Origin of the sequence: Virgibacillus oceani (assembly GCF_041521345.1) — a bacterium.
GTDB classification, from domain to species: Bacteria; Bacillota; Bacilli; order Bacillales; family Amphibacillaceae; genus Virgibacillus_N; species Virgibacillus_N oceani_A.
Genome location: NZ_JBGOHB010000004.1, coordinates 1 through 179,298, shown reverse-complemented (window position 1 = coordinate 179,298; position 179,298 = coordinate 1). Strand labels below are relative to the sequence as shown.

The 179,298-nt window shown below is 39.0% G+C and carries 158 protein-coding genes, 2 tRNA genes, 1 rRNA gene, 7 pseudogenes and 2 riboswitches; of the genes and pseudogenes, 111 read left to right on the top strand and 57 right to left on the bottom strand.

From position 1 onward, the window contains the following. The 9 genes from ACDX78_RS05105 to ACDX78_RS05065 all read left to right on the top strand — a co-directional run. A 23S ribosomal RNA gene (locus ACDX78_RS05105) occupies positions 1-189 on the top strand; the annotation flags it as partial. 259 nt (positions 190-448) lie between these two features. Then, positions 449-525: transfer RNA gene (locus tag ACDX78_RS05100), tRNA-Met, on the top strand. Between the two features lie 74 nt (positions 526-599). After that, positions 600-676 (top strand) — tRNA-Asp (locus ACDX78_RS05095). A gap of 221 nt (positions 677-897) precedes the next feature. Further along, entirely contained in the window at positions 898-1,863 is a 966-nt protein-coding gene (gene thiL, locus ACDX78_RS05090) for a thiamine-phosphate kinase (RefSeq protein WP_486025894.1), read from the top strand. An 8-nt stretch (positions 1,864-1,871) separates the two neighbouring features. Further along, complete coding sequence (tsaE, locus tag ACDX78_RS05085; RefSeq protein WP_486025892.1) at positions 1,872-2,333, top strand: tRNA (adenosine(37)-N6)-threonylcarbamoyltransferase complex ATPase subunit type 1 TsaE; 462 nt, start codon at positions 1,872-1,874, stop codon at positions 2,331-2,333. 12 nt (positions 2,334-2,345) lie between these two features. Then, entirely contained in the window at positions 2,346-3,053 is a 708-nt protein-coding gene (gene tsaB / locus ACDX78_RS05080) for a tRNA (adenosine(37)-N6)-threonylcarbamoyltransferase complex dimerization subunit type 1 TsaB (RefSeq protein ID WP_486025891.1), read from the top strand. Then, complete coding sequence (rimI, locus tag ACDX78_RS05075) at positions 3,046-3,495, top strand: ribosomal protein S18-alanine N-acetyltransferase (RefSeq protein WP_486025889.1); 450 nt, start codon at positions 3,046-3,048, stop codon at positions 3,493-3,495. Before tsaB ends, rimI begins: the two co-directional genes overlap by 8 nt. Further along, entirely contained in the window at positions 3,492-4,502 is a 1,011-nt protein-coding gene (tsaD, locus tag ACDX78_RS05070; protein WP_486025887.1) for a tRNA (adenosine(37)-N6)-threonylcarbamoyltransferase complex transferase subunit TsaD, read from the top strand. Before rimI ends, tsaD begins: the two co-directional genes overlap by 4 nt. A gap of 207 nt (positions 4,503-4,709) precedes the next feature. Then, positions 4,710-5,876 carry an FtsW/RodA/SpoVE family cell cycle protein gene (locus tag ACDX78_RS05065; protein ID WP_486025885.1) on the top strand — a complete coding sequence of 389 codons (1,167 nt, stop codon included), beginning with the start codon at positions 4,710-4,712 and terminating at the stop codon, positions 5,874-5,876. Between the two features lie 49 nt (positions 5,877-5,925). Here ACDX78_RS05065 and ACDX78_RS05060 read toward each other — a convergent pair whose 3' ends face one another. Further along, positions 5,926-7,845: an ABC-F family ATP-binding cassette domain-containing protein gene (locus ACDX78_RS05060; RefSeq protein WP_486025883.1), complete on the bottom strand. Its 1,920-nt coding sequence runs from the start codon at positions 7,843-7,845 to the stop codon at positions 5,926-5,928. A gap of 132 nt (positions 7,846-7,977) precedes the next feature. On the opposite strand from ACDX78_RS05060, the gene moaC reads away from it, so the two are divergent. The 3 genes from moaC (at position 7,978) to ACDX78_RS05045 (ending at position 10,572) form a co-directional block, all read left to right on the top strand. Next, on the top strand, positions 7,978-8,487 hold the full coding sequence (gene moaC, locus ACDX78_RS05055) for a cyclic pyranopterin monophosphate synthase MoaC (protein ID WP_486025881.1): 510 nt from the start codon (positions 7,978-7,980) through the stop codon (positions 8,485-8,487). Further along, positions 8,474-9,121, top strand: coding sequence for a redox-sensing transcriptional repressor Rex (locus ACDX78_RS05050; RefSeq protein WP_486025879.1), 648 nt, complete (start codon positions 8,474-8,476; stop codon positions 9,119-9,121). The genes moaC and ACDX78_RS05050 overlap by 14 nt, the downstream gene beginning before the upstream one ends. Positions 9,122-9,546: 425 nt before the next feature. Next, positions 9,547-10,572 (top strand): hypothetical protein, encoded by a 1,026-nt coding sequence (locus tag ACDX78_RS05045; protein ID WP_486025877.1) that lies wholly within the window; start codon positions 9,547-9,549, stop codon positions 10,570-10,572. Positions 10,573-10,716: 144 nt separating this feature from the next. Here ACDX78_RS05045 and ACDX78_RS05040 read toward each other — a convergent pair whose 3' ends face one another. Together ACDX78_RS05040 and ACDX78_RS05035 are read right to left on the bottom strand one after the other, a co-directional pair. Beyond that, complete coding sequence (locus ACDX78_RS05040; RefSeq protein WP_486025876.1) at positions 10,717-10,917, bottom strand: DUF4305 domain-containing protein; 201 nt, start codon at positions 10,915-10,917, stop codon at positions 10,717-10,719. Positions 10,918-10,920: 3 nt separating this feature from the next. Next, positions 10,921-11,622 (bottom strand): CPBP family intramembrane glutamic endopeptidase, encoded by a 702-nt coding sequence (locus tag ACDX78_RS05035; RefSeq protein WP_486025874.1) that lies wholly within the window; start codon positions 11,620-11,622, stop codon positions 10,921-10,923. Between the two features lie 313 nt (positions 11,623-11,935). Between ACDX78_RS05035 and groES the strand changes: the two genes are divergently transcribed. Further along, positions 11,936-12,220 (top strand): co-chaperone GroES, encoded by a 285-nt coding sequence (groES, locus tag ACDX78_RS05030; RefSeq protein ID WP_486025872.1) that lies wholly within the window; start codon positions 11,936-11,938, stop codon positions 12,218-12,220. A gap of 46 nt (positions 12,221-12,266) precedes the next feature. Continuing rightward, positions 12,267-13,910: a chaperonin GroEL gene (gene groL, locus ACDX78_RS05025; protein ID WP_486025870.1), complete on the top strand. Its 1,644-nt coding sequence runs from the start codon at positions 12,267-12,269 to the stop codon at positions 13,908-13,910. Positions 13,911-14,001: 91 nt separating this feature from the next. Here groL and ACDX78_RS05020 read toward each other — a convergent pair. Both ACDX78_RS05020 and ACDX78_RS05015 read right to left on the bottom strand, forming a co-directional pair. Continuing rightward, positions 14,002-15,199, bottom strand: a pseudogene (locus ACDX78_RS05020) (site-specific integrase). Between the two features lie 125 nt (positions 15,200-15,324). Further along, positions 15,325-15,816: an ImmA/IrrE family metallo-endopeptidase gene (locus ACDX78_RS05015; protein WP_486025868.1), complete on the bottom strand. Its 492-nt coding sequence runs from the start codon at positions 15,814-15,816 to the stop codon at positions 15,325-15,327. A gap of 264 nt (positions 15,817-16,080) precedes the next feature. Here ACDX78_RS05015 and ACDX78_RS05010 point away from each other — a divergent pair, with 264 nt between their 5' ends. Next, entirely contained in the window at positions 16,081-16,698 is a 618-nt protein-coding gene (locus ACDX78_RS05010) for a sce7726 family protein (protein WP_486025866.1), read from the top strand. On the opposite strand, the gene ACDX78_RS05005 is transcribed toward ACDX78_RS05010, so the two are convergent. The 3 genes from ACDX78_RS05005 to ACDX78_RS04995 form a co-directional block, all read right to left on the bottom strand. Next, positions 16,610-17,686, bottom strand: coding sequence for a beta family protein (locus tag ACDX78_RS05005; protein ID WP_486025864.1), 1,077 nt, complete (start codon positions 17,684-17,686; stop codon positions 16,610-16,612). The two genes, ACDX78_RS05010 and ACDX78_RS05005, sit on opposite strands and share 89 nt — an antisense overlap. 184 nt (positions 17,687-17,870) lie before the next feature. Next, the gene (locus tag ACDX78_RS05000; protein WP_486025863.1) at positions 17,871-18,620 is read right to left on the bottom strand and encodes a 3'-5' exonuclease; all 750 of its coding nucleotides are present in this window, start codon (positions 18,618-18,620) and stop codon (positions 17,871-17,873) included. 63 nt (positions 18,621-18,683) lie between these two features. Next, the gene (locus tag ACDX78_RS04995; protein WP_486025861.1) at positions 18,684-19,031 is read right to left on the bottom strand and encodes a helix-turn-helix domain-containing protein; all 348 of its coding nucleotides are present in this window, start codon (positions 19,029-19,031) and stop codon (positions 18,684-18,686) included. 287 nt (positions 19,032-19,318) lie between these two features. Here ACDX78_RS04995 and ACDX78_RS04990 point away from each other — a divergent pair, with 287 nt between their 5' ends. The 5 genes and pseudogenes from ACDX78_RS04990 to ACDX78_RS04970 all read left to right on the top strand — a co-directional run. After that, entirely contained in the window at positions 19,319-19,825 is a 507-nt protein-coding gene (locus ACDX78_RS04990; RefSeq protein ID WP_486025859.1) for a DUF2971 domain-containing protein, read from the top strand. A 162-nt stretch (positions 19,826-19,987) separates the two neighbouring features. Then, complete coding sequence (locus tag ACDX78_RS04985) at positions 19,988-20,224, top strand: YolD-like family protein (RefSeq protein ID WP_486025858.1); 237 nt, start codon at positions 19,988-19,990, stop codon at positions 20,222-20,224. A 175-nt stretch (positions 20,225-20,399) separates the two neighbouring features. After that, positions 20,400-20,714, top strand: coding sequence for a hypothetical protein (locus tag ACDX78_RS04980; RefSeq protein ID WP_486025856.1), 315 nt, complete (start codon positions 20,400-20,402; stop codon positions 20,712-20,714). Between the two features lie 863 nt (positions 20,715-21,577). Next, a complete protein-coding gene (locus ACDX78_RS04975) occupies positions 21,578-21,787 on the top strand; it encodes a hypothetical protein (protein WP_486025854.1) in 210 nt (69 codons plus the stop codon). Between the two features lie 906 nt (positions 21,788-22,693). Beyond that, positions 22,694-22,854, top strand: a pseudogene (locus tag ACDX78_RS04970) (IS3 family transposase); the annotation flags it as partial. Positions 22,855-23,026: 172 nt separating this feature from the next. Here ACDX78_RS04970 and ACDX78_RS04965 read toward each other — a convergent pair. Further along, the gene (locus tag ACDX78_RS04965) at positions 23,027-23,128 is read right to left on the bottom strand and encodes a YjcZ family sporulation protein (RefSeq protein WP_486025852.1); all 102 of its coding nucleotides are present in this window, start codon (positions 23,126-23,128) and stop codon (positions 23,027-23,029) included. Positions 23,129-23,480: 352 nt separating this feature from the next. Further along, positions 23,481-24,023, bottom strand: a complete 543-nt coding sequence (locus tag ACDX78_RS04960) for a hypothetical protein (protein ID WP_486025850.1) — start codon at positions 24,021-24,023, stop codon at positions 23,481-23,483. Between the two features lie 578 nt (positions 24,024-24,601). Between ACDX78_RS04960 and ACDX78_RS04955 the strand changes: the two genes are divergently transcribed. Then, positions 24,602-25,990 (top strand): RNA-guided endonuclease InsQ/TnpB family protein, encoded by a 1,389-nt coding sequence (locus ACDX78_RS04955; protein ID WP_486025849.1) that lies wholly within the window; start codon positions 24,602-24,604, stop codon positions 25,988-25,990. 617 nt (positions 25,991-26,607) lie between these two features. Here the strand turns inward: ACDX78_RS04955 and ACDX78_RS04950 are convergent. Then, on the bottom strand, positions 26,608-28,080 hold the full coding sequence (locus ACDX78_RS04950; RefSeq protein WP_486025848.1) for an alkaline phosphatase family protein: 1,473 nt from the start codon (positions 28,078-28,080) through the stop codon (positions 26,608-26,610). 305 nt (positions 28,081-28,385) lie between these two features. On the opposite strand from ACDX78_RS04950, the pseudogene ACDX78_RS04945 reads away from it, so the two are divergent. Beyond that, positions 28,386-28,646, top strand: a pseudogene (locus tag ACDX78_RS04945) (GNAT family N-acetyltransferase); the annotation flags it as partial. 635 nt (positions 28,647-29,281) lie between these two features. Here the strand turns inward: ACDX78_RS04945 and ACDX78_RS04940 are convergent. Further along, positions 29,282-29,473 carry a hypothetical protein gene (locus ACDX78_RS04940; protein ID WP_486025846.1) on the bottom strand — a complete coding sequence of 64 codons (192 nt, stop codon included), beginning with the start codon at positions 29,471-29,473 and terminating at the stop codon, positions 29,282-29,284. A gap of 143 nt (positions 29,474-29,616) precedes the next feature. Next, positions 29,617-30,594, bottom strand: coding sequence for a linear amide C-N hydrolase (locus ACDX78_RS04935; protein WP_486025844.1), 978 nt, complete (start codon positions 30,592-30,594; stop codon positions 29,617-29,619). Between the two features lie 248 nt (positions 30,595-30,842). On the opposite strand from ACDX78_RS04935, the gene ACDX78_RS04930 reads away from it, so the two are divergent. Both ACDX78_RS04930 and ACDX78_RS04925 read left to right on the top strand, forming a co-directional pair. After that, positions 30,843-30,980, top strand: a complete 138-nt coding sequence (locus ACDX78_RS04930) for a hypothetical protein (protein WP_486025842.1) — start codon at positions 30,843-30,845, stop codon at positions 30,978-30,980. 519 nt (positions 30,981-31,499) lie between these two features. Continuing rightward, a complete protein-coding gene (locus ACDX78_RS04925; RefSeq protein ID WP_486025841.1) occupies positions 31,500-32,684 on the top strand; it encodes a dicarboxylate/amino acid:cation symporter in 1,185 nt (394 codons plus the stop codon). A gap of 233 nt (positions 32,685-32,917) precedes the next feature. Here ACDX78_RS04925 and ACDX78_RS04920 read toward each other — a convergent pair whose 3' ends face one another. The 3 genes from ACDX78_RS04920 to ACDX78_RS04910 all read right to left on the bottom strand — a co-directional run bounded on the left by ACDX78_RS04920 (position 32,918) and on the right by ACDX78_RS04910 (position 35,122). After that, on the bottom strand, positions 32,918-34,315 hold the full coding sequence (locus ACDX78_RS04920; protein WP_486025839.1) for an MDR family MFS transporter: 1,398 nt from the start codon (positions 34,313-34,315) through the stop codon (positions 32,918-32,920). A 151-nt stretch (positions 34,316-34,466) separates the two neighbouring features. Further along, positions 34,467-34,784 carry a DMT family transporter gene (locus ACDX78_RS04915; protein WP_486025837.1) on the bottom strand — a complete coding sequence of 106 codons (318 nt, stop codon included), beginning with the start codon at positions 34,782-34,784 and terminating at the stop codon, positions 34,467-34,469. Then, positions 34,781-35,122, bottom strand: coding sequence for a DMT family transporter (locus tag ACDX78_RS04910; protein ID WP_486025836.1), 342 nt, complete (start codon positions 35,120-35,122; stop codon positions 34,781-34,783). The genes ACDX78_RS04915 and ACDX78_RS04910 overlap by 4 nt, the downstream gene beginning before the upstream one ends. Before the next feature lie 142 nt (positions 35,123-35,264). On the opposite strand from ACDX78_RS04910, the gene ACDX78_RS04905 reads away from it, so the two are divergent. From ACDX78_RS04905 to ACDX78_RS04880, 6 genes are all read left to right on the top strand, one after another. Next, positions 35,265-35,846, top strand: a complete 582-nt coding sequence (locus tag ACDX78_RS04905; RefSeq protein WP_486025835.1) for a TetR/AcrR family transcriptional regulator — start codon at positions 35,265-35,267, stop codon at positions 35,844-35,846. Between the two features lie 296 nt (positions 35,847-36,142). Then, a complete protein-coding gene (locus ACDX78_RS04900) occupies positions 36,143-37,429 on the top strand; it encodes a S8 family peptidase (protein ID WP_486025833.1) in 1,287 nt (428 codons plus the stop codon). Positions 37,430-37,912: 483 nt separating this feature from the next. Then, positions 37,913-38,800 carry an ABC transporter ATP-binding protein gene (locus tag ACDX78_RS04895; protein ID WP_486025831.1) on the top strand — a complete coding sequence of 296 codons (888 nt, stop codon included), beginning with the start codon at positions 37,913-37,915 and terminating at the stop codon, positions 38,798-38,800. Continuing rightward, entirely contained in the window at positions 38,797-39,720 is a 924-nt protein-coding gene (locus tag ACDX78_RS04890) for an ABC transporter permease (RefSeq protein WP_486025830.1), read from the top strand. Before ACDX78_RS04895 ends, ACDX78_RS04890 begins: the two co-directional genes overlap by 4 nt. 53 nt (positions 39,721-39,773) lie before the next feature. Next, positions 39,774-40,907: a sensor histidine kinase gene (locus ACDX78_RS04885; RefSeq protein ID WP_486025828.1), complete on the top strand. Its 1,134-nt coding sequence runs from the start codon at positions 39,774-39,776 to the stop codon at positions 40,905-40,907. Next, complete coding sequence (locus ACDX78_RS04880; protein WP_486025826.1) at positions 40,907-41,509, top strand: response regulator transcription factor; 603 nt, start codon at positions 40,907-40,909, stop codon at positions 41,507-41,509. The genes ACDX78_RS04885 and ACDX78_RS04880 overlap by 1 nt, the downstream gene beginning before the upstream one ends. A 93-nt stretch (positions 41,510-41,602) precedes the next feature. Here the strand turns inward: ACDX78_RS04880 and ACDX78_RS04875 are convergent, their stop codons facing one another. After that, the gene (locus tag ACDX78_RS04875) at positions 41,603-41,920 is read right to left on the bottom strand and encodes a hemerythrin domain-containing protein (RefSeq protein WP_486025824.1); all 318 of its coding nucleotides are present in this window, start codon (positions 41,918-41,920) and stop codon (positions 41,603-41,605) included. 317 nt (positions 41,921-42,237) lie between these two features. Here ACDX78_RS04875 and ACDX78_RS04870 point away from each other — a divergent pair, with 317 nt between their 5' ends. Both ACDX78_RS04870 and ACDX78_RS04865 read left to right on the top strand, forming a co-directional pair. After that, the gene (locus ACDX78_RS04870; protein WP_486025822.1) at positions 42,238-44,910 is read left to right on the top strand and encodes a M14 family metallopeptidase; all 2,673 of its coding nucleotides are present in this window, start codon (positions 42,238-42,240) and stop codon (positions 44,908-44,910) included. Positions 44,911-45,146: 236 nt separating this feature from the next. Continuing rightward, on the top strand, positions 45,147-45,395 hold the full coding sequence (locus ACDX78_RS04865; RefSeq protein WP_486025820.1) for a thioredoxin family protein: 249 nt from the start codon (positions 45,147-45,149) through the stop codon (positions 45,393-45,395). 122 nt (positions 45,396-45,517) lie between these two features. On the opposite strand, the gene ACDX78_RS04860 is transcribed toward ACDX78_RS04865, so the two are convergent. Further along, positions 45,518-45,742 carry a hypothetical protein gene (locus ACDX78_RS04860; RefSeq protein WP_486025818.1) on the bottom strand — a complete coding sequence of 75 codons (225 nt, stop codon included), beginning with the start codon at positions 45,740-45,742 and terminating at the stop codon, positions 45,518-45,520. A gap of 608 nt (positions 45,743-46,350) precedes the next feature. Between ACDX78_RS04860 and ggt the strand changes: the two genes are divergently transcribed. Continuing rightward, positions 46,351-48,075 (top strand): gamma-glutamyltransferase, encoded by a 1,725-nt coding sequence (gene ggt, locus ACDX78_RS04855; RefSeq protein ID WP_486025817.1) that lies wholly within the window; start codon positions 46,351-46,353, stop codon positions 48,073-48,075. A gap of 175 nt (positions 48,076-48,250) precedes the next feature. Here the strand turns inward: ggt and ACDX78_RS04850 are convergent, their stop codons facing one another. From ACDX78_RS04850 to ACDX78_RS04840, 3 genes are all read right to left on the bottom strand, one after another. Continuing rightward, a complete protein-coding gene (locus ACDX78_RS04850; protein WP_486025815.1) occupies positions 48,251-48,658 on the bottom strand; it encodes a KGG domain-containing protein in 408 nt (135 codons plus the stop codon). 105 nt (positions 48,659-48,763) lie between these two features. Next, complete coding sequence (locus ACDX78_RS04845; protein WP_486025813.1) at positions 48,764-48,922, bottom strand: hypothetical protein; 159 nt, start codon at positions 48,920-48,922, stop codon at positions 48,764-48,766. A 19-nt stretch (positions 48,923-48,941) separates the two neighbouring features. After that, positions 48,942-50,174, bottom strand: coding sequence for a hypothetical protein (locus ACDX78_RS04840; protein ID WP_486025811.1), 1,233 nt, complete (start codon positions 50,172-50,174; stop codon positions 48,942-48,944). Positions 50,175-50,416: 242 nt separating this feature from the next. On the opposite strand from ACDX78_RS04840, the gene ACDX78_RS04835 reads away from it, so the two are divergent. Continuing rightward, on the top strand, positions 50,417-52,000 hold the full coding sequence (locus ACDX78_RS04835) for a BCCT family transporter (RefSeq protein WP_486025809.1): 1,584 nt from the start codon (positions 50,417-50,419) through the stop codon (positions 51,998-52,000). A 640-nt stretch (positions 52,001-52,640) separates the two neighbouring features. Beyond that, a complete protein-coding gene (locus tag ACDX78_RS04830; protein ID WP_486025808.1) occupies positions 52,641-53,804 on the top strand; it encodes a PQQ-dependent sugar dehydrogenase in 1,164 nt (387 codons plus the stop codon). A 63-nt stretch (positions 53,805-53,867) separates the two neighbouring features. Here ACDX78_RS04830 and ACDX78_RS04825 read toward each other — a convergent pair whose 3' ends face one another. Next, positions 53,868-54,023 (bottom strand): hypothetical protein, encoded by a 156-nt coding sequence (locus tag ACDX78_RS04825; RefSeq protein ID WP_486025806.1) that lies wholly within the window; start codon positions 54,021-54,023, stop codon positions 53,868-53,870. A 94-nt stretch (positions 54,024-54,117) separates the two neighbouring features. After that, positions 54,118-56,352, bottom strand: a complete 2,235-nt coding sequence (locus ACDX78_RS04820) for an outer membrane protein assembly factor BamB family protein (RefSeq protein WP_486025804.1) — start codon at positions 56,350-56,352, stop codon at positions 54,118-54,120. Between the two features lie 203 nt (positions 56,353-56,555). Here ACDX78_RS04820 and ACDX78_RS04815 point away from each other — a divergent pair, with 203 nt between their 5' ends. Further along, positions 56,556-56,933, top strand: a complete 378-nt coding sequence (locus tag ACDX78_RS04815) for an Rpn family recombination-promoting nuclease/putative transposase (protein WP_486025899.1) — start codon at positions 56,556-56,558, stop codon at positions 56,931-56,933. Between the two features lie 299 nt (positions 56,934-57,232). Here the strand turns inward: ACDX78_RS04815 and ACDX78_RS04810 are convergent, their stop codons facing one another. The 6 genes from ACDX78_RS04810 to ACDX78_RS04785 form a co-directional block, all read right to left on the bottom strand. Next, a complete protein-coding gene (locus ACDX78_RS04810) occupies positions 57,233-58,120 on the bottom strand; it encodes a YusW family protein (RefSeq protein WP_486025802.1) in 888 nt (295 codons plus the stop codon). A gap of 329 nt (positions 58,121-58,449) precedes the next feature. Next, positions 58,450-59,148 carry an HAD family hydrolase gene (locus ACDX78_RS04805; RefSeq protein WP_486025801.1) on the bottom strand — a complete coding sequence of 233 codons (699 nt, stop codon included), beginning with the start codon at positions 59,146-59,148 and terminating at the stop codon, positions 58,450-58,452. Between the two features lie 98 nt (positions 59,149-59,246). Next, positions 59,247-59,870: a flavodoxin family protein gene (locus tag ACDX78_RS04800; protein WP_486025800.1), complete on the bottom strand. Its 624-nt coding sequence runs from the start codon at positions 59,868-59,870 to the stop codon at positions 59,247-59,249. A gap of 246 nt (positions 59,871-60,116) precedes the next feature. Beyond that, positions 60,117-60,602, bottom strand: coding sequence for a hypothetical protein (locus tag ACDX78_RS04795; RefSeq protein WP_486025798.1), 486 nt, complete (start codon positions 60,600-60,602; stop codon positions 60,117-60,119). A gap of 12 nt (positions 60,603-60,614) precedes the next feature. Further along, positions 60,615-61,622 carry a DUF3231 family protein gene (locus ACDX78_RS04790; protein ID WP_486025796.1) on the bottom strand — a complete coding sequence of 336 codons (1,008 nt, stop codon included), beginning with the start codon at positions 61,620-61,622 and terminating at the stop codon, positions 60,615-60,617. Positions 61,623-61,636: 14 nt separating this feature from the next. Beyond that, positions 61,637-62,644, bottom strand: coding sequence for a DUF3231 family protein (locus tag ACDX78_RS04785; protein ID WP_486025795.1), 1,008 nt, complete (start codon positions 62,642-62,644; stop codon positions 61,637-61,639). Between the two features lie 171 nt (positions 62,645-62,815). On the opposite strand from ACDX78_RS04785, the gene ACDX78_RS04780 reads away from it, so the two are divergent. The 11 genes from ACDX78_RS04780 to ACDX78_RS04730 all read left to right on the top strand — a co-directional run bounded on the left by ACDX78_RS04780 (position 62,816) and on the right by ACDX78_RS04730 (position 75,495). After that, positions 62,816-64,360 (top strand): spore germination protein, encoded by a 1,545-nt coding sequence (locus ACDX78_RS04780; RefSeq protein WP_486025793.1) that lies wholly within the window; start codon positions 62,816-62,818, stop codon positions 64,358-64,360. Further along, entirely contained in the window at positions 64,357-65,460 is a 1,104-nt protein-coding gene (locus ACDX78_RS04775; RefSeq protein ID WP_486025791.1) for a GerAB/ArcD/ProY family transporter, read from the top strand. Before ACDX78_RS04780 ends, ACDX78_RS04775 begins: the two co-directional genes overlap by 4 nt. After that, entirely contained in the window at positions 65,453-66,652 is a 1,200-nt protein-coding gene (locus tag ACDX78_RS04770) for a Ger(x)C family spore germination protein (RefSeq protein WP_486025790.1), read from the top strand. Before ACDX78_RS04775 ends, ACDX78_RS04770 begins: the two co-directional genes overlap by 8 nt. Positions 66,653-66,894: 242 nt before the next feature. Beyond that, entirely contained in the window at positions 66,895-68,403 is a 1,509-nt protein-coding gene (locus ACDX78_RS04765) for an amidase (RefSeq protein ID WP_486025788.1), read from the top strand. Positions 68,404-68,653: 250 nt separating this feature from the next. Continuing rightward, entirely contained in the window at positions 68,654-70,189 is a 1,536-nt protein-coding gene (locus ACDX78_RS04760) for an AbgT family transporter (protein ID WP_486025786.1), read from the top strand. A gap of 248 nt (positions 70,190-70,437) precedes the next feature. Beyond that, the gene (locus tag ACDX78_RS04755; RefSeq protein ID WP_486025785.1) at positions 70,438-70,575 is read left to right on the top strand and encodes a hypothetical protein; all 138 of its coding nucleotides are present in this window, start codon (positions 70,438-70,440) and stop codon (positions 70,573-70,575) included. A gap of 106 nt (positions 70,576-70,681) precedes the next feature. Next, positions 70,682-71,194: a type 1 glutamine amidotransferase domain-containing protein gene (locus tag ACDX78_RS04750; protein WP_486025784.1), complete on the top strand. Its 513-nt coding sequence runs from the start codon at positions 70,682-70,684 to the stop codon at positions 71,192-71,194. A gap of 824 nt (positions 71,195-72,018) precedes the next feature. Then, positions 72,019-72,303 carry a hypothetical protein gene (locus ACDX78_RS04745; protein WP_486025782.1) on the top strand — a complete coding sequence of 95 codons (285 nt, stop codon included), beginning with the start codon at positions 72,019-72,021 and terminating at the stop codon, positions 72,301-72,303. 295 nt (positions 72,304-72,598) lie between these two features. Continuing rightward, the gene (locus ACDX78_RS04740) at positions 72,599-73,180 is read left to right on the top strand and encodes a class D sortase (RefSeq protein WP_486025780.1); all 582 of its coding nucleotides are present in this window, start codon (positions 72,599-72,601) and stop codon (positions 73,178-73,180) included. Positions 73,181-73,306: 126 nt separating this feature from the next. Then, positions 73,307-73,480 (top strand): ATP-binding protein, encoded by a 174-nt coding sequence (locus tag ACDX78_RS04735; protein WP_486025779.1) that lies wholly within the window; start codon positions 73,307-73,309, stop codon positions 73,478-73,480. Positions 73,481-73,839: 359 nt separating this feature from the next. Next, positions 73,840-75,495 carry a glycerol-3-phosphate dehydrogenase/oxidase gene (locus ACDX78_RS04730; protein WP_486025777.1) on the top strand — a complete coding sequence of 552 codons (1,656 nt, stop codon included), beginning with the start codon at positions 73,840-73,842 and terminating at the stop codon, positions 75,493-75,495. Positions 75,496-75,599: 104 nt separating this feature from the next. Here the strand turns inward: ACDX78_RS04730 and ACDX78_RS04725 are convergent, their stop codons facing one another. From ACDX78_RS04725 to tatA, 3 genes are all read right to left on the bottom strand, one after another. Beyond that, a complete protein-coding gene (locus ACDX78_RS04725) occupies positions 75,600-77,333 on the bottom strand; it encodes a GMC family oxidoreductase (protein ID WP_486025775.1) in 1,734 nt (577 codons plus the stop codon). Between the two features lie 24 nt (positions 77,334-77,357). Then, positions 77,358-78,113: a gluconate 2-dehydrogenase subunit 3 family protein gene (locus ACDX78_RS04720; RefSeq protein WP_486025774.1), complete on the bottom strand. Its 756-nt coding sequence runs from the start codon at positions 78,111-78,113 to the stop codon at positions 77,358-77,360. 235 nt (positions 78,114-78,348) lie between these two features. Then, positions 78,349-78,522: a twin-arginine translocase TatA/TatE family subunit gene (tatA, locus tag ACDX78_RS04715; protein WP_486025773.1), complete on the bottom strand. Its 174-nt coding sequence runs from the start codon at positions 78,520-78,522 to the stop codon at positions 78,349-78,351. Positions 78,523-79,270: 748 nt separating this feature from the next. Here tatA and ACDX78_RS04710 point away from each other — a divergent pair. The 4 genes from ACDX78_RS04710 (at position 79,271) to guaA (ending at position 85,315) form a co-directional block, all read left to right on the top strand. Beyond that, the gene (locus ACDX78_RS04710; RefSeq protein WP_486025772.1) at positions 79,271-80,230 is read left to right on the top strand and encodes an AAA family ATPase; all 960 of its coding nucleotides are present in this window, start codon (positions 79,271-79,273) and stop codon (positions 80,228-80,230) included. Continuing rightward, on the top strand, positions 80,230-81,498 hold the full coding sequence (locus ACDX78_RS04705) for a DUF58 domain-containing protein (protein ID WP_486025771.1): 1,269 nt from the start codon (positions 80,230-80,232) through the stop codon (positions 81,496-81,498). Before ACDX78_RS04710 ends, ACDX78_RS04705 begins: the two co-directional genes overlap by 1 nt. Next, the gene (locus tag ACDX78_RS04700) at positions 81,495-83,705 is read left to right on the top strand and encodes a transglutaminase TgpA family protein (protein WP_486025769.1); all 2,211 of its coding nucleotides are present in this window, start codon (positions 81,495-81,497) and stop codon (positions 83,703-83,705) included. The genes ACDX78_RS04705 and ACDX78_RS04700 overlap by 4 nt, the downstream gene beginning before the upstream one ends. A 74-nt stretch (positions 83,706-83,779) precedes the next feature. Further along, positions 83,780-85,315 carry a glutamine-hydrolyzing GMP synthase gene (gene guaA, locus ACDX78_RS04695; RefSeq protein WP_486025768.1) on the top strand — a complete coding sequence of 512 codons (1,536 nt, stop codon included), beginning with the start codon at positions 83,780-83,782 and terminating at the stop codon, positions 85,313-85,315. Between the two features lie 66 nt (positions 85,316-85,381). Here guaA and ACDX78_RS04690 read toward each other — a convergent pair whose 3' ends face one another. Next, on the bottom strand, positions 85,382-86,563 hold the full coding sequence (locus tag ACDX78_RS04690) for a tyrosine-type recombinase/integrase (protein WP_486025766.1): 1,182 nt from the start codon (positions 86,561-86,563) through the stop codon (positions 85,382-85,384). A gap of 101 nt (positions 86,564-86,664) precedes the next feature. Then, positions 86,665-86,804: pseudogene (locus ACDX78_RS04685) on the bottom strand (DUF3173 family protein); the annotation flags it as partial. Positions 86,805-88,504: 1,700 nt separating this feature from the next. Here ACDX78_RS04685 and ACDX78_RS04680 point away from each other — a divergent pair. The 3 genes from ACDX78_RS04680 (at position 88,505) to ACDX78_RS04670 (ending at position 91,058) form a co-directional block, all read left to right on the top strand. Then, positions 88,505-88,963 carry a WD40/YVTN/BNR-like repeat-containing protein gene (locus ACDX78_RS04680; RefSeq protein ID WP_486025765.1) on the top strand — a complete coding sequence of 153 codons (459 nt, stop codon included), beginning with the start codon at positions 88,505-88,507 and terminating at the stop codon, positions 88,961-88,963. A 107-nt stretch (positions 88,964-89,070) separates the two neighbouring features. After that, positions 89,071-89,754 carry a response regulator transcription factor gene (locus tag ACDX78_RS04675; protein WP_486025763.1) on the top strand — a complete coding sequence of 228 codons (684 nt, stop codon included), beginning with the start codon at positions 89,071-89,073 and terminating at the stop codon, positions 89,752-89,754. Positions 89,755-89,756: 2 nt separating this feature from the next. Beyond that, a complete protein-coding gene (locus ACDX78_RS04670; protein WP_486025761.1) occupies positions 89,757-91,058 on the top strand; it encodes a sensor histidine kinase in 1,302 nt (433 codons plus the stop codon). A gap of 67 nt (positions 91,059-91,125) precedes the next feature. Here the strand turns inward: ACDX78_RS04670 and ACDX78_RS04665 are convergent. The 3 genes and pseudogenes from ACDX78_RS04665 to ACDX78_RS04655 all read right to left on the bottom strand — a co-directional run. After that, positions 91,126-91,756, bottom strand: a pseudogene (locus ACDX78_RS04665) (site-specific integrase); the annotation flags it as partial. Positions 91,757-91,962: 206 nt separating this feature from the next. Then, positions 91,963-92,601 (bottom strand): type 1 glutamine amidotransferase family protein, encoded by a 639-nt coding sequence (locus tag ACDX78_RS04660; protein WP_486025759.1) that lies wholly within the window; start codon positions 92,599-92,601, stop codon positions 91,963-91,965. Positions 92,602-92,646: 45 nt separating this feature from the next. Further along, positions 92,647-93,150 (bottom strand): cysteine hydrolase family protein, encoded by a 504-nt coding sequence (locus ACDX78_RS04655; protein WP_486025757.1) that lies wholly within the window; start codon positions 93,148-93,150, stop codon positions 92,647-92,649. Positions 93,151-93,255: 105 nt separating this feature from the next. Between ACDX78_RS04655 and ACDX78_RS04650 the strand changes: the two genes are divergently transcribed. After that, a complete protein-coding gene (locus ACDX78_RS04650) occupies positions 93,256-94,188 on the top strand; it encodes a helix-turn-helix transcriptional regulator (protein WP_486025756.1) in 933 nt (310 codons plus the stop codon). Between the two features lie 180 nt (positions 94,189-94,368). Here ACDX78_RS04650 and ACDX78_RS04645 read toward each other — a convergent pair. Beyond that, positions 94,369-94,662, bottom strand: a pseudogene (locus tag ACDX78_RS04645) (conjugal transfer protein); the annotation flags it as partial. Between the two features lie 528 nt (positions 94,663-95,190). On the opposite strand from ACDX78_RS04645, the gene ACDX78_RS04640 reads away from it, so the two are divergent. Further along, on the top strand, positions 95,191-95,520 hold the full coding sequence (locus ACDX78_RS04640) for a hypothetical protein (RefSeq protein WP_486025755.1): 330 nt from the start codon (positions 95,191-95,193) through the stop codon (positions 95,518-95,520). Between the two features lie 332 nt (positions 95,521-95,852). On the opposite strand, the gene ACDX78_RS04635 is transcribed toward ACDX78_RS04640, so the two are convergent. The 6 genes from ACDX78_RS04635 to ACDX78_RS04610 all read right to left on the bottom strand — a co-directional run bounded on the left by ACDX78_RS04635 (position 95,853) and on the right by ACDX78_RS04610 (position 100,516). Continuing rightward, positions 95,853-96,452 carry a class I SAM-dependent methyltransferase gene (locus ACDX78_RS04635; RefSeq protein ID WP_486025753.1) on the bottom strand — a complete coding sequence of 200 codons (600 nt, stop codon included), beginning with the start codon at positions 96,450-96,452 and terminating at the stop codon, positions 95,853-95,855. A gap of 60 nt (positions 96,453-96,512) precedes the next feature. Beyond that, complete coding sequence (locus ACDX78_RS04630; RefSeq protein ID WP_486025751.1) at positions 96,513-97,475, bottom strand: alpha/beta hydrolase; 963 nt, start codon at positions 97,473-97,475, stop codon at positions 96,513-96,515. 162 nt (positions 97,476-97,637) lie between these two features. Next, a complete protein-coding gene (locus ACDX78_RS04625) occupies positions 97,638-98,261 on the bottom strand; it encodes a TetR/AcrR family transcriptional regulator (protein WP_486025750.1) in 624 nt (207 codons plus the stop codon). 1,049 nt (positions 98,262-99,310) lie between these two features. Next, the gene (locus tag ACDX78_RS04620; protein WP_486025748.1) at positions 99,311-99,751 is read right to left on the bottom strand and encodes a cell wall hydrolase; all 441 of its coding nucleotides are present in this window, start codon (positions 99,749-99,751) and stop codon (positions 99,311-99,313) included. Positions 99,752-99,962: 211 nt separating this feature from the next. Next, positions 99,963-100,289: a transposase family protein gene (locus ACDX78_RS04615; RefSeq protein WP_486025747.1), complete on the bottom strand. Its 327-nt coding sequence runs from the start codon at positions 100,287-100,289 to the stop codon at positions 99,963-99,965. After that, entirely contained in the window at positions 100,268-100,516 is a 249-nt protein-coding gene (locus tag ACDX78_RS04610) for a hypothetical protein (protein ID WP_486025745.1), read from the bottom strand. Before ACDX78_RS04610 ends, ACDX78_RS04615 begins: the two co-directional genes overlap by 22 nt. A gap of 1,156 nt (positions 100,517-101,672) precedes the next feature. Between ACDX78_RS04610 and ACDX78_RS04605 the strand changes: the two genes are divergently transcribed. The 10 genes from ACDX78_RS04605 (at position 101,673) to ACDX78_RS04560 (ending at position 113,490) form a co-directional block, all read left to right on the top strand. Continuing rightward, positions 101,673-102,707 (top strand): ABC transporter substrate-binding protein, encoded by a 1,035-nt coding sequence (locus ACDX78_RS04605; RefSeq protein ID WP_486025743.1) that lies wholly within the window; start codon positions 101,673-101,675, stop codon positions 102,705-102,707. Beyond that, positions 102,700-103,704 carry a FecCD family ABC transporter permease gene (locus ACDX78_RS04600; protein ID WP_486025742.1) on the top strand — a complete coding sequence of 335 codons (1,005 nt, stop codon included), beginning with the start codon at positions 102,700-102,702 and terminating at the stop codon, positions 103,702-103,704. Before ACDX78_RS04605 ends, ACDX78_RS04600 begins: the two co-directional genes overlap by 8 nt. Continuing rightward, positions 103,701-104,528, top strand: a complete 828-nt coding sequence (locus ACDX78_RS04595; protein ID WP_486025741.1) for an ABC transporter ATP-binding protein — start codon at positions 103,701-103,703, stop codon at positions 104,526-104,528. The genes ACDX78_RS04600 and ACDX78_RS04595 overlap by 4 nt, the downstream gene beginning before the upstream one ends. Next, positions 104,525-105,439: a magnesium chelatase ATPase subunit I gene (locus ACDX78_RS04590; protein WP_486025740.1), complete on the top strand. Its 915-nt coding sequence runs from the start codon at positions 104,525-104,527 to the stop codon at positions 105,437-105,439. Before ACDX78_RS04595 ends, ACDX78_RS04590 begins: the two co-directional genes overlap by 4 nt. Next, entirely contained in the window at positions 105,436-107,292 is a 1,857-nt protein-coding gene (locus ACDX78_RS04585) for a VWA domain-containing protein (protein WP_486025738.1), read from the top strand. The genes ACDX78_RS04590 and ACDX78_RS04585 overlap by 4 nt, the downstream gene beginning before the upstream one ends. A gap of 108 nt (positions 107,293-107,400) precedes the next feature. Then, a complete protein-coding gene (locus tag ACDX78_RS04580; protein ID WP_486025736.1) occupies positions 107,401-111,066 on the top strand; it encodes a cobaltochelatase subunit CobN in 3,666 nt (1,221 codons plus the stop codon). A 132-nt stretch (positions 111,067-111,198) separates the two neighbouring features. Beyond that, positions 111,199-111,456, top strand: a complete 258-nt coding sequence (locus tag ACDX78_RS04575) for a PASTA domain-containing protein (protein WP_486025734.1) — start codon at positions 111,199-111,201, stop codon at positions 111,454-111,456. A gap of 213 nt (positions 111,457-111,669) precedes the next feature. Beyond that, positions 111,670-111,939 carry a 30S ribosomal protein S14 gene (rpsN, locus tag ACDX78_RS04570; protein WP_486025733.1) on the top strand — a complete coding sequence of 90 codons (270 nt, stop codon included), beginning with the start codon at positions 111,670-111,672 and terminating at the stop codon, positions 111,937-111,939. Positions 111,940-112,039: 100 nt separating this feature from the next. Continuing rightward, positions 112,040-112,300 (top strand): metal ABC transporter solute-binding protein, Zn/Mn family, encoded by a 261-nt coding sequence (locus tag ACDX78_RS04565; RefSeq protein ID WP_486025731.1) that lies wholly within the window; start codon positions 112,040-112,042, stop codon positions 112,298-112,300. A 233-nt stretch (positions 112,301-112,533) separates the two neighbouring features. Continuing rightward, entirely contained in the window at positions 112,534-113,490 is a 957-nt protein-coding gene (locus ACDX78_RS04560; RefSeq protein ID WP_486025729.1) for a CobW family GTP-binding protein, read from the top strand. Between the two features lie 322 nt (positions 113,491-113,812). Here ACDX78_RS04560 and ACDX78_RS04555 read toward each other — a convergent pair whose 3' ends face one another. Next, positions 113,813-114,403, bottom strand: coding sequence for a DUF1648 domain-containing protein (locus ACDX78_RS04555; protein WP_486025727.1), 591 nt, complete (start codon positions 114,401-114,403; stop codon positions 113,813-113,815). Next, a complete protein-coding gene (locus ACDX78_RS04550; protein WP_486025725.1) occupies positions 114,400-114,813 on the bottom strand; it encodes a GntR family transcriptional regulator in 414 nt (137 codons plus the stop codon). Before ACDX78_RS04550 ends, ACDX78_RS04555 begins: the two co-directional genes overlap by 4 nt. Positions 114,814-115,124: 311 nt before the next feature. On the opposite strand from ACDX78_RS04550, the gene ACDX78_RS04545 reads away from it, so the two are divergent. The 3 genes and pseudogenes from ACDX78_RS04545 to ACDX78_RS04535 form a co-directional block, all read left to right on the top strand. Next, on the top strand, positions 115,125-115,886 hold the full coding sequence (locus ACDX78_RS04545) for a MerR family transcriptional regulator (protein ID WP_486025723.1): 762 nt from the start codon (positions 115,125-115,127) through the stop codon (positions 115,884-115,886). A gap of 302 nt (positions 115,887-116,188) precedes the next feature. Then, positions 116,189-117,376, top strand: coding sequence for a DUF418 domain-containing protein (locus tag ACDX78_RS04540; protein ID WP_486025721.1), 1,188 nt, complete (start codon positions 116,189-116,191; stop codon positions 117,374-117,376). Positions 117,377-117,892: 516 nt separating this feature from the next. Next, positions 117,893-118,493, top strand: a pseudogene (locus tag ACDX78_RS04535) (transposase); the annotation flags it as partial. Between the two features lie 599 nt (positions 118,494-119,092). On the opposite strand, the gene ACDX78_RS04530 reads toward ACDX78_RS04535, so the two are convergent. Then, positions 119,093-119,953 (bottom strand): LysR family transcriptional regulator, encoded by an 861-nt coding sequence (locus ACDX78_RS04530; RefSeq protein WP_486025719.1) that lies wholly within the window; start codon positions 119,951-119,953, stop codon positions 119,093-119,095. Positions 119,954-120,087: 134 nt separating this feature from the next. Between ACDX78_RS04530 and ACDX78_RS04525 the strand changes: the two genes are divergently transcribed. Next, positions 120,088-120,648, top strand: coding sequence for a flavodoxin family protein (locus ACDX78_RS04525; RefSeq protein ID WP_486025717.1), 561 nt, complete (start codon positions 120,088-120,090; stop codon positions 120,646-120,648). Between the two features lie 96 nt (positions 120,649-120,744). Here the strand turns inward: ACDX78_RS04525 and ACDX78_RS04520 are convergent, their stop codons facing one another. After that, on the bottom strand, positions 120,745-121,455 hold the full coding sequence (locus ACDX78_RS04520; RefSeq protein WP_486025715.1) for a MerR family DNA-binding transcriptional regulator: 711 nt from the start codon (positions 121,453-121,455) through the stop codon (positions 120,745-120,747). 153 nt (positions 121,456-121,608) lie between these two features. Between ACDX78_RS04520 and ACDX78_RS04515 the strand changes: the two genes are divergently transcribed. From ACDX78_RS04515 to ACDX78_RS04485, 7 genes are all read left to right on the top strand, one after another. Next, positions 121,609-122,496 carry an alpha/beta fold hydrolase gene (locus ACDX78_RS04515; RefSeq protein WP_486025713.1) on the top strand — a complete coding sequence of 296 codons (888 nt, stop codon included), beginning with the start codon at positions 121,609-121,611 and terminating at the stop codon, positions 122,494-122,496. A gap of 607 nt (positions 122,497-123,103) precedes the next feature. After that, positions 123,104-123,637 (top strand): NADPH-dependent FMN reductase, encoded by a 534-nt coding sequence (locus ACDX78_RS04510; protein WP_486025897.1) that lies wholly within the window; start codon positions 123,104-123,106, stop codon positions 123,635-123,637. A 147-nt stretch (positions 123,638-123,784) separates the two neighbouring features. After that, positions 123,785-125,308, top strand: coding sequence for an MFS transporter (locus ACDX78_RS04505; protein WP_486025711.1), 1,524 nt, complete (start codon positions 123,785-123,787; stop codon positions 125,306-125,308). Positions 125,309-125,487: 179 nt separating this feature from the next. Continuing rightward, positions 125,488-126,168: a TetR/AcrR family transcriptional regulator gene (locus ACDX78_RS04500; protein WP_486025710.1), complete on the top strand. Its 681-nt coding sequence runs from the start codon at positions 125,488-125,490 to the stop codon at positions 126,166-126,168. A 35-nt stretch (positions 126,169-126,203) separates the two neighbouring features. Continuing rightward, positions 126,204-127,049 (top strand): alpha/beta fold hydrolase, encoded by an 846-nt coding sequence (locus ACDX78_RS04495; protein WP_486025709.1) that lies wholly within the window; start codon positions 126,204-126,206, stop codon positions 127,047-127,049. Positions 127,050-127,091: 42 nt separating this feature from the next. Next, positions 127,092-127,643, top strand: coding sequence for a cupin domain-containing protein (locus tag ACDX78_RS04490; protein ID WP_486025707.1), 552 nt, complete (start codon positions 127,092-127,094; stop codon positions 127,641-127,643). 401 nt (positions 127,644-128,044) lie between these two features. Then, entirely contained in the window at positions 128,045-128,491 is a 447-nt protein-coding gene (locus tag ACDX78_RS04485) for a hypothetical protein (protein WP_486025706.1), read from the top strand. Positions 128,492-128,944: 453 nt separating this feature from the next. Here the strand turns inward: ACDX78_RS04485 and ACDX78_RS04480 are convergent, their stop codons facing one another. Then, positions 128,945-130,147, bottom strand: coding sequence for an IS110 family RNA-guided transposase (locus ACDX78_RS04480; protein WP_486025705.1), 1,203 nt, complete (start codon positions 130,145-130,147; stop codon positions 128,945-128,947). Between the two features lie 616 nt (positions 130,148-130,763). Between ACDX78_RS04480 and ACDX78_RS04475 the strand changes: the two genes are divergently transcribed. Next, positions 130,764-131,732, top strand: a complete 969-nt coding sequence (locus ACDX78_RS04475; RefSeq protein WP_486025703.1) for an ROK family glucokinase — start codon at positions 130,764-130,766, stop codon at positions 131,730-131,732. Positions 131,733-131,905: 173 nt separating this feature from the next. On the opposite strand, the gene ACDX78_RS04470 is transcribed toward ACDX78_RS04475, so the two are convergent. Then, the gene (locus ACDX78_RS04470) at positions 131,906-132,874 is read right to left on the bottom strand and encodes a sugar phosphate isomerase/epimerase family protein (protein ID WP_486025701.1); all 969 of its coding nucleotides are present in this window, start codon (positions 132,872-132,874) and stop codon (positions 131,906-131,908) included. 328 nt (positions 132,875-133,202) lie between these two features. On the opposite strand from ACDX78_RS04470, the gene ACDX78_RS04465 reads away from it, so the two are divergent. The 7 genes from ACDX78_RS04465 to ACDX78_RS04435 all read left to right on the top strand — a co-directional run bounded on the left by ACDX78_RS04465 (position 133,203) and on the right by ACDX78_RS04435 (position 141,091). Next, on the top strand, positions 133,203-134,192 hold the full coding sequence (locus tag ACDX78_RS04465; protein WP_486025699.1) for a LacI family DNA-binding transcriptional regulator: 990 nt from the start codon (positions 133,203-133,205) through the stop codon (positions 134,190-134,192). Between the two features lie 22 nt (positions 134,193-134,214). Then, positions 134,215-135,222, top strand: coding sequence for a Gfo/Idh/MocA family protein (locus ACDX78_RS04460; protein WP_486025698.1), 1,008 nt, complete (start codon positions 134,215-134,217; stop codon positions 135,220-135,222). Positions 135,223-135,302: 80 nt separating this feature from the next. Next, entirely contained in the window at positions 135,303-136,109 is an 807-nt protein-coding gene (locus ACDX78_RS04455; protein WP_486025696.1) for a sugar phosphate isomerase/epimerase family protein, read from the top strand. Between the two features lie 24 nt (positions 136,110-136,133). Further along, complete coding sequence (locus ACDX78_RS04450) at positions 136,134-137,132, top strand: Gfo/Idh/MocA family oxidoreductase (protein WP_486025695.1); 999 nt, start codon at positions 136,134-136,136, stop codon at positions 137,130-137,132. A gap of 214 nt (positions 137,133-137,346) precedes the next feature. Then, on the top strand, positions 137,347-138,336 hold the full coding sequence (locus tag ACDX78_RS04445; protein ID WP_486025694.1) for an ABC transporter substrate-binding protein: 990 nt from the start codon (positions 137,347-137,349) through the stop codon (positions 138,334-138,336). Positions 138,337-138,540: 204 nt separating this feature from the next. Next, entirely contained in the window at positions 138,541-140,055 is a 1,515-nt protein-coding gene (locus tag ACDX78_RS04440; protein ID WP_486025692.1) for a sugar ABC transporter ATP-binding protein, read from the top strand. Next, entirely contained in the window at positions 140,045-141,091 is a 1,047-nt protein-coding gene (locus ACDX78_RS04435) for an ABC transporter permease (RefSeq protein WP_486025690.1), read from the top strand. The genes ACDX78_RS04440 and ACDX78_RS04435 overlap by 11 nt, the downstream gene beginning before the upstream one ends. 201 nt (positions 141,092-141,292) lie before the next feature. Here the strand turns inward: ACDX78_RS04435 and ACDX78_RS04430 are convergent, their stop codons facing one another. Together ACDX78_RS04430 and ACDX78_RS04425 are read right to left on the bottom strand one after the other, a co-directional pair. Then, positions 141,293-142,753, bottom strand: a complete 1,461-nt coding sequence (locus ACDX78_RS04430) for an MDR family MFS transporter (RefSeq protein WP_486025688.1) — start codon at positions 142,751-142,753, stop codon at positions 141,293-141,295. Then, on the bottom strand, positions 142,750-143,595 hold the full coding sequence (locus ACDX78_RS04425) for a TetR/AcrR family transcriptional regulator (protein WP_486025686.1): 846 nt from the start codon (positions 143,593-143,595) through the stop codon (positions 142,750-142,752). Before ACDX78_RS04425 ends, ACDX78_RS04430 begins: the two co-directional genes overlap by 4 nt. A 437-nt stretch (positions 143,596-144,032) precedes the next feature. Between ACDX78_RS04425 and ACDX78_RS04420 the strand changes: the two genes are divergently transcribed. From ACDX78_RS04420 to ACDX78_RS04410, 3 genes are all read left to right on the top strand, one after another. Beyond that, positions 144,033-145,160: a trans-sulfuration enzyme family protein gene (locus tag ACDX78_RS04420; RefSeq protein WP_486025685.1), complete on the top strand. Its 1,128-nt coding sequence runs from the start codon at positions 144,033-144,035 to the stop codon at positions 145,158-145,160. Positions 145,161-145,409: 249 nt separating this feature from the next. Then, positions 145,410-146,240, top strand: a complete 831-nt coding sequence (locus tag ACDX78_RS04415; RefSeq protein ID WP_486025683.1) for a dihydrodipicolinate synthase family protein — start codon at positions 145,410-145,412, stop codon at positions 146,238-146,240. A 323-nt stretch (positions 146,241-146,563) separates the two neighbouring features. Further along, a riboswitch (purine riboswitch) is annotated at positions 146,564-146,664 on the top strand. A 142-nt stretch (positions 146,665-146,806) separates the two neighbouring features. Then, a complete protein-coding gene (locus tag ACDX78_RS04410; RefSeq protein ID WP_486025681.1) occupies positions 146,807-148,111 on the top strand; it encodes an NCS2 family permease in 1,305 nt (434 codons plus the stop codon). 72 nt (positions 148,112-148,183) lie between these two features. On the opposite strand, the gene ACDX78_RS04405 is transcribed toward ACDX78_RS04410, so the two are convergent. After that, complete coding sequence (locus ACDX78_RS04405) at positions 148,184-149,353, bottom strand: MFS transporter (RefSeq protein WP_486025679.1); 1,170 nt, start codon at positions 149,351-149,353, stop codon at positions 148,184-148,186. 145 nt (positions 149,354-149,498) lie between these two features. Here ACDX78_RS04405 and ACDX78_RS04400 point away from each other — a divergent pair, with 145 nt between their 5' ends. Continuing rightward, positions 149,499-150,236: a gamma-glutamyl-gamma-aminobutyrate hydrolase family protein gene (locus tag ACDX78_RS04400; protein ID WP_486025677.1), complete on the top strand. Its 738-nt coding sequence runs from the start codon at positions 149,499-149,501 to the stop codon at positions 150,234-150,236. On the opposite strand, the gene msrA is transcribed toward ACDX78_RS04400, so the two are convergent. Beyond that, positions 150,220-150,738: a peptide-methionine (S)-S-oxide reductase MsrA gene (msrA, locus tag ACDX78_RS04395; protein WP_486025676.1), complete on the bottom strand. Its 519-nt coding sequence runs from the start codon at positions 150,736-150,738 to the stop codon at positions 150,220-150,222. The genes ACDX78_RS04400 and msrA overlap by 17 nt on opposite strands. 130 nt (positions 150,739-150,868) lie before the next feature. On the opposite strand from msrA, the gene ACDX78_RS04390 reads away from it, so the two are divergent. After that, positions 150,869-151,579, top strand: a complete 711-nt coding sequence (locus ACDX78_RS04390) for an MOSC domain-containing protein (protein ID WP_486025674.1) — start codon at positions 150,869-150,871, stop codon at positions 151,577-151,579. A gap of 173 nt (positions 151,580-151,752) precedes the next feature. Beyond that, complete coding sequence (locus ACDX78_RS04385; protein WP_486025672.1) at positions 151,753-152,370, top strand: DUF2179 domain-containing protein; 618 nt, start codon at positions 151,753-151,755, stop codon at positions 152,368-152,370. 333 nt (positions 152,371-152,703) lie between these two features. Here the strand turns inward: ACDX78_RS04385 and ACDX78_RS04380 are convergent, their stop codons facing one another. The 3 genes from ACDX78_RS04380 to ACDX78_RS04370 all read right to left on the bottom strand — a co-directional run bounded on the left by ACDX78_RS04380 (position 152,704) and on the right by ACDX78_RS04370 (position 155,105). Then, entirely contained in the window at positions 152,704-152,799 is a 96-nt protein-coding gene (locus ACDX78_RS04380; protein WP_486025671.1) for a putative holin-like toxin, read from the bottom strand. 439 nt (positions 152,800-153,238) lie between these two features. Then, entirely contained in the window at positions 153,239-153,658 is a 420-nt protein-coding gene (locus ACDX78_RS04375; RefSeq protein ID WP_486025669.1) for a universal stress protein, read from the bottom strand. A gap of 13 nt (positions 153,659-153,671) precedes the next feature. Further along, complete coding sequence (locus ACDX78_RS04370; protein ID WP_486025667.1) at positions 153,672-155,105, bottom strand: SulP family inorganic anion transporter; 1,434 nt, start codon at positions 155,103-155,105, stop codon at positions 153,672-153,674. An 89-nt stretch (positions 155,106-155,194) separates the two neighbouring features. Between ACDX78_RS04370 and ACDX78_RS04365 the strand changes: the two genes are divergently transcribed. The 20 genes from ACDX78_RS04365 (at position 155,195) to ACDX78_RS04270 (ending at position 179,051) form a co-directional block, all read left to right on the top strand. Further along, entirely contained in the window at positions 155,195-155,740 is a 546-nt protein-coding gene (locus tag ACDX78_RS04365; protein ID WP_486025665.1) for a recombinase family protein, read from the top strand. Positions 155,741-156,092: 352 nt separating this feature from the next. Further along, positions 156,093-156,192, top strand: a riboswitch (purine riboswitch). Positions 156,193-156,487: 295 nt separating this feature from the next. Beyond that, positions 156,488-156,979 carry a 5-(carboxyamino)imidazole ribonucleotide mutase gene (gene purE, locus ACDX78_RS04360; protein ID WP_486025663.1) on the top strand — a complete coding sequence of 164 codons (492 nt, stop codon included), beginning with the start codon at positions 156,488-156,490 and terminating at the stop codon, positions 156,977-156,979. Continuing rightward, positions 156,966-158,096 carry a 5-(carboxyamino)imidazole ribonucleotide synthase gene (gene purK, locus ACDX78_RS04355; RefSeq protein WP_486025661.1) on the top strand — a complete coding sequence of 377 codons (1,131 nt, stop codon included), beginning with the start codon at positions 156,966-156,968 and terminating at the stop codon, positions 158,094-158,096. The genes purE and purK overlap by 14 nt, the downstream gene beginning before the upstream one ends. Continuing rightward, the gene (gene purB / locus ACDX78_RS04350) at positions 158,093-159,397 is read left to right on the top strand and encodes an adenylosuccinate lyase (protein ID WP_486025660.1); all 1,305 of its coding nucleotides are present in this window, start codon (positions 158,093-158,095) and stop codon (positions 159,395-159,397) included. The genes purK and purB overlap by 4 nt, the downstream gene beginning before the upstream one ends. A 1-nt stretch (position 159,398) precedes the next feature. Beyond that, positions 159,399-160,112: a phosphoribosylaminoimidazolesuccinocarboxamide synthase gene (purC, locus tag ACDX78_RS04345; RefSeq protein WP_486025659.1), complete on the top strand. Its 714-nt coding sequence runs from the start codon at positions 159,399-159,401 to the stop codon at positions 160,110-160,112. Then, positions 160,109-160,360, top strand: a complete 252-nt coding sequence (purS, locus tag ACDX78_RS04340) for a phosphoribosylformylglycinamidine synthase subunit PurS (protein WP_486025657.1) — start codon at positions 160,109-160,111, stop codon at positions 160,358-160,360. Before purC ends, purS begins: the two co-directional genes overlap by 4 nt. Then, entirely contained in the window at positions 160,357-161,040 is a 684-nt protein-coding gene (purQ, locus tag ACDX78_RS04335) for a phosphoribosylformylglycinamidine synthase subunit PurQ (protein WP_486025656.1), read from the top strand. Before purS ends, purQ begins: the two co-directional genes overlap by 4 nt. Next, positions 161,024-163,252 (top strand): phosphoribosylformylglycinamidine synthase subunit PurL, encoded by a 2,229-nt coding sequence (gene purL, locus ACDX78_RS04330; RefSeq protein ID WP_486025654.1) that lies wholly within the window; start codon positions 161,024-161,026, stop codon positions 163,250-163,252. The genes purQ and purL overlap by 17 nt, the downstream gene beginning before the upstream one ends. Continuing rightward, a complete protein-coding gene (purF, locus tag ACDX78_RS04325; RefSeq protein ID WP_486025653.1) occupies positions 163,228-164,631 on the top strand; it encodes an amidophosphoribosyltransferase in 1,404 nt (467 codons plus the stop codon). The genes purL and purF overlap by 25 nt, the downstream gene beginning before the upstream one ends. 24 nt (positions 164,632-164,655) lie before the next feature. Then, on the top strand, positions 164,656-165,672 hold the full coding sequence (gene purM / locus ACDX78_RS04320) for a phosphoribosylformylglycinamidine cyclo-ligase (RefSeq protein WP_486025651.1): 1,017 nt from the start codon (positions 164,656-164,658) through the stop codon (positions 165,670-165,672). After that, the gene (gene purN, locus ACDX78_RS04315) at positions 165,669-166,247 is read left to right on the top strand and encodes a phosphoribosylglycinamide formyltransferase (RefSeq protein ID WP_486025650.1); all 579 of its coding nucleotides are present in this window, start codon (positions 165,669-165,671) and stop codon (positions 166,245-166,247) included. Before purM ends, purN begins: the two co-directional genes overlap by 4 nt. 2 nt (positions 166,248-166,249) lie before the next feature. Continuing rightward, positions 166,250-167,782 (top strand): bifunctional phosphoribosylaminoimidazolecarboxamide formyltransferase/IMP cyclohydrolase, encoded by a 1,533-nt coding sequence (gene purH / locus ACDX78_RS04310; protein ID WP_486025648.1) that lies wholly within the window; start codon positions 166,250-166,252, stop codon positions 167,780-167,782. Positions 167,783-167,811: 29 nt separating this feature from the next. Continuing rightward, a complete protein-coding gene (purD, locus tag ACDX78_RS04305; RefSeq protein ID WP_486025647.1) occupies positions 167,812-169,062 on the top strand; it encodes a phosphoribosylamine--glycine ligase in 1,251 nt (416 codons plus the stop codon). Between the two features lie 314 nt (positions 169,063-169,376). Beyond that, positions 169,377-171,125, top strand: a complete 1,749-nt coding sequence (locus tag ACDX78_RS04300; protein WP_486025645.1) for an adenine deaminase C-terminal domain-containing protein — start codon at positions 169,377-169,379, stop codon at positions 171,123-171,125. 55 nt (positions 171,126-171,180) lie between these two features. Continuing rightward, positions 171,181-172,236, top strand: coding sequence for a DUF3048 domain-containing protein (locus ACDX78_RS04295; RefSeq protein ID WP_486025643.1), 1,056 nt, complete (start codon positions 171,181-171,183; stop codon positions 172,234-172,236). 31 nt (positions 172,237-172,267) lie between these two features. Continuing rightward, complete coding sequence (locus tag ACDX78_RS04290; RefSeq protein ID WP_486025642.1) at positions 172,268-172,567, top strand: YerC/YecD family TrpR-related protein; 300 nt, start codon at positions 172,268-172,270, stop codon at positions 172,565-172,567. Between the two features lie 417 nt (positions 172,568-172,984). Further along, positions 172,985-173,665: a heptaprenylglyceryl phosphate synthase gene (gene pcrB / locus ACDX78_RS04285; protein WP_486025896.1), complete on the top strand. Its 681-nt coding sequence runs from the start codon at positions 172,985-172,987 to the stop codon at positions 173,663-173,665. Positions 173,666-173,680: 15 nt separating this feature from the next. Then, positions 173,681-175,897, top strand: a complete 2,217-nt coding sequence (gene pcrA / locus ACDX78_RS04280) for a DNA helicase PcrA (protein WP_486025641.1) — start codon at positions 173,681-173,683, stop codon at positions 175,895-175,897. Between the two features lie 14 nt (positions 175,898-175,911). Then, positions 175,912-177,930 carry an NAD-dependent DNA ligase LigA gene (ligA, locus tag ACDX78_RS04275; RefSeq protein WP_486025639.1) on the top strand — a complete coding sequence of 673 codons (2,019 nt, stop codon included), beginning with the start codon at positions 175,912-175,914 and terminating at the stop codon, positions 177,928-177,930. Beyond that, positions 177,927-179,051: a CamS family sex pheromone protein gene (locus tag ACDX78_RS04270; protein WP_486025637.1), complete on the top strand. Its 1,125-nt coding sequence runs from the start codon at positions 177,927-177,929 to the stop codon at positions 179,049-179,051. Before ligA ends, ACDX78_RS04270 begins: the two co-directional genes overlap by 4 nt. Positions 179,052-179,298: the final 247 nt, after the last annotated feature.

Here is a 179,298-nt window from a genome sequence, read left to right as displayed (position 1 = left end):
TAGCTGGGTAGCTACGTGTGGAAAGGATAAGTGCTGAAAGCATCTAAGCATGAAGCCACCCTCAAGATGATACTTCCCATCATTTTAAATGAGTAAGATCCCTCAGAGACGATGAGGTTGATAGGTCCGGTGTGGAAGCGTGGTGACACGTGGAGCTGACGGATACTAATAGATCGAGGACTTAACTAAATCTAACCATGTCGTTTTACACTCTTATTTAGTTTTTAGGGTATAAAATTATTTTTTATACAGCAAGATAAGATTCACCAGTTAAATTAAATATTTTCTGATCCCGCGGGGTGGAGCAACGAGCATTACTCCCACCGAATAATCCGCGAGTAACCTCGAAGCACAAAGCGTCTTTGAATAAACTATTAGATGTAGAGGTCATTTATTAGAAAGAAACAGCAAGAACTCATCATGATCTTAATTTTATATTTTATTACATCGCGGGGTGGAGCAGTCTGGTAGCTCGTTGGGCTCATAACCCAAAGGTCGCAGGTTCAAATCCTGCCCCCGCAACCAAAAAATCACTTTAATTAACTGCGTCGAGTAATCTTCTGCGCTAATTGAAAATCAGTAGTATTAAACTACGATAAGGTCCGGTAGTTCAGTTGGTTAGAATGCCTGCCTGTCACGCAGGAGGTCGCGGGTTCGAGTCCCGTCCGGACCGCCATAATTTAAATATGAACATGTCACACATGATTTTTTCAGTAAATCATGTGTTTTTTAATTTTAATACAAAAATTACTTAGAATTCCATGAAATTATGACTTTTTTATTATACGAAACAGTCCTCCTTTTTCAATATTTACTTTTCTGCTATGATAAGGAAGAGTGAGATGTATCATGTTAAGCTGTATGTACGATGAATGAAAAGAATTTGGTGATAATCATATGGATGAGTTTTCCTTTATCAAATCAATTAAACAGAAAACCTATAATCAATCCTCTTTAATAAAAGGCATTGGTGATGATGCTGCAGTTTTTCGTCAAACGCATCAGGATATTGTGACTGCGGTAGATACCTTTGTGGAGGATATTCATTTTGCTAAACAGACGATGCAGGCGTACCATGTCGGATATCGAGTATTAGCTGCTAATTTGAGCGATATGGCTGCAATGGGTGCAAAACCTGCATATTATTTGGTGTCTATTGTAGTACCTGAACACTGGTCCATGGGAGAACTGTCGAATATATTTAAAGGAATGAAGTCACTTGCTTCCAATTATAATATCGATTTAATAGGTGGAGATAGCGTATCCGGTGAAAAATTGGTGATTTCCATAACTGTAATAGGATTTGTGGATAAAAGCAAAGCGCGTTTTCGTCATGATGCCAAAGCTGGTGACATTGTATTTGTGACTGGTACATTAGGTGATTCACAAGCAGGCTTTTATATCTTAACGAATCATGGTAAATATGAAGATGAAGGTTACTATATAAAAAAACACCGGATGCCGGAGCCGCAAATAACTTTTTCTCGTTCCTTGCAGAAAATACCACGTCTATCTCTTAATGATATAAGTGATGGTATTGCAAATGAAACTGCTGAAATTGCGGAGGCTTCCGGGGTAAGCATTACGCTGGATGATGCTGAGATTCCAACAAGCAACTCCTATCATCAGTTCCCGGCGGAGTTACGACAGCAATGGAAACTTTTTGGTGGAGAGGACTTTGAGCTAATAGGAACGCTGCCTGAAAGTGACTGGTTGTATGTTAAACAAATGGCAGAGCGCCATGATATTAACGTTACTAAGATTGGAAAAGTTACAAATGTGAGCGATTCGGGTACAGTATATATTCATAGTAATGGAAAAATAGAAGTACTACCCAAAAAGGGATATACACATTTAAAGTAGGTGGTCTGATGGAAACACATGAATTAGTTACACATAGCGAAGATGAAACAAAGCAGGCAGCGGCACGAATGGCCGTGTTTCTTAAACCGGGCGATGTGGTTACCTTGGAAGGGGATCTTGGTGCAGGTAAGACTGCTTTTGCAAAAGGAATGGCAAGAGGACTCGGGGTAAAAGAGACGATAAGCAGTCCCACTTTTACTATTATCAAGGAATATGAAGGAGAGATTCCATTTTACCATATGGATGCATACCGTCTGGAATATTCGGAAGAGGATATTGGTTTTGAAGAGTATTTTGATGGTGACGGTGTTACTGTTGTAGAGTGGGCCTCATTCATCGATACTTTTTTACCTGAGAGCCGTCTAAATATAAAGATCACTTATATAGATGATCATACAAGAAAATTAAACATTACTGCCACCGGCTATTATTATGAGGTCGTTTTAAATGATTTTATGCGTTATTTATAAGGAGTTACTGCAATGAACATACTCGCAATCGATACTTCAAATCAAGCAATGAGTGTTGCGATTTTAAAAGAAAATCAAATCTCAGGTGAAATCGTAACGAACATAAAGAAAAACCATTCCGTCAGGCTGATGCCGGCGATTGATCAGCTGATGAAAGAAGTTTCCATAACACCGGAAGAACTGAATAAGATCGTTGTTGCAAAAGGACCCGGTTCTTATACTGGGGTAAGGATTGGCCTTACAACGGCAAAGACGATGGCTTGGGCATTAAATATACCCGTGGTTGGTGTTTCGAGTTTGGAAGTACTCACTTATCAAGGGCAATTCTTTAATGGCTATATATGTCCTTTTTTTGATGCGCGGCGCGGCCGGGTATTTTCAGGCGTGTATAGGTGGGAAAGAAATACGCCGGTGCCTGTTTATGAGGAAACCAACTTGCCAATGGAAAACCTTTTAGAAATGCTTGCTGAAGAGGGAAAAGAAGTGCTTTTTTTAAGTCCGGATATATCCGCTTATAAAGAAATAATAAGAGGGAAGCTAGGTGCTTTAGCGCATATACCTGAGGAAGTTTATCACTTGAGTAACCCATCCCATTTGGCATTGGCAGGGATGACAAGAAAAGCGGAAGAAACGCATCTTTTGGAACCTAATTATCTACGATTGGCTGAGGCAGAGGCCAATTGGCTGAAACAAATAAAGGACTATGAGCAAAATGGCTGAAGTTATAATAAGACCAATGAAAATGGATGATGTGGAACAAGTGTTTAAAGTGGAAGATGCAACATTTTCCACCCCATGGCCAAAAGATATTTTCTATAGGGAGATCGGCGAAAATGAGCATGCCCATTATTTCGTTATGCTTTTAGATAAAGAAATTATTGGGTATGCCGGTGTGTGGGTTGTTCTGGATGATGCACAAATTACGAATATTGCTGTCCTGCCCGAATACCGCGGGAAAAAATTAGGTGAAAAGCTTTTTCGCTATATGATGCAAAAATTAATCACGATGGACGTCATTCGCTTGTCGTTGGAAGTCCGGGAGTCCAATATTGCGGCACAAAAAATGTACCGCAAATTTGGCCTCGTACCAGGCGGAATCAGGAAAAATTATTATGTGGATAACCAGGAAGATGCCATCGTTATGTGGGTGAATTTAAAATGAAAAAAGATACGATCGTATTAGGAATCGAAACGAGCTGCGATGAGACTGCAGCTGCTATTGTTAAAAATGGCACGGAAATTCTTTCAAATGTTGTTGCTTCACAAATTGAAAGCCATAAACGCTTTGGCGGTGTTGTACCGGAAATTGCATCTCGCCATCATGTGGAACAGATGACGGTTGTTTTGGAGGAAGCGTTTAACAAAGCTGAAGTTACCTGGGATGAGATAGATGCCGTTACGGTTACAGAAGGACCAGGGCTTGTCGGTGCTCTTCTGGTAGGTGTTAATGCAGCAAAAGCATTAGCCTTTGCCAAGCAAAAGCCACTGATTGGCGTGCATCATATTGCAGGGCATATTTATGCAAACAGACTTGAAAAGGAATTTGAATTTCCGCTTCTGTCATTGATTGTTTCTGGCGGTCATACTGAGCTTGTATTAATGAAGGGTCATGGAGAATATGAGCTTATTGGGCAAACAAGAGACGATGCGGCAGGAGAAGCATATGATAAAGTAGCACGCATGTTAAAACTGCCTTATCCGGGTGGACCACAGATTGATCTTCTTGCAGCTGAAGGTGAAGTAAATATTGATTTTCCAAGAGCGTGGCTGGAGGAAGACAGCTTTGATTTTAGCTTTAGTGGGTTAAAATCTGCGGTCATTAATAAGATGCACAATTCTCAACAGCGCGGGGAAACAATAATACCAGCTGATATTGCCGCAAGTTTTCAGGAAAGTGTGATTGATGTGTTGACAGCAAAAACACTAAAAGCAGCAAAAATGTACGACGTTCAACAAGTGATTGTGGCGGGTGGAGTAGCTGCAAATAAAGGCTTGAGAGAAGAATTAAAACGACAATTTTTAAACACATCGATTCCTTTGCATTTTCCGGCGTTAAATCTGTGTACAGACAATGCGGCTATGATTGCGGCCGCCGGAACAATTTTATATGAACAAGGAAAACGGGATGCGCTGCACTTAAATGCCAGTGCGAAAATTGTATTGAAATAAACATTTTACCCACAGGGTTGTGGATAAAAACTTCCGAAATCAAGTATAAAGGCATTTACATTGTGGGTAAAAAAGGTGAAAAAAGTACCACGGATCTGTGGATAATGTGTATAACTTTGTTGATAAGCCTGGTTATGCGATTTTAATGTAAATAAAACTGTGGACAGTTTAAATTTTGAATAAGTGACGGGAAACGGTGAAATTGCTATGTCTAAAAAGCAACGCTATTATATACAAAATGATTTTATTGTTTTATTTATACTATTTGTTTGTGTTAGTTTACTTGCTATTTATAACGCGCAACAGCTAGAACAGTATGAGTCTAATTTTGTGCTGCAGCAGATTTTTTGGTTCATCATAGGCGCAGGCATAGTAGTGGTGATTCAAATCTTTGACATGGACCAGTTGTATAAGGCAAGCCCGTATATTTACTGGTTTGGGGTTTTTATTCTGGCTGTGCTGCTGGTTAGCCCGGAAAGTATCGCACCTACAATCAATGGAGCAAATAGCTGGTTTCGTTTTCCTGGTTTCTCCATTCAACCGGCAGAATTCGCAAAGATATCCACAATTTTGTTTCTGGCTGCAACCATTAATAAACATAAAATAAAATTCGAGATCAGTTCTATCAAAACGGATACGTATTTATTAGTGAAATTGATAGTTATTACGATTATTCCTGTTTTGCTCGTTATGGGCCAGCCGGATTTTGGAACGGCAATGGTATATTTCTTTATTACCGGTGTGATCATTATTCTGTCCGGTATTGACTGGAAAATTATCGGAATGTTAATAGCCGGGATAAGTGCCTTAGGGGCTGCTGTAATTGGTTTTATTATCCGGTTTCCGGAAATCGCTCAGGAATTGGGTGTTGCGGGCTATCAGGTGGATAGAATACTTACTTGGTTCGATCCGACTCAGCAGTCAAGTGATGCGACTTTTCATATTGATCGTGCTTATATGGCCTTAGGGTCTGGTCAGTTATTCGGTAAAGGAATGGGAGAACTGGAAGTGTCGTTTCCTGAAGCACATACGGATTTTATATTTGCAGTAATTGGGGAAAGCTTTGGTTTTATTGGTAGTGCTGTTGTGGTATTCCTGTATTTCATGCTGCTGTATAAGCTTGTTACGCTAGGGTTAAATGTGCATAAACATTCCCCATTTGCAGCATATATCTGCTTTGGTTTTTTGAGTTTATTATTGATCCATGCCTTTCAAAATATTGGTATGACATTAACCATTATGCCGGTTACAGGTATTCCGTTATTGCTCATCAGCTATGGCGGGAGTTCAGTGTTATCCACCATGGTTGGGTACGGCCTTGTTTACCGAGTGGCTGTGGAGCATACGATACAGAATGATTATTTGTTTAAGTAAAGAAGACTACCATCAATTTGATGGTAGTCTTTTTACTTACAAATATCGCTTATTCCTGCAGGCTGGCCCACTCGTCCATCAAATCATCAGCACTCCGTTTCAGTTCATTTGTTTCATTAGTTAATTCGAGTGCTTTTTCATGATCCTGATAGACTTCCGGGTCGGTCATTTGTTCTTCCAGTGCTGCTATATCCTCTTCCGTTTTTTCAATTTGAGCTTCAAGCTCCGTGATCCTTCGTTTTCGTTTTCGCTGTTCGCTTTGCAGCTGCTTTTCTTCTCGGTAACTATTCTTTTTAGCTTCTCGCTTTTTCTCATTTTCTCTTGTCTGTTTCAGCCTTTTTCGTTCTGCTTCTTCTTCTTTCTTTTCTGTGTAATAATCATAATCGCCAAGGTAAGTCGAGATGCCATCTCTTTTCATTTCAGCTATCTGGTCGGTGATTCTGTTGATAAAATACCGGTCATGGGAAACAAATATAATCGTACCTGGATAATCTTGAAGTGCAGCTTCCAACACTTCTTTACTATCGATGTCCAAATGGTTTGTCGGCTCGTCCATAACAAGCAGGTTTGCTTTTTTCATCATTAGTTTGGCAAGTGCCAGCCTTGCTTTTTCTCCGCCACTTAAGGAACGGACAGGCTTTAATACTTCCTCCCCGCTAAACAGAAAGTTTCCAAGTACGGTGCGGATATCTTTTTCATTGACGTTTGCATAATCATCCCATAGTTCCTGGAGGACTGTTTTGGATGAAGTTAAGTTTGCCTGTTCCTGATCATAGTAGCCTATTTGAACATTCGTTCCAATTTGGATTGTGCCGCTCGCTGGCTGGTTTTTCTCAAGTATTGTTTTTAATAAAGTTGTTTTCCCGACACCATTAGGCCCGATTAATGCAATTCTTTCCCCGCGATTAACATGCAGTTTTGCATTCTTGAATAGCATGTCAGAATCATCTTCATACCGAAATGAGAGATTTTCCATTTTTAATACATCATTGCCGCTACGTCTGTTTATTTGAAAAGAAAAAGATGCGGATGACTCATCCCCGAGTGGTTTATCCATTTTTTCCATCCGATTCAGCTGGTTTCGTCTGCTTTGTGCCCGTTTTGTTGTGGAGGCCCGGGCAATATTACGCTGAATAAAATCCTCCATCCGCTTAATTTCTGTTTGCTGTCTTTTAAATTCCTTTAGTTCCTTTTCATAATCCAGTGCTTTTTGTTGGAGGAAATCACTGTAGGAACCATGGTATTTTTTTGTTTTATGCCGTGATATTTCATATACAACAGATACAGTCTTATCTAGAAAATAACGGTCATGGGAGATAATCACAACGGAACCCGGGTAGCCGAGCAAGTAACTTTCCAGCCAGCTGAGCGTGTCCATATCCAGGTGATTTGTCGGCTCATCGAGGAGCAATAGATTAGGCTTGCTTAATAACAATTTACCTAAAGAAAGTCTCGTTTTCTGCCCTCCGCTCAATTCACTGATCGGTGTGTCATAATCAAAGTCACTGAAATGCAGTCCATTAAGTACAGCTTTAATATCGGCTTCATACGTATAACCGCCATCTTTTTGAAAACTTTCCATTAGCTTATCATAGTCTTGCAGTAGTTTTTCATAGTCTTCAGTGGATAGGCTGGCAGCTTCCTGGAGCTGCTTTTCCGCTTTTCGCAGTTCTTTTTCTTTGTGAAGTAAAGCCTCATAAACTTCCAACATTTCCTCCCAAATAGTCTTTTTTGATTCCAGCACGGTATGCTGCGCCAGATAACCTATCGTTAAATCCTTTGGTCTGAATAGTTCTCCTTCATCATGGGAAAGCTCCCCGGCCATTATTTTTAATAAAGTTGATTTTCCTGCGCCATTTCGCCCCACGATAGCGATCCGGTCGTATTGTTTTACTTCCAATTTTATATTAGATAAAATCTCTTCTGCGCCAAAGGACTTGGAAAGAGCATTTATTTGCATTTGAATCATTATTTTCACCTCATATTCCCTAGTTTATCGTAAAAATGATGAGGCAAGCAATATAATTGTGAAATTAATCACGACTTGATCTTCATTTTCTGTTAAAATAGAAGTGAAGTAAACTGTAATGGGGTGAAGCATATGTCTGATTTCACACATTTTAATGAAGAGGGCAGAGCTCGAATGGTGGATATTAGTGGTAAAAAAGAATCAGAACGAACAGCTATAGCCGCGACGAGTATTTTTGTCAATGAAGAAATTTATCATAAAATAACGGAAAATAAAATAAAAAAAGGGGATGTGCTTGCAGTTGGGCAAATCGCAGGGGTGATGGCCGCAAAGAAAACTTCTGACTGGATTCCGATGTGCCATCCGCTTCCCTTAACGGCGATTGATATTTCCTTTGATTGGAACATAGAAGAGGCTACATTCGAGCTTACAATAGAAGCATTTGTTAAAACGAAAGGATCGACAGGGGTGGAAATGGAAGCACTAACAGCGGCTTCAGTCACCGCACTTACGATATATGATATGTGTAAAGCCATTGATAAATCCATGGTAATAGGTCAAACCTATTTGAAAGAAAAAAAAGGCGGAAAGTCAGGAGACTATTACCGAGAAGAAAAGAGGAGTATAAATGGATCAAAATAAAATCCCGCAAGCAACAGCAAAGCGCTTACCGCTTTATTACCGTTTTTTAAATAATTTAAACCACCAGGGGAAACGGCGTGTATCCTCTAAAGAGCTGAGTGAAGCAGTAAAAGTTGACTCAGCAACAATACGCAGGGATTTTTCCTATTTTGGTGCACTTGGCAAAAAAGGGTATGGGTATAATGTGGAATACCTGCTTGGTTTTTTCCGAAAAACATTGGACCAGGATGAGGTAACGGATGTTGCCTTGATTGGTGTAGGTAATCTGGGAACTGCTTTTCTGAATTATAATTTCCTGAAAAACAATAATATAAGGATCCAAATTGGATTTGACGCTGATACGGATAAGGTTGGAACTACCATTAGTGACGTACCTATTTATCATATTGACGAGCTGGAGGAAAAAATGGAAGGAATCGAGGTCGCCATTTTAACGATTCCTGCTGAGGAAGCGGACATCGTCACAGAGAAATTAGTCAATCTGGGAATTACGGGTATATTGAATTTCACACCTGCTCGAATTACGGTGCCCAATCATATTCGGGTGCATCACATTGACTTAGCTGTTGAACTGCAAGCATTGGTATACTTTCTGAAGCATTACCCTTTAAAAAGGAATAAAGTGGATGAATAAGAGACTTGCCAAGGTCTCTTTTTTATGTGGGAATGTAAAATAAAATTTTTGTATCAGGTTTAATGCAAGTGGGTAAAAGAAAATTATAATTAGTACTTTTAACCTAATATTTTTTTGGTTATGGGTAAAAAGACATTTGTGCAGGTGCTTGACTTTAGTCTATGATATGAGTTGATGCTTTTTTCCGGAAGCGTTTTTGGATTTATCATTCGTTATACATAGGTGTTATATTGCATTTAGTGAAGTTCCAATTATCTAAGTAAAAAGTACTTTAATTAGAGCGGAATGGATACATTTCACTTGTAAATTAAAAAATGCATCCGGTCAAAGGAAAATGGAAAATAAAAATTAGCTCTTAGTACTAATTTTTCCTCACCCTAATCTTGGGGAGGTTTTTTATCTTAATTACATAGGAGGAAAAGTGAGTGAGAGAGACGAAAATTTTATTAGTGATTATGGGATTACTCCTCAGTATTTTTCTCGTAGCCTGTGGGGATGATGCAGGAACGGAAGAGGCTGATGGGGAAGAGGAGACAGATACGGAAGGAGAAGCAGAAGGAACTGAAGAGGAAGAAGCGGAGGAAGAAGAAGCAGAAATGAGCGTACCTGAAGATGAGGAATTGTTTGAGGTGCTGGATAGAAACATTACAACGATGGAAGAAGATGATTTGAAAGCACATATGGAGACGTTGCATTCAGAATCTCCTGGATTTGCTGAAACAGAGCAAATTATGGAAGATATGGCTGTATATACATTGGACATTCAAGTCTCCGATATGGAAGTGGAAGAAAAATCGGAAGAAGAGGCAAGGGTTTTCTACAAACAAACCAATATAAAAGTGGATGGGCCGGAATATGAAAATAATGAAATAACCGGCGTGCATGTGATGCGTCCGGAAGATGGAGCTTGGAAAATTTATGATACAGAGCTTGTGGATTATGTCGTAGTCGATGAAAATGGCGAGCCGCTAGAAGAAGACGCGGCTGGTGAAGTGGTTATGGAAGGTGAGTATGCAGACGCTGTTTCCGGCTTAAATATGCCATTTGATGAGGATGAATGGGTACTTGCTCACTACGGGGAGGATATGGGTGAGGCAATTGCTGAATTCCTTGTCCCAGGTGAGAATGTGGAGGACTATACAGAGCTTTTAACCATCCATTATTTCCCTGGCGGAAAAGATGAAATTGGTGTTGCACAGTTTAGTGATGTCATGGAAACCAATTTAACAGAGATGATAGAAGGTAATTTTGAATTTGACCGTTTTGATGAAACCGAGGAAGAGGGTTTTTATGAATTTGGCGTAGCAGAGGACCCGATGCAATTTGATCAGGAAGAACTTGCTCGTGTATTTGTAAAGGATGAAGATTTATTCGCGGTAAGGTATACCTTAATTGAAGATACGGTTGAAGATAGAGAAGGTTGGATTGAAACTCTATCTGACATTGAGTAATTGTTGATGAACATTGCATAGGATGTTTTGAAGGTTGTAGCTGAAATGTAACGGATGAGGGAAGCATACCAGGCATGATGCACTGGTATGCTGTTTTTATATGGAAATGCCCAGGTAGAGGCGTCCTCCCGGGCATTTTTCAATCTATTTCTTACTGTTTTTCATTCTGATATAAAGGGCCATTAACCTTATACCTACACCGATATTTAGTGTAGCAAATAGTGCCAGTATGGTGGTTGTTACATTCCAGATCGTTCCCTCTTCGGCACTTAACGTGGCTACATAAATAAAAAACAGGCCTAAGAGAAAGTAAATAATAGCCATGGTGAGCGGTGAAATTTTCATACATTAGCCTCCAAAAAAGATAAACTGCAGCTCATTCAGAATCCTCTCAATTTCTTCCGGATCCATATTATATTGTGCAAAAATAACCAATGAATTCATGGCAGCATGAACAATGATTGGCACAATAATACGCTTTGTTTTTACATAGAGAAAAGCAAAGACAAGTCCCATAGTTATATACATTAACAGATGCTGCGGATCGTTATGAACGATGGCAAAAACAAAGGATGATAACAGGGCAGCAAAGAAAAAATTCATCCTTTTATAAAACGCTCCAAATATAATTTTACGGAAGATAATCTCTTCAAGAATAGGTCCGATGATCGCGGGGACGATCATAAATAATGGGGAGTACCTGGCGATATCCATAATTTGCTGTGTGTTTTCCGAACCGGGGTCGATACCAAGCACTTCCATTTCTATCAGTGCAGCCAATCCCTGGCCAAAGTAGGCCATAAATAAACCGAGAAATGACCATAATATGATTTGACCGGCACCGGACGCATCGCGCGCGCTTCCCATTTTCATATCCGGCCTCATTAATAATAATACAATAACCAGTCCTAGCCCAAAGCTAAAAATAGTCCAAAAAATAAGGATATCTGCATCATTAAATGGAATCAGGTCGGTAAAGGGGACAACCACCAATGCTGAATATTGCATGATAAAGTAGGTTATAATGACCCACCAATAACGTTTAGGCAAATAAAACGACTCCTTTTTGTTTCACTTTATACAGTATATGTGCTACTAGTACATTTCATTTTCTATTGATACAAGTTAATTTTTCTATAATGGATTGTATTTTACATACATAATATGTGTATTTTATCATAATTGCCGTTATGTTATATACTCTGAACGTTTAAAATCGAGACGTTTTTAACAAAAATGGACGAATGGTGACTCTATGCTTGCATTTTTGAGAGAAATTAATTATTATATTAATTGGAGTTAGCACTCACCCTTGTAGAGTGCTAACAATCAAAATAACTATGGAACCAAGGAGGCTATCCACATGATAAAACCACTAGGGGATCGTGTTGTTATTGAGCTTGTTGAGCAAGAAGAAAAAACTGCAAGTGGGATTGTTCTACCCGATTCTGCCCAGGAAAAACCACAGGAAGGTAAAGTTGTAGCAGTTGGCTCCGGCCGGGTTACGGATAATGGAGAAAAAGTGGCCCTTGAAGTAAAAGAAGGGGACAGCATCATTTTCTCAAAATTTGCCGGTACAGAAGTGAAATACCAAGGAACAGAATACTTAATTTTACGAGAGAATGATATTTTAGCAGTAGTAAGCTAATTCAAGATAAACAGACTATGATAAACATTTTCAAGGAGGTATTTTAATGGCTAAGGAAATCAAATTCAGTGAAGACGGTCGCCGTGCAATGCTGCGCGGTGTAGATACGCTAGCAGATGCTGTAAAAGTAACATTGGGACCTAAAGGACGCAACGTCGTTCTAGATAAAAAATTCGGATCCCCATTAATTACAAATGATGGTGTCACCATTGCAAAAGAAATCGAACTGGAAGACCAATTCGAAAATATGGGTGCACAGCTTGTATCTGAAGTAGCATCTCAAACAAATGATGTTGCTGGTGACGGTACAACAACAGCAACAGTACTTGCCCAGTCCATGATTACAGAAGGATTGAAAAACGTAACTTCCGGTGCAAACCCTGTTGGTGTTCGCCGCGGAATTGAAAAAGCAGTAGAAGCAGCTGTAGAGGAATTAAAATCTATCTCTGAATCCATTGAAAGCAAAGAGTCCATTGCACAAGTGGCATCTGTTTCATCCGGTGATGATGAAGTGGGAAGCCTGATCTCTGAATCAATGGAACGTGTTGGAAACGATGGAGTAATTACTATTGAAGAATCAAAAGGTTTCAACACGGAATTAGAAGTTGTAGAAGGTATGCAATTCGACCGTGGATATGCATCTCCATATATGGTAACAGACCAGGATAAAATGGAAGCCGTTCTTGAAGATCCGTATATTTTAATTACAGATAAGAAAATCGGCAACATCCAGGAAGTTCTTCCTGTACTTGAGCAGGTTGTACAACAAAGCAAACCACTTCTCTTGATTGCTGAAGATGTAGAAGGGGAAGCGCTGGCTACATTGGTTGTCAATAAACTTCGCGGTACATTTAACGCGGTAGCTGTTAAAGCTCCAGGGTTCGGTGACCGTCGTAAAGCAATGCTTGAAGATATTGCTACATTGACTGGCGGAGAAGTGATTACAGAGGACCTTGGCCTGGATCTGAAAAGCACTGAAATTGAACAATTAGGCCGTGCTTCTAAAGTAGTGGTAACAAAAGAACACACTACGATTGTAGAAGGTTCAGGAAATCCTGAAACCATTTCTTCCCGTGTAGCACAAATCCGTGCACAAGTAGAAGAAACCACTTCTGAATTTGACAAAGAAAAATTGCAGGAGCGCCTTGCTAAACTTGCTGGCGGCGTAGCAGTAATCAAAGTTGGTGCTGCAACGGAAACAGAATTAAAAGAGCGTAAACTGCGTATTGAAGACGCGCTTAACTCCACACGTGCAGCAGTGGAAGAAGGCATCGTTTCCGGTGGTGGAACAGCACTGATCAATGTATTAAGCAAAATAAAAGACCTTAACCTTGAAGGTGATGAAGCAACAGGTGCAAACATTGTATTGCGTGCATTGGAAGAACCGGTACGTCGTATTGTGGAAAATGCCGGACTAGAAGGTTCTATCATTGTAGAACAACTAAAAGGTGAAAAAGTTGGCGTTGGATACAACGCAGCAACTGGAGAATGGGTAAACATGGTTGAAGCTGGTATCGTTGACCCTACAAAAGTTACTCGTTCTGCGCTGCAAAATGCAGCATCTGTAGCGGCTATGTTCTTGACAACTGAAGCCGTAGTTGCAGACATTCCAGAAGATGAAGGTGCCGGTGCCGGTGGTGGCGGTATGCCTGACATGGGCGGCATGGGTGGTATGGGCGGCATGATGTAAGCTCGTCCTGCAAACCTTGATACAAAGCGATTTTTTGTTTAGCAAAATATGTTTTGACTGGATTTTGACTGGATTTGGTTGAAAATCGCAGTCAATCCAGAGCACCTCTCATTAGTTCGCTGAACTTTTGGGAGGTTTTTTCTTCCATTTGTTTTGTGATGTGAGCGTAAATATTCATCGTTGTATTGATATCGCTATGACCTAAACGCTGTTGAATTTCTTTAATGATAAGCTCTCCTTCTCCTGACATTAATCCTGCTTCTATTAAGAGTGAAGTGTGCGTATGTCGAAGAGAGTGAGGGCTAACCTTCTTATCTATTTCACTCAACTTCAAAAGTCGACTCATTCGATTTTCTATAGTCTTAATAAAATCAGGATAACCTGGATAATTGTGCTCTTTGGCAAACACGAAACCGTGGACCTGTATTTCATTTTTATTTCATTCTGACGTGTTCGATATTTTCTCAATGCATTTATAACAACCTTGTCCATTTTAAGCGTACGGATAGACCCCTTTGTTTTTGGAATAAGCAGCTTGAACTCCTTTGTATTGTTTTTCGGGTTGTAACAAGTTTTAGTAATGCGAATAGAGTCATTATCAAAATTGATGTCCGGCCATTTTAAAGCTAACAGCTCCCCAACACGTAAACAGCTATATGCAAGTGTCAGGAACATCTCAAAATCTCGATCAAGGCCTTTTTCCTTTTGCGGTTCTAAGGAATTTGATAAGTTCGTCTTTCTCAAGAAATTTTATCTCATCCTGATTGTTTCCGATTTCCTCAACAGTTTCAATTCTCTTAGGTATTGTTGCGAATGCAGTAGGGTTTAATTCTGGTTTAATGATTCCAAGCTCTACCGCCTTCTTAAATATCATCCTTCCAGTAGAATGGATTCCATCTAAGGTATTGTGAGCGTAACCTTTATCGAACAATTTTATCCAGAACGGACTGGTATTGTTTTCTGGTAATATTTTTAATTGTCATCTTACCTAAATATTTTCTGAAATGCTTCGATTCTTTCTCCCTTGCACGAACAGAACTTTCTTTCACACGTTTAGCATATAGTCCCAACCATTCATCTGCGAAGTCAATGAACGGTACGTTTCCTTCCTTTACGTATGTTACGTATGTACCTTCAGATAATTGCTTTTCTACTTCTTGCGCTGCAAACTCAGCCTCTTTCCTACTAGGAAAACCACCTTTTGTTTTTGGATCTCTTTCACCTGTCACTGGGTCTCTCCATTCTATTTGATAATACCATGTCTTGCCACGTTTCCTTATGTAAGCCAATCAAATCACCCCAAATTAATGATATAAATGATTTCTGTATTTCTGGTATATGAAATGAATACATTTTATTAATTTAGTTAACGAATGTATATGGTGGTCAACTAATATTAGTTTTTTATTGTAGCTCAATGTATTAATTGTCTACTAACTTTCTCATACACCATAAAGCCATTAATTTGCTTTTCATAATGTCTTAAACGTTCTGCAGCAAAATTGCCTGTTACACCAAAAGTAGCAGCTATCTTTCCTATCGATTCATTACGATGCTTTGGAAAACTTAATCGATGTAACATAAAAGTAGGAACACAAAAGTGAAGTGCAAAGTTTTTTGCCTGGTATTCCTGCAGCATTCTAAAGCTCTCAGGCATGTCCAATTGAACTCCAACATGACACAAGTGGTGACATAACTCGTGCCCGAACACCTCTTTCTTTTTTTCTTTTGAAAGCATTGGATCCAGGACAATGTTACCCGGTATCAAAAACGGAAGCTTCCAATGTGAGATATAAACGCCGATTCTATCTGCAGTATCCTCCATCGGATGATCAGGATCCCTAACCCCAATTTTTTGATATATTTTTTGTACTGAATCTTCTAATGATGTGTTGACATATTGCATAACACTCCCCCCTTAATAGAATATACGTTCGATTTAATTGTATAATAAAAGGTGTACAGATTAATGTACACCTTTTACAATTTTGTGTGTTAAATTCAATTACCGTTATTAACTTGGTACTTAATACCGTTTTGAGATTTTTATTCTAAACATTACTAAGAAAAAATATAAATACCTGATAAAATTAGAAGTTGATAATAGTTACTTCTAGAGCTATAATTTGTAATATATTAAATATATATTTTAAATTTAGGGGTGTAAAAAATGGGGCTGTATGATAAGGATATACGAAAAATTTTATTAGATGAATTTATCGAAACCCCAGAATTTATAAAAGATCCTAGCACAATTATTGTAAACGAATTAGACGTTTGTTCGGGCTCAGCTATTATGGATATCGCAGTAATCAATGGGAAAATACATGGGTTTGAAATCAAAAGTGAATTTGATACACTTGAAAGACTTCAAACCCAAGGTAAATATTATAACAAAGTATTTGATACTGTTACTTTAGTAGTTTCCGACAAACATATAGAAAAGGCCATAGATTTAATACCTGAGTGGTGGGGTATTTATAGTGTGGTTACAAATCAGGATAGTATAGAGGTAGTCAGAAACCCAAAGCTAAATGAATCAATAAATGTTTTTAGTCTATCTTTAATGCTTTGGAAGCCAGAATTAATATGCTTGTTAAATGAACATGGAATTACTAAGGGACTAAAAAGTAAAACTAGAAGAGAATTATCTAAAATAACCACCGAATCAGTAAATCCTAGTGATATTAAATCTTTTGTTAAGTCAGCTCTGAAAGGTCGAAAACCTTGGAAAGCTCGTTTACTACAACTGTTACATGATGAGAAACAGCATTCGTTACCCAATTAGTATTACCGCCAGGTCCAATCTTTTTTTGTGGATTTCCTTTGATGTGTCCTAGGGCTCTCTCCATAATATCGTAATCACCGGGAGAAAAACCTTCACCATAATAGTAATCTGAGCTATAAATTGTTTGTGCTAAGGCTGGGTGGTTTTTGATCCATTCCTTTGTTTCATTGTCACGTTGTCCTTTTAAAATCCAATAGCTGTCAGTTATAGTATATCTAGCCTTAGGAAGAATTCCATATCTTAATTTAGAGAAGTCTATTTCTGAATCTGTGAACTTAGTGACACCATAATCAGAGTAACTAAGTTTTTCTTTGAAGTCATTAAACTCTTGAGAATTAAATAGTGCTTTGAAAATTTTAATATCATATCGCTTATAAAATGATTCACCACCTGATGGAATACTAGATAGATCATCGGGAAAAGAAGTAATCCCAATAACTATGTTTAGAAAAGATGTTTTTCTAAGGTAATTATTTAAAACGCTTTTTAGTTCAGAAAATTGTCTATTAGCAACATTACGGTCTTCCACAAGTCCTAAGTCTAGTAAGACACTTACTTTTAGGTCATAATTGTTGTTCCAAGATTCAAGTGACGTAAAAATAGTTTCATACGAATCCCCTTCAAAATCAGCAGGGAGTGTAACTTTTACTAGTAACTCAGAACTTACCTCAAGAAAATTATTAGATCTACTCTTGAATTCATCATAAGTTAATACAGGGAGGACAGTTACACCATCTAGAACTGCTTGAGATATTAAACTTTCTAGGTAGTCCACGCCACCCCCTTCCTCGATGTAACTGCTATCAAAGTAAATTTTATTTATTCCATTTAGTTCTTTAACAAAATCGAGAACATTTGTTACTTCTTCATCGTCTACTATCTCAATTATTGGCGCAATTTCTTTTTTAACTCCTTCCGGTAGTTCTTTTAAAGCTTGTTTCTCACCAGATCTCCATTTTAATATAGGGTAGTATTTAACAGATGTCATATGTTCTTCCTCCTCTTATTTAATAAATTATAATCCATTTTACACCTTTTCTTACTTAATTCACCTCCTTTATAGGTGGCTTTTACACCGGGTCAATGTACCTAGTGTGAAGTTATGAAAAAACAAACCGAATAAGGACGGTTGTTTATTTCAGTCCAGTTGTATATTCTATTAAATTCATTATCTAAGAACTTACTAATGATTTTTCATAACAATACTTATAAACCTCAGCAGCAACATAACAATCATGTAGCGCATTATGTGAATCCAAATGATCTAAATTTAAATACTCCTTAAGTGTGACTAATTTGTGGTTGGGTGTTGATATGTTTTTCCTCGAAAGAGAAAGTGTATCAATAACACGATACCTCTTATAAGGAAATTCGTATTGATTCAGATTATGTAAAAGAAATTTCATGTCAAACGATGCGTTGTGCGCTACAAGCGTTTCGTTTGAAATGAATTCTACTAATTCCGGTAACACACTTTCAATTAATGGTGCATTAATTAAATCCTCATCAGCCAATCCGGTAATTGATTTTATTTTGCTAGAAAGTTTTTCCTCAGGATTAACGTCCGTTGTATATTCATCTACCTTTTCATTGTCTTTATATTTTACAGCTGCAACTTGAATGATTTTATTGGTATTACAGTCAAATCCGGTAGTTTCAAAGTCCAATATCACATAGTTCTCAGATAGTTTTCGAGCTTTTGTATATTTCATGAACTCTGGTGTAATCTTTTTCTTTTTATTGTAGGAAGGTCTGGGTAATGAATAATCCACTGTAACTTTTCCTTTTAATTTTTCTTCAATTTCCTTTTTTTGCAATCGTTTTTTCTGTTCTTCAGCAATTTTTTGTTTTTTTCTTTCTTTAAATCCCACATACGAAAGAATAAAACAAATAGCAGCAACTAAAAATAGGAAAATCTCCATTGGTCAATAGTCCTCCTTAAACTTAATAAAAAAGCACACCAAAATAAAAGTTATCCTGGTGTGCTAATCTTGTTGTTCTTTTCTTTGTTTAGCTTTATGCGCTATATACTCAAAATGACTTCTTAGCTCCCTAATATCTTCATCGTGTAGATTTTCCCAATCTTCAATGTTATGGAAGAAAATATCCTGTATGCCGTATCCCTCTACTATTTTTTTGATTTCAGCAAGCGGATCGAATTCATTTTCTTCATACGTGCTGTCTGTTTTGCCAAACAGATAATCGACACGGACGTTATAATAATCCGCGATATCTGAAATCAAACCTGGATCTGGTTTCGTTTTTCCGTTTTCATATATGGAAAGTTGGTAAGTAGTTATTCCGAGATCGGCCGCAACTTTATTTTGTTTCAAACCTTAGGTCAATGAATTTTGTAAAACCCATAAACCTCCATATTTTTAAATCTTCATTCTCGGGAAGTTCAAATACATTATGTTTTTTATACAATCCCATCCCCTCCTAATTACCTATTCGACAGGAGGGAACAAAGTCCTTCTTTTCACCTAAAAATTTTTACACTAAAAAATAACGCTTATTCGAGGTTAATCTCATTCAACAAATTTTCCTTAAACAATGCTTCCAATTTTTCTGGTTAGTAAATAAATCTCTTTACTTTACTAGAGCGGATAGATTTAGAGATATGTACGATGGTGTTTATTCTGATTTCTCTAAAAGAGAAGAAATAAAATCAAAACGTGTATATGCTAAATTTAATGAAGATGTTAGGGCACATTCATTTGTTAGTTGCTGGCATTTAAATGAATATGAATCTGCAGCAATGTGGGATTTGTATGTAAAAAATAATGAAGGCATTACAATTCAATCAAATCTTAAACGCTTCAAAGATTCATTCAAAAATACAGAGGAGTCGATAATGATTGGTCAGGTCAAGTATATTGACTTTGAAAAGGATTCAAACTATAGCAATCAGGGGTTTGAACTAATACTAACAAAGCGACTATCATTTGAACATGAAAAAGAAATAAGAGCTGTGTACAATTTTACTCCAATTGAAAAAATAAAAACAAATCGGCATAAAATTGACCATGGTAAAAATATTAAGGTAGATTTAGTGTGTTTGATTGAAAATGTTTATATTGCTCCAGCTGCTCCAATTTACTTCACAATTTTCGTCTATTTGACATAAAAAAACATAGTTTTTTCTTATTAAACTATTTGGTAGTTAGTTTAAGATTATTAATTCACAATTAATAATTAAATTGTAACTCAATGTAAATAAATAACAGTATACATTTAATTATTTCTTGTTATAATAGGAACTAACGTTCTATTTTGTGAGGTGTTTATTATGGAGGATGATAAGAAAGAAAAACCTGTTCTGGACGAACAACAGAGTGAAGAGAATGTAATGAAGCTGCAGCTGGCAATACATGACGGACTTACTGTTGAAGTGCAGCATTACAAAGAACGCGATTTTCATATAGCTAGAGGTAAATTAAAAAGTATTGTTGCTGGAGATTGTATCATTTTTGATGATGGTGAGCGTATTAAATTTAGCGAAGTGATTAATGTATTTGTGGATTAAAAAGCCCTCACGATTGTGGGGGCTTTAAAATTTATCCCTTCCAAAGGCTTTTCCTTAAAGTTGATATCTACCGATTATCACCATACAGATCATTATTATAATAAATGTGTTATCTACTATTAGCTTTGTCCAATCTCTTTTTTCTTAATTGAGTATTCTATTTAAGAAAGGAGTGATGAACTTATGTGTTACGATCCATGCGCAAAGAAACATGAAGATCATTGTAAATGTGATTGTCACAAGAAGAATGATTGTTGTCATGAAAAACACCATTGCGAAGAGCGAGTCTGTCGAAAAAACCATTGCCATAGTCAACGCAGAAAATGCAATCACCGTAAGTTCTGCCATTGTTGTAACAGATATTACTAAAAATAAGCCCTCACACCGAGGGCTTTTTATTTTCTTCGTAGACTTTATACAAATAAAAGTAAATGACCACATTTCAGACCACATTATTATTAAAAGTTCGCAGATGCGCACAAACAATTGATCTGTTATTAAGATTGAAAAATTGATTATTAAGCGGATAAAAAGATGAGGAAATGCCTAAAAAGGCCGTTGGAGTATGGGCGGCATGATGTAATGGAGACCTATAAACCTTGACTTAACAGGGTTTATAAGCCTTCATGTTTGTTTCTGTTCATGTTTTTAATCAATAAGATTATTAGAGAGGTTTTTCATTAAGTTACTGAACTTAGTGGAAGCCTCTTTTTTAATATTCTTTGTCATGTGAGCGTAGATATAAGGGTACCTTACTGGAAATGCTGCGTTGGATTCGCGACTTCTGGTCACAATCCATGACAATTTTTATTTCAAAAGTATCTATCGCCTTTTCAAGTTTCGTACGTTCCTTTTTCAGTTTACGCTGGATAGTTTTCTCCTTTTGTTCATAGAGTTTATCCGAATAAACTACAACGAAGCGATACGTATAACCATCCAACTTTTCTGTAAAGGACTGGAGCTTATAGGAAGCAGCTTTCTTTTGGGCTTTTTATTTACCAATTTCTTGCCACTTGTCTTGTTTCCATGCCTTTCCTTTTAATTCAGAGCTCAAGTTGAATGTTTCAGGAAGCCGGGAGGTGAACTGGAGATTATCGCTTATTTTCCCCTTATTTCCCTCAAGTTATCTGTTGAGATCAGCGCAGAATCAGCTTGATAAATAAGTTGATCTCATTCTTCCGTTTCTTTCATTCGATATGATGGATCATTCATATTTAATACATGCGATTTATGCGTTAACCGATCAATGACCGACAAGATTCAAAAGCAAAGAAACCAGTGCAACTGAGTTTATTTTTAAAATTTTATGTAACAAGAAAGGATGGATGGAAATGCCCATTTATAGTGCAGGTAATGAAGGAAAAAAAGAAGGGGATTTTGGAACTGGAGAATAGCGATTTCCAGTGGTTGGATAAAGAAAACAAACTAGTTGGGGGCCTGGTCCTCAGAAATCAGGAAGCTAGACCTATTGGGTCATATATGGAACACGAGACTAATGAAGAGGTGGACAGAGAGGAAGCGCCAGTTAGATTTTCCACAAAAAATAAAGCATTGACTTCATGATAGAACGACAGGAAAAAGCAAAAGAATTTATGTCTAATGATTGAAATGTAGAAGTTGAAAGGATGTGAATATCATGAGACCAATGAAATTACACGCTATCCAGGAAGACATCATGATCGTTCACATCACAGAAGAGCTTACGCAGTCCGATACAAATACGGATTAAGCACTAAGTGTGAAATAAAAAATTGAATTAGTTATGAGCGAATTATTACAGAATCCTGCCATTTTTGAAAACTAAAAATCAAGATAGCAATCACTGTAGCTAATAAATAAACACCGAAAGAATTAATGTTTACTAATTTATATAAACCTAAATGTTCAAACCATTTACTTATCCCAAAAGCTAGAATGGCATCGATTATAAGGTTAGTTATCATGTAAATCAGAAAACTATGATAGGTGAAATATAAAATAACAATAGTGCCTACAAGGAATATCCCATAAACAAATGGCATGATATTTGCTAATAAGATAATATTTTCCGTTATCTCCCACCAATTAAACTTGTCCGCAGTTTGGAAAATAAAAGTTAAAACTAGCGCACCAAACAGTGACGAGGGAAAAAAACTTTTAACAATCTTTTTATTCAATGGGATAAGTGCGAACCAAGGAATAATTAGTAAGGACCATAAAAGAAATTGGTTGAACAAATAAATCACCGTCTTCATAAGGATGTTTGTCTATTATTACCTAAAGGGTACAAATTAATTCAACTTAATATAGTTCGATGATTTTTCGAAGAAGTGAAAATTATAAAGAACAAAGTCAGTCAATTGATTTGGAGGAGGCGGAATATTAAATGGCTGTCTATGCCGGAAAAAGAGGAATGTTGTTTGAAATCCTGCTCAATTACACGAACCAGGTTTATATACAATAAAGAAGGGTGCTTATATTGCAAAAAAATATAAGGCCGTCAAAACAGAGTTTGTCAAAGGGCTTATTACTAACCAGCACGAACTTGACCTTGAACTTTTTGATTATGTTCATTGGGTTTAATTATATTCGAATTCATGGATCCTTAAATTATTTAACAACCAACTGAATACAAGTTGATTAACCTTTAATAATTTGGTCTATTTAGTGTCGACACACCAAATTCCCTTAGGTATAACATCCTTAATAACCCGCGATATCATTTACCATAGTAATCTTTGACTTTAACTAGTTTTCCGTAATATTTACAGCTTTATTGTACTCCTTTCCTTAATAAGAGGGACAAAGAGCCCCTCTCCTTTTTTAATATCCCTTGAAACTGGTACCTACGATAATAAGCAGGATAAACAAAACGACAATCAGCGCAAATCCTCCGCCGTATCTGTATCCACCGTAATCAGACATACATATCTTCCTTTCTTACAGGTGATATACATGAGGATTTAATGACAATTAGTATTCTTTCCCATTATAAATCCAGACAGTAATCTGCTTTTACACAATAGCTGGAGATGTGTCGTGTTACTCAATGAGTTAACACTTCACAAAATATCATATGGTAAAAACTTAATTTCGAATGGACGATTGACAAGGTGAGATAATTCTAAACAAATCTAATTGAGCTTACAAAAACAGGCGTATTCCTGTCATAAGGAATACGCTTGTTTGACATGATTGGAGATCGTTACAAACCGAGAACCCAGAGTTAAGAAATAGGGGAAAGTCATACCTTGGGATTGCTAATATCCCCATAGAGTTAATAGAAATACGGGAAAAAGAGCCGTCTCAAGAAGAAGAACGGAAAACGCCTGCGACTGAAGCGGCGGAACCTTCTTGGATAGCCGTACCCTCCGTAACCGTAATTATAGCCATAGTCAAACTGACGTGTCATATCATCTTGATTATCTCTCTCCGTATCTCCAGCAGGCACAAGTAGATAGACACTATCGTCAGATACACTGTCAATAATGCCATCATACATTTGACCATCCGTACCTTCACATTGGATTAAATGATATTTGTACCTTTTGCATAAATCATACATGTAACGCTGATGCTCTGAGTTATTGTAATCTGATTGCATATGGGAATGATCATCCCATGTTTGAGGATAGTTATTCTGATAACCCATGCCATATTGCCGATAATCAGGCTGGACGTACATTGGATATGGTGCATAAGCAGGAGCAGGGATATAAGATGGTACGTGTGAAGGACCTGCACTATAAGCAGTTGTTATCGGTTCCTGCTCTCCTTTTACAGCCGATTGTTTCGCTTCGTTATTGAATTTTTCTTCCATGATGGAAAATCCCCCTTACATTTTCGGTAATATACTTTACTACTATATGAATAGAAGGAAGTCCCAGATACAATAAATTTTATGGAAGGAAGAGAAAAGAGCATATTCTGCTTATTCAGGAATACTCCCTTTAAAAAGTATTGCAGCGTTTCAGTTTGGAGGAATTGTAGGAGAGAATGTATCGTATGGTTGGAAGAAGTCACAGAAGTATGTGCTGAGTAAGGATAACAAAAATTTTAAAGCTTGAACCTTGTCTAATTACGCACGCTTTTCTTGAATAAGAAGGCGTTCTTCCTGACATAAAACCTTGAAATCGTCCGCATAGCAGTGGATGTAGCAATTCTATCAACCCCAGTCGAGAGTACCCCATCTCAAGGAACCATGTGAGTAGGGTGGGGGTGAATCGACTTCGGATCAGGGTTGGTTTATGCCAATTCAAATGATCCGACTTCCCGATCAAGAACGTCTGTGCTATAATAAAAAGAACATATATTCTTTGTGGGAGGTGAAGTCTCATCAAAAAGAATCAAACGTTTTATTATAAAACGGACCAAATCTGGATCAAGCCGGGTCATCGCATGCACCCATACTTGAACCAAATGTGCCAAAATGCAAAAAATATGTATAATGCAGTAAATTTTTATATCAGACAGGTTTTTACGGGATTAAAAGGTGAAAACACACTGCATCCCTTACAACAAGAAGTTTTGGAAACCATCCGTCAAAACTTAGAGCCAATGAACGAAAAACAGCAACAGGCCTATCAACGCAGGCTGGAAAAAGAAAGTAAAAAGCCTGTTGAAAAGCAAAAAGAAGTCACATGCAACCTATTTGAAGCACCAACAAAAGAAAAACCATATCTTCATTATAACTTTCTAAACAGCTTATTTCATGTAATTAAACAACCAGATTATCTTTCCTTACCAATACAGAGCAGCCAATGGGTAATGAAAGCCGTTTTTCAAAACTGGAAAAGTTTTTATGCCAGTTTAAGAGATTACAAAGATCACCCGGTAAAGTACAACGCCAGACCTCGCATCCCAGGCTACTCCCGCACCTCAGAGAAAGATATTATTTTCACCAACCAGGACTGCTGCATCAAAGAACAGAAATATTTAAAGTTCCCGAAGACAAAACTAAAACTTAATATTGGCAAATTGGGAATGGCAGAAGGAAAATTAATGCAAGTGCGCATCATTCCCAAGTATGGTCACTATGTGGTGGAATTAGTAAGAAAAGTAGAATATGACGCGATAGAACCAACGGACAGCAACAGATGTATGGCACTGGATTTAGGCATAAATAACCTTGTTTCCGGGGTGACAAATACGGGTACATCTCCCTTTATAATAAAAGGCGGAAATGTAAAATCGATCAATCAATATTACAACAAACAAAAAGCCCATTTATTGGGGGTTCTTCGTCATGGTAAGACATCAAATGAAGGACCTTTCACGTCAAAACGATTGGAACGGCTTCATCAGGCTAGGCACCGAAAGCTAAAGGACATCTTTCATAAAGCCAGCCATAAAATTGTGAATCTTGCCTTGGAAGAAAAGGTAGACACAATTATTATCGGAAAAAACGAAGGCTGGAAGCAAAAAATAAATATTGGTAAAACGAGTAATCAATCATTTGTCAGCATTCCGCATGCCATGCTGATCAACATGATTACATACAAGGCGGAAAAAGGTGGGATTCGTGTCATCACGATAGAAGAATCGTACACATCAAAAGCGAGTTTTATAGATGGGGATGATATCCCTGTATATAATGACACGAAGGGTACTCCTGTGTTCACTGGAAAACGAGTGAAACGTGGGCTTTATCGTACTTGTAAAGGATTACTGTTAAATGCCGATATTAACGGAGCGGCGAACATATTTAGAAAATTTGTGGGTAAGTCACCAAAAAAGCAAGCGTTGACTGCAGACTCCGTAAATGTTTGGCAACCCAGAATTATTTAAAAGAAGTACCAAAGGCGAGACCGATGGTATAGAGGGGCTGGGTGTAAATAGTTCACCAATGTGACAGCTCCACTGACGTTAAGCGGGAATGTGTCGATACGTTAGAAACCCCCACTTCAAATTTTTGAATAGAAAATTAAGTGGTGGGAATATTCATCCACTGGTTTATTGTTCGGTTATGGCACAGTTGATGAACAGCAGATCCAACTGAAGAGCCTTCTGAACAGCAAGATCAGGGAGAAAATGAGATGGAGGAAGCACAATACGGAAATAATTAATTTTTTGTTGAAAAAATCTTGACTACGTCTAGATTAGAGTGAAAATTCGTTCTGTTTTAATTCCTTCATCACAACAGAATTCTTACAATTAGTGGCGCCAACATTACTTACGCTAAGGCTGTTCAATACCCTTTATAGATTAAAACTTCTAAAAAAAGATTCCCCTTTAAATTTTTGAATTATTGTCATACATCAACGGTATATTTAAGACGTAACGGAACTGTTACGTTCCATGCTAGTACGTGGAACGGTACAACTGTCCGTTGCATTAAATTTCCCCATATTCGCATGGAGGCTAATTATTTGATTTATTCAGCCTGTTTAACGATGATAATACTTTCACGAATGCATCAGTTTTAATATAAATTCTTTCATATCCACAAGGCGGGGATATTTTGGTTTTATGTCGGAGGCACCTGCGATTACCAGTGGTACAAGAGATTCTTGCCTGTGTAAAGAACCATGTGCCGCACCAGCAAGATGGAATGGGGTAGATTGGGCTTTAAAATCACAGCCTGGTTTCGCATTAACTACAAGGAAACGACCTGGCTGGGAATGAAGTGCCCCGTAAATCCGAGCTAGGGCGTCTGGATAATCCCCGTAGGTGAGCCTACTGTCATCTCCTACTTTCAAATCCAAAAGTCCCAGATTCCCTTCGACGCTCCAAGACTGTTGATATACATCTGTATATTGTCCGCTTGGATGATAATCTAATGCCCCCTCTCTCCTTCCAGATACGACATGGATAGATTCTTTATTTTTCCAGGCAATAATATCAATACGGCTGTCAGTTTTTAGTAAATCGGCAATAACGGATAGCGAAATGTTTTTATCAAGAAGGTAAATATAAGCCATACGCTGATTTACACAAAGCACAAGCTGATCTTTTTTGTGAACGGGGCGCTGAATCCGTGTGACACGGTATTTTTTTAGCATTTTACGTAAATCAATAACGAAGTCACGATATTTGGCCCCAGTCGGAGCATGACCGTTATCTCCCATTACCATCCATACATTTTGGCTAATAGCTTCTTCCCAGCTTGGATATAAATTCAATGTTTTTTGAATCTCCCGGTCAATTCGGGTGATTCCCTTTAAATCCATTGGCCCTTTAAAGTGAATACGAAAGTCCAAATCCTGAAAGATACAAAAAGTAAACCCCGGAAGTTTATTCCTGCGAATTAAATGACGGAGCTCGCGGGCTGTATATTTATAATTCCCTGCAGCAATTTGCGTTGGAAAACTTCTCGGGCGCAGTTTCGAAAACACACCTAAAGAGAAAACTGGTGTCGCTTCTATTGTCCGCTGACTGTCTTTAAATTTGGTCAACGGACGAAGTAATCGAGGAACGTGCAGCCGCTGTTTCGTATTTCCGCGATAGACAAAAGAATTAATCGAAGCAGATGAAATGTCCAACTCAGCTAATTCCTCGTAGATTGTCGAGACATCACCGCTCAAATGCTCATTATTCAACCGGTAAAGCATGTTATGAATGGTTCGCTTGAGTCCTAACCTGTTTGTTTCCCGGAATCCCGTCCCATAGTTAATGATCTCACCCTTAGAATCATCAAACCAGTTTAATCCTGGAACGTGGTGTTTATCCGCATAAGTGCCTGTTAGGAGCGTGCTATCAATGGTTACTGACATGGTTGGAAATGAACTAACCATGTTGGAAATATAATTGCCATTATCCATCAAAAATTGCAATGCAGGCGCGCGCCCGGTTTGTACAGCTACTTCCAACGGATAAGGCATTAGTGAATCAATGTTTAGTAAGATTACTGGCTTTTGTTGTTGCAAATTTTGTTTCATACATTTCATCCTTCATATATAATTAACCTTATATTGTCTAACCAAACTTCTAATTATTCATGGCTTGACATTCAAATTGGAAACCAGTTTCAGTATATTTTAAGCTGACTTATTTGGACGTGAGCTTGAATTATTTCATTTCTATCAATCTGAAACACTGCCAAGCGAATTCAAACACTTAAATAAGCCTCATTGGGAAACACTTTTTTCACATACAGCGGAAGTAAATAAAAAGATGGAAGGCTTGGGATATGATTTGCAAGCAAGTGAATATTTAATGAAACTATCAGCGAAAACAGAGTTACTTTATTGATATTGACCATAAATCTGTTTGTACCGGGATTCTGTCTATAAATGAAGGCGTATCCTATTTGGATCGAATCCATACGGATGAAAATTATCGAGGTTTTGGATTAGCTGCTAACCTCTGCTCTTTTAAGTTAGCTATGTCTAAAAATTATGGTGTAATAAAAAATATATTAGGTTCAAGCGAAATGGGATTCCATTTATATAAGAAGTTGGGCTATGAAACAGTTATACCAATGTACGTATTTTCTAAAGAATAAAATGCAAAAACTTGAGCGTCGACGGTATTCCAGAATTGGTCGCATTGAATAAATCCTTGTGTCTGTCTTTATGAGTTGGGCCAATATTTGAAGAAACAAACAAGAATACGCTTATTCTGGTAATTTGTATTGCTTGCTATAATCACAAAGGAACACAATCTCTTTTCATGAATTTATCTATCAACCCCAGTCGAGAGTACCCCATCCTCAAGTACCAAAGGCGAGACCGATGGTATAGAGGGGCTGGGTGTAAATAGTTCACCGATGTGACAGCTCCACTGACGTTAAGCGGGAATGTGTCGATACGTTAGAAACCCCCACTTCAAATTTTTGAATAGAAAATTAAGTGGTGGGAATATTCATTGGGATGCCAACAAAAATATATAATACATACTAATAAAATGGATGCAAATAGCACGCCCTTTTCATACAAATCCTATAATAAAGACTTTTAAACTCCATAAATTGGTAAATAAACTAATATAAGCTGGAGATCGAGCTTCTCATTATTCATTAAAAAGTGATTACTCAAAAGGACCGAAAAGATTAAGGAGCCCATCAGTCTTTACGGTCTCTAACCCCAGTATCTAAATAACTATATAAAAGTTCTCATTTTTTAAGTTAAATTGAACTTCTTATCTCAGTACCGCCTGGTCACTAACCGGTAAAGTTGGAGAGGAGGTTTTAAGGTTTTTATAAGCTATATACATCGAAATTCCTGAACCGATGAGAAAAAAGATGGCAGCGACAAAAGCCAGCCTCTCCGTTGGTATCTCTGCCAGCAAGTTTAAGGGGCTCATAGCTTCTGTACCTCGTGTAATGGGCATTGTAACACCTCCAAAAATTATAGCACTTTCTAATCAATCTATTCATCAGCAAATGATTTTTCTTGGACGATGAACCTAATCAGGTAACACTCCCAATTTTGTTGGTTTTTGTCGAATGGAATGGAGGTGATAAAAAATGGTGTTTAAATCATAAATGGTTTCACAATACCGCCAAGATAGATTGGTTGCATCCCTTGTGTATGATAATCCCAAAGATTTGCCTTTATAATTTGATCATTCTCATAGGTTTTAAAGTAGTATGTACATGTATTCGTATTTATAAAAGCAATATATTTCGTATAATCATGAGCTCCCCTGTCAGTTTGGACGATGCCCTTGGGAATTGAAACACTATTCATAATATGAAAGCATGACATCAATGCTTCGGCCCGACTTTCCGGAACTTGAACATGTGTTTTTAGAAAAGCAGTTCGTACAAAACGCTCTGGAGAGGTGAAGCCACCGGGCAGAGGCATGGTTCCAGCAGCTTGCCCAAAAGGTTTTAATAATACATCTCCCCAATGAACTTCCTTTTTTTGCGTAACGGATACATCCATATGATTTCTTAGATTGGTCATATGCCAGGGGAAATCAGGGCTATTGGCCATCACTCCTATGGGATTATCTATTACCTGAAGCCCCATTTTCGTTTGCTCAATAACTACACACTTCCCGCTTTTATCGGTGGCCATCCAATGTAAAGGTGCCACTTTTTGTGTAACAGGATCAGGCACGCCTGCAATGCAGATGTTTTTTAATAAATCCTTTAAATTATCTACGGAGTCACAATGACCTAAAATATAATGCAAGAAATCTATAGAAGCAATCGGCTCTTTATCCTGTAGTGGTAAATCAAAATCAGCGTAACCTTCAAAATATAAAACTGCAGCAGCAAAGCCTCGTTCATTAACACCATCAAAAAAACCTAACATCCCGTCGGTTTCCTGCCCAATAGAAATAAAGCTGTATCTATCGGTGTATTTTTTTGTTGTTATTAGGCTATTCCATTGATGATTTTGCGGGATTACATAAAGACCAGGTTCAATAGGAAAAGAAAAATCCATCGTTCTTCCAAAGAAACGCTCCTTTTGCATAGATTCTAATGTAATGGCGGTGCACATGCGAAAACCTCCCATTATAAATGTTCTGACTATAAGTTATGATTCTCATAGAGGTAAAATGAATTTTCTAATTTGGAAAGCGATGTTTAAGACCGAGAATCCATTCATTGGATGAGAAAAACATTTTCTGTTCTTTACCTATTACGCATGAACTGAATTATGAAAGTTTATTAAGTTATGTTCAGATACTTGATATAGGTCAAGTTTTTTTCTGTCCAAATTAGTTATATGGGAGAAATCATCCGGAATTGGCACAAGTTCGGGATATTGTTGCAGATATAAATGCGAAAGTAAAAGCAAATGGTGCAGAACAAGCAGATTTATCAGCAGAATTTAATGAGCTGCGCAAACTTACAAATAACTATGAAGTTCCAAGCGATGGGTGAACGTATTTGGAGACATATCAAGGGATAGAAGCAGCTGATCAGGCTTATCATTTTTAATAAAATACGAAAAGTTACAGGTAGCTGTATGGAGCATATAGAGGAGGTTTCACTAAGTTAGTGGAACCTGTTTTGGTCATCAAATTAATAATAATTTAAAAAATTGACAACTATTTACAATTAGAGTATATTAAAATCAATTGACAGCACTAACCATTTGTGAAGGCGGGTTTAAAAGGTGAATACCCGTTTAAATTACGAAGCAGACAAGTTTTTGTAACCGCCTTCTTTCCAGGTTGTGATTGTCAACTAATTGATTTATGAACTGCTGCAGAAAGGAGGTTAAGGTGGAATACGATGTAAATAATGAAAACAGATGTGACTTAGACGACAATTAAGTGAAAAAATAACAGATCCTTATGATGCCGCTAATGAATGATTTTAGGGAAGAAATAGCATATTTACTCGATATAGAAATAATATAATAGGGATCATAATTTGGTTCTATGGAGGGTGTTATAATTGAAGCTTATATTAAAATTATTGGCTGGTATTGTAGCTGGTATTGGGATTGGTTTACTTGTTAATGAAGCGATCATGGAATACATCGTCACGTTTAAAATGATTTTTGGTGAATTTCTCACGTACATTGTTCCTTTCATCATATTATTTTTTATAACAAGTGGTATAAGCAGTATGGGTAAGAATTCCGAAAAAGTGCTCGGTTTAACTGCTGGGTTTGCATATGGATCGACTGTTATAGCCGGGGTATTAGCATTTGTAATAGCAACATTAATCCTTCCGATGTTTCTTGACGGAACTGCACCTGCGATTTCAGATGAAAATGGATTCTCAGCACTTTTTGAATTTGCCATCGATCCAGCAATGGGGATTATTACTGCATTGGTAACAGCATTTATTTTTGGAATTGGCATTGCAAGCACAAATGCAACAACTTTAAAATCCTTTTTTGATGAGGGAAAGAATCTTATTGAAAAATTCCTTTGGGGTGTCATTATACCGCTATTACCATTTTATATCGGGAGTATCTTTGCGGAATTAGCAGCTGAAGGAACTGTTTGGGAGACATTGGGTTCTTTTGGTATAGTGCTGCTATTGGCGTTGGCTACTCATTGGCTATATTTAATTGGTGCTTTTTCCATTGCGGGTGGTCTTACGGGACGCAATCCTTTTAGTCTGATAAAAACCATGCTGCCTGCTTATTTTACAGGTATTGGTACAATGTCCAGTGCCGCAACGATTCCAGTCACCACTGAGCAGATTAAGCGAAATAAAGTAGCCGATGCTATTGCCGATTCAATTGCTCCTTTATGTGCGAATATACATCTGGCCGGCAGTACGATTACTATTACAATGGCTTCGATGACTGTCATGATGCTGTTTGGAGATTTAGCAACGCCAACTTTCGGGATGATTTTCCCGTTTATATTGGGACTCGGTGTGATCATGATTGCAGCTCCAGGTGTACCAGGTGGAGCAATTATCGCAGCATCCGGCCTCCTCACTTCCATGCTTGGGTTTAATGAGGCAGCCATTGGCATTATGATTGCGATTTATATGGCGCAAGACAGCCTGGGAACTGGATGTAACGTAACCGGAGATGGAGCGATTGCCCTTGCGGTGAGTCGATTTGTTTCCAGAGGTAAGCGTGAGGATTCAAATGAAAATGTTGCCGTTGGAAAATAAGGGAGTTCAAAAGAAATGGACGGAGGCAGTACTTTTTTAAAGATGCAATTCACATATTAAATAGTTTTGAGTCAAAATATCATAAATAAGCTGGCAGCTGTAGCTAGCAGAGGTATAATAAGGTGTGAATTGTTGAGATTATAGAGAGGTTTCCAATGAAGTAGCTGGAAACCTCTTTTTAAATGAAATCCAGGCAGGCGGGTCCCTGCAATCAATACTTTATTTCCTGTTTATTACCTAGCAGTTCGCTTATCTCTTTTCAAAAAAAGTGAAAGCGCCAGCCCTGTAACAGAAAATAGAAAAGCAACATAAAGTGCAGTTTTTACGCCATGAAGGAAATTTAATGGATCCGCCTCTCCGGCACCTGAAGCAACCATGGTAATAAAGGAAATAATAAATGTCAGTCCGAGTGATCCGCCGAATTGCCGAGCGGTATTAATAATCGCCGTTCCGTGTGGAATTAACTTATCCGGTAAAGCGTTAATGCCGGCAGTCATAATCGGCATATTGATCAATGCCACCCCAGCCATGGACATCATGAAAAGAAATGATGTGAATACGAATGAGCTGGTTGTCTCAAGTCCAAAGTAATACCAAAGTGTACTGACAGAGAGTAAAACAAAACCAATAATAGTAATGATTTTCCCGCCGTACTTATCATATAAATTTCCGGCAAAAAGGCTCATTACCGCAAGTGTTAAGGCACCGGGTGCTACCACAAGTCCCGCATATAAAGGGGAAAGCTGCTGCGCATTTTGTACGTACATGGGCAAAATGGTTTCGATCGAAATCAGTAAGCTGAAAGATATAATAGATATAACTGTCACAAGTGCAAAAACTGGCACCTTTAGTACGCGAAGTTCAAGAATCGGTGTTTTCAAACGCAGCTGTCTCACCACGAATAAAATAATGGCTGCGAAACCTACGCTTATACTGAGGGTGGCGACGTTGCCAGCCGTTTCAGATTCTATCACATTAAATCCGTACAGCACACCACCAAAACCAATGGTTGATAAGAAAATAGAGAAAAAGTCGATTTCTGTCTCCCGCTGCTCGGTTACATTGCGCATAAACAGGATAATAAACACCAGTATGATTGCTGCTACCGGAAGTGTAAAGAGAAATACCGAGCGCCATTCAAAGTGATTAATAAGCACGCCGGAAATTGGTGGGCCAATGGCAGGTGCTACATTAATGACAAGACCGGCCAACCCCATGGCATAACCTCTCTTTTCCCGTGGATAAACAAGAAACAGGATTGTTTGCATCAAAGGCATCATAATCCCGGAACTAATCCCTTGAATGATGCGTCCCGCAAGCAAGACTTCAAAGGAAGGTGAATACAATCCGAGCAATGTTCCCAGGAAAAACAAAAGCATAGCACTTATCATCAAGGTTCTTGTTTTAAATTTATCAATCAAGTATGCCGTCATAGGAATAAGTATAGCTATTGCTAACATAAAGCTGGTCGTTAACCATTGCACCTGACTCGCATTAATTTCAAATTCAGCCATGATTTTAGGGAAGGCTGTGATGAGGAGAAATTGTGTTAATACGGATAGAAAAGACCCCGCCAGCGCAATTGCGACAAGCAGTCTTCTATGTACAGGCGATAATATTTCCTTAGCCATCGTTTGACTTTCCTTTCTCAATATCTGCAAAAGAGCAAAACCTTATTAATATATAGCTAATACTAAGATAAAGGAACTGCTTTTTCAATGAAAGCATCAAGTCAGATCTTCTCAAATGTTTTGGCCATACTTGAAGGAATGAAGGACAAACTCAAGGAGAAACAAGCCTTAATCCTATCACAGCTGTTACTACCATACCCATGAAAAACAAACGCAAGCGATCTGCAGATTCATAATAGAAAATCATGCCGATGACTGCGCTTCCCGCGGTTCCTATCCCAGTCCAAACGGCATAAGCGACACCAAGCGGAATGGTTTGCATCGCAATAGACAGTAAAGTGAAACTGATAATGAATCCGCCAATTAAAAAGATAAATCCTGTTATCTTTTCCCCAATTGTAATTTTTTGTATGCCAGTGACACCGGCAACCTCAAAGAATCCGGCAATAATAAGTATAACCCAGTTCATGAGTATGATCCCCTTTCCGATGATTCACCTGTTACCATTTTCAATCCGATGGCACCTGTAAGCAGAAGTGCAACGAACATAATCATCCAAAAATGAATTTGCGCATTAAAAAATACAATATCAACAATTACAGTCCCAACGGTTCCCAATCCGGCAAAAACAGCATAAACCGTACTGGTTGGAAGTAATGTTGCCGCTTTAATGAGCAGCCAAAAGCTCACAACAACAGCGATTGCCGTTAAGGTCCATGTAAGCGTATCGTTTGCATATTTAAGCCCTGTTGCCCAACCAACTTCAAAAATAGCAGCAATGACAACAAGGAGCCATCTCGTATTCATTTGCAAACACCTCATTTTCTGGTAAACTAACTTTAAATACTAACTAACGGTAGTTAGATATTAGTATAGCATACCATTCATTCCATAGGCAATTGCATTATATATTTGTGTGTGTAATTATTTAAATGAGGGGGAGTCATATATGTCAGATACAACAAGGGATAAGATTCTCCAAGCAGCACTTTCATCATTTGCCATTAATGGCTATGAAGGTACTACGCTTGCACATATTGCTGGAGCAGTGGGCATACGAAAGCCATCACTGTACAATCATTTTACCAGTAAGGATGAATTGTTTTTCACAGTGGCTGAAAAGGTGATGAAAGAATGGATAGAAGTGATGGTCACGAGTGCACATGCGCATAAGGTAAAACCAACGGAACAAAGAATATATCTAGTTTTAGCCGATAGTACTGATTTTATTCGCGGGAAGCATGAAGGTATGTTATACAAGCGTTTAATGCTGTTTCCGCCTGCAGCATTAGTTGAAGATCTGCGCAGGCTCGTGCAGGCAGGTGATGAAAAAATTGATGAGATACTAAAAGATTTTTATGAGCAGGGGAGAAATGAAGGAGTGTTAAATGACTCTTTTCCCGTATTCAGGGCAGGCTTTTATTGTTTAATGGATGGCTTATTTACAGAAAGTTTTATTTACCGTGAAGAAGAGTTTCAGGATCGTTTAGAAGGTGCCTGGACAGTTTTTTACAGGGGAGTTTCGAAATAAGATTTGTGGATTTGCTGGAGAAATATGTACATAGCCAAAGTACGACTTTTTATTGAATATTTAAGGTTAAACCAGGCTGAACTTGCTTGGTTTTTTATTTAGGCAATGGAAGGATTATCCATACTGTCGAATGTGAATTTTTCTTTATCCCTGACATAAGAACATCTTGAATTCAATTTTATAGAACTGCATTTTTACTAGTTTTAAGCCTGTTTTCTATTTTTCTGCACAACTGTATATTCTCTTTTCCAAGTATTTACGTAACATAACGTATATCCACGAAAGGAGAATATTTTATGTTGAATTTTTCCATGATTGAATTAGGTAGACGAAAGGGAGGGAAATTAGATAAAGAAATAAAACGTAATTTCGTTGATTTTTACCGGCCGTTTCGCTTCGTGCCATGCTTTTTACACCGGCCATTGGAGAATATCAGAAAGAGTATGAAACGTATGTCCATTATCATAGAATTTGAGAATGGCAGTTACACTTTAGGGTTAAGCGATGTAAAAAACATGAAAAACCGTAAGTTACGTGAATTTCCTTCTATTTCGTGTTGCTCTGCCAATCTTTCAATGAAAAGTATTGAAAAATTGGTTGACACCTGCAACCACATCAAAAAAATCCACTATGATAGAGAAGTAACTACTTTACTTGATACTGCAACTCCCTCGATAAACTCCCATCAATTACAGGAAAACGGCTTGACAGGTAAGGATGTCACCATCGCGGTTATTGATACTGGCATTGAACCCCATGCTGATTTGGAAGGACGCATTACGGCATTTCAGGATTTTGTAGGCAATCAGACTGAATCCTATGATGATAATGGACATGGCACTCACTGTGCTGGTGATGCGGCTGGTGATGGCGCTGCCTCAGATGGGCAATATAAAGGCCCCGCACCTGAAGCAAACGTCATTGGCGTGAAAGTGCTAAACAAAATGGGTTCCGGTTCTCTATCTACAGTCATTGAAGGGGTAGAGTGGTGTATCGAAAACCAGTCAGCGCATGATATAGGTATTCTTTCCTTGTCACTTGGATCAAATGCGACCGTTCCAGCAGCAGAAGACCCGGTGGTAAGGGCTGTGGAAGCAGCCTGGGATGCAGGTATGGTAGTTTGTATAGCAGCAGGTAACTCAGGACCTGAAGAAGGGACTATTGGAAGCCCCGGCATCAGCCCGAAAGTCATTACCGTTGGCGCTGCTGATGATCATAATAATACCGATCGCTCAGACGATACTGTGGCTGATTTTTCCAGCCGAGGCCCGACGATTGATGGATATATGAAACCGGATTTATTGACACCAGGTGTAGAGGTTGTTTCTCTAAGGGCGTCCGGATCATTTCTTGATAAGACCAATAAATCAGCTCGAGTCGGTTCAAGTTATACTTCTTTATCAGGAACTTCCATGGCAACGCCAATCTGTGCTGGTGTGGCTGCACAGTTACTTCAAAGCAATCCGGATCTTACCCCTGATGAAGTGAAACAGCAATTGATGGATGCGAGTGAAGATATGGGACAAGCACCCAATGTGCAGGGGGACGGTTATCTGAATGCGGCTAATTTGATGGAAAGCTAATTTTAAGTTGTAAACGCTAATGAGCAACTATGTTAGGATGATATGTTAAAGCCCCCAAAATTTTACTTTTGTGGGGGTGCTACATAGTCTCTGTCGAATCATTACGAATTGCTTTTGCGGTTCAGGAAGAACCGAGGGAGCGGCGGCTTTTAGAAAGTGGTATGGAAACCGAAGCGGAAGAGGTTGCAAAAGCTACTGTTCTTCCAAGGGACAGGGTTATAGAAATACAGCTTGAACTCCAGTATACCAGCGTTCAATAAACAAAAATCAGCAGAAGAATAACCTAATTCTTCTGCTGGTTTATTTTACTTTGAAAGGAAATTTCTGTTTTAAAAGGGAATGCGTCGCTAATTATTTTGTTAAAAACAAAAACATGACAAATGTCATTTTCAATTAATGACATTAGCTACTAATCAGTTCTCTTAATACGTATTACAATTAGTTTAGAATGATGAAATAGCAGCAAGGGGGAGGAAAGGACAGATGTCTTTTTTAGAAATAAACAATATAACAAAAAAATTTGGAGACAAAACCGCCCTTCGTCATTTTTCAATGGATTTAAAAGAGAATGAGGTACTGGGCGTGATTGGTCATAACGGGGCAGGGAAGACCACGTTATTCAAATTGATTTTGGATATGTATAAGCCTGATCAAGGTGAAATTACAATCAGTGATCAAACATTCCACATAAAAAATGATATCGGCTATTTGCCAGAAGAAAGAGGGTTATTCGGAAAGACAGACGTCTATTCGCAGTTACTCGGATTTGGTATGCTAAAAGGAAAAAACAGAACAGAACTAATGTCGAATATTGATTTTTGGATGGAATTTTTTCAGGTTGAAGAATACAGAAATGAAATGCCAGCTAACTTATCAAAAGGAAACCAGCAAAAAATCCAATTTATTACTGCTGTTATCCATTACCCTGCGTTTTTAATTTTAGATGAACCATTTAGTGGTCTGGATCCGATTAATGTTGATGTGTTTGCTGATGCCATTCAATACATGAAAAAAAAGGGCAGTACCATTATATATTCCAGTCATAAACTGGATAGCATCGAACATTTATCAAACAGACTTTTGTTTTTAAAAGACGGAAAGAAAATCTATCTGGATTATATCGAAAATATACAAAAGAAATATGGCCATAGATTGAAGGTAAAGAATGACTCACTTACTGAAACTATGCTGCTGGATCACGGGTTTCAATTTGAATGTATAAACGGGGTATTTGAAATTACGTTACAAGAGAGAAAAGATGCTGAATATATTGCAGCATTACTGCCGAATACATACTCTGAGATGTTTCTTATTGAAAAGCCAAGTATTGAGGAGATTTTTAAACATATTAATAATGGAGGGCGGTTATGAAAAACAAAAATGTGGCCTATGCTAATCTTTCCATCAAGACGTTAATAGGAAATAAGTCCATACTATTTGGTTTTATATTCAACTTGATTGTAGCCCTGATTGCAGTAACTTATTTGCTTATTTTCCAGCCCGATCTGCCAACATTACATATGAGCAGTGATTCTTCATATGATTTTCGGAATGCTTTAGGCATGTTAAACATCATAGTAATCATTGTAGTACTTTTCCTGTTTGGCAGTGTTGCTGTGATCATGCAGAGCGTTATCGATGATCGGGACAGTAAAGTGTCTGAAATTATTAGTACGAGTATTTCGGAAAAAAATTACTTATTCGGTAAATTAGTTACTTCAATCGCATTAACCTTAGTTACAATAATGAGTGCTTTGGCATCAGTCATCATAGCCGGTATTGCGTTTTCCATTTTCAACCCATATGATTTCGGAATATATGCTGATATCATTAAACCACTTCTTTCCGCGGTTGATTTTGAAACGATGATGTTTTTAATTGGAAGTCTTGGAATATGTATTCTTATGCTTGTTACGTCTACCTTATTTGCACTTGGTATTTCTATAAAAGCGAGTAATGCAGTTGATGCCTTTCCTGTATCAATGCTTGTGCTAACACCATATTTTCTTGTTTTTGGACTGTTGATTTTTCTGCCGACGGACAATAGCGAACTATGGATTTCCATATCAACCATGGTGAGCTTTGTACCAGTATTTTCACCGATATTTATACTGATGAATGTATTATTAAATGGGTTCTCTATCCTGTCTTATTTGGCTATCATCGTTTCAATCATTTATTTGGTTCTGATGTTTAAAGCTGTTGCTAATATATATAGCTATGCATTTTATGTCCATGAAAAACTTTCAGTAAAGCGATTATTCAAGTTGTCAGTGACAAATAGCGCATAATAAGCTATTACATGGTATTATTTAGAGAAAAGCGAAAAGGGCGGTGTGCAGCTGTGGATAAAAACAAAAGGAGTTTTAGCATTTTTCCAAAGAAGTACGGGTATTTCCCACATGTTTTTCTTATTTACTTACTGCTCCCCGCTTATTACATTATTTCTGAAAGCGGCTGGAAAGCACTTATCGGCTGGGGATTATTACTTTTATTTCTCGTCAGTTACAGGCAGCTCTATTCTTCCTTTGAAACGAATGCTTTTACCTATTGGATCATAGTCCAGCTTGGGATTGTTTTCATTTTTGCCGTTTACTTTAATATAAATAATGTATTCCTTGGTTTTTTTACTTCTTATTTTCTCGGCTGGTACAGAAGTAATAAGTTGTTTTATCCAATATATTCACTGTATGCATTAGCACTTTCCCTGCCTTTAATCATTAAATATGAAACGCAAATCCAATCTGGTTCGTACTATTATTTTATCTATCTCGTAATCATGTTTATTGTTCCATTTGGTATTAAGTCGATGAATAGTCGAATGGAACTGGAAGAGGAGCTGGATATTGCAAATAATAGAATTGAAGAATTGGTGAAGCAGGAGGAGCGGATGCGAATATCGCGTGATCTGCATGATACACTCGGGCATACGCTATCTCTCATTACCTTAAAATCACAGCTTGTATCCAAGTTGGCAGAAAAAGATCCGAATCGGGCTAAACTGGAAGCCAGGGAAGTGGAAAGAACATCAAGAACAGCTTTAAAGCAGGTTAGAGAACTGGTATCCGATATGAGATCAGTATCTATTACAGAAGCGTTACTGGAAGCAGCATCAATATTAGAATCTGCTGATATTAGCTATCATTTTGAAGGAGAGGTAAACGCTGCTAATATACCAGGTATTTCTCAAAATATACTTAGCATGTGCATAAAAGAAGCAGTAACAAATATTGTAAAACATAGTATGGCAAAAAATTGTACTGTAATTCTTGAGCAGACAGCCGGAGAAGTTCGGCTTATTATTGAGGACGATGGAATTGGACTACTTGAAAATAAAAATAACGGAAATGGAATCGACGGAATGTCAGAAAGATTAGCGCTTGTTGATGGAAAGTTGAAGATCCAGGCAGAAGACGGAACCAGGCTGGAATTTATCATACCAGTCGTAGAAAAAGACGGAGAAATGGGGGCTTCATAATGATAAAAATAGTAATCGCAGAAGATCAGCGGATGTTGTTGGGAGCTCTCGGATCTCTCTTAGATCTGGAAGAAGATCTGGAAGTCATTGGCCAGGCGGCAAATGGAGAAGAAGCATTGGAAAAAATCCTCTCGTTAAAGCCTGATGTTTGCATCATTGATATTGAGATGCCTTTGTTAAACGGGCTTGATGTTGCAGAAGAAGTGAAACGTCACAATTCTCCTTGCAATATCATTATATTAACAACTTTTGCACGTCCAGGTTATTTTGAAAGAGCAGTGAAATTAGGAGTAGATGGATATCTATTAAAGGATGGCCCCAGTGATGAACTTGCTGATTCCATTCGCAGGATTATGAAAGGTAAAAGTGAGTTTGCCCCGGATTTAATTTTTGGCAGCGTAAAGAATGAAAACCCATTGACTAAAAGAGAACGAGAAGAATTACAATTAGTAGCTGAAGGGAAAACGATAAAAGAAATTTCTATACAGTTATTTTTATCATCAGGAACAGTACGCAACTATATGTCAGAGATTATCAATAAGCTGGGAGTGAAAAATCGGATAGCTGCTATTTCTGTTGCTGAGGAAAAAGGGTGGATTTGAGTGCTTGGCAGCAAGAAGCAATTGGCGCTAATATGGATGGGGCAAGGGTCAAAATCACTCATCCCAAATGCTGCATTCGAAACGGGAAGGCTTCTAATGCAAATAAGATGCCAACTCTCTAAACTTTTCCTCAGGCAATGCTTTTTCTGTCATTTGAAAAATGACACGTTCCTCTTTACGAATAATTGCCTCCAATATAGTACTTATTTTATGCATGTTGTTCAAGTCCGTATCTTTTGATTTGAGCAGTTGATCAAAAAGGGTAAGATCCTGCACATGTTCCAGAAGCATTTCTATTATTTCTGGCTGATTAATGTCTTTGTATTGGGCGTATGCGGATAAAAGGGTTTCCTCTTCCTCCCGAAAATGCTCCTGCCCGTCAGGGATCCAGAAATCATTGGCATCATTCATTATTTCCTCTATCGTTAAGCTGCTTTCTTCCGTTCCAGCTCTTTTTAACTTCAGCTAAATGCAAGCCAATCATATGGTGACGTGACAAATCTTAATTTAAATTTGATCCTACAAATGACCTGTGTAAAAACACATGATTCCACATATATCTACCTAATTACTCTTTCCTATTAATAAAATACAGTCGTTACTATTCTATTATAAAATAAAATTATTTAATATATCTTTAGAATCATTTTTTATCGAAATCATACCAATGTTCAGATAACTATTATATAATTTAATAGAATACTAAAATCAATAGAGGAGGAAAGGAAATGAGTCTTAAAAGATTTATGTGGTCTTTTGTGGCATTGGCGGGAGTAGTCATGATGATTTTTACTTCTTTAGAATTAAACTCCTCTTCTGCATCATCTTCAGTCGTGGAAAAAGAACCACCGGAAACAGCAGTCGTGGAAATTGTTGTGCCGGATGAGGATGCTGCAGAAAATCTGGTATCAAGCGGGTATGAATTATCAGGGTATGCCAGTGACAAAAATGGTCAGCTGGAAGTACATGTTATAGCGACAGAAGCAGAAATAGAGATGTTAGAAATGGAAGGTTATGAACCAACTGTCATTCAAACATCTCAAGACGTTGAAAAAATATTGGAAGAGCGTGAGAGGAAGCTGCAACAGGGCTGGACTTTATCCAGTGTAGAAGACAATATTAATGTCTTCAGAGCAGAATACTTTACCAATATGTCAGAAACATTTTTATATCTTGAAGCAAAATCAAGTGCAGGGTCTAATGTGTCCATGAATGCTACATGGGAAGATGGAAATGGTGAAGAACAAACCGCTTCCATGAGGAGTAAAGTAGATTATGGAGAGTATTTATACCATTACGTACTTACGAAAATTGATGATGTCCCGGAAAATGTAACGATTACTTCCAGTCAGCAAGGCTCTGTTGAAACAGGATTAACCGAATGGCTTAGTGATGGTACGCCAATTGATGATGACTATCTGAAAGATTTTATTACGCATTATATGGAGCCAATGGAAATAGAAGAAAGAATAATAGGGTTGGCTGAGGAGTTCCCTGAACTGGCAGAGATTGTCGAGCTTCCTTATGAAACCAATGGCTATAGAAGACATGCACAAGCAACCATCGGAGAAACGGTAGATGCTGCATTTGTGATTACTTCAGAAGCATGGGGGCATGAAGGTGGGAATGACATCAGCATTAATATTGACATCCCAGAGGAGGAAAATGCGGATCTGGGAATTAACGTTGATGGTGATGAGATAACGGTTACGCTCGGTACAGATGATGCCGCACAGCCTAACAGCACTGCAAATGACGTTATAGGAGTCCTTAATGATCAAGTAGGTGATCTTGTGACGGCAACGAATTACAGGGATTCTAATGGTAATGGTGTTGTACAAGCTGAAGCGGATATAGAATTAACAGATGGTTTAAATGCACCTGCAGAAATTTCCAGAGAACCAGAGACGGTTAAAGCAATCCGTATCGGGAAAGAAAGGGATGGTTCGAACCCTGGAGTTTTGGGGTATTCTCAGGAACATGCTCGGGAGTGGGTAACACCACTTGTATCAGTTGAAACAGCGGAAAGATTACTGCGAAACTATCATATTGATGAAGATACGCAAGAATTAGTAGATAATCTCGATATCTTTATTGTGCCAACAGTGAATCCGGATGGCGGTAACTATTCATTCTATGACTATAATATGCAACGGAAAAACATGACGAATCACTGCCCTGCAGAAACTGCAGATCCGGCATACAGCCATCAATGGGGCGTTGACTTAAACAGAAACCATGCAGTTGGATCTGTTTATGATGGTTGGATCGGTGGTTCGACAAATTGCTTATCAGGAACTTATGCCGGACCGGAAATAGAATCTGAGCCGGAAGCAAAGAATATTGTTTGGTTAGCGGAAGAATTTCCAAACATAGAATTTGCCATGAATATTCATGCCCACGGCGGTTACTTTATGTGGTCTCCTGGGGCTTATGATGCGGATCGTAATCCATTGCCGCGTCCGACAGCAGGTGAAGAAGCTTACTACTGGCAAGCTTCAGAGCATATACTGACAGAAATTAAGAATTATCGTGGAACTGTCATCCATCCAGGCAGAACAGGCCCGATTCCGGATGTGCTGTATTCTGCAGGAGGGAACTCAGCGGATGCATTATGGTACGACCATGGCATCTATGCATGGAACTTTGAAGTTGGAGCACAACTTTGGAATGAGGAAAGGGAACGTTGGGAAAGCGTTGGTTTTCAGCCGGAATATGAAGAAGGTCACGCAGAAGCAATGGAATTTGCCAACGGATTGATTGGTTTATTCGAGGTCGCCCTTGCAAATGCCAATGATGATGTGAATCCGGAAACTTGGACTTCTCCGGAAGCAGGAACGTATCATGATCCTGTAGAAATTGATTTTGAGATGAGCGAGCCAGCTACGGTTTATTATACGCTTGACGGCTCAAGACCTACATTGGATTCTGAAGTGATCAATGTGGCCGGCACAAGAATGGGTGGAGAAACATTGGAAATTAAAGAAACAACGACGATAAAATGGTTCTCTGTGGATCCTGCCGGAAATGTTGAAAACGACTATGATCCTTCCGGAGAAGACAATAATTATAACGAAGCAGAAATCGTTATCGACTACTTGCCGGAAGGAGTAAGTGCAGCAGGAATTCAGTCACTTGTTGAACGTTTTGAGGGTGAAGGTGAATTCGCTGATGAAGCAGCGTCACGTAATCTGAAAAACCATTTAACTGCTGTAGCCCTTTTTGAGAATCAGGGAGCTGCGGACAAAGTGGTTAGACATATGAACAGCTTCCTATTATTGCTTAATCATCAGGAAAATAATGACCTGATTTCGAGTATGGCTTATCGCATCCTTGAAGGTTACGCGAATGAATTAATTGAACTATGGTCATCAGAGTTAGATGGCGAAGAAGCTATGTAGAAAAGATCGTTAACAGGATAAGCATTAGATAAATGCAAATGGAATTAGCAGGAAAATGTCGTTGCACATTTTCCTGCTAAATTTATGCAGCTATTTCAGCAAGAAACATAAAGAAACTCAATGAATATGCACCTTTAATAGTTATGACCTATGACATTGCTAGGAAACCCATATTGATCATGCTGTCATCATCTCCTACCCTTATATATAAGGTCAATTTAAGGAGGTTATAATTAATGGAAGAAGCAGTATTTTACCATGCCGGCTGCCCGGTATGTGTTAACGCGGAGAAAATGGTTCTGGATTATTTGGACAAATCCAAAGTCGACGTAGATGTGATTGATTTTAACGATGATGCTTCAAAAATCAGTGAAGCAGAATATGCTGGAGTGAAATCCGTACCTGAGTTTGTGTTAAATGGACAGACATATCATATTAATCATGGGGCAAGCATGGAAGAAGTTAAAAATGGATTGTTGACATAAAAAGCGAGATGCACACGATGTTTGCTCTCGTTTCTCTTTTTTGTAGGTTTTGCATACCAAATGTTAAAAACTGTATGAAAGACCTTAAACTTGATTAGAGAATTTATTTTTAAATTGTAACTTCAAGAATTTGCATATTTTCTATAAAGTCTACTGACTATAAAGTAAACAAAGAATATAGTAATGAAAGATACGATGGTTATGGTAATAGCATTAGGTTCGCCTAAGACAGTATGGTATACATTTGCTAACGAAATATCTAAACCTAACCACCTTAAAATCCCTATTATGAAAAATCCAGCAATGATTCCCAAAGAAATGACAAAAGTGAATTTCTTTTTATTCATAACCTTCCTCCCTTGTCTATCTAAACGATATGACTGCTCTTGGAATGTATAATATATTCTGGCAGAAAATTCTAATGTTTTAAACTGGGAATTTATAATGAAATGCAACAAATTTTACGAAAACAGTCTGAAGTTGAGATCTTAATTGGTATAATTAACAGCAGAATGTTCTTAGTCAGGAGTGGATAGTAATGGAGCACGAAATGGGATTGTATGAAGCACCTTTTAATTCGATGAAATTAGGAAGGAAGAAGGTGGAAGTGAGACATGAAATGATAGAGTCCACGGTACAGATGGCTTAATGAAAGACTTCAACCCTGCATCAACCTTGATGAAGAGAGAAAATCCTGTAACAAGTTACGGGGTTTTCTTTTTTCAGGAAGGAAAGTAAACATTACACACTTAAGAATAAGCATATCTATGAGTGAAAAATATAGAAAATTTATATAAACCATTACTTGCCGTATATTTGTCTCTCCCACCATCTCAAGAATGAAAAGTGGCAGAAAAGGGTACTAGAAAAGTATCCATATTTGAAAAGCCGGCCGGGCAGTGGCTTTTTCATATAGCCGGAAGTGCCTAGATATCAAAACAAGAGGTGATCACTAATGAGTTTGGAAGAAATTTTTAATAATCAAAAACCAGTGGGAGATGCTGCGAAATATCATACGGCAAGCGGGGAGGATGGTATGGTATCCGCTCCCGTAAAAGAAGCTGCAGGGGCAGGGGAAGAAGTACTGAAAGAAGGAGGGAATGCGATTGATGCGGTCATTGCCATGCAGCTGGCTTTGACAGCGGTGGAAGGGATGAACACAAGTATCGCTGCAGGTGGCTATATGTTATATTATGACAATAAAACGAAGGAAACAAAGTTGTTAAACGGTCACAGCAAGGCGCCTTCAGCGACCACACCGGATATATTTTATAATGAGAATGATGAGCTGCTGCCGTTTGATGAGCGTTCGGTCAGCCCGCAGTCTGTAGGTATTCCGGGTATGATGAGAATGCTTGAATTAGCCCATGAAACATATGGCAGTATGGCACTTGGGCGGCTGATTGACCCGGCTATTAAACTGGCAGAAAATGATTACCGCGTCACCAGCTTGTGGGAAAGGACTATAGATAATTTTAAAGATCGAATGGGTGAAGAGGCAAGAAAGGTGTTTGTCCCTGACGGAAAGCCATTAAAGGAAGGAGATTCCATTCGTCAGCAGGATCTTGCGAAGACATTAAAACTTATTCGCAATGAAGGTCTTTCTTCTGTTTATGAAGGAGAAATTGCCGATGCAATCGTAGATACCTTAGAAAAGATGGGCGGTATTATTAGAAAAGAAGATTTAAAAAACTACAAAGCCACCATTGAGGAACCTTTATGGGGAAGCTATAAAGGATATGATTTGGCACTTCCAGGGCCGCCAAACGGAGGAGGATTTGCTATATCCCAGCTGCTGAAAATGTTCGAAAAGCTGGATATTAGTCAATACGATGTGCATTCCTGGGAAAAATATCACCTTGTTGCAGAGGCAATCAGGGTTGTACTCGCTGACCAGCAGACATATATAGCAGATCCTGCTTTTGTTCAATTGCCTTTAAATGGATTATTTAAGGATAACTATATTGAAGAAAGATTAAAGCTGATTAATTTGAAGGAACGGAAAAAGGAACAGGAAATAAAGCCTGGAGATCCGTGGAAATATGAAGAAGGTGAGACAAAATATAAACAAAAGCAAGATAAAAGCTTTCATGGGATGGAGACCACGCATTTTACAGCAATTGATAGATGGGGGAATATTGCCGCATGCACTTCATCCATCGAGCGAATTTTCGGCTCAGGTATTATGGTTCCCGGCTACGGTTTTATTTTGAATAATGATTTAACAGATTTTAATCCGGAGCCTGGAACATTAAATGAAGCGAATGCTAACAAATTTGCGGTAAGTTCCAAATCTCCAACGATTGTTTTTTATAGAGGCAAGCCATTTCTTACACTTGGCTCACCTGGGGCGGAAACGATTGTCGGCTCTGTTGCACAAGTGCTGCTGCATGTCCTTGATTATAAAATGGATTTGGGACAAGCCATTGATGAGCCGCGGATCTTTAATAATCCGCAGCTGTCCTGGGAATGGGAAGACGGCATTAATAAACAATCAATGGAGAAATTGAAGGAATTGGGATATAAATTGGATAGAGGTTTCGAGGAAGTATCCGCAGATGATCGGCTAGGCGATGTCAAAGGAATTCTGATTGATCCATGGAGCGGTAAACTTTATGGAACTGCGGATTCCCCGAGACCCGGGAGAGCCATTGGTGTAAAGGATAATAAGGGGAAATAAATGAAAAAAGAGGCATCCGCAATTTCATCGATTTGCTGGATGCCTCTTTTGAGGGAGAGGGCGTGGAACTAGTTTGATTGCTGAAATGCTGATTCCTATCCGCGGGGGAAATTTCATCTTGTTTTATCAAAATAAAAAATGGGACGAGGTTCCTGTCCCCTCGTCCTGCATTTCCTTAAGAATTGTTAGAGTTGTTATTGTTATTTTGCTGACGGCTTCTACCGCCTTTTTTGCCAATTTCTTCGTAAAATTCCTGATCATGGTTGCGGGAAGTAGTTTCTCCGCCTTTTTGTCCTATATCTTCGTAGAACTCCTGATCATGGTTACGTGAAGTGGTATTTCCACCTTTTTGACCGATCTCTTCATAAAACTCCTGATCATATTTTTGAGAAGTAGTTTCTCCGCCTTTTTGCCCGATATCCTCGTAAAACTCCTGATCATGATTTTCGGAAGTGGCATTTCCACCTTTTTGTCCTATTTCTTCATAGAATTCCTGATCATGATTTCTTGCTGTTTTGTTGCCTCCCATTTTTCCTGCTTCTTCACGGGACATTTTGTTGTTATTCTTTCTGTTTTGAGCCATCGGTAACATCTCCTTTCGATAGTTTCGGCGGTGAGATCGCCTTACATTTATTTGTTTTCCACGAATATATTTTTCTAAACCTAGTTTGTCGATTTTTATTTAGATTTACTTTTTGTGTTTTCCATTTAACTTGTCCATCACGCTTCTGGCTGCATTTTCTTTTTCCTCTTTTTCTTTATCTTTTAATTCAAATTCAAGCCGATCCTCATTTGTTAAATTGAAATAACGCTCTTTTTTGGGAGGTTCTTTTCTATTTGGGGTCATAGCAATAAATGCCTCCTTTCTAGCGATAATTTATTTTAGGATCTACATAGTTTTTTCTTTTCATCCATACAAATCCGTCTCCTTTTGTGATTACAGCGACGTCCACCGGAGGACCAACAGATTCGGTAGCTCTTGTTACTCTTCGTTTGAAGGAGGTAAGGTTGACAAGTGCCTCAGTCATTTCTGCAAGTTCCTCTTTTGGCAACGATCTGACAACACCCAGCAGCGGATATATATAATTTTGCTGCTGATATTCATCTACTGCCTCATTAATAGAGGTGTATACTTCTTTACCCAAATTTTTCATGGAGATAACCTGTTCATTGGTTAATTCAATACCTGTATACTTTTTAAGTTGTTCGTGATAGTTCATGAATACTTTATGGATGATTTCAAATACGGCATCTGACATGGTTGGCTCCATTCCGCGCATAAATGAGTCTACCATTTCTGTCTGGCCAAAGGCTGTAATGCTTGCTGTCCCATCTTTTTTGTCAGAGGTATAGCTGATTTTACGTTCTTTCAATTTTTTATATTTTAATTGGCCAAATACAAATCCTTCCAGTCTATAATTCAGCATATGCGGAAAAATTTCCTCTTCTCCATATCCGCAAATGACAACACCGCTGCTCCCTGCACTGAAAAAATCTTTTCTCACTGCTTCAAATGCTAATTCACATAATTTTTCCTTTAATGGTTCAGAAATTGGACTGGTTACTAATTCAGCGGTTATTTCTTTGATGAGCGGATGGAAAGCTTCTTTAAATAGGGCATATTCGATATCCAAAAGACTATTTTCCATCTCTTTCATTGTCTTTAAGTTGATTTCCGTTCTTTCCATTAGCCAATCTTGTATTTTGTCATCCATATGCTCTTCATCTGGATGGAGTTCCATTTTCTCTTCTACTTCTTTTACTATTTGTTTTAAAATGTCAGCGTATGTGCGATCGACGATGATGCTTTCAATCTCTTTATTTTTAAAGCGCGTATCTTCATTTAAAAATCGCAGCAGCCCCTCTGCATACCCTGTTAAATTATCAAACTTTTTTACTCCTAAATGGTCTCGGTAGGATTTAATAATGACATCCCAGGGCACCTCCATAAACGAAGCCGCACCATAAATCATCATGCCTACAGGATGACTGCCGGACAAGGAAAATAATTTATTGGCAGAGTTATAAACCTTTTGAATCCCGTCCCTACCGCTGGTAATTGCACTGTCAGCCGCTAAAGACATACCCTTTTTATTCATAATAACTACCTCAGAGGTCATCTCATCACCCTTTCTTCTCTTCCTTTATATTAAATGTTACCGTAATTATGGAGGATGAAACAGAGGAAGGAAATATTGTTGTTTCCTGTGTAGCATAAAAAATCATACCACTTTTTTCACTATGTTTACCTTGCCTGCCAATAGGAAAAATAAAGACCACCAAGGAATTAATTTATTTATCTATTATGCAGGATTGCCAGGAAAAGATAGGAGGAAGAAGAATGGCGCAAAACAGTAAAACAACAAATAGGAAAAGTTTAATTGACTATAAAATTTTAATTCCGTCCTTAATTATCATTATTGTAATCAGTATCCCTTTTTCACTTTATGAAGCAGCTTCACTGGATTTGTTGAATGGTATTTTTGATTTTATCGTTAATTCATTTAGCTGGGGCTATATTTGGTATGCCATTATTCTTGTGGGAGCAGGTTTATATTTATCTTTTTCTAAATATGGAGATGTGGTGCTCGGTGATCCAATGGAAAAACCGAGATTTACTATGTTTGAATATGCTTCCATATTAATCGCCATGGGACTTGGGTCGACGATTATGCGCACGGGGATGACGGAGTGGACACAAGTAACGCTCGATCCACCGTTTGGGGTGGAACCGGGATCGGCAGAAGCACTCCTTTGGGGTAATGCTTACGGGATGTTTATGTGGAGTGTTCAGGTGTTTGCAATATTTGTCATGGCGGCACCGGCATTTGCTTACATTCTGCACGTAAAGCAAAGGCCACTGATGCGGGTTTCAGAAGCAACCAGGGTACTTTTCGGGGATAAATTTACTGATGGACTCGGCGGGAGGTTACTGGACATTTTGTTCCTTATCAGTATTCTTGCTGGTGCGGCAGTAACGCTAGGCCTCGGGGCACCGATAGTGACCTATAACATAGCAGAAATTTTCAACCTAGAAATAACCTTTATGCTGACATTAATCGTTACCGTGATTTGGGTATTCCTGTTTTCCATTAGTGCCTATTTAGGTATTGAGCGGGGAATTAAACGTTTAAGTACATTTAATATGTATTTTGCTGCGGTGTTTTCTATTTTTATTTTGGTAACTGGTCCTGGCGTATTTATACTTGGCTACTTTTCGGATAGCATTGCATTCCTTTTTTCCAATTATCTTCAAATGTCACTGTCTACGAATTCTCTTGAAATAGGGGCGATGACGCATATAGAAAGCAATACGGTGTTCTGGTTTGCCTACAGTGCAACCTGGGCTATGCTGCACAGTGTGTTTGCAGCGAAAATTTCCAGGGGACGGACAATCAGAGAAATGATTATGACTTATTTGCTAGCACCAACACTTATTTCCTGGATAGCAACTGGTGTATTGGGTGGCCTTGGTGTGCACAGCTATATCACAGGGGAAGTTCCTGTTCTTGAAATAGCAGCAGAAGACACGATGGCGGCCATTCCGGCGATTTTAAGTTCATTGCCATTGGGGACGATCGCCATGATTGCCTTTGTAATTATTGCGATGGTTTTCCTTGTTACGACGCTTGACTCTACGACATATACGATTGCATCTTATACAAGCAGGGAAAACATGGCGAAATACGAGCCATCCAAGCATTTGCGTCTTATTGCAGCGACAGTCATTACGGGACTGGCATTGCTGCTAATGCGAATCGGCGGACTGCCACCGCTTGAAGTACTTTCAGGTATCATGGGAATTCCGATCATTGCCCTGCAGTTCATATTAATATATGCAGCCAAAAAGATGATGGATAATGATCGCGCCTGGGAAACAAATGTGAGAGAGACGAAACAGACAGGTGGAAGGAGGAAGAAGTAACAGGGACGCTCCGAATTCTGTCGAATGGAATAAGCGGCCAGGTTTGCTTTCTCTGGGTTTAATGTTTCCCTGACTAGCTTTTAAATGTAGGTCGAGGTCCCGTCCGAACACGCTGAACAGCTCCTTTCTTTTTTCGAAAGGATAAAGAAACGGTCGCAGAATAAGGAAAATCCTGAAATAATATGTTTTTGGGAAGCTCCAGCAAATTGCTGGCCAATTAGCTGGAGAGATTTACATGGCAATATACCATGTTTGTTGAAACGCTGTTAGATTTCCATCGGTGCTGACAAAATAAACGCTGTTATCACAACCGCAAAACGATGGCAGTTATTACTTTTACCATTGCAAACCACATGAACAACAAAACGGGAGGCAGCCTTAGATCAGGTTCCTCCCGTTTTTATTTACGCTTTTATGAACACTGACTTTGTAACAATACGAATGTGCAATAAATTAAGACCTTGACATCATTGTTTATGCAAAATATAAAGACCTTGAACCCATTAGCACGGCTGACTATTTTTTGCAATATTTCCGTCAATTCACCGAATGGTCCAAATTTTCACCTCTAATTATGTTTATATAACGAACAAATCGGCAATGCTAGTGACAAAATTCAAAAGATTTAGAGGTGAATGGTTTGAAAAAATTAAGATATTTTAGTCTGCTGGGAATAGTCCTCGTGGCAGGGGTAATCTTTTTCATAAATACCCCGGAAGAAGATAGTGCTGACGAAAGTCCTGATTCCACAAGTGCTGAGGATGAGGATCTATTCAATCAAGAGGCGGCTGAGGTACTGCAGAACAGTGTAGAAGTAGTGGCAACAGATGATGGAAGCATTAATGCAAATAATTTATTTATTCCATGGACCATCAACAAAGACGGGAGCAAGTTTTTTCTGAGTCAGCGTGATGGAATGATTGTTGAAATTGATGCGGATTTTGGAATTGTGGATGTTCAGACTGTTGAGGTTACAAAAGATATTTTGCATGAAGGTGAGGGAGGCTTTCTTGGGTTTACCCTGGATCCTGATTTTGAGACAAACAATATGGCCTATGCCTATCACACATATGAAAGTAATGGAAATTCCCTAAACCGAATTGTCTCATTAAGTTTGCAGGATAAGATTTGGAAGGAAGAGGAAGTTCTGCTTGAAAATATTCCAGCAGGTGAAATTAATAGCGGCGGCAGAATTGAAATCGGGCCGGATGATATGCTGTATGCTACAACAGGAGATACCGGACAGTCAGAACTGGCACAGCAATTAGATAGTTTAGCAGGAAAAATACTCAGAATGGAGAAGGATGGTCAGATCCCGGAGAGTAATCCATTTCCTGATTCTTATGTGTTTTCCTATGGACACCGTAATGCACAGGGAATGGCCTGGGATGAAGATGGCAATTTTTACAGTTCTGAGCATGGAGAGACAGGACATGACGAAATCAATTTGATTGAAGCTGGCGGAAATTATGGCTGGCCTGTCATTGAGGGGGACGAAGAATATGAAGACATGATAACGCCAATCCATCATTCCGGTGAAGAGACATGGGCACCTTCAGGCATGGCATATTATAATGGAGAACTTTATGTTGCATCCCTGGCAGGTTCAAAGTTATTCACCTATGATTTGGAAAGTCAAACAGAGAATGACTTTTTTGGAGACGTGGGTAGATTAAGGGATGTTTTCATTGATGATAATGCATTATTTACGATTACTAATAATCATGATGACCGCGGCACTCCGAACGAAGAAGATGACCAGCTCATTCATATTCCAATGACGGAAGAAGCTGCTACAAATTAGCCAGAATATCCGGCCTTTGATAAGTCTGAATATAAAAAGGTAGTTGTTCGATTAAGTGAGCAACTACCTTTGTGTTTTTATATGATCGTCATCGACTTTATTATGTTTTTCGTCGATCGGTACTTCATACGTCTGATAAGTGACCGAATGAAAACTAATCTTCATCATTCGGGTCTTCATCCACTTTATAAGTGCCCCTATGGGAATTTTTTTCATCATTTAGGACTTCATCCCCACATAAGTGACCGAACGGGTGAAATTTTCCCGCTACATCACTGTTTACTCAATAAAAGTTTTCCAAACATACCCTACATTATTCATATTCCTCAACAAGATACAGCATATACTCCGCAACTGCTTCAATTTCTTCTTCGGTTAAGGCGTTTTCAAAGCCGGGCATATTTACGCTTCCATTTTTAGTTTGCTCAATTAACTGGTCCTTGTCCATTTCAGTATCTTGCAGACTTGGCCCATTATGACCGCCTCCACCATCCTGTCCATGACAAGCTAAACAATTGTTTTCAAACACGATCTGCCCTTCGTCTACGGAAACCTTATCTTCATCTTCTTCTTTGCCCTGATTGAAATCCATATCTTCCTGAACAGGGGAAGTATTAATATCCTCCTGGGGAATATCCTCCCAGGATTCATAATCACCATTTAAAGAAAAAGTGTAAATTTTATCCCCATGCTGTGTCCCGGCAAGTGAATTTCCGGCTGAGAATATGGATATATATTGTGTGCCATCGACTTCATAAGTCATCGGCGGGGCGTTCGCACCTGCATCTGTCATAAATTCCCAAACGTGTTCTCCGCTCGTTGCGTCATAAGCGATGATTCTTCCATCATTATGACCGGTGAACATTAGGTCGCCTGCTGTAGTTAAAATCCCGCTCCATGCAATAGTGTCCCAATCATTCTGCCATACGATTTCGTTGGTGTGGATATCCAGTGCTGTCACAGTACTCCGGGTAGGTGCATCGGATACCGGTTGCCATACGCTTCCCAACCATTCCTCGCCCTCTTCAAAAATATTCGCTTCATCCTCCACATAATGAGCATAAGAGAAATACGAGTTATTACCTAACACATAAAACATCTCCGTGTTAGGATTATAGGAAGATGGTGCCCAATTTGCTCCGCCCTGTGGTGAGGGTCGTACCGTTACCGGTTCATCCCAGAATGGTGTGAAAATATCTCCATACAAACCGTCGAAATCGTCCGGTAAATCCTTTTCGATATCTTCCTCTGTAACTCCTTGAGGCACAAAAGCATCACCAACCGGAATCGGCTGGGTTGGGGAGGTTTTTTGATTCTCGCTTTGCGGCACAGGTGTGTCCTCAATGCCAACGAGCGGATCACCATTCGTACGATCCAACAGATAGACCCATCCGGTTTTTCCCGCCTGGGCAATTCCCTTTCTCATTTCACCATTCATCTCAACATCGTATAAAACAACTGGATTAGCCAAGTCATAATCCCAAATATCATGACGTACCTGCTGAAAATGCCAATCATATTCTCCTGTATTTGCATTCAAAGCCAGTACTGAAGTGGCATATAAGTTATCTCCTTCCCGGTTACTTCCATCCAAATCGGGAGAAGCATTTCCAGTTGCAAAATAAATAAGTCCCAGTTCAGGATCAATGGCAGGTGTCTGCCAGACGGGTGCGCCGCCTTTTAACCAATTATCCGTATCGTCTGGCCAGGTCTCGGATCCCTCATCTCCGGGTGCCGGTATGGTATAGGTTCTCCAAAGTTCCCTTCCCAGGTTGGCATCGTATGCTGCAACGTACCCTCTTATCCCATACTCCCCGCCTGCAATACCGGTATAGACTTTTCCATCATAGAAAAGGGGGGCGGTTGTGATCGTGTATCCTTTCTCCCACTCATCAACCACGGTTTCCCATAATACTTCACCGGTTCCCTGGTCGAGTGCCACCAGCCTTGCATCAAGCAAACCGACAAATACTTTCCCATCACCGACAGCAACACCGCGGCTTATCCATCCACAGCAAAGGGTATCCAACCCTTCTGCCAACTGCGGTTTATATTCCCAGATGAGTTCCCCAGTTGTCGCATCCATCGCAGTCACATGGTTTTCTCCTGTAATGTTAAACATCACGCCATCATATACTATTGGCGTAGATTCTCCGGAGTATTTGAATTCATGGCCTGTTCCCATGCTGGTAACCCATTCTGCCTTTAAATCACTGACATTGGAAGTGTCAATCTGATCTAATGGAGAAAATCGTCTATTGTAAATATCCCCGCCATTTGTCAGCCAATTACCGGAAGGCTGCGCCACCAGTTCCTCGCTTGAAAAATCCGGAGCCATTTCACCAGGATAATCCATATGCTGGACTGAAAAATGTCTCTCGCCATCCGCAGTATTTTGTTGTTCAATGTTCGGTTCTTCCTGTGTATCCTGTTCCCCCGCAGGAGGCTCCGCCGTGTCATTATCAGTTGTTAATTGAGCAATGAGAAAACCGGCGCCGATTACGAATACAATTGCCGATATTATTATCCAAATATTTTTGTTTTTCATAGTCAACACCTTTCTATAAATAATGAGCGTTTGTTTTTTCTGTCAAGTTTTCTATAATTTGCCCTTGTGCCGGAAAAATAATCTTATAATAAGAGAGGTAAATACAGGGAATATATTTTAGATAGGGCAATTTATAGCCTTTAAAATGATATTTCATACAGACAACAGGATTAAAATAAGGTATAATTTTTTAACAACGATTCATCCTGGATTATGAATGTTTGTTGTACGACCTATCAAAATACAGTGATGAGGATATTAAAGGGGAAGCACAACTGGGAATCGTGCTCACCATCTTGAGAGATATATTTACTAAGAACGATGAGGAGCTTAAGGCCTCTATTTTAAAAGCAGCAGAGTACCTGCAAGAATTAGTAGACAGAGAAACGGGTATAAAATATTTTGAAACGTTAATAAGGTATATATTCCATGCCAGAGACAATTTTACGGAAAAAGATGCAAATGAAGTCATTCATAAATTGGAAAGAACCTATTCAGAAGGAAGCGAATTGCTGATGACTTTAGCAGAAGTCTTGAGAAAAGAAGGAAAAGAAGAAGGACGGAAAGAAGACAAAATATAATTTGTTCGAAATGCTATGAATGAAGGATTAGAACTGGATCTCATTGTAAAGAATTCAGGACTATCGGAAGCCGAAGTAAAAGAAATAATAGCTAAGTTGGAAAAATAGTTGGTTCAGTATATTAAGCCCCTATTTTTCTACAGATAAATTTAAAAATCACTTTCACTCATAAGTACAAAAGGCTGTCACCTTAAGATTGGGTGACATCTAATTTTTTTGCCAACAATTGAGGGAAAAGAAAAAAGCATAAAAATCAACTGATTTTCATGCCTGAAAAATGTTATTTCAACCAACATTTTTTAAAATTCATTCTGCAGTATTTCGTAATTTTTTTCAGTACCATCATTAAAAATCACTTGTAATTTAGCCTTTAAATAATTATCAGGTATGTCAAAAGCTTCAAGTGAGGTTGCGATGGCTTCCTCATCTGTCATTTCTGCATCTAATTGCAAGTCTTCCACTATAGGAAACAGAGCCACAAAAGCAGCGGAATCACGTTCATTTTGACCGTTGAATGAATCATAAAACTCTGATTCAATGATATTACCATCCTTCTTGATTTTGCCTTCAAATTCTGTGTCAGCATAATAGACATCAAGGTCAAGCATTGTGTAGTCCAACTCTGCCATTTGGTTCACCATGTCATTCATCATACTCATCGCTGCCACATCCAGGTTTGGATTGTTATGATTTACCTGGCTTTCATCTTCCATTACTTCGAAGGTTCTTTCAGTACCATCGTTAAAGATTACTTGTAATTGAGCCCTCAAAAAGTTATCAGGTATGTCAAAAGCTTCTAGTGAAATTGTGATGGCTTCCTCATCTGTCATTTCTTCATCCAATTGTATGTCTTGCACAATAGGAAACAACGCATGAAAAGCAGCACCACCACGGCGTTCTTCTTCACCATTAAACGGATCATAAAACTCTGATTCGATGATATTATCATCTTTCTTGATTTTGCCTTCAAATTCAGTATCAGCATAATACACATCAAAATCAAGCATCGTATAGTCCAACTCTTCCATTTGATTCACCATGTCATTCATTGTACTCAGCGCTTCCTGGCTTTCCATATCCTCATTTGGGTTTGTATCATCATCTACCGGACTTTCATCCTCCCCGCCACATGCAGTAAAAACCATTGGTGAAGTAAGCATTACTGTTAATAACAGGATTTTTTTCATATCCAACACTTCCTTATTTTTTTCGTATAATTGGTATTATGGTCAAATAATTCACTGTATATTCGCATTAACATAGAAAATTCTGCATTTCGGGGGGATGTGTGCGGGGGGATAGAGGGTGCCAGATGCTTCTCGAATGCAGGGACCCGGTTTTTGCCCCATTTCCACGGCTATTTTTTGATAAATAACGCCCACACACAGTGATGGGTGTCCGGGCGTATGTTTAAATCTGTTCAATTTAGTCGTAAATATGGAATTTCCGAATATATTTGATAAAAAATGTCTGTACACCTTTTGTAAGGATACAGACATTTAATTTGCTTCAAAAATTATATAGTTTCCCATTTGCGCTCTTCTGCCACTGTTTTTAAACGTGGCTCGGGTTGTACAGCAACCGGGTTTCCCACTAATTCCAGTACAGACAAATCCGAATAGCTGTCTGCATAAGCGTAGCTATTATCCCAATCAATATCCGCACCCTCCAGCGCATGCTGAATCTTTTCTTTTTTACGCGCTCCTTGAATATGATAAATAGATGCTGAGCTGTCAAACTTATTATCCGCAAAAGGAACTTCTGTACCGATAATTTTATCAATAGTATAATGTTTTGTGGCCTCTTCCAACAAAGGTGTAAACGCTCCAGAAACAATCATGATAGTATCCCCCATTTCCACATGGTGTTCCAACTGTTCGATTACGGTGGCATTAAAATCATTTTTCATTTGGTCAGCCAGCTCTCTAAAAAATAGGTAAACCTCTTCCGAAGATAAATTATGTAAAGAAGACAAATAAATTTGCATGGAACGCTCCCTCATTTTATGCTCCGGATAAACTTTTAGCTTATAGCCGATGTAGGGAGGAAGAATGGTACGGAAAAATCGTTTATACCGATTATGGTAGCGGGGATGATTTTTTAAATGCTTCATTAAAACTGGGAAAGTTTCATTTTTATATAATGTACCGTCAAAATCAAATATAGCCACACGCATGCAATTCACCTTTTTCTGCGAAATGTAATTATCATTCATTGTGCAGTTTATCCTGAAATTTGTCAAAATAGTTGTCATCATGAAAGTCAACCACCAAAAAAAGAGTGCTGCCAGGATACTCCTTAGAATTAAATGAATTATGAAGCATTTCCCTCTGTTGGAATTGGATGCTCCTGGAACATTTCAGCCAAATGAACAAGGTTATGGCTGGCCATCGTAGCATTCTCTTGTGTGAAATCACTTTTGTATCCTTCTGCCTCAATATAGGACGGCCCTGGGCCTGCATCTCCAACCCAGTATGCGAGAGCATTTGGCGGGATAACGAAACCAAGCTGGGCGAGTCCGAATATTATATCGCCAGCTGCGTTTTTAGCACCGTCTTCATTCCCTGTAACAACAGCCCCTGCCACTTTATTATAAAAAATCGGCTGTCCTTTTTGATTCGTCTCACCTCCGGATCCGTTTAAACGCTCCAGCACCAGTTTGGAAATACTGCTTTTTTCCCCAAGCCATACTGGACTGCCGAACAACAGAATGTCAGCCTCTTTTATTTTCGCTAAAATATTTGGCCATTCATCTCCGGGACCGGTGTAGTCCGTGATACCATATCCAACCGAATAATCAGCCACCCGTATCACTTCCGATTCCACGTTTTTTTTATCAAACGTAGAAATAAACTTTTTAATTAAAGCATCTGTATTCGATTCTTCATCTGAAGGTTTTAAAGAACAATTTAAAATAACAGCTTTCAAGAATAACACTCCTCTCTAAAATCCTATAAGTCCTATTCCCGAAAATGGTATAATTAATCATGGTGTTAAAGCAAGGTTAGAAGTTGCTCGTCAACGGTGATAGTTGCTCATTACCCCGCAGAAGTTGCTCGTCAACCGCAAAAGTCGCTCGTACAAACAATCGGAAAACCGACATTTGCTCGACCGCACGCAAAATGTTCCCTGTGTCCCAATAAAAAATACTCCCTAATGCAGAAACAAACATCGAGAGTACTTTTATGAAGCCTTCCCTGCTTCATTCATATATACTTTTAATAAAATCCACCGAATCAACCCACCAATCGCCAATCCAATAGGAAGAAACATGATCGGCAGCCACATTGGACCGATTAAATATCCAAATAATGTAAACCCTGGAGAAAAAATTAAACCAATTGTGACAAAATAGGCAGAAAAAACTAGTGGCAGGTATGCAAAAGGTTTTTGTCCACCACCGGCATCCTTGTACGCATCCCATATGGCGAAAAAATATAAACAAGGATAAAACATCAGCCATAGGTAATTCGTCTCGGCAATCGCTTTTTCAATTTCCATATTGAAGCTAAGTATAATAATGCGATTAAAATTTCCCATGACATTAACTAAGATTTCCAAAACAACTAAAAAAAGTCCTTTTATATATTTTTGATTTAGAAGCTGTGCGAATCCTGGCAGGGCAACACTCCATAGGACAGCCTCTAATTTTTTACTTTTTTGATTCACTTTCTTCTCCATTTACTTCGCCAAATCGTTTCTGTCGGGTGCCATTGGAGGCTGTTCCATCCACCCATGGTCAATTAAAATGTTTGCCCCGTCATCAGCATAATTAGTTACTTCCAATATTAAACGTGAATAATGCGCACCTAAATCCCGCCTTGGACTGACTGCTGCAGCAACACCATACTGACCGATGGCGGATGCGATAAGTGTAATAGTAAAAGTCATCATTAATTTCTCCGAAAAAGGGGAGGTAGTAGAATTGGTAACATCTGACGTCATTAATTGCGTACCATTTGCTAAATTTTCCTCACTTAAAATAGTTCCAAAAATCTCTAAGTGTTTTCCAGAGATATTCAGGCCTCTTTCGAAATAGCGCCTTACTTCCTTTGTTTTCGCCACTTGACTAAATCCGGTCATCACAGCATGTCCCAGTGCATTTCGTCTTGCATGAAACACAAGATTCGTGATTTCAGCCCCAAGCAACGGTCTCCTATCTGCAAACCAGCCTGCCAGAAAACTTTGTTTCTTTATAAAGTCAATTTGTGTCGGTTTTGGAATATGTGGCTCACGTATATAAATCCCTTTTTCTATAGACAGCTTCTTTGATTTCATATGCAGATCTTTCGTTGCTGTTAAAACTTCAGAGTAATAGTCAATAACATCTTTCCGTACAGCAGCGATAAGGGCGTTCGAATAAATAACAAGTTCTATATTCGTCATATTTAAAATATATTCTAGGTACAGCTTATCTGAGAAAAGACGAGGTGCGCTCAAGTCTACATCTTGGCTGGTAAACCCTTGTGGGACAGGGTGCCCTTCTTTTTTAAAAAAGTCGGTTATTGCTTGAATATGTTCCTCCATTAAGGTTAATGTTTCCTGAAGAATGTCACGAATTTGCTCATCTTCTACATGAATGAGAAAATGCTTTATACCGCAAATGGCTGATGTGTCACTTTGGTAGGAAGTCCACAGTGAAGAAATTTCTCCTGCTGTTAATTCAATATGATCCTTATTTGTTGTCATTCATCTTGCTCCTTTCATTTATGTCCTTTAGCCAATTCATCCCGGTCCACCATTCGCGGTGGCTCTTCTGCCCATTCATTATCAATCATTAAATTTGCACCGTCCTCTGAATATAAAAGGATTTCCCCGCTGAGACGAATAAAATGAGAGGCAATATCTCTTCGTATATTTGCCGTTATACTTGCTCCATAAAAGGCAATGCCAAGTGTGACCATACCTGTCGTAAGATACATCATTAATTTATCGGAAAAAGGGGATACTGCCGCTTCATCTGTAACACCTGCATCAGACCCCGCTGGTACAGGTACATCACTTTCCTGCATGACATCGTTAAATATCGCGATATGTTTTTTGGCAATATCTATACCACGCAGTATATAAGATGTTACTTTATCTGATTTTGCTACTTGGCTAAATCCTGTTAACGTTGAAATGCCTAATGAATTTCGTTGTATATTGGAGTATAAATTGGCGGCTTCCGGTGCCAGCAATGGTCTCCGCTCCCCAAAAAAGCCGGTTATAAAGCTTTGCTTTTTTACAAAATCCACTTCCTTTGGAGCAGGTATGATTGGCGGACGCAGGTAGGTTCCTTTAAGAAGTGCTACCTTCGTGGCATGCTCATGTAATTGGTTAAAGTCCTTGTGCGCCTGCTTGAAATAATCATATATATCCTCCCGTGCAGTCATTCCGATTGATACAGTTGATTCAGCCATACCAAGCGTTCCTAACTGTAATGCATGCTGAAGCATATAACCATCCGTATATAGCCTAGGTGCATCTGTATTCACATCTTCATCTGTAAACCCGACAGGTACAGGATGGTTTTCAGCTTCGAAAAATTCCTTTAGTACTATCGCATGGTTTTCCGACAAATCCAAAGCTTCTTGAATAACCGGTTGTATTTCCTCATCCTCTGTTTTCTCACTGAAATAGGAATATACAGCTGTCATTAAACTGGCATCCATATAAGATCCCCAGATTTGACTAAGCTCTGCCGCTGTTAATGGGGTGTTATTTTCCATAGAATGTGACCTCCTTAATTAGGATTGTTTGAGATTGGAACATTCCTGCTTAGTATGTAAATAACATCGCCGTTTATACGGAACTTATACATTTGTATAAAATAATTAAACAAGGGCAAAAGAAGGAAAGCGGAAAATAATTTTATATGTGACCACGGCAGGTGAAACGCATTGAAAAGACGTACACTTAAAAAAAAACAAAATCAACAGGCGGAAGATGCTTTCTCTGCAGAACTGGACCAAAGCCTGGATGAAAACCTGGATAACCTTAAGAAAATGCTTGATGAGCCGGATGACCTCGTGGTCCGGGAACTCACCTTAGGCGAAGAAAATCACCGTTATGCCATTGCCCTGATAGATGGGATGGTTGATAACCAATTAGTAAATAAAAATATTGTTAAAAATCTCCAAATCATCTCTAATCAGACACAAATGCCATCTGATAAAAACCTGCTGCTTGAGGAAATAAAAAATAATATCATTTCCGTCAGTGAAATTGAGAAAGCAGCAACATGGGATGATATGACGATTGCTTTACTTTCCGGCAGTACGGTACTTTTTATTGATGGCGTGATGGAAGTACTCGTTATGAGTACGCCCGGAATGGAAAAGAGAGCGATTGAAGAACCAGAGTCAGAAAGCTTGATCCGCGGACCGAGAAACGGATTTATCGAAAATATACAAACAAACATGATGCTTATTCGCAGGGAGATTAATGATCCCAATCTTCGTTTTAAAGGACATAAGATAGGACGCCGTGCGAAGAAAAAATTGGTTGTTACCTATATAGAAGGCATCGTTCATCCGGCTATTGTAAAAGAAGTAAACCGGAGACTCGAAACGATTGATACGGATAGTGCCCTGGAATCTAGCGCAATTGAACATTGGCTTCAGGATAGCTTTTTAACCCCGTTTCCAATGATGGATAACACGGAACGGCCGGATAAGGTGGCATCATCCATCCTGCAGGGTAAAGTTGCGATTCTACTGGATGGAACCCCATATGTATTGATAGCGCCGACAACACTGGGAAATCTTCTGCAGTCACCTGAAGACTATTATGAGCGGTGGCAAATAGGGATACTCCTTCGCATATTACGCTATTTTGCTGCATTTATTGCCTTGTTTGCACCAGCTTTATATATAGCTTTAGTTTCCTATCATCAGGGAATGATTCCATCCGACTTGGCCTTTTCCATTGCTGCAACAAGAGAAGGCGTTCCTTTTCCTGCTTTTGTGGAAGCGTTACTCATGGCTGTTACGATGGAACTGTTACGGGAGGCGGGTGCTCGGCTGCCGCAGACTATAGGACAGACGATTGGCATAGTAGGCGGACTAGTTATTGGGGAGGCGGCGGTTACAGCAGGAGTTGTAAGTCCGATTATGGTTATTGTTGTAGCAATCACTGCGATTGCATCATTTTCTTTTCCATCCTATAGTACTGCCATTGCTTTCCGTATGCTCCGGTTTGCATTTATGTTTGCTGCAGCTTTACTGGGGATTTATGGCATTGTGCTTGTCTATATTATGATAAATATTCATATTGTCAATTTGAAAAGTGTGGGGATACCGTATTCCACGCCATTCGCCCCAGGATTTCTCCGTGATTGGAAGGATCTTGTTCTCAGAGTGCCCGGACCAATGATGACAAAGCGGCCGGAGCATATGCAAACTAAGGATGATACGGCTGCTGATAAAGGGGGAACTTCTTCTTGAAACACTTTGAATACGCAGATGAGAAAATTTCAGAACAGGAGATCTTGGTTGCTGTTCCTTCCATTTTGATTGGCGTTGGCATTTTGGCTCTGCCTGGGCAACTAGCAGAACCAACGATTGGCGTTGATGGCTTGATTTCCCTTCTCATCAGCGGAAGCCTGTTAATACTGGTTGTCTGGCTAATTTCCAAGGTTGCAGCCAGTTTCCCCAACCAGGAATTTATCACCTACGCTTCTGTCTTAGTGACAAAACCGGTAGCTGCCATATTAACGATGCTTTTTACTATCCAGGGGGTAATGGTTAGTGCTTATGTTGTCCGGGTTATTTCAGACATTGCCGAGGATTATTTATTTGAACGGACACCAGTTGAGGTGATTGCATTATGCTTTTTGCTGATTGTTGTTTACGCAGTTTCTGGTTCGAGGGCGGGTTTATTTCGTTTGAATATGCTGTTTTTGCCCATTATTTTAATTATTTTTTTCGCTATTATCACTTTTTCAGCAGGGATATTTGAAGTGAATAATTTACAGCCTTTTTTTAAAACGGACTTTACAGGTTATCTGCAGGGTATAAAGGAGAGTGCACTTTCTTTTGTCGGATTTGGCATATTGTTTTTCTATATAGCACTTGTACGAAAAACAAAAAAAGCACCGAAAATGGCTGCTTTTGGTATGGGTATTACTGTAATAATCTATATGATCATTTTTATTGTAAGTGTAGGTGTGTTTGGAAATATCACCTCTTCCAACTTAATTTTTCCGGTGATAGAACTCGCAAAGGAAATTGAAGTTCCCGGGGGATTTTTCGAACGGTTTGATTCGCTATTCTTTGTTATTTGGATTATGGCAATCTTTAATACGATGTGTATGGCATTTGATGCCACCGTGTTTGCACTTAAGTCTGTTATTCATGTGAAAAAAATGAAGCTTATTTTAATTTTATCGCCACTTATTTTTTTTATAGGGGCATTTCCGGAAGGTTATAATGAAGTGGAGAAATTCGGATCATTTATCAGTCATTATGGACTTGTGTTAGCAATTGGCACTATGTTCTTGCTGGTGGTTATTTTAAAAATAAAGGGTGTGAAAAAGGGTGGTTAAACGAATATTCATGTTCATACTTGTCCTTTTCTCCGTTATTTTCTTCACTACAGGCTGCTGGGATCGAGTGGAAATTGAAGAACGGGGCATTGTCATTGCATCTGCTATTGATTTAGTGGATAAAAAGGACGATAAATATACACTTCAGCTTACAAACCAACTTGTTATTCCAGGAAGAGTCGGTACACCAAGCGAGGGTCCCTCAAGCGAGAAAAATCCGTATATAAACTTATCGGTAGCCGGTGAAAGTTTGTCTTCACTAAACAATCAGATGCGTCAGATGACAAATCAAAATCCTTTTTATCAGCATTTGAAAGTGATCATTATTTCTGAGGAAGTGGCAAAGGAGCCCCACCTTTTTACCAATATTATGGACGTGTATGTCCGCGATTATGATATGCGCAGAAGTACGCGGATAGTAATTACGGATGGTGAATCAGCCTCAGCAAGCAGTATTTTGGATATCGAACCGGAATTAAATCCATTGCCGGGAATGTATATTGAAAAATTAATGGATGGCGTTTACGATAATGCTTCAGCGATTGAACCAGTTGTTCTCGGAGATCTTCATGGTGATTTGCTGATGGATAAAAGCTTTATTCTGCCACAAATTGAGCTGAAAGGAAATTTTGTAGAATATCAGAATGCGGGGGTGTTTCAGGGATATTCGAATCAGTTAATTGGTGTATTGGATCTTGAAGAAACAAAAGGTTTAGCTTTATTGACAGAAAAAAGCCCGGGGGGAATGCTGGATGTGTATGTAGATGGGAAGTTAGTTGAGCTGGATATGACCGAATTTAGAACAAATATTGAAATAAAGGGACAGGATAAGGCTAATTTAAAGGCATCCGCAGATGTTGAAATCAACGCTAATATTATAGAAAACTTTGGTGACGAAAGTTTATTGAATGAAGCATACGAAAACAAATTGGAGCAGCAAGCCGAGGAAAGAGCTGAACAGCTTATGAAGCAAACGATTGATAAGCTTCAGGGAGATTTTCAGGTGGATGTATTGGGGATGAGCGATATTTTATATCGCAGACACTATGATTTGTGGAAGGAAGTAGAAGATAATTGGGAGCGCGGCGAAAATTACTTCTCCCAAATGGATATTGAAGTTTCCGCTAAAGTAACTATTGAACGAGTAGGGGCTTCGGATAGTTTAAGAAAACAACAGGAAGAGGCTGAATAATATAATGTGGGATTATATCATGAATAATCTGCCAGATGGAATAACCATTATTTGTACGATTTTAGCATTTGTTATTCCATATGCTATCTACAAAATTAATCAAAAGCTACACAACATTGGTGACCCTCCCTGGAAAAAAGAAGGATAGGGGTCCCTGTGCCCCGTTCATGGGAAAACACAATTTCTTTTTTCCCAATTCATGGAATGATACACTTGGAACAAATGGATGAAGAGGTGCACAGATGAAACTGGAGACATATATAAAACTGGACGCAACAGATATGAGCGAAATGATTCAAAACAAGGAGATAAAACCGTCGGAATTTTTGGATTTAAGTTTTCAGCAGCTGGAAAAGGTGAATCCTTTCCTGAATGCTGTTGTTCATAACAGAAAAGAGGAAGCGTTGGCTGAAGCAAAGGAGGTAGACATACAGGATCGGCAATTTGCAGGTGTTCCAATATTATTAAAAAATATATCACAGAATATCCAAGGGGAGCCGCTCACTTCAGGTTCCAGCCTATTAAACAACAACAAGGCGAAACACGATTCCCATTTTGTAAAAATATTGCGTGAATCCGGTTTTCAATTTATGGGACATACGAATACGCCGGAATTCGGGCTGAAAAACATTACAGAGCCGGGGTTGTATGGACCAACGAAAAACCCTTGGAATCCGAATTATTCCCCAGGAGGATCAAGTGGCGGTTCGGCTGCTGCAATTGCTTCGGGAATCGTACCAATTGCAGGGGCGAGTGATGGTGGCGGCTCTATACGTATCCCAGCATCTTTTACAGGGGTATTTGGGTTAAAACCAACACGAGGCCGTACGCCGGTCGGACCAGGTGCCGGTCGACAGTGGCAGGGAGCTGCCATTGATTTTGTTTTAAGTAAAAGTGTTCGTGATAGTGCCGCAATGCTGGACGTCCTGCAAGTGGTTCAGCCGGAAGCTGCTTTTCAGACACCATTATTCCCAGGGAGCTATAAAAATAACATGCAAAAAGATTTCAAAAAACCATTGAGGGTTGCATTTACTACTAAATCACCAGTAGATACGCCAGTTTCCGGGGATGCTGTACAAGCAGTGGAAAAAGTGGTTCATTGGTTGGAGAAAGAAGGCCATGTGGTAGAAGAGGCGGAAAATGGGGTAGATGGAATAAAGTTGATGCGAAATTATTACCTGATGAACAGCGGGGAAATTGCTTCTGTTATGCTAGGATTGGAAAAAATGCTTGGACGGCCGCTGACAAAAGATGATTTGGAAGTGGAGACTTGGCTATTGAATCACGCGGGAAAAGCAGTGTCTGCAGCAGAATTTTCAGCCAGTCTTTCTGCGTGGGATACTGCCGCAGCACAGATGGCAGTACTCCATCAGACTTATGATTTTTATATCACGCCTGCGTCAGCCTATGCGGCCCCCAAAATTGGTGAACTGACACATACGGAGGATGAAAAAGATCATCTTTGTTTACAAATTGATACATTAACGAAAAATGAACAACAGGAGCTAATTTATGAAATGTTCCTGCCGAGTTTGACATATACGCCATTTTCACAACTTGCTAATTTGACCGGGCAACCTGCTATGAGTGTGCCGGTACATGTGACGGATAAGGGGCTGCCGCTTGGGGTGCAAGTAATGGCAGGAAAAGGGGAAGAACACCGGCTCTTGCAATTGGCTCGTCAGCTTGAATCTTCTGATTTATGGATTGGTATGAAAGGAAACCCCTATTTTAGGGGGACAGGAAGATAGTGTCGGGGAATGCGACAATAGAGTGCTATGTTTTTTTGGTAGCTACCTGTTGCTAATTGAAGTTAAATAGCATCCCTCAGTTAACTGAATTGATGAATTTCATGAAAGCTTTTATTATTTTTACTTGTAGTGAAAGGGTTTTAATTAGCAATACCTGCATTTATAATTGGTTTTGCAATTTATTTAGTATTTGAATCAAATAAAAGTAAGCTTTATTTGGTTTTCGGAACATGAAGGGGGTTACATTTCTATGGCCAAAAAACGTAAAGGCTTATTTCAATACTTTCTTGACTGGGTGGAGCGAGTAGGGAATTTGCTGCCGCACCCAGTTACTTTGTTCGCTATTTTAGCATTACTTGTACTTATTTTATCTGCGGCGTTATCCCCAATGGGAATAAGTGTGGAACATCCTGGAGACGGGGAAACGGTGGAAATTAATAACCTGCTGACTGCTGAAGGGCTCGAATACATTTTTGGCAGTGTAACAGATAACTTCATCGGTTTCGCGCCGCTGGGCGTTGTGCTCGTTACGATGCTTGGAATTGGGGTAGCAGAACGGACAGGCCTGATCAGTGCACTTTTACGCGGGTTTGTATTATCGATACCGGATCGATTTATTACGGTTGGTCTTGTTTTTGCGGCAGTTATGTCCAGTGTCGCTTCTGATGCCGGTTATGTTGTCCTTCCGCCGCTAGGTGCGTTAATATTTGCTGCCATGGGCAGGCATCCGCTGGGTGGTTTGGCAGCAGCATTTGCAGGAGTCTCAGGAGGTTACAGTGCCAACCTATTGCTTTCCGGTACGGATGTGTTATTGGGTGAATTGACGATTGCTTCGGCTGCAACGATTGATGCTGCCTATGCAGAGACAATGAATATAGCGATGAACTGGGCATTTATTGCTGTAAGTGTGTTAGTGCTAACTATACTTGGTACTTGGGTTACGGAAAGAATTGTCATGCCTCGTTTAGGAACATATAAGGGCGAATATAGTGAAGAAGGGCTGGAAGGGTTAACATCTACAGAGAGAAAAGGGCTTATTTCTTCAGGAATTGGCTTACTGATTGGTTTGGCATTGGTCTCGCTTCTCATTATTCCACCAAATGCGCCTTTAAGGGGAACAGAAGGCGATACAATGGCTCAAATCGTCCAATCGCCATTTATGGATTCGCTTGTACCGATTATTGCCGTTTTATTCTTCATTCCCGGTTTGGTATATGGCATGGTGACAAAGGGCATCCGCAATGATAAGGACGTAGCGGGTCAGATGTCTGACACGATGGCTTCCATGGGAATGTTTATTGTGCTTGCGTTTACAGCGGGTCAGTTTGTTGCTTATTTTAATGAATCAAACTTGGGAGTTATTCTAGGTGTATACGGTGCAGATTTTTTAAATAGTATTAACCTGACTGGCATACCGTTAATTCTCATGTTTGTTCTCATTGCAGCATTTATTAATATATTTATCGGAAGTGCCTCGGCTAAATGGGCGATGATGGCACCGATATTTGTGCCGATTATGATGCAGCTGGGTTATTCACCGGAATTAACCCAAATGGCGTATCGTGTGGCAGATTCCACAACGAATATTATTTCACCATTAATGCCATACTTTGCTGTTATTATCGCCTTTGGTCAGAAGTATGATAAGAATTTGGGTATCGGTACATTGGTCGCAACGATGCTGCCGTACTCCGTTGTCTTCTTGATCGGATGGACAATCATGCTCATTATTTGGATGCTGCTCGGTATACCGCTCGGACCTGCGGGGCCAATTACGTACCCTTAGGGTGAAATGGGGTACGAGTAAGTAGATATATAATATTAACATACGATTCGTGCTATGCCCTCTTGACGTTCGGTTCCGTTCGGGTCTTCATCTTCTGATACGTGACCCAATGAATGATTTTTCTTTTCATTCGTGTGTTCATCGGCTTGATCAGTTACTTTTTTTATTGACTTGTAAAGGGAAATGCCAAGCTACAGGCATATTTGAAATTGTTGAAACACATCTTCAACAGGGATATTAGGGAATAGATGGATACTGTTATAACAATTGAAAAACTGTTAAGCAGCTATGATCCGGACTATATTGATTCTGTGCTTATTTACGTATTAAGTGCACGAGATGTGCCTGTGGAAACGTTAAAAGCGGAAGGTGGATCATGTATATGAAAGATTTACAGTCCAGTCCTTTACAACGAAAAGGCATTTATTTTTACAAAGCAATGGAATTTTCGTTACAATATCAGTTGAGAATGAGAGTAGGAGGTTGAATTATATGAGCAAACACATTGCAGTTCTTGTAACAGACATGGTGGAAGAAATTGAACTGACTGATCCTGTGAAGGATTACAAAGAAGCAGGACATACAGTAGATATTATCAGTAATGAAGGAAATAAAACAATCAATGGTAAAAATGGGGACGAAATACAAGTAGATCGAGGCATTGATGAAGTAAATGCAAACGATTATGATGCATTACTTGTTCCTGGCGGTTTTTCTCCGGACTTATTACGCATTGATCCGAGGAATGGTGAGTTTGCTAAAACCTTTATGCAAGAAAATAAACCGGTTTTTGCCATTTGCCATGGCCCTCAATTCCTCGTTGAAACAGACCTGTTAAATGGAAGAGAGCTAACAAGCTTTGTTTCTGTTAGAAAAGACCTGGAAAATGCAGGAGCAACTGTAAAAGATGAAGAGGTTATTGTAGATGGAAACCTCGTCACAAGCAGAACACCTGATGATCTTCCTGCATTCAACCGTGAGTCATTAAAACTATTAGAAAAATAATTTGCCATTCTTATGGAGGAGCTGTTGATCACGCAGCTTCTTTTTTTATGATTCAGCCGAGAACCATCGTGACTTCATGAGATGAATCGGTTTCGGAAAGAACGTTGAAGGTTTTACGTTGCAGACGTTTTTCCTACAACAACCCAAAGTAGCAAAAACCAAGCTAAGCAGGTAGCATGGCGAGTCAACGTACAAAATATTGTGCTTTCACCGTAGGGACTATGGCTTAGCCTGCTAAATAACTAGCGGTTACGCTGGTGTTCGCAGGAATCTCGTGAATTTTATCACGATTAGTTCAAAGATAAGAAATTTTCGACCTGTATAAGCATTCCTAAGAATTGAGGCAAGCCAGGTTTCTAACTTGATAAATAGAGTATTGAAGGAAAGTGATAAAGTAAACCAATAGACGAGGCTCACTCCACTTCCTCTATCGTTTCCCCATCTACATCCACCCGATACCATTCCGGTGTCCTGCTTGTTGTTGCCTTTTTATAATACAAATACTCATCAATGATATGCATGATAGTAACTTCACCATAGCAACCAGGATTGTAACATACATAAAATATGGTATATTTTGTATGTATATCACTGCATTGTGCTAAGTGAAAATAAAGTCCTATTTGGCGGTGCATGAATGAAATAAGCAATGATAGACAATGAATAAACTTTCATGAATCTAATGAAGTAGCTGAGTATACTATTCAACCGGAATAGATATTATTTCATTTAATATGATACATAACTTCCTATGAAATTGGGACCCTAATTACGGAGAGATTCTCTAAGTACTGGAGTCTCAAAAATATTGGGAGGGATTTATAATGGCAAATCAAAATCAGAACCAACAGCAGCAACAACAATTACAGCAAGCTCTGCAACAAGCACAATCAGCACAGCAAGCAGTGCAACAAGCACAATCTAGTGCTGATCCTCAGCAGATACAACAAGCTCAGCAGCAATTGCAGCAGGCGCAACAAGGTTTGCAAAGTGCACAAGCTGGTGCCAGCACCCAGCAAAATCAGCAATTACAACAGGCAGAACAACAGGTTCAACAGGCACTTCAGCAAGTACAGCAAAGCGCTCAACAGAACAATCAATCGCAGTAAGTATAAGAGGGGAGTCCATTGGGGCTCCCTTTCTTTTATATTAAAAATATAATCAAAGAAGAAGCAATAATATTATAGAAGCGATAAGGTAACCGTTAAGAAAACTTTTTTTGGTGTGAGCCATCTTTTGTGCAAGCAATGCTCCTGCTAAAATTTCGTTAGCAAAACCAGCCTGCCAAAGGTATGTGATATATAATGTACGTTCAGATTCCTATTTTAGTAGTGTGACTTTTGCATAAATAAACAGAAAAGTGTACATTAGAATTAATCATTTAATTGTAACGAGGTGAATGGAGTGCTTAAATTTTTTTCCCGGCTATTCATCATTGCAGGCGTTCTTTTTTTAGCATTTGGCGGCTATCAACTGTGGAGTTCTTCACAAAATGAAAAAGAAAGACTTTCTGAAGCACATGCGATGCTTTCAACAGAAAATCAGGCGTCCGATGAAGTACAAAAGGAAAACCTGGAGGATTTAGCATATGAAAAAGGGGAAACCATTGGATTACTGTATATACCCAAATTAGATCGAGAAATTCCTATCGTTGAAGGAACGGACGAAGACGAACTGGCTCAGGGAGTGGGCCATTATCATGACACTGGATTGCCTGGTCAAAATAAACAAATTCTATTGTCAGGTCACAGAGATACTGTGTTCAGAGATTTTGGCGAACTGGAACATGGCGACGAATTCCATGTGAAAATGGAATATGGAACGTATATTTATGGAATAAGAGACCATGAAATCGTTGAAGCAGACAACACAACAGTGATTGATCCTACCCGCAAAGATGAATATTTGACCGTTTCTACCTGTTACCCATTTTCCATGGTCGGAAGTGCACCTGATCGCTATGTGTTATATGCATATCCAAAGTGATGTTGTACAAATCCCGAGTATACATCAATAAGCTGTAGAGAGAACAGTGTAAGTTTACAACAAATGACATGGAAACTAACTGCTTAACCGGTAAAAACATTCCCTATCAGGAGCAAGATAGAATTTTTGAACGGTTTTTACCGCATTGAGCATTCACCAGCAAAAGAATCAGGTGGTTCAGGCCTAGGTCTGGCCATTTCAAAGGAAATTATTAAGCATCATAACGGAGAAATTGGTGTTGCCTCAGATGGTAAACAGCATACATTTTGGTTTACATTGCCGCTTTCCGGTGACAAATGAAAATATTAAACAATGGGGACCTGCACAATATTGCCACCTCCATTCCCCAACCTGTTGAGTACATAAAAGTCGCCAAACGCTAAAATGCAATATCCGTTAGTTATTCACTTCGACCGATGCCCGGAAAATTTGGTATATACACTTAACCACTAGTATGTGTTGTTAACAGCAAATAAATCTGTTATTATATAAATAAGTTAATAGGTCTTGGATAGAGAAACGGAGAAACCGCAAACACTTACGCTTGTATTTAAGCGCAAGTTAGTTTTGTGGTTTTTTTTATTGGTTAATGAGGCATGATAAACAGATACATCGCACCACATTTGTATTGTTATAAACACACGATTGGAGAGATAAGGATGACGTTATTTTCTAGTCATTATAGAAATGATCAATTTAAACAAATAAAGCAGGAAAAAATAGATGTTTTGGTTATCGGGGGAGGAATCACTGGTGCCGGGATTTCTTTGGATGCTGTAACAAGAGGATTAAAAACCGCGGTTGTAGAAATGCAGGACTTTGCAGCAGGAACATCAAGCCGTTCAACTAAATTAGTCCACGGGGGCCTCCGTTACCTGCAGCAATTCCATGTTAAATTAGTTGCTGAAGTAGGGAAGGAGCGAGCTATTGTATATGAAAATGGACCACATGTTACGACACCTGAATGGATGATGCTGCCATTTTATAAAGGAGGCACTTTTGGCCCGTTTAGTACGAATGTGGGGTTACGAGTCTATGACTTCCTTGCAGGTGTAAAGAAGAATGAGCGCCGCAAAATGTTTAATCCTGAAGAAGCAGTACAAAAGGAACCACTTATACAAAGTGAAGGGTTAAAAGGAGCAGGCTATTATGTGGAATATAAAACAGATGATGCACGCCTGACTATTGAAGTTATGAAAAAAGCGGTTGAAAGAGGCGTCAGTGCAATGAACTATGCAAAAGCGATTGATTTTATTTATGATTCAACTGGTAAAATCTGCGGAGCAAAGGTAAAGGATACGATCAGCGGAGAAATTCATTCTATTTATGCGAAAAAAGTAATCAGTGCCAGCGGCCCTTGGATTGATGAATTACGGGAAATAGATCATTCGAAGGAAGGAAAGACTTTGCGCTTAACCAAAGGAGTTCATCTCGTTTTCCCCAAACAGGTTTTCCCGCTCAATCAAGCCATTTACTTTGACAGTCCGGATGGCAGAATGATTTTTGCGATCCCACGGGGTGAAAAGACCTATGTAGGGACGACAGATACGTATTATGAAGGTGATATTAAAAATATCACTGCAACAACGGAGGACCGTAATTATATTCTGGATTCCATCCACTATATGTTTCCATCTTTAAATATACAAGCCGATGATGTCGAGTCAAGCTGGGCAGGAGTAAGAGCGCTGTTTTCTGGTGGAGAAGGCGGAAAACCGGGGGAGATATCGCGGGAAGAAGAAATCTTTATTTCTGACTCCGGTCTTATTTCCATGGCTGGCGGCAAGCTGACAGGCTACCGTAAAATGGCAGAAGATGCAATTGATACAGTGGTTGAACAATTAAAGGAAGAGGAAAAAATTATTTACTCCGCTGCGGGAACAAAACATTTACCTATTTCCGGCGGGGATGTTGGAGGTGCAAAAGGGTTTGAACAATTCAAGAAGAAAAAACTAACAGAAGGAATGGAATTCGGAATACCGGAAACCACAGTTCGAAAATTGATTAATATGTATGGAGGAAATGTGGATACGCTCTTTACTATTTATCAAGCGCACAAAGAAGAAGCAGAAAGTGAACAGATTGATCCATTTGTTTTGACGGAGCTTATTTATGGCATCGATTATGAACTTGTTTATAAGCCTGCAGACTTTTTTATTCGTCGTACAGGCGCCCTGTTCTTTGATATAAACTGGGTAAGAGAACATAAAGAACCTGTTATAAACTATATGGCTAAATCATTGAAGTGGGACAGCAATCAAAAGAAACAGTATAGTGAAGAATTAGAGAAGGCTTTAATTGAGGCTGCAATATAATAATAAAAATAGGGAGAGGCTTCTATGCGATGATAAAATTCGTTAGAAGCCTCTTCCTATATGTTTTTAGCTATATTTCCTGTTTGAATTACATCTGTTTATTCCTATGCTCTAGTGCTGTTGTTCGCTTTAACAAGTTGTCCATTTTCTTCCCTAAACTTTAGTATTCCCTCGGCTGCACGGTAAGCTAGTGCGCCTACTGTGCCTGTAGGGTTATATCCACCATTATGAGGGAAAGCAGAAGCACCGATGACAAATAAATTATCCATATCCCACATTTGCAGATAATTATTGAGTGCGGATGTATCCGGATCATCTCCAATGATGACACCGCCGGTAACATGGTCATTATGAGCGGGTACAATATCAAAGTGTTCGGTCAGCTCTCTGGACTCCACCTTTTCGGCTCCCATTTCATGTAAGACTTCTGCACATCTTTCTGAAATAAAATCATGCAATTTACGATCATGCTCGGTAAAATCATACGTTAATCGAATCAATGGGTTTCCATAAGCGTCTTTATAGGATGGGTCAAGGCTTAAATAGTTATTGCGATGTGGTAATGAGGTGCCTTGAGAAGTAACAGGTATGGCACGATTAAAGTATTCTATTGATTTTTGTTTAAATTCTTTCCCCCAAGTCGGAGTATCTTTAGGAGCTGCATTTTCATTAATCGGCCTTTTCCCCAGTTGCTTCATTGTTATTGAACCACCATGGATAAAATCCAAATCTGAATGATCAAAGTTATCATTATTAAAGTCATCAAAGGTAGATCCAAGTGACCCTGCCCCCATTGCCGCATTAAACTTTTCATTAAAAAAACCAGTAACTACCGGAGTAATATGGTAGCAATAATTTTTCCCTACAACACCGGTTCCGGTATCCGGCTCATAGGGTCTGCCAATATCAGACAGCAGCAGGAGACGTGAATTATTCAAGGTATAGCTCGTTAACACAACAATATCCGCTGGCTGGTCAAATTCTTCGCCTGTTTGCACATCTACATACCGAACGCCTGTCGCCCGATTCCCATCATGATGGATACCAACAACATTTGCATGGGTACGCAACTCAAAATTATCCGATTCCAGCGCTGTTGGAACGACTGTAACATTCGGCGTCGATTTTGCGCCATACTCGCAGCCGAACTTTTCACAAAAGCCACAATACTGACATTGGTATAACGTTTGTCCATCTGGATTTGTATAGTTTTCTGACAAATTTGCAGAAGGTAAACGAAATGGATGCAATCCCAAGTTATTTGCAGACTCTACAAATCGATCGAGCATGGGAGTACTTTTCATCGGGGGAGTTGGATATTCTCTCGTTCTTTCAGGTCGTAAAGGGTTCAACTCTCCGCTTATGCCAGCCATTTTCTCAAATTTTTCATAATATGGCTCCAGTTCATCGTATGTAATCCCCCAATCCTGTATTGTATACTCTTCGGGAAGTTTATTCTTTCCGTATCTCTTTTCTGTCATTGTTTTAATTTCAAAATCATAAGGCGCAAAAAACCATGTATCTCCATTCCAGTGCGTCCCCGCACCACCCACTCCTGTACCGATCAGAAAGGCTCCGAACTGCCGCATAGGCAATGCATTTTCATTAGGGTTATTTCTAAAAGTAACCGTTTCCTTGGATAAGTCCTGCATTAAGTCGTACCGGATCGCATATCGATATTCATCGTGAACCATCTGGAAATCTTCTGTTGAACGATTTGGTCCTCGTTCAAGACCAACAACCTGCACGCCGGCTTTTGCAAGTTCTGAAGCAATGATACCTCCTGCCCATCCCATGCCTACCGTGACGACCTCTACCTTATCTAATGTTTTAACCAACATGAAACCTCCTTTTTCCCGAATTTATAAATGATCTTTTAAAGAACTTGGTTCATAATCGATAAATTCCTCACGCTCAATCTCCTCCAGATAGCTCATCTGACTGCCAGGGAACTCCTTCATTCTCCATCCATCCATATTTGCATTTCCGCCGTACAAGGGATCAGCATAAACACCTGCAAGTGTTGCTGTGCGGAGCTGGTTGAAAAAATATGCCGAGCTTACATGTTTCAGTTTTATTTTATCTTCTTGGAATTCCTGTAGTATTTCATCCTGCTGTTCACCTTCCAGCTCAACAAAGGAAGTGCCGTAATTTTCCTGACTTTCTTTTTCCATGGCTCGAATTCCAGCCATAAAAACTTCATGCCTTTTTAACGGAGACTGATAACCCTGGTAGTCTGTCCCTTCGTTAAAAGGGCCCATTGTATATTCTCTTTCGTTATTTCCATAACCCCCAGCCAATTGGTGATCTATGAAATAGGGGGCTCCCAGCGCAATGGCACCAGGACCATTTTCATCTTCAGGATAAATTCTTTCCGTTGCAGCACTAAGAATATCGAAGTCTTTTCTTCTTCTAAAATACATCAGTGCACGATTATATGAATCCGCCCCGTTTGTTGTATCTGTCGGTGCTGTGTTTTGATCCTCGGTCCAAATGTTTGTACCGATAAGTGAGGCAAGTAATCCACCGCCAATTGCTCCACCGGCTACATAACCGGAGTTTTTAATAAATTTGCGGCGGGATAAATCCGGTGCTTTTTTTTCATCCGACAACTTCATTCCCTCCTCGTTTATGCATGATAACTGTTATCCATTTTATCCAAATTTTTGATTAGTAAACTTTTGTAGAAAAAGATTTTCGTTCCGTGATATTTTCAATATATTTATTAGCTGATGAATCGGGTTACATGCAATTTCCTCAAATATAATGCATTCTTCCATGATGGCGCTGGTTTTTACAGAGGATCGGGGATTGTTTTCTTGCCCCCTCCAATTATCCGGTGCATTGGTGATGCTATTCTTTTTTTTCGTGATCATCGCTAATTAACTCATTCGTTGTGCTCTTAAATTCCCTTAATGTTTGACCAGTGGCTTTTCCTATTTCCGGAAGTCTTTTTGGCCCAAAAATGATTAATGCTAAAATAACGATGAGAATCAAGCCTGGAACACCAATTTGTGCTAAACCCAATAAAATCACTCCAATCCAACACTCGATTTTTTAACTGCTTAGCGCACTATATAAAATTTGTAAGCTCTGGATAAATCAGTAAAGATGATTAGTCGTGTCGGGTACCAAAAGCCGGCAAAAGCGTATGGTGGAAGAGCTATTATCACAGTCACTCCACTGATCCACCTAGGGGCAAGGATGTACCTTGTCATATGTCGCTAACAGAGCGTTTGTATCTATGTTCTATTATTTCCATTTTCCAAGAGGTATACTCAAAAAACCAAGATTTTAAAAATACGACAGATGCCTTTTGTCGGTATCTGACTTAGCAGAAAAGCGATTGCGGTATGATTCTCCGAGTCAAGCCGACTTATGGAGTAGAACAAAAGAAGATAAAAAAAATGCTAGTCTCAAAAAAAATTACATTTTCTTGGTTTGCGCGGAGTACTGGAAAAGGCCTTAGGTCCTCGGCAGGTTTCTATTTCTGCCAATCTCTCCTCATTTTCGAGCTGATCAGAGGAGGGTGTTGCATAAGCAAAAGAAGAAATGTACTGATACCCAGGTATATTCCTCCCGCATTTTGTATACAATGAACAATGATTCAGAATTTATGGATACTTTAATTTATGCATTTTTTTTAGTATTATTATGGTGTATACATAAATAGTAGAAATAGCTAATGGGTACAATAGCTGGCAGCAGCTTACCCCGATTTTTATAACATACTAGCGTATTTATTATGATCCGCGCCGGAGAGGGGCTTCAAATAATGGAAGAAACAGTTACGTACAATAGAAAAGTAGAAAAAGTACTCTCAAATATAAAAAAAGTGATGATAGGAAAAGAAGATGCGGCAACACTTAGCCTTGTTGCATTGCTTGCACAGGGACATGTGCTTTTGGAAGACGTGCCTGGCGTTGGAAAAACGATGCTTGTTAAAACACTCGCAAAATCTTTGGATTGTGATTTCAAGAGAATTCAGTTTACTCCCGATTTACTGCCATCGGATGTGACAGGCGTTTCCATATACAACCCGCAGGAAATGGAGTTTGAGTTTCGGGGAGGGCCCATACTCGGAAATATTATACTAGCAGATGAAATTAATAGAACATCCCCCAAAACACAATCATCCCTTTTAGAAGGAATGGAAGAGAAAAATGTGACGGTTGATGGCAATACGATTCCGCTTAATCAGCCTTTTTTTGTGATGGCCACACAAAACCCGATCGAGTATGAAGGGACCTATCCTTTGCCTGAGGCGCAGCTGGACAGGTTTATTCTGAAATTAAAAATGGGCTATCCTTCTTTTATGGATGAATTGGAGATGCTTGAAATTACTGCAAGGGATCATCCGATTGAAAAAATTGACGCTGTTATGACAAGAGAAGAATTGATCCGCGTTCAGGAAGAAGTTAAAGAAGTATATATTGATAAAAACGTGCAGCATTACATTATTAATCTCGTATCAGGCACAAGGTCCAATTCTTCTATATACCTTGGTGTCAGTCCAAGAGGATCGATTGCCTTAATGAAGGCAGCAAAAGCCTATGCCTATATTCACGGCCGGGATTATGTGCTGCCAGATGATGTGAAATATCTTGCGCCATTTGTTCTAACGCACCGGGTTATATTAACAAATGAAGCAAAATATGACGGACTCACAGCGGAAGAGCTTATCGATACAATTGTGAAAAAGACGCATATTCCAATTCGAAAGGAAATTCTTTGATGAAGGAAAGAATGAGATTTATCGGTAATTTTGTGTTTATCCTTTTTCTATTCGTCCTACTCTATTCATTCGCTATGTTTCAGGGAGGATTTGTCAGCTGGTTTCTATTTTTCAGCTTCCTTCCAATGTTCCTCTATCATATTGGACTTTTGCTCTACCCGCTGAAAAATTGGAAGGTTACAAGAAAGATTTCCCGTCAAATTATTCGGGCAGGCGACAGTGCAACAATTCATGTGAAAATTCAGCGCAGATTTCCATTTCCATTATATTATTGTGTTTTTGAGGAAATTTTGCCTGACTCATTAAAGAAGCTTGATAGCCGAAAAGATAAATATAACTTCATGGATGATCCTGATAAGCTTTTCGTCAACCGGCAAATAAAGAAAATCATTTTCCCTTCGATTCGGCGTGTTGTGGAATTTTCCTATACATTGGAACAGGTACCAAGGGGAGAGCATCATTTACATGCACTTCGCGTCCGTACGGGAGATGTATTCGGCTTTGTGCGGAAAGAGCATGTTTTTGAACTCCCGAATCGGCTGATTGCCTATCCAAACGAACGCCCTGTTCGTCTGAAGGGAAAGTCTGCTAACTTTGAACAAGGTTCCACCGCTTCCTATATGTTAAATTTGAAAAATACGAACGTGGCAACAGGCATTCGTGAATATATGCCTGGAGATAAGTTTTCCTGGATTGACTGGAAACAAACCGCAAAGAAAAACGCTGTCATGACGAAGGAGTTTGAACAGGAAAAAAGCACAGACATTGTGTTAATCCTGGATGGCTGTGCGTATGAAGGGATGAACTATCTGGCCTTTGAGGCAGCAGTGGAAATGACGATTTCTTTCATGGAAGAAATACGTAAACAGTCTTCTCAAGTTGGACTGGTTACGATTGGGGAAAAAGCGGTGCGTTTTCCTTTAATGGATGGTCCTGGTCAATTAAATATGGTGAAACAGCATTTAACCCGCTTCCAGCCGGTGAGAAAACAGCCGTTTTCCGTGAAGTTAAAAGAAGAAATGATAAGAATGGATAGCGGAAATATTATTGTTATATTCACAAACAATTTGGATTCGGGTTTACGTGATGCAATCAAAAAATTGAAGCAGCGATCCAAACGAATTATGATTATATTTATACAATCTGCAAATAAAATACAGCAGTTAAACCAGGAAAAAACAAGGCAGCTTAAGCTTGATGGCGTTAACATTGTTACGATGAGCGAGTCAGAACTATTAATGAACCCGATAGAGGTGAGGCTCACATGAAGCAATTGGAAGGAAGTAAAACATTTTTATATACCTCTATTTTATATATAAGCGGTTTTTTGCTGTTTATGGAATGGATCTATCCGGTGAATGAAATAACAGCAACGACCAGTATATCCGTATTCATCATTTTTGCAGTTTTTTGCTTTATTATTTCTATGTTTCAGCTGAAGTGGTGGGTATCTTTTTTGCTGAAAGGTTTTGCGTTATTATTTATTATCAATGGGCTATTTTTTGAAGCAAGGGTTTTATCTCAGCTTTGGTTAGAACAGGGTTTTTTGGAAATAAGTTATAACATGGAAGCTATATTAGTGCAAAACTGGCATGATTTAACACCGATGTTTCGCAGTGCGCTGTTTTTGGTATTAATTTGGCTGATGAGCTATTTATTACATTACTGGTTTGTCGTCATGAAACGCATTTTTTTATTTGTCATATTAACTTTTATTTATATTGCTGTATTGGACACATTTACCTTATATGATGCAAGCATGCCAATGGTCCGAACTTTTGTGATTGCGTTCATCGCACTTGGGATAGCTAATTTTATGAGAGAACTAAACAAGGAAGGGATTCAATTCAGCTGGGTAAAGAAAACACCGATATGGCTGATCCCGCTTGTAGTTATCGTGCTTTTTGCATCTGTTCTTGGTTATGCAGCACCAAAAGCGCCGCCGCAATGGCCTGATCCAGTACCTTTCCTCCAAAGTGCCGCAGAAAATGCAGGCGCTGGCAATAGCGGCGGTGCAGTTCAAAAAGTGGGATATGGTGAGGATGATAGTCAGCTGGGAGGTTCTTTCGTACAGGACTATACCCCGGTTTTTCAGGCTGCAGTGAATGAAGCGCATTACTGGCGAATAGAAACGAAAGATGAGTATACAGGTAAGGGCTGGGAAGCTTCGGGTGGTCCGGAGTATCAACGAATGACTGGTGGAGTGGAACTGAATACATTTAATCCCGGTTCGGATGGGGTTGATACGGAAAGCCTAGAATCGATCGTCGAATTTGAGGATAATGTCTCTATAGAAAAACTGGTTTATCCATACGGGCTGCAGCATGTATACGCAGCACAAGCCACCTTTCATATTGATAAAATCACAGAGGCTATCCAAACACAATTGAATCATGAAGTCATTCAATTGGAACAATACACGCTGTCCTATGATAAGCCATCATTTTCTGTCGATAAGTTAAGGGAAGTAGAATTTGAAGGGAATTCGGTGGATGAGAGGTATACACAGGTGCCGGATAGCCTGCCTGAGCGTGTGGTTGATCTTGCAGAGGAAATTACGGAAGAACACGATACACAATATGATAAAGCCAAAGCGGTTGAGCAATATTTTTCTTCCAATGATTTTCAATATGAAACAACGGGCGTCCCTGTACCTGAGGAAGATGAGGACTATGTAGATCAGTTTTTATTTGAATCACAAGTGGGGTACTGCGATAACTTTTCCACTTCCATGGTAGTCATGCTTCGTTCAATGGATATCCCTGCCAGATGGGCGAAAGGTTTTACTGGCGGGGAAATAATTCAGGAAGATGAGTCCAATACCGATGACTCCTTTGATGTGTATGAAGTTACAAATGCCAATGCCCATTCCTGGGTAGAAGTTTATTTTGATGGCGTTGGCTGGGTACCGTTTGAGCCGACACAGGGATTCGACAATATGACTGATTTCCATACAGAAATTGAAGATGGTGAAGCAGAACTAGAACAGGAAAGCGATCCAATGGAAATACCGGAAATGGATACACCAGAACCTCCTGAGGAGGCAGATGAAGAAGAAGCAGAAACAGAAACAGCCATGGCAGGAAATAATACAAGTCATTTCGATTTTGCATGGTGGCATGCTGCGCTGATTGCAGCAACACTGGGAATTATTGGGTTTTTAATTTATAAAACTAGATTCCGCTGGCAAACCTATCTGATAAACAGGAAACTCGCGCGAAAGCAGGATGCAGATACCTATCAGGATGCTTACTATCATTTGTTAAAGCTGTTGACTCATGTCGGGTTAAAAAGGGATCCCGACCAAACCTTAAGGGAGTATGCAAAGCGGATTGATGCCAGATTTTCCACCAATGAGATGGGCCAGTTAACTGCTCATCTGGAAAAAATGATATATAAAAATGAGATAAATGAGGAAAAAACGGATGAACTCGCTGAAGTTTGGAAAAATTTAATTAACCGAATAATGGGTTGACCCCATTATGAAGGATTAGTAGAATAAAAAGATATTCAAACGATCACGTTACAATGCAGATAGGAGCTTAAAACATGGAACACAATGAAATGATTCTCGTTTTGGATTTTGGCAGTCAATATAACCAATTGATTACACGACGCATCAGGGAGTTTGGGGTTTACAGTGAATTACACTCACATAGACTTACGGCGGAAGAGATTAAACAGATGAACCCAAAAGGCATTATTTTATCCGGCGGCCCGCATAGTGTCTATGATGAAAACAGCTTCCGTTGTGATAAAGAAATATTTAATTTGGATATTCCCATTTTGGGGATTTGCTATGGGATGCAGTTAATGTCCTTGCATTATGGCGGCAAGGTGGAAAAAGCCAAAAACCGGGAATACGGTAAGGCGCTGATTGATTTGAAAGGAGAATCTATTCTCTTTAAGGATACACCTGAAAATCAAACGGTTTGGATGAGCCATGGCGATAAAGTAATTGAAGCGCCACAGTCATTTACAATTGATGCCACCAGTCCATCGACACCGATTGCTGCAATGAGTCTTGCAGAAGAAAATCTATATGCGGTACAGTATCATCCGGAAGTGCGTAATTCGGAATACGGGAATCATTTATTGAAACAATTTGTATTTGAAGTTTGCCAATGTGATGGCGATTGGACAATGCAAAACTTCATCGATATGGAAATAAATAATATACGTGAAAAAGTCGGTGACCGAAAAGTGTTGTGTGCGCTGAGCGGCGGGGTAGATTCTTCCGTTGTTGCTGCACTCATTCATAAAGCAATTGGTGATCAGCTGACATGTATATTTGTCGATCATGGGCTGCTCCGGAAAAATGAAGCTGATGATGTCATGAAAGTATTTGCAGATGACTTTCATATGAATATCATTAAAGTGGATGCCAAGGACCGATTCCTTTCCAAACTGCAGGGTGTGGACGATCCGGAGAAGAAGCGGAAAATTATCGGGAATGAATTTATTTATGTGTTTGATGATGAAGCAGCTAAATTGAAAGATATTGATTTCCTGGCACAGGGCACACTTTACACAGATATAATCGAAAGCGGCACGGAAACTGCACAAACGATCAAATCACACCATAATGTTGGCGGCCTACCGGAAAACATGCAATTTGAGTTAATCGAGCCGATGAGTGCACTGTTTAAAGATGAAGTACGTGAGCTTGGAACACAGCTTGGCATTCCTGATCATATTGTTTGGCGTCAGCCTTTTCCAGGACCAGGGCTTGCTATTCGAGTGCTGGGTGAGATAACGGAAGAAAAGCTGGAAATAGTCAGGGAATCCGATGCCATCCTGCGCGAAGAAATTGCTGCTGCCGGGCTTGACCGGGATATTTGGCAATACTTTACCGTACTGCCAAATATAAGAAGTGTTGGTGTCATGGGCGACGCGAGAACCTATGATTACACGATTGGCATCCGTGCAGTCACTTCCGTGGACGGAATGACTTCCGACTGGGCGCGCATTCCGTGGGATGTACTGGAGAAGATATCAAATCGAATTGTTAATGATGTGGAGCATATTAATCGGGTGGTTTATGATGTGACGAGCAAGCCTCCTAGTACGATTGAGTGGGAGTAGTAACAGGAACCCTAAAAGCCTTGGTAACACTCGGTTTTTAGGGCTTTTATAATTTCTTTGGCACAGTTATGGCACACTTCGAAAAGTCGTTCTCACAAATTGGTTACTGCTGTAATGTTCAATTTGTGTATCCTCGCTTGTTTTGAACTGAATTATATTACTTAACCTATTGGCAACTTGAAAGTTACTGTTTGGATAAAGGTGTCCATTAGTGCCTAAAGTGGTCTGTATATCTTCATGTCCTAGTCTATCTTTAATTACCAAAGGATTTTCTCCCATACTAATTAACAAAGAAGCATGCGAGTGTCTAAGTCCATGGATCTTAATTCGATGGACATTAGCAGCTTTGGAAAAACGTCTTATCGAATGAGTAACAGTGTGCTTTTGAGTCGGAATGCCATTGTAAGACAATATGAAATTGGTCTTACATTGTTCCTGTTGGATTTCTTTCCATTCTTGTAATAAATGCAGTGTGTCAGAATCTAAAGCAATAACACGAATGCTTACTTTGGTTTTAGGTTCGGTAAAGCTGTAATCCGCAGCATTCTTATAATAGAGTGTTTTGGAAATATCTAATGTGCCTTTTTCAAAGTCCACATCACCCCATTGTAAGGCAGTAGCTTCACCAATACGCATACCTGTCATGAATAAAAGCCAGATAATCATAAATTGAAACTGTTGAAAGTAATCGCCGAGATATATTTTGGAAATAACAGCTTCAAACTCTTCTTTTGTCCAAAAATCAATTTCAGTTTTAACTTTTTTGACATTCCCAATTACTTTCGATGGATTTTCCTTCATTAGACCTAAAACAGTCGCTCTATCAAACGCTAAGGATAATAAACCTTGTATGCCTCGAGGAACGTATTGACTTGAATATTTTTGAGTCATTTTTAATTGCCATTGTTGTAAAATTAATGGCGTAATGTTTGAAAGACTCATGTTGTAAAAATAGGTAAAGTGTTTATCAATTGCATACGAACTATTCTGAAACGTGCTTTCCTTTACTTGGTTTTTATACCAAGGAACAAAAAGTTCTTTCGTAAATTTCTCAAAAGTCATACTGCTATTTGGGTCATAGGCACCCTCACTATTGTCTAAAACTAATTTAGCATAAGCAGCTTCTGCTTCGGCTTTAGTTTTGAATCCACTCATTCTTTTTTGGATTCTTTTTCCTGTGAAGGGATCAGAACCTAAACTTACTCTAAACTCATACGTTCCATTGGCTTTTTTCTTTACTTTAATCATTAGAATTCCTTTCCTTGATTAAAGCAGCTTCGTTGGAACCACAAGATTTTAATAAATCTGTTTGACTAAGCGTTATTCTCAATATATCTTCCACGGTTAACAGGCACTCGACCTAATTTTTTTGTGTTGTAAAAACCATAGCCTTTCGCACCATTAGACACTTAGCCTCTCGGATAATGTCGCGGGAGAAAGAAGGTCCATAACCTAAATCTATTAAGTCCTTTCGGGTTATAGTTATTATCATATTGCTCCTTTCTCGGTCGAGCCAATACAATATATATTTATACCATGCTTCATGATGTTTTTTGATAGAGCGAACTTTGAAAATCAGACGGCTGTTGGTGCAGCTCCACGAGGATTTCACTCCTGCAAGTATTTCTTCCAGCCCTACTCATAGCTTGCGACGCTTCAAACGCTCGAACCATGACGGTAGGGGAGTATCATTAGCTTACTGATGAGTCATCGCCAGTAATCCACCACGATTACATTAGATCTCTTGGTTATCGCTCGTTTCCATGGAAAGTCATGGCGCAAGGATCAGGTAGCTCGTCATCAGCAGAACGTATCTGATTTTTCCAGTTATACTGCACGGCATTATCTTCCATGCTTTCTTTGTCAAAGAACTAATTATGATTATTGAAAGGGAAAACTTTGCCCTTCCTTTCCTTCATGTAGCAACCATAAAGGTAGCGATGATTTCCCCTTTCATAACCTTCAACAAAATTTTTTATGAAATGCCAAATGACATCCTTATTTTCTAGAAGTATTTTGCAAAAAATGGTTTTTTTGTATGTAGAGCAAACAGGTGAATGGGGATGGACATCAAAAGAAAAAAGGTTTTGTCATCTCTCTTTATACTTAGTCCCTACACAAAAGGTCGATTTGTTGCATGATTTATAAAAAAATTAATAAAAGTTTTTATTTACATGGGTTTAGGTAGCTGCGATTTATTTTTATCTTCTACTATCATTACAAGTGGGACTATATATTTTGCCAAAAGGATAGAAACGTTTTCTTTAAAAAACTAAAAAAAGCCCGAGTAACTTAAATGTTATTCTAGCCTAAACAAATTTGCTTTCGGAATTGATAAATCTAGTCTCTTCAGAAAAAGGAATGAAATTAAAGTGTGGAACAATATAGTATTTGAATGAGTTAATCAAGGCAACACAATTCTCACAGTATGAATTGACTTTAGAGAAAAAACATGACTTAAGATAACGAAAAGGAACATTTATTAAAGCGTGTATTAAATCAAAAATTGTATTTTTCAGAAATAGAAGAAAAACTAGTAAGTATCACTTATAGTCTGATGGTAGACAATGTATACACAATAGGACTGCGCTGTTGTTACATTTATTAAAATTATTAATCTACTTGTGCTTGAACAGAAAGCTATCATGCTCGAAATCAATCGTATATTGGAATGGTCTGAGTAAATATATAACTTGAATTTATAATTTAAAAATACATGTGGTACAAAATATAGGAATAGAAGTATAAAAATTTGAAGTCTAGAAGGAATTACATGAAGAAATTATAATCTTAAAAAAGAAATTTAATTCAGATTGTTAATGAAAAAGGTTCGAATCATCTTTTGACGATACAGACCAGATAAGAATTAAATAGATTAATTAATGAAAATATAGCCCAACCCAGATAGCATTATTTAATGGTGCATGAAAACTAATTTATTTTCGTCACTGTTTTTTTGATCATATCGTACATTAAAAAATGGGTAATCGGATTGTGAAACTAATTTTGCTTTTAACCAAAAATGTGTTGTAATTATAAGGGCGAAAATTCCGATACGAAGCAATGATGTAAAAAACATAAAAATGTAAGACTACCTTTATAATTTATTAAAGGTTCGCTAAAGGTAGTCTTCCTATAATGGTTAATATAAGGCATCTGCCCATTCAATTTATAGGAGGTATTGAAAATATGAATATAAATCTTTTTTCAAAATTACAGTTAACAAAAAAGAAAGTTGGAGCGTTTTTAGTGGCCGGATTGTCGATTGGACTTCTAAGTGTAAGCACCGTTCTGGCAGCGGAATCTAATCGTTCCATATCGATAGAAGAGGAGGATGGTGTGGTTGAGTATTCTGTAGATAAGGGACAAGCTTGGAGCGAAGAAATCCCAGAAGGTTTGACTGTCATTGAAGAAGGGGATCAACAAATTATTACGGAAGGTGACCTTTTTGATGTTTCTGGAAATGATGCAATGGCACCGTTAGAGGAAGGTGAAATTCACTATTCATTAGATGGCGGAGAAACATGGACTGTGACCCAGACTAATCCAGAACAAAATACTGGTAGCATTGAAACAGAAGTTGTAGATGGTGTCCTTAAGTATTCTACTGATGGAGGGGATACTTGGATAACTGATCCCGCTAATTAAGATAAACAAACATGTAACAATCATGTGAGTCATTAAAACTCGCTGCGAAAAAGTATAGGCAGATGTCTTGCGGCGGGTGTATTAATAGCAAAAAAGGATGATTCAATTTGAGAATTCTCATGGTGGAAGATGAAACATACATGGCAGAGGCAATCGTTCACAATCTAAAAAAACATCATTACACAGTTGATCTTGTCAATAATGGGACAGATGGTTTAGATTACGGACTATCTGGCATTTATGATGTCATTATTTTGGATATTTTGCTTCCAGAAATGGATGGTTTAAGCGTACTTAAAGAGTTACGCCAAAACCGGGTCCATACACCAGTGATTTTGCTAACTGCAAGAGGTGAGACAGAAGATAGGGTAACAGGACTCGATAGTGGAGCAGATGATTATTTGGCAAAACCATTTGAAACGGAAGAATTACTAGCACGCATACGCGCATTAGGACGAAGATTTACTGAATTGACTCATAATAATACTTTCCTTTATGGGAATATTGAATTCAATCAGCACACACTTACACTCTGTTGCAACAAAATGGAGGTGCCCCTCACGTTAAAGGAAGCACAGTTATTAGAACTGTTAATGAAGCGGAAAAATATGATTACCTCCAAAGAAATGATGATTGAAAAAGTTTGGGGATTTGATACCGATGCCGACGATAGCCATGTGGAAATACATATTTCTTTATTGCGAAAAAAGTTAACGCAAGTAGCTTCCTCTGTTAAGATACGAACAATTCGTGGTGCAGGTTACTTGTTGCAAACAGAAAAGGATGAATGATCATGATGTTCACTAAGCTTCGCAATAAATTCCTTTTCGTAAATATGTCGATCACCTCTTTGGTCATCATAGTAGCTTTTGTAGGCATTTATTGGGTCATAAACCATAATATCTTTTCTGATATTGAAGAAAAACTAAACGAGGGTGCTGCGACCGAAATGACCGTTTATGGGGATGATTTATTCGATAATGATGGCAAGGATACGCCGCTTTCTCTAAGTCAGACACTTTCAACGAGTGGATTTTCCTCTTTTACTATCATAGTTGATGATCAAGGAGAAGTTGTAGAAATTCATTCATCAGTGGAGTTACCTGAGGAAAAATATATGAAGATAGCTGAAATGGCATGGAAGACGAAGGGAGAAGACGGGATCACCATTAACGAAAAACAATGGCAATATGAGATTACACCTTTATCAGTGAATGTGATACAAGATAATGGCGAGCAATTTGTGGTCACGGATCACCTTTACCAAATGACCTTTATAGATGTGACAGAAGCGAATCAAACGTTACGGAGCCTGTCGATTACATTACTTGTTGTTGGATTCATTTTGCTAGTGATTATTTTCTTTATTAGTATGTATTTTGCAAATAGTGCTGTACAACCCATTGCTAAAGCATGGGAAAATCAGAAACAATTTGTGGCCGATGCATCCCATGAGCTAAAAACACCACTTTCGATCATTCAAGCAAATTATGATGTTTTGATGGATAATCGAGATGAGACAATTAACAATCAAATGAAATGGCTTGGTTACATGAAAATTGCGACCGATCGTATGACAAAAATGATAACGAACTTATTAGATTTGGCGCAACTTGATCAGGCCAACTCCCATCTTGAAATGAAGTTGATTCATATGAGCCATATGATAGAGGAAATGTTTTATTCTATGGAAGCTACCGCAAAAGAAAAAGAGATTCATATCACTTATTCAATTGAGCCACAAATAATGGTGAAGAGCGACTCTGATAAAATAAAACAGTTAGTGATGATCCTACTTGAAAATGCGTATAAATATACAAATGAAAAAGGAAAGATTGACATCACGCTAAAAAAAGATAAAAAGATGATTATTTTTCGGGTTAGTAATACTGGTAAAGGAATAGCTGAGGAAGATTTACCGAAGATATTTAATCGATTTTATCGGGGCGATCGTTCCCGGCATATTGAAGAGAACAGTTTTGGTTTAGGTTTGTCTATTGCAAAATCGATTGCTAATGAACTAGGAGGAGAAATACATGCTTCAAGTGAAGGAAATAATTGGACAACACTCACTGTCATGCTCCCACGAGGCTGAATTTGTGTACAAAATAAATCAATAGTGCAAATGATTTCAAACCATTATCTTAATAGATTGAATTCCTCTCGAACTTTATGATTCCATTTAGTTTGTTAGCTACTTCAAAGTTACTATTTGGATAGAGGTGTCCATATGTTCCTAAAGTCGTTTCAATATCTTCTTGCCTTAGACGGTCTTTAATGATGAGTGGATTTTCTCCCATACTAATAAGCAACGAAGCATGAGAATGACGCAATTCATGAATTCTGATTCGGTGTACTCCAGCTTTTTTTTGCATACCGATCAATGGCATAAGAGATGTTATGCTGCTGCGTAGGAAATCCGTTACAGCTTCATAATATAGCTTGTTTTAACAACTTTTTGCTGGACGTTCTTCCATGTTTTTAGTAGAACCAAAGCAAGTATCCGGCGGATACTTGCTTTGGTTTTCAGTTCAGTAAAGCGATAATCGCTTTGATTCTTGTAATAGAGTGTTTTATTAATAGATAGGACACCAGTTTCAAAATCGAGGTCATCCCATTGTACCGCTGTTGCTTCACCAATTCGAATACCTGTATAAATAAAAACCACAAGGACATAAACAGAAAGTGTTGATAAAAATCAACTTTGTAAATCAATGATATAACTTTTTCAAATTCTTCTTTTGTCCAGAAATCGACTTCTTGTTTTTGTTTTTTCACATTGCCAATAATTTTTAGTAGCATATGATATATTATCTAAAGGGTAATCGTCTTAGTGAAGTGATATATCAATATTGCTGATTTTTGTATCTGCAATAACACCTTGGCTATGTTCATTTGCCGGCAACGTAATTTGAAAGAAATTATTTTCATTTTCACTTCCAAACATTGAATTGAATATTAGTATCGAATATTTCAAATCTGCTTATGATAAAGGTAAATCAGTTTTCATTGCTAGATGGCAAAGTTTGCATGAGATCAAAGAAATGTTTAGGCTCACCAGTGCTAAAATATTCATACCAAGATTCTAGTGTGTTTGATTGAAAAACACCTAATTGCTCAATAATTTGTTTCGCCCACAGCAAAGCTCCAGTGGAACTTGCAGTAATAAGGTTGTTATCCGCTACAGATGGCTTGTCTATATAAAATTTTTGTCCTTTATAATCAGGAGAAACCATTTCAAGAAATCCTGGTCCATTACTGGTATGCGGACGCTTATCCAACAGTCCAAAGTTGGCAAGCGCAGCGGTAGCCCCACAGATAGCACCCACCGTAGCGCCTAAAGAGAGAAATTCGCTTGCTTTTTCTATGATAGCGCCATGCTTTGGGTCATTCCATTTATCTGCACCTGGTAACAGCAGCACGCTTGTTTCACCCACAACAATATCATCAATTGAGTAATTTGGCACTATTGTCATCCCGCCCATTGTATTGATTGGCTCTTTAGAATAACTAACCGTTTTGAGCGGAATACGTTGCTCGCCCTTTTTAAAAAATCGACCGGAATTTAGCTCCGCAAGAACATATCCCAACTCCCAGTCGGCTAAAGTATCAAGAACATAAACATAAACTGTATACATAAATTCCCTCCATTTTCATTGTGTTTCTAAATTAATGTTTTTCTGTTACCGAGATGGATTAGGTAATAAGTCATTTAAACTAATGATTTTACTGCCTTTACTTTCATAATAGCGTAGCATTTCATCAATTTTCCTTTTATCATAACTCGTAACACAATCTGATAGAACATTAACGTCATAATTTGTTTTGCGTAAGTTGTAACAGGTCGATTTAACGCAAGCAACAGCATCTGCTCCTGCTATGTAGAAATCATATATTTCATTTTTACTAATAAAGTCTGTAAATTCTTCACTGCTTAATGCGTTTCCTTTGTATTTTGTAAAAACATTATTTGATACTATTCTCAAGTCTGAAGCTAATTCAGCCCCATCTGTATTGGGTTTGAAAGTCCTTGTTCCTACTGATAAATTTTCATGTCGTATATAAATAACATGAACATTGTTATTGACTGCCCAGTCAATAGATTTGTTGATATTGTCAATAATATCTTTGTAATTCTTTGTTATATCATTTTGAATATCAATTATTACTAATGCCTTTTTCTGCATAATTTCTCCTCCTTTCCTTACTTTTTTAGTATATTACCCAATTGTTGACACTAGTATGGCAACAATATATAATGATGTAAACAAAATTTGCGAGGTGGCTATCTGATGAAAGTTGACAGGCTTATTAGCATTATTATGATTCTTCTTGATAAAGAACGTATCAGCGCACAGCAGTTAGCAGATATGTTTGAAGTTTCACCTCGCACAATCTACCGCGACATAGACGCTATCGACATGGCAGGTATTCCTATTCGCTCTGCATCAGGAGTGGGAGGCGGATTTGAAATCATGTCGAGATACAAGATTGATAAAAATGTTTTTTCGTCTGCCGACCTTTCCGCTATTTTGATGGGGCTTTCCAGTCTTTCCAACATGATACGAGGTGATGAACTGATAAATGCTCTTGCAAAAGTCAAAAGTTTTATCCCTGCCGACAGAGCGAAAGACATTGAATTAAAAGCAAATCAAATATACATAGATTTAAGCCCGTGGATGGGCAATATGAACATACAAGCATATTTAGAAATTATCAAAACAGCTTTACATGAGCGAAAGCTACTTTCATTTGAATATGCAGATCGCTACGGAAATAAAACCGTACGAACAGCTGAGCCGTATCAGCTTGTATTGAAGGGTAGCCATTGGTATTGGCAAGGGTATTGCCTTAAAAGAAATGATTTTCGCTTATTCAGACTATCTCGCATATCAAACCTACAAATACAAGAAGAATTTTTTATACCACGAGATTATCAAAAACCGCAGTTAGATTTTGCCGATATTTTGGAAACTATGCAAATAAAAATTAAAATTCGTATTCACAAATCTGTCATGGATAGGGTACTTGATTATTGCGCTTATGAACACTTTTCACCAGATGGTGATGAGCATTACATTGTTAGTTTTCCTTTCATAGAAAACGAATACTACTACAGTATTCTTTTCAGTTTGGGGAACAAATGCGAGTGTTTAGAGCCGTTGCATATACGCACAGAAATGAAGCGTAGAATACATGATATAGCTACCATATACGAAAGTTAATGGTCAAATACATTCACCATTTTGCTTCAAATACTCTTTTATAGAACCCGTATCCGCCCAATAGAATGTAAAGTAAATTGTACCCATTTTAAATTTTGTAAACTAGATAAAAGGAAAGAATCCGAGATTCCCCTTGTTTAATACAAGACAGAAGCTCGGATTTTTTTCATTGATATTTCTCTACTTTACAATCTCCCATTTACTCCCGTTTTTTTCAAGCGTAAAGTTGAATTGAGAAACCTGTGTGGCTTTGGTTTGCTGGTCGATATACTTCACTGCCAGTGATATTGTTACTTCATTGTCCTTACTATTGTAAATAGGATTTACCAGTTCTTGAAAGACATAATCTTTGACGATTGGCTATAAAACCCCATCATTTACATAATAAGAAAGTTCACTGGCTGTAGCGGTAGGATAGAGTTTGAAGAATGTTTTTAGAAACTCATTGATTTCATTTGTTGTAATGGAATCAACCTTATGCAACCACTTGAAGGCAATGAAGCAGTTGTTATAAGCGGAGGAAAATTCGACCAAGAAATAAAAAAAAGCTGTTACTAAATATGAAAATTAAAAAAGAGTATTTAGATGAAATATCTAAATGTATCTATCAAATTGCTGTACTAACAAATGAATGGATTAGCTTGACAGTCAACTATTTTATAGCAAACCCAAATCTATTTAATTCAAAACAGATACGATAATGTCTATATGATATTGTTAGTTTGAATATTGATGTTTTATTAACGTTTTGAGAGAATAAACTATTTCTGATTAGGTGCAAATACTGTATTTTGATTGCACTTTTTTTCTTGTTTCTTATGTTCTATACTGTTTTATCTGCTCCTATATCACTTGATTTTACAGCATTTTGCTTAATATGCTGTACCCTTAAAGCAGAGTGGGAACTCTCTCCTGATAATATTAAGTTTGATCTAGGAAATAATATTGAAAGTTACATAGTTAATCTTGAAGAAGAGAAACAAGAATTAGGCGAATCCTTTTTTGAACAATGCAATGGAAACAGTTATAAACCAAACTCTAAAAAATGAAGAGTTATTAGCTAAGCATAATGGCTGGGATAATTTTTATTATGAAAGACCTGTAATTAAAAAAATATGTCATATTTTAATACGGCGAGTGATATTCCTATTAATCGATCGTCAAAAGAATTTAATTGAAGCAATACTAATATGTCGCATAGGAAATGGTGTATCTTATAATTCGGGCGTCTCACCTGGTGCTAGACCTTATTATGATAAATTTCTTGAAATGTTAAACAATAATCAACTTGAGCTTTTATTGAAAGAGCTTAAGAAGCATTCATACAGATAAACTTAAGAGTTTTTAATAATATTTTTGTTTTATTTTAAATTATCCATAGTTAAAAGCTGAAATGATTTCTCATTCCAGCTTTGTGATTTATTAAAACCTGTGGCACAGTCGTGGCACACTTTATATCAATTAACATGTTTTTATTGTTTTTGATATTTCCTTAAATCCTTTAATATCAATGATGATGCACTATATTGTATTGGCGTAGTACTGAGTGGGAGTAATACGCAAGATCCTAATGGCCTTGGTAATACAGGGCCTTTAAGTTTTTTATTGATTTTCGTAGACGTTTAAATTCAGTATTTCTCAATCAATACGCCCAAAAGAAATGCTTAGGGTTTAGCCCATATCATATATAAATAACCTCCAAAGTGACGTTCTTCCCGAATGATTTTTAAATTAGATTTTTTAACTATGTCAGTAATGTTCCTATTCTGGTGACACCCTGCAAGCTTGAGCATTATAGGATTCAAGAATTTTTGCAGCCATCCCACAGTTTTGTTTGTGCAAAGCCCGTGCTCTAACAAAAGAATATTTCCTTTTGGCTTACACCATTTTTGAAAATTATTTAGAACATGGATAGGATCTTGATAAGCGCATAAACTTCCAGAGGATACGATCGTATCAAAGCTATTTGCGCTAAGTTCAATAGATTCAACATCTTCTTGTATAAATGTTGTTTTAAAAGGATAATTTTTTGCAGCATTCTGTGCTGCCTTCAGCATTTCATGGCTAAAATCTATTCCTGTTAATTCAATATTTTTATTGTAGAAGGGGAAATTAAGTCCAGAACCGATTGAAACTTCTAATACTTTTCCATCAGCTTCTTGAAAAATTCGTTGACGAAACCTATAAGCATGATTATTTTTTTGTCTTTTACTATATTTCTTTGCTTGCTTATCAAATTTTTGAATTAATGATTGACGATCCATATCATCCCTCCATTCTGTCATTCAAATCATCTTTAAAACCAGGTGATCCATTATATTTCTCTATTCAGATGTACTTTCTTCATGTGTATTAATTAAGTCAATTAAATTACTGATCGCTTCGACCACCTCATTTGAACAGTCAGTATGGATTGTGGTATGTCCAGCACTTCTGAGAATACGATGTTCTTCCCTCGGAACCGAATTTGCTAATTTTGTGTAAACGGTATTTTTAATATTATTGAATGGATCAAGTGTATCACGAAGAAATGATTTACTCGTGATTGGAGTCATGAATGGGTCGATTCCCATCGTTGTATACACGATCAACGGGATATCTGGCAGTTTTCCTCCTTTACGTATCTCTTGATAGATTTGGCTATTTAAGTTTTTTCTTTCTTTAATCGTTTTTGATAATGTCTTGAGATGATATTCAATTAGTAATTCACGGATTTCGTCTGGCCAAGTTGCAAACATTTGATTAAATAAAACACGGAAGGATTTTTTGTAAGTTAAGAGTGCCCAAAGGATAGTAAAACTCTGCTGAAGGAGGTAACGTTTTTTAAACTTCGGTGTATTGGTGCGAAAGTCCTCGTGAGGTGGTTCTAGCAAAATCATCCCAGCTACCTCATCTGGAAATCGTTGAGCATACCGTTGCGCGTAAATTCCGCCCAGCGAATGACCGACGAACAGGTAGGGAGCTGGAACACCAGCGGTATGCAATACATTTCGCAATTCATCAGTGACTTCAAGGGCATTTCGAGGAAGCTTAACACGATCGCTCCATCCTGTTCCCAATCGATCATAAATTACTGACGTTGTATACTTACTAACTTTATAATGTAGGTTCAGGTAATCAAGTCCGACCATCCCGGCAGCTGGTATGAATACTACTGTAGGACTTCCAAACCCAGAACAATCAAGCAGCAAACGACTTCCCTCTACATTGTAGAAGCTTCCAATCGGTGACTCACTGTCTAAGGAAACAGACTTATCAACTTGCAGTTTCTCTGTATCATTTATCATTTGAAACCTCCTATAGTTATTTTTTTTCATGTATTAATAGAATACTCATTCAAGAGAGCCTGTTACAGTTTCTTTACGAACATAGAGAATGCTAAAATTCTCATTTTATGTGTACAAATACTCACTCCTTTTCTGAATAGTAGTTGGGTAGTTCAGATACATTCATTTATAAAAGATCTCTTTGAGTTCATTAAGATAGCCATCTAGATCTGCAAGCACTTTGTCATAATCTAATTCAGTAAATTCTAAGTTCCGAAGATCTTCCAGAATCTGATTTGTAAAACCAACATTCGCCCAAAAAATAACCTGTTTGCATCTTTCAAGGTTCAATCCTTCTCTGAATTTAGTTTCATCAACAATTTCAAACATTTCCTCTTGGCATCGTGCTAGCTTTTCATTTACTTTTCCTTCTAGATTCTTATTGATTTCATCAGAATTCGTAATGCCAGTAATTTTAATAAAGTCAAATATCCAAGGATGCTGTTGTAGTAACTCAATCTGGAGTATATATGATTGTCGAATCCTTTCAAAAATATCTTTTTGATTAAAATTCATTAAATCAAGATATTCTTTATTAATCATGTCAGTGCAATAATCATAAAGGAATAGAAAAAGATCCTTCTTGCTATTTATATAGTGGAACATTAGCCCCTTTGAAATACCAGCCTCTTTTGCAATAACATTCGTTGAGGCATCATCAAATCCCTTCATGGAAAATTCTTTTAGTGCAGCATTTAAAATAACATCTCTTCTTTTGGGTTCCAGGTTCAAAATCTTTAATTGCATGATAACCACCTTTGCGGATTTATTTAATTGATCTGTTAGGTCAATTAAATTGTAACATGATTTACCTATAAGATAAATCAGTTAAATTAGGAAAATATGATAAAAATGATTTAGTAACGTTTTTCTAAACAGCAATAACTGGATAAGAACTTTTTGTTGCACACCTCATATCATCGATAACTCGTAGCATTTGCTAGGAAAAACTCGATTGACTCCCTGTAAGACCTTCACGTTTATCGATATTTGATAAATTCTGACAAGGAGAACTAAGTGTAATGATATGAATAGATGGGTAGCCATCTTTTTTGATAATACTTCCCCAGATGGAGCATATGAGGAAAGTGTCGTTTTGTAATAGATACAGATACTTTTCTCTATCTCACTTGCCCACGTTGGTGTAATTCCATAACGAGAAGTGGGGAGGGGGAAGACACTTATTCCATCAAAAAGACTTTCTAATTTTAAATTTGTAAATAATTTTTTTACACATATCATTTTTCAAATATTTCATCTCTAATCTCACAACAAAAAAACGTCATCTGTCGGCGACCAACATTCAAATGACGTTAAATGTAATTATTGAAATGATAAAAGTGGAAGATAAAACTTTAAGTTTTTATCATTATCGATATTAAATATTTCCATAAAAAAGACGCTTCAATTAGAACGTCTGTTGTTGGAGATATCACATTTTTATAGTGATAACTTTAAACTGTGTTTTGCATTTATTGCATTAAAATTGCATTATTTTAATTTTTTATATCATATTTCAAGCACTGATACTTCCTAAAAACCCTTTAAAATCGATGATATTGCTCTATATCTAGCACCGTAAAAGTAGAGTGGGAGTAAAACTACAACTTAATTTAAAGCGGGAATACCTATTTAACAGCATTTGTTCTAAGCTAAAATGGACGACATATGTTAAAAATAAGATAGTTCCCTGCCAAAAACCATGCCAAGAAAAAATTTTGGCAGGGAATTGTAACTGCTAAACTAAAATAGGCAGTTTCCGCTAAATAAAAATGAATACTTTTGAGGGGAACCTGTCATCCACTATAAACACTTTCACATGTTCCTGCTATTGGTTCATAATAACAATGCTGTTTAAATTGGCCTGAAAAAGGTTGATCATACCATGTTGGAGGGCATGGAGCATATGGATTAAAGTACCAAAGCGCATATTTGGCCGGATGTTCCCTCCAGTGCGTCAAATTTTTTTCGGCTAATCTTCTTTCAGCTTCTCTTGCCCTTTGATAAAATACATTCCCTTTTTGAACAGCTTCAAAAGAATAATTACCACCTTGCACTTGAAAAATAACATCTTCAATGTTTCTTAAGTCAGTAAAGTCCGTACAGTCTGCCACAACACGGTTAACAATGACATTTCCAACATAGAGCATTCCTTGTTTTCCTTCACCTTCAGCTTCTGCTCTCATCATCCTTGCCATTAAGTCGACGTCAGCTCTACGGTAAGCTACTCTTCCCATTTTTCCACCTCCAAAATATAGTATGAAGGAAAGCTTGTATTCATACCTGAATTATGATTATTGCAAGGTCTACTCAAAAAACTTTGCTTCGATAACAAACTACGGGATTAATGACAACATTCGACATTTATATCTCACAAAAATATTATTACTCAAATCTTTGTCAAAATTCTGCTATGAAGCTATTTTATACTCATATTGCTGGCGTTGTTCAAGTTCCTTTTGATAGTCTCTCCATTTGAGTAAGGCTATTTTTGCTTCTTTTAACTGCATGCTGGGCTTGCAGAGAAGGCAGTGAAAGCCAAAGCCCTAATGATTCATCGTACGGAATTGTTCTTTCCTTTCGTTTTTTTGACCGCTCTGGAAATTCAGGACGTTCTGCAAAATAATCCCGAGCATGGACACCTACATTTTGACCACTGCGTCCATAAGCTTCGTCAACCGATTTAAACGTCCTGTCTCCTGCTGAATGTAATAATGACTGATGTCCAATTTTCGTCATTTGCTGATATGGTTTCAGCCAGGGTAACGGCTCCATAAAGGTTCCGCCACATGGCTTGCATTTAAATCGCCGATGATTAAACTGATCAAAAATCGGTATATTATTATGAGAACCTGAAACGACTTGTTTGTAATTGTTATCATGTACTTTAGTTGTCCAAGAATCGCAATCTGGGCAATGAGTTCCAGTATTGATGAAAGGAAGCTTGCGATAAAATCCGGCATTTGGATAGCCGAAAGGGATTTCTTCCTTGACAATGACAAGAGGAACTTCCTTTGAATCAGCCGACTTGTTTCAAGAGCATTTTAAAGTGTGAACTTTCCTCAGAAGATATGAAGCGATATAAAAATCAGATATACAAGATTTTTAATAGACATGCAGGATTACACGGGTTTATTGATTATGGCCAGAAATGGAACAACATGATGACTGTCGTGAGATAGCCATTCCGTTAGAATGAGCCATTACCACGCCTTTTAGGGTGTATCCTTAGGGTTGCTCGGTATTTCAATGCTGAGAGGATGTCACACAGGGGCGCAAATTCTAACATAAGCCCTTTATGAAGAGGTGTGATGGGACACCAAGTATGCTCCTTTCATGCGAAATTATAAATTGAATGACAAAATCACAACCTGCTAAAACAATTAAATTAATTTATCCGGTATAAAATACAAATCTAAATTAATTCAACCACTCCAAACCATAGACAGCATACACAGCTAATAAAAATCCAACGATACCAATAATCCAAGCTGTCGTACTCTGTGCATTTTTGTTAACCATCTATCCAATCTAACATGTATTGGTTCCAATGCTCTGTGAGCAACAAGCCGACCTGCCAATAACAGAATTGCAGGAAGTACCATAACAATACAGTAACCCAAAAGCAAAGAATAGAAATTGACCATGTAGGACTCTCTCTAAGGGTAGCACTTAAACCAGCTGGTCCTCCTCCTATAATTGCACAATCGAATAACATATTTAGTTCATCCTTTTACAGTTATGTACGGAAAAAAGAATTCTCTCAAAATATAATGTTAAAATACAATATTTTATACCTTTTTCATGAAGTATATCGTAATGATTGCGATTTGCAAACTTGTATTTGCTATTATTTAGGTTGCGATGAGGTGTTTATTGCGGCGGGGAGATTCTTTACCATTTAATAGAGTTAACTGGAGGTTACAACATTTTATATAAATCGTAATGATTCCTATTTACAATTTGGTTGATGTGATTTATAATGAGTTTATTCGTAATCATTACGATTTATGTTTTAAAAAATGAGAGGAGGAGCTAACAGCTGAAACATTACATAAACAGAAAGAGAGAAATTTTTTTAGTTATTAAATCGTAATCATTACGAAATGTAAAGCATTTTTGAAAAGTATATTACTTAAGATCAAAGGTGGAACAGTTTTGAATAATTTATTAATTAGAAAGAAATGGACAGGGATCATCATCACAATTTTTACAGTTATCTTTATTGCAGCATGTCAGCAAGGTGAAGAATCACCTTCAACAGACAAACCTGTAGAGGAAAGTCAAGATGATACAAATAATAATGATACAAATAATAATACAGCTCATACAGAAGAAATATCTTTTACAGATAATATGGATAGAGAAGTAGTGCTTGATGGTCAACCAGAAAGAATTGTGGTCTTAGCCTCGGAGTTTTTAAAACTGATGTACGATTTAGACGGGGAAGCAGTTGGAAGAATGACAACAACTAGCGTACCAATTCCTGAAGAGGCAGAAGATTTACCTGAATTGGGAACGGTAAGTCAAATAAATACAGAGGAATTGTTAGCTCTTTCTCCTGATTTAGTTATTGGATCGCCGAACTTCCATGCAGAATTGGAAGGAATCTTGGAGAACAGTGATATACCTCTTGCGTTATTGACGATGCGTTCTTTTGATGATGTCAAGGAAAGGGCAGCACTTATGGGAGAAATATTAGGTAAGGAAGAGCTTGCTGCTGAGAAGCTGCAAGAAACGGAAACAGAGATGCAAGAAGTGCAGGATCAGCTACCAAGTGATTTAGAACCATCTGTAGTGGTTTTAAATGTTACGTCCGGAAGTGTTTCTGTGCAAAGGGCCAATACGACTGCACTGGAGATTGGGGATTTACTTCATGTTAATAATATCGGAAAAGATATGGAAGCCAGTCCAGATTCTCAAACCTCAGCACCATACAGTTTAGAGACAATCGCTGAACAGCAGCCTGATTATATCCTGATAACGATACATGGAAGTGTAGAAGCGGGGGAGGAAAGAATTGCAGAGGATTTGGAAGGGAATCCAGCTTGGGGTTCTTTAAAAGCTGTTCAGGAGGGGAATGTACATACTATTCCTTCTGGGATGTATTTATCCAATCCCGGTCTTGATTATGCTGATACGATGAAGCATATGGGGGAAATTGTATATCCAGAAGTGTTTGGGAATGAGTAAAAAACAAGCATTAAGAGATCGAACAGGATGGAAAGGATTTATCATTGTGTTTTTTGCGATTTTACTTATCCTTTCTATGCTTCTTAGTATTCGATTTGGCTCAGTTAATATTCCTTTAAGAGATATTTGGGTAACTTTTACGGGGGATATTCACAATGATTTTCAAAATATTATCTGGAATATTCGAGTTCCGCGCACATTTGTTGCTATTTTAGTAGGCGCTAATCTGGCAGTTGCAGGAGTATTGCTACAAGGAATTATGAAAAATCCGCTGGCTGACCCTTATATTATTGGTGTGTCCAGCGGAGCTGGATTAGCAGGGATGATCGTATTAATACTTTACCCGCATTTACCTTATTTACTGACACCTGTTGCCTTTATTGGTGCAACTATCGTGGCGTTTACAGTATATGCTTTAGCGTGGGAAAAGGGGATTGCACCAACAAGAATAATTTTGGCTGGTGTAGCAATTTCTGCATTTTTAGGATCTGGTATTTCTGCCTTGATGGTATTTTATAGTGATAGAGTCCAGGGAACAATAGATTTTATGGTAGGAGGTTTAAGTGCAAGAAGCTGGCCACAGGTAGAAATCATTTTGCCATATTCCATTATCGGTATTCTTCTTGCTATTATAGGTATTCGAAAAATGAATTTGCTAATGCTCGGTGATCGGACAGCTAAAAGTCTTGGAGCCCGAGTAGAGTGGATTCGTTTTTCTATGACAGCTGTGGCTACGTTATTAGCTGCTAGTGCAGTTAGTGTTGTCGGTTTACTTGGATTTGTGGGGTTAATTGTACCTCATACGGCAAGGTTAATTGTTGGCAATGACTACCGTGTGCTCCTACCAGCTTCAATCTTTTTGGGGGCAGCAATTTTAACAGCTTCTGATACAGTGGGGCGTATTGTCTTTGCTCCTATTGAAATACCCGTAGGTGTGATTATGGGCGCATTGGGAGCACCATTCTTTTTGTATTTACTAAGGAGGAAAATGGTATGACTGCTTTACAGGCAACATCTATTTCTCAATCCTTTTCTGATAAACAGGTGCTGAAAAAAATAGATTTGAAATTAAACGAAGGTCGGATTTACAGTATTATTGGGCCGAATGGCTCGGGAAAAAGTACATTACTGCATGCACTTTCCCGTCAGTTAAAACCTACGAAAGGCGATGTATATTGGAAGGAATATAATCTTTATCAGCTTTCCCCAAAAAAAGCAGCACAGGAGTTGGCTTTACTTGCTCAAGTGAATGATCCAATGGACTTAACAGTGGAGCAGTTGATTTCATATGGACGGACTCCACATAAATCACTGTTTCAAAGGGTAGACGAAAAAGATCAGGAAATTATTGATGAAGCTATCCATCTCACTAAATTAAATGTGCTCAGAAAGCGGAATGTTTCCAATTTGTCTGGTGGAGAAAGACAAAGAGCATGGATAGCTCTTTGTTTGGCTCAGCAGCCAAAAGTATTCTTTTTGGATGAACCGACAACGTACTTGGATATCTCCCATCAGTTAGATGTACTGGAAATAGTATCTAGATTGAAAAAGACAAGAGATGTAACAGTTGTCATGGTTTTACATGATCTTAACCACGCAGCGGTATATTCTGATGAGGTAATTGTAGTCAAGGAAGGGCATATCTATGGACAAGGGACTCCCAAAGAGATAATGAACCAGGAAATGTTTAAAGAAGTCTTTCATGTACAGTCAGATATTTATGAGGATGAGCATGATGGTTTATTGCGTATCGTAATGAAACCACTCATCAATTCAAATGATAACCAGTCAACTTTTAAAGAAAGAAGGGCAAGTGTGTGAGAAATTATCCTTTTACAGCAATTGTAGGGCAAGAAAAAATGAAGAAAGCGCTAATTATAAATGGAATCAATCCTAAAATTGGGGGTGTGTTGATTCAAGGGGAAAAAGGGACAGCGAAGTCAACGGCAGTAAGAGCATTGGCAGATGCACTGCCTGATATATCCGTAGTTAATCTGCCAGTCAGTGCTACAGAAGACCGCGTTGTAGGAACATTGGATATGGAGCATATTCTAAAAACTGGGGAAAAGAAACTGGAACCGGGCATATTAGCAAAAGCAGATGGAAATATCCTCTATGTAGATGAGGTGAATCTCTTAGAAGATCACTTGGTTGATATTCTTCTAGATACGGCAGCAATGGGAGTGAATCGTATTGAAAGAGAAGGCGTATCATATGAGCATTCGTCCCGTTTTGTATTAGTAGGAACGATGAACCCTGAAGAAGGTATGCTTCGTCCACAGCTGCTGGACCGTTTTGGTTTATGTGTGAATATAGAAAGTGAGAAAAAAGTAGAAGAGCGTATGGAAGTTATCCGACGCCGCTTAAATTTTGAGGCTAATCAGGAAGCGTTTGAGAAAAGGTATGAACAAGATCAATGGGAATTGAAGGAGCAGATACAGTGGGCACAGAAGCTTTTGCCAACTGTAGAGATAGATGATGTTTTGATTGGTGCTGTGGCTGATTTATCCATTGAACTTGGTATTGAAAGCCATCGGGCTGATATAACAGTGATTACTGCTGCTCAGACATTAGCGGCATGGAAGCAGCGCACAATGGTACAACTGGAAGATATTTATGAAGCGGCAGAACTTGCCTTGCCTCATCGATTATTGGAGGATCCAATGAAAGAAATTGCTTCACATCAGGAATTGACTGAGCTATTAAGGCATAAGGTTGTCGATAATCAATGAAGCGCCTAATTGGTCAAATGAAAGCAAAACGTGGCATAGCAGCTGCACTTATCAATCCGTATTTGGACAGGGTATGTATTGTTGGAGCTGGAGGAACAGGGAAGACTACTTTGCTGGAAGCTATTTTTTCTTACTTTCCGAAAAAGGATACCGTTGTTGTTCCTGCCCATGTTGCTACAGAAAAGTTATTGGGAAAAAAAGAGATTGCTTTGTTTGCACCCCATGAGAAAAAAACCAGGAATCATAGCCTTCTTTATCAAACAAAGCTAGTTATTACAGATCAATTTGCCCTCATGTCACAAAGTAAGCAACGTTTGCTTGTGCAATTGCTGAAAAATAAGCAGATTCAAGTTTATCAAAACTTTCATTTCTCCAATTCTTATCTTCATGCGAAATGGTTTTATTGTCTTGGTCAGGAGATCGAAGACAAATCGATGTTAAAGCATGCTAAGCTGTGCGTCCAACTGTTTCCTATTTTTGACGTATCGAAACGTAGCAATATTCTATTTGCTGCAGACAATCCTGAGCGTGAATATGAAATAGAAGAAATAGAGAAAGCAAGACAACGATTGTCCTCTGTTCAAGTTTCAGATGAAATGCTGCGGTTGGCCGTAGAAGTTGTCATGGGTTCAGGGTGTAAAAATCAGGAAGCCGATATGGATGTAATAGAAACAGCCCGTGCATTAGCAGCCTTAGATTTAGATGAATCCATACAAGCAAAACATATCGAGGAAGCTGCAGGATATACAATGGCCCATCGAATGGGAGAACAGCAGGAATCTTCTTTGCCTAAAGATGCTGAGTCACAGGAAAATGGCGAAGATTCTGAAGACCATTCAGAGGGTGAGAATCATTCACCAGCTGACAGAGAATCAATGCCACTTGATCATGGTGATGATGGTTATGATCAGGAATCTTCCGGTGAGCCCTTGTCAAATGAGGAATCACCGAATAACGAGACGATTGCAGAAGTCCCTGAAGATGAAGTGGATCAGATGATTGCATCTCTAAAGGTACAGTCAGATTTACTTTTCCCAAAAAGAAATATCCATCCACAACCTGCGAAAGGAAAGCACCGGGAAGGGACTACTGCTGGTGGTAGCGGTAGAATGCTTCGAGCGGTTAGTAGACCGACTGAAGCCATTTCCTTATATCATACATTCACAGCCGCAGCCCCATATATGAAGGTTCGTGTACCAAAAGAAGGAATAGCACTGGCAATTGAAAAAGAGGATATACGCTATAAATTAAAGGAGCGGCAACAAGGGTTTACGATTTTATTTTTAGTGGATGCGAGCCGTTCTATTGCAGCAAAAAAACATATGAAAATTGTTAAAGGGGCTATTATGGAATTACTCCAGCAGGCATATCAAAAAAGAGACCGTATCGGTATGGTTTCCTTTCGCAAGAGAGGAGCGGAAGAGGTGTTGCCTTTTACGAATAAGTTTGCGGAGGCAAAGCGAAAACTTGGCGAAATATCTACTGGCGGAAAAACACCTCTGGCAGCTGGGCTGAAAAAAGCGTTATATCTATGTGAAAGAGAAAAACGTATGCATAAACAGGCTCTGCCTTATATTGTTATTTTGACGGATGGAAATGCCAATGAAACTTTGAAACCTGGTGGTACGGCAGATCAAGCAAGGAGCGAAACCTATCAAATCGCTAGGAAAATTGCAATCGAACAATTTCCAGTGACAGTCATTGATACCCAGAGAGGACGAAGTCTATTTGGCTTGGCAGGGGAACTTGCTGCTGCCCTAGGCGGAGAATACATCTCACTGGATGCTTTAACAGATAAAAACATAGCCAAAGCAGTGCAAAGTAGACTTTCTCCATTAGCAGGGCATAGATAAAATGACCAGTCCTTTCCGAATAAAATGATTGGTCTGGCTATCCGTTAGCAGGACGCATGGGAAAGCGATAAAATTTTTCAAAAAATAAGGGAAGGGAGAGAAGCAGTCGTGCATATTATTTTTGCAACTGCTTCATCGGGAACATTGGCTGATGGAGTGAAAGCACACGAGAAAGTAATCGAATCCTATCCAGAGCTAAAGCTATCTTTATTTTTAACCGAGGAGCCGTTAAGTACGGAACAATGGATGCGATTTGAAAATGACTGCCAGTCTGCCAATCTATTTATCTATGATCCGCATGGAGTTGAAAATGGTGTGGTCGTGAAAATGGCAGAGATATCTAGAATGTATAAATGTGATCAAATAGCTTTGATGATTAATGGCTCGAAGTGGGAAAGACTTATTTGTTTTGGTGCCTTACGAGGGGAAGATATCCAAGTAAAGCCGCAATCAGGAGAACTTTCTCTATCTGATAAAGCAAATGAACTAAACCAGACAGAGCGTCAATTAAAGGAGCAAGCGATAGAAAATTATAATCAGATAAAAAGCTATTGGCATGCTTCTGGTATTGCGAATTGGCAGGAGCTTATCTATTTTACAGCCAAGCTTTATGGAGATACGAATGTTCCTGAAGCAAAAGCTCCTAACTATGTAGAGAAAACAGGAATTATTGATCCTAGGACTGGGGATTATTACAGCAGTGCAGATGTATTCCTACAGGAGACTGAACAGAATGCGTCAAAACCAAAGATTGTTTTTTTCTACCTTGCTTCTCAAGCGAGAGTAAAATCCGCAGATATCATTACAGAACTTATCGAACGTTTAAGACCAATTGCTACGGTTATTCCTATCGGTTTAACAAGTATTATGAAGATTGACTTGGAAAATTTGGAGCGCCTATTTCGTGGGTTATTAGATGATGTACAGTTGCTTGTGAATTTTATTGGTTTTCGTCTTGGAGCAGGGCCAAGAGGAGGAGACAGAGAAGATGTGACAGATTGGCTAGAGAAGCTGAATATTCCTATGCTTCATCCGTTTTTTCTAACACGTACTACATTAGCAGAATGGGAAGAAGCGAAAGGACTTTCTCCTGTCGAAGCGATGGTAAATGTTGTTTTACCTGAGTTAGATGGTGCTGTTGAAACCTATCCCATTGCTGCGATTCAATCCGTAGGTTTTAATGAAGCATATCAATTTGAGAAAAAAGAACTTGTCCTTATGGAAGAACGCGTCAACTATTTTATGAATCGTATCGAGCGTTGGCTGCAATTACATAAAACAAAGAACAGTCAGAAGCGACTTGCTCTCGTTGGATATAACTATCCACCAGGAGAAGGAAATCTGTTTGGCGGTTCCTTTTTAGATACATTTCGTTCTATCTCTGCTTTATTAAATAAATTAGCCGATGAAGGGTATCAAGTAGAACGTATGACTGAAAAAGAATTGGAGAGACAATTTCGTGAGCGCCAACTATTTAATGAAACAAGCTGGGGTGTGGATGAGGACTTGGATCAAAGGTTGGGGTATCCTGTTCCAAAAGCGAAAGAGGATTGGAGTGACCATCTAGATTGGAAACAGTTGAAGGAAGATTGGGGAGAATATCCTGGAGAAATAATGGCAAATGGGGAAGACTTTTTCATCCCTGGATTTATCAATGGTAATGTTTTCATTGGGTTGCAGCCAAGCAGGAATGGAGCAGATCAGGATTCATCGGCAAATTATCATGACCAGTCCATTCCACCGCACTATCAATATCAAGCTTTTTATACCTGGCTTGAGAAAGAATTTAAATCGGACGCCATTGTGCATATTGGTACGCATGGCACACTAGAATTTTTGCCAGGAAAAGAAAATGGTATGTCTTCTCAATGCTATCCTGATCAATTGGTACAATCATTGCCGCATTTTTATTTTTATTATATCGGTAACCCTTCTGAGGCTATGCTTGCTAAACGCCGGTCACATGCTGTAATTAGCAGTTACCAGGCACCACCTTTCAGAAACGGGGGATTGTATGGTGATTATGAAGAACTGGAACGTCTACTCCATGAATATCGAGAAGCTGAACAGCTTGACCCATCTCGCTGTGAAGAGATTTTGAAAGAAGTTCAAGAAATAGCAGATAAGAATGGTTTTTCCCACCAGCAATTGGATGATATAGAGCAGGAGCTCCAGAAGATGCAGTATGCTTTAATTCCATATGGCTTGCATATTATCGGTGAAGGAATGAAGCATGAAGATGCCATTCTTCATACGATATACACGTTACGAAAAGAGCATAAAGGCAGTACGTTGAAACAGTTGGTATCGCAATTGAGGCCAGAACTGCAAGAGGAAGATGCAGTATTGGAGAAAGAAGCTGCTGCTTTAATGCAGGGGTATGTAGAATCCAAACGTTTACCTGATATTCAGGAGAAAGCTCTTGCAGAAGCATTTGCTGATACTTTAGCGTATGGGGAAAGTATTTATCAGCGGGTAAGAAAAACGGAGGAGCTTTCTTCTATTATTAAAGCATTAGACGGAGGCTATCTTCCAGCGAAATTGGCAGGAGATATATATAGAAATCCAGATTCCTTACCGACAGGCTCTAATGTATATCAATTTGATCCACGTTCAGTGCCAAGTCCTTCCGCAGTTACTAGAGGTGCAGAGATAGCTAAAGCAACTATTGCAGAATTTAAGGAAGCTAATGGGGAAAATCCTCATACCGTAGCTTGTGTGCTCTGGGGTATAGAAACATCGAGAACACAGGGAGAGACCATTGGACAAATTTTAGAATATGTTGGAGCAAAAGCAGTGAAGCATTCCGAAGCGACAAGTACAACTTTTGAACTTATCCCGCTTTCCGAGCTGGGAAGACCGCGAATGAATGTTGTAGTTAGCATGTCTGGCGTATTCCGTGATATCTTTCCGAATGTCATTAATGCATTGAATGATTTATTTGAAAAGCTTGCACTTGCGGATGAACAGGAAGAAGATAATTATTTTAAGACTTTTACATTAAAGGTACAGGATCAGCTGTTGACCGAGGGGTATACAAAGACAGAAGCATTTGATTTAGCTTCAGCACGGATATTTGGACCAGCCGCTGGTGAATATGGGACTGGGATTAATCATATGATCGAAGGTGGCAACTGGGCAGATGAAGAAGAACTTGGAGAGATATATAAAAATAATGCGCAGCATGTCTATAGTAAATTAAGAAGAGGCGAAAGCTTTCCTGAACTATATGATACCCATATGGAAGCAACAGATATTGTTTCGCAGTTGCGAGCAAGCCATGAATATGAAATTACGGATGTTGATGACTATTATAGTTTCTTTGGTGGATTGGCAAAATCGATTGAAAAAGCTAAAGGAGAGCGTGTCGAAATTTATATAACGGATACGACACAGCAAGCACCGCAGACAGAAGATGTAAAGCATGCAATTAACAGAGGAGTCAGAACGCGTCTGACGAATCCGAAATGGATAGAAGGTCTGCTTGAACATCCTTACCATGGAATACAGCGGATGGCAAAGAATACAGAGAATTTGCTGGGCTTGGCTGCAACAACGAATAAAGTCGAGAATTGGGTATTTTCCCATGTACATGATACGTATATAGAGGATAGAGCATTACAGGAAAAAATCCGTCAGGCAAACCCGCATGCATATCACGATTTACTGGGAACATTGGTAGAGGTGTCAGAGCGAGGATATTGGAAGCCTACGGAATCACAATGGCAAAGTTTAAAGGATGCATTTCTGGAAGCGGAAGCCTCGATGGAATAAATGAAGCAATAGAGTGGATAGAAGAAGAGTAAGATACAGTAACAGTCGGATAACAAACACAAAACAGTGTTCTATTCGTTTTTAAAACTCATATAGTGGATAGAAGCCTACCAATGAAGAGGAGTTGCTAGGATGATTGATGACGGTTTGAGTGTTATGGGAGTCGACAGGAGGACAGACGGCATTGCGAAAGAATATCAATGGCCAGAGGAGCCGCTTGTGGAAGTGCCTGACCTGATAGGACATTCAACACAAGAACTGTTTGAATGTATGATGGATCTTGCAGTGGATGTAAATGGTGCAGGAGATGTTATTATTGATCAGGAGCCTGCAGCAGGTTCAATGGTTCAAAATGACTCTGTTATTCGAATTTTTCTTGGTAATAAATAACGAACGAAAACACCTTTTCCATCGGTATAATTTATAGGGAGAACGTTGCATCAATTGAATCATTAAAATAATCGTTAGGAAGCTTTCATTTTCGAAAGCTTCCTAACTTCTTTTATAAATCGTAATGATTACTATTTACATTTTGGAAGAGATGATTTATATCGTAAAGAATAGAGGAAAAAAATAGTTAAAACTGAAAGGAGTATGTTAGAAATGGCTAAAAAATCAAAAATAGCTAAAGAGAAAAAACGTCAGCAAATGGTTGCGCAATATGCAGAGCTAAGAAGAGAGCTGAAAGCCAAAGGTGATTATGAAGCGCTTCGGAAATTACCAAGGGATTCTTCACCAACACGTTTGAAAAATCGTTGTGAAGTGACAGGCAGACCACACGGCTATATGCGTAAATTCAATATGTCCCGTATCGCTTTTAGAGAATATGCTCATAAAGGGCAATTACCTGGTGTGAAAAAATCTAGTTGGTAATTAAAAAGATAGGGGTACAAATAGTTTTACACCTGCAACTAATAAAAATCTCTCTATAACGAAATTTTTGACTATCTGAAAAGTGAATTAACAGAATTAGATGAAAGATTCAGATCTTCTAGAACAGAAGGAAAATAAGTATATTATTGTTCCACATGCAGCTTTTGGTTATTGGGAAGAGCGCTATGGTGTGAAGCAAATCGCGATTAGTTGTTTATCTTCTGAAGAGGAACCATCACAAAAAGAATTAATTGGAGTAATCAAAGCGACTGAGGAATACGATTTAGAATATATTCTCTACGAACAAAATAGTGGTAGTCGCCTAAAGTTATTCAGAATGAAATTGGTGCAGAGGCTTTAACCATTCACAACCTGGAAATAAGACCAGAAGAGGATATTGAAAATAATGAAGACTATATTTCTTTAATGGAATATAACTTAGAGATACTTGATCAAGTGACAAAATAATAATTAATCCCGCATAGTCAGAATCTATTTAACTTTGGGGGATACCTATGGAAATTCAAGATGTCACGCATTACCTTTCGGGAACATGTTCATAGGGGAAAATCATGTTTAAAAGGAGAGAAAATATTGTCAAAAGGAAAATGTATTCCAGTAACAATTTTAACTGGTTTCTTAGGGGCTGGAAAAACAACACTGCTGAATAAATTGTTACAGGACATGCCTGAGCAAAATGTTGCTGTCATTATCAATGAATTTGGTGATACATCGATTGATGGCCAACTGGTGATACCGACAAGAGAAGAAATCATTGAAATAAACAGCGGTTGTATCTGCTGTAATGTACGCGGTGATTTAATCAGTTTATTAGATAAACAGGGAGAGGAAATAGATCGTGTTGTCATTGAGACGACAGGTATGGCTAATCCCGCTCCAGTTATTCAAACTTTTCTGATGGACGAGCAAACCGCAGACTTCTTTGAAATTGATAGTGTGATTACGCTGATCGATGCGAAACATATAGGGCAGCATCTTCAGGAGGAAGAACCGAAGCAGCAGATTGCGTTTGCAGATGTTTTGCTTATAAACAAAACGGATTTAATTATAGAAGATGAAAAATGCGATCTGGAAAAACAGCTGAATCAAATGAATCCACATGCGCAGCGCTTCTTTACTACTTATGGAAATATTGATATCAATGATTTAATAGGAAAAGGATCTTTTAAGCTGGACAATGTTTTAAGTATTGATCCAAATTTACTGACAGAAATACATCATCACCATCACAATCATGAAGTGACGTCTTTTGTGTTGCAAGAGGACCGTCCGCTTGATTTAGAAAAGGTAAATAAATGGTTTTCATATTTAGTTCGTATAAAAGGAGAAAATCTATATCGCTATAAGGGCGTTCTTTTTATTAAGCAGCTGAAGAAAAAAGTTGTGTTTCAAGGGGTACATATGCTGTTTGCTGGAACAGAGGGTGATATATGGGTTAAAGATGAAAAGCAACAAAGTGAGGTCGTATTTATCGGAAAGCATCTTGATCATAAAGAATTGGAAGAGGGCTTTCAATACTGTCTTGCTTAATTTTTTTAGTTTATAAATCGTAATGATTACGCTCTATGAGGTTGCTGTGAGGAAAATATATGATGTCATTATTGTCGGAGCTGGTGCTTCTGGTGTTGGTGTTGGGTCAATTCTGAAGGAAATGAATGCGACCTTTATAATTTTAGAAAAGGAGGATTACACTTAAAAGAACTGTAAGCAATATTCCACTAGCAATTAGGAAAAACGACCATCTTCTACGAAAAATAATGTTTTGTTCTATTGATCCATCTGAATTTTGAGCATTCAGCTGTTGTTTTGATCTTCCAATCATTCAATTAATAAACATGGATAAAGCAATCATCTAGATTTGTGTTATTGGCATGATTAAGACAGATCGATATGATTTTTCTGCCCAATTGGTAAACTCACCAAAGAAATCATATTGCATTGGAATCCGTTCAGGAATTCTCCCATACTGCGTAAAAGTAATAAATAGCGTGACAGCTACTAAAGCAAAAGATATTAAAAACCAGTAATTAGAATGAATTAATTTTTGCTGATAAAAATTTGTTTGTAGTACAACCTTTTGTTGTCTTTGTTCATTCCATTTCTCTTTGAGTTGCTTCATTTGCTTATGAAACACCAAATAGATTAAAAATGAAATAATCAAAAAACCAATTATGGTTGTTGATAATACAATCCCCATGGCTTCTTCATCGTTCGGAGAATATTTTCCTACAATAAAATAAAAAATAAATAGCGTAACAATACTAAATGCTGTCATAGCCGAAGCATATTGTTTCCGCATTTTCTTTAGTTTTTCATCTTTATAGACATCAGAGGGAATGGAAACTCCAAAACTCTCTGTACGTCGTGTCCAATACGGCATACCAATCAAAATAATAAAAACAGATATGAATAAAATAATTGAAATCCAAATGATATGATTCATCGCTTAGCTTCCCCCTCGTGAATATATGAAGTAAAAATCTCTTCACAAAGCTTCATAATATCCTTTTTATTTACATCTCGACAAATGGCTTCTGCAATAAGAAGGTGTAATATTTCTTTCATTTCTTCCTGAAAAGATACATCTGCCTTTGGAACTCCCTCTGGATTAACCACAACCCCTTTTTGATGATGATTTAAATTAAATCCTTTTTGTTCTAGCTCTTTATACGCTTTGTTCACGGTGTGTAAATTGATTCCTATATCTGCTGCTAATGATCGAACATATGGTAGTCGCTCACCCGGAACAAGCTCATACGATAGGGCCTTAAATCTGACGGAATGATGACGGATGTGGGTGATAATAAATATGGCTAGTGTGGTGTAAGCGATTGTCTTGGCATTCAACTGCATGGTAATTAGTTCTCAATGAATTGCGATATTGTCAAGTGGTTGAGGTGAAAGCGCATAGATTCTGTCTTTATCGGGCGGGGGTGTGTAGGCTTATTAAGCAACCTTTTTATCACAATGTTCGTATAAAACCGCTGCACAGTTGTGAAAAATCAAGAAATATATTTTTAAAACACCCGCGTTATTTATCGGAACAATGCAGTGTCTTGTCTTTAAAAGTAAATAACTTTATTGTTATTTTACAAATAACGTATTGACTCTTACGGTAACGTAAGGATATATAGTAATCATGACAAATAGTGTGGAGGTTAACGATGTACAGTATTGGAGAAGTAGCAAAAGAAATGAACACAACCGTTCGGACACTTAGATATTACGATGAGATCAATCTGTTGAAACCGTCTTATACCGCAGATTCGGGTTACCGTTTCTACTCAAAAACAAATATCGTTACATTGCAGCGGATTATTGCCCTAAAGGAACTCGGTTTTCAATTAAGCGAAATTAAAACCATTCTGGATCAAAAAAATTGGGAAAACGTTTTTGAAGAACAGTTGGCGCTCATCGCCAAGGAAAAAGAAAGACTCAGTTATTTAGAAAAGACGCTGCGACTTTCTTATCATTTATCCCAGATTGAGCAGGATCTAAGCTGGAGAAATATTTTTCAATTTGTCAGGCAAACGGAAGAAGATCGCTACAACAATCATTTATTTTTGGAGCAATATTTTGATGAACGCGAGCTAAACATTTTGAAAAACCCTAGTTTGGATTTGGGTGAAAGAGAGTCCAAAGAATTGGTTGCGTTGCTGAAGACGTCCAAGGATCAAAAGAATGAAGATCCTGAATCGCTCAAGTCACAGGATTTGGCTTATAAACTTGTATACTTTCTTGAAAATACTTTTTATGGTGATTCAGCGCTTATTGAAAAGTATTGGATGCTTCAAAAACAACCGCCAGAGGAAGGAAATTTGTTCATGTTGGATGATGATGTTATTCAATATATTGAAAGTATCATGGATCATTATGAAGCAAAATGGGGGGAAATTGGAAAGAGTCAAGCGGATCATCGGGAATGAGTGGAACTAAATCAAACGATGGATTTTAAGAGATATTGGGGATTTGTTTTAAGTAAGAAACGAATAATGAAGAAAAGAATTTACTTTTAGGATCATCTCCGCATTTTTACGATTTGCGATGGTCATTGTTTATCATGTGACATTTCTTTACACTAACGCGTTTGAATTGGTCCGAAACGAAGATCTTGGCAAGAGAGCTATCATGAAGTTGCTACGCTCATATAACCAATGGAAGATATTATTTGGCTTAATTGGATGAAATATGATCTAAATAAAAAAATTAATGAGAGGTTGTTTGTGACATGAAGAATTTAAAAAATCAAACGGGCAAAGGCTCTTCTTACTCGAGAGGATTAACTCGAGGGTCTGTTTCAGCGAAAGAGCGTTTGCTTGCGCCAGATTTAGCTCGTGGGTTTATGCTTTTGATTATCGCTATTGCCCATGCACCATTATGGCTCGGTCGTCCAGATGGTGGGAGTATTATTGATGAAACTGTTAATTTTGTCATTATCTTGTTCGTAGATAATCGAGGACTTCCACTGTTTGCTATATTGTTAGGTTTTGGGTTAGCCATGATGGTTAATCGTCAGCTTCATGCCGGAACGTTAGAAATAGATTCTAAACGATTATTGCGGCGTCGTGGGTTTTTCCTTTTATTATTTGGGTTCGTCCATGCCGTTATTATCGGCGGGATTGATATTCTAGCTTTCTACGGTTTCTCCACGCTCCTTATCGGATGGATTTTATTTCGTCGGAATCGTGTACTCTTCCGTGCTATTCTGATTGTTTCTCTGTTTTTTCTTTTCCTGCTTCCTGTTGTGTGGATGGGTATGGCGCATGCAATGGATGCTACTGGGATGAGCCTGGAAACAATGGGACAATCAAACTCGGAATCATATATAGAAACCACACTCTTTAATTTAATCAGTTTCCCTTTCATGATTTTGAGTCAACTTTTCATGTACCCCATGCTCTTGCCGATACTGATCGGGGTATGGGCTGCACGTAATAACTTGCTGCTTGTTGGCAATCGAAAGCATTTAGTTCGAATAGCTATCCTAGGCACTTCCATCTCAATCATTGGGGGACTTCCGCTTGCTCTTGACGGGACGCAGTTATGGAGTTCTTCCCCAACGATGGAAGGGTTGTTCACGGCTCTTCAAATGATTACGGGGCTCGCCGGTGGTATTGGGTATGCAGCCATATTTGGACTGATTGGTCCCATTGTCAGTCGTACAGGTCTAATGGTTCGATCATTGACTGCGTTAGGACAACGCTCACTCACTTTTTATCTCTTTATCGAAGCTATGTTGGTCATTACCCTATCACCAGTCGTATTTGGACTGGGACAAGTATTGCATAGTACAGGAGCTGTTATTATCGCTGTGTTTGTCTGGCTCACCAGTCTGCTTTTGGCCATGATGATGGAGTATAAAGGAATGCGCGGCCCTGCTGATGCCTTGTTGCGTAGACTTATCTATCGAAGTTAGTACCAGTCGTTTTCACCGTAAACGAGGCGCAATTCTGGAATAACAGGGGTTGAGCCTTTCTTCAGAATTGGGCCATTCTGGAAACAAATGATTTGAAGGGGGTTATAAACAGGCGCTGATTTTTATAGGGGGGCATAATGACTTTTTCCTTAATGTTCTTGGTTGTATTCTATTAATTTCATCATGCATTTTATTTTTTAGTTTAGAAAACACAATTTTGTTATTCAAGATATGGACGCAATTGTAGAATAAAAAAACAGCTTGTAACATAAAATATCGGCTATTTCTTAAATAGTAATTTATCAAATACAATGCACGAAAGAGATTTTCAAAGTTATGAGCATTGGAGGTTGTTCAACTATGAAATATTGCGTAGTTTAGAACAAAAATATAATGGTAACCTGAATTATTCACAGAAAACCTTTAATATCGTTAGATCACTTGTCACTCAACTGATTAAGCTTAATCGAATATGCATCAAGTAAATGAAAAAAGAATCCATTTCTGATAAGGTTAATGTGCACCCAAATAACCACAGAAAGGATTCTTCTAAGGGCTACTTTACCGCAAAATACACTGGATTTCAATCGTCAAATCAAATTGTCAAATGGCGGAGGTCCCCTATCGTCTGATACCGGCGAATTCATCTTTAGAGAATTCGATGAGAAATTAGGGTTTTCAAAGACAGTTGCTAAGCATCTGAATCTTGTTCCGGCAAAAGATGTACCAAATCATTGCTAAATATGCCGAATATGACGCAACTGATCATTTGACGAGCGATCCTGTCTTCACACAAATCATCGGCACGGATGCATTAGCTTCCCAACCTAGTTTGTCACGCTGTTTCACACGATTTGATAATGAATCTATGGAACAAATAAATCAAGCTAATCAAGAATTGCTAGATAAAATACATACATTCAGAGAGTCAAAAGCACTCATTATTGACCTGGATTCAACTCACGCTGATACATATGGAAAACAAGAATCGACAGCATTCAATACACACTATGGAACGGTTGGCTATCACCGACTGGTCGCTTTCGACGGGATAACCGGCGATTTTCTAAAAGCAAAGCTGCGTCCTGGAAATATTTATGCTTTCAACGGTGTGGTAGTAAAGTCTGGCCGATCCCTTTACTTTAAAATAGCTTCCGGTTTCGTGTACCAAGAATTCTATTGGAAAGTACTGCAACGAGTCCAAAAGCTACAGATCGAATAAATAATACATTGACTTTAAATTTTCATTTGCAGTTATGGCTTTTAATCGGCCAGAAGAATATAAAGGGAAATCTATTGAAATTGCTGGAGGTGAGCGGAAACTTTCCGAAGTGGCTCAAGTATTTGCCCAAGTATTTACTGTCCGATGTGGCATTTTGGAATCTGCCAGAGACTAATTCCAAGGTGATAAAATGTTTGAATGGTTTGAGACGGAAGGTTATCAAGCAGATATTCCTGCACTACGAAAAATTCATCCTGAATTGCTTGATCTACCTACCTGGGTAAAAAAATCAGGTTGGAATCTATATGTTTAAATAGAAGATCATTCTATTAACTTCAGTGTGAATGATACGGAGAATGAAGGAGAAAGGGAAGAGTAGAAAGCATGTTTTTCAGGGTCATCATCATGGATTGCATGGCAGTTACCCTCTATTGGTTTCATGAATGATTTCCGTAATGTATTCCGATTATTTAAACGGACAAAATAAGCTAAAATTATTTAAATTCGTCGTCTAAATGGTGAAGAAATGCTTCTAAATTTGTTAATATCCACTTATCTTTATGAGTCACAGTATATATATTTAACAAATTGTAATGTCCATTTACTTTTGATTCTTCCAGCATGCCGTTATCTATCTCTTCTTTAACAACAAAATGAGGAAGGATAGATTTTCCGAGCCCACAAAGCACACACTTTTTGATTGCTTCTACGCTGGGCAATTCAACTTTTGCTAATGAACCATACTCCTCATTTCTAATATATTCTTCTACTGCTGGTCTCCAGCTGCACGAATATTCTGTTACCAGCATTTTTTCTGGAATATGCTTGTTTTGTTTTTTGGTCGATTGTATAAAGGAAAGCTGAGTATCTTGTAATTTTTTAATTGTTAATTCTTTTGAATGCCAATGAGGTAAATCAATGAGAAGCGCAACGTCTATCTCATTATTTTTCAATTGAGAAGATAGTTTGCTATCCTGCACTGATTTTATCGTTAGCTCTACTTTTGGGTACTTCTCCATAAAGTCCATAATAATAGTAGGCAACCAATAAATCATTAATGACTCACTTGCTCCAATGGTCAACTGACCAGAAGGGCCATCTGATGTATGGATCACTTCTTGCGATTTAGAGTAAAGTTTTATAATTTCCAAAGCATACGGAAGAAAGTCTTTACCGGTTTGCGTTAATGATATACTCCTTCCAAGACGGTCAAAAAGAGGCTTTTTCAATTCTTCTTCCAGTTCCTTTATATGCCCAGTAATAGATGACTGAGCATATCCTAATTCATCAGCTGCTTTTTTAAATCCTCCCGTATCCACAATGGTTTTAAAAGTTATAAGATGACGAAGCTCCAATGTAAAACCCTCTTCTCTTTTATTATCATTTTTACCGAATTAATTGATCCGAAATATCTATTTTACTGATAATATTTTTTATTTTAAACTGTAAATAAGCAATTTTCAAGTGATATAAAAAAGGGAGTGAATATATGAGTACTTTAGTATTATTAGGGAGTTCAAGAAGAAATGGTAATACAGAGCACTTAGTTAATGAAGCTTTACAAGGGATACGACATGAAAAAATGTATTTATTGGAAAATAATATTTTTCCTATCGTGGATCAGAGGCATGTAACTGGAGGGTTCAGTCCTGTTCATGATGACTATGAAAGGCTATTTTTGGATTTTTTAAAGCATGAGACACTTTTCTTTGTTACTCCTTTATACTGGTTTGGCATGTCTGGTCAAATGAAAATATTCTTTGATCGGTGGAGCCAATATTTAAGAGATAACCGTTTTGATTTTACAAAAGAAATGATGAAAAAGCAGGCATATGTCATTGTCGTTGGAGAGAACCCAGATCCTAAAATTGCATCATTGCCACTGATTCAGCAGTTCAATTATATTTTTGATTATACGGGAATCGAGTTTGTTGATTATATCATTGGAAAGGGGAATTACCCAGATGATATTTTAGAAGACTCTATTGCGTTTAATAAAGCAAAGTCATGGAATAAGAAGTTGAAAGCGGGTGTGAGTAAGAGATTTTGAACAGTAGAATTGAACAAAAACAGGTTATCCATATAACTAATACGGTTGTTACCTTATGAAAGAATGTAAAGAGATAAGCAGAGGCTTTTCTCTTTTTTAAATATTTATTTCTTGGTAAAAGTGTATATATTTCATCAGTTCTTCGATTCCTTTCAATTGAAGAAATAGTTGAATGTCCAGATTTTCTAAAGCTAACTGAAAGGAATGTTCGATTTTACCATAGTTTTGTGTGTCTAAATTATTTAATAACCGCTTCATATTTTCTATGTAATAAACAGTTTTCCTCAAACTGCTTATGACCAGTATTTTACGTAATTCAGGTATCGTGAAAATTCTATAACCGTTTTCTTTATTTCTTTCTGAACGGACTAACCCTTCATATTCCCAATGACGGATAGCTGATGTATTAATTTCTGCTATTTTTGCAGCCTCTCCAATACTCATATATTCTTTTAATTTTACATTTTTATATCTAGTAAAATCAGCACTTTGAATCATGGTTAATATTTCTTCCACACGCTGTTTCTCCACTTGTATATCGAATTGCTGTTCATTCACTAACCAAAGGGCATCTTTAAACCTATCGTTTCTAATCATTCTCATGACTTCGTAAACAATGGGTATGTCATATCCTTTTAATAAGGATCTAATGGTAGTAAAAGCTTGGAAGTGTAACGATTTATAGGAACGATGATTGTTTTTCGTTCTAGGTACCATAGGAATGAGGTCTTGTTCCTCATATCTTCTCAAAGTAGTTGTGCTGACATTTAAGATATTGGCAATTTGTTTAGGGGTATATGTCTCCATTTATTCACTCCTTTTATTAAAGTATAACCTTCAAGTGCTACAATAACATATTTCAGATTAATCCCCAATATATGTAGGGGTGAAAAACGGAAACCTGAAAGATTGCATGAATGTTATACGATAGGTATATAAAAAATTTTAGGAGTGAAGAAAATGGAAAAAAACATACAATTTACGGATGGATCAGAAATAAAAGTTGGTTTAGTTGGGAATCCCGACTTTACAACGATCATGCTTCCAGTTGCTAAAGAATCTGTATATGGATCAGAAGCTAAAAATTTAAAGCTATGGGGAGTAGACCCTGAAATGGGGGAACATTTTGTTGAGGGACTCATGGACCAGTTTCAGATTTTATATTTCGACTATGAAGGTCATCGTTTGCAATATCCAAATCCAGAGAACCTGACGCCTGAAAGCATAGTAAATGATCTATTAATAATTGCTGATGAAATGGACGTTAAGAAGTTTAGCTATTATGGTTACTCTTGGCTAGCTTTACTTGGATTACAATTAGCCATTCGGACAGATAGATTAGAAAGCTTAATCATGGGTGGTTTCCCAGCAATAGATGGTCCATATAATGAAATGATGGTGGTGACAAATAAAACATACGAACAAGCCTTGAATAATCAAAATTCTCCTATCATTGATGAACAAGACCACATTAGTCCAGAAAAGGTTGATTGGGATAACATACAGGTAAAGATCGACACGAATCAGACTAAACAGTTTGTTACGATGTACAAAAATTTGAGGGAATTTGATGATCGAGAAATTCAACATAAATTAGTTATTCCAAGATTAGCGTTTGCCGGGGAACAGGACACCATTATTTATGGAGAAAACTTTGGCGGTGTAACAGTTGATATTACAGGTATACTTCAAAATAATAAACAAGAGTTAGAACACCTTGGATGGGATATAGAAATCTTAAAAGGAACTGATATGGATCATATCAAAGCTATGCAGCCTATAACAGTTCTGCCATTGATAAAGCCTTGGTTCATAAAAAATTTGAAAATAAGCCATAAAAAAAGATAAGTCACGATTTAATTCAAGTACCTTCAATTGGCGTGAAGTAACAGAACACGTTTATCGCAATGCAACTGGCTTTAAGAATTCCACTTCAAGAATGGAGGACCTTGAAAATTCTAAGTGGGAGTCGGGCAGCCAGTAACGGCCTGATTCGTTCGGGCCTACAGGATGTAGGTCACCGGAAACATTTGGGACTGGGACTGCGATTACTCGTCCCATCATAAAGAGCTGTGTATCGAAAAACCCCCACTGAATAAAGTTTCACTTTATAACAGGCAACTATGGTGTCGATATTTCCACACTTGCAATGTGATGAAGGCTGCACAGATTGTGTTTGCCTGCACCTTTACTGGGGGAGGGGATATGAAACAAGCCGTCAATCTGCAATTCATGCGTTGAAACATCGATGGTTCGAAGCATAACTTACGACAATAGTCGTAAAAAAGGTCTTATCTATGATGAGACCTTTTTTGTATGGGGATTTTAGACAGCAGTACGAAGCGTCTGCGTTCCAAAGCCAGTATAGTAAAAGTAGTTCAAAAATAAGGATGAACTGACTATGTCAATAAAAGTATTCGTCAAAACGAAAAATAATGAAGGGGATGAAAAAGAAATGGAAAAATTAAACATTGGGATTATCTTAGGAAGCACACGTCCAGGGCGTGTAAGTCCACAAGTTGGAAATTGGGTTAAAGAAATGGCTGATCAACGTGGAGAAGCAAACTATGAAATCGTAGATCTAGCCGACTTTAAGCTGCCATTCTTAGGAGAGGGAGAAGAAGGGTTACACGCTTGGTCAGCGAAGCTTGCCAGCTTGGATGGATTCGTGTTTATTGTCCAGGAATATAATCACAGCATTACAGGTGTATTAAAAAATGCTCTTGATTCAGCACGTGAGGAATGGAACAACAAAGCAGCAGGCATTGTAAGCTATGGTTCAACAGGTGGAGCTCGTGCAGCGGAACATTTACGTGGCATTTTAGGCGAATTACATGTTGCCGACGTACGAGAGCATCCAACATTATCCATATTTACGGATTTTGAAAACTTCACTACATTTAAACCAGCTGAATTGCACTTTGATGTTGTTCAATTCATGTTAGATCAAACGGTTGCCTGGAGCAGTGCATTAAAAACTTTACGATAAAATCGCTTTCCTACAACTTTCAGCATATTTGTTTTAAGTATATCAGACGAAGGGATGTTCATCTCTTCTTACCAATAGTGGTCACATTGAAATAGACTTTGTAATTTTGGAAACAAAGAAGAAAAGAGATAAGGAAGGTGATAGGAGATGAGTGACATAAATAATAATGTTGAATCAACCTCTAAAGCAACATGGCGTGAATGGTTTGGATTAGGAGCTTTATCTTTGGCAGCTTTCATGCTTTCATCAGATATGACTATTTTATTTCTCGCCATGCCCTCGATTGCAGCTGACTTAGCACCGAGTGCTACACAAATGCTTTGGATTATTCATATTGGTGAGTTATTAGCTGTAGGATTTGTACTAACAATGGGGCGCCTGGGGGATAAAATTGGAAGAAGGCGTCTGCTTATAATTGGTGTTTCGATATATGGGTTAGGTTCTCTTATTGCGGCATTTTCAACTGCTGCTTGGATGTTGATTGTTATACGTGCATTTCTTGGTGTAGCAGCTGCTACAGTAGTGCCATCCACGATGTCGTTATTGCGGAATATGTTTTTTGATTCGAAGCAGTTTTCAGTAGCTATTGCTATTAACCTCAGTGCTCTTTCTGCTGGTATGGCTTTAGGTCCTCCAATCGGCGGTTTACTTTTGGATCATTTTTGGTGGGGAGCAGTATTTCTCCTTAATGTTCCGATTGCCATCGGGCTGTTGGCGACAACGCCGCTTTTACCTGAATATCGAAACAAGGATGGCAAACGTTTGGATGTTATCAGCGTCTTGCTGTCTTCTCTGGGATTGGTGACCTTGATTTTCGGCTTACAAGAAATAGCTAACAGTGGTTTCAACATGTTGTACGGTGGATCGATCGTGATTGGTATAGTTGCCGGAATTCTGTTTATTAAGCGGCAGACGAATTCGGAAGCTCCATTGCTGGATATGCGCATGTTTCGGATTACCACTTTTAATATTTCATTAATCGCTTTAATGCTTATATTGCTTGCCACTGGTGGTGGTGAAATGTTTTTCGCACAACATTTGCAAGCTGTTGTAGGGCTCTCTCCAACTGAGGCAGGTCTTTTGCTGATTATCCCTGCATTCCTGTCAATGGTAGGTACGTTAATATCCCCTGTACTTACACGATGGATGCGTCCTGCCTACGCCATGGTTTCCAGCCTCCTCGTTGCTGTAAGTGGTGCACTGCTTATCGCGTTAACCGCTCATGATGCTGGGGTACTGATTTTAATTATTGGTGCATCCCTTCTTGCGTTTGGGAGAGGACCTACAATGACCATTGCTAGTGAACAAATTATTTCCAGTGTTCCACAAGAGCAAGCCGGTTCTGCTTCAGCGATGACCGATGTCAGTAGTGGACTTGGCTATGCACTGAGTATTGCATTCGTCGGAAGTTTTGGGATGATCGTTTACCGTTGGGTATTAGCAAGTTCTCTTCCCTCTGAAGTCCCTTCCGAAATTGAAAATGTGGCCATGGAAAGCGTTGGTGCAGCCGCTGCAGCAGCAGAAAGGTTCCCGGAAATGCTTCAAGCCGTACAATCTTCTTTTACAGTAGCCTTTCAATCGATATACGGAGTAGCAACCATCGGTTTGTTGATTTTAATAATGATTATTGTATGGAAGCTCAGACATGTAAAAAAAGAGGATGAAGTGTAGGTTTAAAATAAAGCCGTGCCGATTTGCTCCTTTGGATATAATTATCTATGTGTATCTATCTTCATTATTTTTATTGTTTTCGTGATTTTATTTGCTAATCAGTATCAAAAATTGTATTTTATCATACAATTATATATAATTAATAGACAGATAGTTGGTTTATTAAAGGAGAATAAATTATGGCACGTAAAGTTAATGAAGCAGAATATCAGGCTAAACGTAATAAGATTCTGGATGTAGCCTATCAATTCATCGTGACAAAAGGCTTTGAACAAATGTCTATTCAAAATATTTTGGATCAACTCCATATTTCTAGGGGAGCATTTTTTCACTATTTTCGTTCTAAGCATCAATTATTAGAAGCGTTAATTCAGAGGATGTTAGACGACGTTGAGCAGCAGGTGTTGCTAATCATAAAAAATGAGCGTTCTGCAACGAATAAGCTTCAAGGATTTTTTGTGAAAGTAAGTGAAGTGAAAACTGCACAAAGACAGCTCCTTTTACAACTTTTAGAGGTTTGGTATTCGGATAACAATGTCCTGGTTCGGAAAAAAACTCGTGAGAAAAAGATACAACGTTTTGAGCCGCTGATACGGCAAATTATCTACCAGGGTATGGAAGAAAATAGTATGACTGGGATAGAGACAGAATACACATCCGAAGTTGTTTTGTGTCTTTTATTAGACTTATCTGATTCATTTGCAAGCTCCTTATTGACAAGAAAAAATGATCCATTGGATCTTGAAAACAAAGTTTTTGCATACACCCAAGCGATTGAACGTATGCTTGGTCTTCCTGCTCGTTCGTTAAGTTTGATGGACAAAGAGACGATTTATAGGTGGGGAGAAAACAAAATTTAATGCTGTTGAAATCATTAAAAGCGAGGAGTGAAGAAATGTACAAGAATGACGATATGTTAAGTCAAATGGAGTCCTACACAATTGAACGCCGAGGGACAGCAATTCATTATTGGATAACCCAGCGCGATTACACCAAACCTTTGGTTATTTTCACACATGGAGCCTCTCTTGATCATCGTATGTTCGATATGCAGGTTAAGGTACTACAGAATGCTGGATATCCCATTCTTACGTGGGATGTCCGCGGACATGGTTTGTCCAAACCTGTAGGGGAGGAATTCCATGTGCAGATTGTTGTGGAAGATTTAGAGGAAATCATTTATAAACATCAGATAGAGGAAGTCATTCTCGTCGGTCATTCTTTTGGTGGTTATGTTTCGCAGATGCTGACATTTCATCAGTCGGAAAAGGTAAAAGCAATAGCAATTATCGGATGTACGGATATTACGGAAGTTCCTTCATTCGGCATGCGAATTGCCTACCGTAATATGTCACGAATTTTTCGTATGATGCCTGAAAGTACCTTACGGAAGAAATTTGCTGAAGGGATGGGAGTGACAAAAGATGTACAAAACTATGCCTTGAACACAAACAAACAGTTAACGCGTGATGAATTTATTGAAATTATGGATGGTGGTGTTCGTGCTATATATGAAGATCCTCATTTTGGGAATGAGTATACTATTGAGAAACCCTTTTTGCTAACTCATGGTGAAAAAGACAGTGCGGAGAGAGGGGCTTTTGTCAAAAAAGCACCAAATTGGGCTAAGCGTGAACTGAATTGTCAGTATGAAGTGATTCCGAACGCAGGGCATAATGCAAATCAAGACAACCCTGACTATTTTAATGATGTCTTGCTTCATTTTCTGGAAAGGTTATGATGGAATGATTACCAACAGATAACAAAGAGGAGGGAAGGGAAAATGGAACAAAAATATAATGTCAAAGACACTCTTGAAATTGGTAAGGAATTAATTCACCGAGACGGAAGAACCGTTACTTTTCTGAGGAAAGGGGAAGATGCAGATGGGGAGTATATTACATTAAAGCACCGAATGATACAACAAGGGGCAATTAATGGACCTCACTCGCATCCAAAGCTGAAAGAAACGTTTAAAATTATGGAAGGAAGCATGCGTTTTGTTGTGGATGGACAAGAAATTACGCTTGGGACTGGCGAAGAAATTACGATTTACCCTATGCAAGTTCATCAATTTTGGAATGTAAGCCAAGGAAATCTGGTGGCTATCCACGAGATCCGACCGCCAGGACTACATTGGAAAATGTTTGTCCTGATGCACAAATTGGAGTGTGAAGGCAAGCTAACTCAAAGAGGGGTACCACGGAATCCACTTTGGCTTGGAGTAGCTTGGGAATGTATTGATGGTTATCTTGATGGCCCGCCCCGATTTATACAAAATCTTATACTTGGGGGTTTGGCAAAATTAGCTGGAAAGCTTGGTTATAAAATATAAAGTAGAAAAACGCTTAGACTCTTAAACAAGAGAACTGATCCTGTCAAGCAGAGATAATAAATAATAAGTTAAATTAAAGGCTTAGTGGTTGTAAGTAAACTTGACTTGCAGTCATTTGCTCACTGCCAAGATGGAGAGGTATTGAATGAACTCCCAATATTCATTTTATCAGAAGTTTGAATGAGCATCGGTTTGATGGTTATATATGGTAATACTATTTTTAGGAGGAGAGTATTGCTTACATGTACACCCCTTTTTGGCAAAAATGAACTGAAATTCAATTTGATCTATTCTTAGAAACCTTTCAATTATTATTTATTGAAAATTTGATTAAAAATGCCAATATTATGTTAAACTTGTAATATAAAGCTTTACCAATAAATATGGAGAGGGGAAAATGGATGAAAAAAAACATATGGTTTATACTAATCCCACTTCTTCTAGTCATTTTAGTGGGTTGTTCGAATGGAACTAGTGAAGAAGAACAAGGGGTAGAAACAAAAGAAGCTTCTTATTTTGAAACTGAGACCTTGACGATGCTAGGTGAAGAAAATAAAGCAGGGTTTATATTAAGTGAAAATCAAAATTTACTTGCTAATAAACCAAATAAGTATATGTGGCATTTATGGGGTAATGAAGATTTTGAAGAAAAAGACTTTAAAGTTACAGGAGTTAACCTTGATACTAATGATGAAGAGGATATATTTACTTCTACACTATCTGGCCCTAATAATGGGGCAGATGCCCATGTTCCAACACATATGAATTTCCCTTCGGAAGGAACCTGGGAACTGAGCGTTTTTGTTGATGGGGAAATATTTGAAAAAATATCTGTTGAAGTATTATAAAGTCAAAGAGGCTGTCGTTAAATGCATAATTTGCATTTGATGACAGCTCTTTTTGATATCAGGTTATTTCATTTATGGTAATATAGAAAAACTAATTGTTTTTTGACGTACTTAAATAGGTCTCCTTTTTTTAAATTTTTTTAAGCTGTATATAATGGATGATATATAGAAGCCTTCTTCTCCAGTTCGCCCCAACATGGTTTGGCGAATTTCTTGGTTCTTTTTGAGAAACAGGTCTTGGTTCAAAGGTTGGTCTAATGATTGTATAACAATCGGCTGGGTTGTTAATGAAGAATGATCTAAATTATTATGAATTAAGATATACTACAATACCAGCTAATTGCTGTCAATAATTAAGACTAAAAAACTTTCAAAAAACATGTTACACTAAAATTGAACATACTAAATAAACCTTTTGATTAAAAGGAAAAAAACAAAGGAATTTAAAGCAACTTACACTTGGTCTACAAAGACTTCTTGACGTTTTAACATAGCGTGAATCCAATGAACAAGTTTGTTTGCGCAAGCAATAATTGCTACCTTATGTGGCTTGCCTTCATTTCGTTTGCGATCATAAAAAGCAGTAAGCTTTTTGTTTCGCTCTTTGGCCAGCCCACATTGCACAGCTGTGTAAAGCGTTTGTCGCAATCTCGATGAACCTCTCTTCGTGATGCGATTGATGGAGGCTTTAAATTTACCTGATTCAAAAACAGATGGATCCAATCCTGCGTAGGCTACGAGCTTTTTAGGATTCTCAAACTGATTGATATCGCCAATTTCAGAGAGGATTGTTGCCGCAATCTTATCTCCGATACCAGGCACGGATTGGATTAATCTGTATTCTTCAAAAAACTTTGCGAGCGCACTCATTTCCTTTAATAATTCAGAGAGGTGCTCTTGATATTGGGAAATCATATTGATATACATGCGCAAACTGACAAGTTGTCCATGGCTAATTTGGGATTGAAATGGATTGCGTCTTGCAGCTTCTTTTAATTGCTGTGCTTTGTTCAGAAACCAATCATAAGAGCGTCTAGCTCCAAATTGTCCCATCTCCTCAGCTAAACTTTCTTCAGAGACCCTATGAACATCTAAAGCAGTGGGGTAACTCGATAAAGTATTCAAAGAGAGTTTCCCATAAAGATCACTAAAAACACTATGGAATTCTGGGAATACTTGATCCAAAGCTACTTGGAATTGAAGCTTTATTTGAACATAACTGTCTGTCAAAGAACTGTGTTGTCTTGTTAATAGACGTAGATTGAGAGCTTTTTCCGTTTTTCTTTGATAGATTTCAAGATCTTCCTTGTAGTAAAGCTCTCCTAAATGATATGCATCAGCCTTATCCGTTTTTACTTGACGTAAGCTCATTTTTCTCGCCTCAAAAGAAACAACTGGATTAATTAAATAATAGGCTATATCCTGATTTTCAAGGAATTGAAGCACGGGTTCATGATAGTGTCCAGTAGATTCAAAGATTACAGCCGGAGGCTGTCCAGAGGCTTTTTCTAACTCTTGATAAAAGCTATGAAACGTTTGAAGGCCTGGTAAATCGTGTGTAAATTTAAAACTTTGCTTATACGTTTCTTTTCTTTGTAGAAAGGCTTGAACTTGGCTTTCACCTTTAGCAACATCCAAGCCAATTACAGGGTCCATATAAATCACACTCCTATAAATATATTTGCCGGTTCGCCTCTTCATCACTTATAGTGTCATAGCTTCGCTTGTTATACGGGATCTGAGTCCCAACCAGCCTCAAACATGTTTCTATAAGTAGAGGGTGGACAGTATTGCGGACGGGATCAATGTCCCACGGGCGCGAACGTCCTACCCCGGCTACCTTAAGCATAAAACCTATAAAAAATAGGTCAACCAGAAATGACTGGTTAACCTTATAATACGAACGGGCGCTTATCTGGAAGATGGATTGGCGCCCTTTATTGAACAAAAGGCCATTTTGTTGAATAAATACTTTAAAGTTTCATAGTTATACGCTTTTCCGTAGAAGGGAATAGCGCCACTTTTAATAATGTTATTTTGAAGATTCGTCAAACTAAATCAAGGGCGACTGTACGCTCACACTTTTTGTTAATCAGTATGAGCGAAAAGCCTTTAGTTATTTGATTATTTATTGCACTTGATTTGGTAATTTTTTTAATTTATAGTATAATTGCTAAGGCTTTGTCAGGAGCAGCTAAAATACATAAAGCCTTAATTGGTTGAACAGCATGGAGCCACTTGCCTAATGAGTGACGTTCAGGAGGAGTATTATGTGGATAAGATTGTCATTGGTTTAGATATTGGTGGAACTACAGTAAAGATCGGATTTTTAGCAGAAGATGGGGAAATTGTTAAGAAATGGAAAATCCCAACAAATAAAAAGAATCAGGGCAAGTTTATAGTAGAAGAAATTTGGCAGTCTGTTTTGAAAAATTTGCCCTCCTTGAACCTTGATCAGCAAAGTATATTTAGTATTGTAGCTGGTGCACCAGGTTTTGTTGATAAAAAATCAGGTGTAATCTATGAAGCGGTCAATATAGGATGGAAAAACTACGATTTAGCTGGTCAGCTAAAAGCTGTTGCAGATGTTCCCGTATTTATTGAGAATGATGCGAATTTGGCAGCATTAGGTGAAAATTGGAAGGGAGCTGGTGCTGGTTCCAGAAATATGATTGCTATTACACTGGGAACCGGAGTTGGGGGAGGCATAATAGCGAATGGTGAGATTTTAAGCGGGGTAAATGGAACTGGAGGGGAAATCGGGCATATCAAAGCAGAAAGCGATGGCGCTTCCTGTAATTGCGGAAGGAAAGGCTGCTTAGAAACCATTGTCTCGGCTACAGGTTTGGTTAGACAAGCGGTTGAGCTTATTAATGATAATCCTTCCAGTAATTTATCCGATCTCTATCATAAGAATGGGGAAATATCTGCAAAAGACATTTTCAGTTTAGCCGGTAAAGGAGATATATTATCCCGGCAAATCATTAATCGGAATACCGACATATTAGGGTCTGTCCTCGCCAGTTTATCCGTAATCGTGAATCCATCAATTATTACCATTGGCGGTGGTCTGTCGCAAGCTGGGGAACCATTTATTAATGCGATCGCAGATTCATTCCGAAGGCAGGCAATGCCCAGGGTGAGTGAAGTTTGCAGTATAAAAGAAGCTGAACTTGGTAATGATGCCGCATTAATAGGGGCTGCCAGAGTTAATAATGAGTTTGAAAAAATCCATCTTTAAAGTAAAAAAACAGCTTATTTAATTTAGGAAAATTTAAATAAGCTGTTTTTTTGAGGACTGCCCCTTATTTTAATATTGACAGTTTTTTTATTGGCCATCATTGTCAGACACAGTTTGTACGTCACTAACCGGATGGTTGTGTCTTTGTGCTTACACCTGCATATAAAATAAAGCTATGCCCACCACATCTCACCAACAGATTCCTTTACCATAACAGGTTTTAAGGATTGAACGGCTTTGGTGAATCCTTCGTCAATAGACATTAAACCGTCCTCATGTTCAATGCTGACGACATAATCATAGTCATAAAGACGCAGAGCGCTGATCATATCAGCCCACTCTTTCCCGCTATGACCGAATCCAACGGTCCTGAAATACCATGCGCGGTCTTTTAATTCAGCGTATGGTGTCATATCTGTTAAGCCATTTCGGTTTACATTGCCTTGATCAATGACTGTATCTTTAGCATGGAAATGGTGAATCGCATTTTTACGTCCAAGGATTTTAATAGCTTCGACGGGATCAATACCTTGCCACCACATATGGCTGGGATCTAAGTTGGCTCCAATCACAGGGCCGCATGCCTCTCTCAGACGTAATAAATTTGCTGGGGTATGCACAGAAAATCCCCCATGTAATTCTAAACCAATTTTTATATTATATTTTTCAGCAAAGGTTGCTTTATCTTTCCAATAGGGAATGATTTTTTCCTCCCACTGCCATTTTAATATTTCCTGAAATTCATTTGGCCAAGGAGAAACCGGCCAATTTGGGTATTTGGCATTTTCATGATCCCCAGGACAACCTGAAAATGTATTGACAACAGGCACACCAAGCTCACTTGCAAGCCGAACGGTTTTTTTAAAAATCATATCAGCTTCATCAGCAATTTCTTTTTGCGGGTGTAAAGGATTGGAATGACAGCTTAAAGCACTTATCATTAATCCTCTGCTTGAAAATTTTTCTAAGTATACTTGTTGTATATCCTTATTTCCCAATAATTCATCTAATTTACAGTGAGCATCCCCTGGATTCCCTCCTGTACCTAATTCTACAGCTTCAATACCTTTTGATGAAACATAATCGAGCATGTTGTCCAACTTCATTTCAGAAAATAACACTGTAAATACGCCTAATTTCATTGAAATTCCTCCTTTTTTGTAATCCATTACATTTCATTATAACAAAAATCAGTAAAAAATAAATATTTAATTTTTTTATTCTTTCTTGATTTTAAGTGGACATTCTTTCTCATGCCTGTAGGTGAATATATTATGAAAGGAGATTATATATATGTTTGGCAGGATTTTTCAGAACAGCCGGGAAGAAGACTTACGAAATATTACTGTCATTCTATGAAAGTTTAAATAATTTAAAAATATGTGTTGACATATAAATTTAGAAAAGTTAATATTAAAATTGTAATCGATTTCATGATTTTTAGCATATTGATTGAAAGAGGTAAGCATCATGGCAAACATTCAGGAAGTAGCTCGCAGGGCAGGTGTTTCCAGCGCGACGGTATCCAGGGTATTAAATAATACAACAGCAGTTTCTGCAAAGACGAAGTTTAAGGTCGAAAAGGCGATTGAAGAATTGGAATATGAACCGAGTATGTTGGGGCGTAACCTTAGAAATTCTGAAAGTCGACTGTTACTTGTATTAATTCATACATTTTCGAACCCCTACTACAGTGAAATTATTAATGGAATTGAAGATTATTCTATCGCCAATGATTATAATATTCTTCTTTGTGAAACGGATTCCAATCCGCAACGGGAGATAATCTTTTTAAATATGGTGAAAAACAAGCTGGCTGATGGGATTATTTCCATGAATCCGACAGTTGATTTGGAAAAATTGAAGGCACTGAATGAAAATCATTCCATTATTATGTGCAGTGATTATTATGAAGATGTTTCCATTCCATACGTGGCCATTGATAATGAGTTGGCAGCATATAAAGCAGTTAAGCATTTAATCAAGTTAGGAAATGAAAAAATTGCATTCATTAATTTTGACGATAATATGGCATATGCCCGTAAAAGGCGAGAAGGATATGAAAGAGCATTAAACGAGTTCAATCTGCCAATTCGTGATGAGTGGATGTGTAAAACAGATGGTTTAGACTTTCAGGATGGGGTTCAAGCAATGAGAAAGCTTCTCCAATTAGAAGAGAGACCAACTGCTGTATTTGCGGTTTCAGATACAATAGCGATTGGAGCATTGAAGGAATTGAATGTAAAAGGAATAAAAATTCCTGAGGAGATTGCTGTTGTCGGATTTGACAACATTGGCTTTTCAAATATGACTAATCCAACGCTATCAACTGTTTCGCAGCCAAAGTATGAAATGGGGTATAAAGCAGCGAATATGCTGATAGAAAGTATCAAAGGAAGCAAAGCTGATAGCGTAATTATGGATCACGAACTAATTATTCGAGAATCAACATTAAAATAAGGCTCCGAGGAGGGGGTGCAGCTTGAAATTAAATATAGGAATTATTGGGTGTGGATCGATCACTCGATTCAGGCATGCTCCGGAGTACCTGGCAAATCCTTATGTAGAAGACATTGTATTTTATGATCGTAACAGGTATAGAGCGGAAGCACTTGCTAAAACTTTTAATGGGCGAGTTGCAGATACTGTCGATGAACTATTAAACGATTCATCTATTGATGCGATTAGTGATTGTTCCTCAAATGAAGTGCACCATGTCCATTCAACCAAAGCGCTTTTAAGCGGGAAGCATGTCTTATGTGAGAAACCATTGGCGATCAGTGTAGCGTATGCCGAGAAAATGCTTGATGCCCAGCGTCAATCAGGTAAAAAGTTAATGGTGGATCATAATCAACGCTTTACAGAGACACACCAAAAAGCTAAGGAGTTACTGGATAAAAAGGAACTTGGAGATGTGCTTACATTTAAAACCACTTTTGGTCATGAAGGGCCTGAAAGTTGGGGAGAGACTAAGTCCAATGCAACATGGTTTTTTAAGAAAGAACGTTCCCATTCCGGTGTGGCAGGTGATTTGGGTATCCATAAAATTGATCTGATTCACTATTTATTGAATGATGAAATTGACGAGGTACATAGTTTTCATGGAGCACTTGATAAAGTAGATGAAAATGGGATACCGATTGAAGTCAGTGACAATGTGGTTTGCGCATTAAAGACGAAAAAAGGACGTCTGGGGACAGCTTCATTTTCCTGGACTTACTACGGGGCAGAGGATAATTCAACGATCATCTATTGTCAGAAAGGTATAATAAAAATATATTATCACCCACAAGATCAACTTATTGTGGAAATGAAAGATGGCAGTGTGGTCAGATATGAATTAGAACCAATCCAAACAAACGACAACCAAACCAATACAGGTGTGATTGATGCATTTATCGATTCCATTATTCATGATACAGAACCTATGGTTAGTGGAAAGGAAGCACTAAGTTCATTAAAAGTAATTGAAAAGATCCTAGGAAATTAGTAAAGGAACTTTTAAAAAAACACAAATGTAACGGATTACATCGAGAGATGACTTAAATGTAATCTGAAAGGAGGGACGACATGAAACAACAACTTGCGATTAATTCGAATACGTATCATGGCTATTCATTAGAGGATGCTTTAAAAGGTGCAAGTCAGGCTGGCTTCAAACAAATCGAAATTTCCGCAGTGAGGGATCACACCTCTCACGTGTTACCTGAAACACCGGGAGAACAACTTAATAAGGTTAAAATCCTGCTTAAGCAATATGGAATAAGATGTATTGGAATTAGTGCACACGCCAATGTGATGAAGGAAGAAGGAATTGCGCAATTACTGGATAGTATTGATCTGGCTGTACTATTTGACTGTAAGTATGTCATTACAGGAACTGGAGATTCACATGGTGATGCAGATGTTATAGACGACATAGCATTGCTTTCTGAGAAATTAGAACCAGTCATTGAGAAATGCGAGAAATTAAATAAGTTATTAGTCATTGAAACACATGGGAATAATTTTGCAACTGGTGCATCGCTAAAAGAGCTATCTCGGTCATTAAATGATCGCATTAAAATTAACTATGATACAGGGAATGTGATTTTATATGGAAATCAGTTACCTTATGAAGACCTGGAAGCTTCCATTGATTACGTAAAATTCATCCATTTAAAGGATAAGCTTGGTCCAGATGATGAGTGGAATTTCCCGGCAATTGGTGATGGGGAGTTAGACTTTCCAAGGTTATTCACTACACTAAAGGAAGCTAACTATCAGGATCCAATCAGTGTTGAAATCGAATTCACACCAGATGGCCCTAAAAATCTTGAAGAAGTAAATAACGCCGTGAAAAGATCATACGATTATCTATCACAAATTTTAAGTTGAATAAGGAGGTGAAAGAAAAAGCTCATGCAAAATATTGGTTTAGTTGGCTTAGGGTTTATAGGCAAGGCGCATTTTAACGCGTATCAAAAAATGGATCAGGCTCGAGTTGCTGCAATATGTACACGGAGTGAAGTGACGGATAAAGAAATACTGACCAAATTTCAAGGTTCGTTTATAAAAAATTATGATGAATTATTAAATAATCAAACCATCGACATCATTGATATTTGCTTACCAAGCTATTTGCACGAAGCATACATTATTAAGGCAGCGGACGCCGGGAAACATATCATATGTGAAAAGCCGTTAACTTTAACAGAAGAATCAGCAGACCGGATTATGGATGCAGTGAATAGAAATGGTGTGGAATTATTCGTTGGACATATACTTAGGTTTTGGCCGGAATACGAGTTGATTAAATCATATAGCCAATCGGATAAATTAAAGGGAATAGAATTTGTTCATGCTAAGAGATTAAGTCAATTTCCAGCTTGGAGTAATTGGTTCAAATACCCTGAAAAAAGCGGGGGAGCTTTGTTCGATCTGCATATTCACGACATTGATTTTGTCTATTACTTATTAGGTGAGGTTGAATCAATATATGCCGTTGGCAGCCAGAATAAGCACGGAGCATGGAATCACATTATGACAACACTCCGTTTTAAAGATAAAAGCAAGGCATTTGTTGAAGCGTCCAATCAAATGCCGGATGGATATCCGTTTACGATGAGCTGTAGAGCGAGTACAGGGGAAAGCACACTAGAATTTTCAGTTGTAGCGGGAGAAAACATTGAGGGTATTGATGAAAGCAATAACCAGTTGACTTACTATCATGCAAATGAAAATAGAGTAATAGATATGGAGAAAGTCGACCCCTTTTACAAACAGCTTTCATACTTTGTGAGCTGTGTTGAAAACAAAACAGAAAATGACGTTATTTCTTTAGAGGATGTCAGTTATGTATTTAAACTTTTAAAGGGAATTAAGACATCTTTAGAAACTGGACAACTGGTAAATATGTAGTTTTCTTAACCTATACGTAGAAAATATAGATATTAATGAAAGCGTTTTATTCAGTTTTATAGTTATTTCATAAATAAACTATCTATTCGTATTATTTGAATATAAGTTATCTCTTATGTACAACAGGGCGAGAAAATGTGGGCATAGGAACAGTCTTGTCAATTCAATCGGTGAATACCGAGAATCTATTAAATTTTACTAAGGAGGGTTAATGATGAGAAAGGGATTATCTTTACTAGCTTTACTTTTAATGGGTATGATTTTATTCCTCGGTGCATGTGGATCGGATGAAACAAGTGGAACTGGTGATGGGACGGATGATGGTGACACTGGTGATAATAGTGGCGGTTTTAAGATTGGAGTCCTTGCGCCAGAGGTAACTCATGGCTGGGTTGGAGCGGTTGCTTATCATGCTGAGAATCGATTAGAGGAGTTATCTGATGAAGTAGATTACCAGATTCAAACAAGCAGTGGTGCCGATGAAATGACATCACAGCTGGATGATTTGTTGACATGGGGAGCAGATGCCATTGTAGCATTCCCGCAGTGGGAAGGAATGGAAGTGCCGATACAAAATGCAATTGATCAAGGTGTTGAAGTAATCAACTTTGACATCGCGATTGATGTTGATGGTGTGTATCACGTAGCAGGTGATAATGAAGACATGGGTATCCAGGGTGCTAACTACATCGTAGATAAAATAGGAACAGAAGGGGATGTTGTCATCATGGAAGTGCCTTCAGCAGGATCCGTATCTGAATTAAGAACACAAGGCTTTCTTGATACTATGGAGGAAATTGCACCCGACATGAACCTGATGACCTACGCGTCAGAATTCACCAGAGAAGCAGGTTTAAGTGATTTTGCTGATATCCTAACAGCTAATGATAACATTGATGCCGTTTATTCACTGGATGATGAAACCTCATTCGGTGTCCTGCAAGCAATTCAGGAGGCTGGAAGAACGGATATTCAGGTTGTAACTGGCGGCGGTGGCATGCAGGAATACTTTGAATTGATGCCGGAAAATGAGGATATTTGGATCCAGTCTGCACTGTATAGCCCGGCTATGGTGGAGGATGCTGTGGACGTAGCGCTTGAAGTTTTACAAGGTGAGGACGTTCAAGAAAGTGTTATTATCCCAACAACGGTCGTTGACAGAGATAATTACGAAGAGTTTCTTGATGCCGATTCACCTTACTAGCTTGTTAGGAAAATATGCAATTCAAAAGGAAGTATTCAGGGTGTAGTGAAATTTACTAGGTTCAAGAAAAAGAAACCAAGGATTCTTTATAGAACAAAAGAAAGAAAGTTATTCCAAAGTTTAAAGGATTACCGTGAAACATGAGTAAAGAGAGGATATGGCAAAGCTATAGCCTCTCTTTAACAACGGTCTGGATGTGATTGTATGATAATTGAAATGACTAATATTAGAAAATCATTTGGAAGCAATGATGTGCTTAAAGACGTCTCGTTTACCGTTAAAGGCGGGGAAATCTATGCATTGTTAGGTGAAAATGGAGCGGGGAAATCGACCTTAATGAATATATTAGGTGGCGTTCACCAGAGTGATGAGGGCAAAATCACTGTTGATGGAAATGCATTCAAATTCCATAAGCCAGTGCACTCACAGGAAGCGGGAATTGCTTTCATTCATCAGGAATTAAATCTCATCAATGATTTGCCAATCTATGAAAATATGTTTCTTGGCAGAGAACCAAAAACAAAAAGAGGGACGCTGGACCTTGAGAAAATGATTCAAGATACAACAGAAATATTTGAAAGGATGAATATAAAATTAGATCCGAAGAAAATGGTTCATGAGTTGGATTCATCATATAAGCAAATCGTTGAAATCTGCAGGGCGATGATGACGAATGCTTCCATTATCATTATGGACGAACCGACGACTTCCTTAACTGATTCAGAAATTGAACGGGTATTTGAAATGATGAACACACTAAGAGATCACGGTGTTGGACTCATTTTTATCTCGCATAAGCTAAATGAAGTGATGCAAATCTGTGATCGCTATGCTGTCCTTCGTGATGGGAACTTAGTGTCAGAAGGAAATGTAAAAGACGTGACCATAGATGATCTTGCACGGTTCATGGTAGGTTATGATGTGCGGACGGAACCGTTGGCAAGACAAAGAGATTTAGGCAAGGAAATTTTACGTGTAGAGGGGTTAACATCTAACCACGCCTATAAGGACATAAACTTTTCCATAAGAGAAGGCGAAGTATTAGGGTTTACTGGACTGCTTGGAGATGGCCGGAGTGAACTTTTTCAATCCATTTTCGGGGCAGATAACATTTCAGCAGGAAAAATATACGTAGATGGTAAAGAACTTAAAAATAATAGTACGATAAAAGCGATCAATCATGGAATAGCCTACCTGCCCCGAAATCGTAAAGAAAATGCAATTATACAGGATATGGACATTATCGAAAACAGTTCAGTCGCAACCTGGCCGAAGTTTTCCAAGGGTGGCATTATAAACACCACACTACACAAAAAGAAGTTTGAGGAACAACGCAATCTATTAAGAATAAAAATGGGGGAAAATACAGACAGCATTTCGAGTCTTTCTGGTGGAAACCAACAAAAGGTCGTTTTGGCTAAATGGCTGGCAACAGATCCAAAAATACTCATTCTAGACAATCCCACACAAGGCGTAGATGTAGGTGCTAAAGAGGATATTTACGATATTATTTTAAAACTTGCTGATGAATTCATTGCAGTCATTGTACTTTCAAGTGAAGCGAATGAAATTATACGCGTATGTGACAGATCTTATATTATGTATCAGGGCGTTATTCAAGGAGAACTGGTTGGAAAGGAAATGACAGAACATAACATCATGGGTCTTGCAACAGGTGGTGATATCAATAAGGAATGGGAGGCCGATTATGGGGAATGAAAATATAACAACGAGAAGGAATTTTTTTCAGTGGTTTCATTATAAGTGGTATAAAGACCCATTATTTAGTATATTTGTTGCGCTTATTGTTATGGTTATCTTACAAACTTTAGTTTTGGGGTTTGATTATGATTCGTTTGGCAGCTGGTTCCAATCATGGTCTAATAACTGGTTAAATATATTAAGAAATAACTCCAGTGTTGCTATCGTTGCGTTAGGGATGACCTTTGTTATCATGACTGGTGGCATTGATTTGGCAGTTGGAGCTACGTTGGTTGCAACAGGTGCATTTGCAATGATGCTAATAGATGTAGGGGATAGAGGATTTTTAGGATTGATTGGTGTAACAGGTTATCCAGCAATATTCTTGGCAATTATACTTGTTCTCCTATTTGGATACATCCTTGGAGCTTTAATCGGCATCACCGTTACAAAGGGTATGGTTCCTCCGTTTATAGCAACTTTAGGAGCCATGATGGTCTTTAGAAGTGTGACGCAACAATCCATGCAAGGTTATAACCCAAGTGTGCCCACAGAGTTTTTACAAATTTCCAACTTCCAAATTGGTGATCTTATGATTATGCCAATTATTTATTGGTTAATTATTGCCGCAATCATGTATTATGTATCAAAACGAACCCTCTTTGGAAGACAAATTATTGCTGTGGGCTCCAATGAAAGAGCGGCAAGACTTTCTGGTATAAATGTGAATAAAGTTAAACTACGCGTTTATGCATTAATGGGTGTTCTGGTTTCGATAGCTGCAATTATTCAAGTCTCCCGCATTGGTTCGATGGATGTTGCCGGGGCAGGCAGGGGAATGGAAATGGATGCCATAGCCGCAGCGGTAGTCGGTGGGACGAGTATGATGGGTGGAAGAGGCTTTATCCTTGGTACTGTTTACGGTATGTTAATTATTTCTGTTTTGAACAACCTGCTCAATCTATTCGGCGTTCCTCCTTTGCTAAGCGATGCGTTTAAAGGTTTAATCGTAATAATGGCAGTTCTTTTGCAGCGAAAGGGGAAATTAACGTAAACGCCTACTTTAAAAGCAGCTGGATTTAGACTTAGAAAATTAAATTCCGATAACATTATTATGTCAGGGACTATTGTCTGCAGCATATCTTTATGACCTAAACGCTACTGGACAGTTTTAATATTAACGATATCAATTAGCAATGGAGCAAGTACATGTACATACACAAAAAAGCCCCGGCTCACTGCCGGGGTATACATGTTACTGGCTGAATTTTTCTGAATGAATCTGCCTTACAATTTCTTTTTCTTTCTTTGGCGGGTGCAGAAATAATGCCAGTATAAATGCGACAAAGCTAAGGATCGTGCTTCCCATAAATGCCCATTCGAATCCAACTACTTGCGAAAGCTGTGCTGCCAGGTTGGAGGATATATTTCCATCTGGCACATAACTTGCTGCGCCCATGGCAACCAATGTAACAAGAATAGCTGTACCGATTGATGCTGAAATTTGCTGTAACGTATTTGCCATGGCTGAACCATGCGCATACCATTTAGATGGCAGCTGGTTCAATGCGGATGTCATTACTGGCATCAGAGCCATGGAGAGTCCGAACATACGAATCGTGAATACTACTGTCATATACGTGGCTGTCGTTTCCAGTGACAGCTGGGTAAACATGAATGTTGTCACTGTTACTATGGCAAGGCCTGTTAATGCCAGCCATTTTGCACCATATCTATCAAACAGACGACCGGTAATCGGAGACATAATTCCAATGGCAATGGCGCCAGGAAGTAGTACAAGTCCTGATTCGAGCGGTGTAAACCCGAGAACATTCTGCATGAAGAGCGGCAGCAATGTTTCTGCACCGATTAATGACACTAATACGGTCATGGTTATAACAATAGCAAGTGTGAAAATCGGGAATTTAAACACCTTGAACTCGAGCATTGGTGTATCGAGTGCAAATTGCCGCCAAACAAATAACCCAATTACCACTGCTCCTCCGAATACAATTCCAAGGACGAGCGGGCTTGTCCAGCCATGTTCCGATGCAATACTGAATCCGTACAAGAATGAACCGAACCCAACAGAAGACAGTATGATGGACAAAATATCAATTTTAGGTTTCCTTAAATCAGTGACGTTCTTTAAGAACAAGTACCCGACCAATAGTGTTACTGCTACGATTGGAAGTACCGTGACGAATAAGGCTCGCCATGAGAAAAATTGCAGGAGGAATCCGGATAACGTCGGACCGATGGCTGGTCCAAATGCAATCACGATCCCCATCAATCCCATTGCAGTCCCGCGTTTTTCCACACTGATGACAGCGAGTAGTACAGTCATCAGCAGTGGCAGCATGATTCCAGAACCAGATGCTTGGACAACCCGGCCTAAAAGGAGTATCGGATAAGCCGTTGCTATTGCTGCAATCGTGGTACCTAACCCGAATAATCCAATCGCAGTTAAGAACAGCCCTCTGGTTGAAAATCGCTCAATTAAAAATGCTGATATTGGAATCATAATCCCATTCGTCATCAAGAACGCTGTTGTCATCCATTGTACTTCATTCTGAGAAATACCAAATGCTTCCTGTATGGATGGGAGTGCAGTTGCCAGTAGTGTTTCGTTTGTGATGCCCATAAGTGCTCCAGTAAGAAGCGCTGCTATCATTAATATTTTTTGTCTTTGAGGTAAATCCCAACTGTTACTCATTCATAACGCTCCTTCCACACTTCCCATGCGGTGATTGGTGATGTTAGTTTTCTTTCTAATTCGTGTTCCTGGCTGAGCTGCTTAAATAATGCATCTACTAAGAATGCTCTCGGTTGCTGCTTAAGTTCCTGTATTAAGAAATCAATGGTTTGGTCCTTGTTACCGTTACTAATTCCCATTTCAGTACGGATGGCTGTTAAATGTTCAATAATATCAGTAAGTATTTCCTTATCATATTTTTCATTTTCGTTTAATCCAGGCAAGACAGGATATATGAATTGATCATTATTTACAATTGCCTGCAGACTTTCGACAATGAAATAAGCCACCATGTTGAGCTGTAATTCAATCTGGTTCCATACGATCTTCCCGAGGTATGAATGGATAGCCCCTTCCATAATCAGTACTAAATCATTGATATACTCCAGTTTGTACCCGAATGATTCCAGTAATGCCTGTTTATGCCATTCACTCAGCATTTCAAATATACGATTTAATGAAGTCGGGATGGCACTTTCATCCGTCGGAGAAAATTCATTCATCACTGCATGAAAGAAATAATGATAGTCAATGACCTGCTCCAACTCGATTGTAATTTTTTTCTTCAGGATCAGTAATGGATCTCCTTGAAGCTCTGCTGAAAAATGTTCCGATTTTTTAACCATGTCATTATAAAACCGATTTAACAATTCCAATACCAGAATTTCTTTCGTTTTAAAATGTCTGTAGAATCCACCCTTCGAGATTCCAATTGAAGCTGTGATATCTTCGACAGATGTTGCATGGTACCCCTTTTTCTTAAATAGTTCAACTGCAGCACCCATTAACTCTTCTTTGCGCATGACTATGTATTCACTCCAGCTTTGACTAATGATTTACATTTAGTATCCATAGAGTCACAGGGAATACAATAACACAGCATTTATATACAATCAATAATAGTGTTTATCAAAGGTTGTACAAAAAATTTACTGGCTGACTTGAGAATAACTGGTGGAATAATAGTTATATATATGGTAATTCTAATGCCGGTCTGCAACATGATAGAAACCGATCACTGAAGTTGCCACTATATGTTATGATCACTTATGAGGTGCTTGATCTTTTAATATAAATTTGATTAGAATTAAGTTGGTTTGTTTAGGCACCTTGGGCAGCCAATAATATGACACCTGAATAAAGAAGCAAGGCGACGGTATATACCAATGCAAGCAGGCGTTGCCATAGTATTTCATTAAATGGTAGTCAATAAAACAGATTATGAAAGCGAGGAATAATTATGCGTTTTGAAACAAAGGCAGTTCACGCTGGACGGCGGGTTGATCCTTCAACTGGAGCAGTGACCACGCCGCTTCACCTCTCTACTACATACGAACGGGATGCGGATGGATCGTACCCAAATGAATTCATCTATAGTCGTGGAGATAATCCTAATCGTCGAGCACTTGAGGAATGCCTTACATCGCTTGAAGACGGGTATGATTGTGTCACTTATGCATCAGGGATGGCAGCAATTACGTCATTAATCGAGTCACTCCCTGCTGATAAACCACGTCGGATTATTATGCCGGATGATATGTATTTTGGTATTCGTTCTCTTCTTTCAGAAACGGACATTAAATCAAGATTTGATATTGCCGTTGTTGACATGACAGATCTTGAAGAGGTTAAAAGAGTGATAGACAGTGCCCCTGCTGGTCTTGTTTGGATGGAGACACCATCTAATCCGCTCGTGAAGGTTACAGATATTGAAGCTATTGTGAAGCTGGCACAGCGGGCTGGAGCTTACACTGCCGTTGATAATACGTGGGCAACCCCGGTTCTGCAGCGTCCTTTTACCTTTGGGGCAGATTTTTCGCTTCATTCGGTGACGAAATATTTAGGTGGCCATAGTGATTTAATGATTGGTGCGGTTGTCGCAAAGTCAGATAATCCGATGTTGACGAACTTGCGAGCGTGGCAGCAATCAAAAGGTGCAGTACCTTCCCCTTTTGATTGTTGGCTAGCACTGCGCGGTGTGCAATCACTTGCTCCTCGCATGATGGTTCATTGTTCAAACGCTGAGCAAATTGCAGATTTCCTGAAACAACATTCCAAAGTTGAAGCTGTTCATTATCCAGGCCTTGCTGACCATACAGGACATCATATTGCGGCAAAGCAGATGAGCTCTTTTGGCGGTATGTTATCCTTTCAGGTTAAAGGTGGACAGGCTGAAGCAATGGCTGTTGCTGCGAAGGTACAAATATTTGTACGTGCAACAAGCTTAGGTGGAACCCATAGTCTCATTGAGCACCGTGCTTCAGTGGAAAAAAACAAAACAATGGCACCACCAAATCTATTACGTTTGTCTATTGGTATTGAGAATGTGGATGATCTTAAAGAAGATCTGTTACAGGCACTGGAATAAATAAAGTATATTTATTCAGACATTATTCCGTATTACTTCTCAGGATCTTAGTGAAAGTTGTTTTTAACACCTTGATAATGTCGTATTCACTTACAGCGTTGAACTAAAATTTATTTTGTTAAAGAAGCCAATTTAATGGGAATTTAGAAATAATGCTATGAGTCTAATTGTCGTAATAAAATATAGTCAAATTATACTTAAATGAACAGACAGATTAACCAAATAAAAAGGATGAAGGTGGACAACAGAATGCTTAAAGAAAAAGTTCATATTGCAGTGCCAACAGCTTTTTTTGAGGACGAGTCTTTAAATGTTCAGGGGACAATTAACCATATAAGAAATTTGTATGAAAAAGGAGTAAAATCCGTTCTCGTTTCGGGGACTACTGGAGAACAGCATAGTCTAAATCTCCAGGAAAAAATGAATATAATACATGGTTTAGAACAAGAAAATAAACTTATAAATAATATGGAAATTATTTTTGGTGTAGCTTCCATTAGACAGAAGGAGGCGGAAGCATTGGCTGAAAAGATTCGTGATACTAAAGTATCAGGTATCATGCTTGGCTATCCGCCGTATGTTATACCGTCACAAGATGAAGCTGTCGCCTATTCGGAAAGAATTATACAACGAAGTAATAAACCTGTTATTTTATACAATAATCCAAAAAGAACCGGATTTGATTTGTCGGTTAAAAGCATTATTCGGTTAAGTAAGAAAGAATTAGTGATTGGAATAAAAGATGCGGGTAACAAAGAAAAGATGGAGAGAATAAAAAATGACCTGCATAGAGATCATTTTTACTATTATGCCGGAGGAGAAGTGGAATTAGAAGAAAAAGTATCATATGGTTATAATCGGCTATCTTCTATTGCCGGAAATATTGTTCCATTTGATATTAGTCAATGGTTTAATAAACTGCTTCTAAAGCGACAATTGAATGAACAAGAAATGGAAAAGATTGAGCTTACGATAGAACAGGTTTATCAAGGGAATGCTATTGTGAACCTGAAAAAAGTTATTAATCAGAAGGGTGTACCAATAGGGATTTGCAGGAGTCCGATAGGCAGTAGAGAGTAACCATCCACCATACATGCTTTTACCGGTAAAGAACTATGTAGTAATATATATTGTAATGAGCAGTATGTAGAAATTCACAGGGGAGTGTATGCCAAAAAGAATTTGACCAAAATTGTAAAGGACACACATGGCGAGAACCAGTCGTAATAAAAAAGAACTAAATATACATTATACATTTTTTGGATAAATGGCAATTCCAGTAAAATGAATGCTAATAATGTTTTAAAACAATGTGTGCACAAAAACTTAATACGAACGTTATCCTTATCAAGCAATCTAACGTTCGTGTCCTGTTGACATTTTATAAGAAAAATAGTAAAGTTGATTACAGTTTCATAGGAATGCGTATAATTTCGGGAATATGGCCCAAAGTCTCTACCGGACCGCCGTAAATGGTCTAACTACGCAGGATACGGTAATAATAGTGGATCATGGTTATTCTTTTATAAGGGATAACTGTTTTCTTTTTCCGATTACTTATTTCTGTTGTAGTATTGTAGCGCTTTTGGCATTGTGCCAAGAGTGCTTTTTTGCATTTTAAAGGAATAATTCAAGGGGGGAGAGCATTGAAAAAGTATTTTCAGTTTGAAGAATTAGGCACGAATTATAAATCAGAGTTTATGGGCGGGATGACAACCTTTTTGGCTATGGCTTATATTCTGTTTGTGAATCCCTCGATGCTGAGTGAAACAGGCATGGATGAGGGTGCAGTGTTTGCAGCAACTGCCATTGCAGCTGCTGCAGGTACACTTATTATGGGTGTGTTGGCAAAATATCCGATTGGACTTGCGCCGGGGATGGGTCTAAACGCATTTTTTGCCTATACGGTAGTCATTGGCTATGGAATCCCTTGGGAAACAGCGCTTGCCGGTGTGCTTGCTTCAGGTATTATTTTTATATTTTTTACGTTATCCGGTCTCAGGGAAAAAATCATCAATGCTATTCCTGCTAATCTGAAATTGGCGGTAGGTGCAGGGATAGGTTTATTCATTGCGTTTATCGGTTTTCAAAATGCGCAAATTATCGTTGCTGACGAAGCAACATTGCTTGCTCTTGGTGATATAACCTCGCCATCAGTGTTGCTGGCCATTTTTGGTCTTGTTATTTCTGTTATTCTGATGACTCTTGGTATTAAAGGCGGCATATTTTACGGTATGATTGTAACCGCCATTGCAGGTATGGTTGTTGGCTTAATACAGCCTCCGCAAGGTATCAGTGGTATTGTAGGCAGCGTTCCGAGTCTTGCGCCAACCTTTGGTCAGGCATTCCTGCATTTTGGTGATATTTTTACTATGCAGATGCTGGTTGTTATATTGACATTCCTTTTTGTCGATTTTTTTGATACAGCAGGCACCCTTGTCGGTGTTGCCAGACAAGCGGGATTAGTGAAAAACAATAGGCTTCCACGTGCAGGGAAGGCGCTATTTGCCGATTCGGCAGCTACGGTGATCGGTGCAACGGTTGGAACATCTACAACAACGTCCTTTGTAGAATCATCATCCGGAGTTGGTGCTGGTGCTCGTTCGGGCTTTGCATCTGTTGTTACTGCTGGTTTTTTCCTGTTAGCCATATTTTTCTCCCCACTCTTGAGCGTGATTACTTCTGAAGTAACTGCTCCGGCATTGATTATCGTGGGTGTCTTAATGGCAACAGCTTTGAAAGATATTGAATGGGATCGATTTGAAATTGCCGTACCAGCCTTTTTAACTGTGGCAACCATGCCATTAACCTATAGTATTGCAACAGGAATTGCGATTGGATTTATTTTCTATCCGATCACCATGGTTTTGAAAGGTCGGGCAAAAGAGATACATCCGGTGATTTACGGATTGTTTGTGGTGTTTGTGTTGTATTTTATGTTTTTGAGTTAGTGAAACAAAGGGACGGTTCTCATGTTGTGGCAGAAAATGTCATAACACGAGAACCGTCCTTTTGTTGTATATTTACCTGTTTCCAGCGGTCAAGCCCTTTCGATAGGAAAGCACATGAAATACAGTCAACAAAACCGTGCCAGTTGCCGCAAGTGTACCCATGCTGTAATAAAGCACGCCTCCGTTGAATGTATCGATAATTTTCCCGCCTGCCAGCGAGCCGATAATTCCCGAAACTCCAAAGAACGTAGCAAAAAACACCAGATGACCTGTAGCTTGTAATAGCTTTGGAATAAGTCTTGTCACATAGGAAAATGCTGCTAAGTAAAACACGCCAAATGTGAGACCATGTAAAAATTGCATTGCAACTATGTACATCGGATCATCTGCCCAGCCATAGATAAACCAACGCAGACTGTAGATAGCGCCCGCTGCAATTATAAAAACCATAGGCTTAAACCGTCTAAACCAAAACCCTGCAAATGCAAATACAAGAGCTTCAGCCATTACACCAACAAACCACGCCAGCCCCACTAAACCTTCCGACCCGCCAAGCCTGGCGATATAAAGCCCCATATAACTGTCATTTGCGCGGTGGGTAATCGTTAAAAACATGATTAATAATAAGAAAACAATAAAAGGTTTATTTTTAACTATTTTTCCAATATCCTTAAATTGTACTGGGACGGATTCAACTTTGACGTCCTTTAAACGGAAAACGACCAAAAGTGCCAGTGTGCCAAAGAATAAGTAGGGCAGGATCATATATTCAATGCCAGCTCTGGCCAAAATTTCCCCTACAATAAGAGCAGATGTTGCAAAACCTACAGATCCCCACATCCGGATTGTTCCAAAGGAAATCTCAAGTTCATCTGCGCGCCGCTGTGCAAGACTGTCGCCTAATGCACCAATAGGTGTAGTAAAAAAATAAAAAACAGAACCCATAAGCATAATGGACAGGAGCGTGTTCATTTGGAAGAAAAGTGTACTGAAAATTAATAGTCCGATAACACAAACAAGTAAGATCCATTTTACGGTTTTATATTTATCGCTTAAAAACCCGAAAAATGGCTGAGCAAAGATGGAAGCGAGTGGGCCGATAGCCAGCACCCAGCCGATTTCTGTTTCATTCAGTCCTCTGAAGTCCAAATATAATGGAAGAAAACTGAGAATGATGGTATTTGATGCATGAAAGCTGAACAACAGCATTTTTAATGGTACTAAAGAATCTTTCTTTATCAATATAGGTTCTCCTCTAACTTAAAAGTCTCCCTCCAACTATAGCACTTTTGAAGAGAAACAGTAACAAATTCTTTTTATTCTAGACAGATCATTAAGGTACGTATAAACTGATGTTAAAATATACTGTCATGCAGGGGGAATTATGATGAAACCATTAATAGGTGTTACAGCATCTATGGAGATTGACCAGTCTGTTTATACCGTTAACAACAGAAATATAAAAGCAATTCTAAAAGCCGGCGGTATGCCGATTATTTTACCTTACTTCCTTGAGGACGAGGATGTAAAGCAAATCGCATACAAAATTGATGGGTTATATGCTACAGGCGGGTATGACATTGATCCGACTTTGTTTGGGGAAGAACCGCACCCGGGTCTTGGCACAATTATTCCTGCCCGCGACCAATCGGAAATTAAATTAATGAAAAAGCTGATGAAATTAAAAAAACCGATTCTCGGGGTCTGCCGGGGGAGCCAGACATTAAACATAGCAGCAGGCGGGGATATGTATCAGGATATTTACGCGCAAATGGATAAACAGCTTCTGCAACACAGACAAAAAGCCCCGATGGAGCACATGTCGCACTACGTGTTTGTGGAAAAAGATTCACTGCTTCACCGGGTTACAGGAGAAAAGAAGTTTAAGATTAACAGCTATCATCACCAGGCAAATTGCGATGTGCCGGAGGGTTTTCAAATTAGCGGAAAAGCTAGTGACAGTATCGTCGAGGCTGTTGAAAGCAAAGAACTGCCTTTTGTACTTGGCCTGCAATGGCATCCAGAGGCAACCTCAGCGATTGGTGATCAGCCCTCAGTAAAAATTTATGAGGCGTTTATAAACGCGTGTGTAAAACCGTCCCCGTGGTTCACCAGACTGACTTAATAAATTCGTCCCGGCCGGATTTTTCCCTGTCTTCTTTGTATTGCTTTTCGTTCTTTTTATAATAGTCCTGATGATAATCTTCAGCAGGATAGAAGGTATCGGCAGGCAAAATTTTTGTAACGATCGGTTCTTTAAATTTACCGCTTTCTTCCAGTTCTTTTTTGGTATGTGCTGCTGCCTGTTGCTGCTCCTCGGTATGATAAAAAATGGCTGTCCGGTAGGAATCACCCCGGTCATGAAATTGCCCGCCATCATCTGTAGGGTCGATTTGCTGCCAATAGATGTTTAAAATCGTCTCGTAGCTGATAATTGCTGGGTCATACGTGATCTCCACCGCTTCATAATGGCCGGAGTTACCTTCTTTCACTATTTCATAGGTTGGATTCTCTGCGTGCCCGCCAGTGTAACCGGAAATAACTTTATGAACGCCATCCCACTGGTCAAATGGCTTCACCATACACCAAAAACATCCTCCGGCAAATGTTGCTTTATTCAGTTGCATTATATTCCCCTCCGAAAATCGTATAATATTGTCATTTTATTGCGTAAAAAAGGCACCCCGTAAAGACTTGGCGAATGCCCTATTTTTTAATAGAATAAAGATACTATATCATAAATGGAGAGCTGATGTAATGATGGAAGAACCACATGTACATAAATTATTTACCGGAAAAGTGAAGGTTCTCGGCAAAGATAATGCAGAAAACAAAATGGACAGACCGTGGAAAAGCGGAATTTTTAAAAGTGAAACTGAGGATAAGGTATGGCTGTCTGAAACAGGATTCAACGGAGATGAAGTAGCTGATACAAAAAATCATGGGGGTCCGGAAAAAGCAGTGTTTGCCTACCCGATTAAACATTATACGGACTGGAAAAAAGAACTGGAGACGGATTCCATTGATATGGGCGGGTTTGGTGAAAACTTTGCCGTTCTGGAAATGGACGAATACTCGGTTTGTATTGGAGATACATATAAAATAGGCGAGGCGATTATTCAGGTATCACAGCCGCGCCAGCCATGCTGGAAGCCTGCCCGACGTTTTCGTATTATCGATTTAGCACTCCGGATACAAAATAGCGGCAGAACGGGCTGGTATTTTCGTGTGTTAGAGGAAGGATATGTAGAAGCAGCATCGGATTTTGAATTAATTGAAAGACCGTATCCTCAGTGGACTATAGCGGCTGCCAATGAAGTCATGCATATTTATAAAGAAGATTTAAGACTCGCTGAAGAACTTGCAACTTGTGAGCTACTAGCGCCAAATTGGAAGCGGAGACTGCAAAAACGACTGCGCGGTACGGAATCTTCTATTGAAAAGCGTGTGTTTGGGCCGAATGAGTAATAGTTATTTTGTGCTAATTTTTAATCTGAAGCAGAATAGAATATAAGTATAGAGGAGCGACATAAAATAATATTAGCATTGTGAAATCAGCTGTATAGTAAGTGCTGTCATATTACAAGTGGAAATGTTTCAAATGTTACGCCTCTAATAAGGTGGAAAGGCAGGCGGTTAAGTTGCTCAGTAATGCTTTGGTAATGGTTACTATCATATTTGTTATTAATGTATGCTATGTTTCCTTTTTTACAATGCGGATGATCTTAACGTTAAAAGGCCGGCGTTATATTGCGGCGTCAGTCGGTATGGTGGAAGTTGTTATATATGTTATTGGTCTTGGGCTTGTATTAGACAATCTTAATGAAATTCAAAATCTTATAGCCTATGCACTTGGTTTTGGTGCAGGAGTCATTGTTGGAACAAAGATTGAAGACAAGCTGGCGTTGGGCTATATCACCGTCAATGTCATATCCTCCAATCCGGATATTGAATTTACCCGGAAGTTACGTGAAAAAGGGTACGGCGTAACAAGCTGGTTTGCTTACGGTATGGAAGGTGACAGGTTGGCCATGCAAATTTTGACGCCGAGAAAATATGAATTAAGGCTGTATGAGACCATCAAAGGAATTGATCCGAAAGCATTTATTATTGCATATGAGCCGAAGCAGATTCATGGCGGATTCTGGGTGAAACAGGTGCGGCGGGGAAGGTTGATGAACCCGAAGAAAGGGAAGCAGGCTGGGCAGGTGCACCCCGAACAAACCTCTGAAGCACTGGAATCACAGGATAATACTTAAACAGAGGGATTTAATGGATTTCCCTGTTGATGTAAGAAGTAGATTAATCGGTAAAGATTTTGGCTGGGAATTCGTACTGTTCATAATGGAGCACCGACCCAATCACAATAAATGGTTGACAATAACGTAACAGACAATGAACAAAAGGTATGATATTTATAAATACATGTACCAATGCGGGAATAAGAATGCGACTATTACCATAACAAATGAAACGAAAAAGACGTTCGCACCGACAGTAGGATGTCGGAGTTCTTCTGAGCTACGCCGCAAGAAGTCGCGGTGGATTTGGTTAGAGTAATCCCCAACCGTGTCCGTTTTTACAAGAGGGGATTACTTTTTTATTACCAGCACAATCAGTGCTACGATCGTAACGAGTAAAGATCCGAAGCCGATCATAAGCATTATGCTTTGATACAAAGTAATCATGCGCAGCATCATCCCCATCTCGTTGACATCTCCACTAAAATAGAAAGTGAAATAAAGATGAATAAAAAGCTAAATCCCCATGATGTTTATTTATCAAAATTAGATTGATGAATAAACCATCGAATATATTGACATTCATCGTCTCTTCGTCTGTATATGTCACTTCATGTAAAAAATAACCATCCCTTAGTAAAAAGACATCAACAGGTTTCAACAATTAAATCCGGAGCACCGGCAATGTGATTCTCTTTAAATCTTTCTTTTTAGCATATAAATGAGATGTCAGGGCATTCACCCAATCTTTCATTTTTGTCGTATCAGTTTCCCCTTGAAGAGAAACAGTGACAGCCACTCGAAAAAATGGCAATTCTAATGTTTCGATTCCTAAAAAGTAAAAACCGAAATTAGGAAACTTCGGTTTTTAAATATGTTTATGCGATTATTTTACGATCAATGCAGGACAGTTCGCACGTTTCATTACTTTATGGCTTACACTACCTAAAACCATTTCTTGCAAAGCATTCAGACCTCGACTGCCGATTACTATAATATCTACTTTTTGCTTGTTTGCATACTTTACAATTTCCGGACCTGGTTGGCCTCGTAAAATTGTCGTTTTATAATTAACATTTGCTTCGTTTAGGAATTGAATTACTTTAGAATTTCTTTTTCGACGCTCGATATCGACTTCCTCTTGTGAATTTGAATGGAGGACATCATACTTTGACTTTTCTATTTCGATAACATAAACTACATTAATCATTGATTCTTTGCTATTGGAAGCTATTTTTACAGCTTCTTTCGCTGCACGTACAGCATTGTCTGACCCATCTGAAGCTAATAAGATATGTTTATACATCAGGAAACCTCCTTTAATTTGATGAGTAGAGACTATTGAGTTTATCCACTAGTCCTTTACTAGAAGTATCTAACTCTATAATTTCAACGTCAATACCTCTTTCTTTTAACAAGTTAATGACTTTGATTAAAGCACCTACACCAGATTCATCCCAGACCCTGGTATTGGATAAATTTATTTGAATGTTATTCTCAATGATATCTGCTTTTTTAAAGTAGTCTACAAATCCATCAATCGATGCAAAGAAAAGTTGACCATAAACGGTATAACGATTGCCTTCCTGCGTGATTTTTACAGTTGATATTTTTACAACAAAGAAAATTGCACTTAATAGTACCCCGACCAGTACGCCTTTTGATAAGTCATGGGTATAAACTACAATTCCTACGGTGGCTAACATAACTACTGCATCTGTACGGGGAGCCTTTATTAAATATTTAAAAGAAGTCCAATCAAATGTGCCGATACTAACCATAATCATAATACCGACTAAAACAGGCATCGGAATTTGAACTACTAAGTCACCTAGCACGATGATTAGAAACATTAAAAAGACACCCGCTATAAGTGTTGATAGCCTCCCTCGACCACCAGATTTAACGTTGATAACAGACTGCCCGATCATCGCACAACCTGCCATCCCTCCGAAAAAACCTGTGATAAAATTCGCAATTCCTTGCCCTCGAGATTCTTTGTTTTTATTGCTTTCTGTTGCTGTCATATCATCTACAATCTGTGATGTAAGCAATGACTCGAGTAAACCGACGATTGCCAAGGATAATGCATACGGGAATATAATCTGTAATGTTTCAAAGGTAAATGGTACATCTGGAATAAAGAATGATGGTAGTGATTGCGTAATAGCACCAAGATCTCCTACAGTATTTAACCCGACACCACTAAACATGGATACTGCTGTTAATAAAACAAGTACGATTAATGGTGCTGGAACTACTTTAATGAAACGTGGTAAAGTGTATAATAGGATTAAAGTGATTGCCACAAATACATAGGTCATTGTTGAAATGCCAATGAAGTGCTCCAGCTGTGCGATGAAAATTAGAATTGCTAATGCGTTAACAAAGCCAATCATTACAGCATTTGGAACGAACTTCATTATTTTTGCAACTTTAAAGACCCCAAATAGAATTTGAATAATACCTGTCAAAATAGTTGCTGCCAGTAAATAGTCCAGTCCGTAGTCACGAACCAATGGCACCATAAGTAAAGCCATTGCCCCTGTAGCAGCAGAAATCATTCCTGGTCGCCCGCCAGCGAAGGCGATAACAACTGCGATGATAAAGGATGCATATAGACCAACCATTGGATCAACGCCTGCTATAATAGAAAAAGCAATTGCCTCAGGAATTAAGGCAAGTGCCACGACCAGTCCTGCTAAGATGTCACTACGAATGTTACCGAACCATTGTTGTTTAATTGTTTGCATGTTGATCTCCTCTTCTATATCACTTTTAATATTGTAACATCATCGTTCCCAAAATGGAACCATTTCAGGAAAGTTAAGGAGTGGAAGACTTGATCTATGGCTATGTAAGACCTTTATATAATGATACTAATTTGGAAAAACAATTAAGTAAATTAGATGAAAAGTGTAATCTGATTTATAGAGAAGAACACGGTTCACCTAAGAAGCGGGTTCAATTAGAAGCATTGTTAATGGAATTACAACCTGGAGATTCTATAGTAATTGAGAAAATGGTTGTTCTAGCTGATACTTTTCACCACCTTATTGATTTATTAAAAGTATGCAAAAAAGACAATGTAAACATTCATTTTTTAAATGAAGGATTGCAAAGTGATGAACTACTTAATATCTATCTACAAGATGTAATGATTCACGCAGTTCAATTCCAATCAGATTTAATAAAGCAATCAACAACAATTGGTATGGATCAAGCAAGAAAAAGTGGTAAATCAATAGGTCGTCCAAAAAAATCAGATGAAAATATAAAAAAGGCTATTTCTATGTACAATGATGGTTATAAACTGATTGACATTAAAAATCAAACGGGAATAAGTAAATCAACGCTTTATCGTTATTTAGAATCCCCGGAAAATTAGCAGCATCATTAAAAGCAAGCTATCTAATCATTTTCAATTATAGAGGCATAGCTTGTTTTTATATTGGCTCGATAAGGTTATTAAACAATCCTTTCCCTTCGTAGTATTTGTGCAAGGGACATGCTGATTTTAAGAAATTATTCACAAATACTAAATAATATAACGGCAATTATTATTGTAACACTCGAATTGGTATGCTAAAGGGATTATTTATCTTCATAGAAGGATTTTATTTTTTATTGAAATTAAGCGCAATGGAAAATCACTGAAACCGAACGATTATCAAAAATAGCAACCTAATGTTCGTTATTTATTGACAATGCAACTTGCATTTTGATATGCTTGAACAAGAAAAATGAATATAAAAACACCTCATATATTTCTGGGAATATGGCCCGGAAGTTTCTACCCGGCTCCGTAAAAACCGGACTATGAGGGAGGATGAATCGTTGTCATTACAATGATTATTTTCATGTCCAAGAAAGCCTGTTCATCTTCTCTCATAAACCGGGGGAGACGAATAGGTTTTTTGAATTTTGTCACCTGGAATGGGTTCTTCTCTCGTTTCAATGGTTAAAAGGCTTTATACTGGGGGATTTAAAAATATATATTCAATGATTTGAAATACATAAGCCAAAACCTGTGTTATATAAAAGTTATTTATGAGATTTTAATTGTTTGGGAAAATTTAATACAACAAAAGAGGTTTCCATGTTTCACTTACAAAAATAAGGAAAGAGGGATTTTATGGCAGTGGTCGGAGTAATTATGGGCAGCATATCGGATTGGGAGACAATGCAGCATACATGCAATGTGCTGGATGAGCTGCAAATTCCATACGAAAAGGACTTAATCTCTGCACATCGTACGCCGGATGACATGTTTGCCTATGCAAAAAATGCAAGAGAACGTGGTTTGAAAGTAATTATTGCCGGAGCAGGCGGAGCGGCACATCTTCCTGGTATGGTCGCTTCCAAGACGACATTGCCTGTGATCGGCGTTCCGGTTGAAAGTAAAGCGCTAAATGGTCTGGATTCACTCCTGTCCATCGTACAAATGCCCGGCGGTGTACCGACGGCGACCGTGGCAATTGGCAAAGCTGGAGCTACGAATGCGGGTCTGTTAGCTGCACAAATCATCGGATCCCGTGATGATTATGTAGGTGCAAAACTCGAAACCTACCGGGAGGATATGAAGAAAAAAGTAGAAGAAATGAGGGAAGACCTTGCAGACAAATAAGCAAATATTACCTTCACAAACGATTGGAATCATTGGAGGCGGTCAGCTTGGAAGAATGATGGCACTTGCTGCTAAACATATGGGGTACCGGATTGCTGTCCTTGACCCGACACCTGACTGCCCAACTGCTCAAGTCGCAGATCATACGATCACTGCGGCCTACGATGATTTGGAAGCAATCAAGGAACTAAGCAGTGTCAGTGATGTGATCACCTATGAATTTGAAAATGTAGATTTGACAGCAGCTTCCTATTTGGAAAAGGAAGGGAAATTGCCTCAGGGTGCCTATGCACTGGAGATTACCCAAAACCGGGAAAAAGAAAAACAGCTGATGAAAAAAGCGGGCTTGCCGGTGCCGGAGTTCACGATTGTACATAATGGCAAAGAATGCGAAGAAGCACTGGAAAAATTCACTTTCCCTGCAGTCCTTAAAACTTGCAGCGGCGGCTATGATGGAAAAGGACAAATCAAGTTACTGTCAAAAAATGATGCGCAGGCAGCGATCCACTTTGCTGAAGAAAATAAGCATTGCATCATTGAACAGTGGGTTCCGTTTGATAAGGAAATTTCCGTTGTTTTTACCCGTTCGCAATCCGGTGGGGTTACCTATTTCCCGCTGGCAGAAAATGAACATAAAGATCAAATCTTATTTAAAACAACTGCTCCTGCCCAAGTAAGCAGTGAGCTTGAAGAAAAAGCGATAGAGGCAGCCGGGAAACTTGCTGAAGAAATGAATATCGTAGGAACGTTTGCGATTGAAATGTTCGTAAAGGGAAATGACATCTATTTGAATGAGATGGCACCGCGCCCACATAATTCGGGCCATTATACCATTGAATCATGTAATATCTCTCAGTTCGCCCAGCATGTCCGGGCGGTCTGCGGACTTCCTTTGGCAAAAATCGAACAGCTGCAGCCTGCGCTCATGGTAAATATTTTAGGAGAAGATATAGAAAAAGCATGGAAAGTCATGCAAGAAAACCCTGAACCGTTTGTACATCTCTACGGTAAAGCGGAAGCAAAAATAAAGCGGAAAATGGGCCATGTCACTTTTCTCGGAAAATCAGTGGAAGAACTTCAGGCAAACGTAAAGCATTTTGAGGAGGCCAAGCAATGATTGAACGGTATACACGAGAAGAAATGGGAGCCATTTGGACGGAAGAAAACAAGTACAAAGCCTGGCTTGAAGTGGAGATTTTAGCCTGTGAAGCGTGGAGTGAACTAGGCATGATTCCGGAGGCAGGTGTTAAAAAGCTTCGTGAGAATGCCTCCTTTGATATTAATCGAATCTATGAAATAGAACAGGAAACAAGACATGATGTCGTTGCTTTCACCCGTGCAGTTTCCGAGTCGCTTGGAGAAGAACGGAAATGGGTGCATTACGGATTAACTTCTACGGATGTGGTAGATACGGCGCTATCTTATTTAATAAAGCAGGCAAATGACATTATCCGTAAAGACATCGAAACTTTCATTCATGTTTTAAAAGAAAAAGCTTTGGAGCATCAGCATACCGTGATGATGGGCCGGACGCATGGTGTTCATGCAGAGCCGACGACATTCGGATTAAAACTAGCGCTCTGGTATGAAGAAATGAAACGCAATCTGGAGCGATTTGAACTGGCTGCAAGTCAAATAGAATTTGGCAAACTTTCCGGCGCAGTAGGAACCTACGCCAACATTGATCCATACGTGGAAAAATATGTTTGTGAGAAGCTTGGATTAAAACCTGCTCCCGTTTCAACACAAACCTTGCAAAGAGACCGGCATGCGGCGTACATGTCAGCTTTGGCATTAATAGCAACTTCCGTTGAGAAATTTGCAACGGAAATACGTGGTCTGCAAAAAACAGAAACAAGAGAAGTGGAGGAATTTTTCGCTAAAGGACAAAAAGGATCCTCTGCTATGCCGCATAAACGAAATCCGATCGGCTCTGAAAACATGAGCGGAATGGCAAGGGTAGTTCGCGGATATATGATGACTGCCTATGAAAATGTCTCTTTATGGCATGAACGTGACATTTCACACTCGTCTGCAGAACGGGTCATTTTACCGGATGCCACGATTGCTCTGAATTACATGCTAAGCCGATTTTCCAAAATTGTAAAAAAATTGACCGTATTCCCGGAAAACATGAAACGGAATATAGACAAAACTTACGGCGTTATTTTTTCCCAGCGCGTTCTGCTGGCGTTAATTGATAAAGGGATGGCGAGAGAAGCTGCATATGATATTGTTCAGCCGAAAGCAATGGAAGCCTGGGAAACAGAAACACCATTCAAGCAGCTTGTCAAAAATGAAAAAGAAATCATAGAAAGACTTTCACAGGCTGAAATTGATGATTGCTTTGACTATACATACCATTTAAAAAATGTGGATGAAATTTTTGACCGGATTGGTTTAACAAGAGGTGAATAAGGTGAAGGGATCACTTTTATATGAAGGAAAAGCCAAGAAGGTATACCAAGCGAAGGATAGGGAAGGAAAGCTGATTCTCTCCTATAAAAATGATGCAACAGCTTTTAATGGAGAGAAGAAAGCTGCCTTTTCCGGAAAAGGGCGCTTAAATAATGAAATATCTGTACGTATTTTTCATTTTCTGCATGAAAAAGGAATAAAAACCCACTTCATTGAAAAATGGAATGAAACGGAACAGCTCGTTTTGGAAACAGAAATCATTCCACTTGAAGTTGTAGTCCGCAATCTGGCGACGGGAAGCATCACAAAACGTTTGGGCATAAGTGAAAAAACAGTTTTTCAGCAGCCGCTTGTTGAATTATATTACAAAAATGACGGATTGCATGACCCGTTTATCAACGAGGACCATGCAAAGCTGCTAAGCAATGTAACTGAAAAAGAACTTTTGAAAATAAAAGGTGAGGCATTGGAGATTAATGAACAGCTGAAAACCCTTTTTGCCGAAATCAATGTTAGATTGGCAGATTTTAAGCTGGAGTTTGGACGGCTTGCAGGTGGAACCATCATTTTAGCGGATGAGATCTCGCCGGATACATGCCGGTTGTGGGATAAATCGACTGGCGAGAAATTGGATAAAGATGTGTTTCGTCAGGGGACAGGTAATTTAATCAGTGTATATGAAAAAATATTACATCGACTGGAGGCAATTTTATGAAAAATGTAACGGTCTATATCACATTAAAGCAAGGTGTGCTTGATCCTCAGGGAAAAGCGATTCAGGAATCATTAAACTCGCTTGGCTACAAGGAAGTAGAGGAAGTACGCGTTGGGAAATATATCGAAATTCAGGTAGAAGACGGTCCGAACTTAAATGAACGGATTAGGGAAATGTGCGATAAATTGCTGGCAAATCCGGTCATTGAAGATTATCACTTTGACGTTCGGGAGGCTGTTCGGTCATGAAGTTTGCTGTAGTAGTTTTTCCCGGCTCCAACTGTGATCGTGATATGCATCATGCAGTGAAAGAAGTACTAAAGGAAGAAGCAGAGCTGGTTTGGTATCAGGATGCCAATCTTGATAAGTATGATGGTATTCTTCTGCCGGGGGGCTTTTCCTATGGTGATTATTTAAGGACCGGTGCGGTTGCGTCCACATCGGAGATCATGAAGCAAATAAAGGTTCAGGCGCAAAAAGGAAAGCCTGTCCTCGGGGTGTGCAACGGATTTCAAATTTTAACGGAAGCAGGACTTTTGCCTGGCGCATTGATGCGAAATGAAAAGCTGTCCTTCATGTGCCATCAGGAGGAACTGGTTGTGGAAAATCCGGACACGATATTTACTACATGCTATGAAAAAGGCGAAGTAATCACATTGCCGATTGCCCATGGTGAGGGTAATTATTTTTGTGACAACGAAACAATGGCAGAATTACAAAAAAACAATCAAATTGTGTTTACCTATAAAAGCAATCCAAATGGCTCCATTAAAGATATTGCAGGAATGATGAACAAAGATGGAAATGTGCTCGGGATGATGCCCCACCCGGAAAGGGCTGTGGAAGCGCTGCTGGGAAGTGAGGACGGGCTGAAATTATTCCGGTCAATCATACACAATTGGAGGGAATCCCATGTTAAAAATGCATAATATTCAGCCGGAACAAATTGAAAAAGACAAGCTCTATAGAGAAATGGGATTAAGCGATGAAGAATTTGGCATGGTAACAAAAATTATGAAACGTCGGCCAAACTTTACCGAAACCGGCATCTTTTCCGTTATGTGGTCAGAGCATTGCAGTTATAAAACATCCAAACCTTTGTTGAAAAAGTTTCCTGTGAAAGCACCACATGTACTTCAAGGTCCTGGAGAAGGCGCGGGAATTATCGATATTGGAGATAGCCAGGCGGTCGTTTTTAAGATAGAAAGTCATAATCACCCTTCAGCAGTGGAACCATATCAAGGTGCTGCCACAGGCGTTGGTGGTATTATCCGTGATGTATTTTCTATGGGGGCACGTCCAATCGCATTAATGAATTCACTGCGATTTGGTAATTTAAATACGGATCGTGTACGGTATCTCTTTTCTGAGGTAGTAAGCGGGATCGCCGGGTATGGAAACTGTGTTGGTGTACCTACTGTCGGTGGAGAAGTCCAATTTGATGACAGTTATGAGGATAATCCGCTCGTTAATGCGATGTGTGTTGGTCTAATCAATCATGAAGATATCCAAAAGGGAATTGCCGCAGGCGTTGGCAATACCGTGCTTTATGCCGGGGCACCTACAGGGAGAGATGGTATTCATGGTGCAACCTTTGCGTCCGACGATTTAGGGGAAGATGCAGCAAAGGATCGGCCGGCCGTCCAGGTTGGAGATCCCTTTATGGAAAAGTTGCTCATTGAAGCATGTCTAGAGGTGATCCAATCCGATGCTCTAATCGGTATTCAAGACATGGGAGCAGCCGGACTCACCTCCTCAGCTAGTGAAATGGCAAGCAAAGCAGGAACAGGAGTAGAAATGAACCTGGATCTCGTTCCCCAGCGCGAAGAGAATATGAATGCTTATGAATTGATGCTGTCCGAATCCCAGGAGCGAATGCTGCTTGTGGTGCAAAAAGGACGCGAACAGGAGATTATTGATGTATTTGAAAAATATGGATTGCAGGCAGTAGCTGTCGGAGAAGTTATTGAAGAGAAAATGTTCCGGATTAAACAGCATGGGGAGATTATGGCTGACATTCCGGTAGATGCACTGGCAGAGGACGCCCCGGTCTATCAAATGCCATCGGAGGAAGCGGCTTATTATAAAACATTTCAGCAGATAGAAAACACGGTTCCCAATGTGGAAGACCATGCACAAATGCTGAAAAAATTACTGCAGCAGCCGACAATTGCAAGTAAAGCGTGGGTGTATGACCAATACGATTCCATGGTGCAGACAAATACGGCAGTAGCACCAGGTTCAGATGCAGCCGTTGTTAGAATCAAAGGGAAGGATAAATCGCTTGCCATTACAACGGATAGCAATTCCCGCTATATCTATTTGGACCCGGAAACCGGCGGAAAAATTGCTGTGGCAGAGGCTGCACGCAACCTGGTCTGCTCGGGTGCAAGACCACTTGGACTGACGGACGGGTTGAATTTCGGGAACCCGACCAACCCAGAGACTTTCTGGCAAATGGAAAAAAGCGTGGAAGGTATGAGCAAGGCATGTGAGATTTTGGAAACCCCGGTGATCAGCGGGAATGTTTCCTTATACAACCAGTCCAAAGGTAAATCGATTTTTCCTACGCCGATTGTTGGTATGGTTGGATTGCATGAGTCATTGGAACATATTATGCCAAACTTTTTTCAGCACGCAGGGGATGCGATCTATCTTATCGGTGAGACAAATGCAGAATTTGGCGGCAGTGAGCTGCAAAATGTGCTGAAAGGAAAATACGAAGGAAAAGCGCCTGCAATTGACCTTGATGTGGAAGCGACTCGTCAAAAGCAATTATTGAATGCCATTCAGCTAGGTCTCATAGCGTCGGCTCATGACCTGGCCGAAGGTGGTTTGGCTGTGGCACTGGCTGAAAGTGTTTTTGCCGGCAAAGGTCTCGGTGCAGATGTAACACTTGAGGGAGATCCGACGGTAGCACTATTCAGTGAAACGCAATCAAGATTTCTTGTAACTGTAAAAGAAGAGCATCAGGATAAATTTGAAGCAAACGTGGATCATACTAAGCAAATTGGAAGAGTTACGGACGATGACACTGTAATAATTAACGTAAATGGAGCTAGTGTTATTAAAGAAGACGTGAAAAAGCTGGAAAAACTATGGAAGGGAGCTATTCCATGCTTGCTGAAATCAAAGGCATAAATGAAGAATGCGGTGTGTTCGGCATATGGGGTCATGAGAAGGCTGCCGAGCTGACATATTATGGGCTTCATTCCATGCAGCACCGCGGACAAGAAGGGGCAGGCATCGTCGTCAGTGACGGAGAGGAGCTGAGCTCACATAAAGGTGAAGGGCTCGTGAATGATGTTTTTGGAGAAGCAAAATTTGATAAGCTTCCCGGCAGATATGCGGTTGGCCATGTCCGTTATACGACACAAGGGGGTAGAACGATCGAAAATGTACAGCCGCTTTTATTCCGGACCCAAACCGGGAGCATGGCACTTGCACAAAACGGTAACATCATGAATGCTCGGCAGCTGCGGGGAGAACTGGAGGATGAAGGGAGTATTTTTCAGGCTTCTTCGGATACCGAAGTGCTTGCACACTTGATTAGAAGAGACGGGCAGAAAACAAACAGAAAGTCGATAGCCAAGGCGCTTAATCAGCTTAAGGGGGCGTACGCCTTTATCGTGTTAAAAGAAGATAGAATGTATGTGGCGCTTGATCCCTCCGGCATTCGCCCATTATCAATCGGAAGGCTCGGGGATGCTTATGTCGTTGCTTCTGAGACATGTGCCTTTGACCAGATCGGTGCCCAGTTTGAAAGAGAAGTTTTGCCTGGCGAATTAATTATTATCAGTGATGAAGGAATGGAGATAACAAGATTTGCACCTAGAGGCGGCCGGAAAATGTGTGCAATGGAATATGTGTATTTATCCAGACCGGACAGTGATGTGAACAAGGTGAATGTTCATGCTTCACGCAAACGTATGGGTGCCGAGCTTGCAAGGGAGGCACCGGCTGATGCGGATATGGTTATCGGGGTGCCCGACTCCAGTATTTCTTCTGCAATTGGATATGCGGAGGAAAGCGGCCTGCCTTATGAAATGGGGATTTTAAAAAATCGCTACGTCGGCAGAACGTTCATCCAACCTTCCCAGGAATTACGAGAACAGGGTGTAAAAATGAAGCTAGCACCGGTTCGGAGTATCGTGGATGGCAAGCGGATTATCATGATTGATGATTCCATTGTGAGAGGAACGACAAGTAAACGGATTGTTAAGATGCTGAAGCAAGCAGGAGCCAAAGAGGTGCATGTACGGATTGCTTCACCACCTATCACACATCCATGCTTTTACGGAATAGATATGTCAACAAGGAAAGAGCTGATTGCCGCCAATAATTCGGTTGACGGCATAGGGAATATGATTGATGCAGACAGCATCGCTTATTTATCTGAGTCTGGATTGGAAAAAGCTATCGTGAAAGACAAAACGATTCATCAGGGAATTTGCATGGCATGCATGACAGGGAACTACCCCGTAACAGAGGAAGAAGGAGCGGAATTGAAATATTGTTAATTTTGACAGAAGGGTGTGTCACTCATGTCGGATATGTATAAAGATGCCGGGGTGGATGTAGAAAAAGGATATGAAGCCGTAGAACGAATGAAAAAACATATATCGAGAACGGCCCGAAAAGAAGTGCTTGGAAGTCTGGGTGCTTTTGCCGGTTTATTTGATCTCAGTTCTTTTTCCTTTAAAGAGCCTGTACTCGTTTCAGGCACGGATGGAGTCGGGACAAAATTGAAGCTGGCATTTCAGCTGAAAAAACATGATACAATCGGTGTTGATTTAGTTGCCATGTGTGTGAATGATATTGTTGCACAGGGAGCGGAGCCCTTATTTTTCCTAGACTATATTGCCTGTGGTAAAAATGACCCTGCTGTGATTGAACAAATTGTGACAGGTATTGCCGATGGCTGTGAGGGAGCGGGTGCTGCTTTAATTGGCGGAGAAACAGCAGAAATGCCTGGCATGTATGAAGAAAATGAATATGATTTAGCCGGTTTTACAGTAGGAATTGCTGAAAAATCAAAGCTTGTCACCGGGGAAAACATTCATGCTGGAGATGTAGTCATTGGACTCGCGTCCAGCGGAATTCACTCCAATGGGTATTCACTTGTCCGCAAGATTGTCTCGCATCTCGATTTAGGGCAAAATTATGGCATGACAAAAAACCTTGGGGAAGTATTACTTGAGCCAACCAGGATATACGCAAAGCCGGTGAAAGCTGTATTGGATCAATACAATATAAAGGGAATTTCTCATATTACAGGCGGGGGATTTTATGAAAACCTGCCGCGCGTTATTCCATCAGATTTAGGGGTAACCCTTGATCGTTCACAATGGGAAGTACCTGAAGTTTTTACGTTTTTACAAGAGAAGGGGAAGCTGAAAGAAAAAGATATGTACGGTGTATTTAATATGGGGATTGGTATGGCCCTTGTCGTTCAGGAAGAGGATGCAGAAAGTATACTCAATTTACTGGCGGAAAATGGGGAAGCTGCCAGTAACATCGGGAAGGTAACTGAAGGTGAGGGAGTGAATTTTACCTCATGAATAAGCCAAGAGCAGCCGTTTTTGCATCCGGAACAGGCAGTAATTTTCAGGCGATCATGGAAAGTAGCGATCTGGCCTGTGAGATTGTGCTGCTCGTCTGTGATCAGCCGGAGGCAAGCGTAATCAAAAAGGCCAAGCATTATGGTGTCCCAACAGTTGTATTTCAGGCAAAAGCGTATAGAGATAAAAGTGCCTATGAAGAAATGCTCATCAAAAATCTGAAGAAAGCGAACGTGGAGTGGATATTTCTTGCCGGGTATATGCGTATAGTTGGTGAAACATTACTCCGCACGTTTGATAAGCGGATCATTAATATTCATCCATCTTGGCTTCCTGATTTTCCCGGGAAAGACGCCATCGGTCAAGCTTATCGTGCCGACGTAACGAAAACAGGGGTAACGGTTCATTATATAGATGAAGGAATTGATACAGGGCCGATAATATCACAAGAGGAGGTAAAGGTGCTGCCTGAAGATACAGAAGACAGTTTAAAAAAACGTATCCAACAGGTCGAGCACAGGCTGTATCCTCAAGTGATCAATCAGCTTATCGAAATGACGAAAAGTGAGGGATAACGGTGAAGAAAAGGGCGTTAATCAGTGTTTCCAATAAAGAGAATATAACTAAATTCGCCAAAGGGCTTATCGATGTAAATTATGAAATCCTTTCTACTGGCGGCACTTTACGTAAATTACAGGAAGCGGATATTCCAGTCACGGCGGTGGATGTGGTTACAGGCTTTCCGGAAATTTTGGATGGCCGAGTGAAAACATTGCATCCTTCTATTCATGGAGGATTACTGGCAAAGCGTTCCAGCAGCACACATCAGAAGCAGCTGGAGGAAAATGATATTGTACCGATTGATATAGTAGTCGTAAACCTTTATCCATTTAAACAAACATTGGAAAAAGAGGGAGTTTCTGCTGAAGATATAATTGAGAACATCGACATCGGCGGACCGGCAATGCTACGTGCATCTGCGAAAAATTTTGCGGATGTGACAGTGGTAGTGGATCCATCTGATTATGAGGGTGTTTTGGAAAAATTACAGGAAGGTAATTTAACCATCGGTGCCCGTCAAAAACTTGCCGCTAAAGTATTCCGTCATACAGCGAATTATGATGCCATGATCGCGGGATACTTTACAGAAGAAACGGAAGAAGATTTTCCGGAAACCTATACCGTTACATATGAAAAAGTACAAACATTGCGCTATGGGGAAAATCCACATCAAAAAGCGGCTTTTTATAAAAACTCACTAAATACGGATGGAAGTATTGCTGATGCAAAGCAGCTTCACGGGAAAGAACTTTCCTACAATAATATTCAGGATGCGAATGCTGCATTGGAAATTGTTTCGGAATATGAGGGGCCGGCAGCTGTTGCGGTAAAACATATGAATCCGTGCGGAATCGGCATTGCTGAAGATGTAGAACATGCTTTTAAACGTGCATATGACGCAGATCCTGTTTCTATTTTTGGCGGAATTGTCGCTGTGAATAGAAAAATTAATGAAGCTACAGCGCAGCAATTAAGCGAAATCTTTTTGGAGATTGTAATAGCTCCTGGGTTTACTGATGAAGCAATGGAAGTTTTAACAAAAAAGAAAAACATCCGATTACTAGAGTTGGAAGTAAATGAAGCAAGCGCTATTCATCACAAACTCACTACCGTAAAAGGCGGCGTATTAATTCAGCACAGTGATGACGGAAAAGTGGCAGCATCTGACTTAACAACTCCAACGAAACGTAAGCCTGACGAACAGGAAATGAAAGATTTATTGTTTGCATGGAAGGCAGTGAAGCATGTTAAATCCAATGCTATTGTTTTGGCAAAGGATAACGAAACGATCGGTATTGGTGCAGGCCAGATGAACCGGATTGGTGCTGCGAATATTGCGATTGAACAAGCAGGAGCTAAAGCAAAAAAATCCGTCTTGGCATCTGATGCATTTTTTCCAATGCCAGATACGGTGGAAACAGCGGCAAAAGCAGGGGTTACAGCCATTATTCAGCCTGGTGGATCAAAGCGTGATCAAGATTCGATTGATGTTTGTGATGAATATGGAATTGCTATGGTGTGCACTGGTATACGGCATTTTAAGCACTAGAGAAACGGAACCGGAGAGGAGTGAGACCGATGAAAATATTGGTGGTGGGCAGTGGCGGCAGGGAACATAGCATGGTAATGAAACTTTCCGAAAGCAACAAGGTTACGAAGCTCTATGCAGCACCAGGGAATGGTGGGATGGAGAAAGATGCCATTTGCGTAGCCATAGATGAAATGGATATAAATGGTCTAGTCAATTTTGCAAAAAAGAAGGAAATAGATTTGACTATTATTGGCCCGGAAGCCCCGCTGAATGAGGGTGTAGCAAACCGTTTCCAAGAGGAGGGCTTGAGGATTTTTGCACCGACAAAAGAAGCCGCTCTTTTGGAAGGAAGCAAGAGCTATGCTAAAGCGATCATGAAAAAATATGAAATTCCAACTGCCGACTTTGAAACTTTCACTTCGATTCAAGAGGCGAAGGTATATATAGAAAAAATGGGTGCTCCAATCGTTATTAAAGCGGACGGCCTTGCAGCAGGTAAAGGTGTGGTCGTCGCTGAAACGAAGGAACAGGCGCATCAGGCAGTGGAAGACATGCTTGTATCCAAAACCTTTGCAGAGGCCGGTGCGAAAGTTGTTATTGAGGAATTTCTGGACGGGGAGGAATTTTCCTTGATGGCTTTTGTCCATGAAAATAATGTCTATCCCATGGTAACTGCAAGAGATCATAAACGGGCATATGATCATGATGAAGGGCCGAATACAGGCGGCATGGGAGCATTTGCTCCCGTAGAAGAAATTACAGAAGAGCATTTGGGTTTTGCTATAAAAAACATTCTGCATAAGACAGTAGACGGCATGATGAAGGAAGATCGACCTTTTACAGGCATCCTTTATGCCGGATTAATCATGACTGAAGACGGCCCAAAGGTAATTGAGTTCAATACACGCTTTGGTGATCCGGAAACACAGGTGGTCTTGCCTTTATTGAAAAATGATCTGGAACAGGTCATGATCGATGTGCTCGATGGAAAAGATCCGGGACTGGAATGGAAGAATGAATCAGCTGTTGGTGTGGTGGTTGCTTCCAAAGGATATCCAGGGAAATACCAAAAGGGTGTTGCACTTCCTGATTTGCATCCTTCAGGTTCTGCATATGTTGTGCATGCAGGGACAAAAACCTCTGGAGATGAATTTGTATCTGATGGCGGACGGGTATTGCTCGTTGGTGCGACAGCGGAATCTATAGATCAGGCAGCGGTAGAAGTTTATGAAACTTTGAACCCTTATCGTGATGTGGAAGCATTCTTTTTCCGGACGGATATAGGAATGAAAGAATAAGTATTTACTGCCCTTAATGACAGTTGTTGTTAAGGGTATTTTTAAATTTCCTCATCCTAAGTACGGGGTAGGCGCGAAAAAAACGTGAGGCTAGCATCTCCAAAACGAGCGAGAGGCAGTAATAATTGCAACACCAGCATCGCAAAATCGAGCGGAACCTAAGAAAAGTCGATCGCCATCCTCCATTAAATCTCCCATTAATTCACCACAGATAACTTGTCACAAAAATTTCACTTTCATTAACAAAAACTTTACAGAACTAAAGCGAGATATATGGTAAACTAGAGGGAAATAAATATTTGGAGAGTTGCTGTATGTTAGATAAAGGTTACCATTGGAGAAATCGGGAGCTCAGACAACATGTACGAGTCATAGATGGACAAGAAGCACCAACCATGATCTTAACCAATGGTGTTTATTTGAACACATATACGAAACAGTGGATCAAAGCGAATATATGGATTGTGCACGACCGTATTATCTATGTAGGGGATAAATTACCGAAGCGACAGAATGGAGCGGAAATGATAGATTGTGAAGGTAAATATTTAGTACCTGGGTATATTGAACCGCATGCCCACCCATCGCAGATCTATAACCCGGAGAGTCTGGCTGATCACGCTGCCAAAACAGGAACAACGACATTGATTAATGACAACCTCTTATGGCTTTTTTTATTGGACAGAAAGAAAGCGTTTTCCTTGTTGGATGATTTCAGTAACCATCCTGTATCTATGTACTGGTGGGCAAGATATGATGCGCAGACAACGCTGCAGGATAAGTACGAAGAGGAATTATTCAATACAAATGAAATATTAAACTGGATTTCACATCCTGCCGTTGTTCAGGGAGGGGAATTAACATCATGGCCAAGCTTGCTTTCCGGCGATGACCGCCTGTTATACTGGATTCAGGAAACAAAACAGCGGGGTAAACCGGTAGAAGGTCATTTTCCCGGAGCTTCGGAAAAAACATTGACTAAAATGAAATTGCTTGGCGTGAGTGGAGATCATGAGTCAATGACAGGCAAAGAAGTTATCAGGCGTCTGCAAATGGGATATCATACTGCTTTAAGGTATTCTTCCATCCGGCCTGATTTGCCGAATTTAATTGAAGAAATTATTGCAGAAGGTATCACGACATACGATAACCTGACCATGACGACAGATGGATCAACTTCTACATTCTATACAGACGGTTTAATGAATGTCTGTATAGATATTGCGATTAAAAAAGGGATCCCTCTTGAAGATGCTTACCGGATGGCAAGTTATAATGCTGCAAAACATTATCATTTGGACGAGCAGCTTGGCAGTATAGCCCCTGGCAGAATTGCTCATATTAATATTTTACAGGAAAAGGGTAATCCAACTCCTGAAAGTGTACTTGCTAAGGGCGAATGGATCGTTAAAGATACGAAAGAAATAAACCGGAAACCGCTTATTGACTGGAAGGCTTACGATATAGAACCACTGGAGCTGGACTTTGATTTGACGGAAAATGAATTGCAGTTCTCTGTGCCCCTTGGTCTTGAGATGGTCAACCAGGTGATTATGAAACCGTATGCTGTTGATGTCGATATTACACCTAAAGAACTTCCGAAACAGGATCATGAGGCATTTCTTGTACTAATGGATAAAGCAGGGAAATGGCGGGTGAACACAACGATACGAGGCTTCACAAAAGGGTTGGGGGCACTGGCGAGTTCCTATTCCACAACCGGGGATTTAATATTCATCGGGAAAAGCAAGCCTGATATATTAAAGGCAGGAAAAAGACTGAAAGAAATTGGCGGCGGTATCGTTTTAGTGAATGAAGGAAAAATCCTGCTGGAAATTTCGCTTCCATTAGCCGGATTTATGTATCAAGGAAATATGAAGGGATTAATAGAAAAAGAAAAACAACTAAAAAAACATTTGCTGGAATTTGGTTATCCATTTGATGACCCCATTTATTCCATTTTCTTTTTATCATCCACCCATTTGCCTTATGTACGAATTACCCAGCAGGGAATTGTAGATGTAATGAAAAATGAAGTACTATTTCCAGCAACTATGAATTAGCGTATAATAAAACATAGCATGTTTAGAGAAATTTTAATATAAAGGTGTTGGGAAAATGAGAAAGTTTGTTTATTTACTGGTGGCAGTGGCAGCTTTGATTTTTGCCGGCTGTTCTAATGATGACGAAGACGAAACACAAAGTAATGAAGGAAAAGATAGTAATTTAGAGAATAAAGCGGATAAAGAAGCAGAAGAACAATTTGACAATATGTACCCATTAACAGGAATTGGAACAAATGAGGCGATAGATAATCGTACCATTGGTGTGATGGTAAATAACCATACCCAGGCAAGGCCGCAATCGGGACTGAGTGATGCGGATATTGTTTTTGAAATTCTGGCAGAAGCAAGAATTACTCGACTGCTAGCCCTTTATCAAAGCGAGATACCAGATGTGGTTGGGCCTGTCCGCAGTGCACGCGAGTATTATTTTACATTAGCTAATAATTATGGTGCGTTATATGTATACCATGGTGCTGCAGATTTTGTGAATGATATGATTGTAAACAGGGGAATCGACTATTTGGATGGTGCCGTTTATGATAATGATGGTACATTATTTAAACGGGAAAGCTTTCGAGAGGCACCGCATAATTCTTACGCACTTCTTGACACAGCTTATGAAAGAGCAGAAGGAAAAGGCTATGAAACGACGTTAGCTCAGGAAACCCTGCCTTTTTTAGATGATGAAACGGCAGATATAGCCGGAGGAGATGCAAATCATGTGGAGATCGTGTACTCGGATAATCCAATGAATATCGTTGAATACGAGTATGATCCTGAAATTGAAAGATATGTCAGATATAGTGACCGGGAAAAAACAATAGAACTTGATTCCAGCGAAGAAATTCAATTGGATAATGTATTTGTACTCGAAACCTATCATGAAACAGTTGATGCACAAGGACGCCGTGCTGTAGACTTGGAAGCCGGCGGCAATGCATATTTAATGCAAAAAGGGAAGGTGCAAGAAGTTGAGTGGGAGAATAGGGGCGGCAGAATAGTTCCTGTGAAAGAAGGGGAAGTGATCGGCTTTGTTCCAGGAAAAACATGGGTGAATGTTGTTCCTGCGAGTCCCGGACTAGACCAAATGGTGACAGTAACAAATTAAGAAGATGCACTTTTCAGGGAGGTTTTTGGGTTTGCAGATTGATAAATTACGAGGCAAACAATTGGATCAACTATTTGATGCGATTCTTTCACTGAAGGATCGTGAGGAATGCTACCGATTTTTTGATGATATAGCCACCATGTCCGAGATTCAGTCTATTTCTCAACGGCTCCAGGTAGCCAAAATGCTGACGGAAGGCCAGACATACAATGCGATCGAACAGGAAACAAAAGCATCAACCGCCACCATTTCCAGGGTGAGAAGATGCATTAACTATGGAAATGACGGGTATCAAATGGTGCTTGACCGTATTTTGGAAGATGAAAAATAATTGCCGCTGCCTCGGGTAGCGGCTTTTCTCCTACAGAAGAACGTCCGGGGAATAGAGGAACGCTGATATATTTTGATTATCGCTGATAAATCTTTGTGAAACGCTGATAAAATCTAAATAGCGCTGATAAAAATTCAAATTCGCTGATAAACCCCGGTAAACCGCTGATAAATCCTTGTAAGGGCTAATGTTACCTGTACTGGGACACTGAACCTGTCCCTCTGTCTCACCCACTGATAAAACTTTGTTATCCCCGCCACTGACACACTGAACCTCTGTCCCTTGCCTTCTCCCCCTAAACAAGAAATCAAACTACCTGTTACTAAAAAATATTATCATATCTCTAAATTCCAGCCTGTATTTTTGGTATAATATACGAACGTACTATTGTAATGGAGGATATCAATTTTGACTAATATGACAAATAATTGGAAGCACTTGTTTAAACTAGACCCGGCAAAAGAAATTTCGGATGAGCATTTGGAATTGATTTGTGAATCAGGAACAGATGCTGTTATTGTGGGCGGTACAGATGATATTACCTTGGATGGTGTGCTGGACTTATTATCCCGCATCCGCCGGTACACGGTGCCTTGTATCCTGGAAATTTCAACGATGGATGCGATCACGCCCGGATTTGATTATTATTACATACCAATGGTGTTGAACTCCAAAGAAAAAAAGTGGATGATGGATATCCAGCACCAGGCGATTAAGCAGTATGTGGACATGATGGAATACAGTGAAATTTTATTTGAAGGCTATTGTATTTTGAATGAGGAAGCAAAAGTCTTTCAGCATACGAACAGTATTTTGCCGGATGAAGAAGATGTCCTGGCTTATGCCTATATGGCAGAAAAAGTATTTCATTTGCCTGTTTTTTACATGGAATACAGCGGAAAATACGGAGATCCGGAGCTTGTGAAAAAAGTAAAAGGCCAGCTTAACAATACAAAGTTGATTTATGGCGGCGGGATTGAATCCATTTTTCAGGCTCGGGAAATGAAGGAATATGCAGACGTTATTGTGGTTGGAAATATTATTTATACGGATATAAAAAAAGCGCTCAAGACGGTGAAAGCCGTCAAGGATGAGTAGTAAGGCGGTGTCAATATGAGTCAAACGGTAAATGACTTGTTGAAAGGATTGAATAAACAGCAGCAGGAAGCAGTGAAGCATACAGAAGGACCGTTACTGATTATGGCAGGGGCGGGAAGCGGGAAGACGCGTGTACTAACCCACCGAATTGCCTATTTACTTGGTGAGAAAGATGTCAGTGCCAGAAACGTGCTTGCCATCACTTTTACCAATAAAGCGGCAAGGGAAATGAAAAACCGCGTGCGAAAATTAATTGGCCCGGAAAGTGAATATATGTGGGTTTCCACGTTTCACTCGATGTGTGTACGGATATTGCGCCGGGATATTGACCGGATTGGCTACAGCAAGAATTTTACGATATTGGACAGCAGTGACCAGCTATCCGTCGTTAAGCAGGTATTAAAGGATTTAAATATCGATAAGAAACAGTTTGATCCTCGTGCTATGCTCGGTCAAATCAGTGCGGCAAAAAATGAACTGATCAGTGTGGAAGAATACAATAAAAAGCAAGGTAATTTTTATGAGCGACAGGTAGGACAAATTTACGAAGCCTATCAAAAGATGCTGCAAAAAAACCAGTCGCTTGATTTTGACGATTTAATCATGCAGACCATTCATTTATTCCAGCGCGTTCCGGAAATATTGGAATATTATCAAAGAAGGTTTCAATATATTCATGTGGATGAGTATCAGGATACAAACCATGCTCAATATATATTAGTTGGTCTTCTGGCTAACCGCTATCAGAATCTTTGTGTTGTCGGTGATTCTGACCAGTCTATTTATCGCTGGCGCGGAGCAGATATCGCCAATATTTTGACCTTTGAAAAAGACTACCCTGCTTCACGTACGATTTTTCTGGAACAAAATTACCGCTCTACCAAATCGATTCTTGATGCCGCAAATTATGTGATCGAACATAATGCAGGACGAAAGCCAAAGAAACTGTGGACGGAAAATCCGGATGGGAAAAATCTGCATTATTTTCAAGGTGCAACAGAACAGGAGGAAGCACTCTACGTGGTAGATAAAATTCAGGAGCTGACAACAGAAAAAGATTACACACCAAGTGACGTGGCCATTCTATATCGTACGAATGCCCAGTCCCGTGCTGTTGAGGATACTCTTGTGAAAGCAAATATTACTTATCAAATGATCGGCGGGCTAAAATTCTATGAGCGTAAAGAAATAAAAGACATGCTGTCCTATTTACGGCTGATTACGAATCCGGATGATGACTTGAGCTTTGAACGTGTAGCGAATGTACCTAAACGCGGTATTGGAAAAACATCACTGGAGCGACTGCGTGATTATGCCACAACAAATGGCCTCTCGTTCTATGAAGCAGTACAGGAGATCGATTTTACCGGTGTTCCTAAGAAAGCAGCCCAAGCTTTGGCGGAATTCGCCGAGCTTATTGAATCTTTGTCCAAACAGCAGGAATTTTTGACAGCAACCGATATGGTAGAAGCAGTTATAACACGGACAGGTTATGAAGAAACATTGAAAAATGAACAAACACTGGAATCACAAAGCCGTCTGGAAAACCTGGAGGAGTTCATGACGGTGACACAGGATTTTGAGGCAACTGCCGAGGAGGACAAAACCTTAATTGCTTTTCTTACTGATCTCGCTCTAATTGCGGATATTGACCGGGTGGAAGAAGAAGAGGATGAAGAGAAAATTACATTGATGACCTTGCATTCTGCCAAGGGATTGGAATATCCTATCGTCTTCTTAATCGGAATGGAGGAAAATATTTTCCCGCATAGCCGTTCCATGTTTGATGAGGAACAGATGGAAGAAGAACGCCGACTTGCCTATGTAGGGATTACCCGGGCGGAGGAGGAACTGTATTTAACCCATGCAAAAATGCGGACGCTTTTTGGAAAAACCAATTTGAACCCGGTAAGCCGTTTTATTAATGAAATACCGGAAGAACTGGTGGACGGAATGGAAGAAGCGAAGGCCAGCATGTTTGGTACTCCTTTCAGTCCGCCAAAGGAAAAATCCGCTGCACCAAAACGTAAAGCAGGCCGTATCAGCACTGTGGCTGATGCCGGGGACCAGGCGTGGGCAACGGGAGACAAAGCAAACCACAAAAAATGGGGAACAGGAACCGTTGTGAAAGTACAAGGGGAAGGAGAGGCCATGGAGCTGGATATTGCTTTTCCTGCACCGGTCGGAATTAAACGTGTACTCGCACAACTTGCTCCGATAACGAAAGATTAGGGAGGTTTCCAGTATTGGATAAACAACAAGTCCAGAAAGAAATAAACGAACTAAAGAAGCTGCTGAATCAATACGGCTATGAATATTATGTGCTTGATAAACCAACTGTCCCCGATGCTGAATATGATCAAAAATTACATGAGCTAATCAGATTGGAAACGGCATTTCCTGATCTCATCACAGCGGATTCCCCAACACAACGTGTGGGCGGAGAACCACTGGAAGGTTTTCAAAAAGTAGAACATCATGTGCCAATGATGAGTCTTGGAAATGCGTTTAATGAACAGGATGTGCGTGACTTTGTCAGGCGGGCAAGCCAAGGAACGGATGAGCCGATCGACTTTGTCTGTGAATTAAAAATTGATGGTCTGGCTGTTTCCTTGAGCTATGAAAATGGAAAATTGACCCGAGGAGCAACCCGGGGCGACGGGACAATTGGTGAGGACATTACGACCAATTTGCGTACGATTCGCAGTATCCCGTTGACAATTGAAGAAACAGGGATGATTGAAGTGCGGGGTGAAGCTTTCATGCCGCATAAATCCTTCTTGGCCTTAAATGAGGCTAAAAAGGAAAATGAAGAAGAACCGTTTGCTAATCCAAGAAATGCTGCAGCAGGATCTTTAAGACAGCTTGACCCCAAAATTGCGGCCAGACGTCATATGGATGTATTTTTGCATGGTGTCGGTGAGTGGCAAGGGGAGGCCTTATCAACACATAGCGAGCGGTTGAACAAGCTGAAGAAATTAGGATTTAAAACGAATCTCGAGTGGAAAAAGTGTGAAACCGTTGAAGAAGTGATGGAGTTTGTAGAATATTGGACAGCTGAACGGCCAAATTTAAACTATGAGATTGATGGTATTGTTATCAAAGTAGATAATCTGCAGCAACAGGAAGAATTAGGATTTACAGCAAAAAGCCCGCGCTGGGCAATTGCTTATAAATTCCCGGAAGAAGAAGCGATTACAAAGCTTACAGCCATAGAATTGAGTGTAGGGAGAACCGGTGTTGTCACACCAACAGCTATTTTAGAACCGGTAAAAGTCGCAGGAACTACCGTACAGCGGGCAACTTTGCATAATGAAGATTTAATCCGTGAGCAGGATATCCGGATCGGTGATACGCTTGTGATCAAAAAAGCCGGAGATATTATTCCAAAGGTCGTCCGTGTAGTGCAAGAAAAACGGACAGGGGATGAGGAAGCGTTCCACATGCCTGATCACTGTCCTGAATGCGGGAATGAATTGGTACGATTGGAAGAGGAAGTGGCACTTCGCTGTATCAATCCAAACTGTCCCGCTCAATTAAAGGAAGGGCTCATTCATTTCGTCTCCAGGGACGCCATGAATATTGACGGTCTGGGAGAAAAAGTAATTATACAGCTTTTTCAGGAAAAGCTCATTCATACAATTGCCGATCTATACCGTTTGGAAAAAGAACCATTACTCGAACTGGAACGAATGGGAGAAAAGTCGGTCACCAATTTATTGAAGGCAATCGAAAATTCCAAAGACAATTCACTGGAGAAGCTATTGTTTGGGCTTGGAGTACGCTATGTCGGGTCCAAAGCAGCGAGAACGCTGGCGATGGAATTTGAAACAATGGAAAATCTGCAGCAGGCAACATTTGACGATTTGATCGCCATCGATGAGATTGGCGATAAAATGGCAGATGCGATCGTACAGTATTTTTCAGCGGAAAAAGTAAGCGGACTATTGCATGAACTAAGGCAGCTGGATGTAAACATGACATATAAAGGACCAAAACAAACTGTAACGGAAGAGGTATCCTTTTTTGCTGGAAAAACGGTAGTCCTGACAGGGAAAATGGAGAACTATACAAGGACTGAAGCAAAAGAGCTGATTGAAGCAAGAGGCGGATCAGTTACGGGAAGTGTCAGTAAAAAAACGGATTTGCTTATTGCAGGGGAAGAAGCCGGCAGCAAGTTTGATAAAGCTCAAAAGCTCGGCGTCGAAATTTGGAATGAACAACAGCTAAAAAGTGCCGTAGAGGGATTAGGTGTTAAAAAATGAAAAAAATAGGATGTTGGTTAACAGTCTCCCTTTTTGTTTTATTGGCGGGCTGCTTACCACAACAAGATTCAGAGGAAGAAATTTTACAAAACGATCCGGAGGCCGAGCAGGAGACTTCCATCGTGCCGAGTCACCGGCTTAACGAAGAAAATTACGGGATTATTACGCCCTATGAGGTAAGTGAGGCACGCGGTGTCATAACCAATCAGGTGGCAAACCGGCTGGATATTGATGAACTGGAGGAAGGTTTAAGGCGTCATTCCAAGGATGTATTTGACCCGGAAACATATTATTTCCAGGAGGGTCAATATTTAACAGAAAGTATGGTATTTAGCTTGATTGATGACTTGAACCCACAAATAGACGATGAAGATTTAGACCCAGATGAAGAAATGGAATTTCATGGGGATAACCCGCGTTACTTATCTCATATATTGGAACAGAATTTTCTGCAGAGAAGGGACGATGATTCTGTGGAGCTGGCTGGCATATCCATCGGTATTGCGATGAAATCAGTATACAGATTTCAGGTGGATGGAATAGACGATCAAGAAGAGATTTCAGAAAGTGAAATGCTCGCACAGGGAGAGGAGATGGCACAGGAAATATTAGACTACATTCGGGAAATAGAAGGGCTGGGTAATATTCCTGTCATGATGACGATTTATAGAGAAGCAGAACAATCCTCCCCCATCCCGGGTAATTTTGTCGTAAAAACAACGGTAGATGGCGGGAGTAATTCAATAGGAGATTGGGAGTCACTTGGAGAAGAGTATATTCTCTTTCCTTCTGATGAGGGCAGGGAGAAATACTTTGATGATCATGAAGTGGTCTCAAGCTTTGGAAATGAAATTGCCCAGTTTTTCCCTAACTATGTCGGTATCATTGGTGAGGGGTTCTATATAGACGAAGAATTACAGCGGCTTTCCATAGAAATTCCACTTGAATTTCACGGGAAATCAGAAGTCATCGGATTTACGCAGTTTGCTTATAGTCTTGTGCAGGAAATGTTTGAAAATTACTTTGAACTTGAAATAAAAGCAACCTCCAGCAACGAGGTCGAAAGTTTAATTTACCGGCCTGTGAACGCGGATTCGCCTACAGTGCATATCTTTCATTAAAAATATGGTGGACGGTTTGTTGATCCTATTTATCGCAGTGTAACTGGCTGTAAGACTCCCCCTTCTAGAATGAAGGAAACTTGAAAATTCTAAGTGGGAGATCTAACAGCCAGTAACGGACCGATTCGTTCAACTAACATTTGTATGAAAACACTTATGAAAATTGCTCTAAAAAGACAACAGGAAAGCAGCTCTCTCAAATTTGATTTTTTGAGAAAATAAAATTGATACTTCACATGTAATTTAG

Excerpts from the sequence above, each read along its gene's own strand:
- thiL (WP_486025894.1), top strand. The coding sequence starts at position 898 with ATGGATGAGTTTTCCTTTATCAAATCAATTAAACAGAAAACCTATAAT.
- tsaE (WP_486025892.1), top strand. The coding sequence starts at position 1,872 with ATGGAAACACATGAATTAGTTACACATAGCGAAGATGAAACAAAGCAG.
- tsaB (WP_486025891.1), top strand. The coding sequence starts at position 2,346 with ATGAACATACTCGCAATCGATACTTCAAATCAAGCAATGAGTGTTGCG.
- rimI (WP_486025889.1), top strand. The coding sequence starts at position 3,046 with ATGGCTGAAGTTATAATAAGACCAATGAAAATGGATGATGTGGAACAA.
- tsaD (WP_486025887.1), top strand. The coding sequence starts at position 3,492 with ATGAAAAAAGATACGATCGTATTAGGAATCGAAACGAGCTGCGATGAG.
- ACDX78_RS05065 (WP_486025885.1), top strand. The coding sequence starts at position 4,710 with ATGTCTAAAAAGCAACGCTATTATATACAAAATGATTTTATTGTTTTA.
- ACDX78_RS05060 (WP_486025883.1), bottom strand. The coding sequence starts at position 7,845 with ATGATTCAAATGCAAATAAATGCTCTTTCCAAGTCCTTTGGCGCAGAA.
- moaC (WP_486025881.1), top strand. The coding sequence starts at position 7,978 with ATGTCTGATTTCACACATTTTAATGAAGAGGGCAGAGCTCGAATGGTG.
- ACDX78_RS05050 (WP_486025879.1), top strand. The coding sequence starts at position 8,474 with ATGGATCAAAATAAAATCCCGCAAGCAACAGCAAAGCGCTTACCGCTT.
- ACDX78_RS05040 (WP_486025876.1), bottom strand. The coding sequence starts at position 10,917 with ATGAAAATTTCACCGCTCACCATGGCTATTATTTACTTTCTCTTAGGC.
- groES (WP_486025872.1), top strand. The coding sequence starts at position 11,936 with ATGATAAAACCACTAGGGGATCGTGTTGTTATTGAGCTTGTTGAGCAA.
- groL (WP_486025870.1), top strand. The coding sequence starts at position 12,267 with ATGGCTAAGGAAATCAAATTCAGTGAAGACGGTCGCCGTGCAATGCTG.
- ACDX78_RS05015 (WP_486025868.1), bottom strand. The coding sequence starts at position 15,816 with ATGCAATATGTCAACACATCATTAGAAGATTCAGTACAAAAAATATAT.
- ACDX78_RS05010 (WP_486025866.1), top strand. The coding sequence starts at position 16,081 with ATGGGGCTGTATGATAAGGATATACGAAAAATTTTATTAGATGAATTT.
- ACDX78_RS05005 (WP_486025864.1), bottom strand. The coding sequence starts at position 17,686 with ATGACATCTGTTAAATACTACCCTATATTAAAATGGAGATCTGGTGAG.
- ACDX78_RS05000 (WP_486025863.1), bottom strand. The coding sequence starts at position 18,620 with ATGGAGATTTTCCTATTTTTAGTTGCTGCTATTTGTTTTATTCTTTCG.
- ACDX78_RS04990 (WP_486025859.1), top strand. The coding sequence starts at position 19,319 with ATGTACGATGGTGTTTATTCTGATTTCTCTAAAAGAGAAGAAATAAAA.
- ACDX78_RS04985 (WP_486025858.1), top strand. The coding sequence starts at position 19,988 with ATGGAGGATGATAAGAAAGAAAAACCTGTTCTGGACGAACAACAGAGT.
- ACDX78_RS04980 (WP_486025856.1), top strand. The coding sequence starts at position 20,400 with ATGAACTTATGTGTTACGATCCATGCGCAAAGAAACATGAAGATCATT.
- ACDX78_RS04975 (WP_486025854.1), top strand. The coding sequence starts at position 21,578 with ATGAAGGAAAAAAAGAAGGGGATTTTGGAACTGGAGAATAGCGATTTC.
- ACDX78_RS04965 (WP_486025852.1), bottom strand. The coding sequence starts at position 23,128 with ATGTCTGATTACGGTGGATACAGATACGGCGGAGGATTTGCGCTGATT.
- ACDX78_RS04960 (WP_486025850.1), bottom strand. The coding sequence starts at position 24,023 with ATGGAAGAAAAATTCAATAACGAAGCGAAACAATCGGCTGTAAAAGGA.
- ACDX78_RS04955 (WP_486025849.1), top strand. The coding sequence starts at position 24,602 with ATGCACCCATACTTGAACCAAATGTGCCAAAATGCAAAAAATATGTAT.
- ACDX78_RS04950 (WP_486025848.1), bottom strand. The coding sequence starts at position 28,080 with ATGAAACAAAATTTGCAACAACAAAAGCCAGTAATCTTACTAAACATT.
- ACDX78_RS04940 (WP_486025846.1), bottom strand. The coding sequence starts at position 29,473 with ATGCCCATTACACGAGGTACAGAAGCTATGAGCCCCTTAAACTTGCTG.
- ACDX78_RS04935 (WP_486025844.1), bottom strand. The coding sequence starts at position 30,594 with ATGTGCACCGCCATTACATTAGAATCTATGCAAAAGGAGCGTTTCTTT.
- ACDX78_RS04920 (WP_486025839.1), bottom strand. The coding sequence starts at position 34,315 with ATGGCTAAGGAAATATTATCGCCTGTACATAGAAGACTGCTTGTCGCA.
- ACDX78_RS04915 (WP_486025837.1), bottom strand. The coding sequence starts at position 34,784 with ATGAACTGGGTTATACTTATTATTGCCGGATTCTTTGAGGTTGCCGGT.
- ACDX78_RS04910 (WP_486025836.1), bottom strand. The coding sequence starts at position 35,122 with ATGAATACGAGATGGCTCCTTGTTGTCATTGCTGCTATTTTTGAAGTT.
- ACDX78_RS04905 (WP_486025835.1), top strand. The coding sequence starts at position 35,265 with ATGTCAGATACAACAAGGGATAAGATTCTCCAAGCAGCACTTTCATCA.
- ACDX78_RS04900 (WP_486025833.1), top strand. The coding sequence starts at position 36,143 with ATGTTGAATTTTTCCATGATTGAATTAGGTAGACGAAAGGGAGGGAAA.
- ACDX78_RS04895 (WP_486025831.1), top strand. The coding sequence starts at position 37,913 with ATGTCTTTTTTAGAAATAAACAATATAACAAAAAAATTTGGAGACAAA.
- ACDX78_RS04890 (WP_486025830.1), top strand. The coding sequence starts at position 38,797 with ATGAAAAACAAAAATGTGGCCTATGCTAATCTTTCCATCAAGACGTTA.
- ACDX78_RS04880 (WP_486025826.1), top strand. The coding sequence starts at position 40,907 with ATGATAAAAATAGTAATCGCAGAAGATCAGCGGATGTTGTTGGGAGCT.
- ACDX78_RS04875 (WP_486025824.1), bottom strand. The coding sequence starts at position 41,920 with ATGAATGATGCCAATGATTTCTGGATCCCTGACGGGCAGGAGCATTTT.
- ACDX78_RS04870 (WP_486025822.1), top strand. The coding sequence starts at position 42,238 with ATGAGTCTTAAAAGATTTATGTGGTCTTTTGTGGCATTGGCGGGAGTA.
- ACDX78_RS04865 (WP_486025820.1), top strand. The coding sequence starts at position 45,147 with ATGGAAGAAGCAGTATTTTACCATGCCGGCTGCCCGGTATGTGTTAAC.
- ACDX78_RS04860 (WP_486025818.1), bottom strand. The coding sequence starts at position 45,742 with ATGAATAAAAAGAAATTCACTTTTGTCATTTCTTTGGGAATCATTGCT.
- ggt (WP_486025817.1), top strand. The coding sequence starts at position 46,351 with ATGAGTTTGGAAGAAATTTTTAATAATCAAAAACCAGTGGGAGATGCT.
- ACDX78_RS04850 (WP_486025815.1), bottom strand. The coding sequence starts at position 48,658 with ATGGCTCAAAACAGAAAGAATAACAACAAAATGTCCCGTGAAGAAGCA.
- ACDX78_RS04845 (WP_486025813.1), bottom strand. The coding sequence starts at position 48,922 with ATGACCCCAAATAGAAAAGAACCTCCCAAAAAAGAGCGTTATTTCAAT.
- ACDX78_RS04840 (WP_486025811.1), bottom strand. The coding sequence starts at position 50,174 with ATGAATAAAAAGGGTATGTCTTTAGCGGCTGACAGTGCAATTACCAGC.
- ACDX78_RS04835 (WP_486025809.1), top strand. The coding sequence starts at position 50,417 with ATGGCGCAAAACAGTAAAACAACAAATAGGAAAAGTTTAATTGACTAT.
- ACDX78_RS04825 (WP_486025806.1), bottom strand. The coding sequence starts at position 54,023 with ATGATGAAAAAAATTCCCATAGGGGCACTTATAAAGTGGATGAAGACC.
- ACDX78_RS04820 (WP_486025804.1), bottom strand. The coding sequence starts at position 56,352 with ATGAAAAACAAAAATATTTGGATAATAATATCGGCAATTGTATTCGTA.
- ACDX78_RS04810 (WP_486025802.1), bottom strand. The coding sequence starts at position 58,120 with ATGAAAAAAATCCTGTTATTAACAGTAATGCTTACTTCACCAATGGTT.
- ACDX78_RS04805 (WP_486025801.1), bottom strand. The coding sequence starts at position 59,148 with ATGAATGATAATTACATTTCGCAGAAAAAGGTGAATTGCATGCGTGTG.
- ACDX78_RS04790 (WP_486025796.1), bottom strand. The coding sequence starts at position 61,622 with ATGACAACAAATAAGGATCATATTGAATTAACAGCAGGAGAAATTTCT.
- ACDX78_RS04785 (WP_486025795.1), bottom strand. The coding sequence starts at position 62,644 with ATGGAAAATAACACCCCATTAACAGCGGCAGAGCTTAGTCAAATCTGG.
- ACDX78_RS04765 (WP_486025788.1), top strand. The coding sequence starts at position 66,895 with ATGAAACTGGAGACATATATAAAACTGGACGCAACAGATATGAGCGAA.
- ACDX78_RS04760 (WP_486025786.1), top strand. The coding sequence starts at position 68,654 with ATGGCCAAAAAACGTAAAGGCTTATTTCAATACTTTCTTGACTGGGTG.
- ACDX78_RS04755 (WP_486025785.1), top strand. The coding sequence starts at position 70,438 with ATGGATACTGTTATAACAATTGAAAAACTGTTAAGCAGCTATGATCCG.
- ACDX78_RS04750 (WP_486025784.1), top strand. The coding sequence starts at position 70,682 with ATGAGCAAACACATTGCAGTTCTTGTAACAGACATGGTGGAAGAAATT.
- ACDX78_RS04745 (WP_486025782.1), top strand. The coding sequence starts at position 72,019 with ATGGCAAATCAAAATCAGAACCAACAGCAGCAACAACAATTACAGCAA.
- ACDX78_RS04730 (WP_486025777.1), top strand. The coding sequence starts at position 73,840 with ATGACGTTATTTTCTAGTCATTATAGAAATGATCAATTTAAACAAATA.
- ACDX78_RS04720 (WP_486025774.1), bottom strand. The coding sequence starts at position 78,113 with ATGAAGTTGTCGGATGAAAAAAAAGCACCGGATTTATCCCGCCGCAAA.
- ACDX78_RS04710 (WP_486025772.1), top strand. The coding sequence starts at position 79,271 with ATGGAAGAAACAGTTACGTACAATAGAAAAGTAGAAAAAGTACTCTCA.
- ACDX78_RS04705 (WP_486025771.1), top strand. The coding sequence starts at position 80,230 with ATGAAGGAAAGAATGAGATTTATCGGTAATTTTGTGTTTATCCTTTTT.
- ACDX78_RS04700 (WP_486025769.1), top strand. The coding sequence starts at position 81,495 with ATGAAGCAATTGGAAGGAAGTAAAACATTTTTATATACCTCTATTTTA.
- guaA (WP_486025768.1), top strand. The coding sequence starts at position 83,780 with ATGGAACACAATGAAATGATTCTCGTTTTGGATTTTGGCAGTCAATAT.
- ACDX78_RS04690 (WP_486025766.1), bottom strand. The coding sequence starts at position 86,563 with ATGATTAAAGTAAAGAAAAAAGCCAATGGAACGTATGAGTTTAGAGTA.
- ACDX78_RS04680 (WP_486025765.1), top strand. The coding sequence starts at position 88,505 with ATGAATATAAATCTTTTTTCAAAATTACAGTTAACAAAAAAGAAAGTT.
- ACDX78_RS04670 (WP_486025761.1), top strand. The coding sequence starts at position 89,757 with ATGATGTTCACTAAGCTTCGCAATAAATTCCTTTTCGTAAATATGTCG.
- ACDX78_RS04660 (WP_486025759.1), bottom strand. The coding sequence starts at position 92,601 with ATGTATACAGTTTATGTTTATGTTCTTGATACTTTAGCCGACTGGGAG.
- ACDX78_RS04655 (WP_486025757.1), bottom strand. The coding sequence starts at position 93,150 with ATGCAGAAAAAGGCATTAGTAATAATTGATATTCAAAATGATATAACA.
- ACDX78_RS04650 (WP_486025756.1), top strand. The coding sequence starts at position 93,256 with ATGAAAGTTGACAGGCTTATTAGCATTATTATGATTCTTCTTGATAAA.
- ACDX78_RS04635 (WP_486025753.1), bottom strand. The coding sequence starts at position 96,452 with ATGGATCGTCAATCATTAATTCAAAAATTTGATAAGCAAGCAAAGAAA.
- ACDX78_RS04630 (WP_486025751.1), bottom strand. The coding sequence starts at position 97,475 with ATGATAAATGATACAGAGAAACTGCAAGTTGATAAGTCTGTTTCCTTA.
- ACDX78_RS04625 (WP_486025750.1), bottom strand. The coding sequence starts at position 98,261 with ATGCAATTAAAGATTTTGAACCTGGAACCCAAAAGAAGAGATGTTATT.
- ACDX78_RS04620 (WP_486025748.1), bottom strand. The coding sequence starts at position 99,751 with ATGGGAAGAGTAGCTTACCGTAGAGCTGACGTCGACTTAATGGCAAGG.
- ACDX78_RS04615 (WP_486025747.1), bottom strand. The coding sequence starts at position 100,289 with ATGGAGCCGTTACCCTGGCTGAAACCATATCAGCAAATGACGAAAATT.
- ACDX78_RS04600 (WP_486025742.1), top strand. The coding sequence starts at position 102,700 with ATGAGTAAAAAACAAGCATTAAGAGATCGAACAGGATGGAAAGGATTT.
- ACDX78_RS04595 (WP_486025741.1), top strand. The coding sequence starts at position 103,701 with ATGACTGCTTTACAGGCAACATCTATTTCTCAATCCTTTTCTGATAAA.
- ACDX78_RS04585 (WP_486025738.1), top strand. The coding sequence starts at position 105,436 with ATGAAGCGCCTAATTGGTCAAATGAAAGCAAAACGTGGCATAGCAGCT.
- ACDX78_RS04575 (WP_486025734.1), top strand. The coding sequence starts at position 111,199 with ATGATTGATGACGGTTTGAGTGTTATGGGAGTCGACAGGAGGACAGAC.
- rpsN (WP_486025733.1), top strand. The coding sequence starts at position 111,670 with ATGGCTAAAAAATCAAAAATAGCTAAAGAGAAAAAACGTCAGCAAATG.
- ACDX78_RS04565 (WP_486025731.1), top strand. The coding sequence starts at position 112,040 with ATGAAAGATTCAGATCTTCTAGAACAGAAGGAAAATAAGTATATTATT.
- ACDX78_RS04555 (WP_486025727.1), bottom strand. The coding sequence starts at position 114,403 with ATGAATCATATCATTTGGATTTCAATTATTTTATTCATATCTGTTTTT.
- ACDX78_RS04550 (WP_486025725.1), bottom strand. The coding sequence starts at position 114,813 with ATGCAGTTGAATGCCAAGACAATCGCTTACACCACACTAGCCATATTT.
- ACDX78_RS04545 (WP_486025723.1), top strand. The coding sequence starts at position 115,125 with ATGTACAGTATTGGAGAAGTAGCAAAAGAAATGAACACAACCGTTCGG.
- ACDX78_RS04540 (WP_486025721.1), top strand. The coding sequence starts at position 116,189 with ATGAAGAATTTAAAAAATCAAACGGGCAAAGGCTCTTCTTACTCGAGA.
- ACDX78_RS04525 (WP_486025717.1), top strand. The coding sequence starts at position 120,088 with ATGAGTACTTTAGTATTATTAGGGAGTTCAAGAAGAAATGGTAATACA.
- ACDX78_RS04520 (WP_486025715.1), bottom strand. The coding sequence starts at position 121,455 with ATGGAGACATATACCCCTAAACAAATTGCCAATATCTTAAATGTCAGC.
- ACDX78_RS04515 (WP_486025713.1), top strand. The coding sequence starts at position 121,609 with ATGGAAAAAAACATACAATTTACGGATGGATCAGAAATAAAAGTTGGT.
- ACDX78_RS04510 (WP_486025897.1), top strand. The coding sequence starts at position 123,104 with ATGGAAAAATTAAACATTGGGATTATCTTAGGAAGCACACGTCCAGGG.
- ACDX78_RS04505 (WP_486025711.1), top strand. The coding sequence starts at position 123,785 with ATGAGTGACATAAATAATAATGTTGAATCAACCTCTAAAGCAACATGG.
- ACDX78_RS04500 (WP_486025710.1), top strand. The coding sequence starts at position 125,488 with ATGGCACGTAAAGTTAATGAAGCAGAATATCAGGCTAAACGTAATAAG.
- ACDX78_RS04495 (WP_486025709.1), top strand. The coding sequence starts at position 126,204 with ATGTACAAGAATGACGATATGTTAAGTCAAATGGAGTCCTACACAATT.
- ACDX78_RS04490 (WP_486025707.1), top strand. The coding sequence starts at position 127,092 with ATGGAACAAAAATATAATGTCAAAGACACTCTTGAAATTGGTAAGGAA.
- ACDX78_RS04485 (WP_486025706.1), top strand. The coding sequence starts at position 128,045 with ATGAAAAAAAACATATGGTTTATACTAATCCCACTTCTTCTAGTCATT.
- ACDX78_RS04480 (WP_486025705.1), bottom strand. The coding sequence starts at position 130,147 with ATGGACCCTGTAATTGGCTTGGATGTTGCTAAAGGTGAAAGCCAAGTT.
- ACDX78_RS04470 (WP_486025701.1), bottom strand. The coding sequence starts at position 132,874 with ATGAAATTAGGCGTATTTACAGTGTTATTTTCTGAAATGAAGTTGGAC.
- ACDX78_RS04465 (WP_486025699.1), top strand. The coding sequence starts at position 133,203 with ATGGCAAACATTCAGGAAGTAGCTCGCAGGGCAGGTGTTTCCAGCGCG.
- ACDX78_RS04455 (WP_486025696.1), top strand. The coding sequence starts at position 135,303 with ATGAAACAACAACTTGCGATTAATTCGAATACGTATCATGGCTATTCA.
- ACDX78_RS04450 (WP_486025695.1), top strand. The coding sequence starts at position 136,134 with ATGCAAAATATTGGTTTAGTTGGCTTAGGGTTTATAGGCAAGGCGCAT.
- ACDX78_RS04445 (WP_486025694.1), top strand. The coding sequence starts at position 137,347 with ATGAGAAAGGGATTATCTTTACTAGCTTTACTTTTAATGGGTATGATT.
- ACDX78_RS04440 (WP_486025692.1), top strand. The coding sequence starts at position 138,541 with ATGATAATTGAAATGACTAATATTAGAAAATCATTTGGAAGCAATGAT.
- ACDX78_RS04435 (WP_486025690.1), top strand. The coding sequence starts at position 140,045 with ATGGGGAATGAAAATATAACAACGAGAAGGAATTTTTTTCAGTGGTTT.
- ACDX78_RS04430 (WP_486025688.1), bottom strand. The coding sequence starts at position 142,753 with ATGAGTAACAGTTGGGATTTACCTCAAAGACAAAAAATATTAATGATA.
- ACDX78_RS04425 (WP_486025686.1), bottom strand. The coding sequence starts at position 143,595 with ATGCGCAAAGAAGAGTTAATGGGTGCTGCAGTTGAACTATTTAAGAAA.
- ACDX78_RS04420 (WP_486025685.1), top strand. The coding sequence starts at position 144,033 with ATGCGTTTTGAAACAAAGGCAGTTCACGCTGGACGGCGGGTTGATCCT.
- ACDX78_RS04415 (WP_486025683.1), top strand. The coding sequence starts at position 145,410 with ATGCTTAAAGAAAAAGTTCATATTGCAGTGCCAACAGCTTTTTTTGAG.
- ACDX78_RS04400 (WP_486025677.1), top strand. The coding sequence starts at position 149,499 with ATGAAACCATTAATAGGTGTTACAGCATCTATGGAGATTGACCAGTCT.
- msrA (WP_486025676.1), bottom strand. The coding sequence starts at position 150,738 with ATGCAACTGAATAAAGCAACATTTGCCGGAGGATGTTTTTGGTGTATG.
- ACDX78_RS04390 (WP_486025674.1), top strand. The coding sequence starts at position 150,869 with ATGATGGAAGAACCACATGTACATAAATTATTTACCGGAAAAGTGAAG.
- ACDX78_RS04380 (WP_486025671.1), bottom strand. The coding sequence starts at position 152,799 with ATGATTACTTTGTATCAAAGCATAATGCTTATGATCGGCTTCGGATCT.
- ACDX78_RS04375 (WP_486025669.1), bottom strand. The coding sequence starts at position 153,658 with ATGTATAAACATATCTTATTAGCTTCAGATGGGTCAGACAATGCTGTA.
- ACDX78_RS04370 (WP_486025667.1), bottom strand. The coding sequence starts at position 155,105 with ATGCAAACAATTAAACAACAATGGTTCGGTAACATTCGTAGTGACATC.
- purE (WP_486025663.1), top strand. The coding sequence starts at position 156,488 with ATGGCAGTGGTCGGAGTAATTATGGGCAGCATATCGGATTGGGAGACA.
- purB (WP_486025660.1), top strand. The coding sequence starts at position 158,093 with ATGATTGAACGGTATACACGAGAAGAAATGGGAGCCATTTGGACGGAA.
- purS (WP_486025657.1), top strand. The coding sequence starts at position 160,109 with ATGAAAAATGTAACGGTCTATATCACATTAAAGCAAGGTGTGCTTGAT.
- purQ (WP_486025656.1), top strand. The coding sequence starts at position 160,357 with ATGAAGTTTGCTGTAGTAGTTTTTCCCGGCTCCAACTGTGATCGTGAT.
- purL (WP_486025654.1), top strand. The coding sequence starts at position 161,024 with ATGTTAAAAATGCATAATATTCAGCCGGAACAAATTGAAAAAGACAAG.
- purF (WP_486025653.1), top strand. The coding sequence starts at position 163,228 with ATGCTTGCTGAAATCAAAGGCATAAATGAAGAATGCGGTGTGTTCGGC.
- purM (WP_486025651.1), top strand. The coding sequence starts at position 164,656 with ATGTCGGATATGTATAAAGATGCCGGGGTGGATGTAGAAAAAGGATAT.
- purN (WP_486025650.1), top strand. The coding sequence starts at position 165,669 with ATGAATAAGCCAAGAGCAGCCGTTTTTGCATCCGGAACAGGCAGTAAT.
- purD (WP_486025647.1), top strand. The coding sequence starts at position 167,812 with ATGAAAATATTGGTGGTGGGCAGTGGCGGCAGGGAACATAGCATGGTA.
- ACDX78_RS04300 (WP_486025645.1), top strand. The coding sequence starts at position 169,377 with ATGTTAGATAAAGGTTACCATTGGAGAAATCGGGAGCTCAGACAACAT.
- ACDX78_RS04295 (WP_486025643.1), top strand. The coding sequence starts at position 171,181 with ATGAGAAAGTTTGTTTATTTACTGGTGGCAGTGGCAGCTTTGATTTTT.
- pcrB (WP_486025896.1), top strand. The coding sequence starts at position 172,985 with ATGACAAATAATTGGAAGCACTTGTTTAAACTAGACCCGGCAAAAGAA.
- pcrA (WP_486025641.1), top strand. The coding sequence starts at position 173,681 with ATGAGTCAAACGGTAAATGACTTGTTGAAAGGATTGAATAAACAGCAG.
- ACDX78_RS04270 (WP_486025637.1), top strand. The coding sequence starts at position 177,927 with ATGAAAAAAATAGGATGTTGGTTAACAGTCTCCCTTTTTGTTTTATTG.